Raw genomic sequence first — 161,902 nt, 5'->3', positions numbered from 1 at the left:
ATCGACGGTCACGGAACCGGTGATTTTGCCCGCTTCAATGGTGATCACGGCGCCATTGCTGAGCGTCACGGTCACCGGTGTACCGGCTGCATTGGTCAGGGTTGCGGTGTAGGTGATCTGGCCGCCTTCATCCACGACGCCGGTCGCGGTCAGCGACAGGTTGGTGGTGTCCTGGGTATCAGTCACCGAGGTGTCTGCCGACTTGCTGTCGACTTCCAGTTTCTCGTAGTTGCCGCCCTTGGCATCGTCGATCTTGACGCTCAGTGAACCGCCACCGGTCAGTGCATCGTTCGGCGCGGTGAAGTTCACGCTGGCGCTGCTCGACCCGACCGGAATGGTGATGATTTGGCCGTTGGACAGGGTGACAACCACCGGCGAACCGGTGACTGGAGCCGATACGGATGCCGTGTAAACCACGGTCCCGCCTTCGGCCACAGTGCTGGTCGCGGTGAGGTTCACGGTCGAGATGTCGAGAGTATCGGTCACCTCGGTGACCGCTGCCGCCGGGCTGGTGGCCAGGTTTTCGAAGTTGCCGCCCGCAGCATCCTTGATGGTCACTTCGACCTGGCCGGCGTCTTTGTAAACGTCGTCCTTCGGTGCGTCGACAGTCACGGAACCAGCGGTGGCGCCGGCGGCGATGGTGATGATCGCGCCGTTGCTCAGCGTGACGGTGACCGGAGTCCCGGCTGTGTTGGTCAGGGTCGCGGTGTAGACGATGGAACCGCCTTCAGCGACCGAGTCAGTAGCGGTCAGGCTGAGGGTGGTGGTGTCCGCAGCATCGGTGATCGAGGTGTCTGCCGACTTGCCGTCGACTTCCAGTTTTTCGTAGTTACCACCTTTGGCATCGTCGATCTTGACGCTTAGCGAACCGCCACCGGTCAGTGCATCATTTGGCGCAACGAAGTTGACGGAACCGCTGCTTGAGCCGACTGGAATGGTGATGGTCTGGCCATTGGACAAGGTCACAACCACCGGCGAACCGGTGACCGGTGAGGTTACGGACGCGGTGTAAACCACGGTGCCGCCTTCGGCGACGCTCGAAGTGGCACTCAACGAAACGGTGCTGGTGTCGATGGTGTCGTTGACGGTGGTCACCGCCGATGTATCGCTGGTGACCAGATTCTCGAAATTGCCACCGGTGGCGTCTTTGATGGTTGCTTCGACAGTGCCGGCGTCTTTGTAGACGTCATCCTTCGGCGCGTCGACGGTCACGGAGCCGGTGGTTTTGCCCGCTTCGATGGTGATCACGGCGCCGTTGCTCAGCGTGACGGTCACTGGTGTGCCAGCGGCGGTGGTCAGGGTTGCCGTGTAGGTGATCTGGCCGCCTTCATCCACGGTGCCGGTCGCGGTCAGCGACAGGTTGGTGGTATCCGCAGTGTCAGTGACCGAGGTGTCGGCCGACTTGCCGTCGATTTCCAGCTTCTCGTAGTTGCCGCCTGTAGCGCCGTCAATTTTGACGCTCAGAGAACCGCCACCAGCCAATGCATCGTTTGGTGCGGTGAAGTTGACGCTGGCGCTACTCGAGCCGACCGGGATGGTGATGGTCTGGCCGTTGGACAGGGTGACAACCACCGGCGCACCGGTGACCGGCGCTGACACGGACGCGGTGTAAACCACGGTGCCGCCTTCGGCCACAGTGCTGGTCGCGGTGAGATTGACGGTCGAGGTGTCGATGGTATCGGTCACGTCGGTAACCGCTGCCGCCGGATTGGTCGCCAGGTTTTCAAAGTTACCGCCTGCGGCATCCTTGATGGTCACTTCGACGGTGCCGGCGTCTTTGTAGACGTCGTCTTTCGGCGCGTCGACAGTCACGGAACCAGCGGTGGCGCCGGCGGCGATAGTGATGATCGCACCGTTGCTCAACGTGACAGTGACCGGAGTCCCTGCGGCATTGGTCAAGGTCGCGGTGTAAACGATGGAACCACCTTCGGCGACCGAACCAGTAGCGTTCAGGCTGAGGGTGGTGGTGTCCGCAGTATCGGTGACCGAGGTGTCCGCCGACTTGCCGTCGACTTCCAGCTTCTCGTAGTTACCACCTTTAGCATCGTCGATCTTGACGCTCAGCGAGCCGCCACCGGCCAGTGCATCATTTGGTGCAACGAAGTTTACAGAACTGCTGCTCGAGCCGACCGGAATGGTGATGGTCTGGCCATTGGACAGGGTCACAACCACCGGCGAACCGGTGACCGGTGCCGACACGGACGCGGTGTAAACCACGGTGCCGCCCTCGGCGATATTCGCGGTGGCACTCAGCGAAACGGTGCTGGTATCGATGGTGTCGTTGACGGTGGTGACTGCCGGAGTGTCGCTAGCCACCAGGTTTTCGAAGTTGCCACCGGTTGCATCTTTGATCGTTGCTTCAACGGTGCCAGCGTCTTTGTAGACATCGTCCTTCGGTGCATCGACGGTCACGGAACCAGTGGTTTTGCCCGCTTCGATGGTGATCACGGCGCCGTTCGACAGCGTCACGGTCACTGGTGTGCCGGCCGCATTGGTCAGGGTTGCCGTATAGGTGATCTGTCCGCCTTCATCCACAGCGCCGGTCGCGGTCAGCGACAGGTTGGTGGTGTCAGCGGTATCGGTGATCGAGGTGTCTGCCGACTTGCCATCAACTTCCAGTTTCTCGTAGTTACCGCCCTTGGCATCGTCAATCTTGACGCTCAGCGAGCCGCCGCCAGCGATGGCATCGTTTGGCGCAACGAAGTTGACAGAACCGCTGCTCGAGCCGACCGGGATGGTAATGGTCTGGCCGTTCGACAGGGTCACGACCACTGGCGAACCGGTGACCGGTGCGCTGACGGACGCCGTGTAAACCACGGTGCCGCCTTCGGCGACGGTGGACGTCGCGGTCAGATTCACGGTCGAGGTATCGAGGGTATCGGTCACATCGGTGACCGCTGGCGCCGGATTGGTCGCCAGATTTTCGAAGTTGCCGCCGGTCGCGTCTTTGATGGTTACTTCGACGGTGCCGGCGTCTTTGTAGACGTCATCCTTCGGTGCGTCGACAGTCACACTGCCTGTAGTCGCGCCAGCGGCGATGGTGATCACCGCTCCGTTCGACAAGGTCACGGTGACCGGCGTGCCCGCGACGTTGGTCAAGCTCGCGGTGTAGACGATGGAACCGCCTTCAGCGACCGAATCAGTAGCACTCAGGCTGAGGGTGGTGGTGTCCGCGATATCAGTCACCGAGGTGTCCGCCGATTTGCCGTCGACTTCCAGCTTCTCGTAATTACCGCCCGTTGCGCCGTCAATCTTGACGCTCAGGGAGCTGCCGCCCGCCAGGGGGCTGTTTGGCGCGACAAAGTTCACGCTGCCGGTGGTTTCGCCGACCGGGATGGTGATGCTCTGGCCGTTGGACAGGGTGACGACCACTGACGCACCGGTGACGGGGGCGCTGACCGTTGCGGTGTAGACCACGGTGCCGCCTTCGGCGACGCTCGAAGTGGCACTCAGCGAAACGGTGCTGGTGTCGATGGTGTCGTTGACGGTGGTCACCGCCGGTGTATCACTGGCGACCAGGTTCTCAAAATTACCGCCGGTCGCATCTTGGATGGTTGCTTCGACGGTGCCGGCGTCTTTGTAGACGTCGTCTTTCGGCGCATCGACGGTCACGGAACCGGTGGTTTTACCTGCTTCGATGGTGATCACGGCGCCGTTCGACAGCGTCACGGTCACTGGTGTGCCGGCCGCATTGGTCAAGGTTGCCGTATAGGTGATCTGTCCGCCTTCATCCACGGTGTCGGTCGCGGTCAGCGACAGGTTGGTGGTGTCAGCGGTATCGGTGATCAAGGTGTCTGCCGACTTGCCATCAACTTCCAGTTTCTCGTAGTTACCACCCTTGGCATCGTCGATCTTGACGCTAAGCGAGCCGCCACCGGCCAGTGCATCATTTGGCGCAACGAAGTTGACAGAACCGCTGCTCGAGCCGACCGGGATGGTAATGGTCTGGCCATTCGACAAAGTCACAACCACCGACGAACCGGTGACCGGTGCGCTGACGGACGCGGTGTAAACCACGGTGCCGCCTTCAGCCACACTTGAAGTCGCCGTCAGATTCACGGTCGAAGTGTCGACGGTATCGGTGACGTCAGTGACCGCAGCCGCTGGATTGGTCGCCAGGTTTTCGAAGTTGCCGCCTGCGGCATCCTTGATGGTTACTTCGACCTGGCCGGCATCTTTATAGACGTCGTCTTTCGGCGCATCAACGGTCACGGAACCGGTGGTTGCACCGGCGGCAATGGTGATCACGGCGCCATTGCTCAACGTGACGGTGACCGGAGTGCCGGCGGTGTTGGTCAGAGTCGCGGTGTAAACAATGGAGCCACCTTCAGCGACCGAATCAGTAGCGCTCAGGCTGAGGGTTGTGGTGTCTGGAGTGTCGGTAACCGAGGTATCCGCCGACTTGCCATCGACTTCCAGCTTCTCGTAGTTACCACCTTTAGCGTCGTCGATCTTGACGCTCAGCGAGCCGCCACCGGCCAGTGCATCATTTGGAGCAACGAAGTTTACAGAACCGCTGCTCGAGCCAACCGGAATGGTAATGGTCTGGCCATTCGAAAGGGTCACAATCACCGGTGAGCCGGTCACTGGCGACGTCACGGACGCGGTGTAAACCACAGTCCCGCCTTCGGTGACGTTCGAAGTGGCACTCAGCGAAACGGTGCTGGTGTCGATGGTGTCGTTGACGGTGGTCACCGCCGGTGTATCGCTGGCGACCAAGTTCTCGAAATTGCCGCCGGTCGCGTCTTTGATCGTCGCTTCAACGGTGCCGTTGTCTTTATAGACATCGTCCTTCGGAGCATCGACGGTCACGGAGCCAGTGGTTTTGCCCGCTTCGATGGTGATCACGGCGCCGTTCGACAAGGTCACGGTGACCGGAGTGCCGGCGGCATTGGTCAGGGTCGCGGTGTAGGTGATCTGGCCACCTTCATCCACTGAACCGCTGGCGGTCAGCGACAGGTTGGTGGTGTCCTGGGTATCAGTCACCGAGGTGTCGGCTGATTTGCCGTCAACTTCCAGCTTCTCGTAATTACCACCCTTCGCGTCGTCGATCTTGACGCTCAGCGAGCTGCCACCGGCCAGTGCATCATTTGGCGCAACGAAGTTGACAGAGCCGCTGTTCGAACCGACCGGAATGGTGATGGTCTGGCCATTCGACAGGGTCACAAGCACCGGCGAACCGGTGACTGGCGCGGTAACGGAAGCCGTGTAAACCACGGTGCCGCCCTCGACAACGTCCGCGGTTGCCGTCAGCGAAACGGTGCTGGTGTCGAGGGTGTCAGTCACGTCAGTGACCGCTGCCGCCGGGTCAGTCACCAGGTTTTCAAAGTTGCCACCGGCGGCATCCGTGATGGTCACTTCAACCTTGGCGGCATCTTTATAAACATCATCGGCAGGCGCATCGACGCTCACGCTGCCGGTGGTCGCGCCGGCGGCGATGGTGATCACCGCGCCGTTGCTCAAGGTCACGCTGACCGGCGTACCGGCCGGATTGGTCAGGGTTGCGGTGTACAGAATCTGACCACCTTCGGCCACTTCGGTGGATGCCGACAGGCTCAGGCCGGTGTCGTCTTTCGAATCGGTAATGGTGGTGAGTGCCGGTTCGGTGCTCGGGGTCAGTTGCTCGAAATTGCCGCCGGTGGTGCCGGTGATCGTAGTGCTGACGGTGCTGCCATTGTTGTAGACGTCGTTGGCCGCGGTATCGACCGTCACGCTGCCGGTGGTCTTGCCCGCTTCGATGGTAATGACCGAGCCGTTGCTCAAGGTCACGGTCATCGGCGTGCCGGCCGGGTTGGTCAGGGTGGCGGTGTAGGTGATCTGGCCGCCTTCGACGACGGTGCCGGTGGCGCTGAGGCTCAGGCCGGTGTTGTCGAGCGAGTCGGTGATGGTGGTGACTGCCGGCGTGGTGCTCGGTACGAGGTTCTCGAAGTTGCCGCCGCTAGCGCCAGTGATCGTGGTGCTGACGGTGCTGCCATTGTTGTAGACGTCATTGGCCGACGTCGGAACGTCCACGCTGCCTGTGGTGTTGCCAGCGGCGATGGTGATGGTCGAACCGTTGGACAGGGTGACGGTGACCGGCGTCTGCGCCGGGTTGGTCAGCGTCGCGGTGTAGGTGATCTGGCCACCTTCAGTGACGCTGCCAGTGGCGGTCAGGCTCAGGCCGGTATCGTCGACCGAATCGGTAATAGTGGTGACCGCCGGAGTCGGGTTCGGCACCAGATTCTCGAAGTTGCCGCCGGTAGTCCCGGTAATCGTGGTGCTGACGGTACTGCCATTGTTGTAGACGTCATTGGCCGGCGTCGGAACGTTCACGCTGCCGGTGGTGTTGCCAGCGGCGATGGTGATGGTCGAACCGTTGGACAGAGTCACGGTGACCGGCGTCTGCGCCGGGTTGGTCAGGGTCGCGGTGTAAGTGATCTGACCGCCTTCGGTGACGGTCGAGCCGGCCGTCAGCGTGACGGTGGTGGTGTCGGCGGAGTCGGTAATGGTGGTGACAGCCGGTGTTGGATTCGGCACCAGGTTTTCGAAGTTGCCACCAGTCGCGCCGGTAATCGTGGTGCTGACGGTACTGCCGTTGTTGTAGACGTCATTGGCCGGCGTCGAAACGTTGACGCTGCCGGTGGTGTTGCCTGCGGCAATAGTGATGGTCGAACCGTTGGACAGAGTCACGGTGACCGGCGTCTGCGCCGGGTTGGTCAATGTCGCGGTGTAGGTGATCTGGCCACCTTCAGTGACGGTCGAGCCCGCTGACAGTGTGACAGTGGTGGTGTCGACGGTGTCGGTGACCTGAGTCACGGCCGGAACAGTCGGCGGGGTAACCACGATACCGCTGCCGCCCGTGGTGCCGGTGACGGTCACGGTGATCTGGGTCGGATCGTTATAAACAGTATCGTTCGGCGCCAGCGGAACGTTGACGGTGCCGGTGGTTTGGCCGGCTGCGATCACGATCACCGAGCCATTGGATAGGGTGATGGTCAGGTCGGTCAGCGGCGCCTGGGTCAGGGTCGCGGTGTAAACCAGCACGCCACCGGCCTCGGTGATGGTCGGCGTGGCGCTCAGGCTCAGGGTCGACTCGCGCAGGGCATTGGTACTGGTGTCAGCAGTCTGGCCGCCGGTGGTGTCTTGTGTTGCCAACGCGGCAGTGGCGAGACCCTCAGTCGGGAAGCCAATGGTCGGGTCGACCCGAGCAGCGGTTGCCTCCAGGGCCACGAAGCTGTGGCCGCCACCGGCAGCGCCGCCCGAACTCGCAGCCGTAGGGCCGGCCGCGGTAGCTTCAAGAGCGGTGGTCGGGTCGACGCCGGCGGCGATGGCTTGTTGCAATTCGTCAACCGATGGCGCGGCTTGTGCAGTGGCTTGCGCAAGGTCAGTGCTGGAATCTGGATCGCTGCCGCTCCACTGAGTGTCGCGGCCCAGGTCCAGGATGCGGCCATCAGCCAGTTCGAGCGTAATGGCACCAGCGGCACCGGTGTCTACCTGATCGCCGACCAACAACCGGTCGCCTTCAACGAGTACGCGGCGGATGCCTTCTGGCGACACCGCGAAAACCTGACCCACAATGCTTTTGACGATGGCAACAACACTGCTCATTGAAGACTCTCCGGGTGTCACGTTCAGTTGACTTCCATGAACCGGTCAGCGTGTTCGCCAATCGGGGCTGGACGTGCTTTCAAAATATTCGATGCATAACTTTGACGCGTTATCGTCAATAATTTGGCTATATTTTTTCGAAATTAACTTTATGCCAAACTATTGACCTTATGGGAGCCATCCTAAACAATCGTCCAAGTAATGTCACATTGATATTTAAGCGGCGACCTGTCCTACAGCGTGTGATCCAGTTCCGGTTTTGAACTTTCCGACATACGGTCATTACGGTTGCCATCATCCGATGCAGCGCCACGTTCTGCAGTGATTCAAGACAAGAAGTCCCGGGAAACTCCAACTATGCGTTTGCACCTGTTCAAGGTTCTACCCTTCGCCCTTGCCGCCAGCTTTGTTCAGGCGCAAAGCCTCCCGCAGGCCATGCAGCAGGCGCTGGATGTCCATCCGGAAATCCAGGCAGGGGTTAACAGCCGATTGGCCGCGGATTATCAGTTAAAGGCCGCTAAAGGTGGATACCTGCCGAGGGTCGATCTGCTGGGCGGTTATGGTCGTGAAGGCACCGACAGCGTCACCACACGTGCCGCCGGTAACAACAACCACTGGGAAACGCTGAACCGCAGCGAGTCAAGTTTACGTCTGTCACAGATGGTTTTTGACGGTTTTGCGACGTCCAGCGAAGTGGGGCGTCAACAAGCCACCGTTAATTCTCGCGCTTATTCCTTGCTGGGCACCTCGGAACGTACCGGACTGACCGTCGCTCAGGTCTATCTCGATGTATTGACCCGCCGCGAATTCGTGCGCCTGGCCGAAGACAATCTGAAGAACCACGAACGGATCCTTGACCAGATCAAGTTGCGCACCCAGCGCGGCGTGGGTAGCGGCGCCGACCTGGATCAGGCTGACGCGCGTATGGCCCAGGCCCGCAACAACCTGATTACTGAACAGACCAACCTGGCTGATGCCGAAACCAACTACCTCAGCGCCGTCGGCCAGATGCCCGATCAACTGGAGCGGCCTGCCGATTTCATGGCGCTGTTGCCGGCCAACCTGAATGAAGCCCGGGCGCAGATGCTGGAAAACAGCCCGATCCTGCGCTCCGCCGAATCCGATATCGCCGCCGCCGAGAAGCAGTACGAAGCCGCCAAGTCGAGCTTCTACCCGCGCTTCGATGCCGAACTGGGTCGCAGCGCCGACAACGATCTCGATGGCCAGAACGGTCACAGCAATGAATGGCAGGCCATGCTGCGCATGCGCTTCAATTTGTTCGCCGGTGGCAGCAACAAGGCTGATCTGGAATCCAAGTCCTACTTGTCGAACCAGGCACTGGATATTCGCAACAACGCCCTGCGCGTATTGAATGAAGAATTGGGCCTGGCCTGGAATGCCCTGAACAACGCCAACGCCCAAGTGCCGATCGCCCAGCAATATGTCGATCGCAGCGCCAGTGTGCGCAGCGCGTATCAGAAGCAGTTCAGCCTCGGCGAGCGGACGCTGCTCGACCTGCTCGACAGTGAAAACGAGCTGTTCAGCGCTTCCCGTCGGCTGGCCGAGATCAAAAACATTCAGTTATTTACTCAGTACCGAATCAAGGCGACCATGGGCGAATTGCTCAAAAGTCAGGGCGTGGTTGCACCGTTGGCATCCGTCGTGCAAAACGATGTGAAGCCCAAGGTTCAGCTGCCCGGGATGAATTGAGTCCTGCCCCATTTCAATCGTTAGCCAAGAGTGTCGAGCGTGGAATCAGAAGTCAGTCGAGTTCAACTCATTCATGATCCGCGCGCGCTGCATGACGATCCGTTACTGGACGGCCTGTTAGCCCTTTGCACTTTGCACCAGAAACCGGCCAGCGCCGCGATGCTGACCACCGGCCTGCCGTTACCCAAACAACGCCTCAGCGTCGAACTGCTGCCCCGTGCGGCCGCTCGCGCCGGGCTGCAAGGGCGGGTGCTGCAACGTAAACTGGAGCAGATTCCGGCGATTGCCATGCCGGCGCTGTTGCTGCTCAAGGAAGGCCGCAGCGCGGTGCTGCTCGGCTGGCACGGTGAAGACCAGGCCCGCCTGCTGCTTAGCGAAAGCGATGGTGGTGAAGTCTGCGTCAGCCGTGAACTGCTGGCCGACGATTACAGCGGCAAAGTCTTCTTCGCCCAACCCCAACACAAATTCGACGTCAACCACGGCACGCTGATCCCGCGCGCGCGTTCGTGGTTTCGCGACACCCTCAAGCGTTCGCGCTGGCTGTACGTCGACGCCATCGCTGCCAGTTTTCTGATCAACATCATTGCCATGGCCGCGCCGCTGTTCGTGATGAATGTCTACGACCGCGTGGTGCCGAATCAGGCCGAATCGACCCTGTGGGTCCTGGCCATCGGCATCACGGGCGCTTATCTGTTCGATCTGATCCTCAAGAGCCTGCGTAGCCTGTGCCTGGACCTGGCCGGCAAGAAAACCGACTTGATCATCTCCGCGACGCTGTTCGAGCGCATCGTCGGCATGGCCATGAAGTACCGCCCGGCGCGGGTCGGCAGCTTCGCCCAGAACATCCATGAGTTTCAGAGCCTGCGGGACTTTCTCGCGTCGCTGACTCTTACCAGTCTGATCGACCTTCCGTTTACGCTGCTGATCTTCATGGTCATCGCAATCCTGGGCGGGCATCTGGTGTGGATTCCGGTGCTGGCGTTCCCGATTGCCTTGCTGATCGGTTATGCCTTGCAGAAGCCGCTGGTGGCGACCATGGAACGAACCATGGCCCTGGGCGCCGAGCGCCAGTCGAGCCTGATCGAAACCCTCGCCGGTCTCGATGCGGTGAAGGTCAATAACGCCGAAAGCGAACGCCAGTATCAGTGGGAACAGACCATCGGCACCCTCAGTCGCCTCGAGTTGCGGGTGAAAATGCTGTCCGGTCTGGCGATGAACATCACCTTGCTGATTCAGCAACTGGCCGGGGTGATCATGATCGTCTTCGGCGTGTACCAGATCATCGACGGCCACCTGAGCATGGGCGGCTTGATCGCGTGCTACATGCTCAGCGGTCGTGCCCTCAGCCCGTTGGCCTCGTTGTCCGGTCTGCTGACTCGTTACCAGCAGGCCCGTGTGACCATGGCCTCGGTCGATCAGATGATGGAGCTGCCGCAGGAGCGCAATTTCGACGAGCGTCCGCTGAGCCGCAAAGTGCTGCAAGGCGCCATTGAATGCCGTCAGCTGAGCTTCACTTACCCGGATCAGCAGAACCCCGCGCTGAAGAACATCAACCTGATCATCAAGCCCGGCGAGAAGATCGGCATCATTGGCCGCAGCGGCTCGGGCAAAAGCTCCCTGGCCAAACTGCTGGTGGGCCTCTATCAACCGGACGACGGCGCGTTGCTGGTGGATGGTGTGGATATCCGTCAGATCGACGTCAGCGAATTGCGCCACAACATCGGCTACGTGCCCCAGGACATCCAATTGCTCGCCGGCACCTTGCGCGACAACTTGGTCTCGGGCGCGCGCTATGTCGAAGACGAACTGGTGCTGCAAGCCGCGGAACTGGCCGGCGTTCACGAGTTCGCCCGTCTGCACCCGCAAGGTTATGAGCTGCAAGTCGGTGAACGTGGGCAGAACCTGTCCGGTGGTCAGCGTCAGAACGTCGCCCTGGCCCGAGCGCTACTGCTCAACCCGCCAATCCTGTTGCTGGATGAACCGACCAGCGCCATGGACAACACCGGCGAAGAGCGCCTCAAGCAACGCCTCGCTGCGGTGGTTGAAAACAAAACCGTGGTGCTGGTAACGCACCGGGCTTCGCTGTTGTCGCTGGTGGATCGTCTGCTGGTGATCGACCGTGGGCAGATACTCGCCGATGGCCCGAAAGCCGCCGTGATGGAAGCGTTGAAGAAGGGGCAGATCAGTGTTGCTTAAGTCCGGGGTCAAAGATTCCATCCGCCGCTACTTCAAAGGCTCCGCGTCACTGCAAGGTCAGCCGCTTCCCGAGGTCAACAAAGCGCTGATCGAAGACGCCCCGCGCGTGGTGCGATTGACGATCTGGGCGATCATCGGCTTCTTCGTGTTCCTGATGCTCTGGGCCAACTTCGCGGTGATCGATGAAGTCACCAAGGGCGACGGCAAGGCGATTCCATCGTCGAAGATCCAGAAAATCCAGAACCTTGAGGGCGGCATCGTCTCCGAGTTGTTCGTCACCGAAGGGCAGATCGTCGAGGCCGGCGCGCCGCTGATTCGTCTGGACGACACGCGGTTTGCCTCCAACGTCGGTGAGACCGAGGCCGATCGGCTGTCGATGTTGCTGCGTGTGGAGCGCTTGAGCGCCGAGGTTGATGACCGTCCGCTGAACTTCCCCGCCGATGTGCTCAAGGCTGTTCCCATTCAGGCAGCCAGTGAAGAGTCGCTGTACACCAGTCGTCGTCAGCAATTGCACGATGAAATCGGTGGCTTGAAGGAGCAGTTGATCCAGCGTCAACAAGAGCTGCGCGAGTTCACCTCCAAACAGTCTCAGTATCGCAACGCGTTGTCGCTGCAACGTCAGGAAATCAACATGTCCGAGCCGTTGGTGGCTCAGGGCGCGGTGTCACCGGTGGAGGTTTTGCGACTCAAGCGTGCCGAGGTCGAAACCCGCGGGCAACTGGACGCTACTACCTTGGCGATTCCTCGCGCCGAATCGGCGATCAAGGAAGTGCAGCGCAAGATCGACGAGACTCGCGGCAAATTCCGCAGCGAAGCCCTGACCCAACTCAACGAAGCACGCACCGATCTGAACAAGGCCCAGGCCACTGGCAAGGCCCTGGAAGACCGGGTCAGCCGGACGCTGGTGACATCGCCGGTGCGCGGCATCGTCAACAAGTTGCTGGTGAACACCATCGGCGGCGTGATCCAGCCTGGCAGCGATCTGGTGGAGATCGTGCCGCTGGATGACACCTTGTTGGTAGAAGCCAAGATTCGTCCGCAAGACATCGCCTTCCTGCATCCGGGACAGGACGCCACGGTGAAGTTCACGGCTTACGACTACACCATTTACGGTGGGCTGAAGGCCAAGCTCGAGCAGATCGGCGCCGACACCATCACCGATGAAGACAAGAAGACCACGTACTACATCATCAAGCTGCGCACCGAGCGCAGCCACCTAGGGACGGATGAAAAACCGTTGCTGATTATCCCGGGGATGGTGGCGTCGGTGGATATCATTACCGGCAAGAAGACCGTGCTCAGTTATTTGCTCAAGCCGATTATTCGGGCGCGGGCTGAGGCGCTGCACGAGCGGTAGTCTTCGCTCGGGGCTGATGGCCTCATCGCGGGCAAGCCCGCTCCCACAGGGTTTTGTGATCGCCACAGAACCCTGTGGGAGCGGGCTTGCCCGCGATGGCGGCCTCAAGAGCGATAAAAATCAAAAGCCATATCGTTATTCGCTAACGGTATTTAAATTTCAATTCTTATACCTATAAAGTCACTTCCCTGCGTACCTGCCGACCAATCGGCGCGCCGCACGACACGAACCAACACGGAACCTCCGTGAGTTTCTGATCGACGCGCGCCCTTGAGCGTGCCGTGCGTGGGAGTGATTTTTATGTCAGCCGTCTCTTTTTCTCCAAACCCTGCATCAACAAGCGTCGCCACCATCGCGTCGCAAATCTTCGATGTCCGCCCGTTCAGCGGCGCTGTCGGTGCCGAAATCATTGGCCTGGACCTGTCCCGCCCGATCAATGACCAGGACTTCGCCCGCATCCATCGCGCGCACCTGGATCATCACGTGGTGGTGTTCCGCGACCAGCGCATTACCCCCGAACAGCAGATCGCCTTCAGCCGCCGTTTCGGCGTGTTGCAAATCCACGTGCTCAAACAGTTCCTTCTGGCCGGGCATCCAGAAATCCTCATCGTTTCCAACATCATCGAAAACGGCCAATCCATCGGCCTCGGTGACGCCGGCAAGTTCTGGCATTCGGACCTGTCCTATAAAGAACTGCCAAGCCTGGGCTCGATGCTGCATGCCCAAGAGCTGCCGTCCGAAGGCGGCGACACGCTGTTCGCCGACCTGCACAAAGCCTGGGACAGCCTGCCCGAGGCGCTGCGTAAAGCCGTCGAAGGCCGCTCGGCCGCGCATTCCTACACAGCGCGCTACAGCGAGACAAAATTCGAGGGCAACTGGCGCCCGACCCTGACGCCGGAGCAGCTCGCTCAGGTCGCCGAAGTGGTTCACCCCATCGTCCGCACTCATCCGGAAAACGGCCGCAAGGCGTTGTTCGTCAGCGAGGGCTTCACCACCCGCATCGTCGGTTTGCCGGAAGACGAGAGCAAACAATTGCTCGACGAGCTCTACGCCCACAGCGTGCTGCCGCAAAACATTTACCGCCATCAATGGCAGGCCCACGACCTGGTGTTCTGGGACAACCGTTCGCTGATTCACCTCGCCGCCGGATGCCCCAGCCATCTGCGCCGCAAGTTGTATCGCACCACCATCCAGGGCGACGCGCCTTTCTGATTTCGGAGAATTCCCATGTCCAAACGTCTTCCCTTTGCACCATTGGCTGCGGCCATAGGCCTGGGTTTCAGCCTGCTCGCCGGCAGCCTGGTAGCGCCGCCCGTGGCTCACGCCGAAGGTGAAATTCGTATCGCCGAACAGTTCGGCATCGTTTATCTGCTGCTCAACGTGGTGCGCGATCAGAATTTGATCGAGAAGTACGGCAAGCAGGAAGGCATCGACATCAAGGTCGACTGGACCCAGCTCTCCGGTGGTTCGGCGGTCAACGATGCGTTGCTTTCCGGTTCCATCGACATTGCCGGAGCTGGCGTCGGTCCACTGCTGACCATTTGGGACCGCACTCACGGCAAACAGAATGTCAAAGCCGTGGCCTCCCTGGGCAACTTCCCTTACTACCTGGTGAGCAATAATCCCAAGGTCAAAACCATCGCCGACTTCACCGAGAAGGACCGCATTGCGGTGCCGGCGGTCGGGGTTTCTGTGCAGTCGCGTTTCCTGCAATACGCGGCGGCCAAGCAATGGGGCGACAAGGAATTCAATCGCCTCGACAAGTACACCATCGCCGTTCCGCACCCGGATGCCACCGCGGCACTGATTGCTGGCGGCACCGAGTTGAGCGGACACTTCTCCAACCCGCCGTTCCAGGATCAGGCGCTGGAAAACCCCAACGTGCATGTGGTGCTGAACACTTATGACTTGCTTGGCCCGAACTCGCCGACCGTACTGTTCGCCACCGAGAAATTCCGCAACGAGAACCCGAAAACCTACAAAGCCTTCATCGCTGCGCTGACTGAAGCGGCCGAGTTTGCGCAGAACGATAAAGGTGCGGCGGCTGACACTTACATCCGTGTCACCAAGGCCAAAATCGACCGCGCGGCGTTGCTGAAAATCATCGACAACCCGCAGTTCGAGTTCAGCATCACGCCGAAAAATACCTACCCGCTGGCCGAGTTCCTTTACCGCGTCGGTGCGATCAAAAACAAACCAGACTCGTGGAAGGATTACTTCTTCCAGGACACCCAGCCGCTGCAAGGGAGCTGACTGACATGAACGCCCCTTTGCAAGGCCACACGGTCAGCAAACCGATCGCTGCAGCTCAAGCGCTGCTGTCGGTCGATAACGTCAGCCTCGAATACCGCACGCCTGCGCGTGTGGTTCGAGCGACCCATCAGGTCAGTTTCGAGATCGATCCGGCAGACCGTTTTGTGCTGCTCGGCCCTTCTGGCTGCGGCAAATCGACGTTGCTCAAAGCCGTTGCAGGGTTCATTCACCCCTGTGAGGGCGAGATACGCCTGCAAGGCCAGCGAGTCGATGCGCCAGGGCCAGACCGGATCGTGGTATTCCAGGAGTTCGATCAGCTGCCGCCGTGGAAAACCGTCAAACAGAACGTGATGTTTCCGCTGCTCGCCTCCAAAACCCTCAAGCGCAAAGAGGCTGAAGAGCGGGCGCTGCACTATCTGGACAAAGTCGGTCTGGCGGCGTTTGCCGATGCCTACCCGCATACCTTGTCTGGCGGCATGAAAGCTCGCGTGGCCATTGCTCGCGCCTTGGCGATGCAGCCGAAGATCCTGTTGATGGACGAGCCCTTTGCTGCCCTCGACGCGCTGACCCGACGCAAGATGCAGGAGGAGTTGCTGCTGCTCTGGGAAGAGGTGCGTTTCACGCTGCTGTTTGTCACTCACTCCATCGAAGAGGCGTTGGTGGTGGGCAACCGGATTTTGCTGCTGTCGCCCCATCCGGGTCGGGTGCGGGCGGAAGTCCACAGCCATCAATACGACTTGCACAGCTTGGGCGGCGTGGCGTTCCAGGAATCGGCGCGGCGGATTCATCGGCTGTTGTTCGACGAAGGTCAGTCGCCGGAAACCGAGCGTGAGCTGGATTTCGCCGACATTCGCATCGCTTATTGAGCCCTTGGAGGATTGCCCATGAGCCATTCATCATCTGCGCGTAAAGAGTACGAAACTGTTTTGCAGCCCCTGACCAGCGTACCGCTGGAGCGCGAATTGCCGCTCGGCCAGCGCCTCTGGCAGCAGGGTTGGCTGCGCAAAAGCCTGATCCTGATGTTGCTCGCGGTGCTTTGGGAGGCCGTCGCCCGATATCAGAACAACGACCTGCTGCTGCCGAGCTTTTTGCAAACCGCCAGCGCGCTGCAGGAGGGTCTGCTCAGCGGCGAACTGCTGAGCAAGGTGTGGATTTCGCTGGTTGTTTTGCTCAAGGGTTACCTGATCGGCATCGTTCTGGCGTTTGTCCTGACGACGCTGGCGGTATCGACCCGGTTCGGTCGTGATCTGCTGAGCACGCTGACCTCAATGTTCAACCCGCTGCCGGCCATTGCCCTATTGCCGCTGGCGCTGCTGTGGTTCGGGCTGGGGCAGAACAGCCTGATTTTTGTATTGGTGCATTCAGTGCTCTGGGCGTTGGCCTTAAACACCTATGCCGGGTTTCTGGGTGTCTCGGAAACCCTGCGCATGGCCGGCCGCAATTACGGCCTCAAGGGCATGCGTTTCGTGTTGTTCATCCTGATCCCCGCTGCGTTGCCGTCGATTCTTGCCGGGCTGAAAATCGGTTGGGCCTTCGCCTGGCGTACGCTGATCGCTGCTGAATTGGTGTTTGGCGCTACCAGTGGCAAGGGCGGTTTGGGTTGGTACATCTTCCAGAATCGTAATGAGCTGTACACCGACAAGGTATTTGCCGGGTTGGCAGTGGTGATCTTGATTGGGTTGCTGGTGGAGAATCTGGTGTTTGATACGTTGGAGCGGGTGACGGTGAAGCGGTGGGGGATGCAGCGTTAGGCTTCGAGTTCTCTATTGACTGGGCTGACCTCTTCGCGAGCAAGCCCGCTCCCACATGGGTTCTTTGTCGTACACAAAATCTGCAACCACTGAAGATCAACTGTGGGAGCGGGCTTGCTCGCGAAGGGGCCAGCCCTATCACCACCGCATCTAAAGATGTTTGCTAGCATTGCGTCTGAATCAATCCAGATCAGCCACGAGTGCTCAGCATGCAACTCCCGGACATGAACCTGTTAGTTGCCCTCGACGCCTTGCTCGACGAGGGCAGTGTAGTGGGCGCTGCGCGGCGGATGAATCTCAGCCCGGCGGCGATGAGCCGGACGCTGACGCGGATCCGCGAGGCCATTGGCGATCCAATTCTGGTGCGCGCCGGCCGTGGACTGGTGCCAACGCCCAAGGCACTGGAGTTACGCGAGCAAGTGCGGGACCTGGTGGAGCAGGCCGCTTTGCTGTTCCGTTCCGCCGATGACGTCGACTTGGGCAGTTTGCGCCGGCGGTTCAGCATTCGCGCCAATGATTTCTTTGTTGGCGTCTATGGCGGCAAGCTGTTCGACACGATGGAACGCCAGGCCCCGCATTGCGAATTGCGCTTTGTCCCTGAGGGTGACGGGGACGACGAGGCCTTGCGCGAAGGACGCATCGATTTAAGCGTCAGCAACAACCGGCCGTTGATGCCTGAAGTGAAGGTGCAGAACCTGTTTTCCACTCACTTTGTCGGGCTGGTGCGTGAAGATCACCCGTTGTTCGACGAAGAGATCACCGCCGAACGGTACGCCGGTTTTTCCCATATCAGCATGTCGCGCCGTGGGATCGCCCGCGGGCCGATCGACACGGCGCTCAACGCCTTGGGCCTGGAGCGGCGGGTGGCGGTGATTGCGCCGAGTTTCCATGCGGCGATGTTCGCCTTGCCGGATTCCGACCTGATTCTGCCGGTGCCCAAGGAAGCATTGCTGAGCGTGCGACGCCTAGGCTTGAAACTGCGCTCGTTCACCCTGCCGATTCCGTTACCGACCCTGATGCTGACCCAGGCCTGGCATCCGCGTTTCGACAAGGACCCGGCTCATCGCTGGATGCGGGAAACCCTCAAGGCCTGTTGCGATGAGACCTGGCTGGCCGCGCAACCGGTTTAAAGATCAAAAGATCGCAGCCTTCGGCAGCTCCTACCGGGGATATGTGTTCGCCATGCTTTTGTAGGAGCTGCCGAAGGCTGCGATCTTTTGATTTAACGATTGCGTATGGCGCACTTATAAGCTGCCAATAAGTCAATTTTCGTAAGCTTCCACCCTCCCTAAAATGCTTCGGTATTCCCCTTCCGGAGCTTGTAGTACATGACTTCCCTCACGGTCACGGCGCCTTTCGCTGCGGCCAAACCAGCGACCGCCGTCACGCCTCCGGTCTTCGGCCCGCGAATCATCATCGGCCTGGTGGGCGTGTTGCTGGCGGTGCTGGTGTCGGGCCTGAACGAGATGGTGACCAAGGTCGCCCTGGCCGATATCCGCGGCGCGTTGGCCATCGGTTACGACGAAGGTACCTGGCTGGTCGCCAGTTACACCGCGACCTCGGTGGCCGCCATGGCATTTGCCCCTTGGTGTTCGGTGACGTTTTCGTTGCGGCGCTTCACCCTGTACGCGATCAGTGCGTTCACTCTGTTGGGTGTGTTGTGCCCGTTCGCCCCGAATTACGAAAGCCTGCTGGTCATGCGCACCTTGCAAGGACTGGCCGGCGGCGCGCTGCCGCCGATGCTGATGACCGTTGCCCTGCGGTTCCTGCCGGCCAACGTGAAACTCTATGGCCTGGCCGGTTATGCCCTGACGGCGACCTTCGGCCCCGGTCTCGGCACGCCGCTGGCCGGGTTGTGGACCGAGTACGTCGGCTGGCAATGGACCTTCTGGCAAATCGTCGTGCCGTGCCTGATTGCCATGGCGGCGGTGGCTTACGGTTTGCCTCAGGATCCGCTGCGGCTGGAGCGCTTCAAACAATTCAACTGGCGTGGCTTGTTGCTGGGGTTTCCGGCGATCTGCATGTTGGTAATCGGCATTCTGCAAGGCAATCGGCTGGACTGGTTCGAGTCGAGCCTGATTTGCGGACTGCTCGGCGGCGGGCTGCTGTTGCTGGTGCTGTTTCTGCTCAATGAGTGGTCGCAACCGATTCCCTTCTTCAAGTTGCAGATGCTCGGTATCCGCAACCTGTCATTCGCGCTGTTGACCCTGGCCGGCGTGCTGGTGGTGTTGCTCGCGGTGGTCCTCATTCCCTCCAGTTACCTGGCTCAGGTCCAGGGTTATCGCCCGGTGCAGACCGCGCCGATCATGCTGCTGGCGGCGCTGCCACAGTTGATCGCGCTGCCGTTGGTGGCGGCGCTGTGCAACCTGCGTTGGGTCGATTGCCGCTGGGTGCTGGGGATCGGCCTGAGCATGCTGGCGCTGTCTTGCCTCGGTGGTTCGCACCTGACGCCGGCGTGGATTCGCGACGACTTCTATGTCCTGCAATGGCTGCAGATTTTCGGTCAGCCCATGGCCGTGCTGCCGCTGTTGATGCTTTCCACCGGCAGCATCACTCCGATGGAAGGGCCGTACGCCTCGGCCTGGTTCAATACCGTGAAAGGTCTGGCGGCGGTGATTGCTACCGGGGTGATCGACGCACTGACCACTGCAAGGCTGCATTTCCACTCAACCATGCTGGTGGACAACCTTGGTAATTCGCCTCTGGTTGACGGCACTAGCGCTGGTCTCGCTCACCGACTGCATCAACAGGCCGTGGTGCTGATGTCCTCCGATCTTTATCTGTGCATGGCCGGCGTCGCCGTGGCGCTGATCCTGTTGATTTTCTGGCTGCCGACGCGGATCTATCCACCGCGCGCGCCAACTTGAATGCTTCACTGAAACAGAAGGTTTTTATGACGATTCAATCAAAGCAAAAAGTTGCTGTCGGCGTTGCCGCAGTGATGGCGCTCGGCGTGTTTGTTTACCTGCTGGCGCCGGGCTTGTTCGGCAAGCGTACGCAGCAGAACACCAACGATGCCTTCGTCTCGGCGGACTTCACCCTGGTGGCACCGCGCGTGGCGGGGTTCATCAAGGACGTGCTGGTGGAAGACAATCAGCAGGTCAAGGCCGGACAGCTACTGGCGTTGATCGACGACCGCGATCTGCGCGCTGCCGCTGAGGCTGCCGACGCGCAAACCCTGGTGGCCAGGGCGCAACTGCAGAACGCTCGTTCAACCCTCGAGCGCCAGACATCGGTGATTGCTCAGGCCCAGGCCACGGTGGTTTCGGCGAAGGCAGAAATGGCCTTCGCCGAGCATGAACTGAACCGCTACAACCACCTCGCCGGGGTGGGAGCCGGCACGGTGCAGAATGCTCAGCAAGCGCGCACGCGTATCGATCAGGCCTCCGCTCGCTTGGCCAATGCCACGGCGGTGCTGGCGGCTGAACGCAAGCAGGTAGAGATCCTGACCGCCCAGCGTGATGCGGCTGAAGGTGGACTGAAGCGAGCGCAAGCAGCGCTGGAAATCGCCAGCTATGAGCTGTCCTATACGCGCATCGTTGCGCCCCAGGACGGGATGGTCGGCGAGCGCGCGGTGCGGGTCGGCGCTTATGTCACACCGGGCAGCAAGATTCTGGCCGTGGTGCCGTTGGCGCGGGCCTATGTGGTCGCCAACTTTCAGGAAACCCAACTGACTGACGTACAGCCGGGGCAGAGCGTGCAAGTGCACGTCGACAGCCTCGGCGGCGAAGCCCTGCGCGGGCGTGTCGAGAGCATCGCACCGGCCACTGGCGTGACCTTCGCCTCGGTCAAGCCGGATAACGCCACCGGCAACTTCACCAAGGTTGTGCAACGGATTCCGGTGAAAATCATCCTCGATCCGGGGCAGCCATTGGCCGAGCGGTTGCGGGTGGGGATGTCGGTGGAGGCGAGGATTGATACAGCAAGCGCCAGCGAGCATGAGGTTGCGCAACGATGAAGATTTTTGTTGATAGGGCTGACGTCTTCGCGAGCAAGCCCGCTCCCACATTCGATCTGCTGGGTGCCCAAGCTTTATGCTCAAAAGGAGATCCAGTGTGGGAGCGGGCTTGCTCGCGAAGAGGCCAGTGGCCTTGCATTCCCCTTTATGCCTTGCTGGTCATGAGCCTTTCGGCTTGCACCGTCGGCCCGGACTTCCAGAAACCTCAGCCGCAACAAGTGGCCGAATGGTCCAAACCAACTAAAGCCGCCGCCAGTCAGATCATTCCCAGTGAAATGAACGAACGCTGGTGGGAAGTATTCCACGACCCAAAACTATCCGCCCTGACCCAACGCGCCCTGACCGACAACCTTGACCTGAAACTCGCCAGCAGCCGCTTGCAGCAAAGCCGTGCCGCGCGCCAGGTGATCACCGCCAACCGCTATCCCAACACGGCCGCCACCGGCAGCTACGGGCGCAAACGCAACAGCGGTGAAGGCCTGAACGATCCGTCGGGCAATAACGGCGACTCGGCGTTCAACCTGTGGGACGCAGGCTTTTCCGCCTTCTGGGAACTGGATTTCTGGGGCCGTGTGCGTCGCGAAACCGAAGCCGCCGATGCCACTCTGGAAGTGGCGGAAAACGATCGTCGCGGCGTGCTGCTGTCGGTGCTTGCCGAAACCGCTCAGGACTACATTCAACTGCGCGGTGTGCAAAGGACGAGGGCCGTCACCGAGCAGAACCTCGACGTCGCCCGGCACAGTTTGAAACTCTCGCAACTGCGCCTGGCCGACGGTGTGGCGACGGATCTGGACGTTGCCGAAGCCGCTGCGCAAGTCGCGGCCATCGAGTCACGTTTGCCGGCGCTGGAGCAGCGTCAGTCGCAACTGATCAACGCCCTGAGCCTGTTGATGGGCGAACCGCCGCAAGCGCTGTCCGCTGAGTTATCCACAGACGCCCCGGTGCCGCAAACCCCGCGTCAAGTCGCCATAGGCTTGCCGTCGCAATTGGCCGAGCGCCGCCCGGACATACGTCAGGCCGAAGCCCGTCTGCACGCCGCTACCGCCAGCATCGGCGTGGCCAAGGGCGACTTTTATCCACGGATCACCCTGTCGGGCAATATCGGTTCGCAAGCCATGCAGTTGAGCGATTTCGGTTCCTGGAGCTCGCGCTCGTTCGGCATCGGTCCGCAGTTCAGCCTGCCGCTGTTCGACGGCGGTCGCCTGCGCGGCATGTTGCATCTTCGCGAAGCCCAGCAACAGGAAGCGGCGCTGGCCTACCAGCAAACCGTGCTGCGGGCCTGGCATGAAATCGACGATCAACTCACCGCCTACAACGCCAGCCAACTGCGCCGCGACAGCCTCGCCGAAGCTGTGCGCCAGAACCAGATCGCCCTGCGCACCGCGCAACAGCAGTACGTCGAAGGGGTGGTGGATTTCGTCAACGTCCTCACCGTGCAGAGCGAATTGCTGGCGACCCAACAGCAGTGGGTCGAGAGTTCGACCGGGGTGTCGTTGGCGATGGTTGGTTTGTACAAGGCGTTGGGTGGGGGATGGGAGTCGGTGTATCCGGTGGCAGAGACGGCGCAGCTCTGATCAGCGAGTCCGCTCTTTCAACCAATGATGGCCATCCGGCTTGACGCTCACCCCCGCTGTCATAGACTCCGCTAATCCGTCAGGGAGTTACGGTTATGCGGCGTGTTCGTATTTTGGTTATTGGATTGACCTTTGTAACGTGCGTAGTACAGGCGCAAACACCTGCGCCAGACGATCCGTTGCTGGAAAACAGCGCGGTCGGCGGTAATGCGTCGGCCAGCAGTGAAGCCCGTGGCGTGCTGCGGGCCCGGGATCAGGCGGTGCTCGCCAGTGAGTTGTCGGGGCGGATTGTCGAGTTGCCGTTCAGTGAGGGCGAGTCGTTCAAGAAGGGTGACACCCTGGCGCGGTTTGACTGTTCGGCTTATCAGGCTCAGCTCAACGCGGCTCAGGCCGCCAGCCGTGGTGCTGGCGAAGAGCTGGCGCACAACAAACAACTGGCGGCGTTGAATTCGGTCGGGCGCTTTGAAGTGGCACGGGCCGAGGCCAAGGTCAGCGAGATTCAGGCGCAGTCTCAGGTCTATCAGGTTCAGGTCAAACGCTGCAATGTGGTGGCGCCGTTCGATGGTCAGGTCGTCGAGCGCAAGGTCAAGCGCTACGAAAGCGTTGCCGCCGGCGCGCCATTGCTGGACGTGGTCGACAACCGCACCCTGGAAATTCACTTGTTGGTGCCGTCGCGCTGGATGGGCAAACTCAAGCCCGGCCAGACGTTCAGTTTTGTCCCCGATGAAACCGGTCAGCCGCTGGATGCCACGGTCAAACGCCTCGGTGCGCGGATCGACGAAGGCAGCCAGACCTTGCTGCTGGTGGCGGCGCTGCCCAACGCCAACGGTCTGTTGGCCGGCATGAGCGGAACGGCGCATTTCGCGGAGTTCAAATGAACGCACCGGTGACCGGCGGCGCCGAGCAGGTGTTCGCAAGGTTTCTCGACCTCGAACGCCAGACCCGCGCCGCGCGCACGCCTCTACAACTGGCTTACAGCCTGGTGAATGACGGTCAGGCGCTGTTCGGTTTCCGCCATGCCGCACTGTTGATCGCCGGCAAGGTGCAGGCGGTCACCGGTGTCAGTGCCGTGGAACCGAATGCGCCGTTCGTGGCGTTTGTCGAGCAAGCAGTCGCGCAACTGTTCAAGCTTGAGGTGTTGAAACAGGCGCGGGTGATCGCGCCCGATCTTCTTAGTGAATCGATTCTGGCCGATTGGCAAAGTCTGTCAGCCGCTCAGGTGTTCTGGCTGCCACTGATCGATCATCAGGGCGAGGTGTTCGGCGGTCTGTGGCTGGCGCGGGATGTGCCGTGGAACCCTTCCGAACAAGTGCTGCTGTCGCAACTGGGTGACACCTACAGCCATGCCTGGCTCGCGCAGCAACCGCGCAAACCCTGGCGACTGCGCTGGACGCGCAAGCGTCAGGTGGCGCTGGTTGCCGTGTTATTGCTCGGGTTGCTGATCCCGGTGCGCCAATCGGTGCTGGCCCCGGCCGAAGTCGTTCCGTTGGGCGGTCGGGTGGTCGCGGCGCCGCTGGACGGGGTGATCGCCGAATTCCTGGTCAAACCCAACCAGGCAGTGAAAACCGGCGACCTGCTGCTGCGCTTCGAAAGCACTACGCTCAAGGCTCAGGCCGATGTGGCCGAGCGCGCCCTGGGCGTTGCCGAAGCGGAACTCAAGGCCAATTCCCAACGCTCCTTCGCCGATGCCGAATCCAGTTCGAAAATCGATCTGCTGGCGGCGCGAGTGGAGCAGAAGCGCGCCGAACGGGATTACGCCCGTGAACTGCTCAAACGCAGCGAAGTACGCGCCGAGCGGGACGGCATCGCGGTGTTCGCCGACGCCGAACGCTGGACCGGCAAACCGGTGCAGACCGGCGAGCGGCTGATGGAAATCGCCGACCCGAACCAGGCCGAGTTGCGCATCGAATTGGCCGTGGGCGATGCGATTGCCCTGGAACCGGGGGCGCAAGTCGCGCTGTTTCTCGACAGCGATCCACTGCAGCGGCACTTGGCCAAACTCGAACGTTCGGCCTACGAAGCGCAGCCCACCGCTGCCGGGCAACTGGCTTATCGACTGGATGCGACGTTCGACGCCGCACCGCCACGCATTGGTTTGCGGGGCACTGCGAAAGTCTTCGGCGACCGTGCGCCGCTGGCGTTGTACCTGTTGCGTCGACCGCTGGCCGGGTTACGTCAGAGCGTGGGCCTTTAGATGAGCCTGCCAAGCCTGCGGGCAGATCTGCAATTGTCGACGGCGGCCCCGGCCCTCGACGGGTCGCCGCGCTGGACTTTGGCCGACCCGGTGCGTGGGCGGTATTTCAAACTCGGTGCGGCGGCGATGCGCCTGCTGCGCCATTGGTCCCTGGGCGATCCGGAGCAAGTGCTGCGTGCTGCCAACCGCGAGCCGGGGTTGCCGCTGGATGGTGTGGCGCTTGAGCAATTGCTGGAGTTTTTGCGCGGCCACGACCTGATCAGCGCCCTCGACCCGTCGCAGCGCGCCAGTTACAGCCTGAAGGCCGCGGCTCAGCGCCAGAGCCTGTGGCAAATCCTGCTGCATCAATATCTGTTTTTCCGGATTCCGCTGTGGCGCCCGGACGCCTTTCTCAATCGGGCCTGGCCGTGGCTGGAGCGTTTCGGCCCGCGTGCATTGCGCTATGGATTGCCCGCGACGCTGGGGCTCGGGGTGTTTCTGGTCTCACGGGACTGGCAGCGGTTTATCGCGACCTTTCCGCACCTGTTCAGCCTCGGCGGTGCGCTGGCGTTTGGTGTGGCGCTGTTTTTCGCCAAGCTTTGCCACGAGTTCGGCCACGCCTTCATGGCCAAGCGCGCCGGTTGTCGGGTGCAGAGCATGGGCGTGGCGTTCATGGTGCTGCTGCCGATGTTTTACACGGACGTCAGCGACGCCTGGCGCGTCAATGATCGCCGTGCGCGGTTGCTGATCGGTGCCGGCGGGGTTCTGGCGGAACTGGTATTGGCGTGTATCGCGCTGCTCGCCTGGTCACTGCTGCCTGACGGCCCCGGGCGCACGGCGGCGTTCATGCTCGCCAGTGCGACCTGGATCACCACGCTGGTGATCAACCTCAATCCTTTCATGCGTTTCGATGGCTACTTCTTGCTCAGTGATTTCTGGGAAGTAGACAACCTTCAAGGGCGGGCCTTTGCCTTGTGCCGCTGGCGGCTGCGCGAGTTTTTGTTTGGTTACGCTGCGCCGGCGCCGGAGCCGTGGTCGCCAAAGATGCAGCGGCGTTTGTTGATCTGGGGGTATGGCGCTTGGCTGTGGCGCGCGGCGTTGTTTTTCGGGATCGCGTTGGCGGTCTATCACCTGTTCTTCAAGGTGTTGGGGATTTTCCTGATGCTGGTGGAGCTGGTGTGGTTCATCTTTCTGCCGATCCTGAGCGAGTGGCGGCAATGGTGGAGCCGTCGCGAACAGGCGTATGCGCCTCGGGTACTGCTCAGCGGTCTGGCGTTGCTTGGGCTGTTGTTGCTGCTGGCGCTGCCATGGCGCAGCGCGGTGGAGTTGCCGACGATGCTTGAGGCCGGACGCGCCAGTGCCCTGCACGCGCCGGTGGCGGCGCGGGTCAAAACGGTGAATGTGCACGACGGCCAGATCGTCGCTCAAGGTGAGGTGCTGATCGAGCTGGAATCACCGGATCTGGACTCACGCCAGGCCATCGTCCGTCGAGAAATCCAGATTCAGCAGTTGCAGATGCGCCGTCAGGCCGGCCGCAGCGAAACCGCCGCCGATGCCGGTATCGTCGAACAGCGCTTGGCCGAAGCCGTGGCTGAATATCGGGGCCTGGCTGCCCAGCGTGAACGTCTGCTGCTGCGCACGCCCCACGGCGGCAAGGTGCGCGATCTGTTGCCGCAGTTAACGGTCGGCCGCTGGCTTTCGACCAAAGATCCTTTGGCGCGGGTGGTCGAAGACGGCGCGCGGTTGCGCGGTTATCTGGCCGAAGCCGAACTCTGGCGTGTCGCCCCGGGTGCCAACGGGCGTTTCATCGCCGATGATCCGATGCACCCGGCGATCAAAGTGCAATTGAGTGAAATCGATACCAATGGAGTGGCTTATGTCGATCAGGAAGCGCTGACTTCCGATCACCACGGGCCGATTGCCGTGCGGCGCGATCAGCATCAGCGCGCTGAGCCGGTACAAGCGCAGTACGGCGCGCGATTGAGCATCCTCGAAAATACGCCGACACCGGTGCAACCCTTGCGCGGCATTGTGGTGTTGCAGGGCAGTGGCGAGTCGTTGCTGGGCGTTGCCTGGCGGCGCTTGGCGGCGTTGGGGGTCAGGGAAAGCGGCTTCTAAGGTGAATAGCTAAGGGAGAACAGCGATGGCGAAAACCGATTCAGTGGCAGCGGACGGCTTGGTGGTCAGGCCTTCGCGGACCAGCGATGGACCTTTTCTGCATAGCCTTTACCAAGCGGCGCGGCCGGATCTGCAATGGATCGACGGTGAGCAGGAGGTGGTTGAACAGGTGATTGCCCAGCAGTTCAAAGTGCAGGAACAAGGGTTGGGGGAGAACTTCCCCAATGCCATGCATTACGTGATCGAGAAACTCGACACGGCCATTGGCGCGCTGACCACCGATTTCGGCCCCAATGAAATTCGCGTGCTGTACCTGGCGTTTATCCCACAGGCTCGAGGCAAGGGTTACGGTCGGACGGTGCTGCAAGGCGTGCAGAAAGCCGCGCAACAAATCCGCTGCCCAGTGGCGACCGTGGTTTGGGCCAACAATCCCCATGCGCGCCAGCATTACCTGGCGCTGGGGTTTCAGGTTGAAGAGCGCAACCCGGCGGCAGAGCGGTTGGTGTGGTACCCACAGGGTTGAACACACCACAATCCTGTGTAGGAGCTGCCGCAGGCTGCGATCTTTTGATCTTAAAAGAGCAAGATCAAAAGATCGCAGCCTGCGGCAGCTCCTACATAAAGCGATCAGTGTCGCTCTTCAGTTGAAGGCGATGTAGAAGTACCCCAGTTGCGGATCCCGCCCCATGGCCGGCACCCGCGATACGAAAATGTCTTCCACCCGGCCCAGCTCCGGCAACTCCAGCGCACACAACCCATCGACAAAATCAGTGGGTTGCAGGCTGTTGAGCTCGACGCTGAACGGCATGCGCTCGCTGTTTGGCATCTGTGAGCGGGGCGTTTCTGCAAGCGTGTCGATATGGATCGGCAATTCACTGCCATCGGGCAGCCGCAGCGTTCCCGTCTTGCCCAGCAGTGCCTGAAAGTGCTGGCTTTGAACCTGTTGCAGCATGGCATCACTCCATCAGCAAAAGTGGCCGGGGGATTTGAACCCCCGGCCAAACCCTCAGTTACGCGAAGGGAAAAGACCGTTCAGGGCGATGCTGAAGTTGAGCACCAGGAACGGGTTCATCACCTCCATGGGCAAGCCGTTGCCGGCAGACGAGATTTCCCCCATTACCGTAGTGGCCACGCCCTTGAGCGGTACGGCCGCAGCACCTTGTTGATCGGAGTAAATACTCGCCGAGCCCGGCCCGCCTCCCGAGGCGCCGATGTACGAGTTGGTCGCGGTCGGGTTGGTGACCGGGTTGCTCGCCGGGCTGGCCAGTTGCAGGGTGGTGGTGGCCGTGAGCCCGGACAAGGCGTGGGTGTGGTTGGGCAGGTTAGTAATGGTCGCGGTGACGTTCTCGGTCCCGGAGACTTCGCCGATGACGCGTGGGGTCAGGCCCAGGCCGTTGCCCATGGCGACCGGCATGCGACCTTGCAGGTTGGGCAGCATGAAACTGGTGGTGCCATTGCCTCCGAAATTGACTCCCAGCAGTGCGAAAACCGTGTTGTATTGCGCGATGCTCAGCGTCTGGCCGTTGCATAGGGCCCAGCCATTGGGCGCGAAGTTAAAGGCGAAAGGCTGGATAGTGCCGATGAATACTTCCATGATTCCTCATCCCTCAGGTTAGTGTCTGATACGTCACGTTGCAGGCCCGGTTATCCGGGCAGTTCGCGCTGATCAGCCGACTCCTTTCATCTCCGTGGCTGGGTCACGCCACGCCAAAGCGTAGACGCTGATCGGAATGATTGCCGGACGTCGTCCGTCGCAAGGCCAGCATCGACGTCGGGCTCGCGCCTGTCCTACAGTGCTCGTGAAGCTTCGGTTTTCAGTTGGCCGTTGCAAGGGGAGGTAATGGAGGCGCGCAGAGAAACACCGCTGGGCGATACCCAGGACCCGCATGCGATGCCGGGCTCGTGGGCTACTGCCCGTCGCTTGCTTCGATGGGCGCGGGAACATTGGCTATTGTCGATCCTGGTATTGGCCGCGCTGGTGCGTTTTTACCACCTGACGGCGGCAGCGATCTGGGGCGACGAAGGGTCTAGCCTGTTGCTGAGCCAGTATTCCTTGGCCGGGATCTGGGAACATGCGGCTCATGATGTGCATCCACCCCTGTATTTCATGCTGCTGCACGGCTGGATCGGCCTGTTCGGAGACGGCATTTTTTCAATTCGCAGCCTGAGTGCACTGCCGGGAATTGCCACGGTGGGACTTGGCGTCTGGCTGGTGGACCTGCTCGCTACCCGCCGCGCCGCATTGATGGCCGGGGTTCTGCTGGCGCTGCTACCCACGGCGGTGCGTTACAGCCAGGAAGTGCGGATGTATTCGCTGCTGGGGCTGTGGCTGATCGGTGCGACGATCGCCCTGGTGTGCTGGATAAAACGGCCGCAACGCACGCGCTATCTGGTGATGTATACCCTGCTGATGAGTGCGGCGTTCTACACCCATTACTTCACGGCGCTGTGCGTGCTCTGCCACTGGCTGTATCTGGGACTGATCCGCGTGCAATCAGGGTATCGATTGCGGCACATTCAGCGCTCTGGCTGGTGGCTGGCCAATGTGGCGATTGTGGCGTTGTACCTGCCGTGGCTGTCCAATCTGTTCGATCTGATCCAGCACATGGATCAGCTCAAGGCCAATGGCGATGTGGGATGGGAGACACCCGTCACGTTCGGCTCTTTGCTGTCGATGATCTGGTCGTTCCTGATCCAGGACGATGGCGAGAATCTGCCCACGCTGGTTTTTATCGCACTGCCACTGGCGCTGCTGGCCCTGGCGGGCGTGGCGTTGGCGCGGGATCGCAGTGTTTTCCGTGGCAGTGCGCTGGCGGTGATCTACACCGTTCTCCCGGTGTTGCTGGTGTTTGTGGTGTCGTTCATATCGCCGGTGTTTATCGAGCGTTACCTGACCGCTTATGCCCTGGGCTTGCCGATGCTGGTGGCGCTGGCAATCGATCGCTTGTACGCGGGCTCCAAGGTATTGGCGCTGGCCATGCTGATGCTGTTTGTCGGTATCGAATTGGTGGGCCTGAAAAACAATGCCACGGTGGATACCGACGATCAGATCAGCGTCATGGTCAACTACGTGAATCAGCACTTCACCCCCGGCGACCGAATCGTCACCAGCGACATGCTCTGGTACCTGAGTTATGTCTATTACAACCGGACAGACGCCAAACCGTTGCTGTACACGCCGCCGTTGGCTGATGGCAGGTCGAGCCGGCCGAACGCTTACGGTTTTGGCACGTTGGTGACCAATGATGTTTACCTGGATAGCCTAGGCGGCTTACCTGAAGGCAATGGTCGGGTATGGCTGGTCGGTAGCGTCGATGGACCGGACGAGTTCGCGCCCTTGCCCGCAGGCTGGCAAAGCGTCAGCGAAACCCACGCGGGAGGCGCCGAGGCGCGCTTGTACGTGCTGAAGTAACCCCGGGTTTCAAGGCTTAAACGATTCATCTTTCAGGTCGCTATATCAATCGTCTTCTCCAGTCGATTTAGCTCCGATTTGATATCAAAGCACCACTAGTCGCAACACCATTCATGGTCTACGCTCGTCATACAAAAGGACTTTTGGCGGGTGAATGGATGCAGCACTTTCACTTTATTTCCGGCTTGCCGCGCTCAGGCTCGACCCTGCTTTCTGCCATTCTTTTGCAGAACCCGCGCTTTCATGCCGGCATGACCAGCCCCGTGGGTGCGCTCTTTTCCGGTGTTCTGGAACAATGCAGTGCCGGCAGTGAATTCGGTGCGGTAATCGATACCGACCTGCGTCGCCGTCTATTGCGCGGCTTGTTCGATTCTTTCTACGCCGACAAGGCCGACAAACCGGTGGTGTTCGACACGAACCGCCTGTGGAGTTCGCGCCTGCCGGCAATCAGCGATCTGTTCCCTCAAGCCAAGATCATTGCCTGCGTGCGCAATGTCGCCTGGGTCATGGACAGTATCGAGCGCCTGTACCGCGCCAACCCCTTCGAAAACACCAAGCTGTTCGGCGATGCGGTCGAGCGCAACACGGTCTATAGCCGCTGCGAAACCCTTGCCCAGCGTAATCGGCTGGTGGGGTTTTCCTGGGCCGCCCTCAAGGAAGCCTATTACGGCGAACACGCCGACTCGTTGCTGATCATCGATTACGACCTGCTGAGCCAGGCGCCGGAGCGGGTGATGCGGCTGGTCTACGACTTCATCGGCGAACCCTGGTTCGAACATGATTTCGATCATTTGGCCTACGACGCACCGGAATTCGATCAGGCCCTCGGCCTCTCGGGGCTGCATAAGGTGAAGGCCAAGGTCCAACTGCAATCCAGGCGAACGATCCTGCCGCCGGACTTGTTCAAGCAGTACGCCGAGTTGTCCTTTTGGCTCGATGGCTCAGCCAGCGCCGCCAATGTCATTCGTATGAAAGCCGACGCCGCTATCAGTTGATCGCGGCGTTTTCATTGATGCCTCAGAAAGTTCGAGTCCGGGTGAGCAGCATGTGGTGGAGCAAAGGCAAGTCGCGGGTTACCGAAGGCGCACGAGCGCTGGCCTCGCCAATGATCATGTCCCTGGAGCCACGCATGCTGTTCGATGGCGCGGTGGCCGCCACGGTTGCCGACACTGCCCAGGCTGACAGCCATGCCACCGCCGAGGCGGTCAAGGCGCCGACGGCCGACCAGCCGGTCGCCAGCAAAGACACCCACGGCCAGGCCGATGCCACGCCAGCACCGGCCCCCGCTGCGGTGCCGGGGCAGAGCGTGGTGTTCGTCGATTCGCGGGTCAAGGACGCCGCCAGCCTGCTTCAGGGTGTCGCGCCCGGTACTCAGGTGATTCAACTGGATGCCAGCAAAGATGGCTTGCAGCAAATTGCCGACTATCTGGACACCCATCAGGGCATCAGCTCAGTGCAGATCATTGCCCACGGCAACGCGGGCGATCTGTGGCTGGGCGATAGTTATCTGTCGGCTGACAACGTCGCGGCCCGCAGCGCAGTGCTGACGGATATCGGCAAGGACATGAACGTCGGCGGCGACATCTTGATCTACGGCTGCTACACCGCCGAAGGTGAGCGTGGCTTGAGTTTTGTCGACTCGCTGGCTCAATTGACCGGCCGCGATGTGGCGGCTTCCAGTAATCGCACCGGGATCGGTGGCGACTGGAATCTGGAAATTGCCACCGGCAACATCGAAAGCGCCAACGTCCTCTCGACCACGGCCATGAGCGAGTATCAGTGGGGGCTGGCCACCTGGACCGCCACCAACAACGCCAACACGGGCGTCGGCTCACTGCGTGCGGCCATCGCCTCGGCGCAGAACGGCGATATCGTCACCTTTAACAGCAGCATGACGGTGCAGCTGACGTCCGAACTGCTGATCAACAAGAACATCACCGTTGATGGCGACTTGAACAACGACGGCGCGGCTGACGTGATTCTCGATGGTCAGTACAGGACCCGAGTGATTGAGGTGGCGTCCGGCAGCATCGTGACACTCGATGGCCTGGTGATCACCCGTGGCCTGGTGTCGGGCACGGGCGGCAACGGTGGCTACGGTGCCTCGGGCGCGATGGCCGGGGGGATTTTCAACGCAGGGATTCTGACCCTGAACAACGTTACCGTGACTTCCAACGGCGCTTCCGGTGGCGGTGGCGGCGGCGGTGTCACCGGCGCTTTTTACGGCGGTGGCGGTGGCGGCGGCGGCGGTTTGGGCGGCCAGGGCGGCGGGCATGGCGGTTCGGCAGGGCCGGGTACCGGCACGTTGGGTGGTGGTGCGGGCGGCGGCGGCGCCGGTGGTTATGGCGGCGGTTATGACGCGACCCACATGGGCGGTCGCGGCGGTACCACCACTGGCGGGGCGGGCGGGGTGGGCGTTTCCTATTACAGCAACGGCGGTAACGGTGCGACGGCCACCAATGGCACGATTTCCATTGGCGGTGGCGGCGGCGGGGCCGGTTGGGACAAGGTGGGGGGCGTCGGCGGCAATGCGGTGGGCGGCATTTACAACGCCAGCAGCGGCACCATCACCATCGTCGGCACGTCGACCATCAGCAACAACATCGGCGCCGGTGGCGGCGGTGGCGGTGGCGGCGGCCAGGGCAGCAATGCCAGCAATGGCGGCGAGGGCGGCCGGGGCGTCGGTGCGATCTGGAACAAAGGCACATTGTTGATCACGGCAGCCAACTTCGCCGCCCTGGCCGGTAATGCCGCGGCCAGTGGTGCCGGTGGCACTGCGCAGGGCGGGGGGGCAACCGGCACCTCGCCGACCTCCGCCGCGACAATCTATAACGATGGCGGTGTACTCAACACCGCGTATTCGCCGCCGCCGACCGCGACCATTGTGGTCGCTGATACCACACTGAGCATCGGCGAAACGTCCTTGGTGACGATCACATTCTCCGAGGCTGTGACCGGTCTCACCAATGCGGATCTGACCATCGCCAACGGTACGTTGACGGCAGTGAGCAGCGGCGATGGCGGCATCACCTGGACAGCAACGTTCACGCCGACCGCCAGTCTTTCCGATACCACCAACGTCATTACCCTGGACAACACCGGGGTGATCAACGGTCTGGGCACTGCCGGCGTCGGTACGACCAACTCCAATAACTATGTCGTCGATACGGCGCGGCCAACCGCCAGCATTGTGTTCACCGACACGGCCCTCAGGGCCGGCGAAACCTCGCTGGTGACCATCACCTTCAACGAAGCGGTCACCGGTCTCACCAACGCCGACCTGACGATTGTCAACGGCACGTTGACTGCCGTGAGCAGCAGCGATGGCGGCATCACCTGGACGGGGACCTTCACCCCGACCGCCAGCATCACCGATGCGACCAACCTGATTACCCTGGACAACACTGGGGTCAGCGACCTGGCAGGTAACGCCGGCAGTGGCACCACCGACTCGAACAACTACGCCATCGATACCGTGCGGCCAACGGCAACCATCGTGGTGACGGACACCGCGCTGAGAATCGGCGAAACCTCTCTGGTAACGATCACCTTCTCCGAAGCAGTGAGCGGTTTCACCAACGCCGACCTGACCATTACCAATGGCACGTTGACCTCGGTGAGCAGCAGCGACGGCGGCATCACCTGGACCGCCACGTTCACCCCGAACGCGAGCATCAATGACACGACCAACCTGATCACCCTGAACAACACCGGGGTCAGCGACCTGGCGGGCAACGCTGGCAGCGGCACCACTGATTCCAACAACTATGCCATCGATACCGTGCGCCCAACGGCCACCATCGTGGTCGCGGACACGGCGCTGAGAATCGGCGAAACCTCTCTGGTCACGATCACCTTCAGTGAAGCGGTCAGCGGTTTCACCAATGCGGACCTGACGATTACCAACGGCACGTTGACCGCGGTGAGCAGCAGCGACGGCGGTATCACCTGGACCGCGACCTTCACCCCGACCGCAAGCATTAACGACACGACCAACCTGATCACCCTGGACAACACCGGCGTGGCCGATCTAGCGGGTAACGCCGGCAGCGGCACTACCGACTCCAACAATTACGCCATCGACACCGTGCGCCCAACGGCCACCATCGTGGTCGCGGACACGGCGCTGAGAATCGGCGAAACGTCGCTGGTGACGATCACGTTCTCCGAAGCGGTGAGCGGTTTCACCAACGCGGATCTGACCATCACCAATGGCACGTTGACTGCGGTGAGCAGCAGCAACGGCGGCATCACCTGGACGGCGACCTTCACGCCTTCCGCGAGCATCAACGACACCACCAACCTGATTACCCTGGACAACACTGGCGTGGCTGATCTGGGGGGTAACGCCGGCAGCGGCACCACCGATTCCAACAACTACGCCATCGACACGCTGCGCCCGACCGCCACGATTGTGCTGGCCGATACGGCGCTGACCGCGGGCGAAACCTCGCTGGTGACCATCACCTTCTCCGAGGCAGTGACCGGTTTCACCAACGCTGACCTGAGCATCGCCAACGGTACGTTGACCGCGGTGAGCAGCAGTGACGGCGGCATTACCTGGACTGCCACGTTTACCCCGACAGCCGGCATCATCAGCGCGACCAATGTCATCAGCCTGGCCAACACCGGCGTGGCGGATCTGGCGGGCAACACCGGCAGCGGGATCAGTTCCTCGGGCAACTACGCCATCGACACCGCCCCGCCGACCGCGACGATTGTGGTGGCGGACACTGCGTTGAGAATCGGTGAAACGTCACTGGTGACCATTACCTTCAACCAAGCCGTGAGCGGTTTCACCAACGCCGACCTGACCATTGCCAACGGCACGTTGACCGCGGTGAGCAGCAGTGACGGCGGCATCACCTGGACGGCGACTTTCACCCCGACCGCCAGCATTACCGATACGACCAACCTGATCACCCTGGACAACACCGGCGTGCAGGCTGCCGCCACCGGTAACGTGGGCAGCGGCACTACCGACTCCAACAACTACGCCATCGATACCGTGCGCCCGACGGCCACCATCGTGGTCGCGGACACGGCGCTGAGAATTGGAGAAACCTCTCTGGTCACGATCACCTTCAGTGAAGCGGTCAGCGGTTTCACCAACGCCGACCTGACCATTACCAATGGCACGTTGACCTCGGTGAGCAGCGGCGACGGCGGCATCACCTGGACCGCCACGTTCACGCCTTCCGCGAGCATCAACGATACGACCAACCTGATCACCCTGAACAACACCGGCGTGGCAGATCTGTCGGGCAATGCCGGCAGCGGTACCACTGATTCCAACAACTACGCCATCGACACGGTCCGACCCACCGCGACCATCGTTGTGGCCGACGCTACCCTGAGCGCCGGCGAAACCTCGCTGGTGACCATCACGTTCAGCGAAGCGGTGAGCGGTTTCACCAATGCCGACCTGACCATCGCCAACGGCACGTTGAGCGCGGTCAGCAGCAGTGACGGCGGCATCACCTGGACGGCCACGTTCACGCCAACGGCCAGCATCACCGATACGACCAACCTGATCACCCTGAACAACACCGGGGTCAGCGATCTGTCCGGCAATGCCGGTAGCGGTACCACCGATTCCAACAACTACGCTATCGACACCACTCTGCCGACCGCGACGATCGTAGTGGCCGACAATGCGCTGAGAATCGGTGAAACGTCGCTGGTGACCATTACCTTCAGTGAAGCGGTCAGCGGTTTCACCAACGCCGACCTGACCATTGCCAACGGCACCTTGACCGCGGTGAGTAGCAGTGATGGCGGCATTACCTGGACGGCAACGTTCACGCCAACCACCAGCATTACCGACGCAACCAACCTGATCACCCTGGACAACACCGGTGTGCAGGCTGTCGGCACCGGTAACGTGGGCATCGGCACCACCGATTCCAACAACTACGCCATCGACACCGTGCGGGCAACGGCCACCATCGTGGTGTCGGACACGGCGCTGAGAATCGGTGAAACGTCGCTGGTGACCATTACCTTCAGTGAAGCGGTCAGCGGTTTCACCAACGCCGACCTGACCATTGCCAACGGCACGTTGACCGCGGTGAGCAGCAGCGATGGCGGCATCACCTGGACCGCCACGTTCACGCCTTTTGCGAGCATCAACGACACGACCAACCTGATCACCCTGGACAACACCGGCGTGGCCGATCTGTCAGGCAACGCCGGCAGCGGCACCACCGATTCCAACAACTACGCGATCGACACGGTCCGACCCACCGCGACCATCGTCCTGACCGACCCTACCCTGAGTGCCGGCGAAACCTCGCTGGTGACGATCACCTTCAGTGAAGCGGTCAGCGGTTTCACCAACGCCGACCTAAGCATCGCCAACGGCACCTTGACCGCGGTGAGCAGCAGTGACGGCGGCGTCACCTGGACCGCGACCTTCACCCCCACCGTCGGCGTGAATGACTCGAGCAACGTCATTACCCTGTCCAATACCGGTGTGGCCGATGTGGCCGGCAACACCGGCAGCGGCACCACCAACTCCGGCAACTACACCATCGATACGGTGCTGCCGACCTCCACCATCGTTGTGGCCGACAATGCGTTGAGCATCGGTGAAACGTCGCTGGTGACCATTACCTTCAGTGAAGCGGTCAGCGGTTTCAGCAATGCCGACCTGACCATCGCCAACGGTACGTTGACCTCGGTGAGCAGCGGTGATGGTGGCATCACCTGGACCGCAACCTTTACGCCGACCAATGCCATCTCCGATACCAGTAACGTCATCACCCTGGATAACAGCGGTGTACAAAACGGCTCGGGCAACGCCGGTAGCGGCACCATCGATTCCAACAACTACGCCATCGACACCGTGCGCCCGACGGCCACCATCGTGGTCGCGGACGCGGCGCTGGCGGTGGGTCAAACATCGGTGGTGACCATCACGTTCTCCGAGGCGGTGACCGGATTCACCACGGCCGACCTGACGGTGAGCAACGGTACCCTGAGCAATCTGAGCACCAGCGATAACATCACCTATACCGCAACCCTGACGCCGACGGCGAGCGTCACCGACTCGACCAACCTGATTACCCTGGACAACACCGGAGTGATCGATGGGGCCGGCAACACGGGCGCCGGTACCACCGATTCCAATAACTACGCCATCGACAGCCAACGTCCGACCGCCACCATCGTGCTGAGCGATACGACCCTGAAACCGGGCGAAACTGCGTTGGTGACCATCACCTTCAGCGAGGCGGTGACAGGTTTCGACAACAGTGACCTGAGCATCGCCAATGGCACCTTGAGTGCAGTCAGTAGCAGCGACGGTGGCATCACCTGGACCGGGACCTTTACTCCGACTATCGGGATTACCGACGCCAGCAACATCATCACCCTGGTCAATACCGGTGTGACTGATGTGGCCGGCAATACCGGCGCCGGCACCACCAACTCGGCTAACTATGTGGTGGAAACCCAGGTGCCGACCGCCAGCATCGTGGTCGCCGACAACGCCCTCAAGGTCGGTGAAACTTCGCTGGTGACGATCACCTTCAGTGAAGCGGTCAGCGGTTTCACCAACGCCGACCTGACCGTTGCCAACGGCGCGCTCAGCAACGTTTCGTCCAGCGATGGCGGTGTGACCTGGACCGCGACTTTCACACCTGCAGCCAGCGTGACGGACACCACTAACCTGATCAGCCTGGACAACAGCGGAGTGATCAACGCGTCGGGCAACAGCGGCGTCGGCGTGACCGATTCCAACAACTACGCGATCGATACCGCTCGCCCGACCGCAACCATTGTGGTCGCGGACAATAAGCTGGGCATTGGTGAAACCACCACGGTGACCATTACCTTCAGCGAAGCGGTGTCCGGTTTCGACCTGTCGGACCTCAGCGTGGCCAATGGCGTGTTGTCCAACCTGGTCAGCAGCAACGGCGGTGTGACCTGGACGGCCACGCTCACTCCGACCGCGAGCCTTAACGATGCGACCAACCTGATCCTGCTCGACACCGGCAATGTGCTCGACGCGGCGGGCAATGCCGGCGCCAGCATCGCCATTTCCAACAACTACGCGCTCGATGCGACTCGCCCGACCGTCACCATCGTGGTTGCCAACCCGAACCTGGGCATTGGCCAGACGACGCTGGTGACCTTCACGTTCAGTGAGGCGGTCAGCGACTTCGATTTGTCGGACCTGAGCGTCACCAACGGCGAACTGACCAACCTGGCCAGCAGCGACGGCGGCAAGACCTGGACCGGGAACTTCACGCCTGCCGCGAACATCACCGACCCGAGCAACTTCATTGCGCTGGACACCAGCAATGTGACGGATTTGGCGGGCAACATCGGCGCCAGCGTCGCGGTCTCCAACAACTACACGATCAACACCGTGCCGGCGTTTGTGGTCCTGCCACCTGTCACCGTGCCCGCTCAGCCTAACGTGCCATTGCAGCCAATCGTCTTCACCCCGCCCACTGGCGATATCGGCTCGCCGCTGACCTTTACCCCGCTGTTTGAACAACGGGTGATCGGCAACGGCATTCGGCCTCTGGGCGACATTTTCATGAACCACGGGGCGCTGGCGCCAAGCTTTATTGCGCAGGTATTCAGCAGTGAAAACGGTGGCGATGGCTCAGGCCAAGGCTTCCTGGGCTTTGGCGGGGGCGATGGCGGGGTCTTCGGCAGCAGCACGCTGTCAAGCCTGTTCAATCAGGACACGAGTAGCGAGGGGGATTCGCTGAACACCTTTGGTAATCAGTCAATCAGGGCGGGAGATGCTTCCCAAGGCCTGCGCGGCGTGTTTGGCGCACCGAGTCTTGGTCAGCAATTGCAACAACTCAAAGATACCGAGCAGCGGCAGATCGAAAGCCTGGCCGCGGCTTTGCAACAGGTCGGCATCAGTGAAATGCGGGCCTGAAAAAACCATTAAAGCAGGGCGGCACCTGGGGGCTCCAAGGATGAAGAGAAGTCAGAAGTTATTCGGCGCCAGTCTGCTGGCGCTGGCGATCAGCGGATGTGCAGTCACCAGTGAACCGATCGAACGCGGCGTCAGCCAACAACGCGCCAAAAGCGATCTGCAAAACATGTACACGGGTCAGGAGCCCCTCAGCGGCCCACTGACTCTGCACCAGGCCATGGCCCGTGCGGTGAAATACAACCTTGAAGGCCGACTCAAGATCATGGAAGAGGCCCTGGCCAAGCGCCAACTCGACCTCGCCAGCTTCGACATGCTGCCACGCATGGCGCTGGACGCCGGGTACGTGGGGCGTAATAACGTAAATGCTTCCAGCAGCCAGAGCGTGGAAACCGGCACCCAGTCCCTGGAACCGTCGACCTCCCAGGACCGCGACCGTGAAGTGGCGGACCTGACCATGGTCTGGAACGTGCTCGACTTCGGTGTCAGTTACATCAGCGCCAAGCAGCAGGGCGATCAGCGGCTGATCGTTCAGGAACGTCGGCGCAAGGTGATCAACACCATCGTTCAGGACGTGCGCTCGGCCTATTGGCGAGCCATGGCCGCCGAACGCTTGCTCAAGCAAATCGACAGCCTGATGGCCCGGGTCGAAACCGCTCGCAACAATAGCCAGAGTATGAGCGAGCAGCGCATCGGCGATCCGATTCAGGCGTTGGGTTATCAGCGCTCGCTGATCGAAGCCACTCGGCAACTGGAAGAGCAACGCCGCGCACTGTCGCTGGCGAAAACCGAACTGGCGACCCTGATCAACCTGCCTCCGAGTACCAATCTGACGCTGGCGACCCAGGATGATTACGTCATTCCGGAACTCAAGGTCGATCTCGCCAGCCTGGAACAGGAAGCCCTGACCAGTCGGCCGGAGTTGCGAGAGCAGGATTACCAGACCCGCATCAGCGCCGCCGAAACCCGCAAAGCCATGCTGCGCCTGTTGCCGGGGCTGGAGTTTTCTGCTGGCGGGCATTACGACAGCAATTCGTTTTTGGTGGAACAGGGCTGGGCGGATTACGGGGTGAAAGTCACCTGGAACCTGTTCAATGTGATTTCCGCACCCGCCGCGATCGACGTCGCCAAGGCCGGTGAAGAAGTCGCCACGGCGCGCCGGCAGGCGATGTCGATTGCCGTATTGGCGCAGCTTTACGTGGCCAACGCCAACTATCGCGAGGCGATGCGGCAGTTCAAGACCAATCAGCAACTGTCAGACATCGATGGGCAAATCGTCGGTCAACTGCGCAATCGCTATCAGGCGGCCGGGCTGGGCGAACTGGATCTGATCCAGGGCGAGCTGAACACCTTGCAGGCCGATCTGCGTCGCGACCTGTCCTACGCCGACTTGCGCAACGCTTACGGGCAAATCTTCGCCAGCGCCGGTCTCGATCCGCTGCCGGACGAAGTGCAATCGACCGAAGTCCAATCCATCGCCACCGCCCTGGCCAATCGCGAAGAGGCGTGGGCGGCGGGCAACATCTCAGTGCCGGTGGCCCATGCCCCGGTCCAATAACCTGCTGGCGCCGACGGCGAGCATCAGCCGCGCCCAAAGGGAGACCCGCAACGGTCATCGTGGCGCGGCGATTCTGCTGACCGGTTTACCGGCCGCGGGCAAGTCGACATTGGCCCAGGCACTGCACGCCGAGCTGTTCGAACACGGCGTGCAGAGTGTGGTGCTCGATGGCGACGGACTGCGGGTGGGGCTCAATCGCGATTTGGGGTTTACCGACAGCGATCGCCTGGAAAACATTCGCCGCGCCAGTGAACTCGCGGCACTGTTGGTCGAGAACGGACAAATCGTCATCCTCGCGATGATCGCGCCCTTGGTGGAGTTGCGTGAAGTGTTCGCCCGACGGCTGGGCGAGGATTACCGCGAAGTCTGGTGCAGCGCCTCGTTGGCGGTGTGTGAACAGCGTGATCCCAAAGGTCATTACGCCCGGGCTCGACGGGGTGAGTTGGCGGGGTTTACCGGTGTCTCCGCGCCTTACGAACCACCGCCGTGCGCGTCGCTGGTGCTCGACACGGGCGCGCAGTCGGTGGAGGCCTGTCTCGACCGTTTGCTGACTTGGCTCGGCGAATGCGCGGTGCTGCCGAAACGATGAGTCGGCCGGCCTTCTCCCGCTTGCCGGTCACGGTGGATTTGCCGTTGCTGTTGCAGGCGCTGACGGCAATAGGCGAGGGCGATTGGCACAGCCATTTCAATAGCGATTATTACGCTGGCGACTGGAGCGGTGTGGCGCTAATTTCCGCAGCCGATGCCTTGACTGAACTGTCGCCTGGTCGGGGCGAGACTCTTTTGCGGGCGCCCTGGCGGCAGGATGTTCGATGGCAGCAAGGGCTGCGGGATCTGACGCTGCAGATCGTCTGCGCGCGCCTGTTGCGGCTCGGCCCGGGCGGGCGCATTCACGAGCATCGCGACTATGACCTGGGCGAGCCGGATGCTGATTTGCGTCTGCACATTCCGCTGCTCAGTCCACCCCAAGTGGACTTTCTGCTGGACGGCCAACGCATGCCGATGGCCGCTGGCGAATGCTGGTTTCTCGACCTGTCGCGGCCTCATCGCGTGGACAATCGCGATACTCAGGCACGGATTCATCTGGTGCTCGATTGCCGACCCGGTGCCTGGCTGGAGCAGGCGATCATCGACGGGCTGGCAACCACGCCGTCGCCGGCAATCGGTCAAGACGCTTTGGCGCAGTTCCAAGCGTTGGTGGCCAGCGATCCGCAGCTGTGCAAGTCCTTGCAGGGGTTGCAGGACAACCAAGCCTTTATCGCCCGCACCCTGGAACTGGCCGCCGAGCGTGGACTTGCGTTCACCCGTGAAGAACTGCGCGCGGCGATGCGCGACGGTCGTCGTCAATGGAATGAACAATGGAGCGCCTGAACCTCGAAGGCTGGTTGCCGATCCGCGTTTGGCAAGAAGCCGGGCAATGGCAGGTTGACTGGTGCTGGTTCGGTGACACGCAACTGCATCAGCCGTTTTTCCGTGATGCGGTGGAGGATGCACTGCGGCTGCCGTTCAATCAGGCGTTTCGTCGAAAAACTGCATTGTCGACGCTCTCTGACTGGCAGGTTTGCAGTCCCGGCCTGATGCCGAGTGCGTTTATCTTCCACGCCTCCCGCTGCGGCTCGACCCTGATCAGCCAGATGCTGGCGCAACTCGACAACCACATCGTCATCAGCGAACCACCGCCGCTGGATGCGTTGCTGCGCAGTGATTTGCCCGCTGTCGAGCGCCGTACCGCCATCAAAGGGTTGCTGTCTGCCTACGGGCAACGTCGGCTCGGTGTGGAGCAACGGCTGGTGATCAAACTCGACGCCTGGAACATCGGTGAGCTGCCGTTTCTGCGCGAGTGCTTTCCCGAAACGCCGTGGCTGTTTGTTTATCGCGACCCGCTGGAAATCGCCGTCTCGCATCTGCGTCGCCCAGGCATGCACATGGTGCCGGGAATGATCGGGGCGAGCGTGCTGGATGACGAAGTGGCGCTCAGCGGCCGTGAGGATTACATCGCCCGGCGGTTGGGTCGGTTGCTGGCATCGGGATTGGCGCAATGCTTGGCGTTTGGCGGCCTGGCGGTGAACTACAGCGAACTGCCGCAGGCCATGACGGGGCGGTTGGCAGCGTTCTTTGCGTTGGATATCGAGCAGCGCAGGCAAGTGTTTGCGGCGGTGGGGCAACATGCCAAGCAGCCGTTGCAGGTGTTTGTTGGTGACAGCGATGACAAGCGTCGTGAAGCCTCGGCGTTGTTGTGTGAACAAGTGGAGCATTGGGCGCGAGTGCCTTATGAGGCATTGGAAAAGGATCGCAGCCTCCGGCAGCTCCTACAATGGCCCGGCGTACTCCTGTAGGAGCTGCCGAAGGCTGCGATCTTTTGGAGGCTAGAGATAATTCCTCAGGGTTTCGACGACAAATCTGCCATCCCCTTGAGCAACTCGATCGGCAGCGGGAAGACGATGGTCGAACTCTTGTCCCCCGCAATCGAGCTCAGCGTCTGCATGTAACGCAACTGCATGGCACCTGGCTGACGGCCGAGCATTTCGGCTGCCTGCATGAGTTTTTCCGAGGCCTGCAACTCGCCTTCGGCGTGGATCACCTTGGCCCGACGTTCCCGTTCGGCCTCGGCCTGCCTGGCGATGGCGCGAATCATCGATTCGTTGAGATCCACGTGCTTGATCTCGACGTTGGCCACCTTGATGCCCCAGGCATCGGTCTGCGCATCGAGCACTTGCTGGATGTCGACGTTCAGGCGTTCCCGTTCGGCCAGTAATTCATCGAGCTCATGTTTACCGAGCACCGCCCGCAACGTGGTCTGCGCCAGTTGGCTGGTGGCCATGAGAAAGTCTTCGACCTGAATGATCGCCCTTTGCGGATCGAGCACGCGGAAATACAGCACCGCATTGACCTTGACCGAGACGTTGTCGCGGGTGATCACGTCTTGCGGCGGTATGTCGAGCACCACGGTCCGCAGGTCGACACGAACCATTTGTTGAACCACCGGAATCAGCAGGATCAGGCCAGGACCCTTGACCTGCCAGAAGCGCCCGAGCTGGAACACCACGCCGCGTTCATATTCACGCAGGATGCGGAAGGTCGACCCCGCCAGTGCAATCAGCAATAACAGCAGCGCGGCAAAACCCAGTTGCAGGCCCATGACTATTCTCCGCCATCATTGTTCATTGCGGGCGCTGCGTCAGCCGCAGCCACTTCCAGCAGTAGACCCTTGCGTGCCACCACCCGGACTTGTTGTCCCGGTTGCAGCGGTGTTTCGCACAATACTTGCCATTGCTCGCCTTGCAAGTGCACCCAGCCGATGTAAGCACTACCCGCCTGCAACGACGTTATCGGCGTTACGCTGCCCAGCAATTCGTCGTCGCCGCTGACGTTGCGACGCGGTCGGGTTTTCAAGGCGCGGATCAACAGGAAACCCAGCAGCAGTGCACTGATCAGCCCCAGCCCGATCATCAAGGGAACCGGGATCTCGGCATTGGTCAGAATCACCGCGCCGATCACAAACATCACAAGGCCGCCCAGACCGACCACGCCATAATTGGGCAAGGCCGCCTCGGCGATCAGAAACGCAATGCCGAAGGTGATCAGCCAGAGCCCGATGGGATCGGGAACCAGCACTACGAGGGTGTCCGCTGCGAAAACCGATCCGCTCAAGGCCAACAGCAGCGCAATTGCACAGCAACGTGTGTTCACTTGACCCTCCGGGAGAGTCATCCGTCCACGAGCCGTTCATGGCTCTGTATACAAGTTTAGTTGAGCCTGCACTGGTATGAATTTTGACCAGTTATCGACAGCGTCCGACGGGCGGATTTCCCGCCGGATCCCACCAGCGGGCCTAGACTTTTAAGGGAGACCAAAAGCTAACCATCGTCCGCGATTCGTTGCTGCGGACACCGAGGTGCATCATGCGTATGGCAAAAACCGTGCAGAACAGCCTGGAAAAGGCGCACTGCGAATATGACATCGTTTCCCACCCGCACTCGGCCAGCAGCCTTGAAACGGCTCGGCTCGCGGGCATCCCTGCCGAACGGGTCGCCAAATCGGTGATTCTCGACGACCGTCACGGCCACTACTTGATGGCCGTGCTGCCCGCCAGCCGTCACCTGGACCTGAGCAAAGTACGTGGCAGCAGCGAATGGCAAATCACCCGGGAAAGTAACCTGCCGCACCTGTTCGACGATTGCGAACGCGGCGCCGTGCCCGCACTGGGCGAATCCTACGGGATGGATATGGTCATCGACCCACAGCTGACCCGGCAGAAAGACATCTACCTCGAAGCCGGCAACCACAACAATCTGGTACATATGAGCGTGCCGGAATTTCTGAAAATGGTGCCGCATGCCGAGGTGTGCGAGTTGAGTCTGTCGGCATAGCGCTGCCGTCAATCGCGGGCAAGCCCGCTCCCACAGGAATCGCGAAAACCCTGTGGGAGCGGGCTTGCCCGCGATTGACCGCGTAGCGGTCACCCCAATTTAGCCATCAAGAAGGAGCCAAACATGGAATCCCCTACCCACAGCCTCCCCTCCCTGTTCAAACAACTCGGCCTGCCTGATGACGCCGAAAGCATCGATAAATTCATCGCTACCCATTCACCGCTCAAACCCGAACTGCACCTGGCGGACGCGTTCTTCTGGAACGAGAGCCAGGCAGAGCTGCTGCGTGAGGAAATTCTGGATGATGCGGATTGGGCGGAGGTGGTGGATCAGCTGGATGTGCTGCTGAGGAAGGGGCGGGGGGTGTAAAAAAATCTGTAGGGAAACGGCGAAATGTAAAAAAACTGGTGAGTGGTAAAAAAATCTGAGCAAAAACTTAATTTGTTAGCTTTTTCCAGGGTTGCTCAGAAACAGGTAATAGACCAGAATCAAGACCTGAATTGAGGTCTTAATTATGCAAAGTGTTCTGGCCGACATGGCGGTTAGCGTGTCTGAGTTGAAGAAAAACCCATCTGCAGTTCTGAGCGGTGCTCACGGTGGGCCTGTGGCAGTGCTGAACCATAACCGAGTGATGGGATACATGGTTCCGGCCGATGTTTTCGAGCAAATGATGGAGCGCCTCGATGACTTCGAGTTGGCGGAAATTGTTCGCTCTCGTAGAAATGAAACGCCGGTCCCGGTAAGCCTGGATGACCTATAAGCTTGAATTCCTGCCCTCCGCACGCAAGGAGTGGGACAAGCTGGGGCATACATTGCGTGAGCAGTTCAAAAAGAAACTGGCGGAACGGCTTGAATTGCCTCGAATCCCTTCCGACTCACTGCATGGGATGCCTGATTGCTACAAAATCAAATTGAAGTCATCGGGATACAGGCTTGTGTATCAAGTTTTTGATGAGCGCGTAGTCGTTTCTGTGGTGGCGGTTGGTAAGCGCGAACGCAGCGATGTGTACGACCGAGCCAAGAAGCGCTGATAGTTCTAGACCTCTCTTATTTTTGCCGCTTGCGTCCGCATAGCGGCAAATTCGGTTTCGATCTCTTCGTTACTGCGGCACTGTCCTTCGTTTTGCGAGAATCGTGCAGCATCCACTTTCCTTTGCAGGAAGTTGTGGTAACGATCCGATTCTCCGAAATCGAAGATATTGTCAGTTTCTGTTGTATCACCAGGCATTGTTCGATTCTCGGTTCGGATAGCGAACGTTACACAGATTTCAAACTCGACAGCGATCCCTGTGGAGCTCCCATGTCTGACCATTGCTCGCCAATATGTTTCAAAACTTGACCAACTTTCCCCTCCAATGCCATATTGATAGTTAGCAAACTAACAGTGTGTGCATCCCCTCGTGCCAAAGAACCTCGACGCTCTCCAGATGAACATCAGCAGCTCCATGGTGGTGGCCGCCAGGCATTGGCGGAAGATCTGTCAGACCACGCTGGTCAACTATGGAATCTCCGAAGCCTGCGCCGTGCCGTTGTTGATGATCGGGCGTTTGGGCGAGGGTGTGCGGCAGGTGACGGTCGCGCAGGCGGCGGGGATGGAGAGTCCGTCTCTGGTGCGTTTGCTGGATCAGCTGTGCCATGCCGGTTACGTCTGTCGTACCGAAGACACCCAAGACCGACGCGCCAAGTGCCTGAGCCTGACCGAGACCGGTCGCGAACTGGTGCAGGCCGTCGAAGTCGAGTTGGTGCGTTTGCGCCATGAAGTGCTCGAAGGGATCGCCCCGAGTGATCTGGAAGCGGCGCTGCGGGTACTGAAAGCTTTCGAAGCGGCCAATCATCCAGCGGTGGCTCAACCTTGAGCGGATTTTTTACCGGCGTGCCCCCGGCGCGGGACTGGTTCTACGGTGTGCGCACGTTCGCGGCATCGATGATCGCGCTGTACATCGCCATGCTGATGCAAATGCCGCGTCCATATTGGGCGATGGCCACGGTGTATATCGTTTCCAGTCCGTTCGTCGGCCCTACCAGTTCCAAGGCGTTGTACCGCGCCGTTGGCACTTTGCTCGGTGCGGCGGCGGCGGTTTTTTTCGTGCCGATGTTTGTGCAAAGCCCTTATGTGTTGGTGGTGGTCATTGCGCTGTGGACCGGGATTTTGCTGTTCCTGTCCTTGCACTTGCGCACCGCCAACAGCTACGCCTTGATGCTCGCCGGTTACACCTTGCCGCTGATCGCCCTGCCGGTGGTGGATAACCCGCTGGCGGTGTGGGACGTGGCCGAGGCGCGCACCGAAGAGATCTTTCTCGGCATCGCCTGCGCGGCGGTGGTCGGCGCTATGTTCTGGCCACGGCGGCTGGCGCCGGTGTTCAACGATTCGGTGAACAAATGGTTCACCGATGCCTCGACCTACAACCTGCGCTTCCTCAGCCGTAACGTGCAGCCGGACGAAGTCAGCGCCCTGCGTTCATCGATGGTGGCGAACTTCAACAGCCTGGAATTGATGATCGGTCAGTTGCCCCACGAGGGCGCGCGGCCGCAGACAGTGCGTAATACCAAGGAACTGCGCGGGCGAATGATCCATCTGCTGCCGGTGATCGATGCCCTCGACGACGCGCTATATGCCCTCGAGCGGCGCACGCCGGAGCTTGTGGATAAGTTCGCGCCACTGCTGACCGCGACCGCCGAATGGCTTGACCACAAAGACGCGGACCTCGACCGCTGGCAGGCCCTGAAAAACCAGCTCGAAGCGCTGCAACCGAATGCCGAGGCGCTGGACGACCGCAAGCAGTTGCTGTTTTCCAACGCGCTGTATCGCCTCGGCGAATGGATCGATGTATGGCAAGACTGCCGCAGCCTGCAATACGCCATTCAGTGCGAGAGCCAGGACAGTTGGCGCGCGGTGTATCGGCACTGGCGCCTCGGTCGGCTGTCACCGTTTCTCGACCGTGGGTTGATGCTCTATTCGGCCGCGTCCACGGTCACCGCCATCATCGTCGCCTCGGTGCTGTGGATTCTGCTCGGCTGGACCGACGGCGGTAGTGCGGTGATTCTGGCGGCGGTGGCGTGCAGTTTTTTCGCTTCGATGGACGACCCGGCGCCGCAGATCTACCGGTTCTTTTTCTGGACCGCGATGTCGGTGCTGTTCGCCAGCCTTTATCTGTTTCTGATCCTGCCGAACCTGCATGACTTTCCGATGTTGGTGCTGGCCTTCGCCATCCCGTTCATCTGCGTTGGTACCCTGACGGTGCAGCCGCGTTTCTACCTGGGCATGCTGCTGACCATCGTCAACACGTCGTCCTTCATCAGCATTCAGGGCGCCTACGACGCGGATTTCCTCAGCTTCGCCAACTCCAACCTGGCGGGTCCCATGGGCTTGCTGTTCGCGTTCATCTGGACCCTGATCGCCCGGCCATTCGGCGCTGAACTGGCGGCCAAGCGCCTGACCCGTTTCAGCTGGCGCGACATCGTCAGCCTCACCGAACCGGCTTCGTTGGCCGAACACCGGCAATTGGGCGTGCAGATCCTCGATCGCCTGATGCAGCACTTGCCGCGGCTGGCCATGACCGGCCAGGACACCGGGATCGCCCTGCGGGAAGTGCGCGTGGCGTTGAATCTGCTCGACCTGCTGGCCTATACGCCGCGTGTGGTGGGCGTGCCGCAGATGCTGCTGCAGCAAGTGGTGGCCGAAGTCGGTGAGTACTTCAAGGCCTGTCTCAAGGCCGACGAACGTCTGCCAGCGCCGAGCTCGTTGCTGATGACTCTCGACCGCACCCGCCGCGCCCTCGATACCGAGTGCGACGACGGCGCCCGTCTGCATTTGCTGCACGCCCTGAGCGGCTTGCGCCTGGCCTTACTGCCGGGTGTGGAGTTCGTCGGCACAGGCGAGCTTGAAGAACCGCTTCCCCATGGCATCGATGGAGCGCCTTTATGATCGGTGATCTGGATATCAGCGGGGTGTTCCTGCCCACGCTGCTGGTATTGATGGGCATTACCTACGTGTTGTACCTGTTGGTGCACGGGTTGCTGACGCGCCTGCACTTTTACCGTCTGGTCTGGCACCGGGCATTGTTCAACGTGGGTCTCTACGCCTTGCTCCTCGGCGCCGTGGACTCACTCAGTCGATACCTGATGACATGAAAAAACCTTTTTTGACCCTCGGCCGTGTAGTCCTGACGCTGTTGATCGTGACCTTCGCCGTTGTCGTGGTCTGGCGCATGGTCATGTATTACATGTTCGCGCCCTGGACCCGGGACGGGCACATCCGCGCCGACATCGTGCAGATCGCCCCGGACGTGTCGGGGCTGATCCAGCAAGTGGAGGTGCGCGACAACCAATGGGTGAAACGCGGCCAGGTGCTGTTCAGCATCGATCAGGACCGTTTCAAACTGGCACTGCGCCAGGCAAAAGCGGCCGTCGCCGACCGTCAGGAAACCCTGGCCCAGGCTCAACGTGAGGCCAAGCGTAACCGTGGCCTCGGCAACCTGGTCCCGGCCGAGCAACTGGAAGAAAGCCAATCCCGTGTCGCCCGCGCCGAAGTGGCGTTAATGGAAGCGCAGGTGGCGGTGGACAGCGCCCGGCTCAACCTCGACCGCTCGCTGATCCGCAGCCCGGTGGATGGCTACGTTAACGACCGGGCGCCGCGTTCCCAGGAGTTCGTCACCGCCGGGCGGCCGGTGTTGTCGGTGGTGGACAGCAATTCCTTCCACATCGATGGTTATTTCGAAGAAACCAAACTGGACGGCATTCATGTCGGCCAGAGCGTCGATATTCGCGTGGTCGGCGACCGCGCCCGTCTGCGTGGGCATGTTGAGAGCATCGTCGCCGGTATCGAAGACCGCGACCGCAGCAGCGGCAGCAACCTGTTGCCCAACGTCAATCCGGCGTTCAGTTGGGTGCGACTGGCGCAGCGGATTCCGGTACGAATTGCTTTCGACGACGTGCCAGCGGACTTCCGCATGATTGCCGGCCGTACGGCCACGGTGTCGATCATCGACGATCAAACCCGGGAGCCGGCGCAATGAGCAGGGTCTCTGGGTTGGCGGTGGCCGGGTTAGGGCTGCTGCTGTCGGCCTGTCAGGTGGTCGGGCCGGATTATCACTTCCCGGACGAGGCCGCCGTGCACCGTGACGACTTTCAGGGCGATCTGGCGGTGAACGGCAAAAATGTCGTTTCGGCGCCGGTGCCCAGCGATTGGTGGCGGTTGTATCAGGATCCGCGTCTGGACCAATTGGTGCAGCAGGCCATGGCCTCTAACACCGATTTGCGGGTGGCAGCGGCGAATCTTTCGCGGGCTCGCGCTCAGGTCGACGAAGCGCAGGCGGCGGGCGGTTGGAGCGGCGGTGTGAAAATCGGTGCCCAGCGTCTACAGGAGTCCGGCGAGGCATTTCTGCTGGCGGATAAAGTGCCGGTGGCCAACGTCGGTGACATCGGCATCACCACGTCTTATCAGTTCGACCTGTTTGGCACGTTGCAACGCGGCATCGAAGCGGCCAAAGCCAATGCCGATGCGACTCAGTCGGCAGCGGACACCGCGCGCATCACACTGGTGGCCGATGTGGTGCGGGCTTACACCCAAGTCTGCGCGGCCAACGAAGAGCGGGAGATCGCTCAGCATTCTCTCGACCTGCAAGCCCAGAGCACCACGCTGACCCAGCGCTTGCGCGATGCCGGGCGCGGCGATGAAACCCAGGTCACCCGTTCGCAAACCCAATTCAAATCCTTGCGCGCCGAATTGCCGCGTTATGAAGCGGCACGTCAGGCCGGACTGTTTCGCTTATCGATGCTACTGGCCAAACCGGTCGAGCAATTGCCTGCGGGCACCAGCGACTGCGCTGAGCTACCGAAAATTGCGCAATTGTTACCGGTGGGTGACGGCGCCACGCTGCTCAAGCGTCGACCCGACGTGCGGCAGGCCGAGCGCAGATTGGCGGCCGCGACCGCCGGTATAGGCATTGCAACCGGCGAGTTGTACCCGGACATCAGCATCGGCGCGACCATTGGCACGGTCGGGATTCTGGAAAACCTCGGCAAACCGGCGACCAATCGCTGGGGCTTCGGCCCGTTGCTGAGCTGGACCGTGCCGTCCAACGGCTCTCGCGCGCGAATCCGTGAGGCCGAGGCCGCGACCCAAGGCGCGCTGGCGCATTTCGATGGCGTGGTGCTCAACGCCATCCGCGAGACTCAGACCGGCCTGGCGCAATATTCCGCGCAGCTTCAACGCCGCGATGCGTTGGCAGATGCCGAGCAATCGGCTCAACTGGCGGCAGACCAGACCCACCGCTTCTTTCAGGCCGGTCGCGCGTCGTTCCTGGCGGACCTGCAAGCCACCCGCACCTACACCGACGTACGGGCGCAACTGGCCTCGGCCAACACCCAAGTCGCGATGAGCCAGATCGATTTGTTCCTTGCTTTGGGTGGCGGCTGGGAAAGCGGACGAACGCAAGGGTCACAACCCGGCAAACCCTGAGGCCGTTGCTATGCTTTGATTTGATGGGGGCGCGCGGCGAACCCGTCGATCAAGGCTTGCGTTGGTCATGGGGATCTAATAATGAAAAACCCTTACGCTCCCGGCTTCTGGTGCGCCATTGCAGCATTGGTTTTGCTGTCGGCCACCTATTTCTACGGCGTCATGCTGGCTCACCAGCTCGACACGGCGCTGATATTCCTCGACAGCGCGGCGGCGTTGATCGCCGTGATGGCTATCGTGGTGGTCGCCTGGGCTTCTTTACAGAACCAGCGCATCAAGAAACGACAACTCGAACAAGGCAAGACCCTGGTGCTGATCTGGGACACCAAGGTGGCTTTGCGTCGTGTCGAAACGGTATTCGATCGGTATTTCTGGGGCAGTTACTGGCAACCGGGGCGCACCTTCCAGGAAGTCATGGGCGAACTCACCGGCACGCCGCTGGAAAAAAGCCTCGAAACCTTGAAGAAACAATGCCTGGCGCTGGACAAGCAGGTGGCCGACGAGGGGTGGCACTGGCTCAACAATGCGCGAGAGCTGTCCGATGTCGCCAACGCCATGGCCCGCGAACGCTATCAGCTGGATTTCTGCGACCCGCGCGCGGAAGTGACCGGCGGGGCGGTGATCAATCGGGATTTTGAAGTGCTGGTGTATACGTGGACTGCGCGGTTGAAAAGCTTCGATCATCAGCTTGATGAAATCGAGGTTCAGTATTCATAAGTGGAAAAGATCGCAGCCTTCGGCAGCTCCTACGGAGAAATGGCGTACACCTGTAGGAGCTGCCGAAGGCTGCGATCTTTTCCAGGCACCACCTCTCTTGCGCAGAATGATTACATTCCCTGCGCACCCATAGACACTCTTTCACCTTTAATCATTGGGCCGCTTTGCGGCGCAAATGCTAATCTCCATCCCACTTTTAGCGAAGTCGAGCCGCAACCCGTCATGGGTTCAGGGAAGACGACCACACTTTCAACAACGGACATTGAACGGGTATTTCATGAATAAATCAGCAGGCGTGCTTCTAGGAATTGTCGTGGCCATCGGTGCAGTCAGTGCCGGCGGTGCGTGGTACACCGGCAGCAAACTCGATGGGGTGCTAAACACCTCGATCGCCGACGCCAACAAAGAGCTGCAAGCCGCGCTGGCAGGTTCCAACGGTACGGCGTCGCTGGAGCTGGTGTCGCTTGACCGCCATGTGTTCAGCAGCACCGCGCACTACCGCCTCAAGGGCGAAGGCGAGATGTTTGGTGAAGCGCCGGTCGAGTTGCTGTTTGTCGACCGTATCGAACACGGCCCGCTGCCGTTCTCGCGCCTGGTGTCGCTGAAGTGGTTGCCGGTCCTGGCCACCAGTCACTACGAGCTGGAAAAGACTCCGCTGACCGAGAAGTGGTTCGCGGCCGCCAAGGACAAATCCCCGGTCAAAGGCGTGGTCAACATCGGCTACGACAACTCCACCAAAGGCACCCTCGAGTTTCTGCCGCTGGAAACAGCACTGGATGACAAGTCCAATCTGACCTTCTCCGGTATGAAACTCGATGTAGACGCCAGTGCCCAGGCGCAAAAGGTCAAGGCTGACGGTTACATGGACAGCCTGAAGCTGACCACTGTGGCCGAAGATCAGACCCCGGTGCAGGTCGAGCTCAATGGCTTGACCGTGGCCAGTAACCTGAACAAAAGCACGTACGGTTATTACACCGGCGAAAACACCATCGAGCTGACCAGCAGCAAGACCACCTTCGGCGCCAAACAGTCGGTACTCGGCTTCAAGAACTTTGAAATAAAGAACAAGACCGAGGAGTCGGGCACCAACGCTTCGGGGCGTGCCGATTACAAGGTTGGTGAAGTGTCCTTGAACGGCAAGGTTGTCGGCTCTGCGCAGATGGCCATGAGCCTGAAAAACCTCGACATCCCGTCAACGATGTCGCTGATGCAGATCTACCAGACCAAACTGCAACCGTACGAAAAGGCCGCCACTGAAGCTGCTGCCGCTGGTCTACCGGCGCCGGAGCTGAACCTGACCCCGGCCGAAGAGGCACAGGTCAAGACCGGCCTGGAGAAACTGCTGGCCGCCGGCCCGCAGGTGGCTCTGGAAAACCTGTCGTTCAACACCAGTAACGGCGAAAGCCGCGCCAATCTGGTGTTGGACCTGACCAAACCGCAGTCCATGGACCTGCCGCCAGACCAGTTGGTCAAGCAGTTGATCGCTCTGTTGGACTTCAACCTATTGGTGTCCAAGCCAATGCTGGTTGACGTGCTCACCGTGCAGTCGCAAATCGACGGCCAGACCGACGCCAAGCTCATTGCCGATCAGGCGAGCGCAACCGCTGACATGTTCGGCAGCATGGCGGTCGGCACACAATTGGCGAAACTGGACGGTAACAACGTCGTCACCAAGCTGCACTACGCCAACAATCAGGTGGACTTCAACGGCCAGAAAATGACCCTCGAAGAATTTGTCGGCTTCGTGATGAGCAAACTCGGCGGCACGGGCGACGTCACCCTCCAGTAAAACCGCAGGCCTTCACCGCAACGCCCGGCCTCTGCAACACGCAGACGCCGGGCGTTTTGCTGTCTGGGGTTTCGAAAGGAGGTGAGGAGAGGAACCGCTTTTTGTAGGAGCCAGGCTTGCCGGCGAAGGCGCTCTTAAGGACGCCTTCGCCGGCAAGCCTGGCTCCTACAGGTCCGATTTGCGTTTGACTAGCTGGTATCAGAGAAGACCCGAGCGTCACGAATCTGAATAATTCTTGTGTTCTGAATAGTCGACTACGCTTGCATGCAAGACTGCGCCGATAAAGCTTGGCTGGGTCTTTCGATCCGGCTTTCCGCTACGAATGGGCAAGGGACATTGCGACCCGGCTGGCCATGTAAGGATGCTGACGAATGCCGTGTATTGCTGGTCCCTTGATTCATCGTGGTTTGCGCCCCTTGTTTCGCGTTGCGCTGTGCGGCCAGTTGCTGTGGCCGATGCAGGCGCTCGCCGACACCCCCTACGACCAAATGGTTCGCGATGCACGGGCCGGCAACTACACGCCTGCACTGACCGTATTGCGCCAGGTACCGGTAAACCAGGCCACCACCGGTCAGATCAGCGATCACTTGCAGATCGCCAGCTGGGCGGGTCTGGACGCCGAAGTGGTCCAGGTCTATGAAACCCAAGGGCACAATCGGGCGATGCCGGTTCAGGCCCTGACCGCCACCGCGCGTGCCTATCGCAACCTCAAGCGCTGGGACTCGGCGACCCGGGTGTACAACAAGGCCCTGGCCCTTGAACCGCAAAATGCCGACCTGCAGCTGGGGCTGGCGATGACCCAGGCCGACGCCGGTAAACCTGACGAGGCCGTTGCCCGCGCCAAGGCGCTGGTGGCGGCGAAACCGGATGATGCTTCCCGCCGCTTGGCCCTGGCCTATGCCTTGACCCGCGCCGGCGCCACCTACGATGCATTGTTTGAATACGACCAGGCCTTCATCCGCGCTGGCAGCAAGCCCGACGTCGCTCGGGAATACGTGATTGCCCTGCAACGCGCCCGCCTGCCGGAACCGGCCTTGCGCCTGGCGCGTCAGCGACCGGGGCTGCTGGATCCGGTCACGCTACGACGTCTTGAAGGTGACCTGGCCGCAGAACGTGTGCGCCTGGCCGAGCTGGCCACTCGCAGCGAAAAAGAACGTTATGTGATCGCCGATCGGGCGCTGGCCGATTATGACCAGTTGCTGACGACCTGGACGCCGGATCCTCAGGCCCACGATGACGTCATCCGCTGGCGAATCGATCGCATGGGCGCCCTCAAGGCCCGTGCGCGCACCGCTGATGTGATCGCCGAATACCAGAAGCTGCTCGCCGAAGGCGTGAAGATTCCGACCTACGCCCTGCGTTGGGTGGCGTCGTCCTATCTGGACCAGCGTCAGCCGGAAATCGCCACCGATTTGTATCGTCAGGTGCTGGTGGCGCCGGATGCCGATGTCGGCGACCGCCTGGAAGACAGCACCGCGCTCTATTACGCCTTGCTCGAAAGCGATAAGGCCGATGAAGCGCGTCAGGTCGCTGAAGACCTGGCCAAGACTCAGAAGCCGCGCGTCGAGCTCAAGGGCTTGCCGATGGGCAATCCCAACGATGAATGGATGGACGCGCAGCAACTCGCCGCCCAGGCCGGCACCTACGGCGCTGATCTGCCGTCGGGTGAGCAGCGTTTGCAGACGCTGGTGGATCAGGCCCCGGGCAACCTCGGTCTGCGTCTGGCCCAGGCCGATCTGTACCTGGCCCGGGACTGGCCACGGCGTGCCGAGAATCAGCTCAAGGAAACCGAGAGCATGGCGCCGCGGGACATCGGCCTGGAAGTTGCACAAGGCCACACCGCCATGGAGCTGCAGGAATGGCGGCAGATGGGTGCGCTGACCGACGATGTGGTCGCGCGTTTTCCAGACAACCGTCAGGTCCAGCGTTTGCAGCGTCAGCGTGCAGTCCACGACATGGCCGAGCTGCGAGTGGAGGCCTATGGCGGCAAGAGTTATGGCGGTGGCAACGGCGACGCCGGGGCGGTTAACGGCAGTCGCGATTTCGGCATCGAAACCACGTTGTACAGCCCGCCCATAGATGAAGACTGGCGCGTGTTCGCCGGTGCCGGTTACGCCACCGGCGACTTCCAGGAAGGCACCGGCCACCATCGTTTTCAGCGCGTCGGGCTTGAACGTCGGACCCGCGACACGACCCTGGAAGCGGAGGTCTCCAACCATTCCTACGGTTTCGGTAACAAACAGGGCGCGCGCCTGGCGATTGCCCGAGACATCGACGATCACTGGCAGTACGGCGGCAGCCTCGAATACCTGTCGGCGCAAACGCCGTTGCGGGCCTTGAACAGTGACATCACCGCCAACGGCGGCAGCGGTTTCATCCGTTGGCGCGCCAATGAGAGCCGCGAGTGGAGGCTGGCGGTCAGCCCCTCGCACTTCAGTGATGGCAACAATCGTGTCGAAGCCTTGCTCACCGGTCGCGAGGGTGTTTACCGCGCGCCAGGGTTGCAAGTCGACCTCGGCCTGGAGGTCGGCACCAGCCATAACTCCAAGTCCGACGACGTGCCGTACTTCAATCCCAAATCCGACTTCAGCGTGCTGCCGACGGTGAACGTCAACCACGTGCTCTATCACCGTTACGAAACCTCCTGGAGCCAGCAGTTCCAGGCCGGTGCGGGCACTTATAGCCAGCGTGATCACGGGACCGGCGGCGTCGGCCTGCTGGGTTACGGCCAGCGCTACAGCTGGAACGACGTATTCGAGGTGGGTGGCCTGCTGAGCGTGATCAATCGGCCATATGACGGCGACCGCGAAACCGATCTGCGCCTGCTCGTCGACCTCACTTACCGCTTCTAGAAGAGTTTGAAGATGCCTTTTATTTCGCGTTTCATCCTTCTGCTGGGAGCGCTGTTGATCAGCGCCTGCGCCCAGCAAGCCCCGGCCTTCGCACCGCCGTCCGAACGCCCGGTGTCGGCCAATGAAAAGCCGTGGCCGAAAAACCACGTGCTCGGGATCTCTTACCACGATGTCGAAGACCGTGACCCCGATCAGGCGGTAGTGGCCGTGCGCACCGAGCGCCTGCTCGAGCAACTGGCATGGCTGCGGGAGAACAACTACAAGCCGGTTACCGTCGACCAAGTCATGGCGGCTCGCAACGGCGGCCCTGAACTGCCACCACGGGCGATCATGCTGAGTTTCGACGATGGCTATTCGAGCTTCTACACTCGCGTGTTGCCAGTGCTGCGCGCCTATAACTGGCATGCCTTGCTGGCGCCGGTCGGGGTGTGGATCGATACGCCGCTGAACCAGCCGGTGGATTTCGCCGGTACACCACGCAAGCGTTCGGACTTCCTGACCTGGGAGCAGATCCGCGAGATTTCCCGATCCGGTCTGGTGGAAATCGCCGCCCACACCGACGCCAGCCACAAAGGCGTGTTGGCCAACCCGCAAGGCAACCTGCAACCGGCGGCCGCCACTCGGCGTTATGACGCTGCAACCGGCCGCTATGAAACCGAAGCCCAATTCCAGGCCCGGATGCGCGCCGACGTGGCGGCCATCTCGGAGAAGATCCGCAAGGTCACCGGTTACAAACCGCGTGTCTGGGTCTGGCCATACGGCGCGGCGGACGGCACCTCGCTGCAAGTGGTCAACGAACAGGGTTATCAGATGGCCCTGACCCTGCAAGACGGCCTCGATTCTCTCGACAACCTGATGAGCAGCCCGCGCTTTTTGGTGGCCTCGGACCCGAATGGCGAACACTTCGCCAACAGCATCGTCTCGGTGCAGGCCGAATCGCCGATGCGCGTGGTGCATGTGGACCTGGACAACGTCTACGACGCGGACCCGGCCCAACAGGAAATCAACCTCGGCAAACTGATCCAGCGCATGGCCGACATGGGCGCCAATACGGTGTTCCTGCAAGCCTTCGCCGACCCAGCGGGCGATGGCCTGGTGCATTCGCTGTACTTCCCCAACCGGCACCTGCCGGTGCGCGCCGACCTCTTCGACCGCGTGGCCTGGCAGTTGCGTACTCGGGCTAACGTCAAGGTCTTCGCGTGGATGCCGGTGCTGAGTTTTGCCCTGGACTCGAAGTTGCCACGAGTCACTCGCTGGGACCCGAAAACCGCTACCACGTCGATCGATCCGGATCAGTACAAGCGCTTGTCGCCATTCGATCCAAATGTGCGGCGCATCATCGGTGAAATCTACGAAGACGTGGCACGCCTGACCTCGGTCGACGGCATCCTCTATCACGATGATGCGGTGCTGTCGGACTTCGAAGACGCCGGGCCTGAAGCCCTGAAGGTCTATGCCGCCAACGGTCTGCCCGGTTCGATCGCCACCCTGCGCGACGATCCGGCTACCCTGCAACGCTGGACGCGGTTCAAGAGCCGCTACCTGATCGATTTCACTCACGAACTGACCGCCAAGGTCCGCGCCATTCGTGGCCCGCAAGTGAAAACGGCACGCAATATTTTCGCCGAGCCGATGCTCAACCCCGAGAGCGAAGCCTGGTTCGCGCAGAACCTCGACGACTTCCTGGGCGCCTACGACTGGACGGCGCCGATGGCCATGCCACTCATGGAAAAACAGAGTCTCCAGCAATCCGGCCCCTGGCTCGAAACGCTGGTGGCGACGGTGAAATCGCGCCCCGGCGCACTCGACCGCACGGTGTTCGAATTGCAGGCCCGCGACTGGACGAAAAACGACGCCGACGCCGACATCGACGGCGCACAGTTGGCTGACTGGATGGGCCGCCTCAAGCGTCAGGGCGCTACCAGTTTCGGCTATTACCCGGACAATTTCCTCGAGAACCAGCCGGACCTGAAAACCGTGCGGCCCGCGCTCTCCAACAAGTGGAACCCATAACATGCTGGACAGACTTTTAGCCCTGCTGGTTCTGGCGATCGTCCTTGGGGTTCCCCTCGGGCTGATCTTTCTGCTCACCGGGCAATTCCTGATGGACTTCGTGTTCTTTTATCCACTGTTCATGTCGGGACTGTGGATTGCCGGCGGCCTGTATTTCTGGCTGCACTGGGAGCGGCACTGGCCGTGGCAGGACGACACTTTGCCGCCACCGCTGGCCGGCGAGCCGCTGATCTCGATCCTGATCCCTTGCTACAACGAAGGCGACAACGCAGCCGATACCATCCACGCGGCGCTGGCCCAGCATTACCCGAACATCGAAGTGATCGCGATAAACGACGGCTCCAAGGACAACACTGCCGCGGTGCTCGATGCACTGGCATTGCAGGATCCGCGTCTGCGGGTGCTGCACCTGGCGGAGAACCAGGGCAAGGCCGTGGCCCTGCGCATGGGTGCCATTGCGGCGCGCAGCGAATATCTGGTGTGCATCGACGGTGACGCGCTGCTGGCGCCGAACACCGCGGCGTATCTGGTGGCGCCGATGCTCGACAATGCGCGACTGGGCGCCGTGACCGGCAACCCACGAATCCGCACCCGTTCGACCTTGATCGGCCGCGTGCAGGTCGGCGAGTTCTCGTCGATCATCGGCCTGATCAAGCGCACCCAACGGGTATTCGGACGGATCTTTACCGTCTCCGGGGTGATCGTCGCTTTCCGTCGCACCGCACTGAACCGGGTCGGCTACTGGAGCCCGGACATGATCACCGAAGACATCGACATCAGCTGGAAGCTGCAACTGGATCACTGGAGCATTTTCTACGAGCCCCGCGCGTTGTGCTGGATCCTCATGCCGGAAACCCTCGGCGGCCTGTGGAAGCAGCGTCTGCGCTGGGCCCAGGGCGGCGCCGAGGTGCTGTTCAAGAACATCCGTGGCATCTGGCAATACCGTCATCGTTACCTCTGGCCGCTGCTGTTCGAATACTGCCTGTCCACCGGCTGGGCGTTCACCTTTCTGCTGTCGGTGATTTTTTGGGGCGTCGGCAAATTCGTCGAAATGCCGCCAGCCATTGCCGTCGATCACCTGATGCCGCCGGCGTTTACCGGTCTGCTATTGGCGGTGGTCTGCCTGGTGCAGTTCGCGGTCAGCATCCTGATCGACCGCCGTTATGAAAAGGGCCTGGGCAAGACCATGTTCTGGGTGGTCTGGTATCCGCTGGTGTTCTGGCTTATCAGCTTGTTCACCACCCTGGTCAGTTTTCCCAAAGTGCTGTTCGGCCAACATCAGAAGCGCGCGCGCTGGGTCAGCCCGGACCGGGGCATCAAGCCGCTGAATGACGATGAAGAGGAAATCATCAAATGAAAATCATCAGAACCCGGCAGCGGCCCTTTCTGGTCGTGATCGATGTTTTTCTCACCGTGCTCGCCTGGGTAGGTCTGCTGTATCTACTGGCGCGGGGTTTGTGGCCGTTGATCGATACCCATGACGGCCCGCGCATTGATGCGTCATTTTTCGACGCCCTCGGCACGTTGCAGATTTACCTGTGGGTGGCGTTGTTGAATGCGGTGATCCTGATCACGTGGGCGCGTTATCAACAGCGCAAAAGCAAGAGCTTCGCCCAGCGCCGTTTGCCGGCGCCGGTGGTGGATGATCAGGGGCTCAGCAAAAGCTTCAAGCTGACCGGCGACCGCTTGGCGAAATTGCGCACGCCGGGCTCGATGACCATTCATAACGATCAGGATGGTGATGTCAGCCATGTTGTTACGCATTACTTCCCGGTCGACCCGGCCGAGCTGCCGCCGCCTTTGGCGCCGCTGGAGCATCCGTTCGTGATTCGCTTACCGGCCGAAGATGACGACAATCGAGAGCCGATAAGCATCGCTTGACCCGCTCTTTGTAGGAGCTGCCGCAGGCTGCGATCTTTTGATTTTCAGCGGTTTCGAAAATGCCAAAGATCAAAAGATCGCAGCCTGCGGCAGCTCCTACGAGGGGAACGGAGGATTGGAGAGATCGGTCAGGCAAAATCCCGAATCAGGCGCCAGGCCTCATCCACCGACAGCGGTTGTTTCATTCGTTCGGCGAGCATCGCCATGGTCCGTTCCTGATCGCAGGCAACGGCCGCCGCCACCACGCCGTTCTTGCCGAACAGGCCGATAAACGGTGGATGGTCAGGATCGCCCTTGAACTCGACTTCGTCCCAGGCCTCGGCGTGTCCGAGGTAGTCGTAATTTTTGCCGAAGTGCCAGGTCCAGAAATACGGTACATCGAGGTAGCGCTCGTCACCGCCGAGCATATTCGCCGCTGCAATTCGCGCCTGTTGCTGGGCCAGGCGCCAATGCTCGATCCGTTGCGGCTGGCCGTTGAGCGGGAAGGTCGCGATGTCGCCGACGGCCCAGAGCCCATCGGTCACGCGCATCCCGCCATCCACCTTCAGAGACTGATCCTTTTCTTTTGGCAGATCAGCAAACGGGGTCGTTGCCGGGGTGACGCCAATGCCGACCAACACCAGATCTGCCGGCAAGCGCTGACCGTTATCCAGCAGCACCGCTTCGACCTTGCCTGTGCCTTCGATCTGCGCGGCTTCGCCATCCGTATGAAACACCACGCCGTTGACCTCGTGCAGGGCACGAATTGCCTTGCCGACAGCTTCGCCGAATTGCGCCTGGAAAGGGATGGCATGGCGGGCCAGGACGGTGACGTCCAGGCCGTACTGACGCAGGGATGAAGCGGACTCCAGGCCAATGAAGCTGTCGCCGACAATCACTGCTCGTTGACCGGGTTTTGCAGTCGTCAGAATCTGCTGCGCCTGTGCCCTCGAGCGCAGCACGAACACCTGCGGCAGATCAGCGCCCGGCAGCGACAGGGATTTGGGTATGCCACCGGTGGCGATCACGGCGGCGTCATAGTTCAACGATTGACCATCGGCCAGGCGCAGGGCACGGTTCGGTGCATCCAGGCCCATTACATCGCTGTTTATCCGTTCAATGCGCTGTTCGCTATAAAAGCTTTCATCGCGCAGCGGCGGCACTTCGTCCGGCGGCATCTCCCCGGCAATCACGAATTTGCTCAATACCGTACGGTCGTAACCGGCCTCGGGCTCACGGTCGATCAACAACACCCGGCCGCCGAAACCTTTCTCCCGCAACGCCGCCGCACAAGCCGTACCTGCGGCACCGGCACCGATGATCACAAAGGTCCGCTTATCGTCCGCCGGCGGGCTGCTGGGAGTAGGCATCGGCTGGTCGTCGACCCAGACCTCATCGTCGCGGATTTCAAGCGGGTAGCGTCGCAGACTGTCCAGCGACGGTGGCTCGCATAACGCGCCATCTTCGAGCCGGTACGCCGCCTTGTGCCACGGGCAGATCAGTCGTCCCTCACACAGCGCACCTTTGGCCAAGGGAGCCCCGGCGTGGGGACATTTGCCCTGATAGGCGCGCAATTGATCGCCGACCCGCAGCAAGACGATTTTCGTCTTATCGATCCGGACTTCAAGGCCACGGTCTTGGGGCACATCGGCGAAACGGGCGACGCGATGCAGTGCCATGATCGATCTCCAGGGAGGTGTTTCACTTAAGAGTTTGGCGCCTATTCCCAGGTTCAGCCAATTCCCGCTGCCACCGCACGAACGGTCCGGCTATAGTTTGCCAGCCGACCACGGCCCCACCCGCACAAGGTGCTCCGGTATGACCCGATTGACCTCTTTGAACCCTTGGCTGGCGGCCGTTGCAGTCGCCCTTTGCGTGCAGTTTCCGGCACAGGCCCAGGAGCGTTTCACCCTCAGCATTCCCGGTGTTTCGGACAATCGCCTGTTCACTTCGGCGGCGGCCAGCGATGCCAGCGGTTGTGGCGGTAAGAACCAATCCCCGGCCCTGAGCTGGAACGCCGGCCCCCCGGGCACTCTCAGCTACGCCATCGTCATGCACGACCCGGACGGCCAGAAAGGCCTTGGCGTTGATCACTGGATTCATTACGGCATCAAGGCCACCACGCGGCAGATTCCGGCCGGTGTCGGCGCCAAATCCGCCCTCGAAGGCGTGGGCGGCAGCAACAGCAAAGGCACCACCAGCTACATAGGCCCTTGCCCGCCCATTGGCGACAGCTCCCATCACTACCTCATTCAGCTTTACGCCCTGGACCTGGCGCCAGACGCCTTGCCCGCCGGCCTGACCCGCGCGCAGTTGATGGAACAAATCAAAGGCCATGTGCTGAAAAACAGCAGTGTGGTGCGGCGTTATCACCGCTGAAGATTATTCACTTCGGCTTAACCCGAACTGATCGGGCTGTCCGTCTCAGAGGATGAATGAGTCAATTTCCTCCTGAGGTCAGCCCCCATGTCCCTCCCACTGTATTACTTGCGCCCGGCCGCCCAGGGTTTCGCCGCCGGGTTGTTGCTGGCCATCGCCGGTTGCGGCGCTTCATCCACGTCTGATCCGGCGGTGGTTGCGCCCCCGGCTCAAGGTGAGCTGAAAACTGAAGCGTTGGTGCGTGAGGCGGCCATGGCGGACACCGCGCAGGCCAAACGCAGCGCGCGACCGGCACCGTCGGCCGCTTTCTCGCCCATGCCGGCCGGTGAAGTTTATCCACAGGGCTATCGGGATGAGCAGCGGGAGCAATATCAGGCGCTGGCCGATAACCCGATCCACAGCGTGACCGAGGCGCCGGTCTCGACCTTCAGCGCCGATGTCGATACTGGCGCTTACGCCAATGTCCGGCGCTTGCTCAATCAGGGGCGCTTGCCTCCCGAAGGGGCGGTGAGGCTGGAAGAACTGGTCAATTACTTCCCCTACGATTACGCCTTGCCCACCGATGGCTCGCCATTCGGCGTGACCACCGAGCTGGCGCCGTCGCCCTGGAACCCGCATACCCGCTTGCTGCGCATCGGCATCAAGGCATCTGATCGCGCAGTGGCGGAACTGGCTCCGGCGAATCTGGTGTTTCTGGTGGACGTCTCCGGCTCGATGGACCGGCGCGAAGGTTTGCCCATGGTCAAAAGCACGCTGAAATTGCTGGTCGATCAATTGCGCGAGCAGGACCGGGTTTCGCTGGTGGTGTATGCCGGAGAATCTCGCGTGGTACTGGAGCCGACTTCCGGACGGGAAAAAGCGAAAATTCGTACCGCGATCGATCAATTGACCGCAGGCGGCTCGACCGCCGGAGCGTCGGGTATCGAACTGGCCTATCAAATGGCCCAACAGGCGTTTATCCCCAAAGGCATCAACCGCATCCTGCTGGCCACCGACGGTGACTTCAACGTCGGCATCAGCGACTTCGACAGCCTCAAGCAAATGGCTGTGGATAAACGCAAGACCGGCGTGTCCCTGACCACCCTGGGTTTTGGTGTGGATAACTACAATGAACACCTGATGGAACAACTGGCCGACGCTGGCGATGGCAACTATGCCTACATCGATAATCTGCGCGAGGCGCGCAAAGTACTGGTGGATCAGCTCGGCTCGACCCTCGCAGTAGTGGCGAAAAACGTGAAGCTGCAGGTGGAGTTCAACCCGGCGCAGGTCAGCGAATATCGGCTGCTGGGTTATGAGAATCGCGCCTTGAAGCGTGAGGATTTCAGCAACGACAAAGTCGACGCCGGAGAAATCGGCGCAGGGCATACGGTGACGGCGTTGTACGAAATTGTGCCCAAGGGCGAGAAGGGCTGGCTGGAACCGCTGCGGTATGGCAATTCCGGGGCCGATGTTTCCGTAAAAAACGGGGAAATGGCGATGCTGCGGGTGCGTTATCAGTTGCCGGAAGGTGGGAATAGTCGCTTGATCGAGCGGCCAATACTGAATGGTGAGGCCGGCAAGCTTTCGACCGCCAGCGATGACCTGAGATTTGCCGCCGCCGTTGCCGCATTTTCTCAGCAACTCAAGGACGGGCGTTATACCGGTAATTTCAACCTCAAAGACACCGAAGCCCTGGCCCGTGGCGCACGGGGTGATGATCAATTCGGCCTGCGCAGTGAATTCGTGCAATTGGTGGAGTTGGCGCAGAGCCTGCGAACCCCGACCGCCTCCAATCAACAGCCCAACGACAACCGGATAGAGTGAAAGAGGCCAGCGCTGACATGTCCGATCCTGAAATCAGCTCAGCCGCCAGCAGCGACGAATCGCTGCTGGCGCGCTACCGCTCCGGCGACGGGCCGGCGTTCGAAGTTTTGTACGCCCGTCATCGCCAGGGCCTTTATCGATTCCTCCTCGGCCTCAGCGGCAAACCCGAACTGGCCGAAGAGGTGTATCAGGAAACCTGGCTGAGCCTGATCCGCAGCACCAGTCAGCCACAAGGCCGGGCGAACTTTCGTACCTGGCTCTACCAGATTGCCCGCAATCGACTGATCGATCACTGGCGCAAACACGGAATCCACAACCCCTTGCACGACAGCTATGACGAACAAACCCACGCCCTGATCGATGACGCGGCCGACCCCGAACAACTGCTGAGCCTGAGCCGCGATGGTCAACGCCTCGAAGCCGCCCTGCAAACCCTGCCCGCCGACCAGCGCGAAGTGTTCCTGCTGCGCGCCCACGGCGACCTCGACCTGCCGCAGATCGCCACCCTCACCGAAACACCGCTGGAAACCGTCAAAAGTCGCTTGCGCTACGCCCAGCAAAAACTGCGTCGGCTGCTGGCCGAGGAGGTACTGACATGACTGACGCCAAACAGACACCACCATCGCATGACGATGAAGTGCTCAAGCATTTTCGCGATCACAGCAGCGGTGAACCGCCGGCGCATCTCGACGCCTTCATCCTGGCCACTGCGCATCGCGAAGCCCCCGCACCGAAGCCGAACCTGTGGCAACGCTGGCTCCGCGCCTGCCAGCAACCCCGCTGGCAAGTGGCATTCGCCAGCCTCGTCGGCGTGGCCCTGATGCTGGCACTGGTGCAACGCACGCCGGAACAGCTGCCGAGCTATGACTTCGCCCCTGCGCCCAAAGCGTCTGCACCCGCCGCCAAACCGGAAGCCGCTGTTCGCTCCCAGGCTGCACCGGCCGGCGCGATCTCCGCTCCCGAACCTGCTGCACCCATGGCGGAGTTTTCTGCACCGATGCAGCGCGAGTCGATCAATAGCGAAATGGCGGACGAAGCCAAAGTCAGCAAACGCTTAGCCGCGCCGGCCAAGTCACTGGATGATCAATTACGTGAAGTGATACGCCTGCAAGAGACCGGTCAAAGCCAAGCCGCCGAGGCGCTGCTGACGACACTGCACAAACGCTACCCCAAGGAAAACCTCACCGCCCGACTCAAGGATTTGCAGAAGAAATGAGGTGAGACGCGGTCGGCAAATTTGGCATCGACACCCGAAAGCGCGCACTATCAGCTCATAGCCGATGCGTTGGAGGATGCCGTGGCACAAAAAATCGACCGCATCGCCCAAATGCTCAACTGCCCGGTCAAGGGTGAGGAATTGCGGCGAGCAGTGACTGAGAGTCGTAAGGAGTTTCTTCTGGCGAAACAGGCAGAAGAAGCGCTTGAGGAAGACGTTCTTGATGATGAAGTGGTCGAGGACGAAGAGGATGATGATTACGACGAGTTTGATTGGACGACAGAATGAAAAAAACCTATCAGCAGCAATTTGATCGGTTACGGGTCGCAGAAATACGTGAATCTATTGCCGTCAGCCGTAATGACCCACGTCCGGCAATTCCTGCCGAAACAGTGTTTGCCGAGCTTGATGCGCTCATTAATGAGGTTGAAGCAGAGCGTAGCCGCCCTTGAAAACACTCACTCAAAAATTGCAGGCCCCGAAAAATCGGGGCCTGCTTTTTTTGGGTGCGTTGCCGCTATTCTGCGGCTTGTTGCGTCGTCGACTGCGGTGGTCGCGTCAAAACTTTCACCACATCATCAATCACTGCTTTGCCCATCGCCGTAAAATAGTGCGCGGCCCACGCATGGCGGTCAGTGTCTTTCGAGTAAGCAGCATCCTCAGCAAACGACTTGGCCAGGAACAACAGGTCAGACGCCTGCGCCAACGCTTCGCTGATGGGCACACCACCATTCACTCGAAACAGCGGTTCAACAGAGCAGTAGTGGAAGGGTGTGAAGCCGATGGTTTTTTGTTCTGATTGGTCAGACATTGTCACCTCCATTGGCGGAGGTGCGGTGGAAGCATGATTCAAGATAGCGTTGAGGGGTGAACCGAATTTCGTACGGATTTGTATTGCGCATGGTCTAGCTCCTTGACGAGGAACTGCCACTTTTTCGTTACCAAGCGAATGGGTGGCAGCTGTGCGCAGGTTGGTAAACCGGGAGTCAAGGAATCCGGCACGCCCGAAGACGTCCCACGCACAGCCGCCATAGCTCAAAATTGCGGGCATAAAAAAACGCCTGCAAATCTAATGGGGGCGCTGTTGCGCTTAACTCTCGGGTTACCAAGCCCGGTCGCTGAATTGGCAGCGACGGCAGAAGGGTAACGCGCAGGCTGATCTCCTGCAACCTTCGAGAGTCGTAAGGATTTTCTGCTGAGTTAGTCGGAAGAAGAGGACGTTGATGACTACGACTTCGAGGAGGATTGGGAATGGGGCGGCGATCTTGACTGGGTGACAGTATGAGAAAACCACTTCGGCGGTTTTGATCAATCCCCAGCAGCTCGCCCTGAGGCAGTCACGAAGCTCTGAGAGATTTGGCCTATCGTCGATAGATACTCAAAATATCAGATTCCTTTCCTCATACTTCTCTCCTGACCGGTAGTACTCAATGAGACATACCCTATGCTGTCGGTTCAACTCGATGTAGACACCAAGAATGTAGCCGCAGACATGCTCGGGTAAAATGACACCGTCGTAGCTCCACACATCGTCGTAGGTGGTTTTGGTTAGGGCACGAAGACGCTCTCTGTCGTTTTCCTTGTCTTCATCCCGAGCCTCTCGCTTCTTCACTTCGATAGCGATGAGATTATCCTGGGCAGTATTTTGACCTCGACTATGTAGAATTAGATCGCAGTTAATCGTGACGACCTTCGCCTTCCGGTCAAGAATGGTCTTAATCCTTCCATTCTGCTTTCTGTTGTACTCGGTATCGGCAAAGTAACCTTTGAGCCCATATGCGTCGGCTACTCGCTGCATGTATACAGCCATCCTTCCGCAATTATTGCGCTCATTGACTCCATCTAGAACCTCTTGAGTCTCATATGTAAAGAATTCGTCAAGTGTTTCTCCGAATATAGTGAGAAGTAAATCAAGTTCTGCGGCCATATGAAATCCTTAGGTATGCAGCTCTAAGGCCAGAGTTAAACTGCGCCATGAAATAAACAGTGCTAGGGCTCACTTCAAGACTAGCGTAGACAAGGTTATAGGGCTATCCCCTCATATCTACTACTTAGGGGTTAGTATTGCCGACAGCATTGCTTTGCCCGTGAAACTGGCTTGGAGCACCGGAAGGCAGCCCTTTTACCTCCTCAATGATTAACTGGCAGACATACATCTCTGGAGTCAATAATAGCTTGTTAATTCCCAGGTTTATGATTTCTAGCGTAATGGAACCACGAAATCCTGCGTGAATAGTGGGTGCTGTAAAGTGAACGAGAATTCCGCATCTTGCGAGGGAGCTTTTCCCTTCGACACGAGCGCTGTAGCAGATGCTAGAGGAGTTGAGCAACGGAAAGTCTACTACCTCCAAGGTTCTAGCCAGTACCAGTTTATTTGGGGATAGTGAGTAAGGCTGGCTTTGGGATATTTTAAAAGATTTTCCGTTCTTTGCGAGGTGCTGTGCGATTCCAGGAGTTGTTAGGTCTAGCTGCAAGGGGGTTGGAACTTGGTCCGGTTCGAATACCTCATCTCCGAGACGCAGATCAACTGCACTGGTATTGAACGGTGGTTTGGTTGGGTCTACACCGGCAATACCTCCTATTGTAAATAAGCCAGCATTCATGCAATTTATTATTTCCATATTGCTAAGAATCATAGCGACTCACTCCGATTGCAGCTCTATCCATCTTGATGCAGTCTGAAAGGTTTCCGTAGGTAAAAGAACTAAGTCCGTGCCTCGCTGCAAATCGCTGCTAATATGGATCGCCCGTAGCATCGTTTTGCCTGCTCTCTCCATGAGGAGTGTTTTGTCCGCAAATAAGCAGGCTTTACTACCATTCGCGAGAGTTATTTCGACAACAGATTCGGAGGAAAACATTCCTTCTGACGTAGTGACAGTAATCCAGCGATCTTTGTAATTGGTATTCATCCGCCTTCTCCTCGTGCACTCAACCCATCGTTCCTACAGCTATCGACATCTCATTAGTAGTCCAGATAACCAATTCTCGCCAGCATGTCTGTATTTCTTCTGTTTCTGAAAGCTGAAGTGTCCCGATGAAAATACTCGACCATCGACCATCGACCATCGACCATCGCGCTCCGTCGATCTTGACTGGACGACAGAGTGAACAATCGCTGTGGTGGTTTTTTGTGCGCCGTTTTTCAGTAGCAGTGGTACGGCACTGGGACATGCAGGATAGGCAAAAAAGTCTCAGACCCTAAGATCTGAGGCTTCTTGCTTCTACATATGGTGCTAGGAGTCCTTTGAACTGGAGGCTGTGGGACCCGATTTATATAGGGTTCATGGGGAGTGTTCGGTTAGGTATACGCGTAGGTATATACGACGCGGATTGCTAAACCTGAAAAGGGAGGAGTCTCCAAACCTGCTTCCGTCGCCTACTTCGCTGTGGCATGGCAGCAGTGGCGTTCTGCTGCTATACCGCACAAGAGCATATTCAGTGCCTCGTCAGATAAAAGGAGCTCACGATGAAGGTTCTTGCAGGGTTGGTTGGAGGTTTAATGTTAGCCATTCTTGTTTCGATGCTCGTAGTTATCGCAATCGCAGCATCGCCAACTGTTAGCGGATTGAAAGGAGTCATTGCTTTCTTCGTAACATGGATCATTGCAGTAGCCATAGCTGTTTACGCTCCCACTCCTGGCAAGGCATGGCGTCGACTTCTAATCGCCTCAGGCATCGCTGCATTCATGCTCCCCTTATCCGGTATCATTTTCACGGGTAGCCATATCGCCACCATTAGTGGCGCTCACTCGGGCGCGGAAGCGGCAGGAGCAGCCATCGGTGGCACCTTGGTGAGTGGCTTTCTAGGGTTTGTTGGCTTCTTCCTAGGAGTGATCTTCCTCATCATCGGCTTGTTAGTGGGGCGAGATAAGCAAATCGTCTACATTCAGCCGCCACCAAATTCATAAACAAGCCCAATTGAAGGCCGCTCCTCCACGATTTTTGTTTTGTATCGAGAATCAAGCCTTCGGAGCGATAAGAGTCGGCGATTGCCGATATTTTGCTTGCGGGTCGGATGCGGCTCTGCCAACTCCAGCCAGACGCCCTAAATATAGCGCCCACAAAAAAGCCCCAGACCCTAAGATCTGAGGCTTTCTCGTTTCTACGTATGGTGCACCAGGCGGGATTCGAACCCACGACCCCTGCCTTCGGAGGGCAGTACTCTATCCAGCTGAGCTACTGGTGCAATGCGGGCGCCATGATACTCATATGCGCTGCGGGCGTCCATGCTGCTGAATCGTCTGCCTTTTTCCAAAGCGTAACCTACGATTGCTACGCTGATCTGAAAAAATAGGCAAATGCGGCGTTTTCGTTCTTTTTTTCGAACAGCCTATTGTCCTTTACCCCCTTTGATCCTAGGATTCGTTTGAGATTTCAAACGCTCTTGTCTGGGTGCTGAACCGCACGAGTTCGATCAGTGCGCTATTTATGTGCTTCAGCCCGGTGAATGATTTCCCTGACGGCAGCCTATAAGGCGCCTTTCTATAATCATAATTCGCTCCGCGCGTGCCGCGGTGCTGTTAAGGAAAGCCGACATGCAGCTTAAAGACACCCAGTTGTTCCGCCAGCAAGCCTTTATCGATGGCGCTTGGGTCGATGCGGACAACGGTCAGACGATCAAGGTTAACAACCCGGCAACGGGCGAAATTCTGGGCACTGTGCCGAAAATGGGCGCTGCCGAAACCCGCCGTGCGATCGAAGCCGCAGACAAAGCGCTGCCGGCCTGGCGCGCACTGACCGCCAAGGATCGCGCGAACAAACTGCGTCGCTGGTTCGAGCTGATCATCGAGAACCAGGACGACCTGGCTCGCCTGATGACCCTGGAGCAGGGCAAGCCATTGGCTGAAGCCAAGGGCGAGATTGTTTACGCCGCTTCCTTTATCGAGTGGTTCGCTGAAGAAGCCAAGCGCATCTACGGTGACGTGATTCCGGGCCACCAGCCAGACAAGCGCCTGATTGTGATCAAGCAGCCGATCGGCGTGACCGCTGCGATCACCCCGTGGAACTTCCCGGCCGCGATGATCACCCGTAAAGCCGGCCCGGCCCTGGCCGCCGGTTGCACCATGGTGCTCAAGCCTGCTTCACAAACGCCGTTCTCTGCATTCGCCCTGGCTGAACTGGCTCATCGTGCCGGTATTCCGAACGGTGTGTTCAGTGTGGTGACCGGCAGCGCCGGCGACATTGGCAGCGAGCTGACCGGCAACCCGATCGTGCGCAAACTGTCGTTCACCGGCTCGACCGAAATCGGTCGTCAGTTGATGACCGAGTGCGCCAAGGACATCAAGAAAGTCTCGCTGGAACTGGGCGGCAACGCGCCGTTCATCGTGTTCGACGACGCGGACCTGGATAAGGCCGTCGAAGGCGCGATCATTTCCAAGTACCGCAACAACGGCCAGACCTGCGTCTGCGCCAACCGCCTGTACATTCAGGATTCGGTCTACGACGCGTTCGCCGAAAAACTGAAAGTGGCCGTGGCCAAACTCAAGATCGGCAACGGCCTGGAAGACGGCACCACTACTGGTCCGCTGATCGACGAAAAAGCCGTGGCCAAGGTTCAAGAGCACATTGCTGACGCCGTGAGCAAAGGCGCTACCGTGCTGGCGGGTGGCAAGAGCATGCAAGGCAACTTCTTCGAGCCGACCATCCTGACCAACGTGCCGAACAACGCTGCCGTGGCCAAGGAAGAAACCTTCGGTCCATTGGCGCCACTGTTCCGCTTCAAAGACGAAGCTGACGTGATCGCGATGTCCAACGACACCGAGTTCGGTCTGGCCTCGTACTTCTATGCTCGCGACCTGGGCCGTGTGTTCCGTGTGGCTGAAGCCCTGGAATACGGCATGGTCGGCGTCAACACCGGGTTGATCTCCAACGAAGTCGCGCCGTTCGGCGGCATCAAGGCGTCGGGCCTGGGCCGTGAAGGCTCCAAGTACGGCATCGAAGATTACCTGGAAATCAAATACCTCTGCCTGGGTATCTAAGCTCGGCCCGGCAAGGCATTGCTTCAAGCGCAAAGGGCACGAGAGCGCTGTCCCTTTGCGACGCTTCAAACGGAATTTTCTCTGTGGCCGGGAACGCTGTGGCAGTCGATCATCGCATGCTGCCGTAGTTGCCTCCCCGCCGCATTTTCCTTGAACCACACCGCCCGATGAGCGGTGAATGAGGACACTATGAGCAAGACTAACGCATCCCTGATGAAACGCCGCGAAGCCGCTGTACCGCGCGGTGTTGGCCAGATTCACCCGATCTTCGCCGAGTCCGCGAAGAACGCCACCGTGACCGACGTTGAAGGTCGCGAGTTCATCGACTTCGCCGGCGGTATCGCTGTGCTGAACACCGGTCACGTGCACCCGAAAATCATCGCCGCCGTCACCGAACAGCTGAACAAGCTGACCCACACCTGCTTCCAGGTCCTGGCTTACGAACCGTACGTGGAAGTGTGCGAAAAAATCAACGCCAAGGTGCCAGGTGATTTCGCCAAGAAAACCCTGCTGGTAACCACCGGCTCCGAAGCCGTGGAAAACTCCATCAAGATCGCCCGCGCCGCTACTGGCCGTGCCGGCGTGATCGCGTTCACCGGCGCTTACCACGGTCGCACCATGATGACTCTGGGCCTGACCGGTAAAGTCGTGCCTTACTCGGCCGGCATGGGCCTGATGCCAGGCGGCATCTTCCGCGCGCTGTACCCGAACGAGCTGCACGGTGTGAGCATCGACGACTCGATCGCCAGCATCGAGCGCATCTTCAAGAACGACGCCGAGCCGCGTGACATCGCGGCCATAATCATCGAGCCGGTTCAGGGCGAAGGTGGTTTCTACGTCGCGCCTAAAGAGTTCATGAAGCGTCTGCGCGCCCTGTGCGACCAGCACGGCATTCTGTTGATCGCTGACGAAGTGCAGACTGGCGCTGGCCGTACCGGCACTTTCTTTGCCATGGAACAGATGGGCGTTGCCGCCGACCTGACCACCTTCGCCAAATCCATCGCCGGCGGTTTCCCGTTGGCCGGTGTGTGCGGCAAGGCCGAATACATGGACGCTATCGCTCCAGGCGGCTTGGGCGGTACTTACGCCGGTAGCCCGATCGCTTGCGCCGCGGCCCTGGCCGTGATGGAAGTGTTCGAAGAAGAGCACCTGCTGGATCGCTGCAAAGCGGTCGGCGAGCGTCTGGTGACTGGCCTGAAAGCCATCCAGGCCAAGTACCCGGTCATCGGTGAAGTGCGTGCCCTGGGCGCGATGATCGCGGTCGAGCTGTTCGTCGACGGCGACAGCCACAAGCCGAACGCTGCTGCTGTGGCATCGGTTGTGGCCAAGGCGCGCGACAAGGGCCTGATCCTGCTGTCGTGTGGCACCTACGGCAACGTTCTGCGCGTACTGGTACCGCTGACCTCGCCGGACGAGCAACTGGACAAAGGCCTGGCGATCATCGAAGAGTGCTTCGCCGAGCTCTGATCCATTTGTGATCTGATCGACAAAAAACCCGCTTCGGCGGGTTTTTTTATTGCTCAAGATCGGATTGCCGGAATGGATGCGTTTGCGCAAAAAATAAGCTTTATGCAAAACCTTGTGGGAGCGGGCTTGCCCGCGATGAGGGTCTGACATTCAGCATTGATGTAGGCTGATAGTCCGCCATCGCGGGCAAGCCCGCTCCCACAAGTTTTGCGTTGAGTTTCTATTCGAGCTCAGCCAGAAATGATGCGGTTCTTGCCCTGGCGCTTGGCTTGGTACATCGCCGCATCGGCGCGGGCGAACAGGGTGTCGATGCTTTCATCCTCGTGTGTGAGACTGCTCAGGCCCTGGCTGACGGTGATGCCGAAGGTCTGGTCGTCATGGCTGAAGCTTAACCGCTGAATTTCCCGTTGCAGGCGCTCGGCCACTTGCATGGCCATGTCCGGTGCACAGCCGGGAAACACCGCTGCGAATTCCTCACCGCCGATCCGTCCGAACAGATCACCACGCCGCAGGGCCGCGCGACCACTCTCGGCGATGCGTTGCAGCACCTTATCGCCTTCCTGATGGCCGTAGGTGTCATTGACCACTTTGAAGTCATCGATGTCCAGCAGCAGGAACGCCATCGGCGCACCGTTCAGCCGCGCCTGCTCGAATTCACGATTAGCGCACTCGAAGAAGTGCCGGCGGTTGCTGCTTTGGGTCAATGCGTCGGTGCTGGCCAGATGTTGCAGCTCGGCTTCCATCTGCTTTTTTTCGGTGATGTCTTCGGCAATGCCGACGATGATCACCGGTTGGCCTGGCTCGGCCTGACGGTTGATGAAGCACTTGTCGCTGAGCCAGCGCACCTGGCCATCGGCGGCGATGATGCGGTACTCGCGGTCTTCAACGGCGCCTTTGATCAGCACTTGCGCGAGGCTACGCTCGGCGTAATCCAGATCGTCGGGATAGACGCTGTCGCGCCAGTGGTTGTAGTCCGACAGCAACAGGCCGGCGGGGCGGCCGAAAATCCGGTCATAGGCCGGGCTGACGTAGAGCACCTGACGGGTTTCCCAGTTGAATGCCCAAAGCACGGCGTTGACGCTGACCAGCAGCGAGCTGAACAGCTGTTCGCGTTCGCTCAGGCGTGCCACTTCACCCTGGGCATGCATCAGCGCCATCAGGGTTTGCGCGGCCTCGGGCCACTGTGGAAGGGATGTGTCTTGTAGGCTTTTATTAACCATCGGCACAAATCTCAAAGGGCGTGCCGCTATGTCGACAGCGGCCAAGAACAAAGCCCGCCTGGATGGCGAAGTGTCTTTGAGATAGGGGATTTGGAGCGAAGTTCCCGCTTGGGGGGAAGGGGCCCGCTGGGCGGTATGGCTGCTTGAATTGACGACGCGTTTTTACGGGTGAAACGCGTCGTCAGAGTTTGCGTCTGCTGCGCAGCCGAGCGGGAGCAAGCTCCCTCGCCACAGGCAAGCCCCTCCTCAGGGGCAAGCTGTTATCAGAGGATCAGGCGTTGGCAGGGCGCAGGGAGTAGGTTTTCAACTGGTCGGCGAAGTCACGCAGGGATTGAATCCCGCTGGCCTCGGCCTCGTGTACCCAATCCTTGATGGCAGCCAGCATGTCGTGACCATTTGAGCTGGTCTTGACCCAGATCTGTTGCAAGGCCAGGCGCTTCTCGTAAATTACCTTCAGCGCCTGGCTATGCTCGAGCATGGTCTGGATGCGCATATGGTGTTTTTCGTCCAGCAGGCTGGTTTCCCGCGAGAGCAAACGCTTGGCCCGGTAGAACTGGTGGCGGACCGAGTGATCGACCTTTTCCAGCTCTTGCTTGACCAGCGGCGCGATCACCAGCTTGCGGTACTGGGCCATGATCTGGAAGCGGTTGTTGAGGATCGCCATGGCGGTGTCCATGTCCAGGCTGCCTTTGCCTTCGACACGGTGGGCGATCGGCGCGACCCGCTGGACCTTGGCCAGACGCAGGAAGCTGAAGACCTGGATCCAGGCCCAGCCGAGGTCGAATTCCCACTTCTTCACCGACAGTTTGGCGGAGTTAGGGTAGGTGTGATGGTTGTTATGCAGTTCTTCGCCGCCGATCAGGATGCCCCAGGGCACCAGATTGGTTGCCGCATCGCGGCATTCGAAGTTGCGGTAGCCGATGGCATGGCCCAGGCCATTGACCACGCCGGCGGCCCACACCGGGATCCACATCATCTGGATGGCCCAGATGGTGATGCCGATGGTGCCGAACAGCAGCAGGTCGATGACGCCCATGATTGCCACGCCCAGCAGCGGGAAGCGGCTGTAGAGGTTGCGTTCGATCCAGTCTTCGGGACAGTTTTTGCCGTAGATGCGCAGGGTCTCGGGGTTTTCCGCTTCGGCGCGGTACAGCTCGGCGCCTTTGCGCAGAACGGTGGACAACCCCTTGATGACCGGGCTGTGCGGGTCATCGACGGTTTCGCATTTGGCGTGATGCTTGCGGTGGATAGCTGTCCACTCGCGGGTGTTCTGCGCCGTGGTCAACCACAGCCAGAAGCGGAAAAAATGTTTCAGGCCAGCATTGAGCTCGAGCGAGCGATGGGCTGAATAGCGATGCAGATAAACCGTGACGCCGACGATAGTCACGTGGGTCATCAGTAGGGTGACTGCCACCAGTGACCAGGGCGATAAGCCAAGAAAACCTTCGTACCACATAGCCTATAGGACCCTCGATAAAGAAAAAAACAGCCATCGCATTATCACTTAGCTCACAGATAAAACCAGTCGCCCTTTCAGATAAGAGTGGCTGGATGTGTCTTTAATCTACAACTCCAGCCTTTTTGTAGGGACATGGACGCTCTAATGTCAGCCACCTATCGCGATGCTTTGCGTGCAGCGCTGCTCTATCTGGTGCTTTCCGTAGCCTGGCTCCAGTTTAGTGGTTATTTATTGAACAGGTTCTTCGATAGTTCCACCGACCTGCTGCGCTGGCAGCGGATCAACGGTTATGCCTGGGTGATACAGGTTTAGGCGCGACCGGATATCCGATGCGTACTCAGCCCCCCGAAGGCTGTGATCTTTTGATCTTCCGGCCATTAACTCCCCGCAAACCCTTGTCTCATCAAGCAATCTATTTTGGTTATATAAACATTCTTAAATAGTCTTTTTAAGAATATCCGCGCCTATCTACTATTGCCCTACGCCGTAAGCAGTGCCCGCCACTGCCAGGCATATCTCATTAAAGGAGCAGCACCATGAGCGCATCCCTACGTAGTGTTGACGGGCAGGACGAAGCCACCATTTTGCGTGAGATCCAGAGCGCTTTGCGCGATCTGCGCTTTGGCGCGGTGGAAATCACTGTGCACAACGCCCAGGTGGTTCAGATCGAACGCAAAGAGAAATTCCGTTTGCAGCAGCCGGGCAACAAGCCGAGCTGAAGCGAAAGATCAAAAGAACAGGCAACCCGTTCCAGACCATAAGAAAAAGCCAATACATCAAGAATTCCAGGAGCTTTCACCATGTCGTCGATTCGTCATTTTGCTTTGGCCGCCCTGGCCAGTGCCCTTTTTGCTGGTTCCGCGGTTGCCAAGGATTACGAATTGCTCAACGTGTCGTATGACCCGACCCGTGAGCTGTACCAGGAGTACAACGCCGAGTTCATCAACTTCTGGAAAAAGGACCACGCTGGCGACAACGTGAAAATCCAGCAGTCCCACGGTGGTTCGGGCAAGCAGGGCCGGGCGGTGATCGACGGTCTGCGGGCCGACGTGGTGACTCTGGCCCTGGCCGGTGACATCGACGAAGTTGCCAAGCTCGGCAAGAGCCTGCCGGTCGACTGGCAGAAGCGTCTGCCGGAAGCGAGTACGCCTTACACCTCGACCATCGTGTTCCTGGTGCGCAAGGGCAACCCGAAAGGCATCAAGGACTGGGGCGATCTGACCAAAAACGGCGTGGAAGTCATCACCCCGAACCCGAAAACCTCCGGCGGCGCACGCTGGAACTTCCTCGCGGCCTGGGCCTATGGCCTGAAAGCCAACGGCGGTAACGAAGCCAAGGCCAAAGAGTACGTGCAGACGCTGTTTAAACACGTGCCAGTGCTGGACACCGGTGCTCGCGGTTCGACCATCACCTTCGTCAACAACGGTCAGGGCGACGTGTTGCTGGCCTGGGAAAACGAAGCGTTCCTGGCGTTGAAAGAAGACGGCGGCGCCGACAAGTTCGACATCGTCGTGCCTTCGCTGTCGATCCTGGCCGAACCACCGGTGGCCGTGGTCGACAAGAACGCCGAGAAAAAGGGCAACACCGACATTGCTGAAGCGTACCTCAAGCACCTGTACAGCCCGGCCGGCCAGGAAATCGCGGCGAAAAACTTCTATCGTCCACGGGACAAGGACGTGGCCGCCAAGTACGCCAAACAGTTCCCGACACTGGAACTGGTGACCATCGACAAGGACTTCGGTGGCTGGAAAGCCGCGCAACCGAAATTCTTCAATGACGGCGGCGTGTTCGACCAGATTTATCAGGCGCAATAACCTGAAATAAGCCATAAACGAGCCTCGAATTCCGATTCGAGGCTTTGCGCGTTCTCAACCAAGGACTTTTATGTCGCGTCGTATCTCCCCCGTCATACCCGGCTTCGGGCTGACGCTGGGCTACACCTTGGTGTACCTCAGCCTGATTGTGCTCATTCCACTGGCGGCAATGTTCGTGCATGCCGCTCAACTGACCTGGGATCAGTTCTGGGCAATCATCTCGGCGCCTCGAGTGCTGGCGGCGTTGAAGCTGAGCTTCGGCACCGCGCTGTATGCCGCGATCATCAACGGCATCATTGGCACGCTGCTGGCCTGGGTGCTGGTGCGCTATACCTTCCCGGGACGCAAAGTCATCGACGCGATGATCGACTTGCCGTTCGCATTGCCCACGGCGGTGGCCGGTATCGCGCTGACAGCGCTGTACACCCCCACCGGGCTGGTGGGTCAGTTCGCGGCGGACCTGGGGTTCAAGATCGCGTATACCCCCCTGGGCATCACGCTGGCGCTCACTTTTGTGACGCTTCCATTCGTAGTACGTACCGTACAGCCTGTACTGGCCGATATTCCCCGTGAAGTGGAGGAGGCGGCGGCGTGCCTCGGTGCCAAGCCGTTACAGGTTTTCCGCCATATTCTGGTGCCGGCGTTGTTGCCAGCTTGGCTGACCGGTTTCGCTTTGGCCTTTGCCCGCGGGGTCGGCGAGTACGGTTCGGTGATCTTCATCGCCGGCAACATGCCGATGAAAACAGAAATTCTGCCGCTGCTGATCATGGTCAAACTCGACCAGTACGATTACACCGGCGCCACCTCCATTGGTGTACTGATGCTGGTGGTTTCCTTTGTCCTGTTGCTGCTGATCAACTTGCTGCAGCGGCGCATCGAAACCCCATAAGGAGGCGCAAAAAATGTCCCAATCGTCTATTGCAGCTGCCTCCTCGAACGCCGCCCGCCGTGGCAGTGCCACGTCGCGGCGAGTCTTGATCGGCCTCGGCTGGCTGATCTTCGCGCTGTTTTTGTTATTGCCGTTGTTCATCGTGGTGTCCCAGGGCCTGAAGCTGGGCCTGGGGGCGTTCTTCACCGCGATCTTCGAGCCAGACGCCTTGTCGGCGTTGAAACTCACCGTGATCGCCGTGCTGATTTCGGTGCCGCTGAACCTCGTATTCGGTGTCAGCGCGGCGTGGTGCGTGAGTAAATACTCGTTCCGTGGCAAGAGCATGCTGGTGACCCTGATCGACCTGCCGTTCTCGGTGTCGCCGGTGATTGCGGGTCTGGTCTACGTGTTGATGTTCGGCGCCCAAGGCCTGTTCGGGCCGTGGTTGCAGGATCACGACATCCAGATCGTCTTCGCCTTGCCGGGCATCGTGCTGGCGACGATTTTCGTCACCGTGCCGTTCGTGGCGCGTGAGCTGATCCCGCTGATGCAGGAACAAGGCACCCAGGAAGAGGAGGCCGCGCGCCTGCTCGGTGCCAATGGCTGGCAGATGTTCTGGCACGTCACCGTTCCCAATATCAAATGGGGCCTGATCTATGGCGTGGTGCTGTGTACGGCCCGGGCCATGGGTGAGTTCGGTGCGGTGTCGGTGGTTTCCGGGCACATTCGCGGGGTGACCAACACCCTGCCGTTGCACGTCGAGATCCTCTACAACGAATACAACCACGTGGCCGCGTTCGCTGTGGCGAGCCTGTTGCTGATCCTGGCGCTCTTCATCCTGCTGCTCAAGCAGTGGAGCGAAAACCGTATTAACCGCCTGCGCGCCAGCGCCGCGGAGGAATAAGTCATGTCGATCGAAGTGCGTAACGTCAGCAAGAACTTCCACGCGTTCAAGGCGCTGGACAACATCAGCCTGGACATTCAAAGCGGCGAGCTGGTGGCGCTGCTGGGGCCGTCCGGCTGCGGCAAGACCACATTACTGCGAATCATCGCCGGCCTGGAAACCCCGGATCAGGGCAGCATTGTGTTCCATGGCGAAGACGTTTCCGGCCACGACGTGCGGGATCGCAATGTCGGTTTCGTGTTCCAGCACTACGCCTTGTTCCGGCACATGACGGTGTTTGACAACGTTGCTTTCGGCCTTCGCATGAAACCGAAAAACCAGCGTCCGAATGAAAGCCAGATCGCGGTGAAAGTCCACGAACTGCTGAACATGGTGCAGCTGGATTGGTTGGCCGATCGCTACCCGGAACAACTCTCCGGCGGCCAGCGTCAGCGCATCGCGCTGGCCCGTGCCTTGGCGGTGGAGCCGAAAGTTTTGCTGCTCGACGAACCCTTCGGCGCGCTCGACGCCAAGGTCCGTAAAGAGCTGCGTCGCTGGCTCGCGCGTCTGCACGAAGACATCAACCTGACCTCGGTGTTCGTGACCCACGACCAGGAAGAGGCAATGGAAGTCGCCGACCGTATCGTGGTGATGAACAAGGGCGTGATCGAGCAGATCGGCTCACCGGGCGACGTCTACGAAAATCCGGCCAGCGATTTCGTCTATCACTTCCTTGGCGACTCGAACCGTCTGCATTTGGGCGAAGACCGGCACGTGCTGTTCCGTCCACACGAAGTGTCGCTGTCGCGCCATGAACTGGAAGACCACCACGCTGCTGAGGTGCGCGATATCCGTCCGCTGGGCGCCACCACGCGGGTGACGTTGAAGGTCGAAGGACAGAGCGAGCTGATCGAAGCTGAAGTGGTGAAGGATCACGACAGCCTGGTCGGATTGGCCAAGGGTGAGACGTTGTTCTTCAAGCCCAAGGTCTGGCAGAAAGTCGCCAACATCTAAAGCAAAAGCATCGCGGGCAAGCCCGCTCCCACAGGGGATTTGTGAACGACACAGATCACTGTGGGAGCGGGCTTGCCCGCGATGGCGTCCTACACCGCTGCGTTTTTCTGACGCAAACGCACCCCCCCCACCCGCGCCTCGATCTGCTCTTTCAGCTCGTGCCGCATCCCGAGCAAAAACGCCAACTCAACCACCACAAACAACGGCCCGACAATCAACCCCGTCACATCATCGACAAACGCCGGTTTACGTCCCTCGTAATGATGACCGACAAACTGAATCGCCCACCCCACCACAAACATCCCGATACCGCTTGCGAGCCAAACCAGCGTGCTGTGCTGCGCAAGAACCTGACCCGCCCAGATGCACAGACCGAGCAACACGGTCATCAACACCCCAAGACGCACCTCCAGGCGCAGGTAAAACCACGCCGATGCCATTGCGACCAGCACCGCCGGCGAAACCCAGCCTCCACCCCATTGCGGCCGTGACAGCAACACCGCGACCGCCACTACAATCAGCGGGATACCGATAAAGTGGCTGGCGATATTGCGCGGGTCACGGTGGTAGGCGGCGTATTGACTGAGATGGTCAACGAGGCTTTTCATTGTTATTCCTCCTGTAGGGTGATGGATGATGCCCCGGTTTCATCTCTCGCTCTGTCAGCCAGGCGACAATCTCCAGGAGTTTTCATGGACATGCAGGTTTGGCGTTCGCGCCTGGAAACGGGGCAGTGGTTCAGTCATTTACCTGTTCCCTTACAGGATAGTCTGCTGGCTGCGGCCCGAATTCGGCGCCTGCCGTCGGGGCAACTGCTATTCAAACGCGGTGATCCGCCGTGCGGGCTGTATGCAGTGCTCGAAGGTTCGGTGCGCATCGGCGCTGTGAGCGAGCAGGGCAAGGAAGCACTGCTGAGCCTGGTGGAAGCGCCGCACTGGTTCGGCGAAATCTGCCTGTTCGATGGCCAGCCGCGAACCCACGATGCCTACGCCATTGGCCAGTGCACCCTGTTGCACATCCCGCAGGCGACGCTGTTGAAGTTGCTCGACCAACAACCGGTTTACTGGCGGCAACTGGCGTTGTTGATGAGTCACAAACTGCGCCTGACCTTCATCAACCTCGAACAGCTCAGCCTTATGCCCGCCCCGGCACGCTTGGCGCATCGCTTGCTGATGATCGCCGAGGGCTATGGCGAATTTGACCCGCCGCGCCGTGTTCTGCAACTGCCTCAGGAGCAACTGGCGTCGATGTTGTCGCTGTCGCGCCAGACCACCAACCAGCTCCTCAAGGATTTGCAGGGGCAAGGGATTCTGAATCTTGGGTATGGCGAGATCGAGATTCTGGATGCCGAGCGGTTGCGGACGTTGGCGGTGATTTGAAAAAAGATCGCCACGGTATTGGTGGGCTTTATCCGCGAACGCGCCTAGCCTGTGACGACGATAATCGAGGTGTGCCATGCGTGTATTGCTAGTGGAAGACGAACCCGAGACCGCCAGTCTCCTGGCCAAAGGCCTGGGCGAAGCGAGTTACGTGGTGGATGTGGCGCTCAATGGCATGGACGGCCGGCGCTTTATCGAGTCCGGCGAATACGAACTGATCATCCTCGACGTGATGCTGCCGGGGCTCAACGGCTGGCAGTTGCTGCAGCAGATCCGCAAGCTTGGCGACACGCCGGTGCTGCTCCTCACCACCAAGGACGGCATCGAAGATCGCCTGCGCGGGCTGGAATTGCATGAGGATGATTACCTGCTCAAGCCGTTTGCCGTCAGTGAACTGGTGAAGCGGGTGCGCAAGCTGTTGCGGCGAGATCGGGGACGCTGAAGGTTTGCGGCGTATGGACTACCGCCTTCGCGAGCAAGCCCGCTCCCACAGTGGACCTGTGTGAATCACAAATGTTGTGAACAACCGAAAACCCTGTGGGAGCGGGCTTGCCCGCGAAGAGGCCGGAACATACAAAACACCTCTCGGATCTGTCATTGCAACCCATCCCGAAATTGCCCCGGCGTCATTCCGGTCCAGCGTTTGAACGCGCGGCTGAAGCTACTGGTGTCGGCGAACCCCAGCAGATAACTGATCTCACCCAACGAACACAGCGGGTCGCGCAGATGCAGCAGCGCCAGGTTCTCCCGACTTTCGTTGAGCAGCGTATCGAACCGACAACCTTCGTCCGCCAGGTGCCGTTGCAGGCTGCGCAGACTCAAGTGCAGCGCATGGGCAATGCATTCGGCCGACGGTTCACCTTCCGGCAATTGCTCTTCAATGGCGTCGCGAACCTTGCGCTCCCAGGTCAGGAGTTTGAGTTGCGCCAGGGTTCGTTTGAGCACGGTTTCGTTGTGCTCGGCGAGTTCCGGGTTGGCGTCGTCCAGATGGCTGTCGAAGTCCAGCAGAGCGAACTCCAGTCGGTCTTCATCGGCGTTGAAATACACCGGCGAGCGGAACACTTTGTGCCATTGATGCGGGTCGGCAGGTTCCGGACGGCGCAGGTAAACCGCCAGCGGGGCGTAGTCACGGCCCAGGCGATTGCGGCAAGTGCGCACGTAAATCGCCGCGAAGGCATCGATGGCTTCGAAGGCTGGCGCGGGGTTGCCTTGGGGGATTTTCAGGCGGAAGTAGTAGCGATCCTCAGCGCGGATCAACTCCAGATCCAGCGCGTTACTGACCACTTGGTGATAACGCACGATGCGCTCGAAGACTTCCCGCAGGCTGCCGCTGGCCACCAACGCATAACCCAGCGCATGAAACGTGGTGGGGCTGACGAAACGTGATACCCGCAAGCCAATCGCCGGGTCGCCGCTGACCTGTACCGCGATGTGCCACAGGCGCGTGGTGGCGGACAACGGGTAACGGGCGTTCGGGTCGTCCATCAACTGCGGGTCGAGCCCCGCCTGTTGGCACAGGGCGGTGCTGTCGAGCCCCAGCGCATCGAGCTGCTTGCGCAGGGCGCGGGTCCAGCTGGCGAGGGAGGTCGGTTCAGTCATGTTGATTGGCGCGTCCGGTCAACAGGTTGGCGTTCACGGCTACCGCTCTGTAAATCATCACAGGGCAGGATGCGAACATCAATAACCAGAGGATGGAAGCATGGACGGTATTTCTGCAAGTCCCCAGCGACTGAATGCAGCACAGCGATCAGCGCATATTCGCCAGGTGGTATTGGCCAAGGGCGTCGAACTGCGTCAGCGCTACCCGATTCTCAACCATCAGGATGCCTTGGGTGCGGGCATTCTGGCCTTCGCGTTGTCCGGGATGATCGGTTCGGCAGCGCTGTACATCACCGGGTACATGGCCTGGTGGGTATGCCTGTTGCTCAACGCGTTTTTCGCCTCGCTGACCCACGAGCTGGAGCATGACCTGATCCACAGCATGTATTTCCGCAAACAGCGCGTTCCGCACAACCTGATGATGGGCCTGGTATGGCTGGCGCGACCGAGCACCATCAACCCTTGGATCCGCCGTCATCTGCACCTCAACCATCACAAGGTGTCCGGCACCGAAGCCGACATGGAAGAGCGAGCGATCACCAACGGTGAGCCCTGGGGCATCGCGCGGCTGTTGATGGTCGGCGACAACGTGATGTCGGCGTTCATCCGCATGCTGCGGGCCAAGACCCGCGCGCACAAGTTCAGCATCATCAAGCGTTTTCTGAAGGTTTACGCACCGCTGGCGCTGGTGCATTGGGGGGCATGGTATGTGTTTCTCGGTTTTCACGCCGCCAACGGCATTGCGCATTTGTTGGGTGCGCCTGTCGAGTGGTCGGCGACTATGTTGGCGGTGATGCAAGTGATCGACATCGCTGCCGTGGTGATCATCGGTCCGAATGTGTTGCGCACGTTCTGCCTGCACTTTGTCAGCTCGAACATGCACTACTACGGTGACGTGGAGCCGGGCAATGTGATTCAGCAAACCCAGGTGTTGAACCCTTGGTGGATGTGGCCGTTGCAGGCGTTCTGCTTCAACTTCGGCAGCAGCCACGGGATCCATCACTTTGTGGTGAAGGAGCCGTTCTACATCCGGCAGATGACCGTGCCGGTGGCGCATAAAGTGATGCGCGAGATGGGCGTGCGGTTCAATGATTTCGGGACGTTCGGGCGGGCGAACCGGTTTGTTCGCAAGAATGGAGTGGTGGGGGATGAGTTGCGCACTGTTCGGACTTGATGATGGGTACTTGAGGTATGCGACCGATCGTTATGACTGTTGACTTAGTGCCAAGAGAAATAACGGGTACTTGGATTGGAATAAGTTATGAAGTGTATGCATAGTGCTTATTGCATTTTTGTAGGTAAATAACATCTTTTTGCGTGGACAAAGTCCAAGGGGCGAACCATGCTCAGTGTCGTGAGTTTCCAGGAGGAAACTTGCTCTCATCGGAAGATACTTATTAAACGATAAAGGAATTCGAACCATGTCGAGCATTAATGGTACTTATGTGAACTCCAACTCTGGCGCCCAATTGGTTATTACCGATGGTAATGATTCGAATGGCACCTTCAGTGGAAAACTGAGCCAGGGCGGTGTGAATTACGATGTCAGTTATGGGCACTACCACTTCCAGAATAGTACCGGACAACCGACCATCATCACCTTGGCCGCTTTGAATGATGGCACCGGCTACCAGGCCTGGACATTGTTCTCGCCGGACCACAACTATTCCCGACTCCGGGCTGTGGGTTCGCGCAATAACTTTGATGGGGACGTAGTGGGATTGGCTGGTGAATTCGTCAAACAGTAAGCCTTGAGGTAGTTATCGACAGGCTGATGAATTGAAAGATGCATCAGCCTGTCGTTATGAACATAATTCAACTAGCTTTCGCCAAAATTTTAGTTGCTTTTGATTGTGTGCGGCCTCGGTTCTCTCGTAAATCTCACGCCATTCACGAACAATTTCAATACTTGAAAAAACATAGCCTTTCGCCTGTTTGGCTACAAGCCTTGTAGGACGTGGCTTTGGTGTGTTTTTTTATATTCTATATTGATATATTTATAGATTTAAATATTCCTTTAGGAAATAAGCATTTGACCTAATGATTCACCCCAAGCCAAAAAACCGGTTCCCAAAGTGGCCGAGCAGCCACCGGCGGCGCTCGGACGATGTGCCCATCGTTCTCAAGGTTCATTGAACCGAAACCTTTTCGCGCTAAAACATTTTGCACGAGGGCATCAGTGCGGCAGGCTCCGCGGCGCGTTAACAGATTTTTGATTTCCGGGGCCGTCTCCTTGGCAGGGTGCGGCCCCTTTTTTTATTCCGGGCAAACACCAAACCCTGTGGGAGCGAGCTTGCTCGCGATGGCGTCGTCACATTCAACATTGATGGTGACTAATCTACCGCTATCGCGAGCAAGCTCGCTCCCACAGGTGATTTGTATATTCGATACTGATCTTAACAAATAGCTTCTTATTCCTTAACGAATATAACTCCCCTCCCTATACTCGATCAGGAACAGACACGCAGCAGGAGAGCTCCCCCATGCGCAACGAATCAATTCGCTACCTGATTGTGCCGGGCTGGCAAGGATCGCCAGAAGATCATTGGCAAACCCATTGGCAGAACAGCCTGCCCAACAGTGCGCGGGTGGAGCAGGCAGACTGGCTGACGCCTCGCCGTGAGGACTGGGTCGCGGCACTGGCCGAGGCGATTGCCGCCGACAGTACGCCCGTGATTCTGATCGCCCACAGCCTGGGCTGCATCACCGTCGCCCATTGGGCGGCCACGGCACCGCTGCCATTTTTGCGTCAGGTGCGCGGCGCGTTGCTGGTCGCGCCAGCGGATGTCGAGCGCCCGGCTTGCGCGCCGGCCTTGCGCAACTTCGCACCGATCCCGACCCATTTGCTGCCATTCCCGAGCCAGGTCGTCAGCTCCGACAACGACAGCGCCGTGAGCGCGCCACGAGCGCTTGAACTGGCGCGTCAGTGGGGCGCCGAGGCGGGGATTTTATCGGGTGCCGGGCACATCAATGTGAAGTCCGGTCACCAGCGCTGGGAGCAAGGTTTTGCGTACCTCTATCGTCTGCAAAACCGCATGGAACAGCACGCCCTGCGTCGAGCTTGAACCTTTATTTTATTGAACGCCCCCGTCTCCCCGGCGGTTTTGGGCGGGAGTCTGCCATGAGCTTGCATGAAACATTCGGTCAGCCGCTGCTGACCTTTCCCGATGCGGAAAAAAGCCCGCTGAGCATTCGCGCCAAGGCGTTGGTGTTCGTCGATCCGCGTTCCCGGCAGTTGCGCCAGGAGCTGGAACAACTGGCGCCACGTTCGATTTCGGTATTGATCCGCGGTGAAACCGGCAGCGGTAAAGAACTGCTGGCGCGACACATCCATCGTGCCAGTGATCGCGGCGGGTTGTTCGTGTCAGTCAATTGCGGGGCGATCAGCCCGACCTATGCCGACGCTGAACTGTTCGGCTACGCAGCCGGCAGCTACAGCGGTTCGGCTAGCAGCCGTGCCGGTTGGTTTGGTTCGGCCAATGGCGGCACGCTCTATCTGGATGAGATCGGCGACCTGCCGCTGCCGATCCAGATCAAGTTGCTCGCAGCCCTGGAAAACCACGAAGTCACTCGCGTTGGCGCTCAGCAGCCAAGCCCGGTGGACGTACGTCTGGTGGCCGCCACCAGCATCGATCTGGCTCAGGCCGTGGCTGCCGGAAAATTCCATGAACGGCTTTATCACTACCTCAGCGAAGGTCAGCTCGAACTGCCGGCCTTGCGTGAGCGGGTGGGCGATATTTTGTCGCTGGCCGAATACTTCCTCGGCATCTACAGCCAACGCCTTGACCTGCCGGTGCCATTGATCAGCGAAGCCGCGCAGCATCTGCTGGAGCAGCACAGTTGGCCGGGCAACACTCGGGAACTGGAGAACGTCATTCACTTTGCGCTGTTGGTGAGTACCGGCGACGAGATTTTGCCGGAGCATTTGAATCTGCCCGAGGCGGCTGTTTCGCTGGTGACGATCGAGCAACAACTCAAACAGATTCTTGGCAACGGTTCCGTTGCCGAGAAAGACGCCTTGAAAAAATTGCTCAAAGACGCCGGGCTTCTGTAGGAGCTGGCGCAGCCTGCGATTTTTTGATCTTGGCAATGTTGGACTCACCGAAGATCAAGATCAAAAGATCGCAGCCTTCGGCAGCTCCTACATCGGGCGGGCGATGCAAACAAATTGGAATATGAAAGTGAATAAAAGATATTGTTCGGGAATAAAAAATCCCGGTATTGTCCGCGTCACGTCAGCGATAGCACATCACTGGCACTCGTACTAATCAGCCGTCGTCGATGATGGCCGCGAATTTCGATAAGGACACTGCATGAAAAAGGTTCTGTTGTTCACCGCATTGGCGGCTGCCCTGACTGCGGGCCTGGCCCAGGCTGGCGAGAAACTGGTGGTTGCGGCGACCCCGGTTCCACATGCCGAGATTCTTGAACTGATCAAGCCTGCCCTCGCCAAAGAAGGCGTGGACCTGGAGATCAAAGTCTTCACCGACTACGTTCAGCCTAACGTGCAGGTCGACCAGAAGCGTCTGGACGCCAACTACTTCCAGACCCTGCCATACCTGAAAAACTTCAACGAAGGCAAAGGCACCAACCTGGTGACCGTGATCGGCGTTCACGTTGAACCATTCGGTGGCTACTCGAAGAAGTACAAAAAACTGACTGACCTGCCAAACGGCGCAACCATCGCCATCCCGAACGAAGGCAGCAACAGCGGTCGTGCCCTGATTCTGCTGCAGAAGGCTGGCCTGATCGAGTTGAAAGACCCGAAAAATGCCGTGTCCACCCCCAAAGACATCGCCAAGAACCCGCACAACTTCAAGTTCAAGGAACTGGAATCGGCCATGCTGCCGCGTGTTCTGGATCAGGTCGACCTGGACATGATCAACACCAACTACGCACTGGAAGCAGGTTTGAACCCGGCTAAAGATGCGTTGGTGATCGAAGGTGCCGATTCGCCTTACGTGAACTTCTTGGTGGCTCGTCCAGACAACAAGGATAGCGTCGCTATCCAGAAACTGGCCAAGGCCCTGACCAGCCCGGAAGTGAAGGCGTTCATCGAGAAGAAATACAGCGGCGCGGTACTGCCGGCGTTCTGATTGAACGCAATCTCGAACCTCTTCAAGGTTTCAACGCCGACGGCTAGTACAGCGTCGGCGTGATCGTTCCCACGCTCTGCGTGGGAATGCCTCAACGGACGCTCTGCGTTCGGCTCTGAAGGGAACGCAGAGCGTCCCGGGCTGCATTCCCACGCAGAGCGTGGGAACGATCAGATCGCGGGCTTCTTCAGGCGACTCGGTCTGCCTGGGAGGACGCCTTCGCGGGCAGCCTCGCTCCTACAGAGGCTGCGTTTTCAGCGCCTTGCGCAACGCCACCAGCAATTTCACGATGTCCTGCGGATCCAGCCGCTGTGGCACGTTTACGTCAGCCATTTTTCTCTTCCTTGTGATGGTTCGGCCGGGAGTCTGGCCAAAAGCTGCACGTCCTTGGAGGGGTATTTTGAAAAAAAGATCCTTCCTACAGCGCAAAGAAAAATAGTCGTCTTCCACTGCCGCCGCAAATCCGCAGGATAGTTTTTTGCGTGATATCAATATTCTTTAACGGTATTTAAATTCTTCTTTTTATACCTTTAAAGTCGGTGCCTGCCGGGTGGTTATCCACTGCCCATGGACTGCGCCATCGTCGCTTACCGAGCGGCGTCCAGGGATGTTCAATGACTTTCGATTACGCTTTTATCCTCAGCACCCTGCCGGCGTTTCTCAAAGCCGTGGGCGTGACGCTGCAGGTCGGCCTCATCGCTATCGGTACTTCGTTACTGGTAGCGCTGATCAACGCGACGATTCTGGTGTTTCGCACACCCTACCTTCAACGCTTGGTCGGGCTGTATGTGGAGTTGGCGCGCAACACGCCACTGCTGATTCAGCTGTTCTTCGTCTACTTCGCCTTGCCGGCCCTGGGTATCAAAGTCTCGGGTTTCGCGGCGGCGATCATCACCATGACTTTCCTTGGCGGCGCTTACCTCACCGAAGTGCTGCGCGCCGGCGTGGATGCGGTGCCCCAGGCGCAACTTGAGTCCGGCTGTTCCATTGGGCTGTCTCACGGGCAATTGCTGCGTTACGTGATCCTGCCGCAAGCCGGCATCCTCAGCCTGCCGTCGCTGTTCGCCAATTTCATCTTCCTGCTCAAGGAAACCACCGTGGTTTCGGCGGTGGCGGTGCCGGAGATTCTCTACACCACCAAGAGCTACATCGCGCTCTACTACAAAACCTACGAAATGCTCGCCGTGCTGACGCTGATTTGCGTGCTGCTGTTTTTGCCGTTGTCGCTGCTGCTCCGTCGTCTGGAAAGGAGGCTCCAGCATGGCCAGTTCGGGTCTTGAGTTGCTCTGGGTGTCGTTGCCGCAACTGGGCAAGGGCGCTGCGCAAACCCTGTCGATCTCTTTTCTGAGTATCGCCATCAGCACGGTGGGCGGCGTGCTCTATGGCGTGTTGTGCACGCTGAATTCGAAATGGCTGAGCGCGATTCTGCGGGTTTATCTGGAACTGTTCCGAGCGATCCCGGTGCTGGTCTGGCTGTATTTGCTGTTCTTCGGTCTGCCGATTTTTTTCGGGCTGAGCATTCCAAGCTTCTGGTGCGCGGTGCTGGTGTTGTCGCTGTGGGGCGCCAGCGAGGTCGGTGAAGTGGTGCGCGGCGCGTTGCATTCGTTACCGCGCGGGCAGCGTGAGGCCGGGTTGTCGATTGGCCTGGACGGTCCGCAACTCTACGGCTACGTGCTGCTGCCTCAAGCGCTGAAACGCATGACGCCGCCGACCATCAACGTCTACACGCGCATCATCAAGACCAGCTCCCTGGCGGTGCTGATCGGCGTAGTGGATGTGATCAAAGTCGGTCAACAAATCATCGAACGCACCTACGAATCAGTGCTGATCTACGGCGCGCTGTTCCTGTTTTTCTTTTTCATCTGCTACCCGCTGTCAGCCGCCTCGCGTGTGCTGGAGCGGCGCTGGACGCAAGCATGAGTGCATTGATCGAGTTCAAGGGTTTCAACAAGTTTTTCGGCGAGCAGCAGGTGCTCGACAGCATTGATCTGAAGGTGAAGCCGGGCGAAGTGATCGTCATCCTCGGCCCCAGCGGCTGTGGCAAAAGCACGTTGCTGCGCTGCCTCAACGGCCTGGAAGTGGCTCACAGCGGCAGCTTGAATTTTGCCGGTCGTGAGTTGCTGGGCAAGAGCACTGACTGGCGCGAAGTGCGTCAGCAGATCGGCATGGTGTTCCAGAGTTATCACCTCTTCCCGCACATGAGCGTGCTCGACAACCTGTTGCTCGGCCCACTCAAGGTGCAGAAACGCGAACGCCGCGAAGCCCGCGCTCAGGCTGAAGCGCTGCTTGAGCGTGTCGGTCTGCTGGACAAGCGCGACGCCTTCCCGCGCCAGCTCTCCGGTGGCCAGCAACAACGCATCGCCATCGTTCGTTCGCTGTGCATGAACCCCAAGGTCATGCTCTTCGACGAAGTCACCGCCGCCCTCGATCCGGAGATGGTCAAGGAAGTGCTCGAGGTGATTCAGGGCTTGGCCCGCGAAGGCATGACGTTGTTGATTGTCACCCATGAAATGGCCTTCGCCCGCGCCGTGGCCGATCGCATCGTGTTCATGGATGCCGGGCGCATCCTTGAGCAAAACCCACCCGAGATTTTCTTTACGAACCCGCAAACCGCACGAGCGCAGCAGTTCCTGGAGAAGTTCTCCTACGTCGCCGCACTACCCAAAACGACTCAAACAAAGGAATTGGAACTGCCATGAAAACTGCCAAGTCTTCTCTGCTGTTACTCCCGCTGTTCGGCCTGGCGCTGCTCGCCGGCTGCAACAAAACCGAAGAACCGACGAAGCCGAAAGTCGCAAGCGTCAGCACCGCACCGGCCGGTTACCTGGAAAAAATCAAAGCCCGGGACAAGCTGGTCGTCGGCGTTTTCACGGATAAACCGCCGTTCGGTTTTGTTGATGAAGCCGGGCGCTACGTGGGGTTTGATACTGACATCGGTCGCCAATTCGCCAAGGATCTGTTGGGCGATGAGAACAAAGTGGAATTCGTTGCGGTGGAGCCGGCAAGCCGGATTCCGTTCCTGCAAAGCGACAAGGTCGATTTGATCCTGGCCAACATGACCGTCACCCCGGAGCGTAAGGAAGCCGTGGACTTCACCAACCCGAACCTCAAGGTTGCGGTGCAGGCACTGGTGCCGCAGGCGAGTTCGGTGAAGAGCCTCGATGACCTGGCGACCCGCACCACCATCGTGACCACGGGCACCACAGCGGATATCTGGCTGACCAAGAATCATCCGGACTGGAAACTGCTGAAGTTCGAGAAAAACTCCGAGTCCCTGCAAGCCCTGGCCAATGGTCGCGGCGACGCTTATGCGCAGGACAATCTGGTGCTGTTCAGCTGGGCCAAGCAGAACCCGGGCTACCGCGTGCTGGAGGAAAAACTGGGTGCCGAAGCGCCGATTGCTCCGGCGGTGAAGAAGGGCAATATCGAACTGCGCGACTGGGTGAATGTGGAACTGGCGAAGTTGGGCGAGGAGAAGTTTTTGCTCAAGCTGTACGACCAGTACGTGCGTAAAGAATTGAGCGATGACACCAAGCCCGAGAGCGTGATTGTCGAGGGAGGGAAGTGGCAGGGGTGAGTCTCTAACCTTTGCGGTGATCTCGCGGCCGTCATCGCGGGCAAGCCCGCTCCCACAGGGTTTGGTGTGGACGCAGATTTTGTGTTCACTGAAGATCATTGTGGGAGCGGGCTTGCCCGCGATGGCGGTTTATCAGACACCACCTAATCCGGCCAATTCCACGCCGGCTCATCCAGCATCCGCTGCCCGACCATCCCGGTCTGGCCGAAATTCTTCTCCAGCACAATGCAATTGCATTCCGGGTCTTGCTGCAACGCCGAGATCAAGCGCCGCGCATGGGACACCACCCACACCTGACACTGCTCGGACGCTCGAATGATCAACCGCGCCAACGCCGGCAACAGGTCCGGATGCAGACTGGTTTCCGGTTCGTTCAACACCATCAACGTCGGCGGTCGAGGGGTCAGCAATGCCGCGACCAGCAGCAGATAGCGCAATGTCCCGTCCGACAACTCGGCGGCGGACAACGGCCGCAATAATCCTTCCTGATAAAACTCGATCGCAAACCGTCCGCCTTGCAGCGGTTCGATGTTCAGTCGCGCGCCGGGAAAGGCATCGCTGATAGCCGCCTGCAAGGCTTCGGGATCGCCGATTTCGATGATGGTCTGCAGGGCTGCCGCCAGGTCGCGACCGTCGTGGTGCAGCACCGGCGTGCGGGTGCCCAGTTGCGGTTGGCGCACTGGCGCGTCGGCGTCACTGCGAAAGTGATCGTAGAAGCGCCAGCGACGGATGAACTCGCGTAATTCCAGAACTTCCGGCGAAGAACGCAAACTGCCGACCTGATCGAACAGGCTGTCGAAATTCGGCGTGTGCTGGGCCAGTACGTCCCAGCTGCGATTGGCTCGGGCACGGATCATCGGGCCGTCGCGATCCACCAGCAGGCTGGCCGGACGATAAATCGGCCCGGCCCAGACGCATTCACGCTTGATTTGCGGGTCGAGGTTGAAGCGTGACGGAATAGGTGAGCTGTGTCCGGGCAACATGAAGTGGCCGTTGGAATCGGGCAGCCCGAGGCTGATCGAATAGCTGAAATCCTCACCGGCAAATCCCAGCCGCAGTCGTTTGACGCCGTGTCTCACCGTTGCCTCGACCGGGACTTCGCCGTTGCGCATCCGTCGGCTGATATTTTCCGGCCCGGCCCAGAACGTCGAATCCAGCCCACCCTCGCGTGCCAACGCATTGACCACCCCGCCCTGAGCGGTTTCCGCCAGCAGGCGCAAGGCGCGGTAGAGGTTGGATTTACCGCTGCCGTTGGGGCCGGTGATCAGGTTCAACCGGCCAAGCGGAATCACCAATTTATTGATCGAGCGGTAATTGGCCACTGCGAGGGTTTTGAGCATGAGTTCCTCATTGATCGTTCCCACGCTCCGCGTGGGAATGCATCCCGTGACGCTCCGCGTCACAGTGGACGCAGAGCGTCCATGGCGGCGTTCCCACGCGGAGCGTGGGAACGATCAATGGAGTATAAGGATCGCACGTGCAGACGTGGAACCCTGATCTAAGCTCTCAGTCGTATCGTCACTGGCACGTTCGTACAACGCAAAGGAGTCTGCATGGCGGGTCCCGGATTGAAATTAATGGTTGGCCTGAGCCTCATCGCCTTGCTGACCGCCTGTGGCGATAAAAAGCCCGTCGAGAAGGACCGCCCACGAGTCTTCGTGCAAGAGGTCAAACCATCGGATTACGCCGCCTCGGTGACACTCACCGGCGACGTCCAGGCGCGAGTACAAACCGAACTGTCGTTCCGCGTGGGCGGCAAGATCATCCAGCGTATGGTCGATGTCGGTGACCGGGTTTCGGCCAAACAAGTGCTGGCCAAACTGGACCCGAAAGACCTGCAAACCACTGTCGACTCGGCCCAGGCTCAGGTCGTTGCCGAACAGGCCCGGGTCAAACAAACCGCCGCGGCCTTCGTTCGCCAACAAAAACTCCTGCCCAAGGGCTACACCAGCCAGAGCGAATACGACTCCGCCCAAGCCGCCTTGCGCAGCAGTCAGAGTGCATTGACTGCTGCTCAGGCGCAGTTGGCCAACGCCCGAGATCAACTGAGCTATACCGCGTTGATTGCCGACGCGCCGGGGGTGATTACCGCGCGCCAGGCCGAAGTCGGCCAGGTCGTGCAAGCCACGGTTCCGATTTTCAGCCTGGCCCGGGACGGCGAGCGTGACGCGGTTTTCAACGTTTATGAATCGCTGCTGGCTGAGCCGCCGGCGGATAGATCGATTGTGGTCAGCCTGCTCGACAACCCGAAGATCAAGACCACGGGCACCGTTCGGGAAGTCACGCCGGCAGTCTCGGCGCAGACCGGCACAGTACAAGTCAAAGTCAGCCTCGACAGGCTCCCCGAGGGCATGCAACTCGGGTCGGTGGTGAGCGCCACCGCCAAGCCAGTCGGCAAAACCGCAGTGGAGCTGCCCTGGTCGGCCCTGACCAAAAACCTCAGTGACCCTGCCGTGTGGCTGGTGGATGCCGAGGGCAAGGCGCAATTGCACACGGTCACCGTCGGCCGTTACCTGACCGGCAAAGTCATCGTCAGCGCCGGCCTCAACGGTGGCGAAAAAGTCGTCATCGCAGGCGGCCAATTACTGCATCCGGGCGTGAAGGTGGAGATCGTCGAAAACACCTATAAGACGCCAATGACAGGAGCCCAGCCATGAAGCGCCTGTTGCTGTTGTCCGCCGCTGCACTACTGGTCGCTTGCTCTGATGAGGAAGCGCCGCCAGAACCGGTTCGGCCGGTATTGTCCGTGGAGGTGAAAGCGCTCAATCAAGAAGAACTCGGCCGGTTTGCCGGCAGCATTCAGGCCCGTTACGAAAGCAATATCGGTTTCCGGGTACCGGGGCGTATCGCCAGCCGTAATGTCGATGTCGGCGCCGAAGTCCAGAAGGGCGCCTTGCTCGCCACTCTCGACCCCTCCGATCAGCAGAACCAGTTGCGCTCGGCTCAGGGTGATCTGGCGCGCGTTCAGGCGCAGCTCATCAATGCTCAGGCCAACGCTCGGCGTCAGCAGGAACTGTTCAATCGCGGGGTTGGCGCGCAGGCGCAACTGGACATCGCCCAGACCGATCTGAAAACCACTCAGGCGTCCCTCGATCAAGCCAGGGCCGCGGTCGATCAGGCGAAGGATCAACTCGATTACATCGAGCTGCGCACCGATCACAAAGCCATTGTCACCGCGTGGAATGCCGAAGCCGGACAGGTGGTCACGGCCGGCCAGCAAGTGGTGACCCTGGCGCAGCCGGACATCAAGGAAGCGGTGATCGACTTGCCCGACACCCTGGTCGATCGGTTGCCCGCCGACGTGGTGTTCCAGGTCGCCTCACAACTGGACCCGAGCATCACCAGTACCGCCATCGTGCGCGAAATCGAACCCCAGGCCCAAAGCGCAACCCGAACCCGGCGCGCTCGTCTGAGCCTGACCGATACGCCGCCGGGCTTTCGCCTCGGCACGGCGATCAGCGTGACCCTCAGCTCCGCGATCAAGCCACGCCTCGAACTGCCGGTGAGCGCGCTGCAGGAGGTCGATGGAAAGCTGCGGATCTGGATCGTTGATCCGCAGACGCAAACCGTTTCCCCACGGGACGTCAGCCTGATCAGCCGGACCGATGCCACGGTGGTCCTGGCTAACGGCGTGAAGTCCGGCGAGCGGGTGGTCAGTGCCGGTGTGAACAGCCTCAAACCGGGGCAGAAAGTGAAAATTGACGAGGGCAGCCCGCAATGAAAGGGAGTTTCAACTTATCCGAATGGGCCCTCAAGCATCAGTCGTTTGTCTGGTATTTGATGTTCGTCGCGCTGCTGATGGGCGTGTTCTCGTACCTGAACCTGGGCCGCGAAGAAGACCCCTCGTTCACCATCAAAACCATGGTGATCCAGACCCGCTGGCCCGGCGCGACCCAGGAAGAAACCCTCAAGCAGGTCACCGACCGAATCGAGAAAAAACTCGAAGAACTCGACTCGCTCGACTACGTGAAAAGCTACACCCGCCCCGGCGAATCGACGGTCTTCGTTAACCTGCTCGACACCACCAGTGCCAAGGACATCCCGCAAATCTGGTACCAGGTGCGCAAGAAGATCAACGACATTCGCGGTGACTTCCCGCAAGGCCTGCAAGGGCCGGGCTTCAACGATGAGTTCGGCGACGTATTCGGTTCGGTGTATGCCTTTACCTCCGACGGCCTGTCGATGCGCCAGTTGCGCGATTACGTGGAACAGGTGCGTGCCGAAATCCGCGAAGTCCCGGGGTTGGGCAAGGTCGAGATGGTCGGCGAGCAGGATGAAGTCCTTTACCTGAACTTCTCCCCCCGCAAACTGGCCGCCCTCGGCATTGATCGGCGCGAGGTGGTGCAGACCCTGCAATCGCAGAATGCCGTGACCCCGGCCGGGGTGATCGAGGCCGGTCCGGAGCGAATTTCGGTGCGGACCTCGGGGCAGTTTGCCTCCGAGAAAGACCTGGCCAACGTCAACCTTAAGCTCAACGACCGCTTCTACCGACTGGCCGATATCGCCAACATCAGCCGTGGCTACGTCGATCCGTCGACCCCGGAGTTTCGCTTCAACGGTCAACCAGCCATCGGCCTGGCGATCGCCATGAAGAAGGGCGGCAACATTCAAGACTTCGGCAAGGCGCTGCACCTGCGCATGGATGAGCTGACGGCGGACCTGCCGGTGGGCGTCGGGGTACACACCGTTTCCGACCAGGCTGTAGTGGTGGAAGAAGCCGTCGGCGGCTTCACCAGTGCGTTGTTCGAAGCGGTGGTGATCGTGCTGATCGTCAGCTTCATCAGTCTCGGGGTTCGCGCCGGGCTGGTGGTGGCGTGTTCGATTCCGTTGGTGCTGGCGATGGTCTTCCTCTTCATGGAATACAGCGGCATCACCATGCAGCGGATTTCTCTTGGTGCGCTGATCATCGCCCTCGGTCTGCTGGTGGACGACGCGATGATCACGGTCGAGATGATGGTCACGCGCCTGGAAATGGGCGAAACCAAAGAGCAGGCGGCGACTTTCGCCTACACCTCGACCGCATTCCCGATGCTCACCGGCACGTTAGTCACCGTGGCCGGTTTCGTGCCGATCGGCTTGAACGCAAGCTCCGCCGGTGAGTACACCTTCACGCTGTTCGCGGTGATCGCGGTGGCCATGCTGGTGTCATGGATCGTCGCCGTGTTGTTCGCCCCGGTGCTCGGTGTGCACATTCTGAGCGCCAAGGTGAAGCCTCACGACGCAGAGCCCGGGCGCATCGGTCGGGCGTTCAATGGTGGCTTGCTCTGGGCGATGCGCAATCGCTGGTGGGCCATCGGCATCACCGTGGCTCTGTTTGTGCTCTCGGTGTTTTCCATGCAGTTCGTGCAGAATCAGTTCTTCCCGTCCTCGGACCGCCCGGAAATCCTTGTCGATCTGAACCTGCCGCAAAACGCCTCTATCGCCGAAACCCGCATGGTCGTGAATAAGCTCGAAGCAACGCTCAAAGACGACCCGGACATCGTGCGCTGGAGCACCTACATCGGCGAGGGCGCGATCCGTTTCTATCTGCCCCTCGACCAGCAATTGCAGAACCCGTACTACGCGCAACTGGTGATCGTCAGCAAAGGCAAGTCACGCCCAGCCTTGACTGCTCGTTTGCAAAAACGCCTGCGTGAAGAGTTCGTCGGTGTCGGCAGTTACGTCCAGGCCCTGGAAATGGGCCCGCCGGTGGGGCGGCCGATTCAGTATCGGGTCAGCGGCAAGGACATCGATCAGGTGCGCAAACACGCCATCGCCCTGGCCACCGAACTGGATAAGAACTCGCACATCGGCGAGATCATTTACGACTGGAACGAGCCGGGCAAAGTGCTGCGCATTGACATCGCGCAAGACAAGGCGCGGCAACTTGGGTTGTCGTCGGAAGACGTGGCGAACCTGATGAACAGCATCGTCGTCGGCTCGCCGGTGACGCAGGTCGATGACGATATCTACCTGATCGACGTGGTCGGCCGCGCTGAAGATGCCGAACGCGGAAGTCCGGAAACGCTGCAGAACTTGCAGATCGTTACCCCCGGCGGCACGTCGATTCCGCTGCTGGCGTTTGCCACGGTGCGGTATGAACTCGAACAGCCGCTGGTGTGGCGTCGTGATCGCAAACCGACCATCACCATCAAGGCCGCGGTGCGCGACGAGATTCAGCCGACCGACCTGGTGCAACAGCTGAAACCGGACATCGACAAATTCGCCGCCAGTTTGCCGGTGGGCTACAAAGTCGCCACCGGCGGTACGGTGGAGGAAAGCGGCAAGGCCCAGGGGCCGATTGCCAAGGTCGTGCCGTTGATGCTGTTTTTGATGGCGACCTTCCTGATGATCCAGTTGCACAGCGTGCAGAAGCTGTTCCTGGTGGCCAGCGTGGCTCCGCTCGGGCTGATCGGCGTGGTGCTTGCGCTGATTCCGACGGGCACGCCGATGGGCTTCGTGGCGATCCTCGGGATTCTCGCGTTGATCGGCATCATCATCCGCAACTCGGTGATTCTGGTGACCCAGATCGACTCTTTCGAGAAGAGCGGCTACACGCCCTGGGACGCGGTGGTGCAGGCCACGGAACATCGTCGCCGACCGATTTTGCTGACGGCGGCGGCGGCGAGCCTGGGGATGATCCCGATTGCCCGGGAAGTGTTCTGGGGGCCGATGGCCTACGCGATGATTGGCGGGATCATCATTGCGACTTTGCTGACGTTGCTGTTTTTGCCGGCGCTGTACGTGGCCTGGTACAAAATCCGCGAACCGAAGAATGAGTCTGCCTAATGATCGTTCCCACGCAGAGCGTGGGAACGATCAGTCGGCTCGACGCCAGACACTGGCCAACCAAGGCTGCTGCTCCCGCGGCAGCCCCGCCGGCCGGTAATAATGCTCAAGCTCCACAAACCCCGCCTCGGTCAGCATTTCCTGCCACACGTGAAGATCGTAATACGCCCCATACCGCGGCCCGTTCCAGCCCTCCTGATTCTCCCCACGCGGATTGGAACTGAACAACACACCGCCCGGCTTCAACGCCTCGCGCAGCTGCTTCAACACCCGAGGCAATTCCTGACTCGGAATGTGGAACAGCACCGCATTGGCAAAAATCCCGTCAAACCGCTCGGCCGGCAGATCGAGTTTCAGAAAGTCCTGCTGCCAGACTTCGCAACCACTGTCCTCGCGGGCCATCTGCGCGAGCTTTTCCGAACCGTCGAGCCCGACGGCGGTGTGGCCCATGCGGGTGAAGGTTTTCAGGTCACGGCCAGGGCCACAGCCAAAGTCGAGAATGCTGAACGGCGCCTCACCCTGAAGATGCCGCAACAGGGCATCGATGTTCTGGCTGACATCGTGATCGCGAGTGCCTTCACGGAAGTCTTCGGCCACCGCATTGTAATGGCCCAGAGTGGTGGTGGTGATTTGCTCCAGGTCGTCGGGAGTCTGTTTCATGGTCGGCTGCGCAGGTAAAAGTAGATGTGCTGACTATAAGCGCTTTCGCGCTTTAAAAGATCGCAGCCTGCGGCAGCTCCTACAGGGTGAATGCAAATCCCGTGTAGGAGCTGCCGAAGGCTGCGATCTTTTGATCTTCGCTCAGCTCTGTTTCATCCCCAGGCATTTAATGGACCGATCAACCATCGCCTTGGCAATCTCCAGCAAATGCCAGACGGAGAACACCAATGCCCGATCGGCACCCTTGAGTTGATCGCCACACTGATAGGCCGTGACCGAGGCACAGCGCAGCAGATCAGCGACGTAGAGCTGGGTATCCTCGAAGCTCACGTCCTTGCTGACGTTGTAGAAGCGAAATTCGTCGGGCGGTGAGGGCTGATCGCCGGTGAGGTAGAAATCAATCGCACGGTAGAGCGCCGATCGATCCCTGAGCGGGTCTTCAGTTGCGGTTTCGTTGGTGGGTGTTTCGGGAGGTGGATCGGGTACGGATTTTTTCATGTGTTGCTCCTATTGCTACATGGGAGCCATCACTTATCGCCTACTAAACGATTGGGTGGCGGCTGCGCGCAGGTTAGTAGGCCGGTCAATAGGAAAACCGGTGCACCCGAAGGTGCCCCACGCACAGCCACCATATTCTGCATGCGGCAAACATTGCCGGACATGAGCATGGAATCGCTATGCGCCTATTGATCCGGGCTACTAAACCCGATCACTGATGAGCAGGGACGAACCGAGACTAGCCACGAGATTCCGCCGGCGCAAGCGAGCGGAATGATCTAGGAAACGTCCTGCAAATGAAAGGGATCGAGCCTGCTGGCACTCTGATTTTCTTGTGCGAAAACTTCCCTTTGAGCGGTGAATTTGATGGCGCCAAGATCGCAGCCTTCGGCAGCTCCTACAGGGACCGTGCCCGACGCAAATTCCTTGTTAATGCCAAACCCTGTAGGAGCTGCCGAAGGCTGCGATCTTTTGATCTTCACTCAACGTTTATTCAACCCCCGCGCCAACCGATCCCCACCCAACTGAATCATCGCCACCAAAACCACCAGCAACACAATCACCGTCAACATGATCTGGCTATCAAAGCGCTGATACCCATACCGATAAGCAATGTCCCCCAACCCACCGGCCCCAATCGCTCCGGCCATGGCCGACGAGTTGATCATCGTCACCAACGTAATCGTAAAACCACCGACAATCCCCGGCAGCGCTTCGGGCAGCAGCACATGCCAGACGATATGCCAGCGTCGGCAGCCCATTGCCTGCGCCGCTTCAATCAACCCATGGTCGACCTCGCGCAAACTGACCTCGGCGATGCGCGCAAAGAACGGCGTGGCCGCTATGGTCAGCGGCACCACGGCAGCCCACACGCCGTAAGTGGTGCCAACGATCAACCGGGTAAACGGAATCAACGCCACCATCAAAATCAAAAACGGAATCGAGCGAAACAGGTTCACAAACGCACCCAACGCGCGATTCAGCGCTGGTGCTTCGTAGATCCCGCCCTTGGAACTGGTGACCAGAATCACCGCCAACGGAATGCCCGCCAACAGCGCAATCAACGACGACACACCCACCATCAAAAACGTGTCAATAAAACCCTGAAGCAACCGATCAAACCACATAACCCAGCACCTCCACCTGTTGCGCCCAGTTGCCGGCGCGCTGACGCAACTCCTCGGCGCCGAGGGAGGAACCGGTCACCGCCAGCAACAATTGCCCGAGCGCATGCCCCTGAATCCGTTCCACGCCCCCTTGCAGCAAACGCACGCGGCCACCGAGAGCGCTGAACAGCGCCGCCAGGTCTGGCTCGTCGCTGGCGCTGCCGGTGAATTGCAAACGCAGCACCACGGCGGCGTCCGAAGACTGCGGCTGCTCCCGCAAGCGGCTTTTCAGCTCTTCCGGCAGACCGTGTTGCAATGGCGCGAGCAAGGTCTTGCTGACCTCATGCTGCGGGTTGCCAAAGACTTCCCAGACCGGCCCTTGCTCGACGATTCGCCCGTGCTCCAATACCACGACCCGATCACAGATATCGCGGATCACCGCCATCTCGTGGGTGATCAGCACGATGGTCAGGCCCAGGCGCCGGTTGATCTCGCGCAGCAGGCCGAGGATCGATTGCGTGGTCTCTGGATCCAGCGCCGACGTTGCCTCATCGCACAGCAGAATCTCTGGGTCATGCACCAGCGCTCGGGCAATGCCGACGCGTTGTTTCTGCCCGCCGGAGAGTTGCGCCGGGTAGGCTTTGTGCTTCTCCTGAAGGCCGACCAATTCCAGCAGTTCGCGGACTTTGCGCTCGCGCTGCTCCTTGGGCACGCCGGCGACTTTCAGCGGCAATTCGACGTTCTGCCAAACCGTCTTGGCCGACATCAGATTGAAGTGCTGGAAGATCATGCCGATCCGCCGCCGCAGCGCCACCAAGCGGTCTTCATCGAACTCGCCAATGTCCACCTGATCGATCAGCACCCGCCCACTGCTCGGTTGTTCGAGGCGATTGATGGTGCGGATCAGCGACGACTTGCCAGCGCCGCTGCGACCGATGATGCCGAACACTTCGCCGCGCTGGATCGCCAGGTCGATGCCGTGCAATGCCGCCACCGGACCTTGCTGGCCGTTGTAGGTTTTGCCCAGGCCGATGAAGCGCACGTGAGCGCGATTCAGGTCTGGGTGCAGTTCGGTTTGTGTGGCGTTATGTGGCTCCGAAAGTTCCAGTCGCCGTTGGATAGCGGCCGTCATACTCAGCTTTCCCAGCCGGCTTGATAGAGCTTGCCGTGGGCTTTATCCAGCGCCGCGCGAACGGCCGGCGAATGCTGGTAGATGTCGACGAATTTGATCAGGCGTGGGTCGGTTTTGCTTTTCGGCTGGACCACGAACTGGATCACGTATTCCTTGTGATCGAGGCCGTCGAACAGCAGGGCGGAACTGGCATCGAAGGTCTTCGACAGGCGAATGTAGGCCGGGTAACCCTGGACCAGATCGGCGTCGTCGTAGGCGCGCACCAGTTGCACGGCTTCGACTTGAAGGATTTTGATTTTCTTCGGGTTGGCGATGATGTCTTCTTCGGTGGCCTTGTAGCCGACGCCCGGTTTGAGGGTGATCAGCCCGGCCTTGGCCAGCAGTTGCAGGCCACGACCGCTGTTGATCGGGTCGTTGGCGATGGCCACGCTGGCACCGATGGGCAACTCGTCGAAGCTTTTGTATTTTTTCGAGTAGAGGCCGACGTTGTTGATGATCCCCGGGGCGAACGGCACCAGGTCAAAACCGGCGGCGGCCTTGGCGTTTTCCAGGAACGGGATGTGCTGGAAATAGTTCACGTCGATGTCGCCCGAGGCGAGGCTGACGTTGGGGGCGATCCAGTCGCTGAACTCCACCAGTTCGACTTTCAGGCCTTGTTTGTTGGCTTCTTCTACTGCGGCTTCCAGGGGAATGGCGAAGGCGGCGGTGGTGCCGACTTTCAGTGGTGCGTCGGCGGCGAAGGTGATGGAGCTGAAGAGGCCGAGGGCCAGGGCCAGTGCTTTGACTGGGTGAGAGAGGTAGGTCTTTTTCATGATGAGTTTTCCAGTCAAGTTTAGGCCGATCGTTCCCACGCTCCGCGTGGGAATGCCTCCCGGGACGCTCCGCGTCCCTGCGGCGATGACGCAGAGCGTCACTGGCTGCATTCCCACGCAGAGCGTGGGAACGATCAGGGTCGGGGGTTAGTGTCGGTAGTGGGATCCGGTATGTTGCTCGGGCAAATGCGCTTCGCCGTGAAACAGCTTTTCCCGCAGGCTGCCGCTGTCGTAAGCGGTCTTGTATGACCCACGCCGTTGCAACTCGGGGATCACCAAATCGATGAAATCCACATAGCTTTCCGGCGTGACAATTCGCGTCAGATTGAAGCCGTCCAGACCGGTTTCCGCGATCCACGATTCCAGTTCGTCAGCCACCTGCTGCGGCGAGCCGACCACGGTGATGTAGCGACCACCCAGCGCGTGTTGCTCGAGTAATTTGCGGCGGGTCCAGTCGTTGTTTTGCAGGTTCTTGGTGGCGGACTGGATCGCATTGCTCTTCACGTACTGGATCGGTTCGTCGATGGTGTATTCGGAAAAATCGATCCCGGTGGACGCCGAGAAGTGCGCCACGCCAGCCTCGGCGCTGGCGTAGCTCAAGTACTCGACGTGCTTGGCCCAGGCCAGCTCTTCGGTGGCACCGACAATCACGTTCAGCCCCATGAACACCTTGATGTCCTCAGGATTGCGCCCGGCCTCGACGGCACTGGCGCGCACCTTGTCCACTTGAATCTTGGTCGACGGTTTGTTCTGGCCACTGATGAACACGCACTCGGCATGTCGCCCGGCGAACAGCAAACCGCGATCCGAACTGCCGGCCTGGAACAGCACGGGTGTGCGCTGCGGCGACGGCTCGCAGAGGTGATAACCCTCGACCTGATAGAACTCGCCCTTGTGCTCGACCTTGTGCACTTTCTCGGGCTGCGCATAGATCCTCTGTTGCGGATCGTTAAGCACCGCGCCGTTTTCCCAGCTGCCTTCCCAGAGTTTGTAGAGCACTTGCAGGTATTCGTCGGCCTGGTCGTAACGACGGTCGTGTTCCACCTGTTCGCTCAGGCCCATGGCTTTGGCGGCGCTGTCGAGGTAGCCGGTGACGATGTTCCAGCCGACCCGGCCACTACTCAGATGGTCGAGCGTGGACATGCGTCGGGCGAACAGATATGGCGGTTCGTAAGTCAGGTTGGCGGTGAGACCGAAGCCAAGGTTTTTGGTGACCGCGGCCATGGCCGAGACCAGCAGCAGCGGGTCGTTGACCGGCAACTGGATCGACTCTTTGAGCGGCACGTCGACCGAGTTTTGGTAGACGTCGTACACACCGACGATGTCAGCGATGAACAGACCGTCGAACAGCCCGCGTTCCAGCAATTGCGCCAGTTCGGTCCAGTATTCGATCGTTTTGTATTGGGTTGAAGTGTCCCGTGGATGCGTCCACAGACCATGGTTGATGTGTCCGATGCAGTTCATGTTGAACGCGTTGAGCAGGATCTTCTTTTTGGCATCGGCCATCAGATGGTCCCCCGCAGTGGCGGGTTTTCATCGTTGAGGTAGTAATTGCCGACCGCGTGATACTTCCAGCGCACCGGGTCGTGCAGCGTGTGCACCCGAGCGTTGCGCCAGTGGCGATCCAGACCATGTTCGATCAGGGTTGCCTGGCTGCCGGCCAGTTCAAACAGCGTGCTGCCAGCGGCGAGGGAAATCTCCGTGCTGATGGCGCGGGCTTCGGCGACGGCAATCGACGCGGCGGCGACGGTCTCGGCGTTGGTGTCGGCCTGAGCTTTGTCGAGGAATTCGCCGGAGCGTTCCAGCAAGGCTTCGGTGGCGTGTAGACGAATAGCCAGGTGTCCGAAACTCTTGATGGTCAGCGGGTCTTCGGTGGCTTTTTCATGCGTGGCGTCGATCCACGGCCGGGTTTTGGTGCGCACGAAATGCAGCGCATCTTCATAAGCCGCGCGGGCGATGCCGGTGTCGATTGCGGCGTGGAGAATCTGCGCCAACGGGCCAACGGTGGTCGGGCGTTCGAACGCGCTTTGAAACGGGATCACGTCCTCGGCGGCGACGTAGACATCCTCGAACACCACCGAACCGCTGCCGGTGGTGCGCTGGCCGAAGCCGCTCCAGTCGTCGATCACCGTCAGGCCTTTGCTGTTGCGCGGGACGAACGCCAATTGCTGCACGCCATTTTCGTCCACCACCGACGTCGGTATGCGCTGGGCGTAAATCGCGCCAGTGGAGTAGAACTTGCGACCGTTGATGCGGTAGCCGTTGCCATCTCGAGTCAGGCTGGTGACTCGATCATGGGCGGTTTTGGTGCCCAGTTCCGCGAGTGCATTACCGAAGCGCTGGCCGGCCAATACTTCTGCGTACAGGCGTTTTTTCTGCTCATCGGTGCCGTTCACGCGCAGCACTTCAAGGGCATAGAAATGGTTCTGGGGGATTTGTCCGAGGGAGCCGTCGGCCTTGGCGATCAACGCGATGACCTTGGCCAAGGTGACGTTGGAAACTCCAGCGCCGCCGTATTCTGTTGGCACGCTGATGCCCCAAAGACCCGAACGGGAAAACACTTCCAGTTCCGGGTATGGCAAACGACGCTCGCGGTCGCGCAGGGCGCTGTCGCGTTTGAAATCGTCGGCCAGGTCACTGGCGACGATCAGGGCTTGCTCATCGCTGGTGATGACCGCGACGTGGTGAGAAAGAGTCATGTGTTTCTCCAGAGATCTGGTCAAAAAGGTTCTGGTCGTCAGATCCAGGAATGCCGCGCAGGCAAAGTTCCGTTGAGGTGGTAAGCGCCGACGGCGTGATACTTCCAGCGCACCGGGTCGTGCAGCGTGTGCACCCGGGCATTGCGCCAGTGGCGGTCGAGGTTGAATTCGGCGAGGGTGGCGCGGCTGCCGGCCAGCTCGAAGAGCTTTTCGCTGGCCAGCAGCGAGATCTCGGTGGTCAGCACTTTGGCTTCAGCCACGGCAATCGAGGCGCGCGCAGCGGACTCGGCGGTGAGCGGCGCGGCGTTGACCTGATCGAGCACTTGCCCGGCCTTGCGCAACAACGCTTCGGCGGCGTGCAGTTCGATTTTCAGCTTGCCGATGTCGGCGATCACGTAGAGGTCGTCGCTTGCCCGGTCGACCTTGGCGTCGATCCAAGGCCGTGCACGCGTTTTTACGAACTCGATGGCGTCATCGATGGCGCCCCGGGCAATGCCGGCGTCGATGGCTGCTTGAATCAACTGCGACACCGCGCCTTGGGTATTCGGGCTGTCGTTGATCTTCCAGTTATCCACCACCAGCTCGGCGTCGACCCGCACGTTGTTGAGCAAAATGGTGCCGCTGGCAGTGGTGCGCTGGCCGAAACCCGACCAGTCATCGACGATGCGCAGCCCCGGTGTGCCACGACGAACAAAGGCCAGCACTTGCTTGCCGTCGTCGTTCAGCGCCTTGACGGCCACCCAGTGGGCGAACAGGGCGCCGGTGGAATAGAACTTCTGCCCGTTGATGACGAAGCCATCGCCGTCGGCGGTGATCCGCGCCTTGAGTTCGAGGGTATTTTTGGTCCCGCGCTCCGGCCCCGCGTTACCGATTCGCCAGCCTTCGAGCACGCTTTTGAACAGCTGTTTTTTCTGCGACTCGGTGGCGCTGCCGAGTATCAGGTTGAGAATCCCGAACTGGTTCTGCGGGATCTGCCCCAGGGCCGGGTCGGCCGCGGAAATGATCGCGAACACCGAGGCTAAGGTGACGAATGAAACCTGCGGGCCACCGTACTCACGCGGGACAGCAATGCTGCCCAGGCCGCTGCGGGTGAACTGTTCGATTTCCGACCACGGCAGCTTGCGCTGCTGGTCACGTTTGGCTGCTTGCAGGCGGGCGACTTGCGCCAGCTCATGGGCAGCCTTGATGGCTTGTGCATCGTTGCGCAAGACCTGCGCGGGCAACAACAATGGGGCGATGTCCAGATCACTCTGGACGATTGCATCTGCCAGACTGGACATCAGTGCCGCTCCTTGGCTGCACGCAATGCCCTGGCGATTTGCACTGGGGTGATTGTGTTCCGGACCATACCTACCTCACATCTCATGGAAGCGCCGCGATCGTTGCGGCGAACGAAAACAAGAATGTCCGGTGGTCCGGTGCATATACCCTAAACGTGTATAAATAATTTATGAACTAACTTTTAGGAATATGTATAGAAGGTCGTTACCCTTTAAGCCGCCAAGATCGCAGCCTTCGGCAGCTCCTACAGGGGAATGCGTTCGGCGTAGGAGCTGCCGAAGGCTGCGATCTTTTGATCTTGTAGCAGCCGAACGCAGCCTCGCAGGCTCGACAGCTGCTAAGGGGGCTCATCGCTTTCGGGATTCAGCAGCCATGAGTGCTTCTTTCGGCGGCACCTTCAGGTAGGGATTGGCACAGCCGATCTTCAGTGTGCGTGCCGGTGCCCACCGCGAGTTATTACCCACGCGGTCGAGGATGCAGTAGGTCACTTCCAGTCGAAGGTCTTCGCCGGCTTCGAGAATGATCGCCGGGGGCACCCAGACCTGAATCGGCTGACCCACATCGCAAGCCTTGAGCTTTGGCAGGTCCATGCGCACATCACCCCAGCGCAAGGTGATTTCGTCGTCGACGGCCATGTTCAGGTACGGTTCGATGGTCAACGGGACACCGCGTTTGATCTGGTTCGGATTGACCCCCTGACGACGAATGGTTTCAGGGATGAACACCGGCGCCAGGCTCTGGTTTTCCTCATCGCAAAGAAGCAGGCCACCCGGGCAATCGAGTTTGATCTGGACGCGCGCCGCCGGTGATACCGCGGCCCCTTGCCCGACCTGCATGACCTTGTAATGGACGCGGGCAGAACCATTGGCAATGAAGCTTTCCGGCACCCGCAGGCTCACGGCTTTGCTGTCATGGTCGGACCCCAACACGCTGGAGGCGACATAGCAGTTGTCCCAAAACAACTCGATCAGATCGCCTTCGTCCATGCCGGGGTAGGGTGGCACCTCGATCATAAGATGCGCGGCCGAGGTGATGTTGATACCGGCCTTGTGGCTTTGCGCCAGGGTCGGGGCTGCAAGTTCAGGTTTGTTTGAAGTGCTTGTCATGGGTTTCTCTCCTTGAAGCTTTGCCGCGAAGTCCATTTCTGAAAGATCGAAAGGCGTGAATTACCAAGCAACAAAACGATTCACTATTTGCGCGCTTAAACAATGATTGAGTGGGGTGGCTGTTGCCGGTTGGGGACTAGATAAGAGTGCGCTTGAATAGGTGTCAATAGCGTTGGTTGGTTAAAGGTTAGTTCTTGCGTGATTCAGAAAACTCCTACGCGGTGTGGTTAATAAACCTCATCGCTCTGTCGAATATAGTCCGGTATTTAATGGGTTTTAGGCCTCTGAGGCAGCAACCCTTTGAGCGTGGGCAATGAGGTGTTTTATAGATTTTAGGCGATGTGAATCTGTTGCAGGACATATATATGTACCGCATGGGATGGCGGGAAGTTATTTAGGATGGAGGAAAAACATGTGGGTCGTTGAAAGCTGCTGTACGGTTTTTAAAGCGGAGTTAATGTCACTTCCTTCCATGGAAGTTGACAGTTTTCGAGCGGGGCCGCACTAGGCGTTATTAAGAAACTTGCTGAGAAACTGCTTCGTCCGTTCCTCTTTCGGATTGGCAAACAGTGCCTTGGCTTCGCCTTGTTCGACGATCACACCCTTGTCGAAAAACACCACGCGGTTGGCCACGTCCCGGGCAAAGCCCATTTCGTGGGTAACGATCACCATGGTGCGTTTCTCCTCGGCCAGGCCGCGGATGGTCGCCAACACTTCGCCCACCAGCTCCGGGTCCAGCGCCGAGGTCGGTTCATCGAACAGGATCACTTCCGGTTCCATCGCCAACGCTCGGGCAATCGCCACACGCTGTTGCTGACCGCCGGACAGACGTCGCGGGTAAGCGTCTTCCTTGCCCGCCAGGCCGACCTTGGCCAACAGCTTTTTACCCAGGGCAACGGCTTCGGCGCGTGGGATCTTTTTCACCACCAACGGGCCTTCGATCACGTTTTCCAGCGCGGTGCGATGGGGGAACAGGTTGAAGTTCTGGAACACAAAACCCACGTGCTGACGCAAGCGCCGTACCAGGCTCTGCTGCTGGTTCAGAGGGCGGCTGCCATCGATCTCGATGTCACCGACCTTGATCCGGCCGCTGCTAGGCTCCTCGAGAAAATTCAGGCAGCGCAGGAAGGTGGTCTTGCCCGAGCCGCTGGGGCCGATGATCGCCACCACCTCGCCTTCCTTCACCTGCAGATCGATGCCATTGAGCACCACCTGACCCTTGAACTGCTTTGTCAGTTTTTCCACGACAATCATTGGGTCAGGACTCCTGGTCGTGCCGATTGACCCGCGCTTCCAACTGGTTCTGCAGGTGCGACAGTACAGTCGCCAGAACCCAGTAGATCAGCGCAGCGGCAAGATACATGGTGAAAATTTCGAAGGTGCGAGCGGTGATCAACTGCGCTTGGCGGAACAGTTCCGGCACCTGAATGGTGGCTGCTAGTGCGGTGTCCTTGACCAGCGAGATAAAGCTGTTGCCCAAAGGTGGCAGGGCCGTGCGCGCCGCTTGCGGCAGGATGGCCCGGCGCAGGGTTTGCGCGCGAGTCATGCCGATACTGGCGGCGGCTTCCCATTGGCCGCGCTCGATGGAGCTGATGGCGGCACGCAGGATTTCGCAGGCGTAGGCAGCCATGTTCAGCGAGAAGCCGATCAGGGCCGCCGGCAGCGGATCAAGTTCGATACCCAGTTGCGGCAAGCCGTAATAGATCACGAACAGTTGCACCAGCAACGGCGTGCCGCGAAAGAACGACACGTAGATGCGGGCGATCCAGCCCACCAGTTTGAAGCGCGACAGCCGCATCAACGCCAGGCCGAAGCCCATCAGCAGGCCGAAGAACATTCCGCCCAGGCTCAGGATGACCGTGTAGTACGCGCCCTTGAGCAGAAAGGGCGCGGAGTCCAGCGCAAGTTGGAAAGCTTCTCCCATTATTGAGTGACGTCAGCGCTGAAGTATTTTTCCGACAGCTTTTTCAGCGTACCGTCGGCACGCAGCTTGTCGATGGCCTTGTTCACCGCGGCCAGCAGCTCAGGCTCGCCTTTGCGCAGGGCAATACCGGCTTCCTGGCGGGAGAACGCTTCGCCGGCGGCGGCAGTGTCCTTGGCCTTCCTGGCGTATTCCAGCGCGGCCAGGCGGTCGATCAGAATGGCGTCGATGCGGCCAACGCGCAGGTCCTGGAACTTGGTCGGATCATCTTCGTAGGTGCGGACGTCAGCCTTGGGCACATTCTCTTTCACCCACTGCTCGTAGTTGGTGCCCAGACCTACGCCGACTTTCTTGCCGGCCAGATCGGCGGCGGTCTTGATGGTGTCTTTGTTTTTGGTCAGGGTCAGCGCCTGAATCCCGGAAACGGTGTAAGGCGTGGAGAAGTCGTACTTTTTCTTGCGCTCTTCGGTGATGGTCACCTGGTTGATCACCGCGTCCAGACGCTTGGATTCCAAGGCTGCGAGGATGCCTTCCCATTTGGTCGGCTGCAGTTTGACCTTCACGCCCAGCTCTTTGGCCAAGGCTTCGGAGAACTCGACTTCGAAGCCGCTCAGTTTGCCATCGGCGTCGACGAAGCTGAACGGTGGGTAAGTGCCTTCCAGACCGACGTTGATCACGCCTGCGTCCTTGATTTTTTGCAGCTGCTCACCGGCAACCGCCTGCCCGAGCAGGCCGGCGCTCAGCGCCAGGCCCAGCGAACCCACCAGCAGATTTCGACGTAATGCGGAAAAATTCATGACAAGCCCCTGTTTTCTTATGGAAGACGCTTAAGGAAAGTTGGCAAATTCGGGATTTGAACGACTGCGATATCCTGCCTTAAAGCAGCTTATGCGTCTTGCTGCAAATTCGCCTGCGGCGCGACTATATGATGTTGCCTTTAGATAGGAAAATACTAAATATTCAGTTTGTTATTCTTTTTTAAAATATGAGGTGTCATCGAAAAGATCGCAGCCTTCGGCAGCTCCTACATGGATCGGCGTACTCCCTGTAGGAGCTGCCGAAGGCTGCGATCTTTTGATCTTCGATTCTTACAAAAAGCTGGTATAGGCAAACAACGCCGGCGCCCCACCGGTGTGCAGGAAGATGATCGGGCCGTCATTGAAGCGCTGGCGCCCGATGCCGTCGAGCAAACCGGCCATGGCCTTGCCGGTGTACACCGGATCCAGCAACAACCCTTCCTGACTCGCCAGCAGCTTCAGCGCGGACAATGTCCCGGCATTCGGCTCGCCGTAACGCGGACCGAAATATTCGTCCCACAGTTCGATTTTGAAATTCGCCGGCAGGCTTACGCCCAGCAGTTCGGCCGTGAGCTCTGCGAGGCCCTGGACTTTCGGTCGTTGCGCTTCATCGCTACGGGAAACAGTCACGCCAATCACTGGCAAATCCGGCAGTGCTTCGCTCAATGCCAGCGCCAGGCCGCTGTGGGTGCCGGCACTGCCGGACGCCAGGACCACGGCGGCGAATTGCAGCCCGGTGTCCTTGATCTGTTCAGCCAGTTCCAGGCCTGCACGGACATAACCCAACGCGCCCAATGCATTCGAGCCACCAATCGGCACCAGATACGGCTTTTTACCGTTACTGCGCAGACGCCCGGCCAGCGCTTCCAATTGCTCATCGGCATTGTCGAGGTTTTCCACCAGTTCGACCTTGGCATCGAACAGGTCCAGCAATAGTCGATTGCCATTGCCGACATAGTTGCTGTCGTCGGTGCCGAGTGGATTTTCCAGCAGGGCCACGCAGCCCAGGCCAAGCTTGGCCGCAATGGCGGCGGTCTGGCGCACGTGGTTGGACTGGATCGCGCCAGCAGTAATCAACGTGTCAGCGCCCTGGGCCAAGGCATCGGCGGCCAGGTATTCGAGTTTGCGCAGCTTGTTGCCGCCCAGTGCCAATGGCGTCAGGTCATCGCGTTTGACGTACACATCGCGGCCCAGCCAGGTCGACAGGCGTTCGAGTTTTTCCAGGGGAGTAGGATGACCGAGCAGGTCGAGGCGGTTAAAGCGGGCAAGCTGTTGTTTGATCATGGGTCCGTACTGGCGGAGGAAGATGTCAGGACTATAGGCACGGGTATTTAGTGGGGCAACTGCCAATCGCTTATAGCCAAAAGTATTGAGTACAGCACTATTGGTTCTTAATTCGGCTGCAAGCCGTTGCCGTAAAGTAATCGCGGTTAACGCGGCCAGACAGTCCGGCCGCCCGTGAGGAGTTTTTACCGTGAGCGAGCGTTCCAGCCATTGGCAATTGCAGACCATCGTCAGCCAACTGCGTACGGCGCGCGACCAGTGGCGCGCACAAAACGGCCGGGCCAGCGGCGAGCAGGGCGGTCGCGAGTTGCCGTCCCGAGCGGCCATGGCGGACATTCTCGAAGCCTTGTGCGGTGCGCTGTTCCCGATGCGATTGGGGCCGGTGGATTTGCGTGAGGAAAGTGAAGATTTCTACGTCGGCCATACACTCGATGTGGCACTGAACGCGTTGCTGGCCCAGGCGCGGCTCGAACTGCGTTACGCCGCGCGCCACAGTGCCCAGGCCGACACTGAAGTCGAGGCCAAAACCATCCAGATCATTCAGGACTTCGCCCTCGCTTTGCCGGGGCTGCGCACTCTGCTGGACACCGACGTACTGGCGGCCTATCACGGCGACCCGGCGGCTCGCAGTGTCGATGAAGTGTTGCTCTGCTATCCGGGGATTCTGGCGGTGATTCACCATCGCCTGGCCCATCATTTGTATCGTGCCGGCTTGCCGCTGCTGGCGCGGATCAGCGCGGAAATCGCCCACTCGGCCACCGGCATCGACATCCATCCGGGGGCGCAGATCGGGCGCAGTTTCTTCATCGATCACGGGACGGGTGTGGTGATCGGCGAGACCGCGATCATCGGCGAGCGCGTGCGGATTTATCAAGCGGTGACCCTCGGTGCCAAGCGCTTCCCGGCGGACGAAGACGGCCAGTTGCAGAAGGGCCATCCGCGGCATCCGATCGTCGAGGACGATGTGGTGATCTATGCCGGCGCGACGATTCTGGGGCGGATCACCATCGGCAAGGGCTCGACCATCGGCGGCAACGTCTGGCTGACCCGCAGCGTGCCGGCAGGGTGCAACCTGACCCAGGCGAATCTGCAGCATGATGATGGGACGCAGAAGTAGGGGGCAAAAATCTCTAGTGGTCTTTCTGACGCCATCGCGGGCAAGCCACGCTCCCACAGGGTTTGTGTCGAACGGTATTTCCGTGAACGACACGAAAACCTGTGGGAGCGGGCTTGCCCGCGATGGTTTCAAGCCAGGCCCAGATAATGGCATTTAGCTAATTTCCCGCCGAATGAATCCCGCAAATCCCACCTTATACCCTCCCTTGAGCTAGCACAGAAAAGCTACCGCCGAGCCCTGCGATTAGTCCTTAGCCCCCTATCCATGTTTAACTTGAACGCTCATTCAAGTTAAACCGCCGGTTTGCTGCCCGCTCACAACAGGAGGCTTGCCTTTGCCGAGTCCGTTATTGATTGCCCTGTTTCACCCCCTTGAGGTGCACCTTTCATGAGTGCATCGTCCACCCCCGCAAGCGGCCAGGTCCGCATGAATCCGCCGGTGTTTTATTTCGCGGCGACCTTTATTTTGTTGTTCGCCGTCGTGGTCATGGCGATACCCGAGCAGGCCGGTGCCTGGCTGTTGCAAGCGCAAAACTGGGCGGCCAATACGGTCGGCTGGTACTACATGCTCGCGATGACGCTGTATCTGGTCTTCGTGGTGGTCACCGCCTTGTCTGGCTACGGCAAGATCAAGCTCGGTGCCGACCACGACGAGCCCGAATTCAGCTACCTGTCCTGGGCCGGCATGCTGTTCGCCGCCGGGATCAGCATCACGCTGTTTTTCTTTTGCGTGTCCGAACCGCTGACGCACTTGGCACAACCGCCGCAAGGCGAGGCTGGCACGGCGGATGCGGCGCGTCAGGCGATGCAGATTCTGTTTCTGCACTGGGGCCTGCACGGCTGGGGCGTGTTCGCTTTCGTCGGCATGGCGCTGGCCTATTTCGCCTATCGCCATAACCTGCCGCTGGCCCTGCGTTCGGCGCTGTACCCGCTGATCGGCAAACGCATCAACGGCCCGATCGGCTACGCGGTGGACGGCTTCGGCATCATCGCTACGGTATTCGGCCTCGGCGCCGACATGGGCTTTGGCGTATTGCACCTCAACTCGGGCCTGGACTACCTGTTCGGCATCGCTCACACCCAGTGGATTCAGGTCGGCCTGATCACGCTGATGATGGGCGCGGCGATTATCGTCGCGGTGTCCGGCGTCGATAAAGGCGTGCGGGTGATGTCCGACATCAACATGCTGCTGGCCTGTGCGCTGTTGCTGTTCGTGTTGTTCGCTGGCCCCACCCAGCATTTGCTCAATACGCTGATCCAGAACGTCGGCGATTACCTCGGCGCCTTGCCGATGAAGAGTTTCGACCTCTACGCCTACGACAAACCCAGTGACTGGCTGGGCGGCTGGACGGTGTTCTACTGGGCCTGGTGGATTGCATGGTCGCCGTTCGTGGGGCTGTTCATCGCGCGGATTTCCCGTGGTCGGACCATCCGCGAATTCGTCTTCGGCGTGCTGCTGATCCCGCTCGGTTTCACCTTGGCGTGGATGTCGATCTTCGGCAACAGCGCCATCGACCAAGTCCTCAACCACGGCATGAGCGCGCTCGGCATGTCGGCCATCGACAACCCGTCGATGACCCTGTACCTGCTGCTGGAAACCTATCCGTGGAGCAAAACCGTGATTGCGGTCACGGTGTTCATCAGCTTCGTATTCTTCGTGACCTCCGCCGACTCCGGCACTGTGGTGTTGTCGACGTTGTCCGCCAAGGGCGGTAACCCGGATGAAGACGGGCCGAAATGGCTGCGAGTGTTCTGGGGCGCGATGACGGCGTTGGTGACCAGCGCGCTGTTGTTCTCCGGCAGCATCGACGCATTGAAGTCAGCGGTGGTGCTGACCTCGTTGCCGTTCTCGATGATTTTGCTGCTGATGATGTGGGGGCTGCACAAGGCGTTTTATCTGGAATCGCAGAAGCAGATCGCGCAACTGCATTCTCTGGCGCCAGTGTCTGGAGCACGGCGCGGCGGATGGCGTCAGCGCTTGAGTCAGGCGGTGCATTTCCCGTCGCGCGATGAGGTCTATCGCTTCCTCGATACCACGGTGCGCCCGGCGATTGAAGAGGTGACGGCAGTGTTCGTCGAGAAGGGCTTGCACGTGGTCACTCAGCCCGATCCGGCCAATGACAATGTCAGCCTGGAAATCGGTCACGGCGAACTGCATCCGTTCATCTATCAGGTGCAAATGCGCGGCTATTTCACGCCGTCCTTCGCCCGTGGCGGCATGGGTTCCAAGGAACTCAACAATCGTCGTTATTACCGCGCCGAAGTGCATTTGAGCGAGGGCAGTCAGGACTACGATCTGGTGGGCTACACCAAGGAACAGGTGATCAACGACATCCTCGACCAGTACGAACGGCACATGCAGTTTTTGCACCTGGTGCGTTGATTGAGGAGGGGGGCTGACGTCTGGTCAGGCGTCAGTGCTCATCGTCATGAACAACACCAGCGCCGCCACCGGTACGCCGAACACCGCGCTACCCACCACCAGTTCCGTGCTCAACGGCTGGCCGGCGTTGACCATGCCGACCGCGCCGTTGATCAAGGTCAACGCCAGCCACAGCACGACAAAGCTGTAGGCCAGGGTCTGGCGGGGGAAACCGATTTTCTCGCCGATGAACAGCATCAGCGCCAGCAGGATCAGGCCGAAGAAGATGATGATTGCCGTGTGCATGGTGGAGTTCCGCCCTTCAGATGTGTATTGCCCTTGAGGCCGCCTTCGCGGGCAAGCCACGCTCCCACAGGGTTTGTGTCGAACGGTAATTTCCGTGAACCACACGATCCCTGTGGGAGCGGGCTTGCCCGCGAAGACGTCCTCATTGCTCAACCCAATACATCGAGCATAGTTAAACCAACTCACCATTCACCCGCAGGATTTGCCCATTACCGATGGTCCGCGGGCAATCTGGCTTGCTTGAGTTCGGCTAATATTTATCAGAGTGTGTATCGTGTGTATTAAGGATGTGATCATCACGTAATGTGCTCAGCAGATGCTGCCCACAAGGACGAAGGTGATGCGAAGTCGGGAAATGATCAGGATGATCGAGGAGAATGGTTGGTATCTGGTGGCCGTGAAAGGTAGCCACCATCAGTACAAGCATTCGTGCAAGTCGGGCAGGGTGACGATAAAGCACCCTGATTCGGATCTTCCAAAAGGAACGATCAACAGCATATTGAAACAGGCGGGTCTGAAATGAGACCCGACATCGGAAACGAGAGCCTCGAAGGGGCCACATCACAGGAAGGACTCATCGAAATGAAATTCCCGGTCGTTCTGCACAAGGATGCCGACTCAGAATACGGAGTGATTATCCCGGACGTGCCGGGTTGCTTCTCCGCGGGCGCTACTGTGGCGCAGGCATTTGAAAACGTGAAAGAAGCGTTGGCTTTGCACTATGAAGGCTTGGTCGCCGATGGAGATCCACTGCCGCAGGTGCGTGAGATTGACGCTCATCTTGATAACCCTGATTACGCTGGCGGTGTATGGGGTGTGGTCGACTTCGATATCACGCCTTACTTCGGCAAGTCGGTGCGCTTCAATGCCACGCTCCCTGAGCAATTGCTTGAGCGTATCGACCAGACGGTCAGACGAGATCAGCGATACAGTTCAAGATCTGGTTTTTTGGCGGCTGCCGCGTTGCGTGAGTTGTCTGCGTAAACGTTGGGAGTGGACATCGGCGCTATGCGGCGGGTCAGATTTAATAATCTGTGAAACGTTTCAGCATTTTCTCGAGTCCGAGGTTTATCGGCGTTTGTCCAAGCGTATGCTGGGCAACTTGCAAAGCAGTCGATACCCCATTCAAGACAGACAAGAGAGGATTCGATGACCTACACCGCTGCCGAAAACCGCTACGATTCCATCCCTTACCGCCGTGTAGGCCGCAGCGGGTTGGTGCTGCCGGCACTGTCCTTGGGCTTGTGGCACAACTTCGGCGACAGCACGCCAATAGATACCCAGCGTTCGTTGCTGCGCACGGCGTTCGATCTGGGCATCAACCACTTCGACCTGGCCAATAACTATGGCCCACCGTATGGCAGCGCCGAGATCAATTTCGGTCGTTTGCTGCGTGAAGACTTCAAGCAGTACCGCGACGAGTTGATCATCTCCAGCAAGGCCGGTTGGGATATGTGGGCCGGCCCTTACGGTCAGGGTGGTGGTTCACGTAAATACGTATTGGCCAGCCTCGACCAGAGCCTGCAACGCCTGGGCTTGGACTACGTGGATATCTTCTATTCCCATCGCTTCGACCCGGACACGCCGCTTGAAGAAACCGCCAGCGCACTGGCCACCGCGGTGCAGCAGGGCAAGGCGCTGTACATCGGCATCTCGTCCTATTCCGGGGTAAAGACCCGTGAAATCGCTGGGTTGCTGAAAGAGTGGAAAGTGCCGTTGCTGATTCATCAACCGGCTTACAACCTGCTGAATCGCTGGGTGGAAAAGGACCTGCTGGACACCACCGATGAACTCGGCACCGGCGTGATCGCCTTCACGCCATTGGCTCAGGGGCTGTTGACCGACAAGTACCTCAATGGCGTGCCAGCGGACGCGCGGGTCAATCGTCCGGGGGGTGGTTCGTTGCAGGCGTCTCATCTGTCCGCAGCCAACATCGCCCATGTGCGGGCGCTCAATGAAATCGCCAAGCGCCGTGGTCAGAGCTTGGCGCAGTTGGCGCTGGCCTGGACCCTGCGTGATCCGCGGGTGACCTCGGCGCTGATTGGCGCGAGCCGGCCGGAGCAGATCATCGAGAACGTCGGGGCGTTGAAGAACCTGAGTTTTAGCGTGGAGGAGTTGGCGGAGATTGATCGGTTTGCCCAGGAGGGTGGGGTCAATCTTTGGGAGAAGCCTTCGACGGCTGAATAACTCCGTACTGATCGTTCCCACGCTCCGCGTGGGAATGCAGCCCGGGACGCTCCGCGTTCCCTCCAAAGCCGAACGCAGAGCGTCCGTTGAGGCATTCCCACGCGGAGCGTGGGAACGATCGGCTCACCGGAAGAAAGGCACATCCCCCAACACGGTCGCCCGCTGCATCACCCGCCGCGCCGGGCGGTAATCATCCACCGCGTGATGCTGGGTCACGCGGTTGTCCCAGAACGCGATGTCGTCTTTCTGCCAGCGCCAGCGGATGGTGAACTCCGGCCGTGTGGTGTAGGCGAACAAGAATTTCAGAATCACTTCGCTTTCCGTCTCCGACAGCTCATTGATCTTCGACGTGAACCCTTCATTGACGAACAATGAGCGGCGCCCGCTTACCGGGTGCGTGCGAATTACCGGGTGCGATAACGGCGGGTTCTTGCGTCGGGCTTCTTCCCACTGGACCAAGGCTTCTGGTGTATTGCCATAGCGCTCCAGCGGGAACGAGCGGGTGAAATCGTGAGTGGCGGTCAGCCCTTCGAGCAAGGTTTTCATCGGCGCGGACAGCGCTTCATATGCCGCAATACCACTGGCCCACAGCGTGTCGCCGCCAAACTCCGGCAGCAGTTTGGCGCTGAGCACCGCGCCCATGGCCGGGGTCGGCAGGAAGGTCACGTCGGTGTGCCAGATCGCGTTGTCTCGCACGTCGGTGACGGCAGTGTCGAGGATCAGCACTTCCGGCTGTTCCGGCACGTTCGGGTAGATCGGGTGAATGTGCAGGTCGCCGAAATAGGCGGCGAATCGCGCTTGCTGTTGCGGCTCGATCGGCTGGTCGCGGAAGAACAGCACTTGATGCTTGAGCAGCGCCTGCTCGATGGCGTCGCGTTGTTCCAGGTTCAGCGGCCGGCTGATATCGATGCCGCTGATTTGCGCGCCGAGGGCGGAGCTTAAAGGGACGATTGTCAGGTTGCTCATGGTGTTCTCTTCAATTCTGGGGGCCGTACATGAATTTTGTGAACGACACCGCACCTGTAGGAGCTGCCGAAGGCTGCGATCTTTTGATGTTGAAGAGCAAGATCAAAAGATCGCAGCCTCGTTTCACTCGACAGCTCCTACAGGGTTGATCCAAAAAAGGGGGGGTATCAAGGCAGTTGCTCCCACATTCAAATGCTTCAGTGAGCCTGGCCGTGCCATGGCACCAGTTTGCGTTGCAGCGCACGCAGGCCCATTTCCATGGCAAAGGCGATCAATGCGATCACCAGAATCCCCAGCACCACCACATCGGTGACCAGGAATTGCGCGGCCGATTGCACCATGAAGCCCAAACCGCTGGTGGCGGCGATCAACTCGGCGGCCACCAGCGTCGACCAACCCACGCCCAGACCAATCCGCACGCCGGTCAAAATGTCCGGCAAGGCACTGGGCAAAATCACATGGCGAATCAACTGCGCCCGGGTCGCGCCCAGCGACTGCGCGGCGCGTAATTTCGCCGGGTCGACCGTGCGTACGCCAGTGGCAGTGGCAATCGCGATCGGCGCGAAGATCGCCAGGTAGATCAGCAGCACTTTTGATAACTCACCGATGCCGCACCAGATCACGATCAGCGGCAGATAAGCCAGCGGCGGAATCGGGCGATAGAACTCGATCAGCGGATCAAGTATGCCGCGAGCGATACGGTTGTGGCCGATGGCAATGCCGACCGGCACGGCGGTCAGCACCGCGAAACCCAGGCCCAGGCCAATACGGCTGAGGCTCGCGCCCAAGTGCTGCCACAAGGTCGAATCCATGTAGCCGGTGGTCACCAGCAGCCAACCTTTTTGCAGCACGGCGGAGGGTGGCGGCAGGAACAGCGGTTCGATCAAACCAGTGGCCGTGACGGCCCACCAAATGGCAAGGAGGACCACCAGGGTCAGCACGCTGATCCAGCGCGTGTTCAAACTGCGACGCAGCGGAATTGCCGCCGAACTCGACTTCACCGTCGCGGCGGGAATTTCATAGGTGCTCATGCGCGCTCCTGCCGCTGGACGGCACTGCGTTGGGAGAACACTTTGGCGAGCACGTGTTCGCGGGTTTCGATAAAGCGTGGATCGGATTTGATTGCCCGCGCCGATTCGCCGGCGGCGTAACGCTGACCGAAGTCCAGGCTCAGACGCTCGACGATTTGCCCGGGGTTGGGTGCCAACAGAATCAGATCCGTGGCGAGGAACACCGCTTCTTCAATGTCGTGGGTAATCAGGAACACCGGTTTGGCGGTGCGCTGCCAGACTTGCAGCAACAGCTCCTGCATCTGTTCGCGGGTGAAGGCATCGAGGGCACCGAAGGGCTCGTCCATCAGCAAAACCCGAGGGTCTGCTGCGAGGGCGCGAGCGAGGCCGACACGTTGCTTCTGCCCGCCCGAGAGCTGCCAGACTCGGCGGTTTTCGAAACCGGAAAGGTCCACCAGCGCGAGCATTTCCCGGGCGCGCAGTTCACGTTTTTCCCGCGCAATGCCGGCCAGTTCCAGACCGAAGCCAACGTTGGCCAGCACGTCCTGCCAGGGCAGCAGGGCGTCGTCCTGGAACACCACGCCGCGTTCGGCGCTCGGGCCTTTGACCGGCACGCCGTCAAGGGTGATGCGACCGGCACTGGGCTCGACGAAACCGGCAATCAGGTTCAACAGCGAAGTCTTGCCACTGCCGGACGGGCCGAGGGCGACCAGCAACTGCTGAGGCCCCAGGCTCAGGGAAATATCCGTCAGCACAGGCTCCGCTGCGCCGGGATACTGTGCGCTGATGCGCTCCAGCTGTAGCAAAGCCATCGCGGTTAACTCCCGATCAATTGGTGATGTATTTGGCGCTGACGTACGGCGCGTAGTCCGGCAGCACGGCCTCGACCTTGCCCTGTTCCTTGAGGAACACCGCGGTGTCGGTGATGGCCTTGGTGGTCGGCGCGCCGAGGGTAATCACCTGATCAGCCGCGAGCGGGAAGACGTTGCCTTGCAGCAGCAATGGAATGTCGCTGGCCTTGGCACCGGAAAGCTTCACCAGTTTGTCGACATTGCTTTGGTTGGCGAGCCAGGCTTTCGGGTCTTTACGGTAGTCGGCGTAGGCATCGAGGGTCACTTTGGCGAACGCGGTGACGATTTCCGGGTGCTTCTCGGCGAAATCCTTACGCACGATCCAGGCATCGAAAGTCGGCGCGCCGAACTTGGCCAGTTCGCCCGAGGTGATCAGCACTTTGCCGTTTTCCTTGGCCACACCGAGCGCCGGGTCCCACACGTAGGTGGCGTCGATATCGCCGCGTTTCCAAGCAGCGATGATTGCCGGTGGCGCGAGGTTGAGCACGGTGACTTTCGAGGGGTCGATGTTCCAGTGTTTCAGCGCGGCCAGCAGGCTGTAGTGGCCGGTGGAAACGAACGGTACGGCGATTTTCTTGCCGATCAGGTCTTGCGGAGTTTTGATCCCGGAACCGTCGCGAGCGACCAGTGCTTCGGCGGCGCCGATCTGGGTGGCGATGAGGAAGGTTTCCACTGGGACTTTGCGAGTGATTGCCGCCGTCAGCGGGCTGGAACCGAGGTAGCCGATCTGCACATCGCCGGAAGCGATGGCGGCAATGATGTCGGCGCCGTTGTCGAATTTGCGCCAGTCGATGTTGGCTTTGGTGGCTTTTTCGTAGGTGCCGTCGGCTTGGGCGACTTTGGCCGGGTCAACGGTGGTCTGGTAGGCGACGGTCACATCTGCCGCCTGAGCCAGGAAACTCGCCGAAGCCAGAAACGCGGCGGCCAGAAGGCGAAGAGGGGAAGTCAGTTTCATCGGGGAGCTCCTTGTCAGGCGACCGAGAGTCGGCGTGAAAAGGAGACTAAATGATATAAGAATCCGAAAATAAATAACTTTTTCGAATTACCTTATGAGCGGAAAATTCTAAGAGAGACCGTTGTGGCGAGGGGGCTTGCCCCCGTTCGGCTGCGAAGCAGTCGTAATGCAGGCGACGCGGTTTACCCGAAATATTGTGTGTGTCGGTTTTGGGACTGCTCCGCAGTCCAACGGGGGGCAAGCCCCCTCGCCACAGGGGGGCTGCTCTGGCAGTTTAGTTGCTGATCGCCAGAATACTCGCCTGATACGACCCGACAAACACATCGAAATCGCCAACTTCGTTCTGTTCCAGCTCCATCTGCTGAGCCAACGACGACCGCGCCAATTCTTCAAATCTAGCCTGTTCTTCGCTTGAAAGCGGCTCGCTACGGAAAAATTCCGCGTGCACCTGACTCTGACGCAAGGAGAACTGAGCAAAGCTTTCCTTGTGCTCGGCCATCGCTGCCAACACCTGCGCCGATGGCGTCAGGGACGAGTCCTTGACCTTGGCCAGTTGTGCGTCCAGCGCCTTGCTGTGAGCATCGCCGCCATGGCTTTGATCCAGCAATGCCGCTAATGGCGCAATTTTTTCCAGCAATTCGCCGGCCCATTCCTTCAGGGCTACCGGGTGCCCGTCGCGTTGCAACTGCAGGCCCGGACGACGACCTTCCTTGACCACGCTGAGAAAGTTCGAGGTCGCGTTACCGCAGCTGGTACTGGTCAGCAGCGGGCTGTCGTTCAGCGCGCAATACAACAGGAACGCATCAAGGAACCGCGACTCGGTGAGGTCGATGCCCATCGGCAGGAACGGGTTGATGTCCAGGCAGCGTACTTCGACGTACTGAATGCCACGGGCCACCAGCGCCTGGATCGGCCGTTCGCCGGTGTAGGTCACGCGTTTCGGGCGGATGTTGGAGTAGTACTCGTTTTCGATCTGCAGAATGTTGGTGTTGAGCTGAACCCACTCACCGTCCTGGTGCGTACCGACTTCGACGTACGCCGGATACGGCGTGGCCACCGCTTTGCGCAGGCTGTCGGTGTAGCTGGTCAGATCGTTGTAGCACGGCGTCAGACCGGCCTGGGCGTTGCTCTGGTAACCCAGGTCGCTCATGCGCAGGCTGGTGGCGTACGGCAGGTACAACGTGTCCGGGTCCAGCTGTTCCAACTGATGCGAGCGACCGCGCAGGAAACCGGCGTCCAGCGCAGGCGAGGCACCGAACAGGTACATCAGCAGCCAGCTGTAGCGACGGAAGTTGCGGATCAGCGCGATGTAGGCCGACGACTGATAATCGCGGTCGGTGCCGACAAAGCCTTCGGCCTCTTTAAGCAGCGGCCAGAGCTTTTCCGGCAGGGAAAAGTTGTAGTGGATCCCGGCGATGCACTGCATGGTCTTGCCGTAACGCAGGGCCAGACCCTTGCGATAGACATACTTAAGCTGACCGATGTTGGAGGTGCCGTAATAAGCGATCGGGATGTCTTCCTCGGCCGGCAACGGGCACGGCATCGATGGACTCCACAGGTACTCATTACCGAGCTTGCTGTAGGCAAACCGATGGATCTTATCGAGGCTCGCCAGGGTATCTGCCGGGTCTGGCAGGGCTGGCGTGATGAACTCCAGCAGCGACTCGGAATAGTCAGTGGTGATTTGTTCATTGGTCAGCGCGGAACCCAATGCTTCAGGGTGCGGCGTTTGCGCCAGGCGCCCTTCGCCTGTCACGCGCAGGCATTCACGTTCGATGCCGTGAAGGCACTGTTCGAGCAGAGAGAGGTTAGCGCGCTCGCCAAGCAGAGCCAGGCGGCGGTTGAGAAGTTCGCTCAAGTTGGATTCCTTCACGCGTCAGTCGCCCCAATATGGGGGTGGGCAAGACGGTCTACAAGGGTGAAGTTAAAACTGGCGTTTTCGCCTGGTTTTCGGGCCTGACAGGCCATATGCCGATTATTCAAGAACTGCACGATCCCTGTGGGAGCGGGCTTGCCCGCGATGAGGGAGTGTCAGTCACCGTTTATGTCGTCTGACACACCGCCATCGCGGGCAAGCCCGCTCCCACAGGTTGCTTTGCGTTGAAATTAACTCAAATTGATGGCTTCTAGCTACAGGACAGCGAACGTGCCTTGTGCTTTTGCGACGAGTTTGTCGCCTTGCATCACATCGGCTTCGACCACCAGCGTGCGGCGGCCCGGGTGGATCACCCGTGCCGTGCACATCACCTCACCGTCAGCGACGGCGCGGATGTAGTTGATCTTGCACTCGATGGTTGCGCTCTGCTGGTCAAAGCCGTGGGTGCTGGAACAGGCCAGCCCCATGGCAATGTCCACCAGACTGAACAAAGCGCCGCCATGCAGCTTGCCGCCGCGATTGCGCAGTTCTGGCTCAAGCGCCAGGGCGACTTGCGCCACCCCGGTTTCCAGACTGTGCAAGCGACACCCCAGCAGCTTGAAAAATGCGCTTTCGGTCAAGCCAGCCGGGATCTCCATTAGCGCTTTTTCAACTGTTTGGCGTTAGCGAACAGCGAGGCCATGGCGTTGTTGGCCGGGGCTGCTGCCGTGGTTTCCTTGCGCGGTGCGGTGTTCTGGGATTGGCGTGGTGCCGAACCCGGACGCGCGCCACGGGCACCGTCGATCTTCTCGCCCGGGGTGTCGCTCATGCGCATCGACAGGCCAACGCGTTTGCGCGGGATGTCGACTTCCATGACCTTCACCTTGACCACATCACCGGCCTTCACCGCTTCGCGCGGATCCTTGATGAACTTCTCCGACAGCGCGGAGATGTGTACCAAACCGTCCTGATGAACGCCGATGTCGACGAAGGCGCCGAAGTTGGTCACGTTCGTTACCACACCTTCGAGGATCATCCCCAGTTGCAGGTCCTTGAGGTCTTCGACGCCTTCCTGGAACTCGGCGGTCTTGAACTCGGGACGTGGGTCGCGACCGGGTTTTTCCAGCTCTTGCAGGATGTCGGTGACCGTCGGCAGACCGAACGTTTCGTCGGTGTACTTCTTCGGATCGAGACGCTTGAGGAAGCTCGCGTCGCCGATCAGCGAGCGAATGTCACGGTCGGTTTCAGCGGCAATGCGCTGTACCAGCGGATAGGCTTCCGGGTGAACCGCGGACGAATCCAATGGGTTATCACCGTTCATGACGCGCAGGAAGCCCGCAGCCTGTTCGAAGGTTTTTTCACCCAGACGCGCGACTTTTTTCAGCGCCGCACGGGTTTTGAAGGCACCGTGCTCGTCGCGGTGGCTGACGATGTTCTGTGCCAGGGTCGCGTTGAGGCCGGAGATGCGCGCCAGCAGCGCCACGGAGGCGGTGTTGACGTCGACGCCCACGGCGTTCACGCAGTCCTCGACCACCGCGTCCAGGCCGCGTGCCAGTTTCAGCTGCGACACGTCGTGCTGGTACTGGCCGACGCCGATGGATTTTGGATCGATCTTCACCAACTCAGCCAGCGGATCCTGCAAGCGACGGGCAATCGACACCGCGCCACGGATCGACACGTCGAGGTCCGGGAATTCCTTGGAGGCCAGTTCCGACGCCGAGTACACCGATGCACCGGCCTCGGAAACCATGACTTTAGTCATCTTCATGGCTGGGTATTTTTTGATCAGTTCAGCGGCGAGCTTGTCGGTTTCACGGCTGGCGGTGCCGTTGCCGATGGCGATCAGATCGACGGAATGCTTAGCGCACAGGGCGGCGAGCACAGCGAGGGTCTGGTCCCACTTGTTGTGCGGCACGTGCGGGTAAACCGTGGCGTGATCCAGCAGCTTGCCGGTGGCATCGACCACGGCGACCTTGCAACCGGTGCGCAGACCCGGGTCAAGGCCCAATGTGGCACGCGGACCGGCCGGAGCCGATAGCAGCAAGTCGTGCAGGTTGTGTGCGAACACGTTGATCGCTTCGGTTTCCGCGCCATCGCGCAGTTCGCCCAGCAGGTCGGTTTCCAGGTGGGTGTAGAGCTTGACCTTCCAAGTCCAGCGCACCACTTCGCCCAGCCATTTGTCGGCGGCGCGGTTCTGGTTCTGAATGCCGAATTGCTGACCGATCATGCCTTCGCACGGGTGCATGGTGCCCGGCAGTTCATCGCCGACTTTCAGTGCGGAGCTGAGAATGCCTTCGTTGCGGCCACGAAAAATCGCCAGCGCACGGTGCGATGGCATGCTTTTCAGCGGTTCGTCGTGTTCGAAATAGTCGCGGAACTTGGCGCCTTCCTCTTCCTTGCCAGCGATCACACGGGCACTGAGGGTGGCTTCCTGCTTGAGGTAGCTGCGCAACTTGTCCAGCAGGCCAGCGTCTTCGGCGAAGCGCTCCATGAGGATGTACTTGGCGCCTTCAAGGGCAGCTTTAACATCGGCCACGCCTTTATCGGCGTCGATGAAGCGCGCGGCTTCGGCTTCAGGGTTCAGGGTCGGGTCGTTGAACAGGCCGTCGGCCAGCTCGCCGAGGCCGGCTTCCAGGGCGATCTGGCCCTTGGTGCGGCGCTTCTGCTTGTACGGCAGGTACAAGTCTTCGAGACGGGTCTTGGTGTCGGCGAGTTTGATGTCGCGTTCGAGTTGCGGGGTCAGTTTGCCCTGCTCTTGAATGCTGGCGAGGATGCTGATCCGCCGTTCGTCGAGTTCTCGCAGGTAGCGCAGACGCTCTTCCAGATGACGCAACTGGATGTCATCGAGGCTGCCGGTCACTTCTTTCCGGTAGCGGGCGATGAAGGGAACGGTAGAGCCTTCATCGAGTAGCGCGACGGCCGCTTCGACCTGTTGTGGGCGTACACCGAGTTCCTCGGCGATGCGGCTGTTGATGCTGTCCATAAAACCACCTGACAAATTGTGAAAGCAGGCTCGCAGGCGCAGAGATAAGGGCTCGGCGAGTCTGGTTGAGCGGCCTGGCGTGCGCCGCTACCTGAGCCAACAGGCTTCCCGTTGACCCGTGAAATCGAACAATTACTGCCAGCGCCATGAAAAAAAAGCGGCTGCTTACAGTAACGATCAGACGTTGCCTGACACAAAAGGCCGCGCATTATAACCAGCGTTCTGTCCATTCGGGGGCATCGCGGGTTGTAGGCACAATGCCCGGTTTTCTGGCGGGGAAGGAAAAATCTGCTAACAATGCACACGGTGCGTATAACGGCAGCTACGCCATAATGCGCGCCGAGATCAAAGGAGCATCCAATGAGCAGCACTGCAAACATTGCTGAAGGCGAAAAAATTCTTATTGTTGACGACGATCCTGGGCTGAGCAGCCTGCTGGAACGTTTTTTCGTCAGCAAGGGCTACCGTGCCCGCGCCGTACCGAACACCGAACAAATGGACCGCCTGCTGGCGCGTGAAGTGTTCAACCTGGTCGTCCTCGACCTGATGCTGCCCGGCGAAGACGGCCTGACCGCTTGCCGCCGCCTGCGCACGGCGAACAATCAGATTCCGATCATCATGCTGACCGCCAAGGGCGATGAGCTTAGCCGCATCAAGGGCCTCGAACTGGGCGCCGACGATTACCTGGCCAAGCCGTTCAACCCGGACGAGCTGATGGCTCGGGTCAAAGCGGTTCTGCGTCGTCAGGCGGCACCGGTGCCAGGCGCTCCGGGCAGCGAAGACGAAAGCGTGACCTTCGGTGACTACGAACTGTCCCTGGCCACCCGCGAACTCAAGCGCGGCGACGAAGTGCACATGCTCACCACCGGTGAGTTTGCGGTACTCAAGGCGCTGGTCATGAACGCGCGTCAGCCACTGACTCGCGACAAACTGATGAACCTGGCCCGTGGCCGCGAGTGGGATGCCCTTGAGCGTTCCATCGACGTGCAGATTTCCCGTCTGCGCCGGATGATCGAGCCCGATCCGTCCAAACCACGCTACATCCAGACCGTCTGGGGCGTGGGTTACGTGTTCGTTCCGGATGGCGCCGCCACGAAGTGATTGGTGATTTGTAGGCGCGGGTCTTGCGGGCAAGGGGTTAGATGACCTTTCCCGCAGACCCGTGATCCGCAATATGCGAGCATGCTCGCTCCTGCAAGTGTGTAGCGGTTACCCATGAAAACCCCTGTTTGGTTCCCCCAGAGCTTCTTCTCCCGCACCCTGTGGCTGGTGCTGATCGTCGTCCTGTTCTCCAAGGCGCTGACCCTGGTTTATCTGTTGATGAACGAAGATGTGCTGGTGGATCGCCAATACAGCCACGGCGTCGCCCTGACGCTACGTGCCTATTGGGCCGCCGACGAAGAAAACCGCACCAAAATCGCCGATGCCGCGACCCTCATCCGGGTGGTGGGTGCCGGTGTGCCGGAAGGCGAACAGCACTGGCCCTACAGCGAGATCTACCAACGACAAATGCAGGCCGAACTGGGTGCCGACACCGAAGTGCGATTACGCATGCACTCACCACCGGCGCTGTGGGTCCGGGCGCCCAGCCTGGGCGATGGTTGGCTGAAAGTGCCGCTGTACCCGCATCCGTTGCGCGGCCAGAAAATCTGGAACGTGCTCGGCTGGTTCCTCGCCATTGGTCTGCTGTCCACCGCCTCGGCGTGGATCTTCGTCAGCCAGCTCAATCAACCGCTGAAACGTCTGGTCTATGCCGCGAGGCAACTGGGTCAGGGCCGCAGCGTGCGCCTGCCAATCAGCGATACACCGAGCGAGATGACCGAGGTTTATCGCGCCTTCAACCAGATGGCTGAAGACGTCGAACAGGCCGGGCGCGAACGCGAACTGATGCTAGCCGGGGTCTCCCACGACCTGCGCACGCCACTGACCCGTTTGCGGCTGTCCCTGGAGCTAATGGGTGACCACAGCGACCTGACAGACGACATGATCCGCGACATCGAAGATATGGACGCGATTCTGGATCAGTTCCTGGCGTTCATTCGTGACGGGCGTGACGAGTCGGTGGAAGAAGTGGACCTGAGCGATCTGGTTCGCGAAGTCGCCGCGCCGTACAACCAGAACGAAGAGAAAGTGCACTTGCGCTTGGAACCGATCCAGCCGTTCCCGTTGCGTCGGGTGTCGATGAAGCGGCTGCTGAACAACCTGATCGGCAATGCTCTGCATCACGCCGGCAGCGGCGTCGAAGTGGCGGCCTATGTGTCCGGGGATACCAGTGCGCCGTATGTGGTGCTGAGCGTCATGGACCGTGGCGCGGGGATCGATCCGTCGGAACTGGAGGCGATCTTCAACCCGTTCACCCGTGGCGATCGGGCCCGGGGCGGGAAGGGGACCGGGTTGGGGTTGGCGATCGTGAAGCGGATTGCTTCGATGCATGGCGGGAATGTCGAGTTGCGCAATCGGTCCGGTGGTGGGCTGGAAGCGCGGGTGCGGTTGCCGCTTGGATTGATGTTGCCAAGGGATGCGGTTTAACGGCTGAAAAGATCGCAGCCTCGCTCCGCTCGACAGCTCCTACAGAAAAATGCGATCCCCCTGTAGGAGCTGTCGAGCGAAGCGAGGCTGCGATCTTTCAGGCTCAACCCTTCCCTTTGGTCCGAGTCATATTCGGCCCGCCATTCTTCTCCAGATGCTCAATGATGATCCCCGCCACGTTCTTCCCGGTGGTGGTTTCAATCCCTTCAAGCCCCGGCGATGAGTTCACTTCCATCACCAGTGGCCCATGATTGGAGCGCAGGATATCCACCCCCGCCACCGCCAACCCCATGACCTTCGCCGCACGCAACGCGGTCATGCGTTCTTCCGGCGTGATCTTGATCAGGCTCGCACTGCCACCGCGATGCAGGTTGGAGCGAAACTCCCCCGGCTTGGCCTGGCGTTTCATGGCCGCGATCACCTTGTCGCCGACCACGAAACAACGAATGTCCGCACCGCCGGCTTCCTTGATGTATTCCTGAACCATGATGTTCTGCTTCAGGCCCATGAACGCCTCGATCACCGATTCCGCCGCCGTCGCTGTTTCACACAGCACCACACCGATGCCCTGGGTGCCTTCCAGCACCTTGATCACCAGCGGCGCGCCATTGACCATCTCGATCAAGTCGGGAATGTCATCCGGGGAGTGGGCAAAACCGGTGACCGGCAAACCGATTCCCCGGCGTGACAACAATTGCAACGAGCGCAGTTTGTCTCGCGAACGAGCGATGGCTACCGATTCGTTGAGCGGAAACACCCCCATCATTTCGAACTGGCGCAGCACCGCGCAGCCATAAAACGTCACCGATGCGCCGATCCGCGGGATCACTGCATCGAAACCCTCCAGCGGTTTGCCACGGTAGTGGATCTGCGGCTTGTGGCTGGCAATGTTCATGTAGGCGCGCAGGGTGTCGATCACCACCATTTCATGGCCACGCTCCATACCGGCTTCGACCAGACGACGGGTGGAATACAGACGCGGGTTCCGCGACAGCACAGCGATCTTCATGCAACACCTGTGGAGAAGGTAGATACCGGGAACACCGGCTTGTCTTGTACATATTTAATGCCCGGATTGACCACCAACTGGCCATCGATCAGGGCTTTGGAACCGAGTAACAGGCGATAACGCATGGACTTGCGGCAGGCGAGGGTGAATTCGACCCGCCAGACCCGATCACCGAGGGCCAGGGTGGTGCTGACCACATAGCGCATCTGCGCATGGCCATTGGAGCTTTTAATGGTTTTCCTCGTTACCAGCGGGGCTTCGCAGCGCCGGTGCCGCAGTTGCACCACCGTGCCCAGGTGCGCGGTAAAGCGCACCCACTGTTCCCCATCGCGCTCGAACGGCTCGATGTCGGTGGCGTGCAAACTGGAGGTGCTGGCGCCGGTGTCGATTTTTGCCCGAAGGCCCGCGACTCCCAAATCCGGGAGCGCCACCCACTCGCGCAGACCGATAACGGTCAAATGGTCAAATGTCTTCAAAAGTGCTCAACCGGCAAAAACCGCTCAGACCGCGTGCGGCCGAATTCGCGGTATTCACGCAGAATAATGGGTAAAAGGCGACAGATATCTACTGCCCGAATTTCCATCCCTCAATGTGCGAGGGAATGCCTGCATTCTAATCCACAGCGTGGTGATTCATGGCACGACAGAAACGGTAGTACAGTTCATCGATATTTCAGAATGAGGTCATCCAATGGCACAAAAAAGCGAAGAGGACGACAAGGTCCGTCTCGATAAATGGTTGTGGGCCGCGCGTTTTTATAAAACACGAGCCTTGGCCAAGGCCGCGATTGAGAGTGGCAAGGTGCATTGCCGGGGCGAGCGCTGCAAGCCAGGCAAGGAACCGAGGGTCGGCGATGAGTTTCAGATTCGCACCGGCTTCGAGGAGCGTACGGTGGTAGTCCAGGCGCTGTCGATCGTGCGCCGTGGCGCGCCGGAGGCTCAGGCCCTGTATGCCGAAACCGAAGCCAGCGTCGCCAAACGTGAAGCGGCTGCGGCCATGCGCAAGGCCGGGGCGTTGGGCGTGAGCACCGATGGCAAACCGAGCAAGAAGCAGCGCCGGGATCTGTTCAAGTTTCGCGGTAACAGCAACGACGAGTAGTGATCGCCGTCGGGCGCAGACTTGCAATCGCGCACCCGTGCAGCCATATGGGTGTACTCGACGCGGCGAAATGAAAACGCCGTTCGTCGAAAAGCGAGGTTTGACCTTGCTTGGAACAGCCCCGGATTGTTCATAAAATGCCCTTACGGCTGAACCTTGCCCGCCCCAAAAAGCGGAAATGGCGCGATTTTCTTTTTTTGTCACCCTTTCAGATACCCAGACCTATGACCAATCTATCGGATAACGACTACACCCAACGCTTCATCTTCGATGACAGCGACACCCGCGGCGAGCTGGTTGGGTTGGAGCGTAGCTATGCCGAAGTCCTCGCCAAACACGCCTATCCGGAGCCGGTCGCGCAACTGTTGGGCGAGCTGATGGCGGCGGCAGCGTTGCTGGTTGGCACCTTGAAGTTCGATGGCTTGCTGATTCTGCAGGCCCGGTCCGAAGGCCCGGTGCCGTTGCTGATGATCGAGTGCTCCAGCGAGCGTGAAATCCGAGGCCTGGCGCGTTACGAAGCCGACCAGATTGCCCCCGACGCAACCCTCGCCGACCTGATGCCCAATGGCGTGCTGGCGCTGACTGTCGACCCGACTCAGGGCCAGCGTTACCAAGGCATCGTCGACCTCGACGGCGAAACTCTCTCGGAGTGCTTCACTAACTACTTCGTCATGTCTCAGCAGGTCGGCACGCGCTTCTGGCTCTACGCCGATGGCCGTCGTGCTCGTGGCTTGTTGCTGCAGCAATTGCCTGCCGACCGTCTGAAAGACGAAGAAGAACGCGCCGCCAGTTGGCAGCACATCACCGCCCTGGCCAGCACGCTGACGGCCGATGAATTGCTGAGCCTGGACAACGAAACCGTGCTCCATCGCCTCTATCATGAAGAACAGGTTCGCCTGTTTGACGTGCAGAACCTGCGTTTCCATTGCAGCTGCTCTCGGGAACGCTCGGGCAATGCGTTGGTCAGTTTGGGTCTGGATGATGCCCAGGCACTCGTTATCGAACACGGTGGCGCCGTGGAGATCGATTGCCAGTTTTGCAACGAACGTTACCTGTTCGACGCGGCCGATATCACCCAATTGTTTGCGGGTGCAGGGGTCGATACGCCGTCAGATACCCGTCACTAAAACGTTTCAGTGCAGGTAAATTCACTGCTTTGCGCCGGAATAACGCCGTTCTGACGGGAGGGCCCTACACTTTTTGGGCTTTTCTGGCATAATCCGGCCCACTTTTTTCGCGGTAGTAGTGCACGACTTTCTACTACAAAACGTTTGGAGCACTCGGCCACTGGCCGACGGGGAACCTCATGACGCAAGCCAATAACGCCGTGTACACCGATCTGAGTGTTGATGATCTGGTTAAAGAAGCCCTGAATCGCGGTGAAGGCGAGCTTGCCGATACCGGCGCGCTGGTTGTTCGCACCGGTCACCGTACCGGCCGTTCGCCAGTCGATCGTTTCATCGTTGAAGAGCCGACCACCCAGGACGCCATCGCCTGGGGCCCGATCAACCGCAAGTTCCCGGCCGACAAGTTCGATGCCCTGTGGGCTCGCGTCGAGGCCTTCAACAACGCGCAAGAGCATTTCGTTTCCCACGTGCATGTAGGTGCTGCCGAAGAGCACTATCTGGCCGTGAAGATGACCACCCAGACTGCCTGGCAGAACCTGTTCGGTCGTTGCCTGTTCATCAACCCGGCCCAGTACAACCCGGCCGGCCGTGACGAGTGGCAAGTCCTCAACGTCGCCAACTTCGAGTGCGTTCCAGAGCGTGACGGCACCAACTCCGACGGTTGCGTGATCCTCAACTTCGCACAGAAGAAAGTGCTGATCGCCGGCATGCGTTACGCCGGTGAAATGAAGAAAGCCATGTTCTCGGTGCAGAACTTCCTGCTGCCGGCCGCCGACGTGCTGCCAATGCACTGCGCTGCCAACATCGGTGAAGCGGGCGACGTGACCCTGTTCTTCGGTTTGTCCGGCACTGGCAAGACCACCCTGTCCGCCGACGAAAGCCGTTACCTGATCGGTGACGACGAGCACGGCTGGGGCGAGGGCGTGGTGTTCAACATCGAAGGCGGTTGCTATGCCAAGTGCATCGACCTGTCCGAGAAGAACGAGCCGGTCATCTGGAAAGCCATCAAGCACGGCGCAGTCCTGGAAAACGTCGTTATCGATGACGCCAAGCACGCCGACTACGCCGACGTCAGCCTGACCCAGAACAGCCGCGCTGCCTATCCGCTGGAGCACGTTGCCAAGCGTTCCGAGAAGAACCTCGGTGGCGAGCCAAACGCTGTGATCTTCCTGACCTGCGACCTGACCGGCGTCCTCCCGCCAGTCTCGATCCTCAGCGAAGAACAAGCGGCCTACCACTTCCTGTCCGGCTACACCGCACTGGTGGGCTCGACCGAAATGGGTTCCGGCAGCGGCATCAAGTCGACCTTCTCCACCTGCTTCGGCGCACCGTTCTTCCCGCGTCCGGCTGGCGAATACGCCGAACTGCTGATCAAACGCATCCGCGGCTTCGGCTCCAAGGTCTACCTGGTCAACACCGGCTGGACTGGCGGCGGCTACGGCGTCGGTAAGCGCTTCAACATCCCGACCACTCGTGGTGTGATCGCAGCGATCCAGAGCGGCGCGTTGATCGGTGCTGAGACTGAACACCTAGACACCATCAACCTGGACGTGCCGTTGGCTGTGCCGGGCGTTGAGACTGGCCTGTTGAACCCACGTAACACCTGGGCTGACAAGGCTGCTTATGATGAAGCTGCTAAAGCGTTGGCTGGGTTGTTTGTTGAGAACTTCAAGAAGTTTGAAGTGAGCGATGCGATCAAGGCTGCTGGGCCGAAGTTGTAAGTGTTGGTTTGATGTAATGAGAAAGCCGTCCTTTGGGGCGGCTTTTTTTATGGGCGCGATTTAGACCATCAGAAATACAACTGCCAATATTCCAGCTGAAAAAGCGTTAAACAGCCAGAATAATGCCACTTACGCGTTCAGACAGATGTTCTCCAGCTCCTGCGTATCCCACCGTTGCGCCTTGATCGCTTGGTAGAGCATGCCAATGGTCAACGGCACTTTCTCGCCACGCCCCTTCGCCCGACGCTTGAGAAACACATCAAAGCCTTCGGGCTGAAAGTAGCGATAGGCGTCGTAGTCCACGAAGTCGATGGCGAACTGTTCCTCCAGCGCTTCCATCAGCTGCCGCGCATCCGCACCGTCGCAGCCCAGGTCGAAGTTGATCGAGGTGGTGAGGCTGATGGTTTTGCGTTCAGGCAGGCCGAGTTCTTCATGCAGCAGCTGCATCAGCAGGTGCATGGCGTGGTCGTCGGGGAAGTTGGGGGCGAGGTTCATGGTGCATCTTCCATTAGGGGCATGCCGATGAGTCGGCTCGGGCCGGATTTTGCGGCAAGTTTGGAGCGGAATCATCCGCAATAGACGATCAAGAAGGATCGCACGGCAGGATCAGATTAGCCCTACAACCGCACTTTCCAACACTCGGTAACTTCACCGGCCTCGGCATTGAGCCGTGGTTTTATTGGTGACCGAGAGGGGAACGGATGGGCAAGGACACACCGCAAGTGTGGCAGCACTACGATAACGATGGAGGTGGTTACCGTCGGCTACGGGACATGACCACCACTGAATTGGCAGAGAGAGAGGCCAGGCAAAACGCCTACGAGGCCATGCTCGCCAGGCAGGACGCATTCGAAAAGAGCCGGGAAGTGGCGTTTCAGAAAAAGCGCCAGTCGCTCACCGGTTGTGTCTTTGCCAAGTCTTGTAAGTTGCCGGATTCAATCATCGACTACACCTGCCCATCCGGGTTCGTGCCGACGGACAGCGTCGGTGAGTATGGTGAGCTCACCTTGTTGGGAGGTCGTCAGGCCGATGATTCCGGCTGCTTACCGCTCAAGAAAATCAGCGGAGTTTTACCTGCTGGTATCGGCTCTTTGGCGTTGGGTGGTGTAGCAATTGCTCCGGCATCCATCGCAAGTACTGGCGCCGGAGTCGTCACTGCCGGAGTTGCTGCGGGTGCATTAGTGGGGTTGGTTGCTTTGCTTGCGCCATCGAGTCTGGGCGATGGTGCGTTGTATACCGACGATCAACTCAGATCACTCAAACAAGCTCGAACACGGGTTCGTTTGCGGGTAGAGGAGCAGGCTGACGGAACGCTCAAGGGCTACGGCTATAACACCCAGAGCCGGCGTGATTGGGAGATGGTCCCTATCGTGACGTTTGAAACGCGCGGATCTCAACAGGTGGCTGACTTTGGTAGCGGGGTTGAGTTGATTTGGACTCCCGCAGAAAACCTAGCAGATACGATGGGTATTCCGGCGCTGGAAGCGGCACCGCAAGCGCCCCAAGTCTGGATTTTTCCGCCGGCGGAACAGGCGGACAACATTATCGTCAGCCCGGTTTATCCGCCGGAGTATCAGGATTTTATTCTGGTATTTCCGGCGGATTCTGGGGTTCGGCCGCTGTACGTCGTTCTGAGCGTGCGACGTAAAGGGCTTCCGGGAATAGGTCACAGTTACCACCCCTCACCTATGATTGAAGAAATAACTGGATTTCCAGGTTTGAAAGAGGCCAAAAAAATAACGCCTCAACAGGGTGGTGGAGGGCTTCGAGAGCGCTGGACGGATGCAAAAGGTCGAACAGTTTACGAGTGGGATTCTATGCATGGTGAGCTGGAAGTTTATCGCGCCAGCGATGGTAGCCACTTAGGTTCCTTCAATCACGTTACGGGGGAGCGGATCGACGATCCGAAACCGCGTCGTAACATCAAGAAATTTCTGTGAGGACCCATGGGACTGAAGATTCGATTGAATTGGTACGACAAAAAAACCGAGATAGGCGTAGGGCGAGAGTACTCAAAAGACTTTGGGGATGATGCTTCGTTTATGGATGAGCTCGGGATTGAGTCAGAAAACAATATCAATAATGGGGGGTTCGATGTCGACGGTGACTGGGCTGTGATTCTGCAGTTGTATTTTGTTCACACTATTGAGTTGTCTTCCTACGACTATCAGGTGTCTTTCGACTACCGCGATGCCTGGTAGTTAGTAACTGTTTAATAAGGCTCCGCGGTGCGGAAAAAATTCTTGATGTGCTCACGATAAGAGAGGCGAAGTCTTTTCGTCGGGAGCCTCTAGTCGATCACTGTGTTTCGATCTGTCGCTCATGGGCAGTACCAAAGAGTTTCACGGCCATCTTTGTCTGGCATGAATCAGTCTCACCATTTCCACTGCCTCATCTGCGATCAGATAGATCATGACGTAGTTAGAGGTTGCAACTATCTCCCGCGTTCCAGGGACTTTGCCTTTTCTGTAAAGGGTCGGACGCTGCCGAGCGTTTTCCGCTTTCAATTCGAAAATTTCGTCGAGGGCAATGGCTGCTTCAGGATTGTGCAGAATGATGTGATCCATGATTTTGCTTCGGTCATTAAGCGCCGTTTGACGCCAGACCAACCTCATCAGCGCACTCTCTGACGTATGGCATCCCGTTTGGCGGCGAATATTCGGCGGGCCTCTTCATCGGTCACTGTCGGTCTCGAATCATCAAGACCAATTTGTACCTGCTCCTTGAACCACTCCTCGTACGCTACGGCTTCATGTGCTTGTTTCATTGCTTCGGAACGATCAGGACGAGTGTAGGTTTTGATCTGGAGCGGATCATAGTTCGACGTGTCTACATCGAAGCGGGTGATGCCTATGTCTTGCAGATAAGTCACCAGCGTTTCTAGTCGTTTGAACAGGCGAACCTGTCGGCTGCGTTGCGCCGCCAGGGAGCACTCTTTGTTCCCGTATGGGATTTGAATCGACCATCCACCTGGTTTCGCGACGATATGTGCGCTGTTTACATAGCCCTTCACGACCAATTGTGTGAGGGTGCTGTGATCAATGGTTTCGGCTGTCATGAGAATGAGTCCATTGTTGAACAATGGCTCACATGCTACGCAATCAATAATAGTTTGCAAGATTCGGTTCCTATTGCCGGAAGGCGGAAATACATCAGTGATGGTCTTCGGGGCAGGCAGCTCTACTCGAGTGATGCCTGCCTGGGAGTGCGTCAGACGGGGGCTTTCCAGCCCATCATGCGTTGCTGGGCGACTTTCAGCAGGTCACAGCCGTCTTGGGTCAGCAGGAAGAGCGCGTGGGTGATGTGGGGAATGTCTTCGATGTCGCCGTGTTTGAAGCAAACGCAGTGCAGGGTTTTGAGGAGATCGCTGGAGGCTCGGATTCGCTGGAGGGCGGCTTCTAGGATGTCTTGGGGATTTGCCTCTGTGTCGATGATCAGGGGCGGGGAATCAGTGAGATTGGTGTTGAGAGGGATGTAGCGAATATCTGTAAGCGGATTCCATTTATTCATAGTGAGAATTCTCAAGTGCATCGGGAGAAACCGCCGCCATCGTGACCAAGCGATGGGAGGCGGACTGTGTTCGGGTTGGTCAAACCGGTGAGAACTCACTTTGCCGGTACGCCCGAAGGCGTCCCGAACACAGCCACCATATAGCGTGCAGCACTTGAGGTGCCGCAGCATACAACGGAAGCGAAATGAGTTCTCTATTCGGGTGACCAAGCCCGAGTCACTGATTTGGCAGCGACAGTCACGACTATAGGTGCGAGCTCCGGGCAACGATAGACGACAAGGAGTCCCCGCTTGTAGGAACCGGATGAGCCTTGGCTAGGCCGTTTCTATAGGAATTTTCCGCGACGCAATTTTTCGTATTTTTTCGTCATCCCGCGCCCATCGACTTCAACGAATATGCTGGTACGAATCCACATCCAGCACGCTAGTCGTCAACCCGGTCGCCGGCGCATAGATCGCACCCTTCACCGCCGAGAAGTTGACCCCTTGGCTGCCCAGCGAAACGTAGCGTTCGCCTTGATCCAGTTCGCTGAAGTAGGTGTAAGAGTATTTGTGCATCAGGCGGTACTTCGCTTCGTTGTCGACCATGGCTTTGCCGAGGTTCTCCAGATCGGCATGGGTCAGGTTCAACGACTTGTCCAGTTGCACGCCCCAACGCTTGAGGCAGACTTCGGCAAAGTGGCGGACGATGCGGCCGGGTTCGACCAGGATTTTCAGGTCGCCGGCGCCGTTGGGGACGCCGCCGGTGGAGGTGGCGTTACCGGCCATGGTGGCGTGACGGCCGGGTATGGGGTAGATGTGGGTTTTGGTGTCGGTAGCGGTTTGCGGAATTACGCAGCTGAAACCTTTCGAGCGTTCGTCACGGGCATAGAAACCTACATACTCTTTGACGTTGGAACCGAGTTTGACTTTGTCATCCTGAAAGTTGCCAATGCCAGGCACCGGGTCAATCGCAAAGATATTAACCGGGATGTTTTTAAGTTCGCTGTCCTTGAACATGGCGTTGGCCAGCATGTGGCAACTAATGCCGCCGCGGCTCCAGCCCACCAGGTTTACCTGGGTGGGAATAACACCGTCCTTGCGGAAGGTTTTGATGATCTGTTCTTGCAGCGCCTGCTGGGTCACGCTGCGATCGCCATAGTTGTATTTGCGCCAGAACCACGAGCCTTCAACTTTCACGTCTTCGATGGGGATGCCGGCCGCTTTGAGGCGGTTGTATTCCTCTTCGGTCAGTTGCTCGCGCTGCCAGTCGCACTGGCCTTTGATGATGTTGATCGCGTGCTGGACGTTTTGCTCCCAGCCTTTGCCGAACAGTGTGCCGCTGAGGCCGTACTCTTCGGACTTGGTAAAGAGGTCGTCGGCTTGCAGGTTACCGCTGCCGGGGCCGTCGACCACGATCCATTCGGCGAACTCCCTGCCGAGATGATGGGATGCGAGTGTCGACACCAATTCGCCGTCCCAGTAATTTGCATTGGTGTCGTCGAATTTAGTTGAGCCAGTGCCGCAGAAGAAAATAGTTAGTGCAGTCATTAGTGTTGCTCTTGTTTGATGTAAGAGCTGGCACGTTAGTTTGTGTTGTTTGAATAGTGAAGTGATTAGTTGTTGCTGTTTTTGTAAGGGTTGTTAGTTGTTGGTCTTTTTTATTTAATTCGCTGTTTGGCGACTTCAAGTAGTTCGCAGCCATCTTGGGTCAGCAAGTAAAGTGCGTTGACGATATTGGGTATGTCTTTCACGTCAGCCTGTTTGAAGCACAGGCAATAGAGCGTTTCGAGCAGGTCGCTGGCGGCGCGGATGCGTTGCAGGGAGGCGTCGAGAATCTCGTGAGGATTGGCTTCGGTGTCGATGACCAACACGGGGGTATCGCTGTAGCTGGTTTTGAGCGGGCGATAGCGGTCTGTTAACGGGTGGAACGTGGTCATCGAGGTCAGTCCTGTGGGAAGTCGGGCAATTTCGCCGGCAGGCCGACACAATGTTTTCAGCCGCGTCGAAAACTATAGAGGGCCACGATGACGCGTCGCAAGGTGGCGCAAATGGACAGGTTTTGTAGGGGATTTACCGGCGCTATCGGCCTTTGCCTACGCACACGCCAACTATTTTTTAAGCTTTTCCCTTAGAGGTCGATATTCCTACGGGCCTGTCAGGCTTCGCGCATCAAAGCTCTGCATGGTGCGCGCCAGAATTTGTAGGACGTTTCGAAGCGTCTGAGTCGACTCTTAAAGGGAATTAGGTATGCAATGGCTGCGTATGGCCTCGATTTTGTTGTTGTGGGCTGGTGTTTGTCGGATGGCGGGCGCTGCTGACGTCGCTCATTCGCTGGTTCTCGCCAACATGGACCGTAACGGTTGGCCACAGGCGCTGACCACTCAGGCAGACGTCGACACTGCGTCCCGCGCCGAGGTGTTGATGGTGGGCAAGGCGCTGTTGGCCAGCGAAGCGCTGGATGAACAGGGTCTGAAACAGCGACTGGGTGTGCAGGCTGTGAAGCTCAAGTCGGTCAGGCAAGTGCGTGAGGGGTTGTGGGATCGGCTGCTGCTCACCTACCGCAACGCCAGTCAGAACTGCGACGGTGAACCCTTTTGCCCCCGTGTGCGAAGTGTCGCGGATTTGCGTCAGTTGGCGGCGGCGTTCACTGGCGAAATCAGCCCGGCTTTTGCGGTTTGGGCGAGCAAGAGCCGGGTGTTTCATGAGCAGGCGCTAAATGAGCAGTTGCGGGTGGCGGTGTTGGTGCCCTAAGTGAGTTCATGATTTTGATCGTTCCCACGCTCCTGCGTGGGAATGCAGCCCGTGACGCTCTGCGTCACATTCAACGGCTGGAACGCGGAGCGTCCCTTGAAGCATTCCCACGCAGAGCGTGGGAACCATCATCGCCTGCAGTCTCCCCGACCTATCCGCAGTATCATCCCGTATCGTTTTTGCCCCCGACCTTTTCTCGACTCGCTGCGTTCGCCGGCTAGGCTTTGGGCTTCGCAGCGGTCAACGGAGTGACAGCTTATGCACAACACCCTGGAACAGGTTTTCGGTTATCCACAGTTTCGGCCCGGCCAGGAGGCGGCGGTCAGTGCTGTGTTGGCCGGGCGCTCGGCGGCGGCGATTTTCCCTACCGGTTCGGGCAAGTCTCTTTGCTATCAATTACCGGCCTTGTTGCTGCCGCACCTGACGTTGGTTGTGTCGCCCCTGTTGGCGCTGATGCAGGATCAGTTAGCGTTTTTGCAGCGCCACGGCATTGCGGCGGGCAGCATCGATTCGGCCCAGAGCCGCGATGACGCCAGCGATGTGATGGCCCGGGCCAAGTCTGGGGAATTGAAGATTCTGATGATTTCCGTGGAGCGCCTGAAAAACGAGCGCTTCCGCCATTTTTTGCAGCAAGTGCCCATCTCGCTGCTGGTGGTGGACGAGGCCCACTGCATCTCTGAATGGGGTCACAACTTCCGCCCCGACTACCTCAAGCTGCCGGACTACCAGCGCCAGTTCAACATCCCTCAGGCCTTGCTGCTGACCGCTACCGCGACACCCAAGGTGATCGCCGACATGGAGGCCAAATTCGCCATCGCCCCCGAGGATGTGGTGACCACCGGTTTCTACCGACCCAACCTCAACCTGTTGGTGGAACCGGTACGCGGCCAAGACAAGCGCCGACGCCTTGTCGAGTGGATGAGCCAGCGTCCCGGTCAGCCGAGCATCGTCTACGTGACCCTGCAGAAAACCGCCGAGCACATCGCCGAACATCTGGGACGCAACGGCATCCAGGCCGAGGCCTATCACGCCGGTTTGCCCCATGAGCAGCGGGAAGGGATACAGAAACGGTTCATGGGCGGGCAATCCAATTGCATCGTTGCCACCATTGCCTTCGGCATGGGCATCGACAAAAGCGATATTCGCAACGTGGTGCATTTCGATCTGCCTAAATCCATCGAAAACTACAGCCAGGAGATCGGCCGCGCCGGGCGTGACGGGCAGCCATCCGATTGCCTGGTGCTGGCCAACCGCGACAGCCTCAACGTGCTGGAGAACTTTGTCTACGGCGACACGCCGGAACGGGACGGCATTCGTTGCGTGCTCGAGGAGTTGCAAGCCGCTGTGCCCGAGGGGCAGTGGGAGTTTCTGCTGGGGCCGCTGGCCGATCAGAGCAACATTCGCCAGTTGCCGCTCAAGACCTTGCTGGTACAACTGGAGTTGCGCGGAATAATCGCACCGCGTTATGCCTATTACGCCGAATACCGCTTCAAGTATTTGCAGGAGCCCGAAGCATTGCTTGCCCGATTTGAAGGTGAGAGAAAGGACTTCGTCTCGGCGATCATCCAGACCTCCAGCCGCGCACGGACCTGGGCCACGGTGAATTTCGATGCGCTGTATGAGCAGTATTCCGCCGAGCGCAGTCGGGTGGTCAAGGCGCTGGATTACTTCCAGGAAAAGGGCTGGGTCGAGGTCGAAAGCAAGCAGATGACTGAGGTCTACAGCCTGCAGCAAGCGAACTTTGATCCCTCAAACCTGAGCGCTGAATTGCACGCCTACTTCACCCAACACGAGCGCACCGAGATCGCACGGATTCACGCCATGCTGGATCTGTTTGCCACTGACCACTGCCTGGGCTATCGCCTAGCGGAATACTTCGGTGACGAAAACGCACCGAAGCAGTGTGGGCATTGTTCCGTGTGTCACGGTCAGGTGGCGCGATTGCCAGCACCACCGGAATTGCCAGCGCTTGTGGATAAAAATTTCGAGGCGCTGTGTGGTGATTTTATCCACAGGCACGAGCAGCACACGGGCAACGTCCCGTCAGCTGAACGCGTAACAAGATTTCTGTGCGGGATCAGCGTGCCGCTGTTTACCAAGCTCAAGGCGCGGGCGATTCCGGGGTTTGCGGCGTTGGAGGATTATCCGTATGGCGACGTGCGGACGTGGACCGAGGCGCACCTCTAACTGTAGGCGCTGCCGAAGGCTGCGATCTTTTGATTTTTTTGCGGAATTGAACATGCCGAAAATCAAGATCAAAAGATCGCAGCCTTCGGCAGCTCCTACGGGGGAGTTGGTGTTTTTGAAAGTACATCCATCCCCTGAATGTCGCTCATCACAGGAATAAATTTCAAAAAAGCCCGGCGCCTGACTATGGTGAGGACTGTCTTTGGATCGATAACAAGAGAACAACCATGAGCCAGACACCGTTCGATATTCAGCGCGCCGCCGTGATCGGCGCGGGCACCATGGGCCGTGGCATTGTCATGTGCCTGGCCAACGCCGGGGTGCCGGTGCAATGGGTCGATAACAATCCGCAGATGCTTGAGCAGGCACTGACCAGCGTGGCTGAGACTTACGCCCACAACGTGCGTCAGGGACGGATCGATCAGGCCGAGGCTGATGCGCGTATTGCACGGGTGACGGCGGCTGCCGATTACGCGGCGATCCGTGATGTCGATCTGGTCATCGAAGCGGTTTACGAAAACCTCGAGTTGAAGCAGAAAATTTTCCGCGAACTTGATGGCCTGATGAAACCTGAAGCGATTCTGGCCAGCAATACCTCGGCACTGGACATTGACGCGATTGCTGCTGCCACTCGCCGTCCGCAGCAGGTCCTGGGCCTGCATTTCTTCAGCCCGGCGCACATCATGAAATTGCTGGAAATTGTGCGCGGCGCCCAGACGGCGCCGGCGGTGCTTGATGCGGCGCTGGTGCTGGGCAAGCGCATGGGCAAGGTCAGCGTGGTGTCGGGCAACTGCCATGGCTTCATTGGCAACCGCATGCTGCATCCGTACGTGCTCGAAGCGCGCAAGATGCTGCTGGAGGGCGCTTTGCCTTATCAGGTGGATGCGGCGCTGCAAGGTTTTGGTTTCGCCATGGGGCCGTTTCGCATGTACGACGTGGTTGGCATCGACCTAGAGTGGCGTGCTCGGGAGCTGGCTGGCAAGGGCCAGGATGCGCCGGAGGTTCAGGTGGACAACCGTTTGTGCGAGCTGGGGCGTTTCGGTCAGAAAAGTGGTGATGGGTATTACCACTACGAACCGGGCAGTCGCCAGGCTGAGCACGATCTGGAAGTCGATGCGCTGGTACTGGAAGTCAGCGAAGGGTTGGGGTTCCAGCGTCGCGAGATCGGCCCTGAGGAGGTTCTGGAGCGTTGTTTGCTGGCGCTGGTCAACGAAGGGGCGAAGATTCTTCAGGAAGGTATTGCGACGTCGGCGCACGACATTGATCTGGTCTACCTCAACGGTTATGGCTTCCCGGCGGAGAAGGGCGGGCCGATGGCCTGGGCAGATCAGCAAGGGTTGGAAGATATTCATCTGCGGTTGTTGCAGCTTGAAACCAAGCAGGGCGATCACTGGGCGCCGGCGCGGTTGATTGGTGAGCTGGCGGCGCAGGGTAAAGGGTTTGCCGGCATGTGATACTGATCATTCCCACGCTGCGTGGGAACGCCTCGATGGACGCTCTGCGTCCGCTCCTGAATGTGACGCAGAGCGTCACGGGCTGCATTCCCACGCAGAGCGTGGGAACGATCATGAAAGGACCCGCTCCGATGCCCCAACGCACCGACTACCCCCACTTCCAGCCCATCACCACCCGCTGGCACGACAATGACGCCTACGGTCACGTCAACAACGTCACCTACTACAGCTTTTTCGACACGGCGGTGAACACCTACCTGATCGAAATCGGCGGCCTGGATATCCATGACGGCGAAGTGGTGGGTTTTGTGGTCAGTTCGGCCTGCGACTACTTTGCCTCTATCGCTTTCCCGGACCGGATCGAGGTCGGCCTGCGGGTCGGCAAATTGGGTAACAGCTCGGTGCAATACGAATTGGCGGTGTTCAAGGCAGGCGAAGATGAAGCCTGTGCGGCGGGGCGGTTCGTGCACGTGTTTGTGGATCGGGCGTCGAATCAACCAGTGGCGATTCCTGCCGGATTGCGCGGGGCGTTGGAGCGCCTGGTGGTTTGAGGGGCAAAAAAAATCGCAGCCCGAGGGCTGCGATTTTTTGATCTACCGGTAAACGGGGCGATTCAAGCCTCAGTCGCGATAGCGATGTTTATGCTTGCGATGACCATAGGCATGGCCGCGACCCGGGTGGCCGTCACGGTAGTAGCGACGATCATCATGACCACGACGATAGGAACGACGATCATCATCGTCATCGCTCTTGTTGCCCATGTAGTTACCCAGCGCGCCACCGGCGCCGCCGCCTGCTGCGGAGCCGATCAGGCTGCCCGTGGTGCCGCCCATGCTGCGGCCGACCACGTTACCGCCTGCTGCGCCCAACGCACCGCCAATGGCGGCTTCGCCACGGCTGCGTTTGTCTGCGCCGACTGCGCTACCACCCGCACCGCCCAGGGCCGCGCCAATGGTTGAACCTGTACTGCCGCCTAGCGATTGACCGACGACCGAGCCAAGAACCCCGCCCAATGCGCCGCCCACACCTGCTTCGGTGGTGCCGCCTGCAGAAGCGAAGCCACTGACCAGGCCAAGGGACAACAAGAGAATCGAGGAGAACTTCATAGAGGAACCTCAAGGGGATGACGGCGCGATCCTGAGGCTGAGTCATGGTTGTGACAACCGAAATCCGACGAGTAACACGACTTGAGCACAATTCTATAAGTTACTGTTTTTTGGGTGGAACTTAAGTGTTTTTCGCCGGTCTTTAACTACTTCGCAAAGGCCGTTTCTGTACAGAAACGGCCTTTTTTGTGGGCGTTTGATAGTTGTCGCGTCAGCAACATCGCTAAAAGATCAGGCCGACTTGGCCATGATCAACCCAGTCTCACTCGCCGCCTCCAACCGAATCGCCACAAACTTCGACGTCGGCGTATGGCTGCCATCCCCGGTGCTTTCCAGCGGCACCAGTGGGTTCACTTCCGGATAGTAAGCGGCCGCTTGCCCGGCAGGAATATCAAACGCCAGCAGCGTGAAGCCCTTCACCCGGCGCTCACGGCCATCATCCCAGATCGAAACGATGTCTGCCTTCTGCCCCGGTTTGAAGCCCAGGCGAATGATGTCGGCCTCATTGACGAACAACACATCCCGCTGACCTTTCACCCCGCGATAACGGTCATCAAGACCATAAATGGTGGTGTTGTACTGATCGTGGGAGCGCATCGACTGCATGATCAGGTCCGGCAATACCCCGGTGGCGCGGGTGCGTTCGTGCACCAGGTCTTTGGGCAGAATGTTCGGACGGAAATTGGCCCGCCCCGACGGGGTATTCCAGCGACGTGCGCCGGCGCTGTTGCCCAGGTAGAAACCACCCGGGTTCTGGATTTTCTCGTTGAAGTCCCGGAAGCCCGGGATGGTGTCGGCAATCAGATCGCGGATGCGGCTGTAATCGGCCACCAGCCAGTTCCAGTCCACCGGTTTGCTGCCCAGGGTCGCGGCGGCGATGCCGGCGATGATTGCAGGCTCCGAGCGCATCTGGTTCGACAGCGGCTGCAGCTGACCGTTGGAGGCGTGGACCATGCTGAACGAGTCTTCCACGGTCACCGCTTGGGCGCCTTCGGTCTGGATGTCGATGTCGGTACGGCCGAGGCACGGCAGGATCAGCGCGTCTTTACCATGGGCCAAATGGCTGCGGTTGAGCTTGGTGCTGATCTGCACGGTCAGGTCGCAGTTGCTCAAGGCCTGGAAGGTCCGTGGGCTGTCCGGGGTGGCTTGGGCGAAGTTGCCGCCCAGGCCGATGAAGACTTTTGAGCGGCCGTCGGCCATGGCGTGAATCGCCTCGACCACGTTGTGGCCGTTTTCACGCGGCACTTTGAATTGGAAGCGGCGCTCCAGAGAATCGAGGAACGCCACCGGCGGACGTTCGTTGATGCCCATCGTCCGGTCGCCTTGCACATTGCTGTGGCCACGTACCGGGCACAGACCGGCGCCCGGCCGACCGATGTTGCCGCGCAGCAGCATCAGGTTGGCGATTTCCTGGATGGTCGGCACCGAATGACGATGCTGGGTAATGCCCATGGCCCAGCACATGATCACGCTCTTGCCTTTGGCGTACATGCGCGCCGCTTGCTCGATCTCCAACAGCGTCAGGCCGGACTGCTCGACGATCTGCTCCCATGGGGTGTCGTCGATGACGCCCATGTATTCCAGCACGTTGATCGCATGTTCATTGAGGAAGTCGTGATCGAACACCGCCGGGGCACCTGACTTCTGCGCGTCGCGCTCCCATTGCAGCAAAAATTTCGCCATGCCGCGCAGCACCGCCATGTCGCCGCCCAGTGCCGGACGGAAGTACGCCGTGTTGGTCGGCTTGTCGCCGTTGGTGAGCATTTCCAGCGGATGCTGCGGATGCTGAAAGCGTTCCAGGCCGCGTTCTTTCAGCGGGTTGACGCACACCACCTGAGCGCCACGTTTCACCGCTTCGCGCAGGGGCTCAAGCATCCGCGGGTGGTTGGTGCCGGGGTTCTGGCCCCAGACGAAAATCGCATCGGCGTGTTCGAAATCATCGAAGGTCACGGTGCCTTTGCCAACGCCGACACTTTGCGCCAAAGCCACACCGCTGGCCTCGTGACACATGTTCGAGCAGTCGGGAAAGTTGTTGGTGCCGAAGGCTCGCACGAACAGCTGATAGAGGTACGCCGCTTCGTTGCTGGCGCGGCCCGAAGTATAGAACTCAGCTTGATCCGGGCTCGACAGGCCTTGCAAATGTTTACCGATCAACGCGAAGGCGTCTTCCCAGCTGATGGGTTTGTAGCGATCGGTCTCGGCGTCATAGCTCATCGGCTCGGTCAATCGGCCTTGATACTCAAGCCAGTAGTCGCTCTGCTCCAGCAGCGAGCTGACGCTGTGTTTGGCGAAGAACGCGCCGTCGACACGCCGTTTGGTCGCTTCCCAGTTCACCGCTTTGGCGCCGTTCTCGCAGAACATCACCATGCCTTTTTCCGGAGAATCGCCCCAGGCGCAACCGGGGCAGTCGAAGCCGCCGTTCTGGTTGGTCTTGAGCATTATGCGGAGGTTTTTCAGCGCGTTGTCGCTGGTCAACCAGGCCTGGGCGACGCTGATCAGCGCGCCCCAGCCACCGGCTGGGCCTTTGTAGGGCTTGTAGCGGGGGACGGGTTTCTGGTCGGCTTGACGGTGTTGACTCACGCTTGATTCTCCAACGCTGGGCTGTAGACCCGTGGTGCATTTTTCTGCGGCAGGTGGATGAGGTTGAGGTTGTGACGACGGGCCCATTGCACGGCAAGGCTCGTGGGCGACGACAGGCTGACCAGGGTCTGGATCCCGGCGCGTAAAACTTTCTGGATCAATTCAAGACTGCAACGACTGGTGACAATCGCCAGGCCACCAGTGGTCGGGATCTTCTGGCGGATCAACCCGCCGATCAGTTTGTCGAGGGCGTTGTGCCGGCCGATGTCTTCACGGCCCAGCAGCAGTTCGCCGTTGCCGTTCATGAACACCGCCGCATGCACCGCGCCGCAATGCTGGCCCAGCGGCTGGAATTCGCCGATGCGCTGGCGCAGGCCGTCCAGCCATTCGGCCGGGGGCAGCGGGGCGCCGGGCAATACTTTGAGGTCGGGCAGCGCTTGCTCTACCGCTTCCACACCGCAGAGGCCACAACCGCTGGTGCCAGCCAGTTGCCGACGCTGCTGCTTGAGGTTCCAGAAGGCGCGATTGGCGATGGTCACTTGCGCGTATTGCGCCGAACCTGTGCCACTGAGTTGCAGGTCGTAGATATCTGAAGCGTCTTCGATGATGCCGCTGCCGAGGCTGAAGCCGACGATGAAGTCTTCAAGATCCGTTGGCGTCACCAACATGACTGCCTGGCTGATGCCGTTATAGGCGATCGCCAATGCGACTTCTTCGGCCAGCGCGGTGCTGGCCGATTCGGTGTATTCAAGGTTGCAGTAACTGTAGGTCTGGCTTGCGGCGGTCGCGGGCGTTTCAACGGCAGGCGCCGCGCGGGCAGGGCGCTTGGCGTTCATTAGGCATCACCGACGGTTTGGTCAGCTTTAAGCCTAGGCGTGTCAACTTGTCGCGTCTAATTGCTATTACTGATCTGCCGATAGATGGGGTCGATCAAGAGTCTGTCAGTGATTGTTGATAGATCGCGAAACAGGCTTCTGCGAGCGCCGAACGTGGAGCACTGCGACGCATGATCAGCCCCAGCCGGGCGAGGGTCTGGGCACTCTCGATGGGTTGGAGGCGCAAGTGATCGGTGAGATTTTCGAGACCACCATCCAGCGGCATCACGGCACAACACAGACCGCCGTGTACTGCTTGTAACAATTGGTGGACTGAATCGGTTTGCAGCAACGGTTGGGGGGCCAAGCCACGACTGTGGAAGTTATGGTCGATGGACTGGCGAAAATGCATGCCGCTGGTGAGCATGCCCAGCGGCAGTTCAATCAATGATTTCCAGCTTAAGGGCGCGTCGCCGAAACTGAAGAAACGCTGATCGTAAAGCAATCCCATACGGGTTTCGCTGAAGGCCAGGGAGTCGAAACGCTCACCGTCCAGGCGTTCCAGGTAGGACACGCCGAGATCGAGGCGATTGTTCGCCAGCTGTTCGAGGATCTGCTCGGAACTCAGGGCCGAGAGTTCGAAGCGCAGGTTCGGGTGCTCGGCGTGCAGGCGCTGCATCAGCGGTACCGGGTCGAAACTCGACAGCGGCACCACGCCCAGACGCAACGTACCCACGAGGTTGCCGCGACAGGCTGCCGCCTCGGCCTGCAAACCGTCGTAAGCCGCCAGCACCGTGCGCGCCCACGCCAGCACACGCTCGCCCGGCGCGGTAAAACCTTCGAAGCGCTGGCCGCGGTTGACCAGCGGCAGTTCGAGTTCTTCTTCGAGGCTGCGCAGACGCATGGACAGGGTCGGTTGGGTGATGTGACAACGCGCGGCGGCCTGGCCGAAGTGCCGGGTTTCGTCGAGAGCGATGAGGAATTTGAGCTGCTTGATGTCCATCTTCGCTCCAGGGCGTGGGCAAGGTTTGCGATTCTACCGCCTGCGCGGGGTTGGGTCATTGGTCGGCTGGGAGCCGGGCTTCGCAAGGCTGGTCTAGTCTTTGGCGTCTGGAACCTAAACCCCAAGGAGAGTGCACCATGAGTATTTTTAGCTTTGTGAAAGAAGCAGGCGAAAAACTTATCGATCTGCTGACACCTGGCAATGCGAATGCCAGCGAGCAACTGAAGGAACACATCAGCAAGGTCGGCCTGGGTAATCCGAATGTTCAGGCGACCATCGAGGGCGACAAAGTCATCGTCACCGGTGAAGTGGCGAGTCAGGAAGAGAAGGAAAAGATTCTGTTGGCCGTGGGCAATATTGCCGGTGTTGGCAGCGTGGATGACCAGATCACCGTAACAGGTCCGGTTGCTCAGGCGGCGCGGTTCGTCACCGTTAAAAAGGGTGACACCCTCAGCGCGATTTCCAAGGCTGAATACGGCGACGCAAACAAGTACAACAAAATCTTCGAGGCCAACAAGCCAATGCTTTCGCACCCGGACAAGATCTATCCGGGGCAGGTGTTGCGGATTCCCGAATAATGTGAGGCCCGTAGGAGCTGCCGAAGGCTGCGATCTTTTGATCTTGGCAATATTGAAGCTGCCGAAGATCAAGATCAAAAGATCGCAGCCTTCGGCAGCTCCTACAGGGGATCATAGCCCTGCGAGAAGGTCTCTATAATCCCCCACCGCCGCAAACTCGGCCGTGTCCTTCGGCCCTTTGCGGCTGTCCGGCTCGCTCACGGCCAGCAGATGCGCCACGCCAAAATTGCGCGCACTGCGCAGAATCGGCAACGTATCGTCGATAAACAGACTGCGCGTCGGGTCGAAGCCGATGTCGGCTTGCAAGGCATCCCAGAACTGCGGGTTTTCTTTGGGGAAACCGTAATCGTGAGAGCTGATCAACCGCTCGAAATACGGCGCCAGTTCAATTCGTTCCAGCTTCAATGACAGCGAGTCGCGGTGGGCGTTGGTGATCAATACCACGCGTTTTCCGGCCCGTTTGATCGCCGCCAGAAAAGTGTCCGCATCCGGGCGCAGGGCGATCAGGTGCGCGGTTTCCAGTTTCAGTTCGCGCACCGACAGCTTCAGCTCGGCGCTCCAGAAGTCCAGGCAGTACCACTGCAACTGACCGGCATTGCGTTCGAACAGCGGCTGCAATTCCAGTTCCGCCATGGCCCGGCTCACCCCATGCAGCTCGGCATAACGCTGGGGCAGGTGCTCCATCCAGAAATGGTTGTCGTAGTGCAGGTCCAGCAACGTGCCGTCCATGTCCAGCAAAACGGTATCGATGTCGCGCCAGGGCAGCAGGGACATAAAAAACTTCTCCAGCGGTAAAAAAGATATCCGAGGTAAACAATCAGGATAGGCCGGGTATAGTAACGCGTTCACGCCAAGGAGCCTCCCATGCGCCAGAAACCCACCGTACTCGCCCGCGAGATCGTCGCCACCAGCCGTTTGTTCTGTGTCGAAGAGCTGAAGTTGCGCTTTTCCAATGGCGTGGAGCGTACTTACGAGCGTCTGGTCGGCAAAGGCACCGGTCATGGCGCGGTGATGATCGTGGCGATGCTCGACGCGGACCACGCGGTGTTGGTGGAAGAATACTGCGGCGGCACTGATGCCTATGAACTGTCCCTGCCCAAAGGCTTGATCGAGCCGGGCGAAGACGTGTTGGCGGCGGCCGAGCGGGAGCTCATGGAGGAGGCCGGGTATGGCGCGCGGCAGCTGGAACATCTGACCGAGTTGTCGTTGTCACCCGGCTACATGAGCCAGAAGATCCAGGTGGTGCTGGCCACCGACCTGTACGAGGAACGCCTGGAGGGTGACGAGCCCGAGCCGATGGGGGTGGACAAGATCAACCTGCGTGAATTGTCTGCCCTGGCGCAGAACCCGCGATTCACCGAGGGCCGTGCCTTGGCGGCGCTGTATCTGGCCCGTGACTTACTGACTCAACGTGGGGTGTTTTTGCCGTGAACCTGAATTTTCCCCATCCGTTGATGGCGCCGGTCGTTGAACTGGCTTTGAAGGCTGGCGAGGCGATCCTGCCGTTCTGGCGCGTCAACGTTGCCGTGACTGCAAAGTCCGATGATTCCCCGGTCACCGCCGCCGACATGGCCGCTCATCATCTGATTCTGGCCGGGCTGACGGCGCTGGATCCGAGCATTCCGGTGCTGTCCGAAGAGGACGCCAATATCCCCCAGAGCGTGCGCGCTGGCTGGCAGCGCTGGTGGCTGGTCGATCCGTTGGACGGGACCAAAGAGTTCATTTCCGGCAGCGAAGAGTTCACCGTCAACATTGCGCTGATCGAGCAGGGGCGTGTGGTGTTTGGCGTGGTGTCGATGCCGACCAACGGGCGCTTTTATGTCGGTGGTGCCGGGTTGGGTGCCTGGCGTGGCGATAAAGGTGCCGAGCCGTTGCCGATTCAGGTTCGCGAGATTCCGGCTGCGGGTGAAGTGTTCACGGTCGTCGCCAGTCGCCGGCATTCGAGCCCTGAGCAGGAACGGTTACTCGCGGGGTTGAGCGACAGCCTGGGTGAACTGCAACTGGCGAATATCGGCAGTTCGTTGAAGTTTTGCCTGCTGGCGGAAGGGGCGGCGGATTGTTATCCGCGGTTGGCGCCGACTTCGCAGTGGGACACGGCGGCTGCGCAAGGTGTGCTGGAAGGTGCGGGCGGTGAGGTGTTGGATTTGAATGGTGAGCCGTTCTGTTATCCGGCGCGGGAGTCGTTGTTGAATGGATTCTTTCTGGCGCTACCGGCTAAGGCTGCGTGGCGGGAGAAGTTGTTGGCGTTGGCTCGGGGTTGAAGATCAAAAAGATCAAAAGATCGCAGCCTCGTTTCACTCGACAGCTCCTACACAGCTCCTGCAGGGGGCGCGTTTCTCTGTAGGAGCTGTCGAGTGAAACGAGGCTGCGATCTTTTGCTTTACCGGTGAAGGACGTACTGCCCGGTAAACTTCACCGCATCCTCTTCACTCCCGGTATTCACGATCCGCGAATGCAGCGTCAGCCGCGCCCGCCCATACCGCTCATACATCGCCAAAAACTTCTTCCACACGGCCGCACTCGGTGCCTGACAAATCGCCGTCGCGTCCATGGTGACCGGCAGCGGGTAGCTGATCTGCCCTTCCTGAATCACGATGTGCCCGTCTTCAATGCCTGCTTCGTGCAAACGCAAATGCAACCAGCCCCAGCCGGCCAACACTGCGCCGCAATACAGGCTGCCACCGAACATGGTGCTCTTGTGATTGACGTTGGCCTCCAGCGGCAGGTGCAGGCGCAGTTGTTGGTCGTGCCAGTCGAGCACTTTGAGGCCCATCTTCCGCGTGAGGGGGATGTCGGAATGGAGGATCGATTCCAGGTGACGACTGTCGCGGTTCATTCGCGGGCCTTTTGTTTGAAGGGGATGATTTTACGGTAGCTCAATCAAGGTCGTCGGTGGGGCTGCTGGCGCCGGCGTCGGCGAAGCTCAGGCCATGCTTGCGCAGTTTGTCATGCAAGGTTTTGCGCGGAATCCCGAGCGCTTCGGCGAGGCTGCGCACGGAACTGTGCGAGCGCGTCAGTTCGGCGGCAATCAGGCTTTTCTCGAAGTTCTCCACTTGCTCGCTCAGACCGCCGCTGACCACTTCAACCGTGTTGCCGACGCCGCCATCCGGCGTGTTGTTGTCCAGCGCCAGTTCAAGGCCCAGGGCAAAGCGCTCGGCGGCGTTCTGCAGTTCACGCACATTGCCTGGCCAGGTGTGACGTAGCAGCAGCGCCCGGTGCCCCGGTTGCAATTCGTGGGGTGGTAAACCGTGGCGGGCGCTGGCTTCGTCGGCGAAATGCTGGAACAGCATCAGCGCATCTTCGCCCCGTTCGCGCAGCGGCGGAATGCGCAGCGGCGCGACGTTCAGGCGGTAATACAAGTCGGCACGAAAGCGCCCCTGATCGGCGGATTGACGCAGGTCTTCCTTGGTCGCGGCGATGATGCGAATGTCCAGCGGGATCAGCTGGTTGCCGCCCAAGCGCTCGACCACCCGCTCTTGCAGCAAACGCAGCAGTTTCACCTGCACATCCAGGCTCATGCTTTCGATTTCATCAAGGAACAACGTGCCGCCGTTGGCGAATTCGAACTTGCCGATGCGGCGCTTCTGCGCACCGGTGAAGGCGCCGGGCTCGTGACCGAACAGCTCGCTTTCCACCACCGACTCGGCCAGGGCCCCGGCGTTGATCGCCACGAATGGACCGTTACGCCGACTCGACAGGTCGTGCAGCGCGCGCGCCACCACTTCCTTGCCCGCACCTGTTTCGCCGAGGATCAGCACGTCGGCCTTGGTCGCCGCCAGTGCGCCAATCTGCTCACGCAGGCGCAGCATCGGCGCTGATTGCCCGACCAGTCGAGCGCTGAGTTCGTTGCGATCGCTCAGGGCCAGACGCAGGCTGCGGTTGTCCAGCACCAGCCGACGCAGATCCAGGGCACGACGCACGCTGTCGAGCAGGGAGTCGCTGGCGAAAGGTTTTTCCAGAAAGTCATAGGCCCCGGCGCGCATGGCTTGTACCGCCAGCGGCACATCGCCGTGGCCGGTGATCAGCAGCACCGGCAGCTCCGGGTCCTGGGCGTGGAGTTCGGTCAGCAGTTCGAGGCCGTCCATGCCCGGCATGCGGATGTCACTGACCACCACCCCCGGCCAGTCACGTTCCAGTTGCCCGGCCAGGCCTTTGGCTTCAGCCAGCGGCAGGATCTTCAGGCCGGCCAGGTCCAGGGTCTGGCTCAGGGCTTGGCGCAGGTGGGGATCGTCGTCGATCAACACGACCTGGATGCGGTTGTCGATGGTCATGCACTTCGGTCCTCGGACGGTTGCAGGCTCACGCCCGGTGCGCCTGCGCGCAGTTTCAGGGTAATCAGGGCGCCCCCTTCCTTGTGGTTGGAGAACGACAGTTCACCACCGAAGGCGCGCATCAGGGTGTCGCAGATCGCCAGCCCCAGCCCAAGCCCCTGAGTGCGGGTCTTGGTGGTGTAGAAGGGCTCGCCGGCACGACCCAGCGCTTCCAGGCAGAACCCGGGGCCGTTGTCGCGAATGTACAGATTGACGCCATCGGCGGTGGATTCGGCACTCAACCAGAGTTTTCGCGGCGGTCCTTTTTCCGTCAGGGCATCGAGGGCATTGGCCAGCAGATTGCCGAGTACCTGGCGCAGACGGGTTTCCCCGGCCTCGACCCACAGAGTGGCGGCCGGCAGGTCACGGATCAGCTCGACCTCCATGCTGCGCCTACGCTTGGCCAGTAACGCCAGCGCGTCGTCCAGTGCCGGTTGCAGGGCCACGCTTTCCGGGGCGTGGCGATCACGTCGGGCGAAGGCGCGCAGGTGGGCGATGATCGAGGCCATGCGTCCGGTCAATTCGCTGATCAGCTTGAGGTTGCCGCGAGCATCCTCGGTGCGCTGATGATCGAGCAGCACTTCGGCGTTTTCCGCGTAGCTGCGAATTGCCGCCAACGGTTGGTTGAGTTCATGGCTGATGCTCGCCGACATCGTCCCCAGCGCCGAGAGCTTGCCGGCCTGCACCAGGTCGTCCTGAGCGCGCACCAGCTCCTGCTGGGCATGTTCGCGCTCCAGCACTTCCTGCTTCAGTCGACGGTTGAGGCCTTCGAGGTCGCTGGTCCGTTCGGCGACCCGGCCTTCCAGTTCATGGCGGGCCTTGGCTTCGAAGGCGATCCGCTCCAGGTAATGGCGCCGGCGTTGCATCATCAGGCCGAGCAGCAGCATCAATACCAGCAGCGTTGCGCCGCCGATGGCCACGACCGTGCGTACCGGGCGGTCGATCAGGGTACGCGGTGCAAGGATACTGACGCTCCAGCCGGTTTCTTCAATCTGCCGGGTTTGGGTCAGCCAGGCGTTCGCGTCGAGATTCAACGGCTTTGGGTCGCGGGTCGGGTAGGGTTGAATCGCGGTGATGGCCTCGCGCTCTGCGTCGCTCAATGGGCGGGTCGAGCGGAAACGCCACTCGGGCCGTGACGTGAGGATGACCACGCCATTGTGATCGGTCACCAACAGTTGTTCCGGGGTTTTGCCCCAGAGGCTTTCGGTGTGGTCGAGGTCGACCTTGACCACCAGTACGCCGATGATTTTTTCGCGATCACGTATCGCCGCCGCAAAGAAGTAACCGCGCTTGGCCGAGGTCGTGCCCAGGCCGAAGAAGCGCCCCAAACGCCCGGCCATGGCCTCGCTGAAATAAGGACGGAAAGCGAAATTGCGGCCAACGAAGCTGTCGTGTTTGTCCCAATTGGAGGCCGCCAGCGTCTTGCCCGTGGTGTCCATCAGGTACATGACTTCGGCGCCGGTCTGGGCACTGATGTTTTTCAGCAGGCGATTGGCATTGCCCTGAATCACGCCCTCGTCGGGCGCGGCCAACGTCGTGCGCAGGGCGGGCAGCTCGCCGAGAATCTGCGGCAACACTTCATACCGATGCAGGGTGCCCAGCAGGTTGGCGACGTAGAGGTCGAGGGTCTGACGGTTCTGCCCGGCCAGTTCGCTGCGGTAGTAACGCTCGGCCAGATGCTCCAGCGGCCACAGCAAGGGCGCCAGGCACAACGCGAGCAGCGCCAGGCTGCGCCAGCGGGGTCTGCGGGGGAGGGTCGGAGTCATGAGCATCAAGCGCCTGGGGGTACAGATGCATTATGCCTAGGCTTGCGGGCGCAGTCTGCGCACCTGGGATCAAGTGCGCGATGGCGGTGAAAATTCACACAGAAATTCAGGAAAAGACTTCAGCGTCCTTGAAGAACGCGGCGGACTGATCCTTGGCGGACAGTTTCGGTGCTTCGTCCAGCTGCCAGTCGATGCCCAGGTCCGGATCGTCCCAGCGAATGCTGCGCTCGGCCGACGGGGTGTAGTAGTCGGTGGTTTTGTAGAGGAACTCGGCGAAATCGCTCAACACCACGAAACCATGGGCAAAACCTTCCGGTACCCATAATTGGCGATGGTTGTCGGCGGACAGGCGCACCGCCACCCATTTACCGAAATGCGGCGAGCTGCGGCGAATGTCCACCGCCACGTCCAGCACTTCACCAGCGGTGACGCGGACCAGTTTGCCCTGAGTGTTCTCCAGCTGGTAATGCAAGCCGCGCAGTACACCTTTTTGCGAGCGGGAATGGTTGTCCTGAACGAACCGGGTGTTCAGGCCGGTTGCCTCTTCGAAAGCCTTGGCGTTGAAGCTCTCATAGAAGAAACCGCGCTCGTCACCAATTACCTTGGGTTCGATGATCAGAACACCGGGCAGGTCGGTGGTGACTACGTTCATGGGTGTTTCTCCAGCAATAGGCGTGATGGCCGGCATTCTCACGCAAAGTGGTGGTTGGTGCGAGTGGTGTGGTGAAGAGAGTTGCGCGGGCATTTGATTCGCGCCAACCAGGAAGGGGGTTGCGTATCGCCCCAAGCAGTGGCGATATAAGCGCCTAATAAAATTTCAGGGGTCGTTGTATGCCGCTCGCCACTTTGATTCACCGCGCCAGTCTGCCCAGCCCGCAGGTGTCTGTGGCGCAAGCGCTTGAGCTGCTGGAAGAGCATTACGGGCTGAGCGGGCGATTGCAGGCGCTTGGGAGCCAGCAGGATCTCAATTTCCGGGTCGACAGCGAGCAGGGACGTTTTGTCCTGAAAATCTGCCGTGGCGATTATTCGACGCTGGAGCTGCAAGCTCAGCACGCGGGGCTCAAGCATCTGGCTGAACATCCCGGCGTGCAGGTGCCACGAGTTATCCCTGCCAAAAACGGCGCCGACCTGCTCTCCCTTGAGGTTGGGGGCCAGGCGGTGCACATGCGCCTGCTCGATTACATCGAAGGTCAGTCCCTGACGCACCTTGATCATCTAGATCATTCAGTGGTTGCCGGTTTCGGTCGGCTCTGCGGCGAAATGGACCTGACGCTGGCCGGTTTCGATCATCCGGGGCTTGAGCGCACCCTTCAATGGGACGCCCGCCACGCTAACGCGTTGATCGCGCATTTGCTGCCAGTGATCAAGGATGAGCGGCAACGAGCGTTGATTGCTGAAGCGGCCGAACAAGCCGAGCGTCATTTGCAGCCGCTGGTGGATAAGCTGGCGGTGCAGGCGATTCATATGGATATCACCGACGACAACGTGGTCTGGCAGAGGGATTCGCAGCGGCAATGGCAGTTGCAGGGCGTCATCGATTTCGGCGACCTGGTCCGAACCTGGCGGATCACTGATCTGTCGGTGACCTGCGCGGCGCTGCTGCACCATGCCGAGGGCGACCCGTTCTACATTTTGCCGGCGGTTCGGGCTTACCACGCGGTCAATCCGTTACAGCATGAAGAGTTGCTGGCGCTCTGGCCGCTGATCGTTGCGCGCTCGGCGGTGCTGGTGCTGAGTGGCGAACAGCAGGTCAGCATCGATCCGGGCAATGAGTACAGTCGTGACAACCTGACCCATGAGTGGGAAATTTTCCGCGTTGCCACGTCGGTGCCGTTGGAATTGATGGAGGCGGCGATTCTTACCGCCGTCGGTCAAAGCCTGCCGAGCATCGGCAGTGAAAACTTCGCGCCATTGTTGCCGAGTCTGGTGGGGCGTGAATTTGCGCTGATCGATCTGGGTGTGCTCAGTCCGCATTTCGAGGCGGGTAACTGGGAGCAGCAAGGGATCGATCTGCGTTTGTTGACGGAAGCCGCCTCGGCTCACGGTCTGGCGGCCAGTCGATATGGCCAGTATCGTCTGTCCCGCACTCGGCCGGACTGTGCCAGCGAACCGGATACTTTCCCGTTACACGTTGCATTGCGAGTCCCCGACGGCACGGCGGTCGAAGCGCCGTTTGCCGGGGTTATCCATATCGAAGGGGAGAACCTGCTGCAACTGGACGGCCCAGAGCTCAGCGTCCGATTGTGGGGTGTGGCCCCATCGGTACGCAGTAGCGCGGCGCTGGTCAAAGGCCAGGTGCTGGGCTCGGTCAGCGGGCCGTTGATCGTGCAGTTGTGCCGAAGCGCTCAGCTAGACGCGCCATTGTTTTGTACGCCTTCGCGCGCGGCAGCCTGGCAGGCGTTGTGTCCTTCACCTGCCGCGTTGCTGGGTCTTGCCTGTGATGCGGAAGAAGAACTCGACCCGCAGACATTGCTCGCCCGCCGTGACGCGAGTTTCGCTCGCTCCCAAAAACACTATTACGTCGACCCGCCGCGCATCGAGCGTGGCTGGCGCAATCACCTGATCGACATGCAGGGCCGTTCTTACCTCGACATGCTCAACAACGTCGCGGTCCTGGGTCATGGCCATCCGCGGATGGCTGCCGTTGCCAGCCGGCAGTGGTCGTTGCTCAACACCAACTCGCGTTTTCACTACGCGGCGATTGCCGAGTTTTCCGAGCGTTTGCTGAAGCTGGCACCGGACAACATGGATCGCGTATTTCTGGTCAACAGCGGTACCGAGGCCAATGACCTGGCGATTCGCCTGGCTTGGGCTTATAGCGGCGGTCGCGACATGCTCAGTGTGCTGGAGGCCTATCACGGCTGGTCGGTGGCGGCGGATGCGGTCTCGACTTCGATTGCCGACAACCCCAAGGCCTTGAGCAGCCGTCCGGACTGGGTGCATCCGGTGACTGCGCCGAATACCTATCGCGGTGAATTTCGTGGCGTCGACAGCGCACCGGAGTACGTGCGCAGCGTAGAGCACAACTTGGCGAAAATCGCCGAGCAAAAGCGCCAATTGGCCGGCTTCATCTGCGAGCCGGTGTATGGCAATGCCGGCGGTATTTCACTGCCGCCGGGCTATTTGAAGCAGGTCTATGCGCTGGTCCGCGCTCAGGGCGGGGTATGCATCGCCGATGAGGTACAGGTCGGTTACGGCCGCATGGGCAAATTCTTCTGGGGCTTCGAAGAACAGGGCGTGGTGCCGGACATCATCACCATGGCCAAAGGCATGGGTAACGGCCAGCCGTTGGGCGCAGTCATTACCCGTCGGGAAATTGCCGAAGCTCTGGAGGCGGAGGGCTACTTCTTCTCGTCGGCCGGTGGCAGCCCGGTCAGTTGCCGGATCGGCATGGCAGTGCTGGATGTGATGGAAGAAGAAAAACTTTGGGAAAACGCCCAGGTTGTGGGCGGGTATTTCAAGGAGCGTCTTGAAGCGTTGATCGACCGGCATCCGTTGGTGGGGGCGGTGCATGGTTCTGGTTTCTATCTGGGCGTGGAGTTGATCCGCAATCGAGAAACCCTGGAGCCCGCGACTGAAGAAACCACGGCGTTGTGCAATCGCCTTCGTGAGTTGGGGATCTTCATGCAGCCGACTGGCGATTACTTGAACATTCTCAAGATCAAGCCGCCGATGGTTACGTCGCGTCAAAGCGTGGATTTCTTTGTCGACATGCTGTCGAAGGTTCTCGAAGAAGGGCTGTAAACAGAGGCCCCTGTGGGAGCGAGCTTGCTCGCGATATCGGTCTTACATTCAACATCAATGTTGGCTGGTCTGGCCTCATCGCGAGCAAGCTCGCTCCCACAGGGATTGTATTTAAATTCGATTATTATCTGGGTTAAGTGAGTAGTTTTTGACGGATTGAGTATTTATCGCTTTAAAAGCCGATTTTTATCGGCTATAAAGTCGCCATTGCCCAAGGTGTGGATGAACCACGCCCGGTGCTGCCTCTTTCTGTCATCGGTCGATGCCACCCTCGACCTCAAGCACTTGCCCAGGAGATGATTCATGAGCCGTATCGTTACCGTCGCCGCTACCCAGATGGCCTGTTCCTGGGACCTTGAAGCCAACATCGAGATCGCTGAGAAGCTGGTCCGTGAGGCTGCGGCGAAAGGCGCGCAAATCATCCTGATCCAGGAGTTGTTCGAGGCGCCGTACTTCTGCCAGAAACCGAACCCGGATTACCTGCAGCTGGCCACGACCGTTGAAGATAACGTCGCCATCAAGCACTTCCAGAAAGTCGCCAAAGAACTGCAGGTTGTTTTGCCAATCAGCTTCTACGAACTGGCCGGCCGCGCACGTTTCAACAGCATCGCAATCATCGATGCCGACGGCAGCAACCTCGGGATTTATCGTAAAAGCCACATCCCGGACGGCCCTGGCTACCACGAAAAGTACTACTTCAACCCGGGCGATACCGGCTTCAAAGTCTGGAACACCCGTTACGCGAAAATCGGCGTGGGCATCTGCTGGGATCAGTGGTTCCCTGAGTGCGCCCGCAGCATGGCGCTGCAAGGCGCGGAAATCCTGTTCTACCCGACTGCCATCGGCAGCGAGCCACACGACAAGACCATTTCGTCCCGCGACCACTGGCAGCGCGTGCAACAGGGCCATGCCGGCGCCAACCTGATGCCGCTGATTGCCAGCAACCGCATCGGCAACGAAGAGCAGGACGGCTACGACATTACCTTTTACGGCTCGTCGTTCATTGCCAACCAGTTTGGCGAGAAAGTCCAAGAGCTGAACGAAACAGAAGAAGGCATTCTGGTTCACAGTTTCGACCTCGATGAGCTGGAGCACATCCGCAGCGCATGGGGCTCGTTCCGTGACCGTCGCCCGAACCTGTACGGCGCGATCAAAACCCTCGACGGTTCCCTGGAGTCCTGAACCATGACCACTTTGAACAGCACCCCTCGCACCGACGGCTTTTACATGCCAGCCGAATGGGCGCCGCAAACCCAGGCCTGGATGGTCTGGCCCGAGCGCCCTGACAACTGGCGCCTGGGCGGCAAACCGGCACAAGCCGCGCATGTAGCGGTGGCCAAGGCCATCGCGCGTTTCGAACCGGTGACCGTGGCGGTTTCCGCCGGCCAGTACGAAAATGCTCGTGCCCGTCTCGATGTGCCGAATATTCGTGTGGTGGAGATGTCCAGCGATGACGCCTGGGTTCGGGATACTGGCCCGACGTTCGTCATCAACAATCGCGGCGAAGTCCGTGGTGTGGATTGGGACTTCAATTCCTGGGGCGGTTTCGACGGTGGTCTGTATTCGCCGTGGAACCGTGACTCCCAAGTGGCGGGCAAGATCCTCGAAATCGAGCG

At 59.6% G+C, this 161,902-nt stretch carries 141 protein-coding genes and 1 tRNA gene (1 of these 142 only partly in view); 88 read left to right on the top strand and 54 right to left on the bottom strand.

Annotation, left to right across the window (positions count from 1 at the left end):
- Window positions 1-7,587 (bottom strand): retention module-containing protein (locus tag F6R97_RS13710; RefSeq protein ID WP_315866687.1); only part of this gene is annotated, 7,587 nt, incomplete at its 3' end.
- Between the two features lie 357 nt (window positions 7,588-7,944).
- On the opposite strand from F6R97_RS13710, the gene F6R97_RS13705 reads away from it, so the two are divergent.
- The 15 genes from F6R97_RS13705 to F6R97_RS13635 all read left to right on the top strand — a co-directional run bounded on the left by F6R97_RS13705 (window position 7,945) and on the right by F6R97_RS13635 (window position 27,200).
- The gene (locus tag F6R97_RS13705) at window positions 7,945-9,297 is read left to right on the top strand and encodes a TolC family outer membrane protein (protein ID WP_305447700.1); all 1,353 of its coding nucleotides are present in this window, start codon (window positions 7,945-7,947) and stop codon (window positions 9,295-9,297) included.
- A gap of 39 nt (window positions 9,298-9,336) precedes the next feature.
- The gene (locus F6R97_RS13700; protein WP_315866686.1) at window positions 9,337-11,493 is read left to right on the top strand and encodes a type I secretion system permease/ATPase; all 2,157 of its coding nucleotides are present in this window, start codon (window positions 9,337-9,339) and stop codon (window positions 11,491-11,493) included.
- Complete coding sequence (locus tag F6R97_RS13695; RefSeq protein ID WP_050682104.1) at window positions 11,483-12,850, top strand: HlyD family type I secretion periplasmic adaptor subunit; 1,368 nt, start codon at window positions 11,483-11,485, stop codon at window positions 12,848-12,850. Before F6R97_RS13700 ends, F6R97_RS13695 begins: the two co-directional genes overlap by 11 nt.
- A gap of 300 nt (window positions 12,851-13,150) precedes the next feature.
- Window positions 13,151-14,062, top strand: a complete 912-nt coding sequence (locus F6R97_RS13690; RefSeq protein ID WP_315866685.1) for a TauD/TfdA family dioxygenase — start codon at window positions 13,151-13,153, stop codon at window positions 14,060-14,062.
- A 15-nt stretch (window positions 14,063-14,077) separates the two neighbouring features.
- On the top strand, window positions 14,078-15,103 hold the full coding sequence (locus F6R97_RS13685; protein WP_315866684.1) for an ABC transporter substrate-binding protein: 1,026 nt from the start codon (window positions 14,078-14,080) through the stop codon (window positions 15,101-15,103).
- 5 nt (window positions 15,104-15,108) lie between these two features.
- Window positions 15,109-15,969 carry an ABC transporter ATP-binding protein gene (locus F6R97_RS13680; protein WP_050682102.1) on the top strand — a complete coding sequence of 287 codons (861 nt, stop codon included), beginning with the start codon at window positions 15,109-15,111 and terminating at the stop codon, window positions 15,967-15,969.
- Between the two features lie 18 nt (window positions 15,970-15,987).
- On the top strand, window positions 15,988-16,854 hold the full coding sequence (locus tag F6R97_RS13675) for an ABC transporter permease (protein ID WP_315866683.1): 867 nt from the start codon (window positions 15,988-15,990) through the stop codon (window positions 16,852-16,854).
- Between the two features lie 209 nt (window positions 16,855-17,063).
- Window positions 17,064-17,984: a LysR family transcriptional regulator gene (locus tag F6R97_RS13670; protein ID WP_038978398.1), complete on the top strand. Its 921-nt coding sequence runs from the start codon at window positions 17,064-17,066 to the stop codon at window positions 17,982-17,984.
- A gap of 198 nt (window positions 17,985-18,182) precedes the next feature.
- Window positions 18,183-19,721 (top strand): MFS transporter, encoded by a 1,539-nt coding sequence (locus F6R97_RS13665; protein ID WP_315866682.1) that lies wholly within the window; start codon window positions 18,183-18,185, stop codon window positions 19,719-19,721.
- A gap of 26 nt (window positions 19,722-19,747) precedes the next feature.
- On the top strand, window positions 19,748-20,812 hold the full coding sequence (locus F6R97_RS13660) for an HlyD family secretion protein (protein ID WP_048395967.1): 1,065 nt from the start codon (window positions 19,748-19,750) through the stop codon (window positions 20,810-20,812).
- Window positions 20,809-22,386, top strand: coding sequence for an efflux transporter outer membrane subunit (locus F6R97_RS13655; RefSeq protein WP_315866681.1), 1,578 nt, complete (start codon window positions 20,809-20,811; stop codon window positions 22,384-22,386). The genes F6R97_RS13660 and F6R97_RS13655 overlap by 4 nt, the downstream gene beginning before the upstream one ends.
- Window positions 22,387-22,481: 95 nt before the next feature.
- A complete protein-coding gene (locus tag F6R97_RS13650; protein WP_050682096.1) occupies window positions 22,482-23,264 on the top strand; it encodes an efflux RND transporter periplasmic adaptor subunit in 783 nt (260 codons plus the stop codon).
- Entirely contained in the window at window positions 23,261-24,580 is a 1,320-nt protein-coding gene (locus F6R97_RS13645; RefSeq protein ID WP_315866680.1) for an efflux RND transporter periplasmic adaptor subunit, read from the top strand. The genes F6R97_RS13650 and F6R97_RS13645 overlap by 4 nt, the downstream gene beginning before the upstream one ends.
- The gene (locus F6R97_RS13640; RefSeq protein WP_315866679.1) at window positions 24,581-26,677 is read left to right on the top strand and encodes a biotin/lipoyl-binding protein; all 2,097 of its coding nucleotides are present in this window, start codon (window positions 24,581-24,583) and stop codon (window positions 26,675-26,677) included.
- A 25-nt stretch (window positions 26,678-26,702) separates the two neighbouring features.
- Window positions 26,703-27,200: a GNAT family N-acetyltransferase gene (locus F6R97_RS13635; protein ID WP_315866678.1), complete on the top strand. Its 498-nt coding sequence runs from the start codon at window positions 26,703-26,705 to the stop codon at window positions 27,198-27,200.
- A 117-nt stretch (window positions 27,201-27,317) separates the two neighbouring features.
- On the opposite strand, the gene F6R97_RS13630 is transcribed toward F6R97_RS13635, so the two are convergent.
- Together F6R97_RS13630 and F6R97_RS13625 are read right to left on the bottom strand one after the other, a co-directional pair.
- Window positions 27,318-27,629 (bottom strand): DUF6916 family protein, encoded by a 312-nt coding sequence (locus tag F6R97_RS13630; RefSeq protein WP_315866677.1) that lies wholly within the window; start codon window positions 27,627-27,629, stop codon window positions 27,318-27,320.
- 54 nt (window positions 27,630-27,683) lie between these two features.
- Window positions 27,684-28,271 carry a phage tail protein gene (locus F6R97_RS13625; RefSeq protein WP_315866676.1) on the bottom strand — a complete coding sequence of 196 codons (588 nt, stop codon included), beginning with the start codon at window positions 28,269-28,271 and terminating at the stop codon, window positions 27,684-27,686.
- Window positions 28,272-28,517: 246 nt separating this feature from the next.
- Between F6R97_RS13625 and F6R97_RS13620 the strand changes: the two genes are divergently transcribed.
- From F6R97_RS13620 to F6R97_RS13590, 7 genes are all read left to right on the top strand, one after another.
- Window positions 28,518-30,089: a glycosyltransferase family 39 protein gene (locus tag F6R97_RS13620; RefSeq protein ID WP_315866675.1), complete on the top strand. Its 1,572-nt coding sequence runs from the start codon at window positions 28,518-28,520 to the stop codon at window positions 30,087-30,089.
- 158 nt (window positions 30,090-30,247) lie between these two features.
- Entirely contained in the window at window positions 30,248-31,084 is an 837-nt protein-coding gene (locus F6R97_RS13615; RefSeq protein WP_038978410.1) for a sulfotransferase family protein, read from the top strand.
- A gap of 50 nt (window positions 31,085-31,134) precedes the next feature.
- The gene (locus F6R97_RS13610) at window positions 31,135-38,991 is read left to right on the top strand and encodes an Ig-like domain-containing protein (protein ID WP_315866690.1); all 7,857 of its coding nucleotides are present in this window, start codon (window positions 31,135-31,137) and stop codon (window positions 38,989-38,991) included.
- A gap of 40 nt (window positions 38,992-39,031) precedes the next feature.
- Window positions 39,032-40,546 (top strand): TolC family protein, encoded by a 1,515-nt coding sequence (locus F6R97_RS13605; protein ID WP_038978413.1) that lies wholly within the window; start codon window positions 39,032-39,034, stop codon window positions 40,544-40,546.
- Window positions 40,530-41,135, top strand: coding sequence for an adenylyl-sulfate kinase (cysC, locus tag F6R97_RS13600; RefSeq protein ID WP_050682090.1), 606 nt, complete (start codon window positions 40,530-40,532; stop codon window positions 41,133-41,135). Before F6R97_RS13605 ends, cysC begins: the two co-directional genes overlap by 17 nt.
- Window positions 41,132-41,917: an aspartyl/asparaginyl beta-hydroxylase domain-containing protein gene (locus F6R97_RS13595; RefSeq protein ID WP_050682106.1), complete on the top strand. Its 786-nt coding sequence runs from the start codon at window positions 41,132-41,134 to the stop codon at window positions 41,915-41,917. Before cysC ends, F6R97_RS13595 begins: the two co-directional genes overlap by 4 nt.
- On the top strand, window positions 41,905-42,882 hold the full coding sequence (locus tag F6R97_RS13590) for an aspartyl beta-hydroxylase (RefSeq protein ID WP_050682089.1): 978 nt from the start codon (window positions 41,905-41,907) through the stop codon (window positions 42,880-42,882). The genes F6R97_RS13595 and F6R97_RS13590 overlap by 13 nt, the downstream gene beginning before the upstream one ends.
- A gap of 44 nt (window positions 42,883-42,926) precedes the next feature.
- Here F6R97_RS13590 and F6R97_RS13585 read toward each other — a convergent pair whose 3' ends face one another.
- Together F6R97_RS13585 and F6R97_RS13580 are read right to left on the bottom strand one after the other, a co-directional pair.
- Window positions 42,927-43,685 (bottom strand): slipin family protein, encoded by a 759-nt coding sequence (locus tag F6R97_RS13585; protein WP_030128605.1) that lies wholly within the window; start codon window positions 43,683-43,685, stop codon window positions 42,927-42,929.
- A 2-nt stretch (window positions 43,686-43,687) separates the two neighbouring features.
- Window positions 43,688-44,236: an NfeD family protein gene (locus F6R97_RS13580; RefSeq protein WP_048395979.1), complete on the bottom strand. Its 549-nt coding sequence runs from the start codon at window positions 44,234-44,236 to the stop codon at window positions 43,688-43,690.
- 212 nt (window positions 44,237-44,448) lie between these two features.
- On the opposite strand from F6R97_RS13580, the gene F6R97_RS13575 reads away from it, so the two are divergent.
- The 15 genes from F6R97_RS13575 to pgaD all read left to right on the top strand — a co-directional run bounded on the left by F6R97_RS13575 (window position 44,449) and on the right by pgaD (window position 60,628).
- A complete protein-coding gene (locus F6R97_RS13575; RefSeq protein WP_038978418.1) occupies window positions 44,449-44,916 on the top strand; it encodes an aminoacyl-tRNA deacylase in 468 nt (155 codons plus the stop codon).
- A gap of 123 nt (window positions 44,917-45,039) precedes the next feature.
- The gene (locus tag F6R97_RS13570) at window positions 45,040-45,285 is read left to right on the top strand and encodes a DUF2789 domain-containing protein (RefSeq protein ID WP_030128603.1); all 246 of its coding nucleotides are present in this window, start codon (window positions 45,040-45,042) and stop codon (window positions 45,283-45,285) included.
- A 145-nt stretch (window positions 45,286-45,430) separates the two neighbouring features.
- A complete protein-coding gene (locus tag F6R97_RS13565; protein WP_007899564.1) occupies window positions 45,431-45,676 on the top strand; it encodes a type II toxin-antitoxin system Phd/YefM family antitoxin in 246 nt (81 codons plus the stop codon).
- A complete protein-coding gene (locus F6R97_RS13560; protein WP_007899567.1) occupies window positions 45,666-45,947 on the top strand; it encodes a type II toxin-antitoxin system RelE family toxin in 282 nt (93 codons plus the stop codon). The genes F6R97_RS13565 and F6R97_RS13560 overlap by 11 nt, the downstream gene beginning before the upstream one ends.
- Before the next feature lie 396 nt (window positions 45,948-46,343).
- Window positions 46,344-46,772, top strand: a complete 429-nt coding sequence (locus F6R97_RS13555; RefSeq protein WP_038978419.1) for a MarR family winged helix-turn-helix transcriptional regulator — start codon at window positions 46,344-46,346, stop codon at window positions 46,770-46,772.
- Complete coding sequence (locus tag F6R97_RS13550) at window positions 46,769-48,841, top strand: FUSC family protein (RefSeq protein WP_315866674.1); 2,073 nt, start codon at window positions 46,769-46,771, stop codon at window positions 48,839-48,841. Before F6R97_RS13555 ends, F6R97_RS13550 begins: the two co-directional genes overlap by 4 nt.
- Window positions 48,838-49,047, top strand: coding sequence for a DUF1656 domain-containing protein (locus F6R97_RS13545; RefSeq protein ID WP_030128598.1), 210 nt, complete (start codon window positions 48,838-48,840; stop codon window positions 49,045-49,047). The genes F6R97_RS13550 and F6R97_RS13545 overlap by 4 nt, the downstream gene beginning before the upstream one ends.
- Window positions 49,044-49,931: an HlyD family secretion protein gene (locus F6R97_RS13540; RefSeq protein ID WP_315866673.1), complete on the top strand. Its 888-nt coding sequence runs from the start codon at window positions 49,044-49,046 to the stop codon at window positions 49,929-49,931. The genes F6R97_RS13545 and F6R97_RS13540 overlap by 4 nt, the downstream gene beginning before the upstream one ends.
- Window positions 49,928-51,376 (top strand): efflux transporter outer membrane subunit, encoded by a 1,449-nt coding sequence (locus F6R97_RS13535; protein ID WP_315866672.1) that lies wholly within the window; start codon window positions 49,928-49,930, stop codon window positions 51,374-51,376. Before F6R97_RS13540 ends, F6R97_RS13535 begins: the two co-directional genes overlap by 4 nt.
- 81 nt (window positions 51,377-51,457) lie before the next feature.
- Complete coding sequence (locus tag F6R97_RS13530; protein ID WP_008068581.1) at window positions 51,458-52,093, top strand: hypothetical protein; 636 nt, start codon at window positions 51,458-51,460, stop codon at window positions 52,091-52,093.
- 277 nt (window positions 52,094-52,370) lie between these two features.
- Complete coding sequence (locus tag F6R97_RS13525; RefSeq protein ID WP_048395984.1) at window positions 52,371-53,882, top strand: YdgA family protein; 1,512 nt, start codon at window positions 52,371-52,373, stop codon at window positions 53,880-53,882.
- A gap of 371 nt (window positions 53,883-54,253) precedes the next feature.
- The gene (gene pgaA, locus F6R97_RS13520) at window positions 54,254-56,734 is read left to right on the top strand and encodes a poly-beta-1,6 N-acetyl-D-glucosamine export porin PgaA (protein WP_315866671.1); all 2,481 of its coding nucleotides are present in this window, start codon (window positions 54,254-54,256) and stop codon (window positions 56,732-56,734) included.
- Window positions 56,735-56,746: 12 nt separating this feature from the next.
- Window positions 56,747-58,747 (top strand): poly-beta-1,6-N-acetyl-D-glucosamine N-deacetylase PgaB, encoded by a 2,001-nt coding sequence (pgaB, locus tag F6R97_RS13515; RefSeq protein ID WP_050682825.1) that lies wholly within the window; start codon window positions 56,747-56,749, stop codon window positions 58,745-58,747.
- Between the two features lies 1 nt (window position 58,748).
- Complete coding sequence (gene pgaC, locus F6R97_RS13510) at window positions 58,749-60,104, top strand: poly-beta-1,6-N-acetyl-D-glucosamine synthase (protein ID WP_038978426.1); 1,356 nt, start codon at window positions 58,749-58,751, stop codon at window positions 60,102-60,104.
- A complete protein-coding gene (gene pgaD, locus F6R97_RS13505) occupies window positions 60,101-60,628 on the top strand; it encodes a poly-beta-1,6-N-acetyl-D-glucosamine biosynthesis protein PgaD (RefSeq protein WP_315866670.1) in 528 nt (175 codons plus the stop codon). Before pgaC ends, pgaD begins: the two co-directional genes overlap by 4 nt.
- A gap of 128 nt (window positions 60,629-60,756) precedes the next feature.
- Here the strand turns inward: pgaD and F6R97_RS13500 are convergent, their stop codons facing one another.
- On the bottom strand, window positions 60,757-62,286 hold the full coding sequence (locus tag F6R97_RS13500) for an apoptosis inducing factor family protein (RefSeq protein WP_048395988.1): 1,530 nt from the start codon (window positions 62,284-62,286) through the stop codon (window positions 60,757-60,759).
- A gap of 139 nt (window positions 62,287-62,425) precedes the next feature.
- On the opposite strand from F6R97_RS13500, the gene F6R97_RS13495 reads away from it, so the two are divergent.
- From F6R97_RS13495 to F6R97_RS13470, 6 genes are all read left to right on the top strand, one after another.
- Window positions 62,426-62,986 carry a YbhB/YbcL family Raf kinase inhibitor-like protein gene (locus tag F6R97_RS13495; protein WP_048395989.1) on the top strand — a complete coding sequence of 187 codons (561 nt, stop codon included), beginning with the start codon at window positions 62,426-62,428 and terminating at the stop codon, window positions 62,984-62,986.
- An 87-nt stretch (window positions 62,987-63,073) separates the two neighbouring features.
- Entirely contained in the window at window positions 63,074-64,792 is a 1,719-nt protein-coding gene (locus tag F6R97_RS13490) for a vWA domain-containing protein (protein ID WP_050682823.1), read from the top strand.
- 17 nt (window positions 64,793-64,809) lie between these two features.
- On the top strand, window positions 64,810-65,391 hold the full coding sequence (locus tag F6R97_RS13485) for an RNA polymerase sigma factor (protein ID WP_050682822.1): 582 nt from the start codon (window positions 64,810-64,812) through the stop codon (window positions 65,389-65,391).
- A complete protein-coding gene (locus F6R97_RS13480) occupies window positions 65,388-66,008 on the top strand; it encodes a hypothetical protein (RefSeq protein WP_315866669.1) in 621 nt (206 codons plus the stop codon). Before F6R97_RS13485 ends, F6R97_RS13480 begins: the two co-directional genes overlap by 4 nt.
- Window positions 66,009-66,029: 21 nt before the next feature.
- Entirely contained in the window at window positions 66,030-66,296 is a 267-nt protein-coding gene (locus tag F6R97_RS13475) for a hypothetical protein (protein WP_315866668.1), read from the top strand.
- Window positions 66,293-66,460, top strand: a complete 168-nt coding sequence (locus F6R97_RS13470) for a hypothetical protein (RefSeq protein WP_253547304.1) — start codon at window positions 66,293-66,295, stop codon at window positions 66,458-66,460. Before F6R97_RS13475 ends, F6R97_RS13470 begins: the two co-directional genes overlap by 4 nt.
- Before the next feature lie 65 nt (window positions 66,461-66,525).
- On the opposite strand, the gene F6R97_RS13465 is transcribed toward F6R97_RS13470, so the two are convergent.
- The 4 genes from F6R97_RS13465 to F6R97_RS13450 all read right to left on the bottom strand — a co-directional run bounded on the left by F6R97_RS13465 (window position 66,526) and on the right by F6R97_RS13450 (window position 68,917).
- Window positions 66,526-66,819: a DUF3077 domain-containing protein gene (locus F6R97_RS13465; RefSeq protein ID WP_315866667.1), complete on the bottom strand. Its 294-nt coding sequence runs from the start codon at window positions 66,817-66,819 to the stop codon at window positions 66,526-66,528.
- A 567-nt stretch (window positions 66,820-67,386) separates the two neighbouring features.
- Window positions 67,387-67,935, bottom strand: coding sequence for a hypothetical protein (locus tag F6R97_RS13460; protein WP_315866666.1), 549 nt, complete (start codon window positions 67,933-67,935; stop codon window positions 67,387-67,389).
- Window positions 67,936-68,059: 124 nt separating this feature from the next.
- Complete coding sequence (locus tag F6R97_RS13455; RefSeq protein ID WP_315866665.1) at window positions 68,060-68,644, bottom strand: dCTP deaminase domain-containing protein; 585 nt, start codon at window positions 68,642-68,644, stop codon at window positions 68,060-68,062.
- 6 nt (window positions 68,645-68,650) lie between these two features.
- Window positions 68,651-68,917 (bottom strand): hypothetical protein, encoded by a 267-nt coding sequence (locus F6R97_RS13450; RefSeq protein WP_315866664.1) that lies wholly within the window; start codon window positions 68,915-68,917, stop codon window positions 68,651-68,653.
- Window positions 68,918-69,474: 557 nt separating this feature from the next.
- Here F6R97_RS13450 and F6R97_RS13445 point away from each other — a divergent pair.
- Complete coding sequence (locus tag F6R97_RS13445) at window positions 69,475-69,915, top strand: hypothetical protein (protein WP_315866663.1); 441 nt, start codon at window positions 69,475-69,477, stop codon at window positions 69,913-69,915.
- A 201-nt stretch (window positions 69,916-70,116) separates the two neighbouring features.
- On the opposite strand, the gene F6R97_RS13440 is transcribed toward F6R97_RS13445, so the two are convergent.
- Window positions 70,117-70,193: transfer RNA gene (locus tag F6R97_RS13440), tRNA-Arg, on the bottom strand.
- Between the two features lie 349 nt (window positions 70,194-70,542).
- Between F6R97_RS13440 and gabD the strand changes: the two genes are divergently transcribed.
- Both gabD and gabT read left to right on the top strand, forming a co-directional pair.
- Window positions 70,543-71,985 (top strand): NADP-dependent succinate-semialdehyde dehydrogenase, encoded by a 1,443-nt coding sequence (gene gabD / locus F6R97_RS13435; RefSeq protein WP_038978451.1) that lies wholly within the window; start codon window positions 70,543-70,545, stop codon window positions 71,983-71,985.
- 189 nt (window positions 71,986-72,174) lie between these two features.
- Window positions 72,175-73,452: a 4-aminobutyrate--2-oxoglutarate transaminase gene (gabT, locus tag F6R97_RS13430; protein WP_008068635.1), complete on the top strand. Its 1,278-nt coding sequence runs from the start codon at window positions 72,175-72,177 to the stop codon at window positions 73,450-73,452.
- A 230-nt stretch (window positions 73,453-73,682) separates the two neighbouring features.
- On the opposite strand, the gene F6R97_RS13425 is transcribed toward gabT, so the two are convergent.
- Both F6R97_RS13425 and desA read right to left on the bottom strand, forming a co-directional pair.
- Window positions 73,683-74,672: a GGDEF domain-containing protein gene (locus F6R97_RS13425; RefSeq protein WP_038978452.1), complete on the bottom strand. Its 990-nt coding sequence runs from the start codon at window positions 74,670-74,672 to the stop codon at window positions 73,683-73,685.
- Window positions 74,673-74,943: 271 nt separating this feature from the next.
- Window positions 74,944-76,128, bottom strand: coding sequence for a delta-9 fatty acid desaturase DesA (gene desA, locus F6R97_RS13420; protein WP_048395994.1), 1,185 nt, complete (start codon window positions 76,126-76,128; stop codon window positions 74,944-74,946).
- 147 nt (window positions 76,129-76,275) lie between these two features.
- On the opposite strand from desA, the gene F6R97_RS13415 reads away from it, so the two are divergent.
- The 6 genes from F6R97_RS13415 to F6R97_RS13390 all read left to right on the top strand — a co-directional run bounded on the left by F6R97_RS13415 (window position 76,276) and on the right by F6R97_RS13390 (window position 80,710).
- Window positions 76,276-76,443: a hypothetical protein gene (locus tag F6R97_RS13415; RefSeq protein WP_156320516.1), complete on the top strand. Its 168-nt coding sequence runs from the start codon at window positions 76,276-76,278 to the stop codon at window positions 76,441-76,443.
- Window positions 76,444-76,667: 224 nt separating this feature from the next.
- The gene (oscA, locus tag F6R97_RS13410) at window positions 76,668-76,850 is read left to right on the top strand and encodes a sulfur starvation response protein OscA (RefSeq protein ID WP_022643503.1); all 183 of its coding nucleotides are present in this window, start codon (window positions 76,668-76,670) and stop codon (window positions 76,848-76,850) included.
- Window positions 76,851-76,931: 81 nt separating this feature from the next.
- Complete coding sequence (locus tag F6R97_RS13405; protein ID WP_315866662.1) at window positions 76,932-77,945, top strand: sulfate ABC transporter substrate-binding protein; 1,014 nt, start codon at window positions 76,932-76,934, stop codon at window positions 77,943-77,945.
- A gap of 70 nt (window positions 77,946-78,015) precedes the next feature.
- Complete coding sequence (gene cysT, locus F6R97_RS13400; RefSeq protein WP_033058556.1) at window positions 78,016-78,834, top strand: sulfate ABC transporter permease subunit CysT; 819 nt, start codon at window positions 78,016-78,018, stop codon at window positions 78,832-78,834.
- A 13-nt stretch (window positions 78,835-78,847) separates the two neighbouring features.
- Entirely contained in the window at window positions 78,848-79,717 is an 870-nt protein-coding gene (cysW, locus tag F6R97_RS13395; protein WP_008068643.1) for a sulfate ABC transporter permease subunit CysW, read from the top strand.
- 3 nt (window positions 79,718-79,720) lie between these two features.
- A complete protein-coding gene (locus F6R97_RS13390) occupies window positions 79,721-80,710 on the top strand; it encodes a sulfate/molybdate ABC transporter ATP-binding protein (RefSeq protein ID WP_038978455.1) in 990 nt (329 codons plus the stop codon).
- A gap of 89 nt (window positions 80,711-80,799) precedes the next feature.
- Here the strand turns inward: F6R97_RS13390 and F6R97_RS13385 are convergent, their stop codons facing one another.
- Complete coding sequence (locus tag F6R97_RS13385) at window positions 80,800-81,318, bottom strand: DUF962 domain-containing protein (protein ID WP_048395998.1); 519 nt, start codon at window positions 81,316-81,318, stop codon at window positions 80,800-80,802.
- 84 nt (window positions 81,319-81,402) lie between these two features.
- Here F6R97_RS13385 and F6R97_RS13380 point away from each other — a divergent pair, with 84 nt between their 5' ends.
- Window positions 81,403-82,089: a Crp/Fnr family transcriptional regulator gene (locus F6R97_RS13380; protein WP_315866661.1), complete on the top strand. Its 687-nt coding sequence runs from the start codon at window positions 81,403-81,405 to the stop codon at window positions 82,087-82,089.
- Window positions 82,090-82,165: 76 nt separating this feature from the next.
- Complete coding sequence (locus F6R97_RS13375) at window positions 82,166-82,531, top strand: response regulator (protein ID WP_315866660.1); 366 nt, start codon at window positions 82,166-82,168, stop codon at window positions 82,529-82,531.
- A gap of 152 nt (window positions 82,532-82,683) precedes the next feature.
- Here F6R97_RS13375 and F6R97_RS13370 read toward each other — a convergent pair whose 3' ends face one another.
- On the bottom strand, window positions 82,684-83,688 hold the full coding sequence (locus tag F6R97_RS13370; RefSeq protein WP_038978459.1) for an AraC family transcriptional regulator: 1,005 nt from the start codon (window positions 83,686-83,688) through the stop codon (window positions 82,684-82,686).
- Window positions 83,689-83,788: 100 nt separating this feature from the next.
- Here F6R97_RS13370 and F6R97_RS13365 point away from each other — a divergent pair, with 100 nt between their 5' ends.
- From F6R97_RS13365 to F6R97_RS13325, 9 genes are all read left to right on the top strand, one after another.
- Window positions 83,789-84,862 carry a fatty acid desaturase gene (locus F6R97_RS13365; protein WP_038978460.1) on the top strand — a complete coding sequence of 358 codons (1,074 nt, stop codon included), beginning with the start codon at window positions 83,789-83,791 and terminating at the stop codon, window positions 84,860-84,862.
- A gap of 247 nt (window positions 84,863-85,109) precedes the next feature.
- Window positions 85,110-85,436 carry a hypothetical protein gene (locus F6R97_RS13360; protein WP_038978461.1) on the top strand — a complete coding sequence of 109 codons (327 nt, stop codon included), beginning with the start codon at window positions 85,110-85,112 and terminating at the stop codon, window positions 85,434-85,436.
- A 735-nt stretch (window positions 85,437-86,171) separates the two neighbouring features.
- Window positions 86,172-86,753 carry an alpha/beta hydrolase gene (locus F6R97_RS13355; RefSeq protein ID WP_030131588.1) on the top strand — a complete coding sequence of 194 codons (582 nt, stop codon included), beginning with the start codon at window positions 86,172-86,174 and terminating at the stop codon, window positions 86,751-86,753.
- Window positions 86,754-86,809: 56 nt separating this feature from the next.
- Window positions 86,810-87,742: a sigma 54-interacting transcriptional regulator gene (locus tag F6R97_RS13350; protein ID WP_038978462.1), complete on the top strand. Its 933-nt coding sequence runs from the start codon at window positions 86,810-86,812 to the stop codon at window positions 87,740-87,742.
- A gap of 259 nt (window positions 87,743-88,001) precedes the next feature.
- A complete protein-coding gene (locus F6R97_RS13345) occupies window positions 88,002-88,784 on the top strand; it encodes a MetQ/NlpA family ABC transporter substrate-binding protein (RefSeq protein WP_048396001.1) in 783 nt (260 codons plus the stop codon).
- Window positions 88,785-89,398: 614 nt separating this feature from the next.
- Window positions 89,399-90,064, top strand: a complete 666-nt coding sequence (locus F6R97_RS13340) for an amino acid ABC transporter permease (RefSeq protein WP_038978464.1) — start codon at window positions 89,399-89,401, stop codon at window positions 90,062-90,064.
- Complete coding sequence (locus F6R97_RS13335) at window positions 90,045-90,704, top strand: amino acid ABC transporter permease (RefSeq protein ID WP_038978465.1); 660 nt, start codon at window positions 90,045-90,047, stop codon at window positions 90,702-90,704. The genes F6R97_RS13340 and F6R97_RS13335 overlap by 20 nt, the downstream gene beginning before the upstream one ends.
- The gene (locus F6R97_RS13330) at window positions 90,701-91,483 is read left to right on the top strand and encodes an amino acid ABC transporter ATP-binding protein (RefSeq protein ID WP_038978466.1); all 783 of its coding nucleotides are present in this window, start codon (window positions 90,701-90,703) and stop codon (window positions 91,481-91,483) included. The genes F6R97_RS13335 and F6R97_RS13330 overlap by 4 nt, the downstream gene beginning before the upstream one ends.
- Window positions 91,480-92,361, top strand: coding sequence for a transporter substrate-binding domain-containing protein (locus F6R97_RS13325; RefSeq protein ID WP_048396004.1), 882 nt, complete (start codon window positions 91,480-91,482; stop codon window positions 92,359-92,361). The genes F6R97_RS13330 and F6R97_RS13325 overlap by 4 nt, the downstream gene beginning before the upstream one ends.
- A gap of 143 nt (window positions 92,362-92,504) precedes the next feature.
- Here the strand turns inward: F6R97_RS13325 and F6R97_RS13320 are convergent, their stop codons facing one another.
- Complete coding sequence (locus F6R97_RS13320) at window positions 92,505-93,701, bottom strand: AAA family ATPase (RefSeq protein ID WP_038978468.1); 1,197 nt, start codon at window positions 93,699-93,701, stop codon at window positions 92,505-92,507.
- Window positions 93,702-93,914: 213 nt separating this feature from the next.
- On the opposite strand from F6R97_RS13320, the gene F6R97_RS13315 reads away from it, so the two are divergent.
- Genes F6R97_RS13315 through F6R97_RS13305 form a run of 3 tightly spaced genes read left to right on the top strand, consistent with a single transcriptional unit; the run spans window position 93,915 to window position 99,129 of the window.
- On the top strand, window positions 93,915-95,018 hold the full coding sequence (locus F6R97_RS13315) for an efflux RND transporter periplasmic adaptor subunit (protein ID WP_038978469.1): 1,104 nt from the start codon (window positions 93,915-93,917) through the stop codon (window positions 95,016-95,018).
- Window positions 95,015-96,082, top strand: coding sequence for an efflux RND transporter periplasmic adaptor subunit (locus F6R97_RS13310; RefSeq protein ID WP_315866659.1), 1,068 nt, complete (start codon window positions 95,015-95,017; stop codon window positions 96,080-96,082). Before F6R97_RS13315 ends, F6R97_RS13310 begins: the two co-directional genes overlap by 4 nt.
- Complete coding sequence (locus F6R97_RS13305; protein ID WP_315866658.1) at window positions 96,079-99,129, top strand: efflux RND transporter permease subunit; 3,051 nt, start codon at window positions 96,079-96,081, stop codon at window positions 99,127-99,129. The genes F6R97_RS13310 and F6R97_RS13305 overlap by 4 nt, the downstream gene beginning before the upstream one ends.
- A 30-nt stretch (window positions 99,130-99,159) precedes the next feature.
- On the opposite strand, the gene F6R97_RS13300 is transcribed toward F6R97_RS13305, so the two are convergent.
- From F6R97_RS13300 to F6R97_RS13240, 13 genes are all read right to left on the bottom strand, one after another.
- A complete protein-coding gene (locus tag F6R97_RS13300; protein WP_038978472.1) occupies window positions 99,160-99,789 on the bottom strand; it encodes a class I SAM-dependent methyltransferase in 630 nt (209 codons plus the stop codon).
- A 141-nt stretch (window positions 99,790-99,930) separates the two neighbouring features.
- Entirely contained in the window at window positions 99,931-100,287 is a 357-nt protein-coding gene (locus F6R97_RS13295) for a DUF6124 family protein (protein WP_038978473.1), read from the bottom strand.
- A gap of 482 nt (window positions 100,288-100,769) precedes the next feature.
- On the bottom strand, window positions 100,770-101,414 hold the full coding sequence (locus F6R97_RS13290) for a methionine ABC transporter permease (protein ID WP_038978474.1): 645 nt from the start codon (window positions 101,412-101,414) through the stop codon (window positions 100,770-100,772).
- Window positions 101,404-102,525 carry a methionine ABC transporter ATP-binding protein gene (locus tag F6R97_RS13285; protein ID WP_038978475.1) on the bottom strand — a complete coding sequence of 374 codons (1,122 nt, stop codon included), beginning with the start codon at window positions 102,523-102,525 and terminating at the stop codon, window positions 101,404-101,406. The genes F6R97_RS13290 and F6R97_RS13285 overlap by 11 nt, the downstream gene beginning before the upstream one ends.
- A 2-nt stretch (window positions 102,526-102,527) precedes the next feature.
- Window positions 102,528-103,337 carry a MetQ/NlpA family ABC transporter substrate-binding protein gene (locus F6R97_RS13280; protein ID WP_315866657.1) on the bottom strand — a complete coding sequence of 270 codons (810 nt, stop codon included), beginning with the start codon at window positions 103,335-103,337 and terminating at the stop codon, window positions 102,528-102,530.
- A gap of 147 nt (window positions 103,338-103,484) precedes the next feature.
- Window positions 103,485-104,843 carry an LLM class flavin-dependent oxidoreductase gene (locus F6R97_RS13275; RefSeq protein WP_038978477.1) on the bottom strand — a complete coding sequence of 453 codons (1,359 nt, stop codon included), beginning with the start codon at window positions 104,841-104,843 and terminating at the stop codon, window positions 103,485-103,487.
- The gene (locus tag F6R97_RS13270; protein ID WP_315866656.1) at window positions 104,843-106,036 is read right to left on the bottom strand and encodes an SfnB family sulfur acquisition oxidoreductase; all 1,194 of its coding nucleotides are present in this window, start codon (window positions 106,034-106,036) and stop codon (window positions 104,843-104,845) included. Before F6R97_RS13270 ends, F6R97_RS13275 begins: the two co-directional genes overlap by 1 nt.
- A gap of 38 nt (window positions 106,037-106,074) precedes the next feature.
- Window positions 106,075-107,316: an SfnB family sulfur acquisition oxidoreductase gene (locus F6R97_RS13265; protein ID WP_315866655.1), complete on the bottom strand. Its 1,242-nt coding sequence runs from the start codon at window positions 107,314-107,316 to the stop codon at window positions 106,075-106,077.
- A gap of 348 nt (window positions 107,317-107,664) precedes the next feature.
- Entirely contained in the window at window positions 107,665-108,423 is a 759-nt protein-coding gene (locus F6R97_RS13260) for a hypothetical protein (RefSeq protein ID WP_315866654.1), read from the bottom strand.
- 504 nt (window positions 108,424-108,927) lie between these two features.
- Window positions 108,928-109,677 (bottom strand): L-cystine ABC transporter ATP-binding protein TcyN, encoded by a 750-nt coding sequence (gene tcyN, locus F6R97_RS13255; protein WP_008068688.1) that lies wholly within the window; start codon window positions 109,675-109,677, stop codon window positions 108,928-108,930.
- Between the two features lie 4 nt (window positions 109,678-109,681).
- On the bottom strand, window positions 109,682-110,347 hold the full coding sequence (gene tcyL, locus F6R97_RS13250; RefSeq protein ID WP_038978481.1) for a cystine ABC transporter permease: 666 nt from the start codon (window positions 110,345-110,347) through the stop codon (window positions 109,682-109,684).
- The gene (gene tcyJ, locus F6R97_RS13245; protein WP_038978482.1) at window positions 110,347-111,141 is read right to left on the bottom strand and encodes a cystine ABC transporter substrate-binding protein; all 795 of its coding nucleotides are present in this window, start codon (window positions 111,139-111,141) and stop codon (window positions 110,347-110,349) included. The genes tcyL and tcyJ overlap by 1 nt, the downstream gene beginning before the upstream one ends.
- 291 nt (window positions 111,142-111,432) lie before the next feature.
- Window positions 111,433-112,425 carry a D-cysteine desulfhydrase gene (locus tag F6R97_RS13240; protein WP_315866653.1) on the bottom strand — a complete coding sequence of 331 codons (993 nt, stop codon included), beginning with the start codon at window positions 112,423-112,425 and terminating at the stop codon, window positions 111,433-111,435.
- A gap of 190 nt (window positions 112,426-112,615) precedes the next feature.
- On the opposite strand from F6R97_RS13240, the gene epsC reads away from it, so the two are divergent.
- Entirely contained in the window at window positions 112,616-113,542 is a 927-nt protein-coding gene (gene epsC, locus F6R97_RS13235; RefSeq protein WP_008005160.1) for a serine O-acetyltransferase EpsC, read from the top strand.
- Window positions 113,543-113,968: 426 nt separating this feature from the next.
- Window positions 113,969-115,924 carry a choline BCCT transporter BetT gene (gene betT, locus F6R97_RS13230; RefSeq protein WP_197282300.1) on the top strand — a complete coding sequence of 652 codons (1,956 nt, stop codon included), beginning with the start codon at window positions 113,969-113,971 and terminating at the stop codon, window positions 115,922-115,924.
- A 24-nt stretch (window positions 115,925-115,948) separates the two neighbouring features.
- Here betT and F6R97_RS13225 read toward each other — a convergent pair whose 3' ends face one another.
- Entirely contained in the window at window positions 115,949-116,209 is a 261-nt protein-coding gene (locus tag F6R97_RS13225) for a hypothetical protein (RefSeq protein ID WP_038978485.1), read from the bottom strand.
- A 340-nt stretch (window positions 116,210-116,549) separates the two neighbouring features.
- Between F6R97_RS13225 and F6R97_RS13220 the strand changes: the two genes are divergently transcribed.
- The 3 genes from F6R97_RS13220 to mgrA all read left to right on the top strand — a co-directional run bounded on the left by F6R97_RS13220 (window position 116,550) and on the right by mgrA (window position 118,396).
- Window positions 116,550-116,732: a type II toxin-antitoxin system HicA family toxin gene (locus F6R97_RS13220; RefSeq protein WP_038980189.1), complete on the top strand. Its 183-nt coding sequence runs from the start codon at window positions 116,550-116,552 to the stop codon at window positions 116,730-116,732.
- Entirely contained in the window at window positions 116,729-117,193 is a 465-nt protein-coding gene (locus tag F6R97_RS13215; RefSeq protein ID WP_173667514.1) for a type II toxin-antitoxin system HicB family antitoxin, read from the top strand. Before F6R97_RS13220 ends, F6R97_RS13215 begins: the two co-directional genes overlap by 4 nt.
- A gap of 165 nt (window positions 117,194-117,358) precedes the next feature.
- Complete coding sequence (mgrA, locus tag F6R97_RS13210; RefSeq protein ID WP_050681812.1) at window positions 117,359-118,396, top strand: L-glyceraldehyde 3-phosphate reductase; 1,038 nt, start codon at window positions 117,359-117,361, stop codon at window positions 118,394-118,396.
- Between the two features lie 123 nt (window positions 118,397-118,519).
- Here the strand turns inward: mgrA and tauD are convergent, their stop codons facing one another.
- From tauD to F6R97_RS13175, 7 genes are all read right to left on the bottom strand, one after another.
- On the bottom strand, window positions 118,520-119,362 hold the full coding sequence (gene tauD / locus F6R97_RS13205; RefSeq protein ID WP_315866652.1) for a taurine dioxygenase: 843 nt from the start codon (window positions 119,360-119,362) through the stop codon (window positions 118,520-118,522).
- Window positions 119,363-119,559: 197 nt separating this feature from the next.
- Complete coding sequence (tauC, locus tag F6R97_RS13200; protein WP_315866651.1) at window positions 119,560-120,393, bottom strand: taurine ABC transporter permease TauC; 834 nt, start codon at window positions 120,391-120,393, stop codon at window positions 119,560-119,562.
- A complete protein-coding gene (tauB, locus tag F6R97_RS13195) occupies window positions 120,390-121,184 on the bottom strand; it encodes a taurine ABC transporter ATP-binding subunit (RefSeq protein ID WP_315866650.1) in 795 nt (264 codons plus the stop codon). Before tauB ends, tauC begins: the two co-directional genes overlap by 4 nt.
- A 16-nt stretch (window positions 121,185-121,200) precedes the next feature.
- Window positions 121,201-122,178 carry a taurine ABC transporter substrate-binding protein gene (tauA, locus tag F6R97_RS13190; RefSeq protein WP_038978490.1) on the bottom strand — a complete coding sequence of 326 codons (978 nt, stop codon included), beginning with the start codon at window positions 122,176-122,178 and terminating at the stop codon, window positions 121,201-121,203.
- 274 nt (window positions 122,179-122,452) lie between these two features.
- A complete protein-coding gene (gene gshA / locus F6R97_RS13185) occupies window positions 122,453-124,036 on the bottom strand; it encodes a glutamate--cysteine ligase (protein WP_050681814.1) in 1,584 nt (527 codons plus the stop codon).
- Between the two features lie 272 nt (window positions 124,037-124,308).
- Complete coding sequence (locus tag F6R97_RS13180; RefSeq protein WP_008076564.1) at window positions 124,309-124,692, bottom strand: PaaI family thioesterase; 384 nt, start codon at window positions 124,690-124,692, stop codon at window positions 124,309-124,311.
- Complete coding sequence (locus tag F6R97_RS13175) at window positions 124,692-127,016, bottom strand: Tex family protein (RefSeq protein ID WP_315866649.1); 2,325 nt, start codon at window positions 127,014-127,016, stop codon at window positions 124,692-124,694. The genes F6R97_RS13180 and F6R97_RS13175 overlap by 1 nt, the downstream gene beginning before the upstream one ends.
- 360 nt (window positions 127,017-127,376) lie before the next feature.
- Here F6R97_RS13175 and ompR point away from each other — a divergent pair, with 360 nt between their 5' ends.
- Window positions 127,377-128,117 carry a two-component system response regulator OmpR gene (gene ompR, locus F6R97_RS13170; protein ID WP_007903084.1) on the top strand — a complete coding sequence of 247 codons (741 nt, stop codon included), beginning with the start codon at window positions 127,377-127,379 and terminating at the stop codon, window positions 128,115-128,117.
- A gap of 114 nt (window positions 128,118-128,231) precedes the next feature.
- On the top strand, window positions 128,232-129,545 hold the full coding sequence (locus F6R97_RS13165; RefSeq protein WP_038978493.1) for an ATP-binding protein: 1,314 nt from the start codon (window positions 128,232-128,234) through the stop codon (window positions 129,543-129,545).
- Between the two features lie 103 nt (window positions 129,546-129,648).
- Here the strand turns inward: F6R97_RS13165 and rimK are convergent, their stop codons facing one another.
- Both rimK and F6R97_RS13155 read right to left on the bottom strand, forming a co-directional pair.
- The gene (gene rimK, locus F6R97_RS13160; RefSeq protein ID WP_008005189.1) at window positions 129,649-130,554 is read right to left on the bottom strand and encodes a 30S ribosomal protein S6--L-glutamate ligase; all 906 of its coding nucleotides are present in this window, start codon (window positions 130,552-130,554) and stop codon (window positions 129,649-129,651) included.
- Window positions 130,551-131,012, bottom strand: a complete 462-nt coding sequence (locus tag F6R97_RS13155; protein WP_173667533.1) for an ATP-dependent zinc protease — start codon at window positions 131,010-131,012, stop codon at window positions 130,551-130,553. The genes rimK and F6R97_RS13155 overlap by 4 nt, the downstream gene beginning before the upstream one ends.
- Window positions 131,013-131,244: 232 nt before the next feature.
- On the opposite strand from F6R97_RS13155, the gene F6R97_RS13150 reads away from it, so the two are divergent.
- From F6R97_RS13150 to F6R97_RS13140, 3 genes are all read left to right on the top strand, one after another.
- The gene (locus F6R97_RS13150; protein ID WP_038978494.1) at window positions 131,245-131,652 is read left to right on the top strand and encodes an RNA-binding S4 domain-containing protein; all 408 of its coding nucleotides are present in this window, start codon (window positions 131,245-131,247) and stop codon (window positions 131,650-131,652) included.
- A gap of 224 nt (window positions 131,653-131,876) precedes the next feature.
- The gene (gene hslO, locus F6R97_RS13145) at window positions 131,877-132,779 is read left to right on the top strand and encodes an Hsp33 family molecular chaperone HslO (protein WP_038978495.1); all 903 of its coding nucleotides are present in this window, start codon (window positions 131,877-131,879) and stop codon (window positions 132,777-132,779) included.
- Window positions 132,780-132,958: 179 nt separating this feature from the next.
- Window positions 132,959-134,500, top strand: coding sequence for a phosphoenolpyruvate carboxykinase (locus F6R97_RS13140; RefSeq protein WP_038978496.1), 1,542 nt, complete (start codon window positions 132,959-132,961; stop codon window positions 134,498-134,500).
- A gap of 129 nt (window positions 134,501-134,629) precedes the next feature.
- On the opposite strand, the gene F6R97_RS13135 is transcribed toward F6R97_RS13140, so the two are convergent.
- Window positions 134,630-134,995: a DUF1493 family protein gene (locus F6R97_RS13135; RefSeq protein ID WP_038978497.1), complete on the bottom strand. Its 366-nt coding sequence runs from the start codon at window positions 134,993-134,995 to the stop codon at window positions 134,630-134,632.
- Between the two features lie 206 nt (window positions 134,996-135,201).
- On the opposite strand from F6R97_RS13135, the gene F6R97_RS13130 reads away from it, so the two are divergent.
- Both F6R97_RS13130 and F6R97_RS13125 read left to right on the top strand, forming a co-directional pair.
- A complete protein-coding gene (locus tag F6R97_RS13130) occupies window positions 135,202-136,440 on the top strand; it encodes a colicin E3/pyocin S6 family cytotoxin (RefSeq protein ID WP_315866648.1) in 1,239 nt (412 codons plus the stop codon).
- A 6-nt stretch (window positions 136,441-136,446) separates the two neighbouring features.
- Window positions 136,447-136,701, top strand: coding sequence for a colicin E3-like toxin immunity protein (locus F6R97_RS13125; protein WP_038978499.1), 255 nt, complete (start codon window positions 136,447-136,449; stop codon window positions 136,699-136,701).
- Between the two features lie 141 nt (window positions 136,702-136,842).
- Here F6R97_RS13125 and F6R97_RS13120 read toward each other — a convergent pair whose 3' ends face one another.
- From F6R97_RS13120 to F6R97_RS13100, 5 genes are all read right to left on the bottom strand, one after another.
- Window positions 136,843-137,115: a type II toxin-antitoxin system RelE/ParE family toxin gene (locus F6R97_RS13120; protein WP_038978500.1), complete on the bottom strand. Its 273-nt coding sequence runs from the start codon at window positions 137,113-137,115 to the stop codon at window positions 136,843-136,845.
- The gene (locus F6R97_RS13115; RefSeq protein WP_038978501.1) at window positions 137,115-137,558 is read right to left on the bottom strand and encodes a hypothetical protein; all 444 of its coding nucleotides are present in this window, start codon (window positions 137,556-137,558) and stop codon (window positions 137,115-137,117) included. The genes F6R97_RS13120 and F6R97_RS13115 overlap by 1 nt, the downstream gene beginning before the upstream one ends.
- Window positions 137,559-137,710: 152 nt before the next feature.
- Entirely contained in the window at window positions 137,711-138,010 is a 300-nt protein-coding gene (locus tag F6R97_RS13110; protein WP_048396023.1) for a hypothetical protein, read from the bottom strand.
- 387 nt (window positions 138,011-138,397) lie between these two features.
- The gene (locus tag F6R97_RS13105) at window positions 138,398-139,540 is read right to left on the bottom strand and encodes a hypothetical protein (protein ID WP_315866647.1); all 1,143 of its coding nucleotides are present in this window, start codon (window positions 139,538-139,540) and stop codon (window positions 138,398-138,400) included.
- Between the two features lie 110 nt (window positions 139,541-139,650).
- Complete coding sequence (locus F6R97_RS13100; protein WP_038978504.1) at window positions 139,651-139,929, bottom strand: hypothetical protein; 279 nt, start codon at window positions 139,927-139,929, stop codon at window positions 139,651-139,653.
- 310 nt (window positions 139,930-140,239) lie between these two features.
- On the opposite strand from F6R97_RS13100, the gene F6R97_RS13095 reads away from it, so the two are divergent.
- The 4 genes from F6R97_RS13095 to F6R97_RS13080 all read left to right on the top strand — a co-directional run bounded on the left by F6R97_RS13095 (window position 140,240) and on the right by F6R97_RS13080 (window position 144,935).
- Window positions 140,240-140,743, top strand: a complete 504-nt coding sequence (locus tag F6R97_RS13095) for a polysaccharide deacetylase (RefSeq protein WP_315866646.1) — start codon at window positions 140,240-140,242, stop codon at window positions 140,741-140,743.
- A 258-nt stretch (window positions 140,744-141,001) separates the two neighbouring features.
- Entirely contained in the window at window positions 141,002-142,930 is a 1,929-nt protein-coding gene (locus tag F6R97_RS13090; RefSeq protein ID WP_050681819.1) for an ATP-dependent DNA helicase RecQ, read from the top strand.
- A 227-nt stretch (window positions 142,931-143,157) separates the two neighbouring features.
- Window positions 143,158-144,384, top strand: a complete 1,227-nt coding sequence (locus F6R97_RS13085; RefSeq protein WP_050681820.1) for a 3-hydroxyacyl-CoA dehydrogenase — start codon at window positions 143,158-143,160, stop codon at window positions 144,382-144,384.
- A 113-nt stretch (window positions 144,385-144,497) separates the two neighbouring features.
- Window positions 144,498-144,935, top strand: a complete 438-nt coding sequence (locus F6R97_RS13080) for an acyl-CoA thioesterase (RefSeq protein ID WP_409999795.1) — start codon at window positions 144,498-144,500, stop codon at window positions 144,933-144,935.
- Between the two features lie 69 nt (window positions 144,936-145,004).
- Here the strand turns inward: F6R97_RS13080 and F6R97_RS13075 are convergent, their stop codons facing one another.
- The 4 genes from F6R97_RS13075 to F6R97_RS13060 form a co-directional block, all read right to left on the bottom strand.
- Window positions 145,005-145,490: a glycine zipper domain-containing protein gene (locus F6R97_RS13075; RefSeq protein ID WP_048396028.1), complete on the bottom strand. Its 486-nt coding sequence runs from the start codon at window positions 145,488-145,490 to the stop codon at window positions 145,005-145,007.
- A 231-nt stretch (window positions 145,491-145,721) separates the two neighbouring features.
- Window positions 145,722-148,070, bottom strand: a complete 2,349-nt coding sequence (locus F6R97_RS13070; protein ID WP_048396029.1) for an FdhF/YdeP family oxidoreductase — start codon at window positions 148,068-148,070, stop codon at window positions 145,722-145,724.
- A complete protein-coding gene (gene fdhD, locus F6R97_RS13065; protein ID WP_007895222.1) occupies window positions 148,067-148,906 on the bottom strand; it encodes a formate dehydrogenase accessory sulfurtransferase FdhD in 840 nt (279 codons plus the stop codon). Before fdhD ends, F6R97_RS13070 begins: the two co-directional genes overlap by 4 nt.
- 94 nt (window positions 148,907-149,000) lie before the next feature.
- Window positions 149,001-149,888, bottom strand: coding sequence for a LysR family transcriptional regulator (locus F6R97_RS13060; protein ID WP_048396030.1), 888 nt, complete (start codon window positions 149,886-149,888; stop codon window positions 149,001-149,003).
- 137 nt (window positions 149,889-150,025) lie between these two features.
- On the opposite strand from F6R97_RS13060, the gene lysM reads away from it, so the two are divergent.
- Window positions 150,026-150,466: a peptidoglycan-binding protein LysM gene (gene lysM, locus F6R97_RS13055; RefSeq protein ID WP_038978513.1), complete on the top strand. Its 441-nt coding sequence runs from the start codon at window positions 150,026-150,028 to the stop codon at window positions 150,464-150,466.
- Window positions 150,467-150,577: 111 nt separating this feature from the next.
- On the opposite strand, the gene yrfG is transcribed toward lysM, so the two are convergent.
- Entirely contained in the window at window positions 150,578-151,240 is a 663-nt protein-coding gene (gene yrfG, locus F6R97_RS13050; RefSeq protein WP_315866644.1) for a GMP/IMP nucleotidase, read from the bottom strand.
- A gap of 90 nt (window positions 151,241-151,330) precedes the next feature.
- On the opposite strand from yrfG, the gene nudE reads away from it, so the two are divergent.
- Window positions 151,331-151,897 carry an ADP compounds hydrolase NudE gene (gene nudE, locus F6R97_RS13045; protein ID WP_038978515.1) on the top strand — a complete coding sequence of 189 codons (567 nt, stop codon included), beginning with the start codon at window positions 151,331-151,333 and terminating at the stop codon, window positions 151,895-151,897.
- Entirely contained in the window at window positions 151,894-152,727 is an 834-nt protein-coding gene (gene cysQ, locus F6R97_RS13040) for a 3'(2'),5'-bisphosphate nucleotidase CysQ (RefSeq protein WP_038978516.1), read from the top strand. Before nudE ends, cysQ begins: the two co-directional genes overlap by 4 nt.
- A gap of 119 nt (window positions 152,728-152,846) precedes the next feature.
- Here the strand turns inward: cysQ and F6R97_RS13035 are convergent, their stop codons facing one another.
- The 4 genes from F6R97_RS13035 to rfbC all read right to left on the bottom strand — a co-directional run bounded on the left by F6R97_RS13035 (window position 152,847) and on the right by rfbC (window position 157,194).
- Entirely contained in the window at window positions 152,847-153,302 is a 456-nt protein-coding gene (locus tag F6R97_RS13035; RefSeq protein ID WP_038978517.1) for a thioesterase domain-containing protein, read from the bottom strand.
- Window positions 153,303-153,342: 40 nt separating this feature from the next.
- Window positions 153,343-154,737, bottom strand: coding sequence for a sigma-54-dependent transcriptional regulator (locus F6R97_RS13030; RefSeq protein ID WP_050681824.1), 1,395 nt, complete (start codon window positions 154,735-154,737; stop codon window positions 153,343-153,345).
- A complete protein-coding gene (locus F6R97_RS13025) occupies window positions 154,734-156,542 on the bottom strand; it encodes an ATP-binding protein (protein WP_038980191.1) in 1,809 nt (602 codons plus the stop codon). The genes F6R97_RS13030 and F6R97_RS13025 overlap by 4 nt, the downstream gene beginning before the upstream one ends.
- A gap of 106 nt (window positions 156,543-156,648) precedes the next feature.
- Complete coding sequence (gene rfbC, locus F6R97_RS13020; protein ID WP_038978519.1) at window positions 156,649-157,194, bottom strand: dTDP-4-dehydrorhamnose 3,5-epimerase; 546 nt, start codon at window positions 157,192-157,194, stop codon at window positions 156,649-156,651.
- A gap of 179 nt (window positions 157,195-157,373) precedes the next feature.
- Between rfbC and F6R97_RS13015 the strand changes: the two genes are divergently transcribed.
- The 3 genes from F6R97_RS13015 to aguA form a co-directional block, all read left to right on the top strand.
- A complete protein-coding gene (locus F6R97_RS13015; protein ID WP_315866643.1) occupies window positions 157,374-160,286 on the top strand; it encodes an aminotransferase in 2,913 nt (970 codons plus the stop codon).
- A gap of 303 nt (window positions 160,287-160,589) precedes the next feature.
- Complete coding sequence (gene aguB, locus F6R97_RS13010; protein ID WP_038978521.1) at window positions 160,590-161,468, top strand: N-carbamoylputrescine amidase; 879 nt, start codon at window positions 160,590-160,592, stop codon at window positions 161,466-161,468.
- A gap of 3 nt (window positions 161,469-161,471) precedes the next feature.
- A protein-coding gene (gene aguA / locus F6R97_RS13005; protein WP_315866642.1) for an agmatine deiminase crosses the window boundary here: on the top strand, window positions 161,472-161,902 show its start. It continues 676 nt past the right edge of the window; only the first 431 of its 1,107 coding nucleotides appear in the window; its start codon is at window positions 161,472-161,474; its stop codon lies off the right edge, out of view.

The organism is Pseudomonas sp. JV414 (genome assembly GCF_032424305.1).
Lineage (GTDB): Bacteria > Pseudomonadota > Gammaproteobacteria > Pseudomonadales > Pseudomonadaceae > Aquipseudomonas > Aquipseudomonas lini.
This window is presented reverse-complemented; position numbering and strand designations above follow the sequence as displayed.

Excerpts from the sequence above, each read along its gene's own strand:
- F6R97_RS13705 (WP_305447700.1), top strand. The coding sequence starts at position 7,945 with ATGCGTTTGCACCTGTTCAAGGTTCTACCCTTCGCCCTTGCCGCCAGC.
- F6R97_RS13690 (WP_315866685.1), top strand. The coding sequence starts at position 13,151 with ATGTCAGCCGTCTCTTTTTCTCCAAACCCTGCATCAACAAGCGTCGCC.
- F6R97_RS13685 (WP_315866684.1), top strand. The coding sequence starts at position 14,078 with ATGTCCAAACGTCTTCCCTTTGCACCATTGGCTGCGGCCATAGGCCTG.
- F6R97_RS13680 (WP_050682102.1), top strand. The coding sequence starts at position 15,109 with ATGAACGCCCCTTTGCAAGGCCACACGGTCAGCAAACCGATCGCTGCA.
- F6R97_RS13675 (WP_315866683.1), top strand. The coding sequence starts at position 15,988 with ATGAGCCATTCATCATCTGCGCGTAAAGAGTACGAAACTGTTTTGCAG.
- F6R97_RS13670 (WP_038978398.1), top strand. The coding sequence starts at position 17,064 with ATGCAACTCCCGGACATGAACCTGTTAGTTGCCCTCGACGCCTTGCTC.
- F6R97_RS13665 (WP_315866682.1), top strand. The coding sequence starts at position 18,183 with ATGACTTCCCTCACGGTCACGGCGCCTTTCGCTGCGGCCAAACCAGCG.
- F6R97_RS13660 (WP_048395967.1), top strand. The coding sequence starts at position 19,748 with ATGACGATTCAATCAAAGCAAAAAGTTGCTGTCGGCGTTGCCGCAGTG.
- F6R97_RS13655 (WP_315866681.1), top strand. The coding sequence starts at position 20,809 with ATGAAGATTTTTGTTGATAGGGCTGACGTCTTCGCGAGCAAGCCCGCT.
- F6R97_RS13650 (WP_050682096.1), top strand. The coding sequence starts at position 22,482 with ATGCGGCGTGTTCGTATTTTGGTTATTGGATTGACCTTTGTAACGTGC.
- F6R97_RS13645 (WP_315866680.1), top strand. The coding sequence starts at position 23,261 with ATGAACGCACCGGTGACCGGCGGCGCCGAGCAGGTGTTCGCAAGGTTT.
- F6R97_RS13640 (WP_315866679.1), top strand. The coding sequence starts at position 24,581 with ATGAGCCTGCCAAGCCTGCGGGCAGATCTGCAATTGTCGACGGCGGCC.
- F6R97_RS13635 (WP_315866678.1), top strand. The coding sequence starts at position 26,703 with ATGGCGAAAACCGATTCAGTGGCAGCGGACGGCTTGGTGGTCAGGCCT.
- F6R97_RS13630 (WP_315866677.1), bottom strand. The coding sequence starts at position 27,629 with ATGCTGCAACAGGTTCAAAGCCAGCACTTTCAGGCACTGCTGGGCAAG.
- F6R97_RS13625 (WP_315866676.1), bottom strand. The coding sequence starts at position 28,271 with ATGGAAGTATTCATCGGCACTATCCAGCCTTTCGCCTTTAACTTCGCG.
- F6R97_RS13620 (WP_315866675.1), top strand. The coding sequence starts at position 28,518 with ATGGAGGCGCGCAGAGAAACACCGCTGGGCGATACCCAGGACCCGCAT.
- F6R97_RS13615 (WP_038978410.1), top strand. The coding sequence starts at position 30,248 with ATGCAGCACTTTCACTTTATTTCCGGCTTGCCGCGCTCAGGCTCGACC.
- F6R97_RS13610 (WP_315866690.1), top strand. The coding sequence starts at position 31,135 with ATGTGGTGGAGCAAAGGCAAGTCGCGGGTTACCGAAGGCGCACGAGCG.
- F6R97_RS13605 (WP_038978413.1), top strand. The coding sequence starts at position 39,032 with ATGAAGAGAAGTCAGAAGTTATTCGGCGCCAGTCTGCTGGCGCTGGCG.
- cysC (WP_050682090.1), top strand. The coding sequence starts at position 40,530 with ATGCCCCGGTCCAATAACCTGCTGGCGCCGACGGCGAGCATCAGCCGC.
- F6R97_RS13595 (WP_050682106.1), top strand. The coding sequence starts at position 41,132 with ATGAGTCGGCCGGCCTTCTCCCGCTTGCCGGTCACGGTGGATTTGCCG.
- F6R97_RS13590 (WP_050682089.1), top strand. The coding sequence starts at position 41,905 with ATGGAGCGCCTGAACCTCGAAGGCTGGTTGCCGATCCGCGTTTGGCAA.
- F6R97_RS13585 (WP_030128605.1), bottom strand. The coding sequence starts at position 43,685 with ATGGGCCTGCAACTGGGTTTTGCCGCGCTGCTGTTATTGCTGATTGCA.
- F6R97_RS13575 (WP_038978418.1), top strand. The coding sequence starts at position 44,449 with ATGCGTATGGCAAAAACCGTGCAGAACAGCCTGGAAAAGGCGCACTGC.
- F6R97_RS13570 (WP_030128603.1), top strand. The coding sequence starts at position 45,040 with ATGGAATCCCCTACCCACAGCCTCCCCTCCCTGTTCAAACAACTCGGC.
- F6R97_RS13565 (WP_007899564.1), top strand. The coding sequence starts at position 45,431 with ATGCAAAGTGTTCTGGCCGACATGGCGGTTAGCGTGTCTGAGTTGAAG.
- F6R97_RS13560 (WP_007899567.1), top strand. The coding sequence starts at position 45,666 with ATGACCTATAAGCTTGAATTCCTGCCCTCCGCACGCAAGGAGTGGGAC.
- F6R97_RS13555 (WP_038978419.1), top strand. The coding sequence starts at position 46,344 with ATGAACATCAGCAGCTCCATGGTGGTGGCCGCCAGGCATTGGCGGAAG.
- F6R97_RS13545 (WP_030128598.1), top strand. The coding sequence starts at position 48,838 with ATGATCGGTGATCTGGATATCAGCGGGGTGTTCCTGCCCACGCTGCTG.
- F6R97_RS13540 (WP_315866673.1), top strand. The coding sequence starts at position 49,044 with ATGAAAAAACCTTTTTTGACCCTCGGCCGTGTAGTCCTGACGCTGTTG.
- F6R97_RS13535 (WP_315866672.1), top strand. The coding sequence starts at position 49,928 with ATGAGCAGGGTCTCTGGGTTGGCGGTGGCCGGGTTAGGGCTGCTGCTG.
- F6R97_RS13530 (WP_008068581.1), top strand. The coding sequence starts at position 51,458 with ATGAAAAACCCTTACGCTCCCGGCTTCTGGTGCGCCATTGCAGCATTG.
- F6R97_RS13525 (WP_048395984.1), top strand. The coding sequence starts at position 52,371 with ATGAATAAATCAGCAGGCGTGCTTCTAGGAATTGTCGTGGCCATCGGT.
- pgaA (WP_315866671.1), top strand. The coding sequence starts at position 54,254 with ATGCCGTGTATTGCTGGTCCCTTGATTCATCGTGGTTTGCGCCCCTTG.
- pgaB (WP_050682825.1), top strand. The coding sequence starts at position 56,747 with ATGCCTTTTATTTCGCGTTTCATCCTTCTGCTGGGAGCGCTGTTGATC.
- pgaC (WP_038978426.1), top strand. The coding sequence starts at position 58,749 with ATGCTGGACAGACTTTTAGCCCTGCTGGTTCTGGCGATCGTCCTTGGG.
- pgaD (WP_315866670.1), top strand. The coding sequence starts at position 60,101 with ATGAAAATCATCAGAACCCGGCAGCGGCCCTTTCTGGTCGTGATCGAT.
- F6R97_RS13500 (WP_048395988.1), bottom strand. The coding sequence starts at position 62,286 with ATGGCACTGCATCGCGTCGCCCGTTTCGCCGATGTGCCCCAAGACCGT.
- F6R97_RS13495 (WP_048395989.1), top strand. The coding sequence starts at position 62,426 with ATGACCCGATTGACCTCTTTGAACCCTTGGCTGGCGGCCGTTGCAGTC.
- F6R97_RS13490 (WP_050682823.1), top strand. The coding sequence starts at position 63,074 with ATGTCCCTCCCACTGTATTACTTGCGCCCGGCCGCCCAGGGTTTCGCC.
- F6R97_RS13485 (WP_050682822.1), top strand. The coding sequence starts at position 64,810 with ATGTCCGATCCTGAAATCAGCTCAGCCGCCAGCAGCGACGAATCGCTG.
- F6R97_RS13480 (WP_315866669.1), top strand. The coding sequence starts at position 65,388 with ATGACTGACGCCAAACAGACACCACCATCGCATGACGATGAAGTGCTC.
- F6R97_RS13470 (WP_253547304.1), top strand. The coding sequence starts at position 66,293 with ATGAAAAAAACCTATCAGCAGCAATTTGATCGGTTACGGGTCGCAGAA.
- F6R97_RS13465 (WP_315866667.1), bottom strand. The coding sequence starts at position 66,819 with ATGTCTGACCAATCAGAACAAAAAACCATCGGCTTCACACCCTTCCAC.
- F6R97_RS13460 (WP_315866666.1), bottom strand. The coding sequence starts at position 67,935 with ATGGCCGCAGAACTTGATTTACTTCTCACTATATTCGGAGAAACACTT.
- F6R97_RS13455 (WP_315866665.1), bottom strand. The coding sequence starts at position 68,644 with ATGATTCTTAGCAATATGGAAATAATAAATTGCATGAATGCTGGCTTA.
- F6R97_RS13450 (WP_315866664.1), bottom strand. The coding sequence starts at position 68,917 with ATGAATACCAATTACAAAGATCGCTGGATTACTGTCACTACGTCAGAA.
- F6R97_RS13445 (WP_315866663.1), top strand. The coding sequence starts at position 69,475 with ATGAAGGTTCTTGCAGGGTTGGTTGGAGGTTTAATGTTAGCCATTCTT.
- gabD (WP_038978451.1), top strand. The coding sequence starts at position 70,543 with ATGCAGCTTAAAGACACCCAGTTGTTCCGCCAGCAAGCCTTTATCGAT.
- gabT (WP_008068635.1), top strand. The coding sequence starts at position 72,175 with ATGAGCAAGACTAACGCATCCCTGATGAAACGCCGCGAAGCCGCTGTA.
- F6R97_RS13425 (WP_038978452.1), bottom strand. The coding sequence starts at position 74,672 with ATGGTTAATAAAAGCCTACAAGACACATCCCTTCCACAGTGGCCCGAG.
- desA (WP_048395994.1), bottom strand. The coding sequence starts at position 76,128 with ATGTGGTACGAAGGTTTTCTTGGCTTATCGCCCTGGTCACTGGTGGCA.
- F6R97_RS13415 (WP_156320516.1), top strand. The coding sequence starts at position 76,276 with ATGTCAGCCACCTATCGCGATGCTTTGCGTGCAGCGCTGCTCTATCTG.
- oscA (WP_022643503.1), top strand. The coding sequence starts at position 76,668 with ATGAGCGCATCCCTACGTAGTGTTGACGGGCAGGACGAAGCCACCATT.
- F6R97_RS13405 (WP_315866662.1), top strand. The coding sequence starts at position 76,932 with ATGTCGTCGATTCGTCATTTTGCTTTGGCCGCCCTGGCCAGTGCCCTT.
- cysT (WP_033058556.1), top strand. The coding sequence starts at position 78,016 with ATGTCGCGTCGTATCTCCCCCGTCATACCCGGCTTCGGGCTGACGCTG.
- cysW (WP_008068643.1), top strand. The coding sequence starts at position 78,848 with ATGTCCCAATCGTCTATTGCAGCTGCCTCCTCGAACGCCGCCCGCCGT.
- F6R97_RS13390 (WP_038978455.1), top strand. The coding sequence starts at position 79,721 with ATGTCGATCGAAGTGCGTAACGTCAGCAAGAACTTCCACGCGTTCAAG.
- F6R97_RS13385 (WP_048395998.1), bottom strand. The coding sequence starts at position 81,318 with ATGAAAAGCCTCGTTGACCATCTCAGTCAATACGCCGCCTACCACCGT.
- F6R97_RS13380 (WP_315866661.1), top strand. The coding sequence starts at position 81,403 with ATGGACATGCAGGTTTGGCGTTCGCGCCTGGAAACGGGGCAGTGGTTC.
- F6R97_RS13375 (WP_315866660.1), top strand. The coding sequence starts at position 82,166 with ATGCGTGTATTGCTAGTGGAAGACGAACCCGAGACCGCCAGTCTCCTG.
- F6R97_RS13370 (WP_038978459.1), bottom strand. The coding sequence starts at position 83,688 with ATGACTGAACCGACCTCCCTCGCCAGCTGGACCCGCGCCCTGCGCAAG.
- F6R97_RS13365 (WP_038978460.1), top strand. The coding sequence starts at position 83,789 with ATGGACGGTATTTCTGCAAGTCCCCAGCGACTGAATGCAGCACAGCGA.
- F6R97_RS13360 (WP_038978461.1), top strand. The coding sequence starts at position 85,110 with ATGTCGAGCATTAATGGTACTTATGTGAACTCCAACTCTGGCGCCCAA.
- F6R97_RS13355 (WP_030131588.1), top strand. The coding sequence starts at position 86,172 with ATGCGCAACGAATCAATTCGCTACCTGATTGTGCCGGGCTGGCAAGGA.
- F6R97_RS13350 (WP_038978462.1), top strand. The coding sequence starts at position 86,810 with ATGAGCTTGCATGAAACATTCGGTCAGCCGCTGCTGACCTTTCCCGAT.
- F6R97_RS13345 (WP_048396001.1), top strand. The coding sequence starts at position 88,002 with ATGAAAAAGGTTCTGTTGTTCACCGCATTGGCGGCTGCCCTGACTGCG.
- F6R97_RS13340 (WP_038978464.1), top strand. The coding sequence starts at position 89,399 with ATGACTTTCGATTACGCTTTTATCCTCAGCACCCTGCCGGCGTTTCTC.
- F6R97_RS13335 (WP_038978465.1), top strand. The coding sequence starts at position 90,045 with ATGGCCAGTTCGGGTCTTGAGTTGCTCTGGGTGTCGTTGCCGCAACTG.
- F6R97_RS13330 (WP_038978466.1), top strand. The coding sequence starts at position 90,701 with ATGAGTGCATTGATCGAGTTCAAGGGTTTCAACAAGTTTTTCGGCGAG.
- F6R97_RS13325 (WP_048396004.1), top strand. The coding sequence starts at position 91,480 with ATGAAAACTGCCAAGTCTTCTCTGCTGTTACTCCCGCTGTTCGGCCTG.
- F6R97_RS13320 (WP_038978468.1), bottom strand. The coding sequence starts at position 93,701 with ATGCTCAAAACCCTCGCAGTGGCCAATTACCGCTCGATCAATAAATTG.
- F6R97_RS13315 (WP_038978469.1), top strand. The coding sequence starts at position 93,915 with ATGGCGGGTCCCGGATTGAAATTAATGGTTGGCCTGAGCCTCATCGCC.
- F6R97_RS13310 (WP_315866659.1), top strand. The coding sequence starts at position 95,015 with ATGAAGCGCCTGTTGCTGTTGTCCGCCGCTGCACTACTGGTCGCTTGC.
- F6R97_RS13305 (WP_315866658.1), top strand. The coding sequence starts at position 96,079 with ATGAAAGGGAGTTTCAACTTATCCGAATGGGCCCTCAAGCATCAGTCG.
- F6R97_RS13300 (WP_038978472.1), bottom strand. The coding sequence starts at position 99,789 with ATGAAACAGACTCCCGACGACCTGGAGCAAATCACCACCACCACTCTG.
- F6R97_RS13295 (WP_038978473.1), bottom strand. The coding sequence starts at position 100,287 with ATGAAAAAATCCGTACCCGATCCACCTCCCGAAACACCCACCAACGAA.
- F6R97_RS13290 (WP_038978474.1), bottom strand. The coding sequence starts at position 101,414 with ATGTGGTTTGATCGGTTGCTTCAGGGTTTTATTGACACGTTTTTGATG.
- F6R97_RS13285 (WP_038978475.1), bottom strand. The coding sequence starts at position 102,525 with ATGACGGCCGCTATCCAACGGCGACTGGAACTTTCGGAGCCACATAAC.
- F6R97_RS13280 (WP_315866657.1), bottom strand. The coding sequence starts at position 103,337 with ATGAAAAAGACCTACCTCTCTCACCCAGTCAAAGCACTGGCCCTGGCC.
- F6R97_RS13275 (WP_038978477.1), bottom strand. The coding sequence starts at position 104,843 with ATGGCCGATGCCAAAAAGAAGATCCTGCTCAACGCGTTCAACATGAAC.
- F6R97_RS13270 (WP_315866656.1), bottom strand. The coding sequence starts at position 106,036 with ATGACTCTTTCTCACCACGTCGCGGTCATCACCAGCGATGAGCAAGCC.
- F6R97_RS13265 (WP_315866655.1), bottom strand. The coding sequence starts at position 107,316 with ATGTCCAGTCTGGCAGATGCAATCGTCCAGAGTGATCTGGACATCGCC.
- F6R97_RS13260 (WP_315866654.1), bottom strand. The coding sequence starts at position 108,423 with ATGACAAGCACTTCAAACAAACCTGAACTTGCAGCCCCGACCCTGGCG.
- tcyN (WP_008068688.1), bottom strand. The coding sequence starts at position 109,677 with ATGATTGTCGTGGAAAAACTGACAAAGCAGTTCAAGGGTCAGGTGGTG.
- tcyL (WP_038978481.1), bottom strand. The coding sequence starts at position 110,347 with ATGGGAGAAGCTTTCCAACTTGCGCTGGACTCCGCGCCCTTTCTGCTC.
- tcyJ (WP_038978482.1), bottom strand. The coding sequence starts at position 111,141 with ATGAATTTTTCCGCATTACGTCGAAATCTGCTGGTGGGTTCGCTGGGC.
- F6R97_RS13240 (WP_315866653.1), bottom strand. The coding sequence starts at position 112,425 with ATGATCAAACAACAGCTTGCCCGCTTTAACCGCCTCGACCTGCTCGGT.
- betT (WP_197282300.1), top strand. The coding sequence starts at position 113,969 with ATGAATCCGCCGGTGTTTTATTTCGCGGCGACCTTTATTTTGTTGTTC.
- F6R97_RS13225 (WP_038978485.1), bottom strand. The coding sequence starts at position 116,209 with ATGCACACGGCAATCATCATCTTCTTCGGCCTGATCCTGCTGGCGCTG.
- F6R97_RS13220 (WP_038980189.1), top strand. The coding sequence starts at position 116,550 with ATGCGAAGTCGGGAAATGATCAGGATGATCGAGGAGAATGGTTGGTAT.
- F6R97_RS13215 (WP_173667514.1), top strand. The coding sequence starts at position 116,729 with ATGAGACCCGACATCGGAAACGAGAGCCTCGAAGGGGCCACATCACAG.
- mgrA (WP_050681812.1), top strand. The coding sequence starts at position 117,359 with ATGACCTACACCGCTGCCGAAAACCGCTACGATTCCATCCCTTACCGC.
- tauD (WP_315866652.1), bottom strand. The coding sequence starts at position 119,362 with ATGAGCAACCTGACAATCGTCCCTTTAAGCTCCGCCCTCGGCGCGCAA.
- tauC (WP_315866651.1), bottom strand. The coding sequence starts at position 120,393 with ATGAGCACCTATGAAATTCCCGCCGCGACGGTGAAGTCGAGTTCGGCG.
- tauB (WP_315866650.1), bottom strand. The coding sequence starts at position 121,184 with ATGGCTTTGCTACAGCTGGAGCGCATCAGCGCACAGTATCCCGGCGCA.
- tauA (WP_038978490.1), bottom strand. The coding sequence starts at position 122,178 with ATGAAACTGACTTCCCCTCTTCGCCTTCTGGCCGCCGCGTTTCTGGCT.
- F6R97_RS13180 (WP_008076564.1), bottom strand. The coding sequence starts at position 124,692 with ATGGAGATCCCGGCTGGCTTGACCGAAAGCGCATTTTTCAAGCTGCTG.
- F6R97_RS13175 (WP_315866649.1), bottom strand. The coding sequence starts at position 127,016 with ATGGACAGCATCAACAGCCGCATCGCCGAGGAACTCGGTGTACGCCCA.
- ompR (WP_007903084.1), top strand. The coding sequence starts at position 127,377 with ATGAGCAGCACTGCAAACATTGCTGAAGGCGAAAAAATTCTTATTGTT.
- F6R97_RS13165 (WP_038978493.1), top strand. The coding sequence starts at position 128,232 with ATGAAAACCCCTGTTTGGTTCCCCCAGAGCTTCTTCTCCCGCACCCTG.
- rimK (WP_008005189.1), bottom strand. The coding sequence starts at position 130,554 with ATGAAGATCGCTGTGCTGTCGCGGAACCCGCGTCTGTATTCCACCCGT.
- F6R97_RS13150 (WP_038978494.1), top strand. The coding sequence starts at position 131,245 with ATGGCACAAAAAAGCGAAGAGGACGACAAGGTCCGTCTCGATAAATGG.
- hslO (WP_038978495.1), top strand. The coding sequence starts at position 131,877 with ATGACCAATCTATCGGATAACGACTACACCCAACGCTTCATCTTCGAT.
- F6R97_RS13140 (WP_038978496.1), top strand. The coding sequence starts at position 132,959 with ATGACGCAAGCCAATAACGCCGTGTACACCGATCTGAGTGTTGATGAT.
- F6R97_RS13135 (WP_038978497.1), bottom strand. The coding sequence starts at position 134,995 with ATGAACCTCGCCCCCAACTTCCCCGACGACCACGCCATGCACCTGCTG.
- F6R97_RS13130 (WP_315866648.1), top strand. The coding sequence starts at position 135,202 with ATGGGCAAGGACACACCGCAAGTGTGGCAGCACTACGATAACGATGGA.
- F6R97_RS13125 (WP_038978499.1), top strand. The coding sequence starts at position 136,447 with ATGGGACTGAAGATTCGATTGAATTGGTACGACAAAAAAACCGAGATA.
- F6R97_RS13120 (WP_038978500.1), bottom strand. The coding sequence starts at position 137,115 with ATGAGGTTGGTCTGGCGTCAAACGGCGCTTAATGACCGAAGCAAAATC.
- F6R97_RS13115 (WP_038978501.1), bottom strand. The coding sequence starts at position 137,558 with ATGACAGCCGAAACCATTGATCACAGCACCCTCACACAATTGGTCGTG.
- F6R97_RS13110 (WP_048396023.1), bottom strand. The coding sequence starts at position 138,010 with ATGAATAAATGGAATCCGCTTACAGATATTCGCTACATCCCTCTCAAC.
- F6R97_RS13105 (WP_315866647.1), bottom strand. The coding sequence starts at position 139,540 with ATGACTGCACTAACTATTTTCTTCTGCGGCACTGGCTCAACTAAATTC.
- F6R97_RS13100 (WP_038978504.1), bottom strand. The coding sequence starts at position 139,929 with ATGACCACGTTCCACCCGTTAACAGACCGCTATCGCCCGCTCAAAACC.
- F6R97_RS13095 (WP_315866646.1), top strand. The coding sequence starts at position 140,240 with ATGCAATGGCTGCGTATGGCCTCGATTTTGTTGTTGTGGGCTGGTGTT.
- F6R97_RS13090 (WP_050681819.1), top strand. The coding sequence starts at position 141,002 with ATGCACAACACCCTGGAACAGGTTTTCGGTTATCCACAGTTTCGGCCC.
- F6R97_RS13085 (WP_050681820.1), top strand. The coding sequence starts at position 143,158 with ATGAGCCAGACACCGTTCGATATTCAGCGCGCCGCCGTGATCGGCGCG.
- F6R97_RS13080 (WP_409999795.1), top strand. The coding sequence starts at position 144,498 with ATGAAAGGACCCGCTCCGATGCCCCAACGCACCGACTACCCCCACTTC.
- F6R97_RS13075 (WP_048396028.1), bottom strand. The coding sequence starts at position 145,490 with ATGAAGTTCTCCTCGATTCTCTTGTTGTCCCTTGGCCTGGTCAGTGGC.
- fdhD (WP_007895222.1), bottom strand. The coding sequence starts at position 148,906 with ATGAACGCCAAGCGCCCTGCCCGCGCGGCGCCTGCCGTTGAAACGCCC.
- F6R97_RS13060 (WP_048396030.1), bottom strand. The coding sequence starts at position 149,888 with ATGGACATCAAGCAGCTCAAATTCCTCATCGCTCTCGACGAAACCCGG.
- lysM (WP_038978513.1), top strand. The coding sequence starts at position 150,026 with ATGAGTATTTTTAGCTTTGTGAAAGAAGCAGGCGAAAAACTTATCGAT.
- yrfG (WP_315866644.1), bottom strand. The coding sequence starts at position 151,240 with ATGTCCCTGCTGCCCTGGCGCGACATCGATACCGTTTTGCTGGACATG.
- nudE (WP_038978515.1), top strand. The coding sequence starts at position 151,331 with ATGCGCCAGAAACCCACCGTACTCGCCCGCGAGATCGTCGCCACCAGC.
- F6R97_RS13035 (WP_038978517.1), bottom strand. The coding sequence starts at position 153,302 with ATGAACCGCGACAGTCGTCACCTGGAATCGATCCTCCATTCCGACATC.
- F6R97_RS13030 (WP_050681824.1), bottom strand. The coding sequence starts at position 154,737 with ATGACCATCGACAACCGCATCCAGGTCGTGTTGATCGACGACGATCCC.
- F6R97_RS13025 (WP_038980191.1), bottom strand. The coding sequence starts at position 156,542 with ATGACTCCGACCCTCCCCCGCAGACCCCGCTGGCGCAGCCTGGCGCTG.
- rfbC (WP_038978519.1), bottom strand. The coding sequence starts at position 157,194 with ATGAACGTAGTCACCACCGACCTGCCCGGTGTTCTGATCATCGAACCC.
- F6R97_RS13015 (WP_315866643.1), top strand. The coding sequence starts at position 157,374 with ATGCCGCTCGCCACTTTGATTCACCGCGCCAGTCTGCCCAGCCCGCAG.
- aguB (WP_038978521.1), top strand. The coding sequence starts at position 160,590 with ATGAGCCGTATCGTTACCGTCGCCGCTACCCAGATGGCCTGTTCCTGG.